200 protein-coding genes, 2 tRNA genes and 3 pseudogenes (2 of these 205 running past the window's edge) are annotated in these 230,686 nt (G+C 65.2%); 103 read left to right on the top strand and 102 right to left on the bottom strand.

The features are described from left to right. The 5 genes from JEY66_RS01575 to JEY66_RS01555 form a co-directional block, all read right to left on the bottom strand. On the bottom strand, window positions 1-49 hold the 5' end (the start) of the coding sequence (locus JEY66_RS01575; protein WP_016845539.1) for a hypothetical protein. Its footprint begins 755 nt before the window's first position; the window shows 49 of its 804 coding nt (coding positions 1-49); its start codon is at window positions 47-49; its stop codon lies off the left edge, out of view. Between the two features lie 176 nt (window positions 50-225). Further along, window positions 226-735, bottom strand: coding sequence for an OsmC family protein (locus JEY66_RS01570; RefSeq protein WP_016845538.1), 510 nt, complete (start codon window positions 733-735; stop codon window positions 226-228). A gap of 58 nt (window positions 736-793) precedes the next feature. Next, on the bottom strand, window positions 794-1,579 hold the full coding sequence (locus JEY66_RS01565) for an ABC transporter ATP-binding protein (protein WP_016845537.1): 786 nt from the start codon (window positions 1,577-1,579) through the stop codon (window positions 794-796). Continuing rightward, window positions 1,579-2,412, bottom strand: a complete 834-nt coding sequence (locus JEY66_RS01560) for an ABC transporter permease (protein WP_038376041.1) — start codon at window positions 2,410-2,412, stop codon at window positions 1,579-1,581. Before JEY66_RS01560 ends, JEY66_RS01565 begins: the two co-directional genes overlap by 1 nt. 228 nt (window positions 2,413-2,640) lie before the next feature. Further along, window positions 2,641-3,615 (bottom strand): aliphatic sulfonate ABC transporter substrate-binding protein, encoded by a 975-nt coding sequence (locus tag JEY66_RS01555; protein ID WP_016845535.1) that lies wholly within the window; start codon window positions 3,613-3,615, stop codon window positions 2,641-2,643. A gap of 198 nt (window positions 3,616-3,813) precedes the next feature. Here JEY66_RS01555 and JEY66_RS01550 point away from each other — a divergent pair, with 198 nt between their 5' ends. Then, the gene (locus JEY66_RS01550) at window positions 3,814-6,606 is read left to right on the top strand and encodes a [protein-PII] uridylyltransferase (RefSeq protein WP_018269216.1); all 2,793 of its coding nucleotides are present in this window, start codon (window positions 3,814-3,816) and stop codon (window positions 6,604-6,606) included. Between the two features lie 233 nt (window positions 6,607-6,839). On the opposite strand, the gene JEY66_RS01545 is transcribed toward JEY66_RS01550, so the two are convergent. The 3 genes from JEY66_RS01545 to JEY66_RS01535 all read right to left on the bottom strand — a co-directional run bounded on the left by JEY66_RS01545 (window position 6,840) and on the right by JEY66_RS01535 (window position 10,795). Beyond that, complete coding sequence (locus tag JEY66_RS01545) at window positions 6,840-8,786, bottom strand: glycosyltransferase (protein ID WP_026192002.1); 1,947 nt, start codon at window positions 8,784-8,786, stop codon at window positions 6,840-6,842. Then, window positions 8,783-10,138 carry an HlyD family secretion protein gene (locus tag JEY66_RS01540; protein WP_240536779.1) on the bottom strand — a complete coding sequence of 452 codons (1,356 nt, stop codon included), beginning with the start codon at window positions 10,136-10,138 and terminating at the stop codon, window positions 8,783-8,785. Before JEY66_RS01540 ends, JEY66_RS01545 begins: the two co-directional genes overlap by 4 nt. 390 nt (window positions 10,139-10,528) lie before the next feature. Further along, window positions 10,529-10,795, bottom strand: a complete 267-nt coding sequence (locus tag JEY66_RS01535) for a hypothetical protein (protein WP_016845531.1) — start codon at window positions 10,793-10,795, stop codon at window positions 10,529-10,531. Between the two features lie 294 nt (window positions 10,796-11,089). Here JEY66_RS01535 and JEY66_RS01530 point away from each other — a divergent pair, with 294 nt between their 5' ends. From JEY66_RS01530 to JEY66_RS01515, 4 genes are all read left to right on the top strand, one after another. Beyond that, window positions 11,090-12,916, top strand: coding sequence for a PAS domain-containing sensor histidine kinase (locus JEY66_RS01530; protein ID WP_016845530.1), 1,827 nt, complete (start codon window positions 11,090-11,092; stop codon window positions 12,914-12,916). Then, window positions 12,910-13,584 carry a response regulator transcription factor gene (locus tag JEY66_RS01525; protein WP_018269218.1) on the top strand — a complete coding sequence of 225 codons (675 nt, stop codon included), beginning with the start codon at window positions 12,910-12,912 and terminating at the stop codon, window positions 13,582-13,584. Before JEY66_RS01530 ends, JEY66_RS01525 begins: the two co-directional genes overlap by 7 nt. An 88-nt stretch (window positions 13,585-13,672) precedes the next feature. Next, complete coding sequence (locus JEY66_RS01520) at window positions 13,673-14,062, top strand: response regulator transcription factor (RefSeq protein ID WP_210291220.1); 390 nt, start codon at window positions 13,673-13,675, stop codon at window positions 14,060-14,062. A gap of 41 nt (window positions 14,063-14,103) precedes the next feature. Beyond that, window positions 14,104-14,409: a hypothetical protein gene (locus tag JEY66_RS01515; protein WP_157183406.1), complete on the top strand. Its 306-nt coding sequence runs from the start codon at window positions 14,104-14,106 to the stop codon at window positions 14,407-14,409. 365 nt (window positions 14,410-14,774) lie between these two features. Here the strand turns inward: JEY66_RS01515 and JEY66_RS01510 are convergent, their stop codons facing one another. Further along, window positions 14,775-15,299, bottom strand: coding sequence for a methylated-DNA--[protein]-cysteine S-methyltransferase (locus JEY66_RS01510; RefSeq protein ID WP_026192004.1), 525 nt, complete (start codon window positions 15,297-15,299; stop codon window positions 14,775-14,777). A gap of 208 nt (window positions 15,300-15,507) precedes the next feature. On the opposite strand from JEY66_RS01510, the gene JEY66_RS01505 reads away from it, so the two are divergent. Further along, complete coding sequence (locus JEY66_RS01505; protein ID WP_018269219.1) at window positions 15,508-16,728, top strand: ABC transporter substrate-binding protein; 1,221 nt, start codon at window positions 15,508-15,510, stop codon at window positions 16,726-16,728. A 435-nt stretch (window positions 16,729-17,163) separates the two neighbouring features. After that, window positions 17,164-18,390: an ABC transporter substrate-binding protein gene (locus JEY66_RS01500; protein ID WP_018269220.1), complete on the top strand. Its 1,227-nt coding sequence runs from the start codon at window positions 17,164-17,166 to the stop codon at window positions 18,388-18,390. A gap of 298 nt (window positions 18,391-18,688) precedes the next feature. On the opposite strand, the gene JEY66_RS01495 is transcribed toward JEY66_RS01500, so the two are convergent. Beyond that, window positions 18,689-19,114, bottom strand: a complete 426-nt coding sequence (locus JEY66_RS01495; RefSeq protein WP_016845520.1) for a DUF1330 domain-containing protein — start codon at window positions 19,112-19,114, stop codon at window positions 18,689-18,691. 139 nt (window positions 19,115-19,253) lie between these two features. Between JEY66_RS01495 and JEY66_RS01490 the strand changes: the two genes are divergently transcribed. After that, on the top strand, window positions 19,254-21,518 hold the full coding sequence (locus JEY66_RS01490) for a transglycosylase domain-containing protein (RefSeq protein ID WP_016845519.1): 2,265 nt from the start codon (window positions 19,254-19,256) through the stop codon (window positions 21,516-21,518). Between the two features lie 293 nt (window positions 21,519-21,811). Here the strand turns inward: JEY66_RS01490 and JEY66_RS01485 are convergent, their stop codons facing one another. The 4 genes from JEY66_RS01485 to JEY66_RS01470 all read right to left on the bottom strand — a co-directional run bounded on the left by JEY66_RS01485 (window position 21,812) and on the right by JEY66_RS01470 (window position 25,934). Beyond that, complete coding sequence (locus tag JEY66_RS01485) at window positions 21,812-22,651, bottom strand: M48 family metallopeptidase (protein WP_026192005.1); 840 nt, start codon at window positions 22,649-22,651, stop codon at window positions 21,812-21,814. A 198-nt stretch (window positions 22,652-22,849) separates the two neighbouring features. Beyond that, the gene (locus JEY66_RS01480; protein ID WP_016845518.1) at window positions 22,850-24,175 is read right to left on the bottom strand and encodes a polyhydroxyalkanoate depolymerase; all 1,326 of its coding nucleotides are present in this window, start codon (window positions 24,173-24,175) and stop codon (window positions 22,850-22,852) included. Between the two features lie 131 nt (window positions 24,176-24,306). Further along, window positions 24,307-25,131 carry an ABC transporter permease gene (locus JEY66_RS01475; RefSeq protein ID WP_026192006.1) on the bottom strand — a complete coding sequence of 275 codons (825 nt, stop codon included), beginning with the start codon at window positions 25,129-25,131 and terminating at the stop codon, window positions 24,307-24,309. Beyond that, entirely contained in the window at window positions 25,128-25,934 is an 807-nt protein-coding gene (locus JEY66_RS01470; protein WP_016845516.1) for an ABC transporter ATP-binding protein, read from the bottom strand. The genes JEY66_RS01475 and JEY66_RS01470 overlap by 4 nt, the downstream gene beginning before the upstream one ends. Before the next feature lie 142 nt (window positions 25,935-26,076). Here JEY66_RS01470 and JEY66_RS01465 point away from each other — a divergent pair, with 142 nt between their 5' ends. After that, the gene (locus tag JEY66_RS01465) at window positions 26,077-27,396 is read left to right on the top strand and encodes an ActS/PrrB/RegB family redox-sensitive histidine kinase (protein WP_016845515.1); all 1,320 of its coding nucleotides are present in this window, start codon (window positions 26,077-26,079) and stop codon (window positions 27,394-27,396) included. Window positions 27,397-27,530: 134 nt separating this feature from the next. After that, window positions 27,531-28,085 (top strand): ActR/PrrA/RegA family redox response regulator transcription factor, encoded by a 555-nt coding sequence (locus JEY66_RS01460; protein ID WP_016845514.1) that lies wholly within the window; start codon window positions 27,531-27,533, stop codon window positions 28,083-28,085. A 312-nt stretch (window positions 28,086-28,397) separates the two neighbouring features. Here the strand turns inward: JEY66_RS01460 and JEY66_RS01455 are convergent, their stop codons facing one another. Further along, window positions 28,398-28,880: an MmcB family DNA repair protein gene (locus tag JEY66_RS01455; RefSeq protein ID WP_016845513.1), complete on the bottom strand. Its 483-nt coding sequence runs from the start codon at window positions 28,878-28,880 to the stop codon at window positions 28,398-28,400. A 217-nt stretch (window positions 28,881-29,097) separates the two neighbouring features. Here JEY66_RS01455 and JEY66_RS01450 point away from each other — a divergent pair, with 217 nt between their 5' ends. Then, window positions 29,098-30,798: an alpha-amylase family protein gene (locus JEY66_RS01450; protein ID WP_016845512.1), complete on the top strand. Its 1,701-nt coding sequence runs from the start codon at window positions 29,098-29,100 to the stop codon at window positions 30,796-30,798. Here JEY66_RS01450 and JEY66_RS01445 read toward each other — a convergent pair. Together JEY66_RS01445 and JEY66_RS01440 are read right to left on the bottom strand one after the other, a co-directional pair. After that, on the bottom strand, window positions 30,786-32,393 hold the full coding sequence (locus JEY66_RS01445) for an alpha-amylase family glycosyl hydrolase (protein WP_018269223.1): 1,608 nt from the start codon (window positions 32,391-32,393) through the stop codon (window positions 30,786-30,788). The two genes, JEY66_RS01450 and JEY66_RS01445, sit on opposite strands and share 13 nt — an antisense overlap. Before the next feature lie 201 nt (window positions 32,394-32,594). Continuing rightward, window positions 32,595-33,407 (bottom strand): RMD1 family protein, encoded by an 813-nt coding sequence (locus JEY66_RS01440; RefSeq protein WP_016845507.1) that lies wholly within the window; start codon window positions 33,405-33,407, stop codon window positions 32,595-32,597. Window positions 33,408-33,583: 176 nt separating this feature from the next. Here JEY66_RS01440 and JEY66_RS01435 point away from each other — a divergent pair, with 176 nt between their 5' ends. Then, entirely contained in the window at window positions 33,584-34,252 is a 669-nt protein-coding gene (locus tag JEY66_RS01435; RefSeq protein WP_026192007.1) for an MBL fold metallo-hydrolase, read from the top strand. Between the two features lie 8 nt (window positions 34,253-34,260). On the opposite strand, the gene JEY66_RS01430 is transcribed toward JEY66_RS01435, so the two are convergent. Together JEY66_RS01430 and JEY66_RS01425 are read right to left on the bottom strand one after the other, a co-directional pair. Further along, the gene (locus tag JEY66_RS01430) at window positions 34,261-35,442 is read right to left on the bottom strand and encodes an extracellular catalytic domain type 1 short-chain-length polyhydroxyalkanoate depolymerase (protein WP_026192008.1); all 1,182 of its coding nucleotides are present in this window, start codon (window positions 35,440-35,442) and stop codon (window positions 34,261-34,263) included. Window positions 35,443-35,651: 209 nt separating this feature from the next. After that, the gene (locus tag JEY66_RS01425) at window positions 35,652-37,058 is read right to left on the bottom strand and encodes an MFS transporter (RefSeq protein WP_016845504.1); all 1,407 of its coding nucleotides are present in this window, start codon (window positions 37,056-37,058) and stop codon (window positions 35,652-35,654) included. Between the two features lie 272 nt (window positions 37,059-37,330). On the opposite strand from JEY66_RS01425, the gene JEY66_RS01420 reads away from it, so the two are divergent. Beyond that, a complete protein-coding gene (locus JEY66_RS01420) occupies window positions 37,331-38,572 on the top strand; it encodes an LLM class flavin-dependent oxidoreductase (RefSeq protein ID WP_018269224.1) in 1,242 nt (413 codons plus the stop codon). 464 nt (window positions 38,573-39,036) lie between these two features. On the opposite strand, the gene JEY66_RS01415 is transcribed toward JEY66_RS01420, so the two are convergent. Continuing rightward, window positions 39,037-39,879 (bottom strand): SDR family NAD(P)-dependent oxidoreductase, encoded by an 843-nt coding sequence (locus JEY66_RS01415; RefSeq protein WP_016840034.1) that lies wholly within the window; start codon window positions 39,877-39,879, stop codon window positions 39,037-39,039. Window positions 39,880-40,057: 178 nt separating this feature from the next. On the opposite strand from JEY66_RS01415, the gene JEY66_RS01410 reads away from it, so the two are divergent. From JEY66_RS01410 to JEY66_RS01400, 3 genes are all read left to right on the top strand, one after another. Continuing rightward, the gene (locus JEY66_RS01410) at window positions 40,058-41,020 is read left to right on the top strand and encodes a sensor histidine kinase (protein ID WP_018269225.1); all 963 of its coding nucleotides are present in this window, start codon (window positions 40,058-40,060) and stop codon (window positions 41,018-41,020) included. Window positions 41,021-41,266: 246 nt separating this feature from the next. Further along, on the top strand, window positions 41,267-42,997 hold the full coding sequence (locus JEY66_RS01405) for a putative bifunctional diguanylate cyclase/phosphodiesterase (RefSeq protein WP_018269226.1): 1,731 nt from the start codon (window positions 41,267-41,269) through the stop codon (window positions 42,995-42,997). 315 nt (window positions 42,998-43,312) lie between these two features. Continuing rightward, window positions 43,313-43,717, top strand: a complete 405-nt coding sequence (locus JEY66_RS01400; protein WP_016843571.1) for a YccF domain-containing protein — start codon at window positions 43,313-43,315, stop codon at window positions 43,715-43,717. Window positions 43,718-43,739: 22 nt separating this feature from the next. Here JEY66_RS01400 and JEY66_RS01395 read toward each other — a convergent pair whose 3' ends face one another. The 3 genes from JEY66_RS01395 to JEY66_RS01385 all read right to left on the bottom strand — a co-directional run bounded on the left by JEY66_RS01395 (window position 43,740) and on the right by JEY66_RS01385 (window position 46,322). Further along, window positions 43,740-43,997 (bottom strand): GCG_CRPN prefix-to-repeats domain-containing protein, encoded by a 258-nt coding sequence (locus JEY66_RS01395; protein ID WP_240536778.1) that lies wholly within the window; start codon window positions 43,995-43,997, stop codon window positions 43,740-43,742. Between the two features lie 110 nt (window positions 43,998-44,107). Beyond that, window positions 44,108-45,148: an alpha/beta fold hydrolase gene (locus tag JEY66_RS01390; protein WP_016843573.1), complete on the bottom strand. Its 1,041-nt coding sequence runs from the start codon at window positions 45,146-45,148 to the stop codon at window positions 44,108-44,110. Window positions 45,149-45,242: 94 nt separating this feature from the next. Continuing rightward, on the bottom strand, window positions 45,243-46,322 hold the full coding sequence (locus JEY66_RS01385; RefSeq protein ID WP_018269228.1) for an LLM class flavin-dependent oxidoreductase: 1,080 nt from the start codon (window positions 46,320-46,322) through the stop codon (window positions 45,243-45,245). 130 nt (window positions 46,323-46,452) lie between these two features. Between JEY66_RS01385 and JEY66_RS01380 the strand changes: the two genes are divergently transcribed. After that, a tRNA-Arg gene (locus JEY66_RS01380) sits at window positions 46,453-46,529 on the top strand. Window positions 46,530-46,693: 164 nt separating this feature from the next. Here the strand turns inward: JEY66_RS01380 and JEY66_RS01375 are convergent. Genes JEY66_RS01375 through JEY66_RS01360 form a run of 4 tightly spaced genes read right to left on the bottom strand, consistent with a single transcriptional unit; the run spans window position 46,694 to window position 50,804 of the window. After that, entirely contained in the window at window positions 46,694-47,857 is a 1,164-nt protein-coding gene (locus JEY66_RS01375; protein WP_026192010.1) for an MFS transporter, read from the bottom strand. Continuing rightward, window positions 47,854-49,023 (bottom strand): MFS transporter, encoded by a 1,170-nt coding sequence (locus JEY66_RS01370; protein WP_026192011.1) that lies wholly within the window; start codon window positions 49,021-49,023, stop codon window positions 47,854-47,856. The genes JEY66_RS01375 and JEY66_RS01370 overlap by 4 nt, the downstream gene beginning before the upstream one ends. A 51-nt stretch (window positions 49,024-49,074) precedes the next feature. Then, a complete protein-coding gene (locus JEY66_RS01365; RefSeq protein WP_026192012.1) occupies window positions 49,075-50,436 on the bottom strand; it encodes an NAD(P)-binding domain-containing protein in 1,362 nt (453 codons plus the stop codon). 50 nt (window positions 50,437-50,486) lie between these two features. Further along, window positions 50,487-50,804, bottom strand: coding sequence for an ArsR/SmtB family transcription factor (locus JEY66_RS01360; protein ID WP_016843578.1), 318 nt, complete (start codon window positions 50,802-50,804; stop codon window positions 50,487-50,489). A 116-nt stretch (window positions 50,805-50,920) separates the two neighbouring features. Between JEY66_RS01360 and JEY66_RS01355 the strand changes: the two genes are divergently transcribed. Continuing rightward, entirely contained in the window at window positions 50,921-51,235 is a 315-nt protein-coding gene (locus JEY66_RS01355; RefSeq protein ID WP_016843579.1) for an ArsR/SmtB family transcription factor, read from the top strand. Here JEY66_RS01355 and JEY66_RS01350 read toward each other — a convergent pair. From JEY66_RS01350 to JEY66_RS01340, 3 genes are all read right to left on the bottom strand, one after another. Next, window positions 51,232-51,552, bottom strand: a complete 321-nt coding sequence (locus JEY66_RS01350; RefSeq protein ID WP_016843580.1) for a hypothetical protein — start codon at window positions 51,550-51,552, stop codon at window positions 51,232-51,234. The two genes, JEY66_RS01355 and JEY66_RS01350, sit on opposite strands and share 4 nt — an antisense overlap. A gap of 71 nt (window positions 51,553-51,623) precedes the next feature. Beyond that, a complete protein-coding gene (locus JEY66_RS01345; protein ID WP_016843581.1) occupies window positions 51,624-56,447 on the bottom strand; it encodes an NAD-glutamate dehydrogenase in 4,824 nt (1,607 codons plus the stop codon). A gap of 375 nt (window positions 56,448-56,822) precedes the next feature. Further along, window positions 56,823-58,766 carry a sigma-54-dependent Fis family transcriptional regulator gene (locus JEY66_RS01340; protein ID WP_016843582.1) on the bottom strand — a complete coding sequence of 648 codons (1,944 nt, stop codon included), beginning with the start codon at window positions 58,764-58,766 and terminating at the stop codon, window positions 56,823-56,825. 284 nt (window positions 58,767-59,050) lie between these two features. Between JEY66_RS01340 and JEY66_RS01335 the strand changes: the two genes are divergently transcribed. Continuing rightward, a complete protein-coding gene (locus JEY66_RS01335) occupies window positions 59,051-60,859 on the top strand; it encodes an NAD(P)/FAD-dependent oxidoreductase (RefSeq protein ID WP_018269229.1) in 1,809 nt (602 codons plus the stop codon). 190 nt (window positions 60,860-61,049) lie between these two features. Here the strand turns inward: JEY66_RS01335 and JEY66_RS01330 are convergent, their stop codons facing one another. The 5 genes from JEY66_RS01330 to JEY66_RS01310 all read right to left on the bottom strand — a co-directional run bounded on the left by JEY66_RS01330 (window position 61,050) and on the right by JEY66_RS01310 (window position 65,372). Continuing rightward, window positions 61,050-61,469 carry a CBS domain-containing protein gene (locus JEY66_RS01330; protein ID WP_026192013.1) on the bottom strand — a complete coding sequence of 140 codons (420 nt, stop codon included), beginning with the start codon at window positions 61,467-61,469 and terminating at the stop codon, window positions 61,050-61,052. Window positions 61,470-61,720: 251 nt separating this feature from the next. Further along, on the bottom strand, window positions 61,721-62,191 hold the full coding sequence (locus JEY66_RS01325) for an aminoacyl-tRNA deacylase (RefSeq protein ID WP_026192014.1): 471 nt from the start codon (window positions 62,189-62,191) through the stop codon (window positions 61,721-61,723). 120 nt (window positions 62,192-62,311) lie between these two features. Next, window positions 62,312-63,124, bottom strand: coding sequence for a pentapeptide repeat-containing protein (locus JEY66_RS01320; RefSeq protein WP_016843587.1), 813 nt, complete (start codon window positions 63,122-63,124; stop codon window positions 62,312-62,314). A gap of 321 nt (window positions 63,125-63,445) precedes the next feature. Then, the gene (locus JEY66_RS01315) at window positions 63,446-64,684 is read right to left on the bottom strand and encodes a CaiB/BaiF CoA transferase family protein (RefSeq protein ID WP_016843588.1); all 1,239 of its coding nucleotides are present in this window, start codon (window positions 64,682-64,684) and stop codon (window positions 63,446-63,448) included. Next, window positions 64,671-65,372: a haloacid dehalogenase type II gene (locus JEY66_RS01310; protein WP_016843589.1), complete on the bottom strand. Its 702-nt coding sequence runs from the start codon at window positions 65,370-65,372 to the stop codon at window positions 64,671-64,673. Before JEY66_RS01310 ends, JEY66_RS01315 begins: the two co-directional genes overlap by 14 nt. Window positions 65,373-65,466: 94 nt before the next feature. Between JEY66_RS01310 and JEY66_RS01305 the strand changes: the two genes are divergently transcribed. Further along, complete coding sequence (locus tag JEY66_RS01305) at window positions 65,467-66,369, top strand: LysR family transcriptional regulator (RefSeq protein ID WP_016843590.1); 903 nt, start codon at window positions 65,467-65,469, stop codon at window positions 66,367-66,369. Here the strand turns inward: JEY66_RS01305 and JEY66_RS01300 are convergent. Further along, entirely contained in the window at window positions 66,366-67,775 is a 1,410-nt protein-coding gene (locus tag JEY66_RS01300; RefSeq protein WP_018269231.1) for an MFS transporter, read from the bottom strand. The two genes, JEY66_RS01305 and JEY66_RS01300, sit on opposite strands and share 4 nt — an antisense overlap. Window positions 67,776-68,073: 298 nt before the next feature. Here JEY66_RS01300 and JEY66_RS01295 point away from each other — a divergent pair, with 298 nt between their 5' ends. Then, window positions 68,074-69,360, top strand: coding sequence for a YXWGXW repeat-containing protein (locus JEY66_RS01295; RefSeq protein ID WP_051110065.1), 1,287 nt, complete (start codon window positions 68,074-68,076; stop codon window positions 69,358-69,360). A gap of 115 nt (window positions 69,361-69,475) precedes the next feature. Here JEY66_RS01295 and JEY66_RS01290 read toward each other — a convergent pair whose 3' ends face one another. The 4 genes from JEY66_RS01290 to bioB form a co-directional block, all read right to left on the bottom strand. After that, window positions 69,476-70,738 carry an adenosylmethionine--8-amino-7-oxononanoate transaminase gene (locus JEY66_RS01290; protein ID WP_016843593.1) on the bottom strand — a complete coding sequence of 421 codons (1,263 nt, stop codon included), beginning with the start codon at window positions 70,736-70,738 and terminating at the stop codon, window positions 69,476-69,478. After that, window positions 70,735-71,367, bottom strand: coding sequence for a dethiobiotin synthase (gene bioD, locus JEY66_RS01285; RefSeq protein WP_018269232.1), 633 nt, complete (start codon window positions 71,365-71,367; stop codon window positions 70,735-70,737). The genes JEY66_RS01290 and bioD overlap by 4 nt, the downstream gene beginning before the upstream one ends. Further along, window positions 71,364-72,518 carry an 8-amino-7-oxononanoate synthase gene (locus JEY66_RS01280; protein ID WP_018269233.1) on the bottom strand — a complete coding sequence of 385 codons (1,155 nt, stop codon included), beginning with the start codon at window positions 72,516-72,518 and terminating at the stop codon, window positions 71,364-71,366. The genes bioD and JEY66_RS01280 overlap by 4 nt, the downstream gene beginning before the upstream one ends. A gap of 65 nt (window positions 72,519-72,583) precedes the next feature. Next, the gene (gene bioB, locus JEY66_RS01275) at window positions 72,584-73,579 is read right to left on the bottom strand and encodes a biotin synthase BioB (RefSeq protein ID WP_016843597.1); all 996 of its coding nucleotides are present in this window, start codon (window positions 73,577-73,579) and stop codon (window positions 72,584-72,586) included. A gap of 124 nt (window positions 73,580-73,703) precedes the next feature. Here bioB and JEY66_RS01270 point away from each other — a divergent pair, with 124 nt between their 5' ends. Further along, a complete protein-coding gene (locus JEY66_RS01270) occupies window positions 73,704-74,342 on the top strand; it encodes a GntR family transcriptional regulator (protein ID WP_016843598.1) in 639 nt (212 codons plus the stop codon). A gap of 227 nt (window positions 74,343-74,569) precedes the next feature. Here the strand turns inward: JEY66_RS01270 and greA are convergent, their stop codons facing one another. The 4 genes from greA to JEY66_RS01250 all read right to left on the bottom strand — a co-directional run bounded on the left by greA (window position 74,570) and on the right by JEY66_RS01250 (window position 80,999). Further along, window positions 74,570-75,052: a transcription elongation factor GreA gene (gene greA, locus JEY66_RS01265; protein ID WP_016843599.1), complete on the bottom strand. Its 483-nt coding sequence runs from the start codon at window positions 75,050-75,052 to the stop codon at window positions 74,570-74,572. A 74-nt stretch (window positions 75,053-75,126) separates the two neighbouring features. Further along, entirely contained in the window at window positions 75,127-78,273 is a 3,147-nt protein-coding gene (locus tag JEY66_RS01260; protein ID WP_016843600.1) for an efflux RND transporter permease subunit, read from the bottom strand. Beyond that, on the bottom strand, window positions 78,270-79,505 hold the full coding sequence (locus tag JEY66_RS01255) for an efflux RND transporter periplasmic adaptor subunit (RefSeq protein WP_240536777.1): 1,236 nt from the start codon (window positions 79,503-79,505) through the stop codon (window positions 78,270-78,272). The genes JEY66_RS01260 and JEY66_RS01255 overlap by 4 nt, the downstream gene beginning before the upstream one ends. 357 nt (window positions 79,506-79,862) lie before the next feature. Continuing rightward, window positions 79,863-80,999, bottom strand: a complete 1,137-nt coding sequence (locus JEY66_RS01250; RefSeq protein WP_125459359.1) for a hypothetical protein — start codon at window positions 80,997-80,999, stop codon at window positions 79,863-79,865. Window positions 81,000-81,637: 638 nt separating this feature from the next. Between JEY66_RS01250 and JEY66_RS01245 the strand changes: the two genes are divergently transcribed. The 3 genes from JEY66_RS01245 (at window position 81,638) to JEY66_RS01235 (ending at window position 83,727) form a co-directional block, all read left to right on the top strand. Continuing rightward, the gene (locus JEY66_RS01245) at window positions 81,638-82,750 is read left to right on the top strand and encodes a helix-turn-helix transcriptional regulator (RefSeq protein WP_018269235.1); all 1,113 of its coding nucleotides are present in this window, start codon (window positions 81,638-81,640) and stop codon (window positions 82,748-82,750) included. 155 nt (window positions 82,751-82,905) lie between these two features. Then, window positions 82,906-83,211 carry a hypothetical protein gene (locus tag JEY66_RS01240; RefSeq protein WP_018269236.1) on the top strand — a complete coding sequence of 102 codons (306 nt, stop codon included), beginning with the start codon at window positions 82,906-82,908 and terminating at the stop codon, window positions 83,209-83,211. 3 nt (window positions 83,212-83,214) lie between these two features. Then, entirely contained in the window at window positions 83,215-83,727 is a 513-nt protein-coding gene (locus tag JEY66_RS01235) for a DUF1697 domain-containing protein (protein WP_016843605.1), read from the top strand. Between the two features lie 155 nt (window positions 83,728-83,882). Here JEY66_RS01235 and JEY66_RS01230 read toward each other — a convergent pair whose 3' ends face one another. From JEY66_RS01230 to JEY66_RS01165, 14 genes and pseudogenes are all read right to left on the bottom strand, one after another. Then, complete coding sequence (locus JEY66_RS01230) at window positions 83,883-85,106, bottom strand: threonine ammonia-lyase (protein ID WP_016843606.1); 1,224 nt, start codon at window positions 85,104-85,106, stop codon at window positions 83,883-83,885. Between the two features lie 35 nt (window positions 85,107-85,141). Next, complete coding sequence (locus tag JEY66_RS01225) at window positions 85,142-85,378, bottom strand: hypothetical protein (RefSeq protein WP_125459389.1); 237 nt, start codon at window positions 85,376-85,378, stop codon at window positions 85,142-85,144. A 161-nt stretch (window positions 85,379-85,539) separates the two neighbouring features. Then, window positions 85,540-85,695: a response regulator gene (locus JEY66_RS01220; RefSeq protein ID WP_168388490.1), complete on the bottom strand. Its 156-nt coding sequence runs from the start codon at window positions 85,693-85,695 to the stop codon at window positions 85,540-85,542. A 54-nt stretch (window positions 85,696-85,749) separates the two neighbouring features. Then, window positions 85,750-86,160, bottom strand: coding sequence for an aminoacyl-tRNA deacylase (locus JEY66_RS01215; RefSeq protein ID WP_240536776.1), 411 nt, complete (start codon window positions 86,158-86,160; stop codon window positions 85,750-85,752). 124 nt (window positions 86,161-86,284) lie between these two features. Further along, window positions 86,285-87,811, bottom strand: a complete 1,527-nt coding sequence (gene bchE / locus JEY66_RS01210; protein WP_016843610.1) for a magnesium-protoporphyrin IX monomethyl ester anaerobic oxidative cyclase — start codon at window positions 87,809-87,811, stop codon at window positions 86,285-86,287. A 212-nt stretch (window positions 87,812-88,023) separates the two neighbouring features. Beyond that, window positions 88,024-88,764 carry a di-trans,poly-cis-decaprenylcistransferase gene (locus JEY66_RS01205; protein WP_018269238.1) on the bottom strand — a complete coding sequence of 247 codons (741 nt, stop codon included), beginning with the start codon at window positions 88,762-88,764 and terminating at the stop codon, window positions 88,024-88,026. A 30-nt stretch (window positions 88,765-88,794) separates the two neighbouring features. Next, window positions 88,795-89,217 (bottom strand): transcriptional regulator, encoded by a 423-nt coding sequence (locus tag JEY66_RS01200; protein WP_075969197.1) that lies wholly within the window; start codon window positions 89,215-89,217, stop codon window positions 88,795-88,797. Then, window positions 89,204-89,821, bottom strand: a complete 618-nt coding sequence (locus JEY66_RS01195; RefSeq protein ID WP_016843613.1) for a hypothetical protein — start codon at window positions 89,819-89,821, stop codon at window positions 89,204-89,206. The genes JEY66_RS01200 and JEY66_RS01195 overlap by 14 nt, the downstream gene beginning before the upstream one ends. A gap of 128 nt (window positions 89,822-89,949) precedes the next feature. After that, window positions 89,950-90,306: a DUF1428 domain-containing protein gene (locus tag JEY66_RS01190; protein WP_016843614.1), complete on the bottom strand. Its 357-nt coding sequence runs from the start codon at window positions 90,304-90,306 to the stop codon at window positions 89,950-89,952. A gap of 142 nt (window positions 90,307-90,448) precedes the next feature. Beyond that, the gene (locus JEY66_RS01185; protein ID WP_016843615.1) at window positions 90,449-91,186 is read right to left on the bottom strand and encodes a DUF899 domain-containing protein; all 738 of its coding nucleotides are present in this window, start codon (window positions 91,184-91,186) and stop codon (window positions 90,449-90,451) included. An 18-nt stretch (window positions 91,187-91,204) separates the two neighbouring features. Further along, a pseudogene (locus JEY66_RS01180) lies at window positions 91,205-91,567 on the bottom strand (SRPBCC family protein); the annotation flags it as partial. Further along, complete coding sequence (locus JEY66_RS01175; RefSeq protein ID WP_075969198.1) at window positions 91,552-92,007, bottom strand: ArsR/SmtB family transcription factor; 456 nt, start codon at window positions 92,005-92,007, stop codon at window positions 91,552-91,554. The gene JEY66_RS01175 and the pseudogene JEY66_RS01180, both read right to left, overlap by 16 nt. Window positions 92,008-92,136: 129 nt before the next feature. Then, window positions 92,137-92,424: a DUF3551 domain-containing protein gene (locus tag JEY66_RS01170; RefSeq protein WP_026192015.1), complete on the bottom strand. Its 288-nt coding sequence runs from the start codon at window positions 92,422-92,424 to the stop codon at window positions 92,137-92,139. 154 nt (window positions 92,425-92,578) lie between these two features. Then, complete coding sequence (locus JEY66_RS01165; protein ID WP_016843619.1) at window positions 92,579-93,550, bottom strand: Bug family tripartite tricarboxylate transporter substrate binding protein; 972 nt, start codon at window positions 93,548-93,550, stop codon at window positions 92,579-92,581. 204 nt (window positions 93,551-93,754) lie between these two features. On the opposite strand from JEY66_RS01165, the gene JEY66_RS01160 reads away from it, so the two are divergent. Together JEY66_RS01160 and JEY66_RS01155 are read left to right on the top strand one after the other, a co-directional pair. Next, a complete protein-coding gene (locus JEY66_RS01160; RefSeq protein ID WP_016843620.1) occupies window positions 93,755-94,174 on the top strand; it encodes a VOC family protein in 420 nt (139 codons plus the stop codon). A gap of 209 nt (window positions 94,175-94,383) precedes the next feature. Then, window positions 94,384-95,964, top strand: a complete 1,581-nt coding sequence (locus JEY66_RS01155; protein ID WP_018269239.1) for an AMP-binding protein — start codon at window positions 94,384-94,386, stop codon at window positions 95,962-95,964. A gap of 126 nt (window positions 95,965-96,090) precedes the next feature. Here the strand turns inward: JEY66_RS01155 and JEY66_RS01150 are convergent, their stop codons facing one another. From JEY66_RS01150 to JEY66_RS01135, 4 genes are all read right to left on the bottom strand, one after another. Continuing rightward, window positions 96,091-97,380 carry a cytochrome P450 gene (locus tag JEY66_RS01150; RefSeq protein ID WP_016842657.1) on the bottom strand — a complete coding sequence of 430 codons (1,290 nt, stop codon included), beginning with the start codon at window positions 97,378-97,380 and terminating at the stop codon, window positions 96,091-96,093. Between the two features lie 151 nt (window positions 97,381-97,531). Next, on the bottom strand, window positions 97,532-98,629 hold the full coding sequence (locus JEY66_RS01145; protein ID WP_016842658.1) for an HD-GYP domain-containing protein: 1,098 nt from the start codon (window positions 98,627-98,629) through the stop codon (window positions 97,532-97,534). A 291-nt stretch (window positions 98,630-98,920) separates the two neighbouring features. Continuing rightward, window positions 98,921-101,206, bottom strand: a complete 2,286-nt coding sequence (locus JEY66_RS01140) for a xanthine dehydrogenase family protein molybdopterin-binding subunit (protein ID WP_016842659.1) — start codon at window positions 101,204-101,206, stop codon at window positions 98,921-98,923. Further along, window positions 101,203-101,694: a (2Fe-2S)-binding protein gene (locus JEY66_RS01135; RefSeq protein ID WP_026192016.1), complete on the bottom strand. Its 492-nt coding sequence runs from the start codon at window positions 101,692-101,694 to the stop codon at window positions 101,203-101,205. The genes JEY66_RS01140 and JEY66_RS01135 overlap by 4 nt, the downstream gene beginning before the upstream one ends. A 309-nt stretch (window positions 101,695-102,003) precedes the next feature. Between JEY66_RS01135 and JEY66_RS01130 the strand changes: the two genes are divergently transcribed. From JEY66_RS01130 to JEY66_RS01120, 3 genes are all read left to right on the top strand, one after another. Continuing rightward, on the top strand, window positions 102,004-102,792 hold the full coding sequence (locus tag JEY66_RS01130) for an alpha/beta fold hydrolase (protein WP_016842661.1): 789 nt from the start codon (window positions 102,004-102,006) through the stop codon (window positions 102,790-102,792). Beyond that, window positions 102,789-103,124, top strand: a complete 336-nt coding sequence (locus JEY66_RS01125) for a hypothetical protein (protein ID WP_016842662.1) — start codon at window positions 102,789-102,791, stop codon at window positions 103,122-103,124. Before JEY66_RS01130 ends, JEY66_RS01125 begins: the two co-directional genes overlap by 4 nt. 141 nt (window positions 103,125-103,265) lie before the next feature. Further along, entirely contained in the window at window positions 103,266-103,940 is a 675-nt protein-coding gene (locus JEY66_RS01120) for a dienelactone hydrolase family protein (protein WP_016842663.1), read from the top strand. Window positions 103,941-104,077: 137 nt separating this feature from the next. Here JEY66_RS01120 and JEY66_RS01115 read toward each other — a convergent pair whose 3' ends face one another. The 3 genes from JEY66_RS01115 to JEY66_RS01105 all read right to left on the bottom strand — a co-directional run bounded on the left by JEY66_RS01115 (window position 104,078) and on the right by JEY66_RS01105 (window position 106,203). Then, window positions 104,078-104,848, bottom strand: a complete 771-nt coding sequence (locus JEY66_RS01115) for a polysaccharide biosynthesis/export family protein (RefSeq protein WP_026192017.1) — start codon at window positions 104,846-104,848, stop codon at window positions 104,078-104,080. Window positions 104,849-105,083: 235 nt separating this feature from the next. Continuing rightward, window positions 105,084-105,740 carry a peptide-methionine (S)-S-oxide reductase MsrA gene (gene msrA / locus JEY66_RS01110; protein WP_026192018.1) on the bottom strand — a complete coding sequence of 219 codons (657 nt, stop codon included), beginning with the start codon at window positions 105,738-105,740 and terminating at the stop codon, window positions 105,084-105,086. A gap of 145 nt (window positions 105,741-105,885) precedes the next feature. Then, the gene (locus JEY66_RS01105) at window positions 105,886-106,203 is read right to left on the bottom strand and encodes a hypothetical protein (RefSeq protein ID WP_016842666.1); all 318 of its coding nucleotides are present in this window, start codon (window positions 106,201-106,203) and stop codon (window positions 105,886-105,888) included. A 373-nt stretch (window positions 106,204-106,576) separates the two neighbouring features. On the opposite strand from JEY66_RS01105, the gene rpsT reads away from it, so the two are divergent. From rpsT to JEY66_RS01065, 8 genes are all read left to right on the top strand, one after another. Then, the gene (gene rpsT / locus JEY66_RS01100) at window positions 106,577-106,843 is read left to right on the top strand and encodes a 30S ribosomal protein S20 (RefSeq protein ID WP_016842667.1); all 267 of its coding nucleotides are present in this window, start codon (window positions 106,577-106,579) and stop codon (window positions 106,841-106,843) included. Between the two features lie 1,225 nt (window positions 106,844-108,068). Beyond that, on the top strand, window positions 108,069-109,499 hold the full coding sequence (dnaA, locus tag JEY66_RS01095; RefSeq protein ID WP_016842668.1) for a chromosomal replication initiator protein DnaA: 1,431 nt from the start codon (window positions 108,069-108,071) through the stop codon (window positions 109,497-109,499). Between the two features lie 263 nt (window positions 109,500-109,762). Continuing rightward, window positions 109,763-110,881, top strand: a complete 1,119-nt coding sequence (gene dnaN, locus JEY66_RS01090) for a DNA polymerase III subunit beta (protein WP_016842669.1) — start codon at window positions 109,763-109,765, stop codon at window positions 110,879-110,881. A gap of 75 nt (window positions 110,882-110,956) precedes the next feature. Then, window positions 110,957-112,093, top strand: coding sequence for a DNA replication/repair protein RecF (gene recF / locus JEY66_RS01085; protein WP_018269242.1), 1,137 nt, complete (start codon window positions 110,957-110,959; stop codon window positions 112,091-112,093). A 485-nt stretch (window positions 112,094-112,578) separates the two neighbouring features. Continuing rightward, window positions 112,579-115,014: a DNA topoisomerase (ATP-hydrolyzing) subunit B gene (gyrB, locus tag JEY66_RS01080; RefSeq protein WP_018269243.1), complete on the top strand. Its 2,436-nt coding sequence runs from the start codon at window positions 112,579-112,581 to the stop codon at window positions 115,012-115,014. A gap of 165 nt (window positions 115,015-115,179) precedes the next feature. Continuing rightward, window positions 115,180-116,472, top strand: coding sequence for a UDP-N-acetylglucosamine 1-carboxyvinyltransferase (gene murA / locus JEY66_RS01075; protein WP_016842674.1), 1,293 nt, complete (start codon window positions 115,180-115,182; stop codon window positions 116,470-116,472). A 57-nt stretch (window positions 116,473-116,529) separates the two neighbouring features. After that, a complete protein-coding gene (locus JEY66_RS01070) occupies window positions 116,530-117,927 on the top strand; it encodes an MATE family efflux transporter (RefSeq protein ID WP_018269244.1) in 1,398 nt (465 codons plus the stop codon). Continuing rightward, window positions 117,924-118,397, top strand: coding sequence for a DUF2867 domain-containing protein (locus JEY66_RS01065; protein WP_018269245.1), 474 nt, complete (start codon window positions 117,924-117,926; stop codon window positions 118,395-118,397). Before JEY66_RS01070 ends, JEY66_RS01065 begins: the two co-directional genes overlap by 4 nt. A gap of 68 nt (window positions 118,398-118,465) precedes the next feature. On the opposite strand, the gene JEY66_RS01060 is transcribed toward JEY66_RS01065, so the two are convergent. Then, the gene (locus tag JEY66_RS01060; protein WP_016841897.1) at window positions 118,466-119,605 is read right to left on the bottom strand and encodes an FUSC family protein; all 1,140 of its coding nucleotides are present in this window, start codon (window positions 119,603-119,605) and stop codon (window positions 118,466-118,468) included. Between the two features lie 163 nt (window positions 119,606-119,768). On the opposite strand from JEY66_RS01060, the gene JEY66_RS01055 reads away from it, so the two are divergent. Further along, a complete protein-coding gene (locus JEY66_RS01055) occupies window positions 119,769-121,139 on the top strand; it encodes an MmgE/PrpD family protein (RefSeq protein WP_018269246.1) in 1,371 nt (456 codons plus the stop codon). Window positions 121,140-121,412: 273 nt separating this feature from the next. On the opposite strand, the gene JEY66_RS01050 is transcribed toward JEY66_RS01055, so the two are convergent. The 6 genes from JEY66_RS01050 to JEY66_RS01025 all read right to left on the bottom strand — a co-directional run bounded on the left by JEY66_RS01050 (window position 121,413) and on the right by JEY66_RS01025 (window position 126,496). Continuing rightward, window positions 121,413-121,703 carry a DUF1330 domain-containing protein gene (locus JEY66_RS01050; RefSeq protein WP_016841900.1) on the bottom strand — a complete coding sequence of 97 codons (291 nt, stop codon included), beginning with the start codon at window positions 121,701-121,703 and terminating at the stop codon, window positions 121,413-121,415. A 127-nt stretch (window positions 121,704-121,830) separates the two neighbouring features. Beyond that, window positions 121,831-123,258 (bottom strand): serine hydrolase domain-containing protein, encoded by a 1,428-nt coding sequence (locus JEY66_RS01045; protein ID WP_026192019.1) that lies wholly within the window; start codon window positions 123,256-123,258, stop codon window positions 121,831-121,833. A gap of 156 nt (window positions 123,259-123,414) precedes the next feature. Then, the gene (locus JEY66_RS01040; protein WP_016841906.1) at window positions 123,415-124,050 is read right to left on the bottom strand and encodes a nucleoside deaminase; all 636 of its coding nucleotides are present in this window, start codon (window positions 124,048-124,050) and stop codon (window positions 123,415-123,417) included. A 30-nt stretch (window positions 124,051-124,080) separates the two neighbouring features. Beyond that, window positions 124,081-124,425 carry a hypothetical protein gene (locus JEY66_RS01035; RefSeq protein ID WP_016841907.1) on the bottom strand — a complete coding sequence of 115 codons (345 nt, stop codon included), beginning with the start codon at window positions 124,423-124,425 and terminating at the stop codon, window positions 124,081-124,083. Between the two features lie 390 nt (window positions 124,426-124,815). Next, a complete protein-coding gene (locus JEY66_RS01030; RefSeq protein WP_038374436.1) occupies window positions 124,816-125,889 on the bottom strand; it encodes a helix-turn-helix domain-containing protein in 1,074 nt (357 codons plus the stop codon). Window positions 125,890-125,920: 31 nt separating this feature from the next. Next, window positions 125,921-126,496, bottom strand: coding sequence for a GNAT family N-acetyltransferase (locus tag JEY66_RS01025; RefSeq protein WP_016841909.1), 576 nt, complete (start codon window positions 126,494-126,496; stop codon window positions 125,921-125,923). A 234-nt stretch (window positions 126,497-126,730) separates the two neighbouring features. Between JEY66_RS01025 and JEY66_RS01020 the strand changes: the two genes are divergently transcribed. From JEY66_RS01020 to JEY66_RS01010, 3 genes are all read left to right on the top strand, one after another. Beyond that, on the top strand, window positions 126,731-127,648 hold the full coding sequence (locus tag JEY66_RS01020) for a pirin family protein (RefSeq protein WP_016841910.1): 918 nt from the start codon (window positions 126,731-126,733) through the stop codon (window positions 127,646-127,648). 99 nt (window positions 127,649-127,747) lie between these two features. Then, window positions 127,748-128,662 carry a phosphoribosylaminoimidazolesuccinocarboxamide synthase gene (locus JEY66_RS01015; RefSeq protein WP_016841911.1) on the top strand — a complete coding sequence of 305 codons (915 nt, stop codon included), beginning with the start codon at window positions 127,748-127,750 and terminating at the stop codon, window positions 128,660-128,662. Window positions 128,663-128,918: 256 nt separating this feature from the next. After that, a complete protein-coding gene (locus JEY66_RS01010) occupies window positions 128,919-129,716 on the top strand; it encodes a crotonase/enoyl-CoA hydratase family protein (RefSeq protein ID WP_016841912.1) in 798 nt (265 codons plus the stop codon). Between the two features lie 179 nt (window positions 129,717-129,895). On the opposite strand, the gene JEY66_RS01005 is transcribed toward JEY66_RS01010, so the two are convergent. Together JEY66_RS01005 and JEY66_RS01000 are read right to left on the bottom strand one after the other, a co-directional pair. Beyond that, entirely contained in the window at window positions 129,896-131,266 is a 1,371-nt protein-coding gene (locus JEY66_RS01005; protein ID WP_038374440.1) for an NAD(P)/FAD-dependent oxidoreductase, read from the bottom strand. Between the two features lie 60 nt (window positions 131,267-131,326). After that, entirely contained in the window at window positions 131,327-132,028 is a 702-nt protein-coding gene (locus JEY66_RS01000) for a GntR family transcriptional regulator (protein WP_038374441.1), read from the bottom strand. A gap of 143 nt (window positions 132,029-132,171) precedes the next feature. On the opposite strand from JEY66_RS01000, the gene JEY66_RS00995 reads away from it, so the two are divergent. Together JEY66_RS00995 and JEY66_RS00990 are read left to right on the top strand one after the other, a co-directional pair. Then, complete coding sequence (locus JEY66_RS00995) at window positions 132,172-133,068, top strand: amino acid ABC transporter substrate-binding protein (protein WP_016841915.1); 897 nt, start codon at window positions 132,172-132,174, stop codon at window positions 133,066-133,068. A 361-nt stretch (window positions 133,069-133,429) separates the two neighbouring features. Continuing rightward, window positions 133,430-133,906, top strand: a complete 477-nt coding sequence (locus JEY66_RS00990) for a hypothetical protein (RefSeq protein WP_018269248.1) — start codon at window positions 133,430-133,432, stop codon at window positions 133,904-133,906. A gap of 204 nt (window positions 133,907-134,110) precedes the next feature. On the opposite strand, the gene JEY66_RS00985 is transcribed toward JEY66_RS00990, so the two are convergent. Both JEY66_RS00985 and JEY66_RS00980 read right to left on the bottom strand, forming a co-directional pair. Continuing rightward, entirely contained in the window at window positions 134,111-135,607 is a 1,497-nt protein-coding gene (locus tag JEY66_RS00985; RefSeq protein ID WP_016841916.1) for an NAD-dependent succinate-semialdehyde dehydrogenase, read from the bottom strand. A gap of 179 nt (window positions 135,608-135,786) precedes the next feature. Continuing rightward, on the bottom strand, window positions 135,787-136,110 hold the full coding sequence (locus JEY66_RS00980; protein WP_016841917.1) for a hypothetical protein: 324 nt from the start codon (window positions 136,108-136,110) through the stop codon (window positions 135,787-135,789). Between the two features lie 345 nt (window positions 136,111-136,455). Here JEY66_RS00980 and JEY66_RS00975 point away from each other — a divergent pair, with 345 nt between their 5' ends. From JEY66_RS00975 to JEY66_RS00965, 3 genes are all read left to right on the top strand, one after another. Next, window positions 136,456-137,649: a serine hydrolase domain-containing protein gene (locus JEY66_RS00975; protein WP_016841918.1), complete on the top strand. Its 1,194-nt coding sequence runs from the start codon at window positions 136,456-136,458 to the stop codon at window positions 137,647-137,649. A gap of 275 nt (window positions 137,650-137,924) precedes the next feature. Then, on the top strand, window positions 137,925-139,625 hold the full coding sequence (locus tag JEY66_RS00970) for an AMP-binding protein (RefSeq protein ID WP_038374439.1): 1,701 nt from the start codon (window positions 137,925-137,927) through the stop codon (window positions 139,623-139,625). Between the two features lie 165 nt (window positions 139,626-139,790). Then, complete coding sequence (locus tag JEY66_RS00965) at window positions 139,791-140,957, top strand: integrase core domain-containing protein (RefSeq protein WP_244620959.1); 1,167 nt, start codon at window positions 139,791-139,793, stop codon at window positions 140,955-140,957. A 147-nt stretch (window positions 140,958-141,104) separates the two neighbouring features. Here the strand turns inward: JEY66_RS00965 and JEY66_RS00960 are convergent, their stop codons facing one another. Then, window positions 141,105-142,106: an adenosine kinase gene (locus JEY66_RS00960; protein ID WP_016840403.1), complete on the bottom strand. Its 1,002-nt coding sequence runs from the start codon at window positions 142,104-142,106 to the stop codon at window positions 141,105-141,107. Between the two features lie 259 nt (window positions 142,107-142,365). Between JEY66_RS00960 and murJ the strand changes: the two genes are divergently transcribed. The 16 genes from murJ (at window position 142,366) to JEY66_RS00880 (ending at window position 157,408) form a co-directional block, all read left to right on the top strand. Then, on the top strand, window positions 142,366-143,904 hold the full coding sequence (gene murJ / locus JEY66_RS00955) for a murein biosynthesis integral membrane protein MurJ (protein ID WP_018269251.1): 1,539 nt from the start codon (window positions 142,366-142,368) through the stop codon (window positions 143,902-143,904). Between the two features lie 65 nt (window positions 143,905-143,969). Beyond that, window positions 143,970-145,022: a tryptophan--tRNA ligase gene (trpS, locus tag JEY66_RS00950; protein WP_016840401.1), complete on the top strand. Its 1,053-nt coding sequence runs from the start codon at window positions 143,970-143,972 to the stop codon at window positions 145,020-145,022. 88 nt (window positions 145,023-145,110) lie between these two features. Then, complete coding sequence (locus tag JEY66_RS00945) at window positions 145,111-145,605, top strand: universal stress protein (RefSeq protein ID WP_016840400.1); 495 nt, start codon at window positions 145,111-145,113, stop codon at window positions 145,603-145,605. 201 nt (window positions 145,606-145,806) lie between these two features. Continuing rightward, window positions 145,807-146,376 (top strand): NifU family protein, encoded by a 570-nt coding sequence (locus tag JEY66_RS00940; RefSeq protein ID WP_018269252.1) that lies wholly within the window; start codon window positions 145,807-145,809, stop codon window positions 146,374-146,376. 88 nt (window positions 146,377-146,464) lie between these two features. Then, window positions 146,465-147,160 (top strand): tRNA (adenosine(37)-N6)-threonylcarbamoyltransferase complex dimerization subunit type 1 TsaB, encoded by a 696-nt coding sequence (gene tsaB, locus JEY66_RS00935; protein ID WP_018269253.1) that lies wholly within the window; start codon window positions 146,465-146,467, stop codon window positions 147,158-147,160. Next, on the top strand, window positions 147,157-147,642 hold the full coding sequence (gene rimI / locus JEY66_RS00930; RefSeq protein ID WP_018269254.1) for a ribosomal protein S18-alanine N-acetyltransferase: 486 nt from the start codon (window positions 147,157-147,159) through the stop codon (window positions 147,640-147,642). Before tsaB ends, rimI begins: the two co-directional genes overlap by 4 nt. 77 nt (window positions 147,643-147,719) lie before the next feature. Continuing rightward, window positions 147,720-148,172: a Fur family transcriptional regulator gene (locus JEY66_RS00925; protein ID WP_016840396.1), complete on the top strand. Its 453-nt coding sequence runs from the start codon at window positions 147,720-147,722 to the stop codon at window positions 148,170-148,172. A 5-nt stretch (window positions 148,173-148,177) separates the two neighbouring features. Further along, window positions 148,178-148,876: an HAD family hydrolase gene (locus tag JEY66_RS00920; RefSeq protein WP_016840395.1), complete on the top strand. Its 699-nt coding sequence runs from the start codon at window positions 148,178-148,180 to the stop codon at window positions 148,874-148,876. A gap of 60 nt (window positions 148,877-148,936) precedes the next feature. Next, a complete protein-coding gene (gene miaB / locus JEY66_RS00915) occupies window positions 148,937-150,325 on the top strand; it encodes a tRNA (N6-isopentenyl adenosine(37)-C2)-methylthiotransferase MiaB (RefSeq protein WP_016840394.1) in 1,389 nt (462 codons plus the stop codon). Between the two features lie 5 nt (window positions 150,326-150,330). After that, the gene (locus JEY66_RS00910) at window positions 150,331-151,401 is read left to right on the top strand and encodes a PhoH family protein (protein ID WP_077231173.1); all 1,071 of its coding nucleotides are present in this window, start codon (window positions 150,331-150,333) and stop codon (window positions 151,399-151,401) included. Between the two features lie 68 nt (window positions 151,402-151,469). Continuing rightward, complete coding sequence (ybeY, locus tag JEY66_RS00905) at window positions 151,470-151,967, top strand: rRNA maturation RNase YbeY (RefSeq protein WP_016840392.1); 498 nt, start codon at window positions 151,470-151,472, stop codon at window positions 151,965-151,967. Between the two features lies 1 nt (window position 151,968). Next, window positions 151,969-153,081 carry a hemolysin family protein gene (locus tag JEY66_RS00900; protein WP_026192023.1) on the top strand — a complete coding sequence of 371 codons (1,113 nt, stop codon included), beginning with the start codon at window positions 151,969-151,971 and terminating at the stop codon, window positions 153,079-153,081. After that, complete coding sequence (lnt, locus tag JEY66_RS00895; protein WP_016840390.1) at window positions 153,078-154,691, top strand: apolipoprotein N-acyltransferase; 1,614 nt, start codon at window positions 153,078-153,080, stop codon at window positions 154,689-154,691. The genes JEY66_RS00900 and lnt overlap by 4 nt, the downstream gene beginning before the upstream one ends. A 261-nt stretch (window positions 154,692-154,952) precedes the next feature. Further along, window positions 154,953-155,369, top strand: coding sequence for a helix-turn-helix domain-containing protein (locus JEY66_RS00890; protein ID WP_016840389.1), 417 nt, complete (start codon window positions 154,953-154,955; stop codon window positions 155,367-155,369). A gap of 180 nt (window positions 155,370-155,549) precedes the next feature. After that, a complete protein-coding gene (locus JEY66_RS00885) occupies window positions 155,550-156,674 on the top strand; it encodes a M20 family metallopeptidase (protein WP_026192024.1) in 1,125 nt (374 codons plus the stop codon). Further along, window positions 156,671-157,408: a tRNA (guanine(46)-N(7))-methyltransferase TrmB gene (locus JEY66_RS00880; RefSeq protein WP_016840387.1), complete on the top strand. Its 738-nt coding sequence runs from the start codon at window positions 156,671-156,673 to the stop codon at window positions 157,406-157,408. The genes JEY66_RS00885 and JEY66_RS00880 overlap by 4 nt, the downstream gene beginning before the upstream one ends. A 95-nt stretch (window positions 157,409-157,503) precedes the next feature. On the opposite strand, the gene JEY66_RS00875 is transcribed toward JEY66_RS00880, so the two are convergent. Then, window positions 157,504-158,343, bottom strand: a complete 840-nt coding sequence (locus JEY66_RS00875; protein ID WP_026192025.1) for a phytanoyl-CoA dioxygenase family protein — start codon at window positions 158,341-158,343, stop codon at window positions 157,504-157,506. Window positions 158,344-158,550: 207 nt separating this feature from the next. Further along, window positions 158,551-159,621 carry a DUF2336 domain-containing protein gene (locus tag JEY66_RS00870; protein WP_018269258.1) on the bottom strand — a complete coding sequence of 357 codons (1,071 nt, stop codon included), beginning with the start codon at window positions 159,619-159,621 and terminating at the stop codon, window positions 158,551-158,553. 347 nt (window positions 159,622-159,968) lie between these two features. On the opposite strand from JEY66_RS00870, the gene rimP reads away from it, so the two are divergent. From rimP to JEY66_RS00800, 14 genes and pseudogenes are all read left to right on the top strand, one after another. Then, window positions 159,969-160,757, top strand: a complete 789-nt coding sequence (gene rimP / locus JEY66_RS00865) for a ribosome maturation factor RimP (RefSeq protein ID WP_016840382.1) — start codon at window positions 159,969-159,971, stop codon at window positions 160,755-160,757. Between the two features lie 3 nt (window positions 160,758-160,760). Then, a complete protein-coding gene (nusA, locus tag JEY66_RS00860; RefSeq protein WP_016840380.1) occupies window positions 160,761-162,377 on the top strand; it encodes a transcription termination factor NusA in 1,617 nt (538 codons plus the stop codon). Between the two features lie 74 nt (window positions 162,378-162,451). Continuing rightward, complete coding sequence (locus JEY66_RS00855) at window positions 162,452-163,138, top strand: RNA-binding protein (protein ID WP_016840378.1); 687 nt, start codon at window positions 162,452-162,454, stop codon at window positions 163,136-163,138. A 107-nt stretch (window positions 163,139-163,245) separates the two neighbouring features. Then, window positions 163,246-165,954: a translation initiation factor IF-2 gene (gene infB / locus JEY66_RS00850; RefSeq protein ID WP_018269259.1), complete on the top strand. Its 2,709-nt coding sequence runs from the start codon at window positions 163,246-163,248 to the stop codon at window positions 165,952-165,954. A gap of 159 nt (window positions 165,955-166,113) precedes the next feature. Next, window positions 166,114-166,524 carry a 30S ribosome-binding factor RbfA gene (rbfA, locus tag JEY66_RS00845; RefSeq protein WP_026192026.1) on the top strand — a complete coding sequence of 137 codons (411 nt, stop codon included), beginning with the start codon at window positions 166,114-166,116 and terminating at the stop codon, window positions 166,522-166,524. Further along, a complete protein-coding gene (truB, locus tag JEY66_RS00840) occupies window positions 166,524-167,633 on the top strand; it encodes a tRNA pseudouridine(55) synthase TruB (protein ID WP_016844726.1) in 1,110 nt (369 codons plus the stop codon). Before rbfA ends, truB begins: the two co-directional genes overlap by 1 nt. 2 nt (window positions 167,634-167,635) lie before the next feature. After that, window positions 167,636-167,905 carry a 30S ribosomal protein S15 gene (gene rpsO / locus JEY66_RS00835; RefSeq protein ID WP_016844725.1) on the top strand — a complete coding sequence of 90 codons (270 nt, stop codon included), beginning with the start codon at window positions 167,636-167,638 and terminating at the stop codon, window positions 167,903-167,905. Window positions 167,906-168,219: 314 nt separating this feature from the next. After that, window positions 168,220-170,382, top strand: a complete 2,163-nt coding sequence (pnp, locus tag JEY66_RS00830) for a polyribonucleotide nucleotidyltransferase (protein ID WP_018269260.1) — start codon at window positions 168,220-168,222, stop codon at window positions 170,380-170,382. 201 nt (window positions 170,383-170,583) lie between these two features. After that, window positions 170,584-171,318, top strand: a complete 735-nt coding sequence (locus JEY66_RS00825) for a superoxide dismutase (protein ID WP_016844721.1) — start codon at window positions 170,584-170,586, stop codon at window positions 171,316-171,318. Window positions 171,319-171,441: 123 nt separating this feature from the next. Next, window positions 171,442-171,681: pseudogene (locus JEY66_RS00820) on the top strand (GNAT family N-acetyltransferase); the annotation flags it as partial. A 194-nt stretch (window positions 171,682-171,875) separates the two neighbouring features. After that, a complete protein-coding gene (gene istA / locus JEY66_RS00815; protein WP_026191872.1) occupies window positions 171,876-173,390 on the top strand; it encodes an IS21-like element ISBj11 family transposase in 1,515 nt (504 codons plus the stop codon). Then, window positions 173,387-174,196 carry an IS21-like element ISBj11 family helper ATPase IstB gene (gene istB / locus JEY66_RS00810; RefSeq protein WP_016842034.1) on the top strand — a complete coding sequence of 270 codons (810 nt, stop codon included), beginning with the start codon at window positions 173,387-173,389 and terminating at the stop codon, window positions 174,194-174,196. The genes istA and istB overlap by 4 nt, the downstream gene beginning before the upstream one ends. Window positions 174,197-174,327: 131 nt before the next feature. After that, window positions 174,328-174,573, top strand: a pseudogene (locus JEY66_RS00805) (GNAT family N-acetyltransferase); the annotation flags it as partial. Continuing rightward, window positions 174,570-175,166 carry a glutathione S-transferase family protein gene (locus tag JEY66_RS00800; RefSeq protein WP_016844719.1) on the top strand — a complete coding sequence of 199 codons (597 nt, stop codon included), beginning with the start codon at window positions 174,570-174,572 and terminating at the stop codon, window positions 175,164-175,166. The pseudogene JEY66_RS00805 and the gene JEY66_RS00800, both read left to right, overlap by 4 nt. Before the next feature lie 236 nt (window positions 175,167-175,402). Here JEY66_RS00800 and fabV read toward each other — a convergent pair whose 3' ends face one another. The 3 genes from fabV to fabA form a co-directional block, all read right to left on the bottom strand. Further along, window positions 175,403-176,575 (bottom strand): enoyl-ACP reductase FabV, encoded by a 1,173-nt coding sequence (gene fabV, locus JEY66_RS00795; RefSeq protein ID WP_016844718.1) that lies wholly within the window; start codon window positions 176,573-176,575, stop codon window positions 175,403-175,405. 78 nt (window positions 176,576-176,653) lie between these two features. Beyond that, entirely contained in the window at window positions 176,654-177,877 is a 1,224-nt protein-coding gene (gene fabB / locus JEY66_RS00790; protein ID WP_026192028.1) for a beta-ketoacyl-ACP synthase I, read from the bottom strand. A 43-nt stretch (window positions 177,878-177,920) separates the two neighbouring features. Next, window positions 177,921-178,442, bottom strand: coding sequence for a 3-hydroxyacyl-[acyl-carrier-protein] dehydratase FabA (gene fabA / locus JEY66_RS00785; RefSeq protein WP_016844716.1), 522 nt, complete (start codon window positions 178,440-178,442; stop codon window positions 177,921-177,923). 328 nt (window positions 178,443-178,770) lie between these two features. Between fabA and irrA the strand changes: the two genes are divergently transcribed. Next, a complete protein-coding gene (irrA, locus tag JEY66_RS00780) occupies window positions 178,771-179,262 on the top strand; it encodes an iron response transcriptional regulator IrrA (RefSeq protein ID WP_026192029.1) in 492 nt (163 codons plus the stop codon). Between the two features lie 72 nt (window positions 179,263-179,334). Here irrA and JEY66_RS00775 read toward each other — a convergent pair whose 3' ends face one another. Then, window positions 179,335-179,862 carry an SH3 domain-containing protein gene (locus tag JEY66_RS00775; RefSeq protein WP_026192030.1) on the bottom strand — a complete coding sequence of 176 codons (528 nt, stop codon included), beginning with the start codon at window positions 179,860-179,862 and terminating at the stop codon, window positions 179,335-179,337. A gap of 346 nt (window positions 179,863-180,208) precedes the next feature. On the opposite strand from JEY66_RS00775, the gene JEY66_RS00770 reads away from it, so the two are divergent. Continuing rightward, complete coding sequence (locus tag JEY66_RS00770) at window positions 180,209-181,213, top strand: 2-hydroxyacid dehydrogenase (protein ID WP_018269266.1); 1,005 nt, start codon at window positions 180,209-180,211, stop codon at window positions 181,211-181,213. A 385-nt stretch (window positions 181,214-181,598) separates the two neighbouring features. Here JEY66_RS00770 and JEY66_RS00765 read toward each other — a convergent pair whose 3' ends face one another. Beyond that, window positions 181,599-182,510, bottom strand: a complete 912-nt coding sequence (locus JEY66_RS00765) for a LysR family transcriptional regulator (protein WP_018269267.1) — start codon at window positions 182,508-182,510, stop codon at window positions 181,599-181,601. 122 nt (window positions 182,511-182,632) lie between these two features. Between JEY66_RS00765 and JEY66_RS00760 the strand changes: the two genes are divergently transcribed. Then, window positions 182,633-183,634: an aldo/keto reductase gene (locus tag JEY66_RS00760; protein ID WP_016844711.1), complete on the top strand. Its 1,002-nt coding sequence runs from the start codon at window positions 182,633-182,635 to the stop codon at window positions 183,632-183,634. A 3-nt stretch (window positions 183,635-183,637) separates the two neighbouring features. Here the strand turns inward: JEY66_RS00760 and JEY66_RS00755 are convergent, their stop codons facing one another. Next, window positions 183,638-184,438, bottom strand: a complete 801-nt coding sequence (locus JEY66_RS00755; RefSeq protein WP_016844710.1) for a HesA/MoeB/ThiF family protein — start codon at window positions 184,436-184,438, stop codon at window positions 183,638-183,640. Between the two features lie 222 nt (window positions 184,439-184,660). On the opposite strand from JEY66_RS00755, the gene JEY66_RS00750 reads away from it, so the two are divergent. After that, window positions 184,661-186,019 (top strand): serine protease, encoded by a 1,359-nt coding sequence (locus JEY66_RS00750; RefSeq protein WP_026192031.1) that lies wholly within the window; start codon window positions 184,661-184,663, stop codon window positions 186,017-186,019. A 421-nt stretch (window positions 186,020-186,440) separates the two neighbouring features. Here JEY66_RS00750 and ggt read toward each other — a convergent pair whose 3' ends face one another. Together ggt and mutM are read right to left on the bottom strand one after the other, a co-directional pair. After that, entirely contained in the window at window positions 186,441-188,135 is a 1,695-nt protein-coding gene (gene ggt, locus JEY66_RS00745) for a gamma-glutamyltransferase (protein ID WP_016844707.1), read from the bottom strand. A gap of 19 nt (window positions 188,136-188,154) precedes the next feature. Then, window positions 188,155-189,036, bottom strand: a complete 882-nt coding sequence (gene mutM, locus JEY66_RS00740; RefSeq protein WP_016844706.1) for a bifunctional DNA-formamidopyrimidine glycosylase/DNA-(apurinic or apyrimidinic site) lyase — start codon at window positions 189,034-189,036, stop codon at window positions 188,155-188,157. A gap of 119 nt (window positions 189,037-189,155) precedes the next feature. On the opposite strand from mutM, the gene ubiE reads away from it, so the two are divergent. The 8 genes from ubiE to JEY66_RS00700 all read left to right on the top strand — a co-directional run bounded on the left by ubiE (window position 189,156) and on the right by JEY66_RS00700 (window position 199,082). After that, a complete protein-coding gene (gene ubiE / locus JEY66_RS00735; protein ID WP_016844705.1) occupies window positions 189,156-189,917 on the top strand; it encodes a bifunctional demethylmenaquinone methyltransferase/2-methoxy-6-polyprenyl-1,4-benzoquinol methylase UbiE in 762 nt (253 codons plus the stop codon). Then, the gene (gene ubiB / locus JEY66_RS00730) at window positions 189,914-191,488 is read left to right on the top strand and encodes a 2-polyprenylphenol 6-hydroxylase (RefSeq protein WP_018269268.1); all 1,575 of its coding nucleotides are present in this window, start codon (window positions 189,914-189,916) and stop codon (window positions 191,486-191,488) included. Before ubiE ends, ubiB begins: the two co-directional genes overlap by 4 nt. A 111-nt stretch (window positions 191,489-191,599) precedes the next feature. Continuing rightward, window positions 191,600-193,024 carry a bifunctional phosphopantothenoylcysteine decarboxylase/phosphopantothenate--cysteine ligase CoaBC gene (gene coaBC / locus JEY66_RS00725; RefSeq protein ID WP_018269269.1) on the top strand — a complete coding sequence of 475 codons (1,425 nt, stop codon included), beginning with the start codon at window positions 191,600-191,602 and terminating at the stop codon, window positions 193,022-193,024. Next, window positions 193,021-193,479 (top strand): dUTP diphosphatase, encoded by a 459-nt coding sequence (gene dut, locus JEY66_RS00720; protein ID WP_018269270.1) that lies wholly within the window; start codon window positions 193,021-193,023, stop codon window positions 193,477-193,479. Before coaBC ends, dut begins: the two co-directional genes overlap by 4 nt. A gap of 316 nt (window positions 193,480-193,795) precedes the next feature. Further along, complete coding sequence (locus tag JEY66_RS00715) at window positions 193,796-196,306, top strand: sensor histidine kinase (protein WP_026192033.1); 2,511 nt, start codon at window positions 193,796-193,798, stop codon at window positions 196,304-196,306. Next, window positions 196,303-197,826 carry a bifunctional tRNA (adenosine(37)-N6)-threonylcarbamoyltransferase complex ATPase subunit type 1 TsaE/phosphotransferase gene (locus tag JEY66_RS00710; protein ID WP_016845435.1) on the top strand — a complete coding sequence of 508 codons (1,524 nt, stop codon included), beginning with the start codon at window positions 196,303-196,305 and terminating at the stop codon, window positions 197,824-197,826. Before JEY66_RS00715 ends, JEY66_RS00710 begins: the two co-directional genes overlap by 4 nt. Window positions 197,827-197,913: 87 nt before the next feature. Beyond that, on the top strand, window positions 197,914-198,234 hold the full coding sequence (locus JEY66_RS00705) for a PilZ domain-containing protein (RefSeq protein ID WP_018269272.1): 321 nt from the start codon (window positions 197,914-197,916) through the stop codon (window positions 198,232-198,234). A 125-nt stretch (window positions 198,235-198,359) separates the two neighbouring features. Then, window positions 198,360-199,082, top strand: coding sequence for a nucleotidyltransferase family protein (locus JEY66_RS00700; protein ID WP_026192034.1), 723 nt, complete (start codon window positions 198,360-198,362; stop codon window positions 199,080-199,082). A 12-nt stretch (window positions 199,083-199,094) separates the two neighbouring features. Here JEY66_RS00700 and JEY66_RS00695 read toward each other — a convergent pair whose 3' ends face one another. Both JEY66_RS00695 and JEY66_RS00690 read right to left on the bottom strand, forming a co-directional pair. Then, on the bottom strand, window positions 199,095-200,108 hold the full coding sequence (locus JEY66_RS00695) for a DUF2891 domain-containing protein (RefSeq protein ID WP_018269273.1): 1,014 nt from the start codon (window positions 200,106-200,108) through the stop codon (window positions 199,095-199,097). Beyond that, window positions 200,105-201,028 carry a hypothetical protein gene (locus tag JEY66_RS00690; protein ID WP_244620881.1) on the bottom strand — a complete coding sequence of 308 codons (924 nt, stop codon included), beginning with the start codon at window positions 201,026-201,028 and terminating at the stop codon, window positions 200,105-200,107. The genes JEY66_RS00695 and JEY66_RS00690 overlap by 4 nt, the downstream gene beginning before the upstream one ends. Window positions 201,029-201,085: 57 nt before the next feature. Here JEY66_RS00690 and JEY66_RS00685 point away from each other — a divergent pair, with 57 nt between their 5' ends. From JEY66_RS00685 to trxA, 4 genes are all read left to right on the top strand, one after another. Then, on the top strand, window positions 201,086-202,042 hold the full coding sequence (locus tag JEY66_RS00685) for a LysR family transcriptional regulator (protein WP_240536775.1): 957 nt from the start codon (window positions 201,086-201,088) through the stop codon (window positions 202,040-202,042). A 187-nt stretch (window positions 202,043-202,229) separates the two neighbouring features. Continuing rightward, window positions 202,230-205,376 carry a double-strand break repair protein AddB gene (gene addB, locus JEY66_RS00680; RefSeq protein WP_018269275.1) on the top strand — a complete coding sequence of 1,049 codons (3,147 nt, stop codon included), beginning with the start codon at window positions 202,230-202,232 and terminating at the stop codon, window positions 205,374-205,376. Continuing rightward, window positions 205,370-208,846, top strand: a complete 3,477-nt coding sequence (gene addA, locus JEY66_RS00675) for a double-strand break repair helicase AddA (protein WP_018269276.1) — start codon at window positions 205,370-205,372, stop codon at window positions 208,844-208,846. The genes addB and addA overlap by 7 nt, the downstream gene beginning before the upstream one ends. A gap of 116 nt (window positions 208,847-208,962) precedes the next feature. Beyond that, window positions 208,963-209,283, top strand: a complete 321-nt coding sequence (gene trxA, locus JEY66_RS00670; protein WP_016847387.1) for a thioredoxin — start codon at window positions 208,963-208,965, stop codon at window positions 209,281-209,283. A 56-nt stretch (window positions 209,284-209,339) separates the two neighbouring features. Here trxA and JEY66_RS00665 read toward each other — a convergent pair whose 3' ends face one another. The 12 genes from JEY66_RS00665 to aroA all read right to left on the bottom strand — a co-directional run bounded on the left by JEY66_RS00665 (window position 209,340) and on the right by aroA (window position 222,067). Next, window positions 209,340-210,080 carry a metallophosphoesterase family protein gene (locus JEY66_RS00665; protein WP_016847386.1) on the bottom strand — a complete coding sequence of 247 codons (741 nt, stop codon included), beginning with the start codon at window positions 210,078-210,080 and terminating at the stop codon, window positions 209,340-209,342. Between the two features lie 149 nt (window positions 210,081-210,229). Beyond that, window positions 210,230-211,474 (bottom strand): bifunctional folylpolyglutamate synthase/dihydrofolate synthase, encoded by a 1,245-nt coding sequence (locus tag JEY66_RS00660; protein WP_085964889.1) that lies wholly within the window; start codon window positions 211,472-211,474, stop codon window positions 210,230-210,232. A 95-nt stretch (window positions 211,475-211,569) separates the two neighbouring features. Then, entirely contained in the window at window positions 211,570-212,511 is a 942-nt protein-coding gene (gene accD, locus JEY66_RS00655) for an acetyl-CoA carboxylase, carboxyltransferase subunit beta (RefSeq protein WP_018269278.1), read from the bottom strand. A 104-nt stretch (window positions 212,512-212,615) separates the two neighbouring features. Further along, window positions 212,616-213,452, bottom strand: a complete 837-nt coding sequence (gene trpA, locus JEY66_RS00650) for a tryptophan synthase subunit alpha (protein WP_018269279.1) — start codon at window positions 213,450-213,452, stop codon at window positions 212,616-212,618. After that, complete coding sequence (trpB, locus tag JEY66_RS00645) at window positions 213,449-214,666, bottom strand: tryptophan synthase subunit beta (protein ID WP_016847382.1); 1,218 nt, start codon at window positions 214,664-214,666, stop codon at window positions 213,449-213,451. Before trpB ends, trpA begins: the two co-directional genes overlap by 4 nt. A gap of 144 nt (window positions 214,667-214,810) precedes the next feature. Beyond that, window positions 214,811-215,512, bottom strand: a complete 702-nt coding sequence (locus JEY66_RS00640; protein WP_016847381.1) for a phosphoribosylanthranilate isomerase — start codon at window positions 215,510-215,512, stop codon at window positions 214,811-214,813. Window positions 215,513-215,587: 75 nt separating this feature from the next. Continuing rightward, on the bottom strand, window positions 215,588-215,974 hold the full coding sequence (locus JEY66_RS00635; protein ID WP_026192036.1) for a LapA family protein: 387 nt from the start codon (window positions 215,972-215,974) through the stop codon (window positions 215,588-215,590). An 83-nt stretch (window positions 215,975-216,057) separates the two neighbouring features. Beyond that, window positions 216,058-216,387: an integration host factor subunit beta gene (locus JEY66_RS00630; RefSeq protein WP_016847379.1), complete on the bottom strand. Its 330-nt coding sequence runs from the start codon at window positions 216,385-216,387 to the stop codon at window positions 216,058-216,060. Between the two features lie 174 nt (window positions 216,388-216,561). Beyond that, the gene (gene sppA / locus JEY66_RS00625) at window positions 216,562-217,539 is read right to left on the bottom strand and encodes a signal peptide peptidase SppA (protein ID WP_016847378.1); all 978 of its coding nucleotides are present in this window, start codon (window positions 217,537-217,539) and stop codon (window positions 216,562-216,564) included. Window positions 217,540-218,000: 461 nt separating this feature from the next. Continuing rightward, window positions 218,001-219,710 (bottom strand): 30S ribosomal protein S1, encoded by a 1,710-nt coding sequence (gene rpsA / locus JEY66_RS00620; RefSeq protein WP_018269280.1) that lies wholly within the window; start codon window positions 219,708-219,710, stop codon window positions 218,001-218,003. A 393-nt stretch (window positions 219,711-220,103) separates the two neighbouring features. Beyond that, window positions 220,104-220,733 (bottom strand): (d)CMP kinase, encoded by a 630-nt coding sequence (gene cmk, locus JEY66_RS00615; RefSeq protein ID WP_018269281.1) that lies wholly within the window; start codon window positions 220,731-220,733, stop codon window positions 220,104-220,106. Next, window positions 220,730-222,067, bottom strand: a complete 1,338-nt coding sequence (aroA, locus tag JEY66_RS00610) for a 3-phosphoshikimate 1-carboxyvinyltransferase (RefSeq protein WP_016843524.1) — start codon at window positions 222,065-222,067, stop codon at window positions 220,730-220,732. Before aroA ends, cmk begins: the two co-directional genes overlap by 4 nt. A 145-nt stretch (window positions 222,068-222,212) precedes the next feature. Between aroA and JEY66_RS00605 the strand changes: the two genes are divergently transcribed. From JEY66_RS00605 to JEY66_RS00595, 3 genes are all read left to right on the top strand, one after another. After that, window positions 222,213-222,620, top strand: a complete 408-nt coding sequence (locus JEY66_RS00605) for a TIGR02300 family protein (RefSeq protein WP_018269282.1) — start codon at window positions 222,213-222,215, stop codon at window positions 222,618-222,620. Between the two features lie 95 nt (window positions 222,621-222,715). Next, a tRNA-Ala gene (locus JEY66_RS00600) sits at window positions 222,716-222,791 on the top strand. A 132-nt stretch (window positions 222,792-222,923) separates the two neighbouring features. Beyond that, entirely contained in the window at window positions 222,924-223,163 is a 240-nt protein-coding gene (locus JEY66_RS00595) for a GIY-YIG nuclease family protein (protein ID WP_018269283.1), read from the top strand. Between the two features lie 16 nt (window positions 223,164-223,179). Here JEY66_RS00595 and JEY66_RS00590 read toward each other — a convergent pair whose 3' ends face one another. After that, complete coding sequence (locus JEY66_RS00590) at window positions 223,180-223,641, bottom strand: MarR family winged helix-turn-helix transcriptional regulator (RefSeq protein WP_026192037.1); 462 nt, start codon at window positions 223,639-223,641, stop codon at window positions 223,180-223,182. 168 nt (window positions 223,642-223,809) lie between these two features. Here JEY66_RS00590 and JEY66_RS00585 point away from each other — a divergent pair, with 168 nt between their 5' ends. The 7 genes from JEY66_RS00585 to JEY66_RS00555 all read left to right on the top strand — a co-directional run. Beyond that, a complete protein-coding gene (locus JEY66_RS00585) occupies window positions 223,810-224,235 on the top strand; it encodes an organic hydroperoxide resistance protein (RefSeq protein WP_026192038.1) in 426 nt (141 codons plus the stop codon). Between the two features lie 189 nt (window positions 224,236-224,424). Beyond that, a complete protein-coding gene (locus tag JEY66_RS00580; RefSeq protein WP_026192039.1) occupies window positions 224,425-225,630 on the top strand; it encodes a CaiB/BaiF CoA transferase family protein in 1,206 nt (401 codons plus the stop codon). Between the two features lie 290 nt (window positions 225,631-225,920). Next, window positions 225,921-227,237, top strand: coding sequence for a sn-glycerol-3-phosphate ABC transporter substrate-binding protein UgpB (gene ugpB, locus JEY66_RS00575; protein WP_018269285.1), 1,317 nt, complete (start codon window positions 225,921-225,923; stop codon window positions 227,235-227,237). A 163-nt stretch (window positions 227,238-227,400) separates the two neighbouring features. Continuing rightward, window positions 227,401-228,282, top strand: a complete 882-nt coding sequence (ugpA, locus tag JEY66_RS00570; protein ID WP_018269286.1) for a sn-glycerol-3-phosphate ABC transporter permease UgpA — start codon at window positions 227,401-227,403, stop codon at window positions 228,280-228,282. Then, window positions 228,282-229,130, top strand: coding sequence for a sn-glycerol-3-phosphate ABC transporter permease UgpE (gene ugpE, locus JEY66_RS00565; RefSeq protein WP_016843533.1), 849 nt, complete (start codon window positions 228,282-228,284; stop codon window positions 229,128-229,130). The genes ugpA and ugpE overlap by 1 nt, the downstream gene beginning before the upstream one ends. 3 nt (window positions 229,131-229,133) lie before the next feature. After that, window positions 229,134-230,216 (top strand): sn-glycerol-3-phosphate import ATP-binding protein UgpC, encoded by a 1,083-nt coding sequence (locus JEY66_RS00560; protein ID WP_018269287.1) that lies wholly within the window; start codon window positions 229,134-229,136, stop codon window positions 230,214-230,216. Between the two features lie 170 nt (window positions 230,217-230,386). Then, window positions 230,387-230,686, top strand: the 5' portion of a protein-coding gene (locus JEY66_RS00555; protein ID WP_021082592.1) for an Hsp20 family protein. 126 nt of this gene lie beyond the right edge of the window; the window shows 300 of its 426 coding nt (coding positions 1-300); its start codon is at window positions 230,387-230,389; the stop codon falls past the right edge of the window.

The raw sequence follows: 230,686 nt of genomic DNA, 5'->3' as shown, positions 1-230,686 counted from the left end.
CCGCCATGCGCAGCACGAGGATCAGGACGAAGTGGAGTTCGGGGGACATTTCTTCTTTTCTTATCCTCCCCTGGAGGGGGAGGATCGGTTCGCATGCAGCGCAGCGAAACGAGGTGGGGTGATCTCTCAACACGGGCACTGATCGGGCAGAGAGACTTTCACCCCACCCCGCCGCTCATTGCATTCGCGTCGACCCTCCCCCTCCAGGGGAGGGTAAGCGAGACCTCACACCCGCTGCATCGTCACCGACACCTTCGGGCCGTTCTTGATGGTCTGATAGACCACGCAATAACGCTCGGTGAGTTTCAGCAAGAGGTCGAGCTTGTCCTGCGGCGCGTCGGTGCCGATCTCGAAGCGGAGGCGGATCTCGCGGAAGCCGACCGGGGTCTCCTTGTCGACGCCGAGCGTGCCGCGGAAATCGAGATCGCCCTCGGCGAACACATTGCCGACTTTCAGCGGTACCTCGATCGCGGTGGCGACCGATTTCAGCGTGACGCCGGCGCAGGCGACCAGCGCCTCCAGCAGCATGTCGCCGGAGCAGAGCTCGAGCCCGGAGCCGCCGGTGGCCGGATGCAGGCCGGCGATCGCGAGCGCACGGCCGGTCTCGACCTTGCAGGCGATGCTCTCATTGTCGATCGAGCCCTTGGCCTTCAGCGTGATCACGGCGGCCTGGGGGTCGGTCTTGTAGCGCTCCTTGATCGGAGCCTGCATTGCGCGGAGTTCGGCGGAGTCCATGGGTCTGCTCCCGGCTATTCTTCTTAGCCTTCGGATGTAAGGCCTTAACGAGCGGATGTCACCACCACATCGCCTCGCCGGCGCTGGATTTGTCGGTGACGTCACGCACGGAACGGTCCAGCGAACGGTCGAGCGCGGTCAGCACGCGGCGGGTGAAAGTGTCGAACAGTTCCGATTTGCGGTCGCGCGGCCGCGCCAGATTGATGGTGATCTCCTCGAACAGCCGGCCCGGCCGCGGCCGCATCACCAGCACGCGATCAGCCAGCACCACGGCCTCGTCGACGTCGTGGGTGACCAGGATCAGGGTCGGCCGCGTGTCGGCCCACAGATCGAGCAGATGATCCTGCAGATCGCGCCGCGTGAAGGCATCAAGCGCCGAGAACGGCTCGTCGAGCAGCAGCACTTCGGGCTGCGGCACCAGCGCGCGGGCGATCGCGACCCGCTGCGCCTGGCCACCCGACAGTTCGCGCGGCCAGGCCGCGGCCTTGTCGGCAAGGCCGACGCGGGCGAGCGCCGATGCGACCCGCGCGCGCCTCGCCTCCGCCGGAAGGTCGGTGAGGCCGAAGCCGATATTGTCGGCGACGCTGAGCCAGGGCAGCAGCCGCGGCTCCTGGAAGATGATCCCGATCTTGGCGTGCGGCGAGGTGATCACCGCATTGTCGAGCGTCACGCTGCCCGTGCTGGCACGATCGAGGCCGGCGATGGCGCGCAGCAGCGTCGACTTGCCGCAACCGGAGCCGCCGATGATCGCGATGATCTCGCCGGGTGCAATCTCGGCCGAGAAGCGCTCCAGCGCGTGGACACCATTCGGATAGGTCTTGCCGACGTCCTTCAGCGCCAGCATCACTGCCCTCCCCGGGCGCCGAACGCGTCCTGCCAGCGCAGCAGCGGCGCGGCCGCGACCTCGATCAGCCAGTCGGTGAGCTTGCCGAGGATCGCGAAGATCACGATCGCGGCGAGGATCTGCGCCGGCTTGCCGAGCTGCTGGCCGTCGAGCAGAAGGTAGCCGAGGCCTTCGGAGGCGCCGATCAGTTCGGCCGCGACCACGAACATCCACCCCAAACCAAGCCCGACCCGCAGCGCCACCACATAGGCCGGCAGCACGGCCGGCAACAGGATACGGCGGATCATCGCCGGTCCGGACAACCGGAACACGCGCCCGACCTCGACCACCTTGCGATCGACCGACAGGATCGCGCCCATCACGCCGAGATAGATCGGAAAGAACACGCCGACCGCGATCAGCGCGACCTTCGAGGTCTCAAAAATGCCGAGCCAGAGCACGAATAACGGGACCCAGGCGAGCGAGGGGATCGCGCGCAGCGCCTGCACCGTCGGATCGAGCAGCCGCTTGGCAAAATCCCAGTAGCCGGAGATCGCGCCCAGAATGGTGCCGGCGACGACGCCAAGCGCAAAGCCCGCGCCGACGCGCCACAGCGTCGCGAGGATATGGCGCGACAGCTCGCCGCTTTTGGCGAGCTCGACGATGGTCTCGAACACCTTTGACGGCGGCGGCACCAGGCGACCGTTGGAGTAGCCGAGAGCAACGACGAGTTCCCAGCCCAGCGCGAGCGCGACCGGCAGCACGAGCCCGAGCACCGGGCGCGCATGGCGCGACCACCGCGCCGACGCACCGGGCGGGGCCGCCTGTTCCAGCGCGGGCAGGTCAACGGTCATGGCCATAGCAAGAACTATTCTTCCGATGGGATTGCAAGGTGGGGACGATGACCTCTTATCCTCCCCTGGAGGGGGAGGATCGGTTCGCATGAAATGCGAACCGAGGTGGGGTGAAGGTCTCTCGTAACGGGCACTGCCCGAGTGGAGAGGTCACCCCACCCCGGCTCACATCTCGCTTCGCTCGCTGTGAACCGACCCTCCCCCTCCAGGGGAGGGTGAATAAGCGAGTCAATTCGTCGGCAGCGGGACCTGATCGTCGATCAAGGAATCCAGCGCGGCCTTCACATCGGTCTTGGCGTCGATCACGCCGGCCTGCTGCAGCGCGAGGCCGGCGGCGAGGATCGATTCGCGCTGGGCGCTACCGATCCGGCTGTGGGTCAGCTCGGTGCGCTCCTTGAGCTGCTTGTCGACCACGGCATCCGGCAGCTTGGTGACCGCGATGAAGGTCTTCTTCAGCTCGTCATAATTGGCCAGCGAATATTTCCGCGCTTCCTCGTAAGTCGCGAGCACGCGGCGGACGATGTCCGGATGCGCTTTCAGGAACTCCTCGCGCACATTGAGGATGCCCCAGGTGTTGGCTTCCGCCTTGCGGTAGAACAGCTTTGCGCCGTCCTCGACCTCGGCCTGCGCCATCATCGGATCGAGGCCGGCCCAGGCGTCGACGTCGCCGCGGATCAGCGCGGTCTTGCCGTCGGCGTGCTGCAACAGCACCGGCGTGATGTCCTTTTCGGTGAGGCCGGCGCCGAGCAGCGCGCGAACCAGGAAGATGTGCGGGTCGGTGCCACGCGTCACCGCGACGCGCTTGCCCTTGAGGTCGGCGACGGACGCGATCCTGGAGTCCCTGGTCGTGACCAGCGCGGTCCATTCGGGACGCGAATAGACATAGATCGACTTGATCGGGTTGCCGTTGATCTTCGCGACCAGCGCGGCCGAGCCCGCGGTCGAGCCGAGATCGATCGAACCGGCGTTAAGGAATTCGAGCGCCTTGTTCGAGCCGGCCGACTGCACCCAGACGATGTTGATGCCGTCCTTGGCGAACTCCTTCTCCAAGAGGCCCTTCTGCTTCAGGACCATCGACACCGGATTGTAGGTCGCCCAGTCGATCCGGATCTCCTTCAGCGCGTCGGCGGCGCGCGCCGCGCCGGGCAGTAAGGTCGAGACCGCGAGCAGCGCTGCGAACGTGCGCCGGGAAAATTTCTGCATTCGTCGACCCCCTCGATCAGATTATGAAACGATCTTTTATTTCAATGAGTTAGCCTTGCGGTCAACGAGAAAATCTCTACCCTTTACGAGATGGCGCGAGAACGATCTTGCTCAAGGCGTCGTGGAGAGAGCATGGAGCCGCTGTCCTTATACTTTGGTCAGTGACAGCAACAGCTCTGTCCGATATCGGATGAACCTATGGACAGCGTCGTAGCCGAGGCCCGCCCTGAAGCGGATGATCGTTTCGAGACCGTGCGGATCACCGCGGCGGTCAATGCACTTGCCGAACAGCACGCCGGCCGCGAGGACCAGTTCCGCGCCGCGATGGCGCAGCTGCTCAAGGCCGAGCTGATCGCGGCGCGCGCCACGGCGCAGGCGCTGCTGCTGAAGGACCGTCACGGCCGCCGCTGCGCCGAACGGCTCTGCTTCGTGCAGGACGAGATCATCCGCATCCTCTACGCGGCGGCGACCCGGCATCTCTATCATTCGCCGATCCCCTCGGGCGCCGAACGCATGGCCGTGGTGGCGACCGGCGGCTATGGCCGCGGGCTGATGGCGCCGGAATCCGACATCGACCTGCTGTTCATCCTGCCCTACAAGCAGACCGCCTGGGGCGAACAGGTTGCCGAAGCCATTCTCTATTGCCTCTGGGACATGGGGCTGAAGGTCGGCCACGCCACGCGCTCGGTCGATGAATCGATCCGTCAGGCGCGCGGCGACATGACGATCCGCACCGCGATCCTGGAGACGCGCTTCCTGACCGGCGACCAGCCGCTCTATGACGAGCTGGTCGAGCGCTTCGACAAGGAAGTGGTGCAGGGCACCGCGTCGGAATTCGTCACCGCCAAGCTTGCCGAGCGCGAGGAGCGGCATCGCCGCGCCGGCCAGTCGCGCTATCTGGTCGAGCCCAACGTCAAGGACGGCAAGGGCGGCCTGCGCGACCTGCATACGCTGTTCTGGATCGCCAAATACGTCTACCGCGTGCGCGAGACCGATGAGCTGCTGGAACGCGGCGTGTTCGACGCACAGGAATACCGCACCTTCCGCCGTTGCGCCGACTTCCTGTGGTCGGTGCGCTGCAATCTGCACTTCTTCGCCGGACGCGCCGAGGAACGGCTGTCGTTCGACATGCAGCGCGAGATCGCGGTCCGCCTCGGCTACACCTCGCATCCCGGCATGCAGGACGTCGAGCGCTTCATGAAGCACTACTTCCTGATCGCCAAGGACGTCGGCGACCTCACCGCGATCCTGTGCGCCAAGCTCGAGGAAGAGCACAACAAGCCGGCGCCGGTGCTGAGCCGGATGGTGGCGCGGCTGCGGCCCGGCACCAAGCGGCGGCGGGTCAACGGCAGCGACGACTTCATCGTCGACAACAACCGCATCAACCTCGCCGCGCCCGACGTGTTCAAGCACGATCCGGTCAATCTGATCCGGATCTTCCGCCTCGCGCAGCAGAACAACCTCGCCTTCCACCCCGATGCGATGCGCACGGTGACGCGCTCGCTCAAGCTGATCAACACCCAGCTGCGCGAGAACGACGAAGCCAACCGCCTGTTCATGGAGATCCTGACCTCCGACAACGCGGAGATCGTGCTGCGGCGGATGAACGAGACCGGCGTGCTCGGCCACTTCATCCGCGCCTTCGGCAAGATCGTGTCGATGATGCAGTTCAACATGTACCACCACTACACGGTGGACGAGCATCTGCTCCGCTGCATCGGCTACCTGCAGGACATCGAGCGCGGCGGCAACGAGGAGTTCACGGTCGCCAGCGACCTGTTCCGCAAGATCCGCCCCGAGCACCGCCCGGTGATCTATATCGCGACCCTGCTGCACGACATCGCCAAGGGCCGGCCGGAAGACCATTCGATCGCCGGCGCCAAGGTGGCGCGGCGGCTGTGCCCGCGGCTCGGCTTCTCGGCGGCCGACACCGAGCTGGTGGCGTGGCTGATCGAGGAGCATTTGACGATGTCGACGGTGGCGCAATCGCGCGACCTGTCCGACCGCAAGACCATCGAGAATTTCGCCGCCGTGGTGCAGTCGGTCGAGCAGATGAAGCTGCTGACGATCCTGACCACGGCCGACATCCGCGGCGTCGGCCCGGGCGTGTGGAACGGCTGGAAGGCGCAGCTGTTGCGCACGCTGTATTACGAGACCGAGCCGGTGCTGACCGGCGGTTTCTCCGAGGTCAACCGCGCCCAGCGCATCGCGGTGGCGCAAGCCGAGTTCCGCCGCGCCTTCACCGAATGGCCGGAGGCGGAGCTCAACGCCTATATCGGCCGGCATTATCCGGCCTACTGGCTCAAGGTCGAGCTGCCGCGCAAGATCCGCCAGGCCCGCTTCATCCGCGCCAGCGAGCAGGCCGGCCACAAGCTCGCGATCAATGTCGGCTTCGACGAGGTCCGCGCCGTCACCGAGCTGACGATCCTGGCGACCGACCATCCCTGGCTGTTGTCGATCATCGCGGGTGCCTGCGCGTCGGCCGGCGCCAACATCGTCGACGCCCAGATCTACACCACGACCGACGGCCGCGCGCTCGACACCATCTCGATCTCACGCGAATACGACCGCGACGAGGATGAGGGCCGCCGCGCGACGCGGATCGGCGAGATGATCGAGCACGTGCTGGAAGGCAAGCTGCGGCTGCCCGAGGCGGTCGCCAAGCGCACTGTCCGCAGCAAGGCGCGGCCGTTCATCGTCGAGCCCGAGGTGACCATCAACAACCAGTGGTCCGACCGCTACACCGTGATCGAGGTCTCCGGTCTCGACCGGCCCGGCCTGCTCTACCAGCTCACCACCGCGATCTCGAAGCTCAACCTCAACATCGCCTCGGCCCATGTCGCGACCTTCGGCGAACGTGCCCGCGACGTGTTCTACGTCACCGACCTGCTCGGCGCCCAGATCACCGCACCGACCCGGCAGGCCGCGATCAAGAGCGCGCTGCTGCATCTGCTGGCGAGCGAGGACCAGGCGGCGAAGCCGGCGGCGTAGATCGAAGACGCGGGAGAGCGTGCAAGACCCGTGATCCTGAGGAGGCCGCGCAGCGGCCGTCTCGAAGGATCGACGGCCACATGTTTTCCGCAAGAGAGTGGGAGTACGCGGAAGCGACCGGGCCGTCGATCCTTCGAGACGCACGTTCCGCGCTCCTCCAGCGACAAAGGCGAAGCCTTTGCGCGGGGATCACGGAATGGCAAGCCGGGCTGCGAAGCCTCGATTCCCGCGGATCAACCGAACAACCGCATCAGCAGGGCCTTGCCGACCGGCGCCGCGCGCACGCCGTGGAAGGCGCGGACATATTCGCCGGCATAGAACGCGCGCACGACATTGACCCGCGTCGCCACCGCATCCTCGAAGCGGACGCCGAAGCCGTCGCGGGTGCGACGGACCACGGTCGCGGCGACGTTCTGTCCGTAGACATTGCATTTGATCAAGGAACCGATGGCGGGCGGGACGGGATCGATGAAGCGCGCACCCGAGATCGAGATGTCGGCCATCCGGATCAAGCGCATCTCGCCGTCCTGATGGATCAGGATCGGCTCGTCGCGTTCGAACCGCTCGGCCTTGCGGCGCCGCGGCTGCTCGATGCAGATGAAGCACACGATCGCGAGTACGACGCAATTGTAGAGGCTCCAGGCCAGCGCCAGCCCGCCATAGGCGATGCTGTCGCCGCGCAGATGCAGGATGAACGCGTAGGCGATCGCCAGCAGCGTGATCAGCAGGGCGGCGCCATAGAGCCGCAGCAGCGGCCATTCGATGAAGCGGCGGTTGCGGTCGCCGCCCTTGGCCGTCACCTTGAACTTGTGGCCCTGCGGCCGGGCGAGGCCGGTCACGACCGCCTTCAACACCGCGGGCGCTGCGATGTATTGCGACACGTCGGTCATGATCGCAAGCGAGCGGCCGCGCGAGATCCAGGCCATCGTGAAGGCGTGCCAGACATAGAACGGCAAGAAATATTTCAGCAGCTCGAACAGGTCGGCATGGACCGCCTTGATCCCGAACAGCAGATAAAGCCACGGCACGACCAGGCCGAAAACCTTGGTGCTGTAGACCGCCGCCCAGCTCATGAAGGCGTCGACCAGCGACAGCCGGTCCATGAAGGCAAGCTTCGATTGCCGCGAGAACGGCCCGCTGCGGCCCCGGAAGATCTGCATGAAACCGAGACACCAGCGGCCGCGCTGCGTGATATATTCCTTCAGTCCCTCCGGCGCGAGGCCGATGGTCAGGCGCTCGTTCAGATAGACCGTACGCAATCCCTTCTCCTTCAGGCGCAGCGTGACGAGGTAATCCTCCGTCACCGAATCGGTCGGGAAGCCGCCGATCTGCATCAGGCCGGAGAAGCGGATCAGCGATGAGGTGCCGCAGCAGAACGCCGTGTCCCAGGCATCCTTGGCCGGCATCAGGATATCGAAGAAGAAGCGCTGCTCGTCGGGCCACACATCGGTCGCCGCGAGATTGGTCTGGATCGGATCCGGGTTGATGAAGTGCTGCGGCGTCTGCACGACGCCGACGCTGCCGTCCTGCATCAGGCTCATCGCCCGGGTCAGGAAGTCCGGCATCGGGACAAAATCCGCATCGAGGATCGAGATGAACTCCGGCCGCTCAGCCAGCCCGGAAACGTGCTGGAGCGCATGATTGATGTTGCCGGCCTTGGCGTGGCGGTTGTCCGGGCGGGCCAGATAGTTGCAGCCGAGCTCCTGGGCGAGCCGGCGCAGCCAGAGCCTGCGGCCGTCGTCGAGCACCCAGACGCGATAATTGGGATAATTGAGCCCGGTCGCGCCGATGATGGTGCGCTCCAGGATCGCCTTCTCCTCATTGTAGGTGCAGATGAAGACGTCCACGAGCGGGGCATCCGCGCTGGCTCTGGATCGACGCAGGATCGCATTGACCTCGGGTGAGCGGTCGATGGTCCGGCTGAGGAACAGCAGCGAGAGACACACCGCGATCATCGAGGCCGCCTCGGCCGCCACGAAGGGATAGCCGATCAGCGCGTCGGCGGTGAGGCCCGGAGGCGGCAGGGTGTGGGTCACCCGCCACGCGAAATAGTGGATGAGCAGGACGAACGACATCCCGGTCATCAGGATGCGGGCCAGGGTCTGCTCGCGGTGGAGCAGGGGCAGGATTGCAAGACAGGCGCCGAAGGCGACCAGCCCGGGCGCAAATGCCGCCATCATGACTTTGCCGCGTCCGCGTTGAACACCACGCGTCCGGTGCGGCCGACCGCGCAATCCTTGCCCGTGGTGTCGAGCGCCGGCATCGAGACAGTCACCCGATAGGGCTCCTTGTTCAGCGCATCCGGATTGATCGCAAGGTTCGCGGGCGCGCCCGACGCGCCGGTGAGATTGACGATCTCGCCCTGGAGCGCGGCGCTGCCGTCATTCGGCTCGAAGCTCGCCTGCTCGCCGAGCTTCAGCCCGTTGTAGACGCTCTCGGTGACGTTCGCCGTGACCACTGCGCCGCTGCAATCGAGCAGCTTGAGCAAGGGCTGCCCGGCCCTGACGTCCTCGCCGGGCGAGGTCATCATCTCCCAGATGCGGCCGCCGACCGGGGCCTTGATGTCGGCTTCGGCCCGGTTGACGTAGTGCAGCTGCTCGGCGGCGATCTCGTGGGTCAGCCAGCCGATCTCCGCATCGGCATGCGCCAGATCGGCGCGCAGGTCGCTGACGCGCTGGCGCATCTCCTCCTCGCGCTGCACGGAGCTCGGCCGGTCGTTGTAGCTGTCGCCGAGATAGGTGCCGTTCCTTACCGCGGTGAGCTCGACCTTGGCGGCGTCGAGGCGCCGTCGCGCGCCGATTTCGGTCTGCTGCGAGATCGCCTGCTCGCGCGTCAGGCGAGCCATTTCGACCGTCGACACGCTGCCCGATTTGATCAGCGACGACGCCCGCTCGACCGCGGCCACGGCCTCCTCCCGCCGCGCGGCGGCGGCCTCGATCGCGGTCTGGATTTCGGCGATCCGGGCCTCGAGCTGGAGGATGCGGCCATCACGGAACTGGCCGGCCTGGCGGGCAAGATCCTGTTGCGCCGTCTCGGCGGCCGCAAGCTTGGCGGCCAGACTCGGGCGCTCATTTTCCAACCGGGACATCTGTCGCCGGAGATCATCGAGCCGCGCGCGATCGCCGCGCGCGTTGACCACGTGAAGGATCGCATCGCCCTCGCGAACCACGCTGAGCTGCGTGGATTTCTGCGGCTTCGCGCTCACGGTGCCGTCGATCGGCGACCGCAAGGTCACGATCCTGGCATTGACCACGGCCTCCACGCTCGAGGTCTGCAACACGGCCCTGAGCGGCAGCCATCCGAAGACGGCCACGATGGCAAGGCCAATGCCGACCTTGAGCAGGCGGCGAACGATCCGGCCCGAGCCGGCGGGTGCTTCGGGATGGGGAGCGCTATCGCTGACCGGCTCGTCATGCTCCGGCTGCAGCCGTTCCTGCAGATCGCGCTGCAATCCCCGTGCGCCCTCGGCCTCCCCCTTGGTGACGGAATTGTTGTCTTCGGGAAGCGGCTTGTGCTGCTGTGCCTGATTCATGATGACCGGCCCCTGATCTGTCAGTGCGCGAACCAACGCACAGCTCTGCAGAGCGATGCCGTTGCCGGACAGATCCAATAATCAGGTGCTTCAAAAGCGGCTAAAGCGAAGGGGGCATCTTTCGAAAAAATTGCTGCAATTTGCCGTGGTCCGGACCCTGGCGCGGGAGCCGCGCCGTCGACCTGCTTCGCCCATCATTCCGGCGCGCCATTGCGCAGCTGAGGACGCCTGCAGGACTGAGCCCGGAATCCATCAGGCCGGGGCTAGGCGGGGAATGGATTCCGGGCTCTCACGGAGGCTGTGATCGGACCCGTCATGCGCGACCCAGGCGTGAGCAGCCAGCGCTTCGGTCCCGGCAGCCTGCCGGACTTGGAATTCAGGGCGGGCTATCTATCGCCCTGAATCCGGCACGTCGAATTGCGGCTGCAGCGCCGCCAGGCTCACTCCCAACAAGGCCAGATAGCTGGCCTGACAGACCACAACGCCCAGATCGAATGCGTCCAGCAGATCGATCCACGGGTTGTCGGCCGGCGTGCTTGCCGTCTGCTTGCCACCATCGATAACGGAAGGCTGGAAGCTGCGATCGCGTCTCTGAGGCCTTGCCTCGTGGTCGACGTCGTCGGAGCAAACGATCAGATGCAGGCGCGCGCTGGGCATTTCAATCTCCGTCTCGGATTGGCGATTGCTGAACCCCGGAAATCTCTACCGTCATCGAATTACCCAATAAGCGTAGTCACCGGGATGGAACGGGCCATTGAACGGAGGTTGATCAGACCGTTACATTCGGTGGGGACGACTCATACTTGAGTTTAGGTCGCAACCTGGACCTGAGCGCGCTCGACGGCTTCGCTTTCCGCGCGATCTCGCCGATATGGACCGCCAAAAAGGCCGGCGTGATCCCGTCCGGGCGGCAAGAAAGCTGCTAATATACAGTTTGTTGGGAGGGCGACGTTGTCGCCGCTGATGGTCGCCGTCACCAAGCGACGCGGCGCGGCCCATGATGATGGCCAAGTGCTGGTGCTGCCGATGATCCGCGACCCGACCACGAAGTCCTGGTCGGCCGAGCAATGGCTGCTCGGCGGCATGGTGCTGGCCCTGGCGGCAACCTGCATCGGGCTGTTGCTTGGTCCGCAGCCGGCAGCTCCCGCCCATCTGGTTGCCCTGGCGCTGCTCGTCGCGTCGCTGACCGCCGCATTGTTGATGATCCGTCTGGTTGCCCGCTCGCAAAGGCGGATGGAAGCCATGTTGCGCGGCCGAGCCAGCGGCGAGGAGCGCGCGATGGAGGCGCTGCGCAACAGCGAAGCGCAATGGAAGGAGGTGTTCGAACACAACCCGGTCATGTACTTCATGGTCGACGCCACGGGCCTCGTGCTGTCGGTCAACACGTTCGGCGCGGCACAGCTCGGCTACACCGTCGACGAACTGCTCGGACAATCCGTGCTGCGGGTCTTTGCCGCCGAAGATCGGGATATGGTCCAGCGCAACGTCGCGGCATGCCTCGACAACATCGGCCAGACCCACAATTGGGAAATCCGGAAGGTCCGCAAGGACGGTTCCCGGCTTTGGGTCCGCGAAAACGCCAAGGCCGTGCGGCGGCTGGACGATCGGCTGATCGTGCTAATCGCATGCGAGGATATCACCGAGCGCAAGCACGCCGAAAATGCGCTGCAGCAGAGTGAAATGTACCTGACCGAAGCCCAGCGATTGAGCCACACCGGCAGCTTCGGCTGGCACGTCGCCAGCGGCGAGATCATCTGGTCGGAAGAGACGTTCAGGATCTTCGAATTCGACAGGGCCCCTTCCATCACACATGCCACGGTGCTGCAGCGCGTCCATCCGGACGATCGCGCCCGCGTGCAACGGACCATCGACCGCGCCTCGCTCGACGGCAAGGACTTCGAGCACGGCTACCGATTGCTGATGCCCAATGGGGCGATCAAGTTTGTTCACGCCAGGGCACATGCGGTGACGAACCTTTCCGGCGGCACCGATTTCATCGGAGCGGTCACCGACGTGACCGCCCGCAAGCGAGCCGAGGCGGAATTGCACGAAGCGCAGACCAACCTCGCGCACGTCACGCGCGTGACGGCGCTCGGCGAGCTCGCCGCATCGATCGCCCATGAAGTGAACCAGCCGCTTGCCGCCGTGGTCACCAATGCCGCGGCATGCCTGCGGTGGCTCAACCGGGCGGCCCCCGATCTGAACGAAGCCCGCGGCGCGGTCAGGTCGATCATCAGCGACGGCAACCGCGCGGGCGAGGTCATCCAGCGCGTCCGCGCGATGGTGAACAAGACCACCGATCAGAAGGCATCGCTCGACATCAATGAAGTCATCAACCAGGTGATCGGCCTGGTGCAGCATGAACTGCAGAGTCATCTCGTATCCTTGCAGCTCGACCTCGCTCCCGCGCTGCCGTCTGTCGTCGCCGACCGTATCCAGTTGCAGCAGGTCATCCTCAACCTGGTCCTCAATGGCATCGAGGCCATGCAACCGGTCACGGACAGGCCGCGGGAACTCGTGATCCGGACGCGCCATGACGAGGCCGGGCAGATCGTGGTCACGGTCACCGACTGTGGCGTCGGGATCGCGACCGAGAATGCCGAACGGCTGTTCGACGCCTTCTACACCACCAAGGCCAGCGGCATGGGAATGGGATTGTCGATCTGTCGATCGATCGTCGAAGCCCACCGAGGCCGCCTGTCCGTGGCCGCGAACATCGGCCCCGGCACGACGTTCCAGTTCACCTTGCCACTGCGCGAAGAGGATCATGCATGGTGACCGGGCGCGCGGCATCGCCTTCGGGTCTGGCAAGCTCCGAAGATCCAATCGTCTTCGTCGTCGACGACGACGCGTCCGTGCGCGACGCACTGAGCAATCCCTTCCGGTCCGTCGGCCTGCGGACCGCAGCGTTCGGCTCGGCCCATGAATTTCTGCAGCGCAAGCCCCCGGATGTCCCGAGCTGCCTGATCCTCGACATCAGGTTGCCGCGGGTGAGCGGGCTGGACTTTCAGGCGGAGCTGGCGAAGGTCGGCATCCACATTCCGATCATCTTCATGACCGGCCACGGCGATATCCCGATGACGGTCAGGGCCATGAAGGCCGGCGCGGTCGACTTCCTGACCAAGCCGTTCCGCGATCAGGACATGCTGGATGCCGTCACGACAGCGATCGAGCGCGACAGGAATCGTCGCGATGAGGCCAAGGTTCTCGCCAACCTGCGCGCCGCCTTCGCGACCCTGACGCCGCGTGAACGCCAGATCATGAGCCTCGTCACCGCGGGGCTCATGAACAAGCAGGTTGCCGCTGAAATCGGCGTAGCCGAGATCACGGTCAAGATACATCGCGGGCACATCATGCGGAAGATGGCGGCGAAATCATTGCCCGACCTGGTCAGGATGGCGCAGATGCTCGGCATCGGGCAGGCATCCGGCGGGGCGCAAACCTAAGTATGATTCTCCGGCCCCGATTGGCGACGCACTGTGGCCCCCACATGATGCACACGCCAGAGGCCCCCTGCGGCCACGGAAAACCTCCTTGTCCAATACGCCAGTGATATCAATCATCGACGATGACCTGTCGGTTCGCACCGCGACCGATAATCTCGTCAGATCACTGGGCTACGCGGTCGAGACCTTCGCCTCGGCCGAGGAATTTCTGCACTCGCCCCGCCTGAATGACACATCCTGTGTGATCGCGGATGTCAGGATGCCGGCCATGAGCGGGCTCGACCTGCAGAGCCATCTGATTGCCAGCGGGCGCCGCTTTCCGTTCATTTTCGTCACGGCGTTCTCCGTCGAAAGCGACCGCGTCCGGGCGCTGAAGGCTGGAGCGATCTGCTTTCTGATCAAGCCCTGCGACGGGGACGTCCTGATCAAATGCCTCGATGCCGCCCTCGCGCAGCACCGCACGGCGCCGGGCGCGTGAGTTGCAATCAGCCATCACCGGGCCGGCTATACGCAAGGATGATGCCGCAAAACATCTGGACAAGTTGCGCATGGACGGCGGCGGCGCAAGATTTGGCACCGTCGTCCTTCGGGAAGATCGACGGCGAGGACAGCACCAGACATTTTGATTGGCAGATGGCAATTCCTCGGAGGGAGGTCGCCATGCGTGCGGAACCGCGCTGCGCCCAGTGTGACAGCGAAGAGCCCAAGATCATCTGTTTGCGAAATCCGGCGGGTGAACGCTATTGCGGACGCCTGTGCCTTTACAAAGGTCAGGAGAATTTCATCCGCTGGTTCACGCGCTCGAATGCGGAGGCAGTGTCATGACAGCCCGTTGCGGAAACCCGGGATGCAAACGGCCTTTCGGGCTGATCCGGCATAGCTGGTATTTTGAGCAGTTTTGCTCGACGAAGTGCCGCGACGTCCACAAGCGGCAGCTGGAGCGCAACAAGGCCTATTGGAAGTGGCTGTATCCCTTCCCCAGAACCGGCCCCTCGTCAAAAAGCCGATCTGACGGCGAGTGCCAACAGCGCTTGAGGGAGTCTTCATGACGACGGTCGATGCGATGCTGGCAGGAGCGATCCTCGCGTGGGTGCCCTCGTTCGTTGTGTTCCTCTATATCGTGCGCGATCTGCGCAACATGCCCCGCGAAGATCTCGATTGATTACCGCATCGGCGGCTGAAGTGGGCCGCTACACCTCCACGCCCTCGTGGCGCAGCAACCAGCGCTTGCGCTCCAGCCCACCGCCATATTTGACCAGCGAGCCGTTGGCGCCGATCAGGCGGTGGCACGGCACGACGACGCTGATCGGGTTGGAGCCGTTGGCATGGCCGACCGCGCGCATCGCGTTCGGTGCATTCAGTTTCGCCGCCAGCGCGCCGTAGCTCATGGTGGTGCCCGGCGCAATCTTCGGCAGCGCGTGCCAGACCTTCTGCTGGAACGGCGTGCCGGCGACGCGCCATTCGATATCGGTGAGCCGATCGAGATCGCCCTTGAAGTAATCGCCGAGCGCCTTGCGCATCGCAGCCGGCGCACGGCCGTCCCGCAGCGTCACGGCGCCATAATGCAGCCGCAGCAGATCGAGCATGCGCCCTTCATAGTCGTCCCAGTCGAGCGCGCGCAGCACGCCGTCATCATCGGTCACCAGCAGCGCCGTGCCGATCGGCGTCTTGAGCCGGTCGAGGTTGAAGGTCCGTGCAGTCTTGCGGTCGGCCATGGTCGCCTCACTGAAATCAGCATCGATCGGCGGCATTTTTCGCAACCGGGAACGTCGTCGTCCACCCGGATTCCGTTCAGCGCGACATCGCGCGCAGGGTGCGTCGTCTTGCAATGCCCCCGACGTTCCTCCATCATCCCTGACAACGGTGACATCCGCCGGCCATCGCTTGCGGACAAGATCACCGGCAACATGGGAGGTCACGGACATGAGAAGCGTGCAATTGCTCGCTGCGACGGCGCTTGCGATCGCGTTGTCGGTTACATCGGCCACCGCGCAGAAGAAATACGACGTCGGCGCGACCGACACCGAGATCAAGATCGGCCAGACCGTGCCATTCTCGGGCCCGGCATCCGCCTATGCCGGCATCGGCAAGACCCAGGCCGCCTATATCAAGATGATCAACGAGCAGGGCGGCATCAACGGCCGCAAGCTCAACCTGATCCAGTATGACGACGCCTATTCGCCGCCGAAGGCGGTCGAGCAGGTGCGCAAGCTCGTCGAGGGCGACGAGGTGCTGTTCACGTTTCAGATCATCGGCACGCCGTCGAATGCCGCAGTGCAGAAATACCTGAATGCCAGGAAGGTGCCGCAGCTGCTCGCCTCCACCGGCGCCTCGCGCTTCTCCGATCCGCAGAATGCGCCGTGGACGATCGCGTTCAATCCGAACTACCAGTCCGAGGGACGCATCTACGCCAAATACATCCTGGCCAATCACCCGAACGCCAAGATCGGCATCTTCTACCAGAACGACGATCTCGGCCGCGACTACATCACCGGCCTGAAGAGCGGGCTCGGCGACAAGGCCGCGAGCATGATCGTCACCGAGGTGTCCTACGAGCTAACCGACCCGACGGTCGATTCCCAGATCGTGAAGCTGAAAGCCGCCGGGGTCGATTTGGTCTACGACGCCTCGACACCGAAATTCGCCGCGCAGGCGATCCGCAAGATCGCCGATCTCAACTGGAACCCGGTGCACATCCTCGACATCAACGCGAGCCCGGTGTCGGCGACGCTGAAGCCGGCCGGTCTCGACATCTCCAAGGGCATCATCTCGACCAATTACGGCAAGGATCCCGCCGACCCGCAATGGAAGGACGATCCCGGCGTGAGGGCCTATTTCGCGTTCATGGACAAGTATTATCCGGAAGGCGACAAGCTCAACACCGTCAACACCTACGGCTACTCGACGGCCGAGCTGCTGATCCAGGTGCTCAAGCAGTGCGGCGACGACCTCACCCGCGAGAACCTGATGAAGCAGGTGACCAGCCTGAAGAAGTTCGTGCCGAGCCTCGCGCTGCCGGGCATGTCGATCACGACGGGACCGAACGACTACCGCATCAACAAGCAGATGCAGATGATGAAGTTCAACGGCGAGCGCTGGGAGCTGTTCGGCCCGATCATCGAGGACACCGGACCGGCGGGCTAGCCGTTCGGACAGAGTTGAGATGCAATCGGCGGCCTCCAGGCCGCCGATTTGTTTTTGTCTCCCACACTTTATCACCGTCACCCTGAGGAGGCCGCACAGCGGCCGTCTCGAAGGGTCGGCGGCCACCAGCGGGGCCGTGCATCCTTCGAGACGCGCTGCGCGCTCCTCAGGATGACGGGGACAATGCGTTTACGGCGGTAGGTTCGACGAACTCAACCCGCCTTCCGTGACGCGCACATCACTTCCCCCAGCATTCTGCTTTTCGCACCGCCCCCTACTTTGGTTGACTGAAATCGCTCACCTTTTCGGCAGCGCTCGCCTTGCGTTGCAATAACGGTTCCTCCAGTATCCCGGCCCAGCGATGGCGACCGCGGGACCTTGAACCCGCGGACAAGATCATCGGCCAACCATCAGTCACGTGAGGGAAACAGCACTATGAGGAACGGGATTTTCCACCTGGTCACGGGAACGGCGCTCGCGATCGCGCTGTCTGCAACGTCGGCCTTTGCGCAGAAGAAGTACGATCCCGGCGCGAGCGACACCGAGATCAAGATCGGCCAGACCGTCCCCTTCTCCGGACCGGCCTCCGCCTATGCCTCGATCGGCAAGACCCAGGCGGCCTACTTCAAGATGATCAACGATCAGGGCGGTATCAACGGCCGCAAGATCAACCTGATCCAGTATGACGACGCGTATTCGCCGCCGAAGGCCGTCGAGCAGGTGCGCAAGCTCGTCGAGAGCGACGAGGTGCTCTTGACCTTCCAGATCGTCGGCACGCCGTCGAACGCCGCGGTGCAGAAATATCTCAACGCCAAGAAGGTGCCGCAGCTGTTTGCCGCCACCGGCGCCTCGAAGTTCACCGACCCGAAGAACTTCCCCTGGACGCTCGGCTTCAACCCGAACTACTTCGTCGAAGGCCGCATCTACGGCCAGTACATCCTGAAGGAGCACCCCAACGCCAAGATCGGCGTGCTCTATCAGAACGACGACCTCGGCAAGGATTATCTGAACGGCATCAAGGCCGGCCTCGGCGACAAGGCCGCCAAGATGATCGTGGCCGAAGCCTCCTACGAGGTCTCCGACCCGACCATCGATTCCCAGGTGATCAAGATCAAGGACGCCGGCGCCGACCTGTTCTTCTCGGCCTCGACGCCGAAGCAGGCGGCGCAGGCGATCAAGAAGATCGCGGAGCTCGGCTGGCACCCGATCCACATCGTCGACATCAACGCGACCTCGGTCGGCGCGGTGCTGCAGCCGGCGGGCCTGGAAGCCTCCAAGGGCCTGATCAGCACCAATTACGGCAAGGATCCGGCCGATCCGCAGTGGAAAGACGATCCGGGCATGAAGCGCTATTTCGACTTCATGGCCAAGTACTATCCCGACGGCGACAAGAACTCGAACTTCAACACCTATGGCTACTCGACCGCCCAGCTGATGGTGCATGTGCTGAAGCAGTGCGGCGACGACCTGACCCGCGACAACGTGCTGAAGCAGGCGACCAACCTGAAGAATGTCGAGCTCGACATGGCGCTGCCCGGCATCAAGGGCAACACCGCGCCGAACGACTATCGCGTCAACAAGCAGCTGCAGATGATGCGCTTCAACGGCGAGCGCTGGGAGCTGTTCGGCCCGATCCTCGAGGACGCCGGCCCGGCGGGCTAGCCGGTTCGCGCAGGTTTGAAATGCAATCGGCGGCCTCCGGGCCGCCGATTTGTTTTTGGAGCTCGTCATTGCCGGGCTTGACCCGGCAAGCCATCAATTGAGAAGGCCTTTTCTCCGATGGATGCGCGGGTCAAGCCCGCGCATGACGAGTAAAACCCGTCACCCTGAGGAGGCCGCATAGCGGCCGTCTCGAAGGGTCGACGGCCCGGCTGCTGACACAGCTGGGCCGTGCATCCTTCGAGGCTCGCTCCGCTCGCGCCTCAGGATGACGGAATGAATATCGCGCTTTGCTACGATATCACTTCGGAATCTCGCCGAAATTCTTGCCGACCGGCAGCACGGCATGGCGGATCAGGCGGGAATCGTCCACCGCGGCCTGGCGGTGTTTCACCGCCTCGCGATAGACCGGATCGCGGATCATCTCGACGAAGGCGGCGACGCTTGGATATTCCGCGATGAAGCAGTGATCCCAGCGCTCCTCTTGCGGGCCGATCAGCATCAGCTCGAAGCGGCCTTGCCAGACGATGCGGCCGCCGAGCCGTTCGAACACCGGCCCGCTCTCGCGGCCATAGGCCGCATAAGCCTCCGCGCCGGTGGCCTTGCGGCCGTCGGGATAGGCCGCCCATTCGCGCAGGCGCACCAGGTTGAGCATGTGGATCGGGCCCGGCCGGTTGTTGTCCCGGAATTGCGCGAAGACGTCCTTGGTCGGATCGATATGGCCCATGCGGTGCTCCTTCGTTTTCTTGTTCCATCTCAATGTAGCACGCGCTGCCTCACCTCCTAATCCCCCGTTAAGCTTTGCGTAACCGCCCCTTAAACCGGGAACGCTAGCGTGCGTCCCTGTCAGGGTGCGAGCGTTGCGGATGGCGTGGGGACGTAAAAAAGGCGGTGCGCGCAAGGAGCCGCTGTTCGGGCTTCCGGCCGCGCTTGCCGACCTCCGACTGTCGCCGTCCGATCGCATTCCCGGCGGCGGCGACGACAAGCCCGCCAAATCCAAACCCAAGAGCAGCGACAAGAGCACCGACAAGAGCAGCGATTCCGGTAGCGAGAAACCGCGCCCGTCGCGCAGCGGCAGCAAGCGGCGCAGCAAGTCGCGCGGCTTCGGGATCGGCCGCCTGTTCTATTGGACCGCGGTGCTCGGCCTTTGGGCCGGCATTGCAGTGATCGGTGTCGTGGTGTGGGTCGGCGCGCATCTGCCGCCGATCCAGTCGCTGGAGATTCCCAAGCGTCCGCCGACGATCCAGATCGTCGGCATCGACGGCAGCGTGCTGGCGCAGCGCGGCGAAATGGCCGGCGCCAACATCGCGTTGAAGGATCTGCCGCCCTATCTGCCGAAGGCCTTCATCGCCATCGAGGACCGCCGCTTCTATTCGCATTACGGCGTCGATCCGGTCGGCATCTTGCGCGCGGCGGTGACCAACCTCCTGCACCGCGGCGTCTCGCAGGGCGGCTCGACGCTGACCCAGCAGCTCGCCAAGAACCTGTTCCTGACCCAGGAGCGCACCATGCAGCGCAAGCTGCAGGAGGCCGAGCTCGCGCTCTGGCTGGAGCGCAAGCATTCCAAGAACGAGATCCTCGAGCTCTATCTCAACCGGGTCTATTTCGGTTCCGGCGCCTATGGCGTCGAGGCCGCAGCGCAGCGCTATTTCGGCAAGTCGGCGAAGAACGTCACGCTGCCGGAAGCCGCGATGCTGGCCGGCCTCGTCAAATCGCCGTCGCGGCTGGCGCCAAACCGCAACCCGGAAGGCGCCGAGCAGCGCGCGCAGGTCGTGCTGGCGGCGATGGCCGACGCCAAGTTCATCACCGAGGCACAGGCCAAGGCCTCGATCGGCCAGCCCTCGATCGCGGTGAAGCCGGCCGGCGCCGGCACCGTGAACTATGTCGCCGACTGGATCGGCGAAGTGCTCGATGATCTGGTCGGACAGATCGACCAGGACATCGTGGTGCAGACCACGATCGATCCGAAGCTGCAGAACGTCGCCGAAGCCGCCATCATCGATGAGCTCGCCGCCAAAAGCGTGAAGTTCAATGTCAGCCAGGGCGCGCTGGTGGCGATGACGCCGGACGGTGCGGTGCGCGCCATGGTCGGCGGCCGGAACTACTCGGAGAGCCAGTACAATCGCGCGGTCACCGCGAAGCGGCAGCCAGGCTCGGCGTTCAAGCCGTTCGTCTATCTCACCGCGGTCGAAGCAGGGCTGACGCCGGACACCATCCGCACCGACGCGCCGCTCGACATCAAGGGCTGGAAGCCGGAGAACTACACCCACGAATATTTCGGCTCGGTGACATTGACCCAGGCGCTGGCGATGTCGCTGAACACGGTCGCGGTGCGGCTCGGCGTCGAGGTCGGCGCCAAGAATGTGGTGCGCACCGCGCACCGGCTCGGCATCTCCTCCAAGCTGGAGCCCAACGTCTCGATCGCGCTCGGCACCTCGGAAGTCTCCGTGATCGAGCTGGTCGGCGCCTATGCGCCGTTCGCCAATGGCGGCTACGTGGTGTCGCCGCATGTGGTGACCAAGATCAAGACCAGTTCGGGCAAGCTGCTCTATGACCGTCCGACCGATCCGCCCAACCAGGTGATCGAGCCGCGCTATGATTCGATGATGAACAGCATGATGCGCGAGACGCTGATCTCCGGCACCGCGCGCAAGGCGGAGATTCCGGGCTGGACCGCCGCCGGCAAGACCGGCACCAGCCAGGATTATCGCGACGCCTGGTTCATCGGCTACACCGCCAAGCTCGTCACCGGCGTCTGGCTCGGCAATGACGACAATTCACCGACCAAGAAGGCGACCGGCGGCGGCTTGCCGGTCGAAGTATGGACCCGCTTCATGAAGGCGGCGCATCAGGGCGTGCCGGTCGCCGCGATCCCGAACTCGCAAGGCAGTTGGGGGCCGGCGAACCTGATGCAGATCTCGTCGCAGGTCACCGCGCCGTCCGCGCCGGCGGGGCCGATGCAGATTCAGCCGCCGATGCAGGCACCGCAGCCGCCGGGACCATCCGGCGGCAGCTATTATCGCCCGCCATCGCCGACGCCGGCGCGCGCCGCGGCGCCACCCAATCCGAACGCGCGGCCGGAGGCTGCGGCAGGCCTGGACGGCTGGCTGGCGGATCGGTTGTTTCGGTAGGCTCTAAAGCATGATCCGGAAAAGTGCGAAGCGGTTTTCCGAAAAGACCATGCTCAAACAAAGAGCTAAAGCGCGATGACGATTCAACCTAATCACATCGCGCTTTAGGCGGACAGTTCACGTCACGTCGTAGCCCGGATGAAGCGAAGCGAAATCCGGGGACCGGTCGCGCCGCGTTGAGAGCCGCCCCGGATTGCGCTGCGCTCCATCCGGGCTACGCGAGGGGCATTCTGGAATACTGGATCGCCCGCTTTCGCGGGCGATGACAGCAACGTTCGGGACCAAGCGTTCCCCTACTCCTGAATCCCGTAGCGGTGCAGGTCGTTGCCGTAGGTATCGAGCCAGTTCTTGGCGCGCGTCACCGACGCGCAGACCTTGTCGACCACCCGCCAGAACCGCGCCGAGTGGTTCATCTCGACGAGATGGGCGACCTCGTGCGCGGCGAGGTAATCGAGCACGAAGGGTGGCGCCAGGATCAGCCGCCACGAAAACGACAGAGATCCCGCCGAGGTGCACGAGCCCCAACGGCTGGACTGATCGCGAATCGAAAGCCGCCGCACCCGCACGCCGAGTTCGGCCGCGTGCAGCTGTGCCGCCTTCTGCAGATCCTTGCGCGCCTCGCGCTTGAGGAAGTCATGCACCCGGCGGTCCATGTGCTCGACGCCGCCGGCGACGCAAATGATCTTCTCGCCGCTGTCGCGCGTCTCGGTCCACACCGTGCCGCGCTCCCCCGATCGGTGCACCAGGCGATGCGGCACGCCGCGCAACGGCACCACGGTGCCGGGCTGGAACGGCGCCGCCTTCGGCAAGCGGCCGAGACGGGCGGCGATCCAGCCGCCATGGAGATTGGCGAACTCCTTGGCTTCGGGGATCGTGCCGCGCGGCGGCATCGTCAGGATCGCTTCGCGATCGGTCGGATGTATCCTGAGCGTGTAGCGGCGCGCGCGCCTGTGCCGGCGCAACCTGACGGTGAAGAACTGGGAGCCGTGTCTGACCAATACGGTCGCGGGTTCGGCAGGCCGCCGATAGAGGAGCGCGCGAGTAGCCATTTCTGAGAGTCCGGGGAGCAGGAGTTCGCCCGAACTTTGCCATATCCGCCGCCAGGGAAAGCGCTCGGCGCAAAAACAAATCATTTGCCCAATATACAGGGGCTGGCCGTTAATTGACCTCTACCGGCAGGGGGCGGAACCGGAATTTTTTGAGTGAATCCGAGTCAAAAACAAGGCACAAAGGATGAACCTATATTCATCCCTTTGACCTTCCCCGATTTGAGATTTTTTTAGTTAAATCAGTGACTTGTGCGACCGCGAAAATCGCGGCCGGGGCGATACCTATTCGGCTGCAGCGACCAGCGAAAGCCGCGTATTGGCCGCCGAAACCATGAAATCGGAGATCCGCGGCACGATTTCGGAGCGGAAACGCGAGCCGTTGAACACACCATAGTGCCCGACGCCCTTCTGCACGTAGTGCACGCGGCGATGGTTCGGGATAGCAGTGCAAAGCGCATGCGTTGCCTCGGTCTGACCGAGACCGGAGATATCGTCCTTCTCGCCCTCGACCGTCATCAGCGCAACGCGGCGGATCTTCGACGGATCGACCGGCTTGCCGCGATGGGTCATCTCGCCCTTGGGCAGCGCGTGCTTGACGAAGACGAGGTCGACGGTCTGCAGATAATACTCCGCGGTGAGGTCCATCACGGCGAGATATTCGTCATAGAATTCACGGTGCTTGTCGGCGAGATCGCCGTCACCCTTCACCAGATGGGCGAACAGCGCCTTGTGCGCGTCCATGTGCCGATCCAGGTTCATGCTGATGAAGCCGTTGAGCTGCAGGAAGCCCGGATAGACGTCGCGCATCACGCCCGGATGCGGGAACGGCACCTTGGTGATGACATGGCTGCGGAACCATTCGATGCCGCGCTGTTCGGCAAGGTTGTTGACCGCAGTCGGATTGCGCCGCGTGTCGATCGGCCCGCCCATCAGCGTCATCGACAGCGGCACGAACGGGTCGTGGTTCGCTTCCATGACGGAGACGGCCGCAAGGACCGGCACCGAAGGCTGGCACACCGCGATGACGTGCATGTTGCCGCCGAGCGCATGCAGCATCTCGATCACGTAATCGACATAGTCGTCGAGATCGAACCGGCCCTCCGCAAGCGGCACCATGCGCGCATCGGCCCAGTCGGTGATGTAGACTTCGTGCGTCGGCAGGAACGCCTCAACGGTACCGCGCAGCAGCGTCGCATAGTGGCCCGACATCGGCGCGACGATCAGCACCCGCGGCTGCGGCGCGCGCAGCGGACGCGTGAACTTGCGATCAAAGTGCAGCAGGCGGCAGAACGGCTTTTCCCAGATCGAGCGGACCTCGACCGGCGTGCGCAGCCCGTTGACCTCGGTAGTGGGCAGGTTCCAATCCGGCTTGCCGTAGCGGCGCGTGGTGCGCTCGAACAGCTCGCAGCCGGCCGCGACCGATTTGCCGAACTCGGTGTGCGTCCACGGATTGAGCGGGTTCTGAAACAGGATCTTGGTGGCGTCGGTCACCGCGCGCGCCGGGTTGAGTGACGCATGTGCCATCTCGTACATCCAGTAGAGCGGCGTCGTAAGTGCCGGGCTGCCTTCCGCCGCCAGTGGCGGTGCACCAAATTCACCGATGGGCATAATGTTCTCTCAGACCCCTAATTCTGCGCCGCAGCATACTGACCGCTGCGCAACAATGCGTCAATGCGCCGCTAGCCGAATGTGGGGTCGATATCGGGCTAATGCACCGAGAATCCACGAGAAAGTGACATTTATTCACCACTGCTGAGCAGCGAGCCGTTGCGCTTGGCGCTCTGCAAAAGGGCAAGAAAGGTCGCAAAAGAGGCAGCGAACAGGATCGCGTTGATGACCAGCGCCCATACCATCAGGTCGGCGCGGAAGACGTGATCGATCAGCAGCGAGCGCATGCCTTCGAACACATAGGTCGGCGGCAGTGTCCAGGCGACAGCTTGCAGCCAGGCCGGCAGCACCTCGACCGGATAGTAGATGCAGGCGAGCGGCATCACCGCGAACATCAGCGTCCAGACGATGCTTTCCGCCCCTAACCCGTTGCGCAGCACGAGGCCCGAGGCGAACACGCCGACCGACCAGCTCGTGAAGATCAGATTGCAGAAGAACGCGATCAGCGGCAGCCCGATGGCGTAGAAGTTGAAGCCGAAGAAGAACAGCGCCAGCAGCGTCATCGGGATCACGCCGATGGCGAGCCGGATCAGGCTCATGATCATCAGCGAAAGCAGGAATTCGATCGGCTTGAGCGGGCTCATCATCAGGTTGCCGAGGTTGCGCGCCCACATCTCCTCCAGGAACGAGATCGAGAAGCCGAGCTGCCCCCGGAACAGGATGTCCCACAGGATCACGGCGCCGATCAGCGTGCCGCCCGCCTTGGCGAAGAAGCCGGATGCCTGCGAGATGTAATTCTGCAGGAAGCCCCAGGTGATGATCTGCAAGGCCGGCCAGTAGACCAGCTCCAAAAGCCGCGGCCATGACGACATCAGCAGATACCAATAGCGCAGCACCATCGCGTTGATGCGTTGCAGTGAAATCCCGCGCTGGTGCTGGCTGACGAGTTCACTCATGGTGTGCCCTCTGGCGCGCCCTCCCGCACCCGGCCGCGTGCCACGTCGAGAAACACCTCTTCCAGCGTGTCGCGGTTGTAGCGAGCCATGATCCGCTCGGGGCTGTCGTCGTCCTCGATCTTGCCGCGCTTCATGATGATGACGCGGTCGCAGAGGCGCTCGACCTCCAGCATGTTGTGTGACGCCAGCAGGATGGTCGCGTTATGGGTCTTGCGGTAGGTCTCGAGATGCTGCCGCACCCAGTCGGCGGTATCCGGGTCGAGCGAGGCGGTCGGCTCGTCGAGCAGCAAGAGATCGGGCTCGTTGATCAGCGCCTTCGCCAGCGCGACGCGGGTCTTCTGCCCGGCGGAGAGCTTGCCGTTGGAGCGGTCGAGGAATTCCTTGAGATCGAGATCGTCGGCGAGCTGGTCGATCCGCTCACGCAAATGCTGCACGGCATAGAGACGGCCGAAAATGGTCAGATTCTGCCGCACCGTGAGCCGCATCGGCATGTCGACATAGGGGCTTTCGAAGTTCATCCGGCCGAGCACATCGTAGCGCTGCTCGGGGATTCGTGCACCGAGCACCTCGACACTGCCCGAGGTCGGCAGCACCAGGCCCATGATCATCGCGATCGTCGTGGTCTTGCCGGCACCATTGCCGCCGAGCAGGCCGGTGATGCTGCCGCGCGCGATGCGGAACGAGATATCGTCGACCGCGCGGGTGGTCTTGTAGACCTTGACGAGATGCGCAACGTCGATCGCGGCCGATCCGCCCTGATCGACCGCCGGCGTTTGCGCCTGACCTGTCCCGATCTGTTGCATGTGGCCGTCATTGAGCCATTGCGACAATAAGCGCAAGGCTTGGCGGTAATTCAAGGCTTGGCGGTGATTAAAAGGCTTGCCCTGCAGCGTTGCGCTAGGTCGCGAATTTGTGCGCCGCCCACGGCGCAGCTAAGGTCCAGGGATGACCGACGTCGCTTCCGATTTCCGCCAACCCCGCCGCTATGTCCGCCTGGATACGATCCTGCGGTTGCGCTGGCTCGCCGCGCTCGGCCAGCTCGTCGCCATCTTCATCGTGGCGCAGGGACTGGAATTCGACGTTCCGATCGTCCCCTGCGTCACCATCGTGGCGTTCTCGGCGCTGCTCAACCTGGCGCTGCAGATCGCCTTCAACCCGATGCAGCGGCTGGAGCCGGCCTATGCCGCGGCGCTGCTCGCGTTCAACATCGTCGAGCTCGGCGGGCTCTTGTACTTCACCGGCGGATTGCAGAACCCGTTCTCGTTCCTGTTCCTGGCGCCGGTCCTGATCTCGGCCACCGTGCTGCCGATCCGGCTGACGATCGCGCTCGGCTGCCTTGCGGTCGCCTGCGCCTCGGCGCTGTTCTTCTACCATCTGCCGCTGCCCTGGGATGCCGACGATCCCTTGGTGCTGCCGCCGATCTATCTGATCGGCGTCTGGCTTTCGATCCTGCTCGCGATCGGTGTCACCAGTCTTTACGCATTCCAGGTGACCGAGGAAGCACGCCAGCTCTCCGATGCGCTCGCCGCCACCGAGCTGGTGCTGACGCGCGAGCAGCATCTGACCCAGCTCGACGGCCTCGCCGCCGCCGCCGCGCATGAGCTCGGCACGCCGCTGTCGACGATCTTCCTGATCTCGCGCGAGCTCGAGAAGACGGTGCATGACCCGGCGATCGCCGGCGACCTCAAGACCCTGCGCGAGCAGGCGCAGCGCTGCCGCGACATCCTGAGCAAGATCGCGCAATTGTCATCGAGCGGCGCGCCGTTCGACACCATGAAGCTGTCGACCCTGATCGAGGAGGCGGTGGCGCCGCATCGCGATTTCGGCATCAACATCAAGGTGCGGCTTGCTGTCGCAGCAACGCCTGAACCAGTCGCCGCGCGCAATCCGGCGATCCTTTATGGCGTCGGAAACATTCTCGAAAATGCGGTCGATTTCGCGCACCAGACCGTCGAGGTGAACGCGTGGTGGAACGCCGAGACCGTTGAGGTCGTCGTCTCCGACGACGGTCCGGGCATCGCGCCCGACATGCTGAAGCGGATCGGCGAGCCGTATCTGTCGCGCCGCCGCGGTGTGGATGAGGCCCAAAACCCACGTGGGGGCCTCGGTCTGGGCGTTTTCATCGCAAGGACGCTGCTGGAACGCACCGGCGCCAAGGTGTCGTTTACCAATCGCACCTTCCCCGATCACGGCGCCGTGGTGCAGATCGTCTGGCCGCGCGAGCGCTTCGAGGAAGCCGCGCCTGGCGACGAAACCGAATCCTAAGAACGATTCTTAATCGCAACTCTGGCATTACGGATGCATTGCTCTTTCCAGACCAGCACGCGACTTTCGGCTGCCTTGGCAGCGCCGCAGTAGAACCCCATATAATAGGGGTCTGCCACAGGGAAAAATGGATCGTGAACGCCATCACTGAACTGAATGACCATGCCGACCGCTCGCTCCTCATCGTCGAGGACGACAAGCCGTTCCTGGAACGCCTGTCGCGCGCGATGGAGACGCGGGGTTTCGCGGTGAAGTCATGCGACACGGTATCTGATGGTCTCGCCGAGATCGGCCGTGCCGCGCCCGCTTTCGCGGTCGTCGATCTCCGCCTCGGCGACGGCAACGGCCTCGACGTCGTCTCGGCGTTGAAGCGCAAGCGCCCCGAGGCGCGCGCGATCGTGCTGACCGGCTACGGCAACATCGCCACCGCCGTCACCGCGGTGAAGATGGGCGCCGTCGATTATCTCTCGAAGCCCGCCGACGCCGATGACGTCGTCGCCGCGCTGCTCGCGACCGGCACCGAGAAGTCCGAGCTGCCGGCCAATCCGATGTCGGCGGACCGCGTGCGCTGGGAGCACATCCAGCGCATCTACGAGATGTGCAACCGCAACGTCTCGGAGACCGCGCGCCGCCTCAACATGCACCGCCGCACCTTGCAGCGCATCCTCGCCAAGCGCGCGCCGCGGTAAGCAGGATTCATTTTGGTTTGCGATGGCCGGGTTATTGCCCGGCCATTTCCGTTCGATCTCCCGTAGCAAGACTTACCCGGATTGCGCTGCGCTCCATCCGGGCTACTTGATTTCACACCGTCATCCCCGCGCGAAGGCTTCGCCTTTGTCGCTGGAGGCGCGAGCCATGCGGCGCAATTGCGCCGCTGGGCGAGCCTCGAAGGATCGACGGCCACCAGCCGGGCCGTGCATCCTTCGAGACGCCGCTTCGCGGCTCCTCCAGCGACAAAGGCGAAGCCTTTGCGCGGGGATGACGGATCACAACCAGCTGTCCTAAAACTCGTGCCCCTGCGGATCGACGAGGCGGTTGATCCGCTGCGCCGCGGCCATGGCAAAACGCACCGTCATCGCCTTGCGGGTTGCCGCCGGCAGGCGATGTTCCGGCGCCTCGCAGTGCAGATGCGCGCCATAGGCGTCGGCGATGATCAGGCCGGTGTCGACCGGGAAGATCTCGCACGGCAGATCCTGCGTGAAGGCGAAGAACAGCCGGTCGCAATGCATCCGGTAGTCCTGCCATTTCTGGTCGGCGCGCAGATCCTCGACCGACGATTTGATCTCGACGATCCAGATCTCGCCGCGCTCGTTCAGCGCGACCAGATCGGCTCTTCGGCCGGACGGCAGCGGCAATTCGCTGATGCAGGAAAATCCCAGCGACCTCAGAAGCCTCGCCGTGCCGCGCGCGATCGCAAGCGCGGTCTCCGACTGGCGTCGGTCGGGCGCGGGCACAAGCGCGATCTGGCGGGCGGATGAGTCCATTGAGCGAAGATTAGCCGATTCCACGAGAGCATGATCCGGAAAAGTGGAAGCCGGTTTTCCGTGGAGATCATGCTCCAACCGATGGAGCGCGGCAGCGTCAGCCGGCGCGGAGCGTCGTCCGGCTCCGTTGCGGGACGGCGCTCCGCAGGAACCCGTCGCCGCCTCACCGCTTATCCTGCCGGCCGCCGCCACGGGTGGGACTGGAGAGGATTGCCTGGTGATCGACGACCTCTGGTACAAGAACGGAGTGATCTACTGCCTGTCGGTTGGCACCTACATGGATGCCAACGGCGATGGCATCGGTGATTTCAGCGGTCTGCTCCGGCGCCTGGACTATTTGCACGGGCTCGGCATCACCGCGATCTGGCTGATGCCGTTTCAGCCTTCGCCCAACAGGGACGACGGCTACGACATCTCGGATTATTACGACGTCGATCCGCGCTACGGCACGCTGGGCGATTTCGTTGAATTTACCCATGGCTGCCAGCAGCGCGGCATCCGCGTCATCATCGACCTCGTCGTCAATCACACCTCGGATCAGCACGACTGGTTTCGATCGGCGCGCAGGTCGAAGGACTCGCCGTACCGCGACTGGTATGTCTGGTCGGACAAGAAGCCCGCCAATGCCAATACCGGCATGGTATTTCCCGGCGTTCAGAAATCGACCTGGACGCGCGACAAGCAAGCCGGCGCCTGGTACTTCCATCGCTTCTACGATTTCCAGCCGGACCTCAACACATCGAACCCGCATGTACAGGCCGAGATCCTCAAGATCATGGGGTTCTGGATCCAGCTCGGCGTCTCGGGCTTCCGCATGGACGCCGTGCCCTTCGTGATCGCGACCAAGGGCGCCTCCAGGCGCAAGCCGGTCGAGCAGTACGACATGCTGCGATCGTTTCGGGAATTCCTGCAATGGCGCCAGGGCAACGCGATCATCCTCGCCGAAGCCAACGTATTGCCCGAGACGGACATGGAATACTTCGGGCGTGACGGCGACCGAATGCACATGATGTTCAACTTCCACGTCAATCAGCATCTGTTCTACGCGCTGGCGTCGGCGGATACGAAGCCGTTGGCGAAGGCACTGACGGCGACCAAGCCACGGCCCGCGACCGCACAATGGGGCTTGTTCCTGCGCAATCATGATGAACTCGACCTCGGCCGCCTGTCGAAGCCGCAGCGCGAGACGGTGTTCGAGGCATTCGGTGCCGACAAGAGCATGCAGCTCTACGACCGGGGCATCCGGCGACGGCTTGCGCCCATGCTGGGCGGCGACCGCCGACGCATCGAACTCGCTTACAGCGTGATGTGCACGCTTCCCGGCACGCCCGTGATCCGCTACGGCGATGAACTCGGCATGGGCGACAATCTCGACCTGCCCGAACGCGGTTGCGCGCGCACGCCGATGCAATGGTCGACCGAGCCGCACGCCGGCTTCACCGAAAGCGATCGGCCATGTGTTCCCGTCATCGACAATGGACCGTATGGCTATGAGCACGTCAACGCGGCCAAGCAACGGCGCGACCCCAATTCGATGCTGAACTGGACCGAGCGCATCGTGCGGATGCGCAAGGAAGTTCCCGAGGTCGGCTGGGGAGATTTCAGGGTTATCGCAAGCCGAAATCCCGCCATCCTGATCATCCGGTACGACTGGCGTAACAACTCGGTGCTGTTCGTGCACAATTTCGCGGAAAAGCCGCTCGAGATTTCCTTCAACGTCGGGCTGCCCGACGACGCCGGCAATCTCCTGGTCAACCTCCTGACCGAGGACCACAGCCGCGCCGACGAGGCCGGTCGCCACAAGCTTCTGATGGAGGCCTACGGCTATCGCTGGTACCGGGTCGGTGGGCTCGACTATCTGCTCAAGCGCAGCGACATCGATACCATGGAGCCCCGCACCCGGCGTCAATCGTCCTGATGCGGCCCAAGGATCACGCCCTCATTGGCGCGCAGATCGAGCACGCCTTCGACCTTCTCGCCCTGCCGGTCCATCAAGGTCGACAGCAGGACCTCATTGCTGAAGCCGATCGCGCTTGAGGAGACCGACGCGGCGACCGCGCCGAAGTTCAGCGCGATCACGGCCACGCCCTCAGTGTTGCGCCGCCGGTAGAGCAGCACATCACCGTGCGCCGCCACCGGCTCATAGCTGCCATGGACGAGTTGCGGCAGCCTTCGCCGCAGCGCGATCAGCGCCTTGTAGAGGTTGAGGATCGACGCCCGCTCCGCCTCGAGACTTGCGACATTGTCGCTGGCAAAATCCTGCGCCAGCGGCAGCCACGGCGGAGCCGTCGAGAAGCCGGCATGGCGCTCGGCGCTCCATTGCATCGGCGTGCGGCAGCCGTCACGGCCGACGCCGATATCCGGCACGTTCTTCTCGAAGGGATCGCGCACCTGATCCGGCGCAATCGCAACCTGGCGCATGCCGATCTCGTCGCCGTAATAGAGCGTCGGCGTGCCGCGCAGCGTCAGCAGCAGCATCGCGGCGACCGGCGCCTGCGCCGGCCCCACCCGGCTCGCCACCCGCGGCCGGTCGTGATTGCCGAGCACCCAGTTTGGCCACGCACCAGGCGGCAGCGCCTTTTCGTAATCGGCGATGATCATCTCGACCGCTCGCGCGCTCCACAATGTCGACAGCAGCGCGAAGTTGAACGGCATCTGCGCGCCGCGCAGATCGTTGCCGTAATACGCAACCAGCCGGTGCAGCGGCAGATAGATCTCGCCGATCAGCACGCGGTTGTCGAATTCTTCGGTGACGCCGCGCATCTCGGTGATGACGGTGTGCACCTCGAGCTGATCGGTCGAATATTGCGTCAGCAGCTTCTCGTGCGGCGGCCGGTCCGCGCGATAATGCGGGTTCGTCGGGTTATCGCGGAATTCGGCATCCTTGATCAGGTGCCAGATCACGTCGACGCGAAAGCCGTCGACGCCCTTGCGCAGCCAGAAGCGCATCACGTCGTAGATCGCGTCCCTGACCTCGCGATTGCGCCAGTTGAGATCGGGCTGCTGCGCGAGGAAGGCGTGATAATAGTATTGGCCCGAGGCCTCGTCATACGCCCAGGCGCTGCCGCCGAACTCGGACAGCCAGTTGTTGGGCGGGCCGCCGTCCGGCGCCGGATCGCGCCAGATGTACCAGTCGCGTTTGGGGTTGTCGCGCGAGCTCTTCGCCTCGATGAACCAGGGATGCTGGTCGGATGTGTGGTTCGGCACCAGATCGAGGATCAGCTTGAGGCCGGAATCGTGCGCGGCCGCGATCAACGCGTCGAAATCCTCCATCGTCCCGAACGACGGATCGATGCCGGTGTAATCGGAGATATCGTAGCCGAAATCGGCCATCGGCGACGGGAAGATCGGCGACAGCCACACCGCGTCGACGCCAAGCCGCGTCAGATAGGGCAGTCGCTTGATGATCCCCTTGAGATCGCCGACGCCGTCACCGTCGCTATCCTGAAACGAGCGCGGATAGACCTGATAGAAAATGCCGCGCCGCCACCAGTCCCTGTTGTCCTGATCCATCCGGTCCCCCCAAGCTCGCAGCCCGGCCCAGGCGGCCCCGCGCCCGGGGCGGCCGATCGGTTCAGGGATGACGCACAATTCGGGACGGAAAAATGGCGCCGTAGCCCGGAGCGAAGCGCAATCCGGGACGAACTTGACCGACTGGCCGGGACTCCCGGATTTCGCTGCCCTGCATCCGGGCTACGCTAATCGCAAGGCCCATTAGTGCCGGGCCATCGCCAGCTGATAGATGGTGATCAGCACCTCGAACAGGATCAGAAAGACGATGATCAACTCCAGCCGCAGCGAGCGGCTCGTGTCGATGATATCGGTCAGCACCTGCGCGGTTTCGGCGACGACCGCGAGCTTGCGGTTCAGCGATTCCGCACGCTCCTTCAATTCATACTCGTCCTCGAGCCTGGCGTAGAGTCGCTCGAGCTGCGGCTTGTCCCATAGGATATCGGGCTTCTCCGACACTTCGACCGGTCCGGCCACGCGATGCCGCACCAGCAGCGCGTTGCCGATGTGCTTGAGGATCGCAACGCGGCCGCCATGGACGCGACCGCCCTTGGCGAGCTCGCGTGCAAGCGGCTCGGTCGTGTCGAAGACCGCCCGGACCTCGCGCTCGTGCCGCGCCAGCACCACGCTTTTCGCCAACGCCTCGCCGACCAGGATCAGCCGCTCCGGCGACAGGCCTTGCAGATAGATCGGGCCGCCCGGCGGAATCTGATCCTCCTTCTCGGCGGCGAGCTCGATGATTGCGATCTCCTCCTCGCGCCGCGTGAACAGGCCGGTCATGCGCGACTGCAGGCTGCGCAGGAATTCATCCTCCTCCAGCGCATTGAGGCCGATCAGGACGACGACGCCGTAGCGGAACAGGATCGCCACGCCGTTTTCATTGACGCGAAATGCCAGCGGCGTCGTGGCCAGCACGTCGCCGCGCTCGAGGCCCGACGTGTTGATGCGGTCCGCGACGAAGAAGGCGCGCGCGGTGGTCCGGGGTCCGCCGATCGGTGATTTGAGAGTCTGGGTCATGAAGTTCCGGACTGCGAGGACTTGAATCATGATCGAGAGCAGCCGCGTACCGGCCTGCTCGCGAACTTGTTCTGCTGGAGGAGACCTTATCACGGCCCGTTTGGGGATCACACGCCGGGGCAGCCGCATTTCCCGGTGCGTGTTGACGGCGTTTGCCGGAAGCCTATGGTGCCGCCATGAACGAGACAACCGACACCAAACCAAAGGCCGGCGCGATCATCGTGCCGGTGACGCTGTTCGAGCAGAACTGCACCATCATCTGGCACGAGCCCACCAAGAAGGCCGTGGTGATCGACCCCGGCGGCGACGTGGCGAAAATCCAGGCCGCGATCAAGCAGACCGGCGTGACGGTCGAGAAGATCTGGCTGACCCACGGCCATATCGACCATGTCGGCGGCGCCGCCGAACTGCGCGACGCGCTGCAGGTCAAGATCGAGGGCCCGCATATCGCCGACAAATATCTGCTCGACAATGTCGTCTCGAGCGGCGAACGCTTCGGCATGACCGGGGTGCGCAATTTCGGGCCGGACCGCTGGCTCGATGAGGGCGATCAGGTCTCGATCGGCGACCTCACCTTCGACATCCTGCACTGCCCCGGCCACTCACCGGGCAGCGTGGTGTTCTTCAACAAGGAGCTGCGCTTCGCCCATGTCGGCGACGTGCTGTTCGCCGGCTCGGTCGGGCGCACCGACCTGCCCGGCGGCAGTCATGCGACGCTGATCCAGTCGATCAAGGACAAGCTGCTGCCGCTTGGCGACGATGTCGGCTTCATCTGCGGCCACGGCGCGGGATCGAGCATCGGCCAGGAGCGGATGACGAATCCGTTCCTGACCGGTGAGATGTAGCTACTTCATCAGCCCTTACTCATCAGCCCTGCGGCGGAGAGCGCCCGCGTGATGACGCCGCCGACATCGACACCCTTGCTCCGTCGCTTGCGCGGCCGGCCGCTGTTGCGGCCGGATGCCACCTCCGGCTCGGCCGCGGGCACCGGTACCGTCATCGAGACCGTGTCGGCGCGCTCGCGCGGAATTCCGGTCGGCGCGATAGGCGGCTGACGAACCTTGTCGGTCAGACCGAAGAAGCTCGCGATGTGATACGACGAAGAGATCCCGGCCTCGATCAGAAACGCGCCCTCCACGCCATAGCGCTCGTCATTGTCGGCAAGCCCGAGCGGCGTGCCATGCGCCATGTCGGCGATGGTGTAGGACTCGACCAGGGTTTCGCCGTCGGCGTTCCACCAGACCTCGCGCGGATGACCGTCGACATCGGCCTTCGACATCGCCGCAACGGGCAGGCCATGCACGTCGAGCCACTGCCGCACGATCGCATCGGCATTGCCCGGATGCACGGTGCGGTCGGCGCTGCCGTGCCATACCGAAATCTTCGGCCAGGCGCCGCCATGCGTCGAAGCGTTGCGGACGAGACCGCCGAGCTCGGGCGCGGACAGCGCGCTGCCATGCATCATCGCGTGCAGCGCTTCGCGCAGATCGGTGGCGACGCCGAACGGCAGGCCGGCGATGATGGCGCCGGCCGCGAACACATCCGGATGGGTCGCGAGCATGACCGAGGCCATCGCGCCGCCGGCGGACAGTCCCGTCACATAAATGCGACGCGGGTCGATCTCATGCGTGCCGACCAGATGCGCGATCATCTGCCTGATCGACGCGGCCTCGCCCTGCCCGCGCGCGATGTCTTGCGGATTGAACCAGTTGAAGCAGGTGTTGCCGTTGTTGGAAGCCTGCTGCTCCGGCATCAGCAGCGCGAAGCCGTAATGCGCTGCAAGCGCCGACCAGCCGGCGCCGAGATCGTAGGACGCGGCGGACTGGCCGCAGCCATGCAAGACCACGACGAGCGCGGGCGACCGCGCCAGCTGCGCGGGCACGAACGAGAACATTTTCAGATCGCCGGGGTTGACGCCGAATTCGGTCGTCTCGACGAGCGGCGTCGGCACGGCCGGCGCGAGTGCGCCAAGGCCGCTGAACGCGTTCATCTTCGGCAGATGACGCAGAAATTCGACGTTGTTGATCAGGGACAACAGCAACTCCTGAGGTGATTTAGTCTTCTGTGCCACCCGAACAGATAATTGCTGCACTGCGAAATGAAAAGACCGTGTGCTGTCTTTCCCTGCGGAATTGTGAGAATCGGCGTTAATGCGTGATCGCGCTGCGGGCTGGGTGAAATGGTTGCCTTAGTACCTTGTTGAGCATGAACTTTTCGAAAGGAACGCACCACATGCGTGCGGATTCATGCGCTCGCACGGCGCATCCATGACAGAAATGCGGCTGAAATGGTGATCGACAGCACAAACAATGCGCATGCCGCAATCAGCGCCAGACGCGCTGACATCGTGCTCTCGATTGCGAAGAAGACAGCGCCGATCGCGGCAACGCCGGCCGCGTTGCCGATCTGCGTCGTCGTGCCGTACATGCCGGAGCCGGCACCGGCGCTGGCGGGCTGCACGCTCGCGAGCACCGCGCTCGACAATGGCGCCATCACAAGCCCCTGGCCGTAGCCGAAGATCATCAGCAGCAGTGCGAGCAGCAGTGCCGACGGTGCCGCGACCGCCTCAATTGTCGCGACCAGCACGGCGAGACCGACGATCTGCAGCGCACAGCCCTCGATCAGCACCAGCGTGCCGCGATGCCTGGCGCGCAGGCCGCTATGACGCGAGGCGATCACGAAGGTCAGCGCCAGCGGCACGAACACCAGCCCGGCCTGAAGCGGCGGAATCTTCAAGCCCTTCTGCATGAACATGGTCATGATGAGATAGAAGGACAGGTTGGCGAAGAAGAAGAAAAACACCGCAACCAGCCCGCCCATGAAGGCGCGATCCGACAGCAGCGACAGATCGATCAGCGGCATGCCGCCGCGGCGCGCGACGGATCGCTCGAGCCGCACGAAGGCCGCGATCACAGCGATGCCCGCTGCCATCACCAGCCACACCCATCCCGTCCAGTTGAGATCATGGCCGAACAGCAGCGGACCGATCAGGCACAGCAGGCCCGCGAACAGCACGATCGCGCCCGGGATATCGAGCCGCGTGCCGGCACGGCGCGGCACCGTCGGCATGATCTTCAGCGCCGCCGCGATGATGACGACGCCGCACGGCACGTTGACGAAGAACACCGCGCGCCAGCCGAGCCCCGCGAGGTCGAGCGTCACCAGCACGCCGCCGAGCATGAAGCCGGCGGCGCCCGCGAGCCCCAGCACGATGCCGTAGATGCCGAACGCCCGCGCGCGGGCGGCGTCTGAGAACAGCAGATGCAGGGTCGCCAGCACCTGCGGCACCATCAGCGCCGCGGTGGCGCCCTGCGCGAGCCGCGCGACGATGAGCTCGGGCCCGGACTGCGCAAGCCCGCACCACAGCGAGGTCACCGAGAAGCCGGCGACGCCGGCGATGAACACGTTCCGGGTGCCATGGATGTCGCCAAGCCGGCCGCCGGTGACCACCAGCGTGGCATAGGCGATCAGGTAGATCGCGATCACGGCCTCGATTTGCGCCGGCGTCGCGTGCAGCTCCGCCGCGATCGTCGGGATCGCGACGTTGACGATGAAGGCATCGACACCGAACATGAATTGCGCCGACACCACGATCGCCAGCACCCACCAGCGGCGGGATGTGTCCGCTCGCGTCGAAACGATCTGGTGCATGTCCTGTCCTGCCCGAAATGACGTTACGGCGGACATCAGCAGATTCCGGTCATCGCTTCGATTACCTGCGAGGTAAGCCCGGGATCACAGACGCTCGAGCCCCGGCTGCCATTTTGCGTTGACGCGCTGGGAAACATTCCGGACGGCGGCAATCGCCGCCGATTTGCGCAACAACCATGCGACCGCCGCAACCCCCGAGCATTGCCTTGCCCCGGGCCACCCCGTAGGTTGGCGGAAAGCCCCCGATAACAATAGTCCGGAGAGAACGACCCATGGCGCGCCTCAAGTTCGGAGCCTTCCTCGCCCCGCATCACCCGATCGGCGAGCATCCGATGCTGCAATTCCGCCGCGACCTCGACTTCGTCGAGCAGCTCGACGCGCTCGGCTACGACGAATTCTGGTGCGGCGAGCACCACTCCTCGGGCTGGGAGACCATCGCCTCGCCGGAGATGTTCCTGGCCGCCGCCGGCGAGCGCACCAAGCGCATCAAGCTCGGCACCGGCGTGATCTCGCTGCCCTATCACCACCCCTTCAACGTCGCGCAGCGCATGGTGCAGCTCGACCACATGACCGGTGGCCGCGCCATCTTCGGCTCCGGCCCCGGTGCGCTCGCCTCCGACGCCCATACGCTCGGCATCGACCCGATGACCCAGCGCGACCGCCAGGATGAGGCGATCGCGGTGATCCGCCGCCTGTTCAACGGCGAGCGCGTCACCGCCAAGACCGACTGGTTCGAGATGCACGACGCCGCGCTGCAGATCCTGCCGCTGCAGGAGGACATGCCGTTCGTGGTGGCCTCGCAGATCTCGCCGTCGGGCATGACGCTCGCCGGCAAATACGGCATCGGCATCATCTCGCTCGGCTCGATGTCGACCCAGGGCCTGATGGCGCTGCCGCAGCAATGGCAGTTCGCCGAGGACGCCGCCAAGAAGGCCGGCACCACCGTGAGCCGCGCCAACTGGCGCGTGCTGCTGTCCTGGCACATCGCCGAGACGCGCGAGCAGGCGCGGCGCGAGGCCGGCGCCGGGCTGATGCGCTGGCACAACGAATATAACGTCGGCACCCTGATGCGGCCGGGCCTGACCGCGTTCGCCTCGCCGGACGAGGCCGTCGACAAGACCGCCTTCGTCGAAGGCGCCGCGTCCACCATCGGCACGCCGGATGATCTGATCAAGATGATCAAGAACCTGGTCGATGTCTCCGGCGGTGTCGGCTCGATCATCGGCTTCGCGCATGACTGGGCGAATCCGGAAAACACCCGCCGCAGCTGGGACATGGTCGCGCGCTATGTCGTGCCCGAGATCAACGGCTATATCGACGGCCTGCGCAAGTCGCGCCAGTTCCTGATCGACAACCGCGCCGTGTTCGAACGTGCCGGCCAGGCTGTCATGGCCAAGATCATGCAGAACGACAAGGCCGCCGCCGCCCTTCAACAAACCGGCCCCGGCCGCGTCGCGATCCCCGCCGTGAATGCGCCGGATCTTGCGAAGGCGGCGGCCAAGCAGAAGGTGTGATTTGCGATCCTTCCTGGAGGAAGAAAGAACGCCAGCTCGCGCCACATCCACCGCCGTCGTCCCGGCGCAGGCCGGGACCCATACTCCGCAGCGGGTGTTGTGAACGGGACTCGTCGTTCCAGCATTGGGCAACAATCACCATTCGGGGTAATGGGTCCCGGCCTGCGCCGGGACGACGGCGGGGATGGCTTGCGATTCAAGACGCCAAACAATGCGGCGTCATCACCCGCACATGCTGCGTGCGAGTGAGACCATTCGGGCGTGTCGAGGTCGTGAGCCTGATGACCTCGCGCAACCAACTCTTCGATCGCGGACGATTTCCCCGTGCCAGACATGCCCGTGATCAAGACGCGCTTCATGCATTTTCCTCGCCCTGAAGGAATCGGCAGCGCGCGCTATGGATTACTCCGGCCTTCGCCAATGCTTCTGCGGACAAATCGCGTCGCTCGCAATGACGGATGCTGCTACCCTGCGCCTTGATCGGACGCCTTGCGCAGCGCGACGTAGCCGGCCTGCTGCTGGCTCCAGTTGCGGCCGCCGGTGATGGCGCCGTCGATCACGAGGTCATGGCCGTTGATGAAGCTCGATTCGTCGCTCGCCAGAAACACCGCGGCATGTGCGATGTCGTCGGGCAGGCCGGCGCGCGGGATCGGCTGTGCCGCCTTGTAGACCTCGCGCATCACGGCTGCGGTCTTCTCGGCCGCTTCCGTCGACAATCCGAGCGCCTTGCCGAAAATGCCGGTGGCGATCGCACCCGGCGAGATCGAGTTGACGCGGATGCCGGACTCGCCGAGCTCCATCGCGACGCATTTGGTGAAATGGATGACCGCGGCCTTCGCGGCGCCGTAGACCATCGACGAGGAGAAGCCGGCGAGCCGTCCGGCGATGCTGCCATTGTTGATGATGCTGCCGGAACCCTGTTTGCGCATGTAGGGCGCGGCATGCTTCATGCCGAGCATGACGCTGCGCACCAGCATCGCCATCGCGGCATCGAACCGCTCGACGTCGAGGCCTTCGATGCCCCCGGTCTGCGCCGGGCCGCCGGCATTGTTGAACAGGCAGTCGATCCGGCCGAACTTCTCGACCGCAAGCGCGATCAGCGCCTGCATCTGTTCCTCGACCGTGACGTCGGTCTGACGAAACACGCAAGCCTCGCCGAGCTGTTGCGCCAGTGCCTCGCCCTCCGGCGCGCGCCGCCCGGCGATCACGACCTTCGCGCCCTCCGCGACAAAGATCTCGGCCGTGCGCAGCCCGATGCCGCTGGTCGCCCCTGTGATCACCGCGACCTTGCCGTCCAGCCGTCCCATGTCGGTCCCTCAACTTACCTATGATGTTGCGGATATTCCCCAGCTCCTGGCGCCAATACAAGCACTTGCACGCTGCCACGCCCGCAAGGTCCGCCTGTGGCCAGAAGGCCACAACTGCGGTTTTTCGGTCGCAGCGGCCTTATTTTGGGTCGCCTGTTCACGTGAACTGGAACGAGCAATGGCGAAATGGATCGATGATTTCAGGGCGTGTTGGCGGGGCGATGCCCAGCCGTCGGTGCGGCTTGCGGTCGCCTTCGCGGTGCTTTGTCTCGTTTTGGCCACGGCCGCGCGCTTCGGGCTGGCCCAGATCCGGCCGGACGTGTTCTTCACGCCCTATTTCCCGGCGGTGTTCTTTGCCACCGCCCTTGGCGGTTTCCGGATCGGGATCGCGACCGCGCTGGCGAGCGGCCTGCTCGGCGTGGTGCTCAATTTCAGCGGCGCGCATGCCGATCCGGCGCGCTTTGCGCTGCTGATGATCTTCTGGGTTGTGTGCGGCATCGCGATCTGGGGCGTGGAGCACTACCGTTCCCTGGTCGCGCAGCAGCGCGAAGTTTCCAAGCGGCTGATCGAGGAAGAGCAGTATCGCAAGGTCGTGGTCGACGAATTGCAGCACCGGCTGAAGAACAAGTCCTCGACCATTCATGCGGTGCTGCATCAGGCGCTGCAGGACCGGCCCGATGTCTGGCAGCGCATCGACCATCGCATCCGCGCGCTCTCGGCGACCGACGATCTGATCGCGCGGGTCGATGGCTATGGCTGCGATATCAAGGATTTGCTGCGCTCGGAACTCGGGCCCTACGGCCACGTGCGGTTCAACCTCAATGGCGAGCAGCTATTCCTGCCCGCCAAGCTCGCCGTCTCGCTGGCGCTGATCTTCCATGAGCTCGCAACCAATGCCGGAAAATACGGCGCCTTCTCATCGCCGCGCGGGTTTTTACAAGTGTCATGGACGGTCGATGACGGACGTCTCAACGTGATCTGGGACGAGACCGAAGGACCGGTGGTCGAGGCGATCGGCGAAGCCGGCTTCGGCACCAAGCTGCTCAAGTCGGCGCTGCGGCCGTTCGACGGCAAGACCGAGATCAGTTACCTGAAGACCGGTGTTCACTGCACCATGCAGTGCAAGCTTCCGAGCTGTTGATAAGTCGTCATTCCGGCACAGCCGCACGTGTTGGTGCAACCGCGCGCGCCGCAATCGCTTTCACCAGCGGCCGCAGCCGACATTGATACTCTGTTAATGACGATTGCCGCGACGGCTTGCGAAAGCCGTCGCGGTCTCATTCTGTCACGGCATTTCGCAGGTCCGCTTAACCAAAACTACAACGGACTTTGCCAAGGTCGGCGCATGCATAGTCTCACCAGACACGATTTTCAGACGGGCGCGGCAGTGACCGGCCAAGACGATATTTCCAGCAATGAATTACGGATCCTGCGCGACCTTCTCCAACTGCTGCCGGCGGGCGTGACCGTTCAGGACGAGCAGGGCGAGCTCATTTTGGTGAATGAAGCAGCCGCGAGCCAGCTGCAGCTGGCGGCCAGCGCGAGCCAGCCGTCCTCGGTCGACGAGCGCCACGCCGCCAACCTCGACCTGCTGCGCAGCGGCCATCCGGTGGTGCTCGAGGAAGTGCTCTCCTGCGGCGCGTCCAAATACGTGTTCCTGACCTCGCACCGGCCGGTCCGGATCGCCGGTCGCAATCTCCTGATCTCGACCTCGACCGACATCAGCGAGCAGAAGGCGTTCGAGGACCAGCTGTTCCGCTCGGCCTATTACGACGAGCTGACCGGCCTGCCGACCCGCCGGGTGATCGAGCATCGCGTCAGCGGCCTGATCCGCGACGATTCGCAAAGCCATTTCGCGCTCGCCTTCCTCGACGTCGACAACTTCAAGCACATCAACGACTATTACGGCCACGCGATCGGCGATGCGCTGCTCGTCGAACTGTCGAAGCGGCTCGGCCACGCGCTGCGCGAAACCGATATCCTGTCGCGTATCTCCGGCGACGAATTCCTGCTGCTGCTCAACCCGATCAGCGGCAATGACGAAGTCGCCGAATTCATCCAGGTCATGCAGGAGCGGCTGAAGGCGCCGTTCTTCATCGAGGACTCCGAGATCTTCGCCTCGACCTCGATCGGCGTCAGCCTCTATCCCATGCATGGCCGGAGCTACGAGGCGCTGCGCCAGAACGCCGACATCGCGATGTACCGCGTCAAGAACAACGGCAAGGGCTCGACCGCGTTCTTCGACAACAGCATGGAGCGCGAGGCGCTGGCGCGGATGAAGATCGAGCAGTCGCTGCGGCTGGCGATCCTTGAAAAGCGCTTCTGCTGCGCGTTCCAGGCCAAGGTCGATATCCGCACCCAGGAGGTGAAGGGCATCGAGGCGCTGGTGCGGCTGCGCGACGACGAGGGCGTGATCCAGGCGCCGGGCACCTTCATCGATCTCGCGGTCGAACTCGGCCTGATCGACGAGCTGACGTTCCTGGTGCTGGCGGAGATCGTCAAGTCGATCGACCTGATCAACGACACGTTCGGCCCGACGGCGACGATCAGCATCAATGTCGCCGCCAAGCAAGCCTCCAACCTCGAATTCATGCGCCGGTTCGCGCGCGCGCTCGATGAGACCGGCTTCCCGAAGCGCTTCATGATCGAGGTGACCGAGGACGCGTTCGTGACCCGGTCGCACTTCCAGGACCAGATCCTGCCGATCCTGCGCGGCATCGGCGTCGGCATCTCGATCGACGATTTCGGCATCGGCTATTCGTCGCTGTCGGCGCTCGCCGACATCACCGCCGACGAGATCAAGATCGACCGCTCCTTCATCACCGACATCCATCAGCGGCCGCGCAGCCAGGGCATTTTGCGCGCGATCGAATCGCTGAGCGAGGCGCTCGGCATGACGGTGATTGCCGAGGGCATCGAGTCCTACGAGGAGCTCACCTATCTGCAGGCGGCGACCAAGATCCGCTACGCCCAGGGCTATTACTTCGCCAAGCCGATCTTCCTCGAGGATTTGAAGCCGGCGACGCCCGTCGCCAGCGAAGCGCGCGCCAGCATGGCCGCGCGCCCGGCCCTGGAAGGCCGCCAGACCTATTCGCGCGCCAGCGGTTTTAGGCGGTAGCAGGTTTCCCTCTTTCGCAAATTCGTCAGGCCCGGGCTTGACCCGGGCATCCACGTCTTCGGCTCCAACTGAAGTAGGACGTGGATGGCCGGGACAAGCCCGGCCATGACGACGTCGGATTTTGCAGCGGCAGCGCTCCTTCTCCAGCGCGGCCCTGTAGACGGCGTCGCTGACCTTCTTGTCGCGATAGAGAGCGATGCCGAGATCGTACAGCGCGGCCTCGTCACGGCAGGCGCGCGGTTAGGCCACACCTACCGCAGCGCCGGGCAGCGGCGTATATAGAGAATAGTCCCAAGCGGCGCGAAGGTGTCAGCCATGCAGCCTGTGTCTATCCTCCTGAACATCCTCTGGATCCTGATCGGCGGCGCGTGGATGGCGTTCGGCTGGCTGGTCGCCGCCGTGATCATGGCTGTGACCATTATCGGGCTGCCCTGGGCGCGCGCCGCCTTCAACATCGCGGTCTACACGCTGCTGCCGTTCGGCTCGCGTGCGGTGCGCCGAGATGAGGTGACCGGCACGTCCGACATCGGCACCGGACCGCTCGGGGTGATCGGCAATCTGATCTGGTTCATCCTGGCCGGCTGGTGGCTCGCGATCGGCCATGTGATCACCGCGATCCTGCTCGCGGTGACCATCATCGGCATCCCCTTCGCCTGGGCGCATCTCAAGCTTGCCGGCATCGCGCTGTGGCCGATCGGCAAGGTGATCGTGCCGGCGTGACGCTGGCTTGGCCGTCAGCGGGCTAGAGCCAATCCTTCGTCGTCTGCGAACAGGCCTGGAGGTCGCGCCGCCAGATGAAGCCACCGCCGCCACACGGGGGGCGAGCGCGCGAGGTGGCGGGGCACTCGTTCCTGACCCGCGCGCCGGTGCCCCAGCCGTCGATCACGCAGGCACCTCGCGAGGTCCTGTGGCAACCGTCGCCGCATCCCTCTGCGGCATTGGCCGGGGTCAAGCCGAGGAAGGCACCGGCTGTCAGAAGCGTGATCAAGCCTGCTCTCATGATGTTCTCCATCGAGCTGTCGGTCGTGATGCTCCATTCGCGACACGAGCGTAGGCGATCTCGGTGCCGCTTGCCACCGAATCCGCGCACAAATTCTGGTGTCGGGGGGCTCAGCGCGCCGCTTCGCAGCCGGGGATGTCGAACACCGCGGTCAGGCCGCAGGGCGAGTTGAGCATCTTGCCGCCCGCATGACCGACGCCGGGCACATCCCACACGCGGTGGTTCGGCGTGCCCTCGTCGCGGGCCTGCATCGCGGCGGCATAGGAATGCCCGCGCGCGTAACGGTACGGCCCTTCGGCCTCCGCCATGCAGGATTTGTCGAGCGCGGGATGATTGGGGTTGGTGTCGAGCGTTCCGAGCAGATAGATCACGCGGCGCGCGACATAGGCCTGCTCCAGCGCGGCCGACGAAGGCTCGGCAAGATAGGGCGGGCGGCTGTCCATGCCGAATTTCCAGCTGTTATAGCCGTGGCAGTTCGCCGCGATCGCGGCCTCCGGCCGCTCTTTGGTGAAATAGGCGTAGGAGGACGGATTGGCGACCACATAGCGCACGCCGATGCCCTGCCGCAGCAGCACCTTGTCCCCCTTCACCGCGATTGCATAGCGCTGCACCACCTGGCCGCCGCCGGAATGGCCGAACACGACGACCTGCTGCAGGTTTGGAAACAACTTGCGGTCGCCGAGCTTCGCCAGGATGGCGTCGAGCGCCTCGAATGAGCTCGCCGGGCTCGGCGCGAGCGCGGGCTCGCCGCCCTGCCAGCCATAGAGGCTCCAGCGCAGCGTCTCCGCCGGCAGCTTGAATGCCTCGACGTCGGACTCGATCAGGAATTGCGGCGCGATCATCAGCGCATGCTCGCCGGCATCGCCGGCCGCGGCCTGCGCGCTCAGCGCCGCGCGAAAATAGTCGTCGGCATTGCGCAGCACCCCGTGCAGCACGAGCACGGCGCGCGTGACATCCGGCAGCGGACTGGACCAGTCGGCCGAGAGGTAGAGCGGAAAGCTCGCATTGCCGACGGCAAGCCGCGCATTGGCGATCTCCTTGACCGGCTTCAGGTCGCGCTCGGTCTGTGCCTGGGTCGCGGACGCTGCGGGTCCGTGCGCCGCCGCCACGACGAGCAATGCCGCGGCCGCAAGCCAGGCCCGGTGATGCATGGTTCGACTCCGTTGCTGCCGCGAGCTCGGCTGGATCATGGCGCGTCAGGCGCAGATTCACCCGTGAATTTTCGGAAAGCTTCCGGATCGCACCTCAGGCGACGAGCCGCCCGCGATTGTTGGCGGCGAGGGTCGGACGGATCAGGCGGCCGAACCGCTCGGCCTCCTCGTCGTGCAGATAGCCGGACAGGCAGAAGGAGTGGCAGCCGGCGTCGATGAACTGCTGCAAGGTGGCGGCGCATTGCGCGGGATCGCCGACCACCGCGATGCCGGCGCCGGGCCGCACCTTGGTGATGCCGGTCCACAGATGCGGCATCAACAGATCGCCGTAGTCGCGCGCGAGTTGCTGCACGCGCTGGTTGGCCTCGGAACGATTGTAGAGCGTCTTCATCTCCTGCTTCTGCCGCTCGGTGGCGTGGCGCACCAGCTGGTCGGCCGCCTCCCAGGCATCCGCCTCGTTCTCGCGGCAGATCACCTGCAGCCGCATGCCGAAGCCGATCGCATCCTCGCGGTCATGCGCCCGCGCCATCCGCCGGATCTCGGCGATATTCTCTGCGATGCGTTCCGGGAGGTCGCCCCAGAACAGATGAACATCGGAATGCTTCGCCGACACCTCCCAGGCCTGCCGCGAGCCGCCGCCGAGATAGAATTTTGGAAATGGCTGCTGCAGCGGCCGCGGCCGGATATGCGCGCCGGAGATGGTGTGAAACCTGCCCTGGAAATGCACCGGACCGCGCGTCGTCCATAGCGCCTTGAGGATCGAGACCTCCTCCTCCATCAGCGCGTAGCGCTCTTCCTTGGGCTGGCGCACGCCCTCGGCCTCGACCTCGCTCTCGTTCTGGCCGGCGATCAGATTGATGCAGATTCGCCCGCCCGACATCTGGTCGAAGGTCGAGATCATCTTGGCCATCAGCACCGGGTTGATATAGCCGGGCCTTGCTGCGATCAGCGGCTTGATCCGGCTCGAGCGCGCCGCCATGAAGGCGCCCGTGATCCAGGCCTCCCAGCACACCGAGCCGACCGGGATCAGCAGATACTCGAAGCCGGCATGCTCGGCGGCCGCGACCACGCGCTCGCAGAGTTCCGGCGAGCCGGCGATCTGCGCCTCCATCAGCCCATAGGCGGTGGTGTCGCCATGCGTGGGCAGATACCAGCCGAATTCCAGCGGACGCATGGGCAAACTCCCTCGAAAGACGGCCTTTTTCCGCGGCCTGTCATATTGTCGGGAGGCAGTTTACAGCCCTTGACCGGCCGGACAACGCCGTTGCCGACGCGGAGCCAATCAGCTAAATGAACCCCTGCACGCACCCGTAGCTCAGCTGGATAGAGCGTTGCCCTCCGAAGGCAAAGGTCACACGTTCGAATCGTGTCGGGTGCGCCAGTTTTTCTTTGTTTACAACGCGATATGAGCGTCCGAACCGAAATTCCAGTTCTGTCTCATTCGAGCGAGTAAGCAATCTGGATAAAATCGTCGCCGAGAGTCGATAGGTTGCTCACTGACAGTGTCGGTCAGAAGTTCGCCCCGCCTAAGGTGTTGCCACTCCGTTATGGCGCTTGTCTCGCTCGCAGAAAAAAAAGCGCGATGAATGCGGAAACCGACGCTAGCGCCGTGATCCATAACGCTCCTGCACCGAGATATTCAGCAAACAGGCCAACGGCGAGCGGCGCGACGGCACCGGTCGCGCGGGCCGGAAGCGATAGCACGCCAACGCGACGGCCAAAGCCGTGCGGCCCAAACAGTGCGAGCGGTAGCGTGCCGCGCGCTATGGTCAAGATGCCATTGCCCGCACCGTAGAAGATGGCGAAGGCAGGGGCGAACACCGGTCCTCCAGCCGCAAGGACTGCTATGCCGAGTGGATTCATGACCGTCGCAAGCCGAGTCGACGCAAGAGGATGGTAGCGGCTAAGCCAGCCCGCTTCGATAATCCGCGCTGCCACCTGTGCCGGGCCGATCAGGGTTCCCGCGAGCAGCGCTGCCGCCGGTGTTGCACCGAACTGCAAGAGCAGGGAAGGCATCAAGGCAGAAAGTCCCGAACTCACAAACCCGGTCGCCGCAAAGACATAAGCCACGAGGATCATGGCGACTGTCTCGCTTTGCTGCGCCGACTCTGTGGGCCTTACCTCATCGGGCAAAGCCGCCTGGAATGGTTTAGCGCGCGGCAGCGACAGGTTCAGCGGCAGCGCGAACGCAATGTGAATAAGCGCCCAAACCTGGCACGCAATCCGCCAGCCAAAGTGCGCATCGAGATACGTGGTGATCGGCCAACCTATCGTGCTTGCGAAGCCTGCAATCAGGGTGATGCCGGTAATCGGCCTGCGGGCGGCGTATCCATACATGCGCGTCAGTGTCGCAAAGGCGGCCTCATAGAGCCCCATCCCCATGCCAACGCCGAGGATGAGCCACGACGCGATCAACACAACGCTTCCGGACGCGAAAGAAAGAAGGACCAGTCCCGCCGCAAACACGACGTTCGAAACGGCAAGCAGCCCCCGGCCGCCGAACGTATCGATGAAATGCCCAACACGCGGTCCCAGGAGGCCCGCGATGATCAGGCCGACCGAAAGCGCGCCGAAAACGAGAGTCGACGAGATCCCAAGGTCGCGGGCGATCGGATTGGCAAGAATCGCCGGCAGATAATAGGTGGAGGCCCACGCCAGCGTCTGGCTGGAGCCAAGCGCCAGTATGATTGGAAGCTGACGTTGACTCATCCCTGTGGCGCCCTCGCCCTCGACCAATAGAGCGCGACGGGGCCGAGCAGAATGCCTGCCGCGAGTACGGCAAACGCTGCCGCCCAGGCGGTGGCACTCGATGGTCCGCCCGCCGCATCCAGCGCGACGCCAAGGGCCCACGCGCCCAAAGCCGACAGACTAAAGCCAACGGTCGAATGCACGGCCATCGTTGCGCCGCGGTAGTTGGGATCGGCGGCCATCGTCATTCCCGAGGTCAACGCACCGGAATCGGCGGGCACCGTGATGGCGTAGACCAACACCAGTGGCAGCAACAGCCATGGCGATTTGTCGGCGAACGCGCCGATCAGCAGCGCCACGCAAGCAGAACTCAACATCACGGCGGTGATGGCGCGATGTCGACCGAACCGGATCGCGCATTCGTTGCCGAGGATGCTAGCCGGCATCGCGAGCAAGGAGAAAAGCACGCTGACGACGACGGGCGTCAGGAGTGAGCCTTCCGAGTTCCTCACCGCCACGAAAGTCCAGAATCCAACCAGCCAGGTGCGGATGCCGTAAAGCTCAAAGCAGTGGGCGCCATAGCCGAGAACAAAGCCCATGGCGTTGCTGTTGCGGAACACCGGCGCGAAGTCCAAGAGGCGGCCCTGCGCGGGTTTTGGCGCCACCGGCCGCAGCAGGAAGCAGACCGAAAGCATCATCAGCGGGCCCAGCGCTGTCACGAGGAAGGCTGAGCGCCAGCCCAAAGCTTCCGCAACGAGTTGCGAGACCAGGAACGACAGCCCGACGCCGAACGAAAAGCTCGACGTATACAGCGTGACCGCGCGGGATGAATCGCCGGGTGCCAGCCGGTCAGTCAGCGCCTTGAGACCGGGCATATAAGCGCCCGCGAAGCCGATGCCCGCAATGGCGTTGAACAATGCTCCGGACCAGAGGCCGGTCGCAAACAGGCCGAACAGCAATGTACCGAGTGCACTGACCGCCGAGCCCGCAATCAGGATCTTGCGCGCGTCGATCCGGTCAGTCAGCGTGGCCAACACCGGCACCGTCAACATGTAGCCAGCTGCGCCCGAGCCGGCGAGAAGGCCAGCCTGCGCACCGCTCAGGTGCCATTCCGGAATCAGGAATGCGGCAAGTATCGACGGCACGACGACATGCGGGAGCAAGCTACCGAGCTGCCCCACACACATCGCCGCGATGACGGATCGCCCCTCTAGCGTCAGCATTCGCACCTTTCCGCGCTAAGCTGCACAGCCACAGCCAGCTTTTCCTGCACCCTTCGCCTTAGCATCATCGACGCAACAGGCGTCCGCCCGTTCGGTGGCCGACCCGCCACAGCATTCGACCTGTCCCGGTGTCGCGCTGCGGCTGCACACGCCTGTCTCGGGCAATACGAGTTCAACCCGCGCTGCCGCTTCATTGTCACCGGCAATTTTGGCCGCAATTGACCGCACCTGCTCGTAGCCGGTGAGCATCAGGAACGTTGGCGCACGCCCATATGACTTCATGCCGGCGAAGTAGAATCCCGGCTCGTCCTGCGCGAGTTCGGCCGCGCCATGTGGGCGTACTGTGCCGCAGCTATGTTCATTGGGGTCGATCAGCGGCGCCAGCGCGATCGGGCATTCGATGGCCGGATCGAGCTGAATCCGAAGTTCACGCAAGAATTCGAGGTCGGAACGGAACCCCGTCGCGACGATTAGTTCGTCAGCCACAATGCTCCGGTCGCAGCATCCGGCAGTGGCAAGCTTCAGGCGCTCGCCGTCACGGTCGATGCGAGTCACAGAGAAGCTGGCTTCCACTCGGATTTGCCCAGAGGTTACCAGCCCTGCCAGAGCCATTCCCAGTTCGCCACGCGCCACGAGTTTGTCATTGACGCCCCCGCCAAAAGCTTTGGCAGGATTGTCACCGCGCAAGATCCAAATGACTTCGGTGCTTGCAGCCTGAGATTTCAGATTCGTGAGTTCGATTAGCGTGCCAACCGCAGAATGCCCAGCCCCGAGCACGGCGATGGCCTTTCCAGCATACCGGGCGCGATCCTTGCCGAGCACGTCGGGCATCCCGTACGCGATCTTGGTAGCGTTCTCCCGCTCGCCGAGGGCCGGAAGACCGTTTGCGCCACCAGGGTTCGGCGAGAACCAAGTACCTGACGTATCGATCACCGCATCGGCGCGAATGCTTTTCGGGCCTTGCCCGTTTTGGTAACGAAGCTCGAAAGGCGCGTCGCCGCGGCCTTTGGTCTTGAGCTTGTCGAAACCAACGCGACTGATGTCGGTCACGCGGCTTGATGTATGAATGTGATCCTTGAGCACCGTGCGGTGAGCCAGCGGTTCGAGATACTGCGACAGCAACTCACCGCCGGTCGGATATTGCTTTGGATCCGGCGAATTCCAACCGGTTGGCGCCAGCAAGCGCTCGGCCGCTTTGTCGACGTTGTATTCCCACGGCGAGAACAACTGCACGTGGCTCCACTGCCGCATCGCATGACCAATTTCCGGACCTGCTTCCAAAACGGCCGGTGTCATTCCGCGTTCAATAACATGAGCAGCGGCGGCAAGTCCGACAGGACCTGCGCCAATGATAGCAACCGACTTCGACTGTTCCATTTTGCTTCTCCTATCAAACTAGAAATATCGAAATTTTCGACCTGAAAAGATCAGGCCGCAGTGCTTGTATCCTTGCATTCGGTCGCATCGGCGCAGCATTCAGCAACTAGAAAGTCGACCAGCCCCTGCATCACGTCATAGTTGGCGTGACACGTCAGAGTCGTTGCCTCCCGCACCTGGGTGATGAGGCCGGCGGTCACGAGCGTCTTGACGTGGTGCGACAGGGTTGATGGCGCGATTTTTAGTTTATCCTGCAATCGGCCGACGGGCAGACCAGCCTGCCCAGCGCGAACAAGGGCACGATAGATCTTGAGCCGGGTCGGATTGCCCAAAGCTTCAAGGTGCATGGCTGCGTCATCCAGTTTCATGTCTATAATCTGTCGCAACAGCTTCAGAGTGTCAACTATATTTCTAGTATTATCGAATTAAAGACGGCGAACGATCGCCTAAACGGTTTTCTGATATAATCGATAATTCTCGATATATGGAACCAGAGCAAGCCATCTTGGCGCTCGCCGCATTGGCCCAGCCGACCCGGCTCGATGCTTTTCGCCTGCTGGTGAAGAACGAACCGGAAGGACCGGCGGCTGGCGATATCGCCAAGGCCCCGTCGGTCCCGCAAAACACCATGTCATCGCATCTGGCGATCCTGTCGCGCGCGGGATTGGTGGCGGCTAAGCGTTTCGGCCGCTCGATCGTATACGGCGCCGAACTCGAGGTCGCGCTTTTGCGAGCGCCATTTCCGCTTCGTTTGCCGCCGATCAATTGTAGCCTTTGCTGCGGCTTCCCGCGGCTTTAAGGGATTCTTGCCACAACGTTGGGACGGTTTTTCTCGAGCCAGGCGACGGCCTCGGGTCCATCGACGACACACTCGAAGGTTTCCCAGGTTGGGTCCTCCAGAGATTCCAGTTGCAGTCGCTTCGCCGCATATTCAACGAGGTCGTGCAGGCGTTCGTATCCTTGTCTGTGCTCGAGGGAATCTGCAATCGCGGTGCTGGTCCATCCTCGTTGGGCCAAATCGATAATGCTCGGAGCGTCAGCTTCGCTGAACCACGGTGTGGCATCGAACTCGATGCAGCGAACATTGTCGGCGGTATGGCAGGTGGCGTGGATCATTGGATTCCTCCGTTTGCCGGCAAACTACCTGCGCCAGCATTGCGCTTCTCACATCGCCGCCTCGCACGCCTTCAGGCCTTGACCAAGTCCCCCAGCAGGTTCGCCGCAACCGTCAGCTTGGCGAGGGTCAGGCCGCTGGCCGCGATCTCCTCGACCGAGCGGCGGATACGCGTCGCCTCGGGGTGAGCCGCGAGCCAGGTCTCGACGGCCTGCTGGCCAGACTGGCCGGTTGCCAGCATATCGGCGGCCAGTCTCCTCTCGGCGCCGGCGATCTGCTCGACGGCGCGATCGATGGCCATGCGTTCGAAATAATCGTTGGCCGGCACACTGCGTGCGGCGGCGATGATGCGGTCGAGGCGGAAATTCGCCTCGGCGGCGTAGAAGGTCGCGGCGGCATCGCCGATGGGGCGCGTGGTGCGCTCGGCGACCGTCACGATGTCGGGAGCCGAGACCAAAGCGTCAAGATCGGCGAGCTCGCCGGCGAGGCCGGCCGGGACACCGGCGTCGGCGAGTTCCTGCCGCCGCTTGACGCGCGCCGCTTGCAAGTCCGGCGGCAAGGCAGTGTCGAGCCCGGCGACGATCTGGCGGATCGCCGGGCCGAAGCGCGCGACGACGGCCTCCAGCCCGTCCTTGAAATCGACATTGCGCACGTACCAGACCATGCGGGAGAGCAGGAGGTCCTGCACCGAAAGGTAGAGGGACAGCTGCAGCTGCCCGTCGATGCAGGCGTCGAGCGCGTCGATCGCGTCATTGAGCCACTTCAGGCCGAAGCATTCATCGACCGCCACATAGGCCATGACAATGGTCGGGATATCGGCGTCGGTCTCGTCGATCAGGCGCACGACGCAGGCCGGGCCGCCGCGATTGATCACCGCATTGGCGAGACTGGTCGCGATGATCTCCCGCCGCAGGCGATGCAATCCGGCCGCGGTCGGGAATTTGTCCTGAACCTCGCGCGGAAAATACTGGGATAGCTCGCGGGCGAGATAGGGGTCATCGGGCACGCTGGTGACGAGCAGGTCATCGTAGAGGGTCAGCTTGGCGTAGGCCAGCAGCACGGCAAGCTCGGGCCGCGCCAGCGACTGGCCGCGCCGTGTGCGCTCGGTGAGCGCGGCGTCGTCGGGCAAGAACTCCACGGCGCGGCTGAGCAAGCCGCGCTGTTCGAGCGACTGCATCAGGCGGGTGAGGAAGCCGGTCTCGGCCACACCCTTGCGCTCTGCCAACGAGAGCGCCAGCGTCTGCAGATAGTTGTTGCGCAGCACCAGCGCGCCGACCTCGTCGGTCATCGCGGCAAGCAGGCTGTTGCGGTCGGCGGGACTGAGGCGCCCCTCGCGCTCGGGGCGCGCCAGCGCGATCTTGATGTTGACCTCGACGTCGGACGTGTTCACGCCGGCCGAATTGTCGATGGCGTCGGTGTTGAGCTTGACGCCCTTCTGCGCCGCTTCGATGCGGCCGCGCTGGGTAACGCCGAGGTTGGCCCCTTCGCCGATCACCCGGGCGCGCACGTCGCCACCCGCGATGCGGATCGGATCGTTGGCGCGGTCTCCGACCTGATCGTCGCTTTCCCCGGAGGAGCGGACATAGGTGCCGATGCCGCCAAACCACAACAGGTCCGCGCGAGCCTTCAGGATCGCCGTCATCACCTCGAAAGGCGTGGCTTGCGGCTTGTCGAGATCGAGCAGCGTGCGCACTTCCGGCGCAAGCGGAATCGCCTTGAGCGAGCGCGAGAACACGCCGCCGCCCTGCGAGATCAGCGACTTGTCGTAGTCCTGCCAGCTCGATCGCGGCAGATCGAACAGGCGCTTGCGCTCGGCGAAGCTGGTCGATGGATCGGGCGAAGGATCGATGAAGATGTCGCGATGATCGAAAGCCGCCACAAGCCTTGTCGCCGGCGAGAGCAGCATGCCATTGCCGAAAACGTCGCCCGACATGTCGCCGACGCCGACCGCGGTGAACGGCATGGTCTGGATGTCGGTGCCGAGCTCGCGGAAGTGGCGCTTGACCGCCGTCCAGGCGCCGCGCGCCGTGATCCCCATCTTCTTGTGGTCGTAACCCTGGCTGCCGCCGGATGCGAAGGCATCGCCGAGCCAATGGTTCTTCTCGGCCGAGATCGCGTTCGCGACGTCGGAGAAGGTGGCGGTGCCCTTGTCGGCGGCAACGACGAGGTAGGGGTCGTCGCCATCGTGGCGCACGGTGGATTCGGGCGGCACGACGATGTCGCCGTCGAGATTATCGGTGAGTTCGAGCAGCGAGCGAACGAAGATGCGATAGCTTTCGGTGCCCTCCGCGAGCCAGGCGTCGCGCCTGGCAGGCGGCGGCAGACGCTTGGGCACGAAGCCGCCCTTGGCACCGACCGGCACGATCACGGCGTTCTTGACCTGCTGCGCTTTCACCAGGCCGAGGATCTCGGTGCGGAAATCCTGCGGCCGGTCGGACCAGCGCAAGCCACCGCGCGCAACCTTGCCGAAGCGCAGGTGGATACCTTCGACACGAGGGGAATAGACGAAGATCTCGTAGAGCGGTCGTGGAGCGGGCAAGTCGTCGATCCGGCGCGCGTCGAACTTGAAGGAGATCACCGGGCGCGGATGTCCATCCTCGCCGATCTGCCACAGATTGGTGCGAACGGTCGCCTGCACCAGATTGGTGAAGCGGCGCAGGATGCGGTCTTCATCGAGCGAGGCGACGGGTTTGAGCTGTTCCTCGATCTCCGCAAGCAAAGCCGCCTCGCGCGCCGTGCGCTCGCGATCGGTAAGGACGAGGCGCGGATCGAGGCGGGTCTGGAACATCGCGACCAGGCTGGCCGTGATCGCGGCGTTCTTGCGCAAGGTCTCCCACATGTAGTCCTGGGTGAACGGAGCGCGGATCTGGTGCAGGTAGCGCGACAGCGCCCGGATGGTCGAGACCTCCCGCCAGCTCAGCGCGGTGCGCAGGATCAGGCCGTTATATCCGTCGGATTCGGCGCGATCGGTGACCACCGCCATGATCGAGGCTTCCAGACGATGGCTGAATTCCGGGTTGATCTCGATGGGCTGGCCGTCACTGGTCTCGATCGTCATGTCGTGCAGCCAGACCGGCTCCGGCCTGTTACCGGGCACGATCTGATAGGTGCGTTCGTTGACCACGCGCAGGCCGTGATTTTCGATCACGGGCACGCGGTAGGACAACGACAGCGGTACGGCGTCCGAAAACACCTTGAGGCCGAAGCGCCTCGGATCGTCGCCTTCGATGCGGTAAACCGAGATCGTTACCGGGCGGGCCGGCGTCAGCTTTTCGACGGTCGTGATATCGGCGATCGCCTGTTCCGCACCGAACACCTCGGTATAGCCGCCGCTGAAGGCCTGGGCATATCGGTTGGTGAGCATGCGCGCCCGCATGCCATCGGTCGACGCGGTGAGCGCGGCCTTCAGCTTGTCGGCCCAGGTCGCGGCAATGGCGCTGATCCCGGCTTCGAGCAGGGCGCGGTCGACGACGGGCGTTTTGCCTTCATAGCGCCCGATGATGAAGTGGACGCGCGCAAGCGCCCCTTCAGGGAATGATACGTAGGAGGCGGACAGCTTCCCTTTGTAGGACTGCGCCAAAAAGCTTCCGACGCGCGTGCGGACGTCGGTGTCGTATTTGTCGCGCGGAATGAAGGTGAGGATGGAGACAAAGCGATCGAACTTGTCGACCCGCGGCAGCGCCCGGACGCGCGGACGCTCGTAGAGGATCAGGATCTCGATGACGAAGTTGTAGAGCGTGTCGACGTCGATCTGGAACAGCTCGTCGCGCGGATAATCTTCGAGAATATGCATCAGCGCCTTGCCGGAATGGCCGTTCGGGTCGAAGCCCGCGCGCTGCAGCACCCGCGAAACCTTGTGGCGGACATAAGGGATCTGCCGTACCGAGCGAGTATAGGCCCCCGAGGTGAAAAGGCCGACGACGCGCAATTCGCCTTCGAGCCGGCCGTCGGGCGAGTAGAGTTTGATGCCCACATAATCCATCCGGGTGCGGCGATGGACGCGGCTGGAGACATTGGCCTTGATGACGATCAGCAGGGTCGGCTCGTGCATGAACTCGCGGATTTCCGGCGTCATCACCACCATTTCGCTGCCGCGGCGCAGGACCTTCACGTCCGGATCGCGCAGGATGCCGAGGCCTTCGCCGGTTGTAATGTCGTCCGACGCGTCGCTGTCGGGCGAGAAGCGATATTTGCGCACGCCGAGGAAAGTGAAATTGTCCGCGCAGAGCCATTGCAGGAACTGATTGGCTTCGGCGAGTTCGTCGATCGGCAGCGGCGGCGGATTTGAAGAGAACGTCTTGATCGCTTCCTCGACGCTGTCACGCATGACGCGCCAGTCGGCAACGCAGGCGCGGACATTGTTCAACGTCCTGGTCAGGCCGTCGATCAGCTTCTGGCGATCGGAATCCGCGTCCAGGCGGGTGATGTGGAGATGAATCAGGCTTTCGCGCGCGCCCTTTGCTCCCTCCGGCAGCGCTTCCCCGTAGAATCGCAGCAGCTTGCCCCCATCATCGCGCTCCACGGCGATGATCGGGTGAGCGACCAGGGTGACCTCAAGGCCCTGCTCGGCGAGCTCCGCCATGGTGGAGTCGAACAGGAAAGGCATGTTGTCGTTGAGAATTTCGAGCACGGAAATCTCGCGCCCGTTCGGCAATGTCGGATTGACGACGCGGATATCGGCGCTGCCGGCCGTGCGCCGCTGCACGTGCTCCCAGGCCTGCTCAGCCAGGAGGGCAAGCGAGGCGGCATCGTAATTGGCGAGATCCTCGATATTGGTGTAGCCGAACAAGGGCTCGGCAAAGGCCCGAGGGCTCTTGCCCGCTGGCACGCTGCCCGCTGCATCGCGGATCAGGGCTGCCCGGGCCTTGTCGTCACGCCACGCCATAATGTCCTCCATTTGCCGTGCCGTCCGATCGCAGCCGCGACCATCCGCTTGATTCTGGAGTGCATCTCTTCGTGCGTCGCGATCGAATGCTACGCAAAATCCTAGCTTCGACGGCTGCCGACGACAATACTACGATCCCGCAGCGAAGGGGGGCGCACGCTGTCGTGAGACGTGTCGAATTTCACTTGCGACAGCGGCTTGGCCGAAGCCGGCGGCGACGGAGGTCGAACGCCTGGGGCGGGAAAAATCACATGCAATTTCAATTATGTACGGGTTCGTGGTTTTGTTCTGAATGGCGCGCCATTTTTCCACCGTTCGGCAGGCCACCGTTCGGCAGCGATGTCGTATCTGACCAGGGCGGTCAGCGACGGCGGGCAGCGACTGCGCTCAGCTCAGGTCTTTCGGCATCGTGATGCCGAAGCGGAGAATCTGGCGATGGATGGTCGAGCGATCGACGCCGCGTTCGCGCGCCACCCGCGAGACATTCCAGCGATTGTTGCGCAACGCCGTCAGTAGCGCATCGGCTTGCCGCGAGGTCGCCGCTCCGCCTCGTACCGGCTTTCCGGAGCTGTCCTCACGCAAAGGCTGAGCGATCCGGTCCGGCAGATCGGCAAGATCGATCGTGCCGTCGTTCGACAGCGCGCAGCCATGATCGAGCGCATTGATCAGCTCGCGGATGTTGCCAGGCCATTGGTACTTGAGCAGCGCGCTGCGCGCGCTTGCCGTCAGCGCATAGTTGGCCTTGTGCTCCGTCGAAAGCCGATGCAGGGATTGATCGATCAGCCACTCGATATCGGTGCGCTGACGCAGCGGAGGCAGCGCAAGCACCGCGCCGTTGAGGCGGAAATAGAGATCCTCGCGGAACTGCCCCGCCTTCACCAGCGCGACAAGGTCGCGATGGGTGGCAGCGATGACGCGGACATTGAGCGGGACCGGCCGGGTGCGACCGACCGGTGTCACCTCGCGTTCGGCAAGCACGCGCAACAGGCGCGTCTGCGAGGAGATCGGCATGTCGCCGATCTCGTCAAGGAACAGGGTGCCGCCGTCGGCTTCGAGCACGAGACCCTTCTTGCCCTTGGCCGCCGCACCGGTGAAGGCGCCCGCCTCGTGGCCAAACAGCTCGCTTTCGATCAGGCTTTCCGGCAGCGCGGCACAGTTGACCGCGACGAAAGGTCTGCCTGCCCGCGCACTGACCGAATGCAGCGCCTTCGTCAGGTGCTCCTTGCCGGTGCCGGTTTCGCCGGTGATCAGCAAGCCCATCTGGGTATTGATGAGCTTGGCGGCGCGCGTCACCACGTGATGCATTGCGGGATCGCCGCGGAACAGGTTGCGCAGCGGCGCCGGAAGCGCCGACTCGCTGCGGGAGGAGGCCGGCGCCGCCAGCTTGTTCGGGGGCGGCAGGGTTTGCGCGAACAGCGTCGCGCCGCTGTTGGCAAGCCGCAGCGTGCGCTGACCGGTGGGGCGAGAATGGGCGAAGCGCGGCAGATCATCGATGGTGCATTCGAAGATGTCGGATACGCCGAAGCCGTCGGCCCGCAGGCGAAGGTCCGGACGCCTGGCCAGTTCGCGGGCGAGCAGCTGCCTTGCGCGATTGTTGAAGCCGATGATGCGGCCGCCGCTATCGACGGCCATCACATAATCCGGATCGACATCGGCGAATTCCGCGGAGCCGGACAGCTTGATGATCCATTCCTGCCGGAAACGGTTCAGCAGGTTCGCATTCTCGATCTTGTGAGCGAACGACTTGACCAGTTGCAGCGCAAGGAACTGGCTGGCCTTCGGTTCCGGCGAGCGCAGCGCGGAGATGTCCAAGACCGCAGCGAGCTTGCCGCTGGGATCGAAGACCGGCGCGGCCGTGCAGGTCAGCGGAATATGGGTGGCGTCGAAATGGTCGGATTGATGCACCGTCAGGGCTTCTTCGGTCGCGATGCAGGTGCCGACGGCGCAAGTGCCGGCATGCGGCTCGTTCCAGTCGGCGCCGAGATAGAGGCCGGCCTTGCGAAGCGTGTTGTTGAATGTCGGGTCGCCGATGAAATCCACCGTGATGCCCCTGGCATCGGTGAGCAGCAGCACATAGCCTAGCCCGGCGATCTGACGATACAGCATCTCGACGCCGAACCGCGCCGTGTGGAGGAATTCGTCCATGGCGTCGCGGTGCTCGCGCAGCCGCCCGGATGTCACGATATGAGCGTCGCGCAGCACCAACGGATCGAGCTTGTGTTCGGAGACGCATCGTACCCACGACTGATGGATGATTGCATCACGCGCGCTGGTCTGGCCGACCGCAACGCGAACCAGCTCGTCGATGTGCGCAGCCCGCTCCGTCGTCACGGCTGATGCTCCTGGATGTTTCCCCGCACGTTGTTGCGTCGAGTGTCACTCGGATTGTGCCGCCGATCAAGTTTGTTGCGTGCAACACCTGTTGCATGGCGCAACAAGTGAGGCGGCCTGGCGCCGGCAGTTAACGCGAGGAAATGCCGAGCGTTTTTCGAGATGCGCCGCAGTGGCACGAGGCTTGCTGACATGGTGGTCGAGGCAAGATTCGACCTCGCTAACGAACGCGCCGGACCCACGACGCACAGGCGATCGACGCCGGCATATGGGAGAATGAAACCATGCTCACGAAGGCCCCGGACGGAAAGATCACCGCGCTGCTCGACGAGTTCAACGCCGCATTGTCGTCGGGTGACATCGAACGCGCGGTCGCGCTGTTCCAGACCGATTGCTACTGGCGCGATCTGGTCACGTTCACCTGGAACATCAAAACCATGGAAGGCAAGGATCAGATCCGCGACATGCTGAAGGCGCGGCTTGCGGACAGCAAACCATCGGGATGGCGCATTGCCGATGGCGAAGCTGCCAGCGAGGCCGGCGGCATCGTCGAGAGCTGGATCGAGTTCGAGACCGATGTCGCGCGCGGCTATGGTCACCTGCGCATGAAGGATGGACGCATCTGGACCTTGCTCACCACCATGGCCGAACTCAAGGGACATGAGGAGAAATCCGGCTTCACCCGTCCGCTCGGCGCCAAGCACGGCCATGGCAAGGACCGCAAGAGCTGGCGCGAGGAACGCGACCAGGAAATCACCGAGCTGGGTCATGCAAAACAACCCTATGCGCTGATCATCGGCGGTGGCCAGGGCGGCATCGCGCTTGGCGCGCGGCTGCGGCAACTGAACGTGCCGACCATTATCATCGAGAAGAACGAACGCGCCGGCGATTCCTGGCGCAAGCGATACAAGTCGCTCTGCCTGCACGATCCGGTCTGGTACGACCATCTGCCCTATATCGACTTCCCGAAGAACTGGCCGGTGTTCGCGCCGAAGGACAAGATCGGCGACTGGCTGGAGATGTACACGAAGGTGATGGAGCTCAACTACTGGAGCTCGACCACGGCGAAGTCGGCCAAGTATGACGAGAAGGCCGGGGAATGGACTGTCGTGGTCGAGCGCGACGGCAAGGAGATCACGCTGAAGCCGAAGCAGCTCGTGCTGGCGACCGGCATGTCGGGCAAGGCGAACTGGCCCACCTACAAGGGGCAGGACATCTTCAAGGGTGAGCAGCAGCATTCCTCGACCCACCCCGGGCCGGAGAAATATCGCGGCAAGAAGGTGGTGGTGATCGGTTCGAACAACTCCGCCCACGACATTTGCGCGGCGCTGTGGGAAGGTGGTGCCGACGTCACCATGGTGCAGCGCTCATCCACGCATATCGTGAAGTCCGACACGCTGATGGATATCGGGCTCGGCGCGCTCTATTCGGAGCAGGCGGTGGCGAGTGGGATGACCACGCGCAAGGCCGACCTGATCTTCGCCTCGCTACCCTACAAGATCATGCACGAATTCCAGATCCCGCTCTATGAACAGATGCGCGCGCGCGACAGGGATTTCTACGCCGCGCTGGACAAGGTCGGCTTCATGCATGACTGGGGCGACGACGGCTCCGGCCTGTTCATGAAGTACCTGCGTCGCGGCTCGGGCTATTACATCGACGTCGGCGCCTGCGATCTCGTGATCGACGGCTCGATCAAGCTCAAGAGCGGCAAGGGCGCCGCGGTGCAGGAGCTGACCGAAACCGGCGTCAGGTTCGTGGACGGCAGCGAACTCCCCGCCGATCTCATCGTCTATGCCACCGGCTATGGCTCGATGAACGGCTGGGCCGCCGAGCTGATCTCGAGGGACGTCGCCGACAAGGTCGGCAAGGTCTGGGGCCTCGGATCCGAGACCACCAAGGATCCCGGCCCGTGGGAGGGCGAGCAGCGCAACATGTGGAAGCCGACCCAGCAGCAAGCGCTGTGGTTCCACGGCGGCAACCTGCACCAGTCGCGGCATTACTCCCAATATCTGGCGCTGCAGCTGAAGGCGCGGATGGAGGGCATCGCGACGCCGGTCTACGGCTTGCAGAAGGTTCATCACCTGGGTTGATTGCCCGGGCGATATCGCGACGTCGGCGGATCGTCGGGCGATCCGCCGCTCGACAGATCGGATGGAGATCGAACTGTGCCGATCGCCGTCCAGCTTCGGGCCGATGCCTGTGAGACAACCGGCGCCGGTTGCCTTCCCGGTTGCTCATGATAGTGGCCGGTCTGCCGGATTCCCGCAGACCGGCCTCGCTTCAATGATGAGCAGACACGCTCTTCATACATTGGGACACGAGATCGGCACCGGCAAAGTGGCCTATATCCCCCAGACTGACCATGCCGACCATCCGTTTGCTCTTGTTGATGACAGGCAGCCTGCGGACCTTCAGCGTTTCCATGTGGTGCACCGCTTTCGTCAGATCGTCGTCTTCCCGGCAGCAGTGGATGCCTTCGGTCATCACATCCCGCGCCGTGGTCCGCGCAGAGTTGAAGTCCTTGCTCGCAAGACCTTTGCAGACGAGGTCGCGATCCGTCACCATCCCGATCAGACGATCGTCTTGCCCGATCGGAATGCAGCCGATGTCGTGGCCTTGCATCAATTTCGCGATTTCGGTGATTGGAGTGTCGGGGCTTACCCAATCGACGCCCTTGTGCATTACGTCCTTGACTTTCATGGAGGACCTCCCGTCCAAGGCAGCAGCCCCCTCGCTCGCAATTATACAACAGAGCTGGCGCGACTGCATGCGTGCTGCGCCTTAAGGCGCGATGAAACCGGGTCGAATCGTCATCGCGCATCAGCCCCCTGCTTGAGCATGATCTCCGCGCAAACGCATGCCGCCTTCGCCGCGCGAGAGAGCCGCTTCGCACCCATCCGGATCATGCTCTGCTCGGGACGCACCGACAGATGGTCCGCTGTCATGCCGCCTCAGTCGTGCGCACTGAAGCAGCCATGCAGGGAACCGGCGGTCAGGCGTGCGAATTGCGCACGACCGAGATGAAGCAACGTCTCATGATCGCCAGCTTCGATATAGATCTCGGGCTGCATCCGGATGCTGTCATCAACGATGACGTCGAGCCCGTAGCAGCTGCCGGCGGCGGGAACCGCCCCATGCGCACAGTCCGTGAACAGCCGATCGATCTCGCTTTCGGCGGCCATAGCGATATCGTCACCGAATCTCGCCCTGAGATCCGCCAGCCTGAGGTGATGCGATGCCGGCAGCACGGCGAGCAGGTACCCGTCGTTGCGGCGCAGCACGATGGCCTTGGCCAAGCGATCGCCCGAGACGTGACAAGCCTGGGCGGTAAGGGCGGACGACATCGTCAGTACATGCGGGATTTCGTCGTACTCGATGTTTTCTGCAGCGAGATAATTGTGCAATTTGGGAGAAATGGTCATGACGTCACCTCCGGTGCGACATGCAACCATCCACCGTGGTCCTGCCCGCCGCACGATGAGCGGCTGCGTGGTTCTCAAGACAGAACATAGGTCTTGTCGCAGGACACTGCAATTCGATCCCTAACGGGGACGCCGCGCCAGGTTCAAGTTCCGGGCCTTGTCCAGATTGCGGGCCTCGGCCAGCGCGGCAGCGCCCGGCAAGAGGGCCGACGCAAGGTCGGCCTCGGTGAAATCTGCGCCGGCGACATTGGCGTCGGACAGGTCGGCTCCCGCAAGGTCAGCTCTGTAGAGGCTGCAGTTCGCCAGATTGGCGTTCTGCAGTTGCGCGAATTCGAGATCGGCGCGCGAGAGATTGGCGCCGCTGAGATCCGCATTCCGCAGATCGGCGGATTTGAGCACGCCACGCATCAGGCCCATCGATTGGTTGCGCATATCGGCGCTCAGATCGGCGCCCGCAAGCCTGGCCCCGATCAGGCTGGCGCCGGACAGATCGGCGGTTATCCGGGCGCCGCTCAAATCGGCGCCGCCAAGCCTGGCGCGTTGCATCTGCGTGCCGAGCAGCGATGCCTTGACGAGGGACGCCCCCGTCAAGTCTGCGTCGATCAGCCAGCCCTGGTTCAAGATGGCCCGATCGAAGCGGGCGCCTTTCAGATTGGTCCGGTTGAGCTTTACGAGATGGAGGTTGCCGCCAGAGAAGTCGAGGCCCGAAAGATCGAGCTGCGACAGTCGCTTTCCATCCAAATCTGCAGCGCGTCCATCCCCTTGAGGGACCGACTTGAGGAGCGCGTCGACCTCGGCGCGCGTCATCTCCGACGTCGTCATTTCCGGACTGTTGAGGTCGACACTCCGCAGCATGTCCTGCGACACGGCGTCAGTCGGATCAACCAGCAGCGCCGCTATCGACACAAAGGCAAATGCGAGACGAAACGACATCGCCGTCTCTCCGCCGCTCAGTAACCCGGTATCGTCTCCTGCATTCCCCGGGTTGGCCGCGCCGTCAGGTGAGCTGGCCGGCTCCGGCCTCTGCCAGAGTATGAAACCGGATATCGATCCTGGCAATGCCAGTGACCCGTCCGAGAGAGGTTGCCCCCAAGCGCAAAGTGCCAGATTTCGGTCCGATGCACGTCTCGTCCCGGTAGGCTATCTCAAGCCCGAAGAGGCGCGACAGGAAGAACGATCTGCCGCTCGTCGTCGACGGCGCGACGCGGCATCTGCTCGGCGATAGCTCTCACGACGATGCCGACATAACGAGACTCACAGGAACGGTCGCACGAACGTCCGCCCAAAGTCGCCGAACGCGCCTTCGACCGCTGACCTCTCCAGCCGAGAGTCGCTCCAGCCGAGCCATTCCGCAAACACTTCGCTCGTGTGTTCGCCGAGCATTGGCGGCGGCGTCGAAGGTGCCGGCGGTTCGTCGCCGAACCGCGTCGGCCTCGCGATGAACCGCACGACCCCCGCGGCTCGATGGCGGACCGTCTGCACCATTCCCCGCTGCGTGAGCTGCGGCGTTTCGCAGACCTCGCCGACCGACTTGATCGCGCCGCACGGAATGCCCGCCGCACCGAGCGCCTGCAGCCAGTCGGCGCGGCTCCGCCGGGCGAAGATCGGCGAAAGGATCGCGACGAGTTCGTTGCGGCTTGCCGCGCGCTTCGGAGCGCTTGCGAAGCGGACGTCCTCGCGCAACTCCGGACGGCCGACGACGCCGCAAAACGCCGCCCAGAACTTGTCGTTCGCGACCCCGACATTGATCCAGCCATCGCTGGTTTCGAACGGTTCATACGGGCTGATGGTCGGATGGACATTGCCGCGGCGCTTCGGACTTTGTCCCGAGGCGAAGTACATGCCAGCGTTGAATGTCAGCAGCGATGCCATGGCGTCGAGCATGGAGACGTCGACCCGGCCGCCCTCGCCGGTGCGGCTCTTCCGCATCAGGGCAGCCAGCACCGAATGCGACGCATAGAGGCCCGTGACGAGGTCGGCGATCGACGTACCGACCTTGGTCGGCGGTCCGTCCGGATCGCCGGTAATGTCCATCACGCCGGATTCGCCCTGCAGGATCAGATCGTAGCCGGGGCGCGCCGCGTCGTCACCGGTGCGGCCGAACCCCGAGATGCTGCACAGGATGATGTCGCCCTTGCGGGCCCTCAGCGCGTCGAATCCGAGCCCCCATTTGTCCAGGGTACCGGGACGGAAGTTCTCGATGACGACATCGGCGACGGATGCAAGATCGAGCGCCGCATCGCGCCCCGCCGGCGACTTCAGATCGATGGCGCAACTTCGCTTGTTGCGGTTCACCGACAGGAAATACGCACTCTCGCCACCGATGAACGGCGGGCCGTAGCGACGGCTTTCGTCGCCTTGCCCGGGATCCTCGATCTTGACAATGTCGGCGCCGAGATCGCCGAGTTGCATCGTGGCAAACGGGCCGGAGACCACCCGGCAGAGATCGAGAACCCTGATGCCCGACAGCGGCTCGCGATCAGACGATCGCATCGGCGAGGTCCTTCATCGATGGCACCAGGATGTCGGGCTGATGCGGCGTGATCCCGAACGGGCGGCTGCGCCGGTCGATGAAGGCCGTCCGCATGCCGGCGGACTTGGCGCCGATGCAGTCGAAGGCATGATTGGCCACGAACAGCACCTGCGCGGGCTTCACGCCCATGATCTCGGCCGCTTTCGTATAGGTCGCGACATGCGGCTTGAACGAATTGGCCTCAGTCACCGAGATCACGCGATCGAACGGGACCTTGTGGTACTGCTTCGCGGTCTCGAGCATGTCCGGATCGCCGTTCGAGAGCACCACGAGCTTGTACTTGCGTTGCAGCCGCGCCAGCGCGTCCGGCACCTCCGGAAACGGCACCAGCTTCTCGATCTCGCCGACGAGGGTGCGTACATCGTCCATCGTGTAGTCGATCTTCGCGCGGTCCATGACGTGGGCAACCGCGCGGTGCCCGATCTCGCGATAGGGCGTGTGCTCGCGATGCAGCAACGCATCGATCATCGAATTCTCGAAATGCGTGCGACGCCACCACGTGACGAAGGAATTCGGATCGCCCTTCCAGCCCTTCTTCTCGAGGAACGGCGCCGCGATCCTGGTCAGGCCCCCCTGCATGTCGACGACCGTGCCGTACTGGTCGAACATGCAGATCTTCACGTCGCGCTTGATCGTCTCGAAGCTCATTGATGCCTCCTTGGTTCTGATCGATTGATACGCCCTGCACCATCATGGATGAAATGGATTTGTGATCTTTCGTCATTCACGATATGAATGATGGATGAACCTTCGATCCATCGACCTCAATCTGCTCGTCGCGCTGGACGCACTGCTGACCGAGCGTCACGTCACCAAGGCGGCGGATCGCGTCGGCCTCAGTCAACCGGCGATGAGCAATGCGCTCAACCGGTTGCGCGCGATGTTCAAGGACGAACTCCTGGTGCGGACCACGACCGGGATGAAGCCGACGCCCCGCGCCACCGAACTGGCGGAGCCGCTGCGCCAGGTCCTGCGCCAGGTCGAGCGCGTGATGGCGAGCGACGCCGGCTTCGATCCAGATCGGACCGAACGCACCTTCACGATCAGGATGTCGGACATTCTCGCCTGCCTGCTGCTGCCGCGGCTCGCCGCAGCGCGGCCGCCGGAGGGGCGGATCTCCTACAACACGATCCATCTGCCGCCTTCGCTTACGATCGATGCGCTGGAGCGGGACGAGATCGACGTCGCGGTGAGCATGGGGCTCGAGCATTCCGCATCGATCCGTTCCGAGACGCTGCTGCGCGACCGCATGGTCTGCCTGATGCGACGCGGACACCAGATCAAGCGCGCACGGCTGACCTTCGAGCGCTTCATCGCGCATGAGCACATGAAGGTCTCGATGAGCCCGACCGATCTTCGCTTCGTCGACGACGTGCTGGCCGAACGCGGCCATCGGAGACGCATTGCCCTGAACGTGCCGCATTGGCTGGTCGTACCCCACGTCTTGAAGAAGTCCGATCTGCTCGCGGTGATGCCGAGGCACCTCGCGACCGTGCTGATGGACGACGATCTGAGGATGGAGGAACTGCCGTTCGAGTCCGCGCCGTTCGACTGGATGTTGTACTGGCACCGCAGATACGATCAGAGCAATGCCAATGGCTGGCTCCGCGACCGGATCCGGGCGGCCTGCTCCGATCTGAACTAGGCGCCGAGGTCCGCCGGCCTCCGCGCCATCGACGACCGCCCTCCCGCCTCGACGTCCGCAACCGCCGACGCGTCCTCCAGAGATCGTCCCTTGGTCTCGAAACCGAACACGAGGAAGACCACGGCCTGGAAGACGAGGATGCCGGCCAGGGTCGTCAGCACGCCGGTCAGTCCTTGCCAGGCGAAGATCGCAACCACGACGTATTGAACCAGCGCGGTCGCGATGCGTCCGGACGTGGCGCAGATCGCCGTGCCGCGAAGCCGATACCGCGTCGGGAACAGTTCGGGGACGTGCATCGCGAACCCGGTCGCCAGCATCACGTAGATCGCGGTGATGAGCAGGAAGCCCACGGCCGCGAGCGCAACACCATCCGGCATGTACGGATAGGCGATCCCGAGCACCGCTGCCGCAATCGACGAGCAGACGATCGAGAGCCTGCGTCCGAGCCGGTCGGCCAGCACGAGCCCGATCAGCGATCCGACCGGGCCGCCCAGCGCCATCACCGTGGTGTAGCCCAGCGAGGAAACCACGCTGTGGCCGCCCTTGACCATGAAGGTCGGCAGCCAGCCGATGAACCCGTAGAGGCTGAAGCCGACGACGATGTGCAACAGGCTGCCGAGCAGCGTGCGCGCGAGATAGGGCGGCTGGAACAGACGCCAGACCGCGCCGGGAGACTCCTGCGCAGGCGCGCGGGCGGCAACGGCAGGCAGTACCGCCTTGCGCGCGGCCTCCGCTTCGATCGCCGACAGGATCTTCTCGGCTTCATCGGCACGTCCGTTGGCGGCGAGCCAGCGCGGCGATTCCGGCATCGACTTGCGCAGAAACCAGACGACCATCGCAAGGCAGCCGACAAGGCCGAACATGTAGCGCCATCCAAGCGTCGGGATCACCCACAGGCCGACCATGGAGGATACGAACAGCGAGAAATTGGTGATCACGGCGAGCAGCCCGATCCAGCGCCCACGCGAGGACGCCGGCACGAATTCCGTCAAGGTCGCATAGCCGACCACGATCTCCGCACCGAGGCCAATGCCGATGATGAAACGCAGGCCGATCAGGACGATCATGTTCGGCGCGAAGGCCGCGGCGATCGAGGCGAGGCCAAAGATTGCGAGGTTCATCTGGTAGGAGAAGCGGCGACCGAAGCGGTCGCCGAGGATGCCGGAACACCACGCGCCGATCGTCATCCCGACGAAGGTCGCGGAGACGAATGCGGCGTTGAGCTCGAGCGTCGACCAGCCTTCCTTGAGCACGGCGCCCAGCACGCCGCCGGCCAGATAGATATCGAACGCGTCGAGGAACATGCCGGCCCCGATCAGGGCCAGGATGCGCCAGTGGAATCCGCAGATCGGCAGCCTGTCGAGACGCGCGCCCGCGTTGATGTCGATGTCGGCGGATCGCGCCATGCCAAACCTCCCTGCCCGGCCTTTGGCAGCCGGATGCTCCGGGCACCGATTGATGACGCGCAGGGGGCCGTCGTCCAATTCAAATCGAAAATTCGACTATTTGGCGCAGTGATGAAGCTGACGAGACCGCACGATCGCGTTCCATCCTGACACCGAGCTGACTTGCATTCGCCGTCGTTAACGATGCCGCCGTCGCGCGATCTCGAAATCACGGTGTCAGCACAAACATTCACAACGGGTTCATGTCGCCGCCACTATTCGACTCCAACGCTGGGGGAAGAAGATTGGAGTATGTGCCATGCGCCGCATCGCCGGACTGCCTTTCGCCTTGGCTCTCAGCCTCTGCTGTCTCTCACCGCCCGCGCCAGCGCGCGCGCAGCTTGCCATCGGCATCACCGTCAATGCGGCGCCGCCGCCATTGCCGGTCTATGTCCAGCCGCCGATCCCCGCGCCCGGCTACATCTGGACTCCGGGCTATTGGGCATGGAGCGACGACACCGGCTACTACTGGGTGCCCGGCACATGGGTGCTTCCGCCGGCGCCTGAATTGCTGTGGACGCCCGGCTATTGGGGCTGGAGCGATGGCGCCTACGCCTTCCACGCCGGATATTGGGGCGCGACGGTCGGCTTCTACGGCGGCATCTCGTATGGCTTCGGCTACACCGGCGTCGGCTATGAGGGCGGCTACTGGCGCGGCGGCAGCTTCTTCTACAACAGCTCCGTCAACAACATCTCGAACGTCTCGGTCACCAACGTCTACAACAAGACCGTCGTCAACAACACGACCAACGTCAGCTACAACGGCGGCACCGGCGGCACCACGGTGAAGCCGACGCCGCAGCAGCTTGCTGCCCAGGGCGCGCACCACGTGGCCGCGACCGGCGAGCAGACGCGACACGCGGAAGCGGCGATGAAGAATCCGGCGCTGACGCTCGCCAGCAACCACGGTCATCCTGCGGTCGCCGCGACCGCGCACGCAGCACGGTTCAGCGGCGCCGGCGTGGTGGCCGCGCGCCCGGGCAAGCCGATCGCGGCGCCGCCGCCCCGGCATGCGCAACCCGCGACAGGACATGCTCCGCAGACGGGAAATGCCCTGCCGCCAGGACATGCTCTGCCGAGCGGAAACGCTTTGCCGCCAACCCACGCACCGCAGGCGGGGCACGCCCTGCCCGCCGGAAACGCTCTGCCGCCGGCACAGACAACGACGACGGGACACGCCTTGCCCACTGGAAATGCGCTACCGCCGGCACACGCGTCGACAACGGGACACGCCTTGCCTGCGGCAAGCGCTTCGCCGGCTGCGCACGCACTGCCGACGGGACACGCTCCGCCTGTCGCCGTCAACCATCCCGCTCCGGCACCGCACGTCGCAGCGCCGGCCGTGCATGCGCCGAGACCGCAGATCGCACCGCACGCACCACCCGCGCCACGCCCGGCCGCGCATCCGTCGGCGCCGCACGTCGCGCAAGCGGTTGTGCATCGGCCCGCGCCGCCGCAGGTGTCACGGCCGGCGCCGCGGCCTCATCCGGCACCACGGCCGCATCCTGCTGCGAGGCCGCGGCCGGCGCCGCACCAACACTCATGATCGAGTTCATCGGCGTGCCTGCAAGGGCACGCCGATGTCGTATGAGACCCCGTCGCGGGCACAACAGCACGCGGTGCAATCATCAATCCTGGACTTTCGGGCGCGAAGCGCGTCGTCAAGCCAGTTCGTCGGCCGCACACCTGATCCCGTCATAGATCTCCTCAAGATCCGCCTCCGTGACGCAGTAGGGCGGCATGACGTAGATCGTGTTGCCGAGCGGCCGCAGCAGCAGATTGCGGCGTTCGAAGAAGGCCTGAAGCTTTGGGCCGATGCCGGCGAGATAGCCCGCATCGACTGCCTTCAGATCAAGCGCGGTGATGGTTCCGGTGCGACGGACGTTCTCAAAGCGCGCGTCGGCGCGGAACGGTGCGATCAGGCCCTCCTGCATCGCGGCGACTGAGGCTGTGCGTGCGCCCGCGCCGTGTTGCCAGAGCTCGAGGTTTGCTTTTGCGGCGGCGCAGGCGATCGGATTCGCCGTGTAGGAACTGGAATGGAAGAAGGTGCGCGAGCGATCGCTGGAATAATGCGCGTCGTAGATCTCGGCCCGGCAGAGCGTCACCGCGAGCGGCAGCGAACCACCGGTGAGACCCTTCGAATAGCAGGCGATATCCGGCGCGATGTCGGCCTGCTCGCACGCGAACAATGTGCCGGTGCGGCCCCAGCCGGTCATGACCTCGTCGGCGATGAAGAGCACGTTTGAGGCTGCGCAGACGCGTTTCATTTCCTTCAGCACCCAGGGCGGATACATCAGCATCCCGCCCGCGCCCAGGATCAGCGGTTCGACAATGAACGCTGCCGCGGATTCCGTCCTGCACGCAGCTTCGAGCGTGTCGAGCGTCGCCTGTTCACGGCCGGGCGCCGGAAACGGGATAGACGCGACGTCGAACAACAGCGGCTCGTAAGCCTTGTTGAAGACGCCGCGCGCGCCCACCGACATCGTCCCGACCGTGTCGCCGTGGTAGGAATGCTCCATCACGATGATCTGCGTGCGCGTCGCGCCGATATTGTGCCAGTAGCCGAGCGCCATCTTCAGCGCCACCTCGACGCCGGTCGAGCCAGAGTCGGAGAAGAACACGTAATCCAGCCCATCGGGCGCAAGCTTCAACAGTTGCCCGGCAACCTGTTCGGCCGGATCGTGGGTATGGCCCGCGAAGATGATCTGGTTGAGCTGCTCCGCCTGGTCCTGGATCGCGCGCACGATGTGCGGATGGCAATGGCCGTGGGTCACGACCCACCAGGATGCGATCGCATCGATGATGCGGCGATCGTCCGCGGTGTAGAGATAGGCGCCCTCCCCGCGCACGATCCTCGTCATCTCGCCGTGCAGCGCATGCTGGGTGAACGGGTGCCAGATCGGCGACTTCCGCGCGGATGTCATGGATTGAAATCTTCTCGCCGGAACGACGCCTTGAACGCTGCCTGCAGCGTGTCTGCGGCAAGCGGAGCAAGCCGGGGCAACCGACCCAACCGGCGCACCTGCCCGATCTCGCAGATCGCGCGCTCGCTCTCGGGATTGCTGTCGCCGATGAATGCGATCCCGAGCATGTCGATCCCGCGCTTGCGCAGCGCCTCGACCGACAACAGCGAGTGATTGATGGTGCCGAGCGCGGTGCGGGCGCAGAGCACGACCGGAAGCTGCCATCGCGCGAAGACGTCGATATAGAGCGTGCTGCCGTCGAGCGGCACCATCAGCCCGCCGGCGCCCTCGATCACCAGCGGCCGGTCCCCGCCATCGGGCACGTCGAGCGCGGCAGGATCGATGCGCACGCCGTCGCGTGCGGCGGACTGATGCGGCGACGCCGGCGTTCGCAGCCGATAACGCTCCGGCACGATGCGATCGGCCGGGAGCCCGCCAAGACGTGCGACCAGTTGGGCATCGGTTTCCTCCTCGATGCCGGCCTGAACCGGCTTCCAGTAACGCGCGCCGAGGAAACCGGCGAGGCCCGCGGAGAACACCGTCTTGCCGATCCCGGTATCGGTGCCGGTCACCACGATCCGGCTCGTCATTGCGACCAGCCTTTCGTCTCCTCGACCAGCGCATCGAGCAACGCGCGCACGTCGTCCTCGCCGACATTGAGGGTCAGCGCAATCCGCAACCGCGCGGTGCCCGCCGGCACGGTCGGCGGCCTGATGCCTCTGATATCGAAGCCGCGCGCCTGCAGCGCAGATGCCAGCTGCATGGCGCGCGCATTGTCGCCGACGATATAGGGCACGATCTGCGAGCGCGACGGGCTGCGCCAACCGCGCCGGTCGAGCTCGCGGTGCGTGAACGCGACCAGTTTTGCCAGGCGCTGCTGATGCTCGGGCTCCTGTTGCAAGATCAGCAGTGCCTCACGCACGGCGACCGCCACAAGCGGCGACGGCGCGGTGGCGAAGATGAACGGGCGGCAGCGATTGACCATGAAGTCGCGCAGCACCGTCGAGGCCGTGACCAGCGCGCCGGCGGCGCCCAGCGCCTTGCCGCAGGTGTGAACGATCACGAGGTTCTCGCGCCCTTCATAGGTCGCCGTCAGCCCGCGCCCCTGCTCGCCATAGACGCCGGTGCCGTGCGCCTCGTCCACCATCAGGAACGCGTCGTGCCGGTCGGCGATGGCGACGAGGTCATCGAGCGGCGCGACGTCGCCATCCATGCTGTAGACGCTTTCGGCCACGATCCAGACCCGGCCCGTGCCGCCCTCGGCGCGCCAGCCGCGAATGGTGTCTTCGACCGACCCGGGATCATTGTGCGCGCTGAGCCGGAATTCGGCCCGGCCGGCCCGCGCGCCTTCATGGATGCTGGCGTGCACGAGAGAATCGAGCACCAAGAGGTCGCCACGCTGCGGCAGCGTGGTCAGCACGGCGAAATTGGCGACGTAGCCGCCGCCGAAGAACAGCGCCGTCTCGGCTCTAAAGAACGCGGCGGCTTCGGCCTCCAGCCGTTCGTGCTCCTCGCAATTGCCGCGCAGCAGCCGCGACCCGCCGGCGCCGATCGGTGTGCCGGCCTCGAGCGCGGCCGCGACCGCCCGCTTGATGCGCGGCGCGCTCGCGAGCGCCAGATAGTCGTTCGAGACGAAATCGATGCCCGCGCGCGGCCTGAGACCGCGCAGCCGATCGTCCTTGCTCAGGGCGTGCAAGGCCGCGGCGTAATCAGCGACCTTGGCCGCATGGATTGCGCTCATGCTTCTCTCTCAGATTTGTGGTTGGTCGCGCGGCGAAACCCGCCACGCGCGTGCCGGAGGCGCGCTCAGGCGAGGGCGGAGTTGATGCCGAGCCGGTCCAGCAGATTGGCGTCGCGATCGCGCTGCGGGTTCTTGGTGGTCAGCAGCACATCGCCGATGAAGATCGAATTCGCGCCGGCGAGGAAGCACATCGCCTGCAGCTCGTCGGTCATGTATTGCCGTCCGGCCGACAGCCGCACCACGCTCTTCGGCATCATGATCCGCGCGGTGGCGACCAGACGCACCAGCGCGATCGGATCGGGCCGTTCCGCGCTATCGTTGACCGGCACGCCCTTGACCTCGTTCCACAAATTGATCGGCACGCTCTCCGGATGGCTGGGGAGATTGGCAAGCAGCATCAGCATGCCGAGCCGGTCATCGACCTGTTCACCCATGCCGATAATGCCGCCGCAGCAGACCTTGATGCCGGCGTCGCGCACATGCGCGAGCGTATCGATGCGGTCCTGCAGGGTGCGGGTGGTGATGATCTTGTCGTAGAACTCGGGCGAGGTGTCGACGTTGTGGTTGTAGAAGTCGAGCCCGGCGTCGGAGAGACGCTCGGCCTGCTTTGGCGTCAGCATGCCGAGCGTGACGCAGGTTTCCATGCCGAGGCCCTTCACCGCGCTGACCATGTCGCAGACCTGATCGAGATCGCGGTCCTTCGGGCTGCGCCAGGCCGCGGCCATGCAGAAGCGGGTGGCGCCGGCGTCCTTGGCGCGCTGCGCGACCGCGACCACTTCGTCCCGCGGCATCAGGCGGGTGGCCTTCAGGCCGGTGTCGTAATGCGCACTTTGCGAGCAGTAGCCGCAGTCTTCCGGGCAGCCGCCGGTCTTGATGCTGAGCAGGCTCGCGGTTTCGACGTGGTTCGGATTGAAGTTGGCGCGATGAATGCCTTGCGCCTGAAACATCAGGTCCGCGAACGGCAGGTTATAGAGTGCTTCAGCCTCGGCACGCTCCCAGGTCTTGCGGGGCGCTGCGTTGGTGCGGCTGTCGGTCCGTTCGATCTCCACGACATCAACCATAGGGCTTGCCTTCTCGTTTGCTATGGATCATAGATAATCTTGTATATTATCTATGATCTTTGGACTTAGAACGATGCTAGCCGAGCCCGAACGAACGCGCACCCGTTTTTATGATAGATAATCTATGACGACCGAAGGTGAGAACACGACCACCGCGGGGCGCATCGCCGAGGCGATCGGCGATCGCATCATCAGCGGCGAATTGCTGCCGGACGCCCCGCTGCGGCAGGACCATGTCGCGCGTGAATTCCATTCGAGCCACGTGCCGGTGCGCGAGGCCTTCAGGCAATTGGAGGCGCAGCACCTCGTCGTTGCGGTGCCCCGTCGCGGGGTGCGGGTCGCGCCGCTCGACACCAGGTCGGTAAAGGAGATCGCCGAGATGCGCGCCGCGCTCGAAGTGGTCGCGTTGCGCAATGCCGCCCCCAGGCTCACGTCGGCGCATCTGGCACGGATCGAACTCGCCATGATCGAAGGCGACAATGCCGAGACGGTGCAGGATTTCGAGATGGCCAATCGCGCCTTTCATCACGCGCTGGTGGCGCCGTGCGCGATGCCGCGACTGCTTGCCAGCCTCGACGGCCTGCAGCTTGCGAATTCGCGACTGGTGTTCGCGATGGCGCGCAACGCCGGCTGGCGGCCGCGGCCGAGCCAGGATCATCGCGTGATCCTGCAGGCGCTGCGCGCACGCAACATCGAACAGGCCTGCAGCCTGCTGGCGCGGCATATTCAAACCATCGAGCGGCTCGCCCTGCCGGCGGCGTGATCACTTTGCTCCGAATCGAGCGGCGGACTCCGGTTCACCTCGCCCCGCGTGCGGGGAGAGGTCGGAACGCATCGGCAGATGCGTTCCGGGCGAGGGGGAGTCTCCGCGAGAGCATCTGTCTCCGTGTGTGCGGAGGCAGCCCCTCACCCCAACCCTCTCCCCGTAAGTACGGGGCGAGGGGGGCGCACCGCCCTTGCGACCGCCATTCAATCTAATCCCATCACTCTCTAAGCGATCGCGACGATCTCCAGTTCCTGATCGCCGGCGCCTGCGAGGTCGCCCACGGCCTTGCCCATCAGCGACCTCGCCACCGGCGAGACAAAGGAAATCGAGCCTGCCTTTGGATCGGCTTCGTCCTCGCCGACAATGCGATAGGTCTGCACCCGCCCATCGGCGCGGCTGAACGTCACCGTGCTGCCGAAGGCAACGGTTTCGGTGGAAGCAGGGTCGGGCACGACCTGCGCGGTGCGGAGCCGCTCCGTGAGATAGCGCACGTCGCGCAACGGAACCGCCGACTGCCGCCGCCGTTCGTTGACGTCGTCCAGCTGTTGGGCGGCCTCAAAGGCCTCGCGCGCCGCCTGGAACTCATGCTCCAGCGCCTTGCGTCCTGCTTCGGTCACCAGGTTGGGATGCGGCGAAATGGGACGATCCGGCAACAGCGTTTCAGACGCGGTCTCGGCACTTTCTTCCTTGGTGAACGCAACGCTCAATCCAGAACTCCATCGATCAGGCAGGCAGTATAGCCCCGCCTCACGCGCCCCGCTAATGCGCGATGGGATTAAGCTCAATGCGACGCCGGCTGTTCCGCCTTGCCCCGACGACCGAACCGGTTCTTGGCAGCCTCGCGCCAGCCCTGGAAGGTGACAAAGAGCATCGGCACCAGGAAGATGCCGACCGAGCTTGCGGCGAGCATGCCGCCGAACACTGCGGTGCCGACCGCGCGGCGGCTGATTTCCGCAGCGCCGGTCGCGACCACCAACGGCACCAGGCCGAGGATGAAGGCGATCGAGGTCATCATGACCGCGCGGAAGCGCATTTGCGCGCCCATCGTCGCGGCTTCCGCGATCGGCCTGCCGGCCTCGCGCTGCTCCTTGGCGAATTCCACGATCAGGATGCCGTTCTTGGCGGCGAGCGCGATCAGCACCACGAGGCCGATCTGGCCGTAGAGATCGAGGTTCAGGCCCGCGAGCTTGATCGCAAGATAGGAACCGAACACGCCGACCGTGACCGACAGCAGCACGGGAATCGGGATTGTCCAGCTCTCATACAGCGCAACCAGGAACAGATAGGCGAACAGCACCGCGAGCCCGAGGATGATGCCGGTCTGGCCGGAGGCGGCCTGCTCCTGATAGGCGGTGCCGGTCCATTCATAGGAATAGCCCGAAGGCAGCGTCGACTTGGAGAGGTCGGCCATCGTCGCGATTGCGGTGCCCGAGGACACGCCTGGCGCCGGGCTGCCGTTCACGGTGACCGAACGATAATTGTTGTAGCGCGTGATCACCTGCGGGCCGGTCACGATCCGCAAGGACGCGATCGAGCGGATCGGCACCATCTCGCCGCCGCTGTTGCGCACATAGATCTGCCAGATGTCGGGAATGTCGCGGCGGTCGGCCGCGTCGCCCTGGACATTGACCTGCCAGGTGCGACCGAAAAGGTTGAAGTTGTTGACGTAGATGCCGCCGAGCGTGGCCTGCAGCGCGGTGAAGACGTCGGCCATATTGAGGCCGAGCGCCTGCGCCTTGGCGCGATCGATATCGAGATAGACCGACGGGTTGGTCGCGGTGAAGGTCGAGAACACGCGGGCCAGATTCGGATTGCGGTTCGCCGCGCCGATCAGCCCGCCCATCACGCTGCTGAGCGAAGCCGGATCCTGCCCTTCCAGCGCCTCAAGCTGATATTCGAAGCCGCCGGAGGTCGAAAGCCCGATGATCGGCGGCAGGTTGAACGGCAGCACCGAGGCCTGACGGATCTGCGATCCCCCGACGAAGGTCTGCCCGATCGCCGCCTGCACCGAGTCGGTGACGGCCTTGCGGTCGGCGAACGCCTTCATGCGCGCCACCATGAATGCCGAATTCGGCTCGCTGGCACCGTCGAGCAGCGAGAAACCGATGATCGACAGCACATGGTCGATCGCCGGATTCTTCTTCAAGAGCGTCTCGACCTGCTTGGTGACCTCGCTGGTGCGTGCCACCGACGCGCCGTCGGGCAATTGCACCGCGATGAAGAAGGCGCCCTGATCCTCCTCGGGCAGGAAGCCGGTCGGCGTGATCTTCGACACGCCGAACACCGCGCCGGCAAACACCAGCACCGCGACCAGCGACAGCACCGCCACACGAACCAGCCGTTGCACCACGCCGGCGTAGCGGTCGCGGACCCAGTCGATGCTGCCGAGCACCCGTCCCATGATGCCGCGGCGCGGCCCGCCATGGCGCAGGAACACGGCGCACAGTGCCGGCGACAAGGTCAGCGCATTCAGCGCCGAGATCACCATCGCGGCGCTGATCGTCACCGCGAACTGGCGGAACAGCGTGCCGGAAATGCCCGGGATGAACGCGATCGGCACGAACACCGAGAGCAGCACCAGCGAGATCGCGATGATCGGCGCCGTGATCTGCGCCATCGCCTTCTTGGTGGCGTCGGCTGGCGACAGCTCCGGCTCCTCCTCCATGACGCGCTCGACGTTCTCGACCACGACGATGGCGTCGTCGACCACGATGCCGATCGCAAGCACCATCGCCAGCAGCGAGACCGTATTGGCCGAATAGCCGAGCGCCAGCAGCACCGCGAAGGCGCCGATCAGGCTGACCGGAACCGCGACCGCCGGGATCACCGTGGCGCGCAGATTGCCGAGGAACAGGAATACCACGATCACGACGAGCACGAAGGCCTCGCCGAGCGTCTTCATCACTTCCTTGATCGTGTCGGACACGAAGGTGGTGGAGTCGTACTGCACGAGGTAGGTCAGCCCCGGCGGAAACCGCTCCGACAGCCGCGCAAGCGTGGCCTGCACCGCCTTGGCCGTGGTCACGGCATTGGCGCCGGGCGCAAGATAAATGCCCATCGGCACGCCGGGATTGCCGTCGATCCGCGACTCCGAATCCATGTTCTGCGCGCCGATCTCGACGCGGGCGACGTCCCTGATCCGCAGCACCGATCCATCCGGATTGGCCCGCAGCACGATGTCGCCGAACTGCTTGGATGTCGTCAGGCGGCCCTGGGTCTGCACGTTGAACTGGAACTGCTGATCGTTGCTGATCGGACGGGCGCCGATGCGGCCGACCGGCGCCTGCACGCTTTGCGCCCGGATCGCGGCGATCACGTCCGACGGCGCCAGATTGAGGCTGGTCAGACGCTGGGTGTCGAACCAGATCCGCATCGAGTAGTTCAGCTTCGCGAACAGCGAGGCCTGTCCGACGCCCGGCGTGCGCGAGATCGCATCCAGCACGTTGATGATGGCGTAGTTGGTGATGAACAGCGGGTCCTGCTCGCCGCTCTTGCTGTACAGCACGATGAATTGCAGCACCGCCGAGGATTTCTTCTGCACGGTCAGGCCCTGCGCCTGCACCTCGGTCGGCAACTGCGCGAGCGCGCTCTGCACGCGGTTGTTGACGTTGACGGTGTTGATATCAGGATCGGTGCCGAGCGCGAAGGAGACCGTCAGCGTGTAGCTGCCGTCATTGCCGCTGGTCGACTTCATGTAGAGCATCTTGTCGACGCCCACGACCTGCGCTTCCAGCGGCTGGGCGACGCTCGATTCCACCACTTCAGCCGATGCGCCGGGGAATACGGCGGAGACCGTGACCTGCGGCGGCACGATGTCCGGAAACTGGGCGACCGGAATCTGCATCAGCGCCAGCGCGCCCGCGATCGTGATCACGAACGCGATGACGATCGCAAGCCGCGGACGATCGACGAAGACAGCGGAAATCATGGGTTATTGCCCGTCGATTTCGGCGTGCTGCTGGCGCCGCCGTCCGCCGAAACCTTCATGCTCGACTGGATCAGCGCGCTAACAGGCCCCGGCGCCACCACCTCGCCCGGCTTGACCTTCTGCAATCCCTCGACGACCACCTTGTCGCCGAGCGAGATGCCGCTCGTCACCGCCGCGATCGTTGCGGTCGATTGCCCAAGCTGGATCCGCCTTTGCTCGGCCTTGTTGTCCGCGCCGACGATATAGACATATTCGCCCTGCTGGTCCGACAGCACCGCCGAACGCGGGATCGCGAGCACCTCGACCGGCTGCACGCCTTCCAGCAGCACGGTCACGAACTCATTGTCGGTGAGTTCGCGGAGCGAGCCGCCGGCCGCGACGGAGGTATATGTCGGCGGATTGGGGATGGTGCCGCGCAGCGAGATGGTATCGGTGTTCTGCGCGATCGTGTTGTTGACGAAATTCAGCTCGCCGGTCTTGTCGAAGAGCCGGCCGTCCGGCAACCGCAGGCGGATGACGACGGCCTTGAAGCCGCCGCGCGTCGCATAACGGTCGCGCAGATCGAGCGCCTCGCGCACCGGCACGGGAAAGGTGACGTACATCGGGTCCTGGCTGACGATGGTCGTCAGGATTCCCGAGCTCGGCGTCACGACGTTGCCCTCGGTAACCGCGGTGCGTCCGATCCTGCCGTCGATCGGCGAGTGGATCATGGTGTAGTCGAGATTGATCTGGGAGAGGTCGACCTGCGCCTGCGCGGCCTGCACCTGCGCCTCGAGGCTTTGCTGGTTGGCGACCGCCGCATCAACATTGGATTGCTGGCCGGCCGGGCCGCCCATCAGGGCCTTGGCGCGATCGGTGGTCAGCTTGGCGTTGACCAGCGTCGCCTGCAACTGGGCGACCTGCGCCTTCTTCGATGCAAGGTCAGCCTCGAACGGGCCGCGCTCGAGTTGATACAGGAGATCGCCGGCCTTGACCTCGGCACCCTCGACGAAGTTCCGCTTGTCCAGGAAGGCCGTGACGCGCGCCACCACGTTGACGCGGTTGGGGGCCTCGATGCGCCCAAGAAATTCATTGGTTTCGGTGACCGGCCGCTTCACCGCCTCGAACACGCCCACGGCAGGAGGCCCAGGCGGCCCCGCCTGGGCATGAGCTGCCGATACTCCTGCCGCCACCAACCCCGCCGATACGAGAACCCCTGCCAAGCCACCGAGCACGCGTTCCGTACCACTCATGCAGTCCAACCCTTCGGCTACCAACAGACGCTACGAGACGGATATGACGTCGAGTTCCCTCAGACCCGAAGGTCAGGATGGGCAGGTGCATTGCAGCAGATCATAACGCGGCCAATCCGACAATCCTGTAACCTGATCGACCTTGTTCCAGCGATCTCGGCTGAAGACAGTTTACAGTTTTAAGAAACGTCGCGGCGCTGCAATCGCACCGCGATTGCGACCGCCGTCCAGCGCGGGGCATGCCGCGGACACCGAAAACTCCCAGCAATGTGATGCAGGTGAGCGCTACCTCGGTATGGTCGAGGTCAGCTCTGCGCGAGGTCGACGACGGATCGGACGCGGCCGCGGACCATGCGTTCACAGCGCGACGGCGTTCTTCAGGCGAGCGGTGTCTTGATAGGCTGGCGACGCCAGATGTTCGGATAGCCATGGTCGCGCGCGCTTGCCGCTGACCTCGTGCACACCGTCGAAGACGTCCATGTCGATCAAATGTGGATGGCCTGACGATGCGTAGATCGACTGCATTTGCGAAAACTTCTCGTCGCGCCCAAGTTCCACGGCGTTTGCATCGTCACGGCTCCCGATCTCGACGAACAGCGGGCACGGGCAGAGCAGGTACGCCAGCTCCGCGCCGGTGTACTTGGCGCGGCCGCTGCTGAAATGAATGTAGGCCGCAAGTTCGATGCCGAGATTCTTGCTGATCACGGGCGAGGTCAGAAACCTCTTCTCGTCGCGCATATATCCGGACACGACAGTGGGCCGCATCCGCCCCGTCGCGGCTTCCAGATGGAGCGCGAGAAAGGCGCCCCAGGACACGCCGTACACGCCGACATTCAGCCCTGACGCGCCGGTGAGCTTGCGGCAGACGATTTCACCAGCGTCGAGCGATGCGCACGACACGTTGTGAGCGGAGACGCCGTGGGATGCCAGCATCGCGGCGATGTTGTTCTGGCTCTCCTGATTTCCGATCTGGACAATGTAAGGACACCAGACGACATAACCGTCCCGACATAGCCGTTGGCCGAGCGCGTTCATGTAGTCCTTGTCGGCATCGTCGAAGCAGCGCTCCGGCGTGCTCGCCATGCCGTGGCCGAGCAGGATCAATCCCTTGAATTCTCCGTCGGGAATTCCAAGACATCCGCGCACCGGCACGCCGCATTCCAGATCGAACTCGACCTTCACGACCGAGAATCCATCTGCGGGCGCGCGCCAGTGAACCCGGATCTCGTCGTGCGACGGCCGATAAAGCCGCCGCGCCCGGAACAAAGATCGCATCTCTCCGCGAATCTCCGAACCGGTTGCGACCGCATGCAGCCTGCCGCTTGCCGCGATATCGAACAACGACCGGCAGAACTGATCGTAGCCAAGGGTCGGCAAGTCGACATTCGCGCATGATCCCTGGCAATGGTCCAGCGCCAGCCGGTCGTTGCCGGCCCGCGACGAGGGGCCGACCAGCGTCATCAACAATCCGGAAAGAGCCCTGCGGCTGATCATCAGCTCTCCCCGAGCCGACGATTGGCTCGCATGAATGTCAGAGGTGGCTGCTCAAGGCGCGATGAGATCAGGTTTGAATCGTCATCACGCTTTGGACCGCCCCTTCGGCATGATCTTCTTCGGAAAACCGCTTCGCACTTCTCCGGATCATGCCCTAGCTGGCGCTACGGATTGCGCGGATACAAATTAAAGGATGTTCATGCGCGAACGATCGCGTGCAGCGTTGCAAATGGGTGACGCCGGCTGGTCTGGCGCAGCGCCTCTCAGGTTTCGGGATGCTTCGGAATATTTCCGCCTGTCACGGAGCTTCGATTTCGCCACACGCGGCGATGATCGTCGGGCCCTGATTATCGCGTCTCTATCAAGCCTTGGGCTTGACCCGCCGACCTGGCATCGGCCTTCGAATTCGTCGTCCGGGCGCCGGCGGCCGCGCGCCGGTTCGCAGCCGACCGAGCGAGGCCCCACGCGCCCGCACGAAAATCGCGAAGAAGAGCGGCGAAAACGTCGTAATTCTCCCTGATGCGCGTGAACGCGCACCGGAATAACCCGGACTCGTGGCTCGGGCTGAATTGCTTTACGCAATATTTCCGGGGTCGCCGGGTTTATCTATTGGGCAACAACGGTTTTTGGGATGACCGATGGCGAACGACCTGCACGAGCATCTGATTGAACTGGCCTATGAGGCCGCGGTCGTCCCCGAATTGTGGCCGACTGTCCTGCATCAGGTCGGTGCCATCGCGCGTGCGCGCGGTATCGTGCTGCTGACGGCGGCCCCGCACGACGTCCGCTGGGTCGCGTCCCCCGACATGCATGACGACACGGTGGCCTATGTCGAAGGCGGCTGGCACGAGCGCAACGGGCGATTGCCGCGCCTGCTCGCGGCCAACCATGCCGGCTTCCTGCGCGACATCGATGTGTTCGATACGCCCGAGGAGGTGCAGCAGGATTTCCAGATCCGCGAATTCTTCCGCCCGCGCGGGCTCGGATGGGGCGCCGGTACTGCGATCCCGGTGCCGAGCGGCGATGTGCTGATCTACAGCGTCGAGCGCGAATACCAGCACGGGCCGATCGAGCGGGAAGCAATCGAGCAACTCGACGCGCTGCGGCCGCATCTGGCGCGCGCCGCGCTGCTGTCGGCGCGGCTCGGGATGGAGCGCGCCAGGGCGGCCACCGAATCGCTGGCGATGCTCGGCCTGCCCGCGGCAGTGCTGCGGCGCGGCGGCCGCCTGATGGCGGCCAACACGCTGTTCGACCGCCTGGTGCCCGACGTGATGCAGGATCGCGCCGAGCGCCTGACGCTGGCGGCGACCACTGCCGACACGCTGTTCGCCCAGGCGCTGGCCGCGCTTGATCAGGGACTGATCGGCGTGGAGGTGCGCTCGGTGCCAATCGCGGCGCAGGAGGACCGGCCGCCGCTGATCGTGCATCTGGTCCCGATCCATGGCGCGGCGCGTGACCTGTTCGACCGCGCGGCGGCGATCGTGATCGTGACGCCGGTGGTACCGGCCGAGGTGCCGACCGCGGAAGTGCTGCAGGGCCTGTTCGACCTGACGCCGGCGGAGGCGCGCGTTGCGCGCGGCATTGGCGAAGGACGCACCGTCGAGGCCATCGCCGGCGCATTCGGCATCTCCCGCGAAACGGTGCGCAACCAGCTCAAGGCGGTGCTGGCCAAGACCGGACTGGGCCGGCAGGTGGAGCTGGCCGGACTGCTCGCCGGCGCGAAGGTGCCGCCGGGGTCGTCAGGAGACTAGCGCACGCGGCGCGATCCTCGATACAGGGTCGATCCGATCCTCAGGGACCTCGTAAAAGGATCGCATGTTCAAACGGCACCGGTTACGCTAGGGGTAGCTCCCCTCCCTCCGTGCGCCCACCCCGGCGCACGTCCCAGTCCAATGAGTGCATCTGAATGGCCGAAGCCGACCTCGACGCCGTCATCCGGCAAACCGCAAAAGCGCAGACCAAGGCCGTGATGGCGGCTGCCAGGAAACGTCAGGCCGTCTGGGTCGCGCGCGCGGGCAAGGCCAAGGACAAGGAGGCCAAGGCGCGCTTCCGCTTCCTGGCCAAGAGCACGATGCTGAACGCAAGCGCGACCGCCAAGCGGTTGCAGAATTCGGCCGAGAACGCCGCCGACGCCTATGCCCGCGCCATGAAGAAGGCGATGGAAGAGCCGCCGCCGGCCAGGAAGCCCGCGAAGAAGAAAGCCGACGGCTAGTCGATGCCGCGTTACGTCGCCCTGCTGCGCGCGGTCAATGTCGGCGGTACCGGCAAGCTGCCGATGACCGAGTTGAAGGCGATGTGCATCGACGAGGGATTTGCCGACGCGCAGACCTATATCGCCAGCGGCAATGTCGTGTTCTCCTCGAAGCTCGGCGCGGCCAAGGTCAAGGCCGCGCTGGAGCGGCGGCTGCAGGCCTATGCCGGCAAGCCGGTCGGCGTCGTCGTCCGCAGCGCGGACGAGATCGCCGCAGTGCTGAAGGCCAATCCGTTTCCTAAGGCGCCGCCGAACTCTACTGTCGCGATCTTCCTCGACGAGCCGCCGCCGAAGGACGCCTTGAAGGACATCAAGGGCCAGCAGGACGAACAGGTGCGGCTCGGCAAGCGCGAGATCTATGTCGCCTATGGCAGCGGCATGGGCCGCTCGAAGCTGAGGATCCCCGCCGCCGCCACGGGCACCGCGCGCAACATCAACACCATCGCGAAGCTCGCCGAGCTGGCGGCCAAGGACTAGACAGTCAGTCCGGCGAATCTATGAACCATCATCCTGAGGAGCGCGCCCTTGCGCGCGTCTCGAAGGATCGACGGCCCGGCTGGTGGCCGATTCATCCTTCGAGACGGCCGCGTTGCGGCCTCCTCAGGATGACGGATCAGGTGCGGATCACGCTGCTAAGTTTCCCGCACCGCGAATCCTTCAGCGCCGAGTCTTGCCAGCACCTCTTCCAGATGCGCGCGGTCGCGGGTTTCGATCACGAGCTCGAGCAGCGTCGCCTTCGCCGGAAGATCGGAGAAGGTGCGCTGATGCGAGACCTCGATGATATTGGCGCCGGCATCGGCAAGCAGGATCGACACCGCCGCGAGCTGTCCGGGCCGGTCGACGATGTCGAGCGCCAGTTGCGTCAGCCGCCCCTCGCGCGCGAGCTCGCGGGTCAGGACCGAGGCGATCAGCCTGGTGTCGATATTGCCGCCGGTCAGCACCAGGCCGACATTGTGGCCGGCAAAACGCGCCGGTGCCGCGAGCACGGCGGCGAGGCCGGCGGCGCCGGCGCCTTCGACCACCGTCTTCTCGATCGAGATCAGGGTCGCGACCGCGCGCTCGATCTGGTCCTCGCTGACCAGGATGATGTCGTCGACGAGCTGGCGGACGATTTTCGTGGTGATCTGCCCGGGCGCCTTGACCGCAATGCCCTCGGCGAGCGTGTCGCCGCGCATCGGCAGCTGCTCGCCTTTGACCGCATTGTACATTGACGGATAGAGCTGGGCCTGCACGCCGACGACCTGGATCGACGGCTTCAGCGCCTTCGCGGCGGTGGCAATGCCGGAGATCAGCCCGCCGCCGCCGATCGGCACCACCAGGATATCGAGCTCCGGCACCGCCGCGAGCATTTCAAGTCCGATCGTACCCTGGCCGGCGATGATCAGCGGATCGTCATAGGGATGGATCAGGATCAGGCCCTTCTGCGCGGCATGCGAGCCGACGAACGCGAAGCATTCTTCCAGCGTCTGCCCGGTGATGATGACCTCGGCGCCGTGCCGCCTGGTGTTCTCGATCTTCACCATCGGCGTGCCGATCGGCATCACGATGGTGGCGGGGATGCCGAGCCGCTTGGCGTGATAGGCCACGCCCTGGGCGTGATTGCCGGCAGACATCGCGATCACGCCGCGCTTGCGTTCCTCGGGCGACAGCGCCTGCAGGCGATTCAGCGCGCCGCGCTCCTTGAAGGTCGCGGTGAATTGCAGGTTCTCGAATTTGAGGAACAGGCGGCAGCCGCAGATCTCGCCCAGCGTGCGGCTCTCGTTGCAGGCCGTGACCATGACCGCATCCCGGATCACATCCGCGGCACGGCGTATGTCGGCAAGGGTGATGGCGGCGGTATGGGCAGGCTGCGGCATCGGGTTTCGCTTTGGTCCGTTTCGTCAGACGGAACCTAGCGGGTTTCGGCGCCGAAAACGACCGCGCAGAGCATGATCCGGAACAGTGCGAAGCGGTTTTCCGGAAAGATCATGCCTAAACAACGAGCTAGAGCGCGATGACGATTCAACCTGATCTCATCGCGCTTCAGCGTACGGTCAACACCCGTTCCTCCGGCCTCGTCGGCCCGGCCAGCTGACCCCTCATCGCATTTCGGGCATATCAGCGCGGTGCGGAAATGCTTGTCGAGCACAATGGTTCGCGTCCGGCCGCACTGGCAGCGCATCGGCTTGTCCGTGGAAAACCGGCCCGGGTTCGAGATGCAAGGAAAGCGTGCGCCTAGCTACCTCGGTCCGGTTAACCCAATATGACTTGAAGCGGAAAAGAAGTGTCGCGCGACCTTTTGAGCATGCCTCAGAAGAAGCCCGCGCTGAGATCGAGGCCGTAGCTTGCCCTGAGCGCCGCGACGAACAGGACCGCGGAGGCAAACAGCAGGACATGCCGGGCGATGCTGCTCCGAAGCGAATTGGCCGGAAACGCGCGTGCGATCGATTGAGCCAAAGCAGTCATCTGCGACCTCCGGAGCCACGTCCCGAAGGTAGGTCGCGTGCCGCGCAGTGAGGTTCAATGCGGCTCGCGGATCGGTCGGCGGCGCGCCAATGTGCTCTGTTCGGGATCACGCTGTGGCCGCACCCGGCTTTTGAAGCGGTGACCGACCACGATCAGCTTGCCCTCGGCGCGGATCGCGGTCTCGGCCGCTGGCGCGGACGGCAGATTGTCCTGCGTGACCGCTTCCAGTGCACGCAGGAACTCGCGACCGGCCGATGTGACCTCCCAGCCTTCGACGTCACGCACCACATAGCGATTGCTAAAGATGTCGAGTTCGGGGACCCGCGACGCCAGACGTTTGATCCGCGCATGCCAATCGTCGCCGCTCGATGAGAGGATTGCGAGATCGTGCTTGAGTGAATCGAGTGTGGCTTTGCCGCCGACGTGACTGACCAATATTTTTAAGATCGCAACCTGTATGCTCAACTCGACGCCTCGACCGCCACGGTTCTTTTTGTTCTGCGCAGCCGACCTGGAAATTATCGCGCTGATGACTCAGGCGTCCAGTCATCAGCGCCAGTTATCCAGAACCCGGCAAGACGGTATCGACTTACGCTGCGCGTGACGTGCCGACGCGGCGCTCAGGCCGGTGCGACGACATCGATTCCTCCTCCATATCCTGCGGCGCGCCCCAAAATTCCTGCACGGTCGGCCCGTGCGTCAGTCTTTTGTCGCGCAGGAAGCCGAGAATTTCATGCGGCCAGACCCGGCGGCCCATCTGCGTGTACCAGCGCATCGCGTGACGAAGTCCGGCGTCGCGGTGAAGCAGCACGCGGAGCAGCGCCTTCGGGCGGCATTGCAGCACCATCTCGGTGAACTTGAACCAGAGCAGCACGCGCCATGGCGGCATGTGCCGGGTCGCCAGCACCTGATGCTTGTAGTCCCAGAGCCTGCGATCGGTCTGGATGACGCGTCGCTCCGCCGCGAGACGGAAATACGGCGTCCAGCGATGCGGCGTGACGTACAGCATCTGGATCTGGTCGGGATCATAGGACAACAGCTGCCTGAGGCCGCGCCAATGATCGCGATCGGTCTCCTCCTCGAAGCCGACCACCCAGGTCGCCATCGACAGGATGCCGTGCCGGCGCATCAAGCGGATGGCCTCGCGATCGATCGTGGTGGTCGCACCCTTGCGGATCAGCTCCAGCGTCTTCTCGTCGGTATTCTCCATGCCGAGCAGGAAGCGCTGCCAGCCCGCCTTCTTGTAGAGATGCAGGATGTCGGCGTCGCGCACGATGTCGTCGGCGCGGGTCGAGCCGACCAGGATCAGATCGACATCCTCCGCGATCAAGGCCTCGAGAAAAGTCCGCCACGCCTTCTTCGAGACGGTCGGATTCTCGTCGGCGAAATTGATCACTTTGACGCCGTGTTCGCGATGGAGCCGCGCCAGCTCCTTCGCGAAGCGCACGGGATCGCGGTGCCGCCATCGCGTCCAGAAGCCGCGCTGGCCGCAGTAATTGCAGAGATGCGGACAGCCGCGCGAGAACTGCACGACGACGGCGCGCAGCCCGCCCCAATAGCTGTAGCGCGCGTGATCGATCAATTCCCAGCCGATGCGATAGGCATCGAGATCACGGATGACAGGCGCAGGCGGCGTGACGCGCGGCCCATAATCGTCGCGAAATGCGATGCCGTTGATGATGCTGAGATCCTCGCCGGCCTCCAGAGCCCGCATCAGACGCCGTGCAGTCTCTTCGCCCTCGCCGCGCACGATCGCGGTGACGTAGCGCTCCTCGCGCAGGATGTCGCGCCAGTGATAGGTCGGAAACACGCCGCCATAGACGATCCGCACACCGGGCACGGCCTTGACGATGGCCTGCGCCACCTCCGCGATGACCGGATGGCCCGACGTCGAGCCGGAATGACCGAACAGCACCGCATCCGGTGCAAATCTCGATGCCTCCGCCACGATGGCTTCGACCGGCATCGGCCCGAACTCGGCATCGATGAGACCGACGTCGTGGCCGTCATCGATCAGCGGCCCGCCGATCGACAACAGGCCGAGTGGCGGCAGATGGTCGTCGGGGATCCGGCTGCCGATCGCCGGATGCGGTACGTTGATGAGAAGAATGCGCATGGATGATCGCTCCCGCTTTGGTTGGCGTGATCGTTCGTCCCCGCATCTTGTGAGAGAGCCCAACCCCCCGGCCGGGCTTTAGGAAGAGAGCAGTTGGCGCGGCCTGACGCGCTAAAGCGCGATGAGCTTAGGTTGAATCACCATCGCGCTTTAGCTCCTTGTTTGAGCATGATCTTTTCGGAAAACCGCTTCGCACTTTTCCGGATCATGCTTTAGAGGTTCGGTACCTCCGCCGGCGCGATCGCGGTCAGTCCGCCGAAGCGGCGCTCGCGGCGATGGAAGGAGCCGAGTGCGTCGGCGAGATCGTCGGCATCGAATTCGGGCCACATCCGCTCGGTGAAGTGCAGCTCGGCATAGGCGCCCTCCCAGAGCAGGAAGTCCGACAGCCGCTTCTCGCCCGAGGTGCGGATGATCAGATCGACGTCGCGCAGCCCGGCCTCGCCGGTGATGAGATCGGCGAAAGTCTCGCGGCTCAGCTCGCCGGCGCCGGCCGCGCGCGCGGCCGCGTTCAGGATGGCGTCGCGCGCCGAATAATCGATCGCGATGCGCAGATGCAGCGTGGTGCCGCCGGCGGTCTCGGCCTCCGCGCGCGTGATCGCGGCTGCGATGCCGTCGGGCAGCCGGTCGCGGCGGCCGATCACGGTGAGGCGAACGCCGTTGCGCACCAGCGCGGCGATCTCGTTGGCGAGATAGAACCGCAGCAGCCCCATCAGTGCCGCGACCTCGGCCTTCGGACGGCGCCAATTGTCGCTCGAGAAGGCGTAGAGTGTCAGCGTGCCGACGCCCTGGTCCGGCGCGGCCTCGACGATGCGGCGGATCGCCTCGACGCCGGCCTCGTGTCCGCGCAGGCGCGACAGGCCGCGTCGCGTCGCCCAGCGGCCGTTGCCGTCCATGATGATGCCGACATGGAGCCTGATGGCGGCTTCCGGCTTGAGCGCGACGTTACTTTGCATCACAAAGTCTCCGGACAAAAATGGAATGGTTCAAACCGGCTGGATACCGAGGCGGCCAGCTGCGCCGTCGTCCTTGCCGGCGGTCTTCTCAGCCTTGCCGCCGGCCTTGTCTGCCGAGCCGGCAGCCCTGGCCGCGTCACGCACCAGTTGCTCGAGCACGGCGAGATAGTCGAGGAAACGGCGGCGGCCGCTCCTGGTCAGGCGGCAGGTGGTGTGCGGACGATTGCCTTCATAGCCCTTGATGACGTCGACGAGACCGGCCTCCTGCAGCACCTGGAGGTGCCGGCTGAGATTGCCGTCGGTCAGGCCGCAGAGCTGCTTGAGATCGGCAAAGGCGAGCCCCTTCGGATGCGCCATCAGCGAGGTCAACAGGCCGAGCCGCGCCTTCTCGTGGATGACGCGGTCGAGGCCGTCATAGGCGAACGGCGCGGTGGTCAGGTCAGTCTTCGGCATCATGGCCTCCGGAAGCGAAATAGAGCAGCGCTGCGAGCAGCAACTGGCCGATCGCGAATGGCAATCCCATGGTCCAGGGCGACAGCGCGTGGCTCTGGCTTGCGATCAGCAGCACCGTGAATCCCGACAGGAAATACCAGGCGCCGCCGAGCGCGATCGTGCGCGGCAGCAGGCGGACCGAGGCGAACACGCCGAGGCTGACCAGGACCTGCCACAGGCCGGGCAGCATCCACAGCGTCTCGGGCGCGAACTTCCATTGCAGGACAGCGAGCAGCACGCCGGCGATAACAGCCGGAACGAACTGCTCGATCGCCTGCTGGACCATCGCGTCCGCAAGGCCGGAATGATGCCGCCGCGAGCGCGCCTGCATCTCGATCCAGATCAGCACGGCGGAGACCAACGCGGCCGCCGCCCAGCCTGCGAGGAATGCGATCGGATGAGCGGTGGGATCGGCAAGCCAGAGATATTGCGCAAGCGCCGTGACGAGCGCGATGCCACTGGTGGCGGCGACGGTCGCCGGACCGTAGCCGCGAAACGCCGTTCCGGCCGCAATCTGGCTGCGGATCGCGAGGATATCGGCCAACGCCTTGTCGAGGTCACGCATGATTCGCCCGAACTTTGTATTGCAAAGTATACGGGATCACCAAGTAAACGCAAGCGGCATCGCGCCGCCTGCCAAGCGTGATGTTTAACAGCCGGTTACTGCGCGGATTGCGGCGAAACCGTGCCGCGTCAAACCTTCACGAGGCTGGCAAAGCCGCCATAGATCATCCGCTTGCCGTCGAACGGCACATCGCCCGTGCCCATCGACGCCAGGCGCGGATCGGCCATCACCTTGGCGTTGATCCTGTCGCGCTGGGCGCGCGACTTGTAGGTGATCCAGGCGAACACGACGGTTTCGCCGGCCTTCAGTTTCACGCTCTGCGGAAATGAGGTCAGCTTGCCCGGCTTGACGTCGTCGGCGACCCATTCGCGATAGTCCAGCGCGCCATACTCGCGCCAGACCTTGCCGGCCTTCTTCGAGAGCTGCGCATAGGCTTTGAGTTTCTTCTTCGGCACGGCGACGATGAATCCATCGACGTAAGGCATGGGCGATTCCTGTTGTTTGGGCTCCCTGTCATTGCGAGCGCCAACGAAGCAATCCATCTCTCCAAACGCTGAAGATGGATTGCTTCGTCGCTTCCGCGCAAAATTGCTCTGCAATCTTGTCGCGAGCCCCGCGCAATGACGATCAGCTGTGACAGCAGGATGCCTGAACCGGCGCCGGTTGGTACTGGTCACGTAGCCGCACCCAGTCCATCGGATAGGGCAATCCTTCCTCGTGGCGGCCGAGCGGCGTCAGGTCGAGGTAGTGATAGGCGGCATTCATCATGTCGAGGCCGCGCGCGAAGGTCGAGTAGGTGTGGAACACGCTTCCCTGCTCGTCGCGACAGAACACGCTGATGCCGGGCAGTTCGGGACCATAGAGCGGGGTCGTTCCATAATTGTACTTCGCGGTCCCCGCATCGATCTGCGCTTGCGTGAACGATACGCCGTAATCGTAGTTGAAGTCGCTCTCTCCCGAGGAGACCCAGTCGAAGGTCCAGCCCATCCGCGCCTTGAATGCGTCGAGCTTGGCGAGCGGCGCCCGCGAGACCGCGATCATCGTGGTGTCGCGCGCAGCCAGATGCGGAACCATGCGCTCGAAACCGTCGGCCCAGAACGAGCAACTCTTGCACGCTGCGTCCCATTCCGGCGCGAACATCACATGCTGCACCACGAGTTGCGGCCTGCCCTTGAAGAGATCGCCGAGCGTCATTTTGCCGCCCGGCCCGTCGAACACATAGTCCTTGTCGACCTTGACCCAGGGCAGTTCGCGGCGCTGCCGGCTCAGCGCTTCGCGGGCCTGGGTCAACTCCTTCTCGCCGATCATCAGCGCCTTGCGGGCTGCGATCCATTCTTCGCGCGAGACGATGTTGTGCTGTTGCATGGGATGCTCCTTTGCAGATCAGGCGTCGACAAAGCTTTCCAGATTGCCGAGGAATGCGGTCCAGCCGCGCTGGTGGTTGTCGCGGGCGGTCTCATCGACGAACTGCGCGTGATGGAAGGTGAGCAGCGTGCCGCCGGCATCGGGCTTGATCGATATCGTCACCTCGGATTCGCGCTCCGGCGTCGAATGCCAGGCCCAGCTGAACACCAGCTTCTCGTTCGGCACCACCTCACGATAGACGCCGGCGACCTCGTGATATTCGCCGTTGGTGCCGATGAATCCGATGCGATAGCGTCCGCCGACGCGGACATCGAGCTCCGCGCGCGTCGTGGCCGGCTTGACCCCACCCGGTCCGAACCACTGCGCTAGATTTTCCGGCTCGGTCCACGCGGCGTAGACTTTTTCCGGCCGCGCGCGGAGCCGCCGCGTGAGGGTGAGGCTTGGGCGCGCGGCGAGGCCGGCATCGGCGGCGACTGCGGATTTGTTTGCCATGGGTCTTCCTCCACAAAAGCGGCAAGGCGGTCGAGGTTGTCGGACCAGAATTGCGCATAGCGATTGAGCCAGTTCATCGCCTGCTCCATCGGCCGCGCGGTGAGCCGGCACGCCACCGTGCGGCCGGTCTTTTCGCGCGCGACGAGACCCGCATCGGTGAGCACGTCGAGATGCTTCATGATCGCCGGCAACGATATCGCGAACGGCTGCGCCAGCTCGCTCACCGACAGGCTGTCCTGCTCGCCGAGCCGCGCCAGCAGGGCGCGGCGGGTGGGATCGGAAAGCGCCGCAAAGGTGCGGTCCAGCGTCTCGTCTTGATACTTAACCATGTGGTTTAGTATAGGCGCAAACGGCGCGACGTCAAGCGCGCGGCTTCACGATCGCGTCAGGATGGACCCGGCGCGGGGACGAAGGTCAGGAATGGTGGGGACAGACCGCCTTGCGGTGATGCCGCAACACTAGTCGGGATAAACGGTCCGGTGCCGGCGCTGATAGCGGCGCGGTGGTGGCGGCGGCGGTTCGCTGAACAGGAAGCGCGGATTTTCGCCGCAATAGAGATAGCGGCCCGACACGCTCGCGAGACACTGCTCGTAGGTTCGGTAGGCGCATTCGCCGGGGTAGCCCAGGCTCGGGCCCTGCGCACACCATGGGTAGTCATACGGATCGGCGGAAGCGGGCGTGATACTCGCCGCGCCGGCGAGCGTCATCGTTCCCAGAACAAGCATTGCCAATCCCGATGCGCGCATGATCCGGCTCCTCGGATGCCGCAGTTAGTCAGGTGCGGCATCTTTGATAAGGTTCCTGAACGTCAATTTATTCCGCGTCAAGGCCGACGAACTTGACTGCACCACGCGGGCCACATTTGTCCCGCGCGATCCAGCATCGCGCCTCTTGCGACGTCTACTCGACCTTGAGGCCGGCGAACTCGACGACCTTCTTCCACTTGTCGGTTTCGGCCTTGATATCGTTGCCGAAGGCTTCCGGCGTCTGGATCAGCGGATCGCCGCCGAGCTCGACCAGACGCTTCTTCATGTCGGGTTCGGCGAGCACGGCGTTGATCTCGGTGTTGAGCTTGGCGATAACTTCCTTCGGCATGTTCTTCGGCGCGCCCATGCCAAACAGCGCGCTCGCTTCGTAGCCCTTCACGGTCTCGGCGACCGACGGAACGTCCGGCAGTTGCGAGGATCGCTCGGTTGACGTCACCGCCAGCGCGCGCAGCGCGCCGGAGCGGATGTGCTGGATGATCGAGGGCATGTTGTCGAAGATCACTTGCACCTGGCCGCCGAGCATGTCGGTGATCGCGGGCGCGGCGCCGCGATACGGCACGTGCTGCATCTTGCAGCCGGTCATCGCCATGAACATCTCGCCGGAGAGATGCACCGAGGTGCCGTTACCGGAAGAGGCCATGTTCACCTTGCCGGGATTGGCCTTCACATATTCGATGAACTCGGCGACGGTCTTGGCCGGCACGTCCTTGTTGACGGTCATCACGTTCGGCACGCGATTGAAGGAAGCAACCGGCGCGACGTCGCGCACGAAGTTGAACTTCAGATTGGCGTAGAGCGAAGCGTTGATGTAATTGGCCGGATTGACCAGCAGCACGGTGTAGCCGTCCGGCTCGGCGTTGATCGCCGCCTCGGTGCCGATATTGTTGCCGGCGCCCGGCTTGTTCTCGATCACGAATTGCTGCCCGAGCCTCTCCGACAGCCGCTGCCCGACCAGGCGCGCGATGATGTCGGTGGCGCCGCCCGGCGGATAACCCACGATCCAGCGCACCGGCCGCGCCGGATAGTCGGCAGCGGAAGCGCGGCCGATCGCAAATGTCGAAATCCCCGACCCGATCAGGCCCAGCGCGGTACGGCGTGAAATCATGAAGTTTCTCCCAATCCAGCAGGGTTTGGCGCCCTGCCCGTTTCTGTTGCGTTGCGTGCGGCGCGGTTTTAACAAACAATGCCTGAAGCGGCCAGTGCGACACGTGCGCCGCCGACCGCGACGAAAGACTAAGCTGCGGCTCTGATCGCACCAGAACCGGCGACCACATCGCTCGAAAGCACTCTGGACCGAAAAGGATCGATCATGTCCGTCAAGGTGAATGGGCTCGACCATCTCGTGATCAACGTCACCGATGTCGTGCGCTCGGTTGCCTGGTACAGCAGGATCCTCGGCATGGAGGTGAAGGTGTTCGACGCCGGCAAGGGCAAGACGCCGCGCACCTCACTGGTGTTCGGCAACCAGAAGATCAATGTGCGGCCGCGCGATGCCGACAAGGTGGACTGGTTCACCGCCGATCACGAGGCGGCCGGCAGCGACGATCTCTGCTTCCTCACCTCGAGCACGCCCGAGGAAGTGGTCGCGCATCTGAAGGCCAATGGTGTCAGGATCGAGGAAGGCCCGGTGGCCAAGCAAGGCGCGCGCGGCACGCTGCGCTCGGTCTATTGCCGCGACCCCGACGGCAGCCTGATCGAGATCTCGTCGTACGAGAAGGACGCGACCTAGCTTTCGATCGTCATTGCGAGCCGGCGTGGCGTGCGAATGCGCGCCCGATGACGGATGCCGCGAACAAGTCGATCTCTTCCGCGCGGCGGAACAGACAGCTTCAGCGCAAAACCGCTTTGCAAATCCCGATTTGCTCTCGGCGCACGCCGATGGCAGAACTGCTCCCAACCAAGACCAATGGCGGCCGACAAGGCCGCGCGGGAGGACATATGAACAATTCAAAAGCAGTGCCGGGCGTCGTGGGACCGTTTGCGGGACTCGATGTGCCATGGCTGCTCAAAATGCGTGCCGAGGTGCGCCGCGATCATCCATTCCTGATCTGGGCGCCGTTCGACGCGCCGGCGCGGCGCTGGAGCTACGGCGAATTCCACGAGCGCGTCGGCGCGCTCGCTGCGGGCCTTGCGAAGCGCGGCATCCGGCAGGGCGACTATGTCCTGATCCATCTCGACAATTGCATCGAGGCGATCATGTCGTGGTTCGCCTGCGTCGAGCTCGGCGCCATCGCCGTCACCACCAACACCCGCTCGGCCGCGGCCGAGATCGAATATTTTGCCGGCCATTGCGGCGCGGTCGCCGCGATCACCCAGCCGGCCTATGCCGAGCTGATATCAGCCAACTGCAAGGGCCTGCGCTGGATCGCGGTGACCTCGCACGACGCCGGGCAAGCGCCGGCACAGCCGCCCGCGCGCGGCGACAGTTTCGAGGCGCTGTCTGCCGACGGCGCCGACCGGCCGCGTCGCCCGACCGATCCGCTCGCCCCTTGCAGCGTGCAATACACCTCCGGCACCACGTCGCGGCCGAAGGCGGTGCTGTGGACCCACGCCAACGCGCTGTGGGGCGCCAAGATCAACGCCGCGCATCAGGACCTGCACGCCCTTGACGTGCACCAGACCTATCTGCCGCTGTTTCACACCAACGCGCTGGCCTATTCGATGCTGGCGAGCCTGTGGGTCGGAGCGACCTGCGTGATCCAGCCGCGCTTCTCGGCGAGCCGCTTCTGGCCGGTGGCGCTGGAGCACGGCTCGACCTGGACCTCGACGATCCCGTTCTGCATGAAGGCGCTGCTGGAGCACGAGGTGCCGAGGAATCACAAGTTCCGGCTCTGGGGCACCGCCGTGAACGAGCCGCCTGCCTTCGGCGTTTTCGGCATCAAGATCATCGGCTGGTGGGGCATGACCGAGACCATCACGCACGGCATCATCGGCGAGGTCGATCAGCCCAACACGCCGATGTCGATCGGACGCGCCGCGCCGGAATACGAAATCCGCATCACCAACGATGACGGCACACCGACCGGCGTCGGCGAGACCGGCAACCTGCTGATCAAGGGCATTCCCGGCCTGTCGCTGTTCGCCGAATATCTGCACAACGAGAAGGCGACGCGCGAGAGCTTTGACGAGCACGGCTATTTCATCACCGGCGACCGCGTCACGATGCTGGAGCGCGGCTACATCAAGTTCGGCGATCGCTCCAAGGACATGCTCAAGGTCGGCGGCGAGAATGTCGCGGCCTCCGAGATCGAGCAGGTGATCGCGGTGGTGCCGGGCGTGCGCGAGGCCGCGGTGGTGGCGAAGAAGCACCCGATGCTGGACGAGGTGCCCGTCGTCTTCATCATCCCGCAAGCCGGCGTCGCCGCCCTGCCCGCCGATTTGCACGACAACGTCATGACCGCCTGCCGCGCCGCGCTCGCGGACTTCAAGGTGCCGCGCGAAATCCGCTTCGTCGACGAGATGCCGCGCTCGACGCTGGAGAAGGTCGCGAAGGCGGAGCTCAGGAAGATGCTGGAGTGAGGTTTCCGACATTGCGAGGAGCAAAGCGACGAAGCAATCCATGCTTCCGTATGTGGCGCCATGGATTGCTTCGCGGAGCCTGTCATCGGGCGCGCGTTCGCGCGACCCGTTGGCTCGCAATGACGCTCAATTCACCTCGAAGCGGATCGGCAGCTTCTTCGGGCCGTTGACAAAATAGGCCTGCGTCATCTTCACCTCGCCGTCGAGCGTCAGCGATTTCAGGTGCGGCAGCAGCTCCTCGAACAGGATGCGCATCTCGAGCTTGGCGAGGTACTGACCGAGGCAGAGATGCGCGCCATAGCCGAACGCGACATGGCGATTGGGCTTGCGGTCGCTGCGGAAGCGATCGGGGTCCTCGAACACCTCCTCGTCGCGATTGCCCGAGGCGTAGCACAGCATCAGCCAGTCGCCCTTGGCGATCTTGCGGCCGCCGAGTTCGGTATCCGCGGTGGCCGAGCGCATGAAATGCTTGACCGGCGTCATCCAGCGGATCGACTCGTCGACCAGGCCCGGGATCAGGTCCGGGTTGGCCTTCAACTTGGCGAATTCCGCGGGGTCCCGGGCCAGCGCCCAGATCGCGCCCGCGGTCGAGGATGAGGTGGTGTCGTGGCCCGCGGTCGCGACGATCATGTAATAGCTGGTCTGGTCGTGCTCCGGCATGTAGTCGCCGCCGATCTTCGCATTGGCGATGACGGTAGCGAGATCGTCGCGCGGATTCTGGCGGCGATCCTCGGTGATCTTGCGGAAGTAGGCGGAGAAATCGGCGATGATCGCCTGCAGCATCGCGGAGACCTGCTCCGCGCTGAGCGCGTCGCGGACCCGGGCGGTGTCGGGATCCTGCGGCCCGAACAGTTCCTGCGTCAGCTTGAGCATGCGCGGCTCGTCCGCCTCGGGCACGCCGAGGATCTCCATGATGACGTGCAGGGGATAGCCGAGCGCAACGTCCTCGACGAAATCGCAGGCGCCGCCCCTCGCGAGCATGCGCTGCACCGTGGCGCGCGCGATCTCGCGGACGCGGGCCTCGAACTTGCCGAGATTGGTCGGCATGAACCAGCCCTGCGTCAGCGCGCGATATTTCGGGTGGTCGGGCGCGTCCATCTGCACCAGCGAGCGCACCAGGTTGGGCCCGCCGGTGATCTTGCGAACGCGCTCCTCGAGCGCCTGCGTCGTCAGCGTGGTCGGCCGGTCGGCGTTGTGGAACAGCTCGTTCTGCCGGCTGATCGCCTGGATATGGGCGTGCTTGGTCACCACCCAGAACGGATCGAACTTCTCGGGCCGCGCGATGCCGAGCGGGTTGTTGGCGCGCAGCCAGCGATAGCTGTCGTGGATGCGGTCGTCCGCATAGGCGACGGGATCGACAAGGGTTGCCGCGATGTCGGCGGGGATGTCGAAATCCCCGGTCGTTGCCGTATCCATGATCGTCCTCACCCGTCGGAGCATCGGTCTTGCCGATGATCACCGGAATCTAGGCGGAGGTAAGGAGCACGACTTGCGTTGATTGGCTAGAGCCGCCGCCTCAGCCGGCATTGCGACGACGAAGCGACGAAGCAATGACGGGGTTGAGGGCTCAATAATGCCCGAACGCCACCGGGCGGAACGCCTGCAGCAATTGCTGGTCGAGCTTGCCGCCCATCTCCTCCATCATGGAGAACGCCTTGGCATGGGTGAACTGCAGCCGGTAGGCGCGCTTCTCGACCAAAGCGGCATAGACATCGACGATCGTGGTGACGCGGACGATGTCGCTGATCTGGTTGCCGCTGAGGCCGTTGGGATAGCCGGTGCCGTCGAGGAATTCGTGATGATGCAGGATCACGTCGAGCATTTCCGGCGGAAAGCCGCCCTGCGCGGACAGCGCCTCGTAGCCGCGGCGCGGATGCTCGCGCATCTCGGCCATTTCCTCGACCGTCAATGCGCCGGGCTTGTCGAGCAGCGCGACCGGAACGAACGCCTTGCCGACGTCGTGCAGCAGCGCGGCGCGGGCGAGCCGGCGCTGGTCGTCGTCGCGCATGCCGAGATGCTGCGCGAACGCGACCGCAAAACCGGTCACGAACAGGCAGTGACGATAGGTCTCCTGGTGATGGCAGCCGACCGTGGTCAGCCATTCGCGCAGCGAGTTGTGCTTGATCGCCTTGAGGATCTTGTTCTCGGCGGCGACGATGTCCTCGAACTTGAGCGGCTCGCCGGCGCGCATCCGCTCGAACATCTTGACCATCACGCCGTGCGCGGCCTCGACGCCGCGGTTGAGCGCCTTGCCGCGATCGGTCTCGTCATAGCCGCTGTCGTCGGGGAACGCGGCACGGATGCGCTGCAGGATTCCGCGCGCATCGAACGGCCGCGAGATCGTGTCGGTGGCGCCGAGCGCCCAGGCCTGCATCGAGGCGTGATGCAAGGCATCCGCCAGCACGAACAGCCGCGGCATCTCGCGATAGGCGTCGGCCTGCAGCTTGGCGCGGACGAGCTGCACGGCTTCGGGCGAGCGCAGGTTGATGTCGACGACGATGCCGGAGAGATCGCGGGCCGGCTGCTCGGGAATGTCGGAAGTCGGAACGGTATCGACCTCGCCCACCGAGCGCAAAATGCTGGCGAGCTCGTTGCTCTGGTCGCTTCGATCTGACGCCAGCAGGAGGCGGCGCTTCGAAGTCTGGTTGTTGGCTAAGGCAGTCATGGCATCCCCGTCGCGGTAACGACCGACGCCGGGACGCTACCTGACGATGCGTTCCCTCCAACTTAATGGGGATGCTGAACGGCGCTTAAGCGCAATGGATACAATTTGAGGGATCGCCAAATCCGCCAGCAGAATCAGGCCGGCCGGAAACCAATGCAGATGCGAGCGTCAGCGGCGAATCATGAATTTTTGCGGCGTCAAAGTTGATGCCGTCACCGCCCGGCCGACGCGCGGAGCCAAGAAAAACGCCGGAGAGCTTGTGCTCTCCGGCGTCCTTGTTCGTTCAGCTCATTACGCCTTCATCGCCGCCTTGACGGCTTCCGCAGTGATCGGCAGGCCTCGGACGCGGGCGCCGACCGCGTTGAAGACGGCGTTGCCGATCGCCGGCGCCACCACCGTCACCGCCGGCTCGCCGACGCCGGTCGCCTTCTCGCCATTGGCGATGACGTTGACCGCGACTTCCGGCAGCTGGCTCATCCGAAGCGGCGTATAGCTGTCGAAGTTGGTCTGCTCGATGCCGCCGTCCTTCAACGTCGCCTTCTCGAACAGCGCCAGCGACATGCCCCACAGCGCCGCGCCCTCGACCTGGGCGCGGATGCCATCGGGATTCACCTGCGTACCGACGTCGGTCGCAACCGTCAGCTTCTTCACCGTCACCTCGCCCGACGGGGCAACCGCGACATGGGCGACGCAGGCGGTCCAGCTCGCCGTGGCGCGCTCCTGCGACGACACGCAGGCAACGCCCATGCCTTCGCCCTTGGGCAGCTGCTTGGTGCCGTAGCCGGCAAGGCCCATCGCAGCGAGCAAGGTGTTGCGCAGACGCTGCGCGCCGCCGTCATTCTTGCCCTTGCCGTCGAGCAACGAGATGCGCAGCTGCGCCGGGTCCTTGCCGGTCGCATGCGCGATCTCGTCGATCATGCTTTCGACCGCCCAGAACGTCCAACCCGGCGCCACCGAGCGGAGCTGACCGGACGGGGTGGCGTTGTGCGCCATCTCGTTCTTGATCGCCCGCACATAGTGATTGGGCACGGTGTAGAAGAAGTCCGCTCCGTTCACGGTGAAGGAGTCGAGCGGGCCCTTCTTGTCGACCGACGGTGTGAGGAAATCGGGGATTCCCCAACGCGCGGTCGGCCAGGCCGAGACCACGTCGTGGCTCATCGCGACGATCTTGCCGTCGCCGTCCATGCCGGCCTTCACTTTCTGGTAGGTCAGCGGACGCGAGAAATCCATCGTCATGTCGTTTTCGCGCGTGTAGATGACCTTGACCGGCTTGCCGACGGCCTTCGCCGCCTGCACCGCGGGAACCATCATGTCGGCGTCGAGACGCCGGCCGAAACCGCCGCCCAGCCACATCTGGTGCATCACCACGAACTTCGGATCGATCCCGGCGGCGCCGGCCGCAATCGCGCCGGAGCGCGTCGCGAACTGGTTGCCGGAATAGATGTGCAGGATGTCGCCCTTGAACTCCGCGGTGGCGTTCATCGGCTCCATCGGCGCGTGGATGTTGATGTTGGTGGTGTATTCCGCCTCCAACACCTTGGCCGCCGAGCCGTACGCCGCGTTCGGATCGCCGTCCTTGACGAAGAACTCGCCGGAATCGCTGAGCCCCTGCAGCCGCTTGGCCTCGGCGAACAGCGATTCGCTCGACAGCTTTGCGTTCGGACCGCCGTCATAGCTGATCTTCAGCGCCGCCGCGGCCTTCTTCGCCTGCGCATAGGTGTTGGCGACCGCGACGACCCAGCCGGTCGTGGTTGTGGTCTTGTCGTCGAGGGTGACGGCCTTGATGAAGCCGGGCAGCTTCTTGGCCGCGCTATCGTCGACCGACTTCACGGTGGCGCCGTAACGCACCGGCGGGGTGACCAGCGCGCCGTAGACCATGCCCGGCACCATCACGTCGATGCCGTACTTGGCCGTGCCGTTGACCTTCGACGGAATGTCGAGCTGCGGCACCGAGACGCCGATCATGGTGTACTGGTCGGGCGTCTTGAGCTTGATCGCCTTCAGGTCATCCGCCGTGAAGGTCTTGGTCGCCTTGCCGCTCTTCACCACCTCGGCGAACGACATCGACTTCTTCGACTTCGCATGGCTGATCCTGGAATCGCGCACCACCAGCTCGCCGGCCGGCACGCCCATGGAGGCTGCCGCCGCTTCGGTCAATGCGATGCGGCCGGCTGCGCCGGCGCGGCTCATGGCATCGAAGTTCATCATCGTCGACCAGCTGCCGCCGGTGATCTGCGCGCCCAGCACGGGATCGTTGAACTTCGGATCGTTGGAGGCGAGCTGAACCCGCATGTCCTTCCAGTTCGCGCCGAGCTCTTCGGCCACGATCTGCGCCATGGTCGAGGCGACGTGCTGGCCCATGTCGGCCTTGCCGCAGGTCACGGTGACGAGACCGTCGGGTGCGATCGAATACCAGACGCTCGGCTCGAAGCTGGCGGGTGCGGGCGCCGCGAGCGCCTGGTCGATGCCGGACGCGGCGTAGCCGAGCACGAGGCCGGTTGCAGCGGTGCCGACCAGGAAGGAACGGCGGCTGAGATCGGTCGTCTCGGGCGCGAGGTTTTTCACGTGCTTGTTCATGTGGCCCTCCGCTCGGATCCGGTGGCCGATGCGGTGCGCATGTCGGACGCAGCGCGCATGATCGCCTTCTGGATTCGTGAATAGGTCATGCAACGGCAGAGGTTGCCGTCCATATGCGCGACCACTTCTTCCTTGGTCGGGTTGGTGTTCTTCGACAGCAGCGCCGCCGCCTGCATGATCTGGCCGGACTGGCAGTAGCCGCATTGCGGCACCTGCTCGGCGACCCAGGCCTTCTGCAAGGGATGATCGCCCTTGGCGGAGAGGCCCTCGATGGTGGTGATCTTCTTGCCGACGGCGTCGGCGACCGAGGTCTGGCAGGACCGCACTGCTTCGCCGTTGACGTGAACCGTGCAGGCGCCACACAGGCCGGCGCCGCAACCGAATTTGGTGCCCGTCATCTGCAATTGCTCGCGGATGACCCAAAGCAGCGGCGTGTCATTGGCCGCCTCGACGGACATATTCCGTCCGTTGATATTGAGATTTGGCATCTCTCTCCCCTTCCGGTGTAGGAAGCCGCTTACGGCGGCAACTCACTGTTGGGTCTTGGCCGGCGCCCACCGGGTCAGCGACAGTTGCCGAAACAATGATCCGGTTCCCGGCTGGAGGCAATCCAATTTGGAATTGCTCGAAAAGAATAAATTTCCGAAGATGCCTGTTGTGCGATGCGGCAACGGCATGACGCTTTTTGGAATGCCAGCGTTCGTGTCTAATCGCCAGACGCTTGCTCAAAGCGTCGGCAGCAAGCACCGGCAACGCCGTCCGATGACAGCGGCGAGAGAAACACAAGGAGCCCGTCAATGGCCAAGCTCAACCGCAACGGCGTCGAGATCTACTACGAGGTCCACGGCAGTGGCCCGCCGCTGATCCTGACCCACGGCTATTCCTCGACGTCGGCGATGTGGCAGGGCCAGATCGAGGCGCTGTCGCAGCGGCACAAGCTGATCCTGTGGGACATGCGCGGGCACGGTCAGTCCGACTATCCCGACGATCCCGATGCCTATAGCGAAGCGCTGACGGTCGGCGACATCGCCGCTTTGCTCGACGCCGCCGGCGCCGACAAGGCGATCGTCGGCGGGCTGTCGCTCGGCGGCTACATGTCGCTCGCCTTTCATCGCGCCCATCCGGAGCGGGTGCGGGCGCTGCTGATCATCGACACCGGCCCGGGCTTCAAGAAGGACGACGCCCGCGATGTCTGGAACAAGCGCGCCCGCGAGACCGGCGACCGCTTCGACCGCGAAGGGCTCGAGGTGCTGAGATCGCTGAGCGCCGAGCGCGCGTCGGTCACCCATCGCAACGCCAGGGGCCTCGCGCTCGCCGCGCGCGGCATGCTGGCACAGCGCGATGCTCGGGTGATCGAATCGCTGCCCGGGATCCAGGTGCCAGCGTTGGTTGTGGTCGGCGCCGACGACACGCCGTTCCTGGCGGCGTCCGACTACATGGCGGCAAAAATCCCCGGTGCGCAGAAGGCGGTGATCCCGAACGCCGGCCACGCCGTCAACATCGACCAGCCGCAGGCCTTCATCGCCGCGGTGCTGCCGTTCCTGGATGGCCTTGAGGCCGGCGCGCCGGGAAAGACTGCGCCATGAAGACGATCGCGGTTGCCTTGTTGCTGATTGCGGCCGCGACAGAGGCGAACGCGCAGAAGCTGCCGTTCGTCACAGCCCCGTCCACTTTCACTGCAACGTTGTCCAACACCACGCCGCTGGCGTTCGGCATGGGCGTTGCGGACGCGCAGCGCGCGCTCGGCACACCGCTCACCTATGTCAGCGGACGGCCCGGCAACGAGATCTTCCTGACCTTCCGCGACCTCGGCGGCAGCGGGCTGTTTCCGCACCACGACCGCCTCTTCCTGCAATTCCGCAAACACCGGCTGACCGGCTGGAAGGCCGACTGGGGCGAGAACTGGATGTGGCGCTAGAGCATGGTCCGGAAACGTGCGAAGCGGTTTTCCGGAAAGGCCATGCTCAAACGAAGAGCCAAAGCGCGATGACGATTTCATCGCGCTTTGGACCTCATCATCAAGAGCTTCATGCAACCCCCAAACTGACAAGGATGGACCATGGGACAAAACATCAAACTCAAGGCTTCGGACGGATTTGAACTCGGCGCCTACCGCGCCGATCCTGCCGGCGCGCCGAAGAGCGCGGTGGTCGTGATCCAGGAGATCTTCGGCGTCAATCACCACATCCGCTCGGTCTGCGACCGGCTGGCGAAGGAAGGCTATGTCGCGGTTGCACCTTCGATCTTCGACCGCATCACGCCGAACTTCCAGAGCGGCTATTCCCCCGACGAGATCGCCGAGGCGCGGAAGTTCGTCGCCAATCCGGACTGGGCCGCGATGCTGCGCGACACCCAGGCCGCGATCGATGCGGCGAAGCCGGTCGGGCCGGTCGGCATCATCGGCTTCTGCCTCGGCGGCAGCGTCGCCTATGCCGCCGCCACCAAGCTGGCCGGGCTGTCAGCCGCGGTCGGCTATTACGGCGGTGCCATCGTGCGCTTCGCCAACGACAAGCCGGCAGTGCCGACGCAGCTGCATTTCGGCGAGAAGGACGCCGGCATTCCCTTGAGCGATGTCGAGACCATCAAGTCGAAGCGGCCCGAGGTCGAGGTCTTCATCTATCCCGGCGCGCAGCACGGTTTCCATTGCGACGAGCGCGCCAGCTACGACAAGGCAAGCGCCGACATCGCCTGGCCGCGCAGCATGGAATTTTTCGCAAAGCATTTGAAGCGATAGGAAGCGGGCTTTTCCACCCGTCGTTCCGGGGCGCGCAAAGCGCGGACCTCAGGTGCGCAATTGCGCACCGGGGAACCTCGAGATTCCGGGTCCGATGCTGCGCATCGCCCCGGAATGACGAAGGACGCTGTCCTTCGTCAAAACCAGCGCTCGCCGACGAACACCGTATCGCCCGGGCTCATCGGCGTACCCAGCGGCACCACGAAGCGGCCGGAGCCGGACGCATCGGTGTGGGTCAGCGTCACGCTGTCGCGGCGGGCACGCGGCGAGAAGCCGCCGGCGATCGCGACCGCGCTCTCGACCGTCATGTTCGGCACGTAGGGATATTGGCCGGGGGCCTGGACTTCGCCGAGAATGAAGAACGGACGATAGGACTCGATCTCGACCGCCACCGAAGGCTCGCGGATGAAGCCGTTGCGCAGCCGCGCCGAGATTTCGCCGGCAAGCCCGGCCGGCGTGCGGCCGCGTGCCGGTACCGAGCCGATCAGCGGCATCGTGATCGCGCCCGCGGCGTCGATCGCATAGGAATTGGTCAGGCCTTCCTGGCCGTAGACCACGACGCGGAGCTTGTCGCCGGGGCCAAGGTGATATCCGTTGTCGTAGCCGGCGGGGGGTCCACCCGGGGAGGCGGCGGCATAGACGACCGGGGCGGCGGCCGGTGCGGCATAGCCATAACCAGGGGACGTGCTGGCGAAGGCGGAACGCAATGCGCTGATCGCACCGCCGCCGCCTGCATCGGCAACCGGAGCGGGTGCGTAGGCCGGGCCATAGCTGACGGCATCGACGCCTTGCGGGCCCAAACCTTGCGGGCCAATGGCGACGGGACCGGACGTGCTCATGCAGCCAGACAGCGCGAGCGCAGCCACAACGGCAGTGATCGGCAATCGTAACGCGCGTGCAACCGGCACCGGACCTATCCCTCAACGGCGAGACAGGCCCAGTCTTGCACCACTTATGGTTAACAAAGGGTTTTCGAGGGTCGAGCGGGAGGCCGGAAAAGCCGGCCTCCTATTGGCTTAGAGCACGATCCGGAAAAGTGGAAACCGGTTTTCCGAAAAGATCATGCTCAAACAAGGATCTAAAGCCGTGCCCGGGAAGAGCGCAAACCGGCTTTCCGGAGCGAGCTCTTGCTCAGCAGGACGATCAGGCGGTGACGCCAACGCCGATCGGGCAGGACACGCCGGTGCCGCCGAGCCCGCAATAGCCCGCCGGATTCTTGGCGAGGTATTGCTGGTGGTAGTCCTCGGCGAAGTAGAACTCACCTGCGGGCGCGACCTCGGTGGTGATGGCGCCGAGGCCCTTGGCGGCAAGCGCCTTCTGATACATCGCCTGCGACTCATCGGCTGCTTTGCGCTGCGCGTCGCTGAACGTGTAGATCGCGGAGCGATATTGCGTGCCGATGTCGTTGCCCTGGCGCATGCCCTGCGTCGGGTTGTGGTTCTCCCAGAACGTCTTCAGCAGCTTCTCGTAGGAGATCTTCTTCGGGTCGAACACGACCAGCACCACTTCGGTGTGGCCGGTGCGCCCCGAGCATACTTCCTCATAGGTCGGGTTCGGGGTGTGGCCGCCGGCATAGCCGACCGCGGTGGTGTAGATCCCCTCGCCGAGTTCCCAGAATTTGCGCTCCGCGCCCCAGAAGCAGCCGAGCCCGAACACCGCCTGCTCGAGGCCTTGCGGATAAGGCGGCTGCAGCTTGCTGCCATTGACGAAATGGGTGGTCGCGGTCGGGATCGGCGTCGCGCGACCCGGCAGCGCCTCGGCGGCGCTCGGCAACGCGGTGGTCTTGCGCATGAACAACATGGACACCTCCAGCGGGACATCGGCCGACGCGGCAACGGCCTGCGGGCCGGCTGTCACCTATATATGTCCTTACGCGGATGATGGCAGCCCCGTTACTGAGTGCTGCAGCCAAGGAGGGCTGCCGCCAAGGCGGGCTGCGAGCAAGTCAGTCGCGCGCGTAGCCGATCAAGGGCTTGCGGGGCCGGAACAGGATCATCAGCAGGATGCCGGCAATGCCGAGCACTGCGAACACCGGCTGCTCCAGAAGCAGGCGGATCACGTCATTCCAGAGCCAGGGCGCGAAGCGATCCACCCAGGCATGGAATGCCTGCTGGCTCGACTGGTGGATGTCGTTCCAGAACTGGCCGAATTGGGTGAACCGCAGGCTCTGGTCGGCGACGTAGCGGGCCCCGTCATAGACCATGAAGATGAAGCTGCCGGCCAGCAGCAGAAGGCCGATCAGACGGAAAAAGCCGCGGATCATGCGTCACCCTAACTCCCAGTCGCGCCCCACGCGTCGTCAGGCCTTACCGGGCGCCCCCCGGAAATTCAACCTCTTCAGCGGCTTATCCGGCCCTCGCGGGCCGATTTCGGGCTCTTTTTGGGTCCCGAAAGCGTTGACGCTTAAGCCCGCGCCATCTATAAGACCGGCCGATGGCGGCGGGCGCAATCCTGCCGCCGCTGTTCTTTGGACAGTGCCGCAGGCGCGGGGCAGCATTTTGCGCTCCTCGCATGGCCGCCTCAAGGACACCCAAGAAAACCACCTTGGACAAATACATCAGAGTTGAGATTTGAACCGGCCGGTGCGCGCAAGCCCGACCACCGAGCGATCACCGCCGAAGGACAGTTAGAGAACCATGGCCAACACCACCTCCGCCAAGAAGGCGACCCGCAAGATTGCCCGCCGCACCATCGTCAACAAGTCGCGCCGCACGCAGATGCGTGGCGCGGTGCGCACCGTCGAGGAAGCGATCAAGAGCGGCGACCGCGAGGCGGCGCTGAAGGCGATGAGCCGCGCCGAGCCCGAGCTGATGAAGGCAGCGCAGCGCAACATCATTCACAAGAACAACGCGAGCCGTAAGGTCTCGCGTCTGTCGCAGCGGATCGCCAAGCTCGCCAAGTAAAAGCTCGGCGCGCGAGCTGACTGGAAGACACATTTGTCACGAAGCCCGGCTCGCGCCGGGCTTTTTGTTTTTGTCTCGACTTTTGTCGTGGAAGTTTCATAGCGCGAGAACACTTCGCGTTGCCGCGCGACGAACTGCGTGTCATGTTTCGTCGCGTCCGTAGTTCTACCGGCTCAACATGCTTAACGCGCCGCACTCGCCCACAGATTGTTCTTCGCTAAGCTAGATAGATGGAATAGCGCGCAAGCATTTCGCGGCGAAACTTGCGACGCGGGGTTACCCTGCAAAAGTAATCGAGAAAAATGACGTCTCGCGAATTACTTATGCACATAGCGTTGGACAGCGATTGGAAAAATGACCGGCGCGAGACCAAATGTAAATTTTCTATGAAAAATTTTTGGTATTGCACCGTCGTTTGTGACACGCGTGAATCTGTGCGCTGATTCAAAAACTTGCTTTCGCAACTCAGCATCGGCAACGCCGCAACAGTCGCGAAGAGTCTCGACCCCCGTCGAATCCACGGATTGTCAGGAAATGTGCTTGGTGTATTTATTTCTTGTTCGCGACGCCCACGGCTCTCCAGATCAGCGCGGTTTGAGACCCAGGGGCGGACGCACAAATCGGCGGCGGTGTGTGCGTTAGCGACGCTTTCCAAGCGAAGCTGGATTGACGGCTCATAGCGATATGAGGACGGACGAACTGTGTCAAAAATTCTCCGGCGATGTCCCCGGCAATTTGGGGGATCGAACAAGAGAGACCAGGACGTCGGTCGGATCTGGCAGCGGGAACGCGGAGCGAGTGAACGGGTTGACGACGACACGGCGGCGGCGAAGCGCCGGGCATTTCGGTGTTCGGTAGCAGCAGTTCGAATTTGAAGACACGAGCAAGCTGACAACTTGCCGCGATACGTCGCGGCGGGAGGGGGAGGACTTATGCCTTACGGTATCATCACTGCAGTCGAACCAACGACAGCCGAAGCGCAAATTTCCAGTGGTGCCGTAATCAACCCCTCGGACATCGGCTCTCACCCGCAGCGTCCGTCGAGTACGCGCTGACCTCGCGGGGCGCATCTTCTCCAAACAGCTGATCTGTCGGGTGGCGCACGGTCGCCGCACGGGAGAGCTTTGTCCGGAGCAGACCGCGCCCGCTAGAGGTCGCGCCGCGGCAGCAAACCTGCACGGCGCTTTCGCAACGATTATCTCTCAGACTTGGAAGTACGAAGGCAATGACGAACACGGAACAGGATCGCTGGTCGCGGGTGAAGGGACGTCTGCGGACGAGCGTTGGCGAGGACGTTTACACGAGCTGGTTCGCACGGATGGATCTGGAGAGCGTGCACGACGAGAGCGTGCACCTGTCGGTTCCGACCCGGTTCCTCAAGAGCTGGATCCAGGCGCATTACGCCGATCGTGTGCTGTCCTGCTGGCAGGCCGAGATGCCGGAAGTGCACAAGATCGACCTTACCGTCCGCTCCGCGATCCGTGCGACGGCTCCGGTGAAGGAAACGGCTGCGCCCGTCGAAGTGCGCCGCATCGAGCGCACCGACGGCCGCCCCGCGCCCGAATTGCGCTCGTTTGCGACTGCGCCGGTGTCGGCAAGCCATGACGCGCTCGGCGGCTCGCCGCTCGATCCGCGCCTGACCTTTGCCAGCTTCGTCGTCGGCCGGTCCAACACGCTGGCTCATGCGGCGGCCCGCCAGGTCGCGGAAGGTCGCCGCGGCGATCCCGTGATGTTCAACCCGCTCTACATCCATGCCGGCGTCGGCCTCGGCAAGACGCACCTGCTGCAGGCGGTGACCTGGGCCGGCAATTCCGGCGGCGAACGCAAGGTGCTGTATCTCACCGCCGAGAAGTTCATGTACGGCTTCGTCGCGGCGCTGAAGACGCAGACGGCGCTGGCCTTCAAGGAGGCGCTGCGCGGCATCGACGTGCTGGTCATCGACGATCTGCAGTTCCTGCAGGGCAAGTCGACGCAGGCCGAGTTCTGCCACACGCTGAACGCGCTGATCGATGCCGGCCGCCAGGTCGTGATCGCGGCCGACCGTCCGCCGTCGGATCTGGAAAGCCTCGACGACCGCGTGCGCTCGCGGCTCGCCGGCGGCCTCGTGGTCGAGATGGGCTCGCTCGGCGAGGAGCTGCGGCTCGGCATCCTGAAGTCGCGCGTCGCCGCGGCTCGCGCCCACCATGCAAGCTTCGACGTGCCGGAGGAGGTGCTCGACTATCTGGCGCGCACCATCACCCATAACGGCCGCGACCTTGAAGGCGCGATCAACCGCCTGCTGGCGCACTCCAAGCTCAACAACCAGCCGGTGACGCTGGAGATGGCCGAGCGCGAGGTGCGCGACCTGATCCGCCCGCAGGAGCCGAAGCGGATCAAGATCGAGGACATCCAGCGCGTGGTCGCCCGGCAGTACAATGTCAGCCGCTCCGACCTGCTGTCGTCCCGCCGCACCGCCAATGTGGTGCGCCCGCGCCAGGTCGCGATGTATCTGGCGAAGACGCTGACCTTGCGCTCGCTGCCGGAGATCGGCCGGCGCTTCGGCGGCCGCGACCACACCACGGTGTTGCACGCCGTGCGCAAGATTGAGGCACTGGTCGCCAAGGACACGGCGCTGTCGGAGGAAGTCGAATCGCTGAAGCGCCAGCTGCAGGAATAGGGCCGCTTCATCCGGCCGGCTCGTTCCATTGCCCTCCCCTCCCAAAGGGGAGGGCTAAACTTTTTTCCGACCCAAAACGTGGGGAACGGGGCTCGTTTCGCGCCCGTATCCCTTGCACCGGCCGCCCATCCGCGCCACCTTGCGGTCCCCCCGTGGGTTTGATCAAATCCGGTATTGATCCGGCTTTTCGGGTTTCCAATGCCGCGGTGCTGCCCTGAACGGCCGCCCGGCTTTTCCATCTGAGGGATCTGGCGGGTATTGCAATGAAGGTCACCGTCGAGCGCGCGCAACTCCTGAAATCGCTAGGTCACGTTCACCGCGTGGTCGAGCGTCGCAACACCATCCCGATCCTCGGCAACGTGCTGATCCGCGCCGAGGGCGCCAAACTGTCGCTGAAAGCGACCGACCTCGACCTCGAGGTGACGGAGACCCTGGCCGCCGAAACCGGAACCGCCGGCTCGACCACGGTGCCCGCGCACATGTTCTACGACATCGTCCGCAAGCTGCCCGACGGCTCGCAGATCGTGCTGGAAGCCGATGGCGACCGCTCGGTGCTGGCGGTGCGTGCCGGCCGCTCGCGCTTCACGCTGCAGACCCTGCCCGAGAGCGACTTCCCGGGCCTTGCCGCCGGCGACATGACGCATTCGTTCTCGCTGCCGGCGTCCGATATCAAACGCCTGATCGACCGCACGCAGTTCGCGATCTCGACCGAAGAGACCCGCTACTACCTCAACGGCATCTATCTGCACGCGGCCGGCAACGCCAAGGCGGCGACCCTGCGCGGGGTTGCGACCGACGGTCACCGGCTGGCGCAGATCGACCTCGCGCTGCCCAAGGGCGCAACCGGCATGCCCGGCGTGATCGTCCCGCGCAAGACGGTCGGCGAAGTACAGCGGCTGATCGAGGGCGACGACGCCGAGATCTCGATCGAGCTGTCGGACGGCAAGATCCGCTTCACGCTCGGCAATGTGGTGCTGACCTCGAAGCTGATCGACGGCACCTTCCCGGACTACGGCCGCGTCATTCCACAGAACAACGACAAGGAACTGGTCGTCGACAAGAAGGATTTCGAAGCCGCCGTCGACCGCGTCTCGACGATTTCCAGCGAACGCGGCCGCGCGGTGAAGCTCGCGCTGTCCGCGGGCAAGCTGGTGCTCTCGGTCACCAATCCGGATTCCGGCAGCGCCACCGAGGAGCTCGAGGTCGAGTACGCCTCCGACGCGCTCGATATCGGCTTCAACTCGCGCTATCTGCTCGACATCGCTGCCCAGATCGAGGGCGAGGTCGCGGTGCTGAAGCTCGCCGATCCCGGCTCGCCGACCCTGGTGCAGGACCGCGACAGCAAGGGCGCACTCTACGTGCTGATGCCGATGCGGGTGTGACGCACTTCTCTTGGCGCGCATCAGCACTAGATTGCGTCGTGGCTGGGCACGACTGCCCGGCAATGACGAGCTGAGATGACCCCGTCCCGCATTCATCGCCTGTCGCTGACGCATTTCCGCAATTACCGGACGGCGACGCTGCAGGTCGCCGGCGACATGGTGGTGCTGGTCGGGCCGAACGGCGCCGGCAAGACCAATTGCATGGAAGCGGTCTCGTTCCTGTCGCCGGGCCGCGGGCTGCGTCGCGCGACGCTGGAGGACATCGCCGACAATCAGGGCGACGGCTCCTGGGCGGTGTCGGCCGAAGTCGAGGGCGCGCTCGGCCTCGCCACGCTCGGCACCGGCATCGATCCTCCGACCGGTGACGCCGGCAGCACGCGACGCTGCCGCATCGACCGCGAACCGGTGGGTTCCGCGACCGCCTTCGGCGATCATCTGCGCATCGTGTGGCTGACGCCGGCGATGGACGGCCTGTTCATGGGCGCCGCGTCGGAACGGCGGCGCTTCTTCGATCGCCTGGTGCTGGCGATCGATTCCGAACATTCCAGCCGCGTTTCCGCGCTGGAGCGGTCGCTGCGCTCGCGCAACCGGCTGCTCGAGGTGCGCAACTATGACGACCATTGGTGTGATGCGATCGAGCGCGAAACCGCCGAGCTTGCGGTCGCGGTCGCCGCGTCGCGGGGCCAGACCGCCGCCAAGCTCGCCGTGATGCTGCGCGAGCGCGGCGCGGCCTCGGCCTTCCCCTCCGCCGAGATCATGCTCGACGGCTGGATGGAGAATGCGCTGCTGCAGGAGCCTGCAACCGCAGTGGAGGACCGCTACCGCGAGATCCTGCGCGCCGGCCGGCCGCGCGATGCCGCCGCCGGGCGCACGCTCGACGGCCCGCATCTGACCGATCTGCAGGTGGTCTACGCGCCGAAGAACATGCCGGCGCGTGATGCCTCGACCGGCGAGCAGAAGGCGCTTTTGATCGGGCTGGTGCTGGCGCACGCCACGATGGTCGCGGAGATGACCGGCATCGTACCGCTGCTGCTGCTCGACGAGGTCGTCGCCCATCTCGATCCGAACCGCCGCAAGGCGCTGTTCGACGAGCTCGCCAAGCTCGGTGCGCAGGTCTGGATGACCGGTGCCGATCCCGCGGCGTTCCTCGACATCGGCCCTCGGGGGGAGATTTTCGACGTCGAATCCGGCCGCGCCACACGGCGCGGCTGATTGGCTAGTCTAGGGCAATCTGAAGCGATGGCGCCGTCGCAGAGCGCATAGCCAAAATATCGAAAACAACCCCATGCAAAGTAGTCAGCGGCGGCCGGCGTTCGACCAAGCAGCTTGACACGTCGGGCAACTCAGGAACATTATTCTAATATTCCGAAATTTCGCCAGCACCCCTCGCCCCCGTTCGCCCATGCCCAGCGGGAGAAGCGAACCTCCGAAGCCGCTCCAATTCAGCCTGGTCTCATCATGTTTCTGGCGGCGCAGAATCGGCCTCGATAAGGGCTCCGAATCCGCCACCGAAGCGGGCTTTTCAAAGCCCTCGGAATCGGTCCTTGAAAGCCTTGAAACAGGCCTAAAAAATCCCATTTATTCAATAGTTTGTAGATGGAGACTTTGCGCTAGGCGCAACCCCTCTTTCGTGGCACAAATACCGGAATCAGCGCCTCATTTTGCGCAGCTGATTCGGACATCCTCGAAGGCCTCACATGACTGAACCTGCCCGGCAGACCCCTGCCGAATCTGAGCATCCCGTTCCGGCCGAATATGGTGCGGAATCGATCCGGGTGCTGAAGGGCCTCGACGCCGTCCGCAAGCGCCCCGGCATGTATATCGGCGACACCGACGACGGTTCCGGCCTGCACCACATGGTCTACGAGGTCGTCGACAACGCGATCGACGAGGCGCTGGCCGGCCATGCCAGCCGCGTCCTGGTCACCCTCAACGCCGACAATTCCGTCACCGTGTACGATGACGGACGCGGCATTCCGGTCGGCATCCACAAGGAAGAAGGTGTCTCGGCAGCCGAGGTCATCATGACCCAGCTGCACGCCGGCGGAAAATTCGACCAGAATTCCTACAAGGTTTCCGGCGGTCTGCACGGCGTCGGCGTCTCCGTCGTCAACGCGCTCTCCAGCAAGCTTGCGCTGCGGATCTGGCGCGACGACAAGGAGCACTACATCGAATTCGCGCACGGTGATGCCGTGGCGCCGCTCAAGGTGGTCGGCGATGCCCCGGGCAAGCGCGGCACCGAGGTCACCTTCCTCGCCTCGGTCGAGACCTTCAAGAACATCGAGTATGATTTCGCGACGCTCGAGCACCGGCTGCGCGAGCTCGCCTTCCTCAATTCCGGCGTCAACATCGTGCTCTCCGACATGCGTCACGCGGTCGAGAAGCGCGAGGAGATGCACTATTCCGGCGGTGTCGAGGAATTCGTCAAATATCTCGACCGCAACAAGAAGGCGATCGTGCCGGCGCCGATCATGGTGCGCTCGGAAGCCAACGGCATCGGCGTCGAGGCGGCGCTATGGTGGAACGACAGCTACCACGAGAACGTGCTGTGCTTCACCAACAACATCCCGCAGCGCGACGGCGGCACCCATCTGGCCGGCTTCCGCGGCGCGCTGACGCGCCAGGTCAACGGCTATGCCGAGGCCAATGCGAAGAAGGAAAAGATCGCGCTGACCGGCGACGATTGCCGCGAAGGCCTCACCGCGGTGCTGTCGGTGAAGGTGCCCGATCCGAAATTCTCGTCGCAGACCAAGGACAAGCTGGTGTCCTCGGAGGTTCGGCCGGTGGTCGAGAACGTCCTGAACGAGGCGCTCGCCGCCTGGTTCGAGGAGAATCCGAAGGAAGCCAAGGAGATCGTCGGCAAGGTGATCCAGGCCGCCGCGGCCCGCGAGGCTGCGCGCAAGGCGCGCGAGCTGACCCGCAAGAATCCGCTCAGCGTCTCCTCGCTGCCCGGCAAGCTCGCCGACTGCCAGGAGAAGGACCCGGCCAAATCCGAACTGTTCATTGTCGAGGGCGACTCGGCAGGCGGCAGCGCCAAGCAGGGCCGCAACCGTGAATTCCAGGCGGTGCTGCCGCTGCGCGGCAAGATCCTCAATGTCGAGCGCGTCCGTCCCGACAAGATGCTGTCGTCCGAGCAGATCGGCACGCTGATCACCGCGCTCGGCACCGGCATCAGCGACGATTTCTCGGTCGACAAGCTGCGCTATCACAAGATCATCGTGATGACCGACGCCGACGTCGACGGCGCCCATATCCGCACCCTGCTGCTGACCTTCTTCTATCGTCAAATGCGCTCGATCATCGATGGCGGCTATCTCTATATCGCCCAGCCGCCGCTCTATAAGGTCTCGCGCGGCAAGTCCGAGCAATACCTGAAGGACGAGCGCGCCCTTGAGGACTATCTGATCTCGACCGGGCTCGACGAATGCGTCTTCAAACCGGCCTCCGGCGACGACCGCTCGGGCCGTGATCTGCTGTCGCTGGTCGAAGACGCCCGGGTGATCCGCTCGGTGCTGCGCAATTTGCACAGCCGCTATAATCGCGCCGTCATCGAGCAGGCCGCGATCGCGGGCGTGCTCAATCCCAGGATCACCGGCGATATCGCCACCGCCAATTCGGCGGCCGAATACATCGCCAAGCGGCTGGACGCCGTGGCCGAAGAGGTCGAGCGCGGCTGGATCGGCACCTTCACGGAAGGCCAGGGGTTCCAGTTCGAGCGCACCGTGCGCGGGGTCAGGGAATTCGCCGTGATCGACGACGCGTTTCTCGGCTCGGCCGATGCCCGCAAGCTCGACGAATACGCGACCGAGCTGCAAGAGATCTACGTGCGCGCGGGCAAGCTGCGGCGCAAGGATGCCGAGCAGATCATCCACGGCCCGATCGACCTGTTCGAGGCCGTGACCGACGCCGCCCGCAAGGGCATCTCGCTGCAGCGCTACAAAGGTCTCGGCGAGATGAACCCGGAACAGCTCTGGGAGACCACGCTGGACACCGAGGCGCGCTCGCTGCTGCAGGTGAAGATCAAGGAGGTCGACGAGGCCGACGATATCTTCACCAAGCTGATGGGCGACGTGGTCGAGCCGCGCCGCGAATTCATTCAGGACAATTCGCTCAGCGCCACCATCGACATCTAGGGTTCTGCGCACGGCCAGGCGGGCGTGCGCTTCTCGGCGCCGTCGCGGCGCTACCTTTCGGGTGGAAGCTGCGCCGGAAGTTGTGTTACGGTGCCGGACGGTCGTTGATTCCATTGTGGAATTTCCAACGACCCGGTCTGAATGATGCGTTAGGGGACATTCCGCGTGCCGCCGATCCAATACATCGTCGAAGGCGGCCGCCGCCTTTCGGGCACCATCGAGCCGTCGGGCAACAAGAACTCCGCGCTGCCGATCATCGCCGCGGCACTGCTCACCGAGCACCCGGTCACGCTGACCAACGTGCCGCGCATCCGCGACACCGAAACGCTGGTCGAATTGTGCCGCTCGGTTGGCGCCACCGCCGAATGGACCGAGCGCAACACGCTGCAGATTCATGCCAAGGAGATCCGCGCCGCCGATCTCGATCCGGCGCTGTGCGCGCGCATCCGCGCCTCGATCCTGCTCGCCGGTCCGCTGCTCGCCCGCTGCGGCGAGGTCGCACTGCCGCCGCCCGGCGGCGACGTGATCGGCCGCCGCCGGCTCGACACGCACTTCCTGGCCTTCGAGCAGCTCGGCGCCACCGTCACCGCGACGCACCGGCTCGAATTCCGCGCCACGCGGCTGAAGGGTGCCGACGTGTTCCTCGACGAGCCCAGCGTCACCGCGACGGAGAACGCGCTGGTCGCCGCGGTCGCCGCCCGCGGCACCACCTATCTGCGCAACGCGGCCTCCGAGCCGCATGTGCAGGACCTCGCCAATTTCCTGATCGCGCTCGGCGCCAAGATCGAAGGTGTCGGCACCAACACCATCATCGTGCACGGGCCGGCAACGCTCGGCAGCACGACTTTCGCGATCCAGCCCGACCATATCGAGGTCGGATCGCTGATCGGGCTTGCCGCGGTGACCCGCTCGCCGCTGCGCATCGCGCGCGCCGGCGTCGAGCATCTGCGCTCGATCCGGATGGGCTTTGAGCGGCTCGGCATCGTCTGCGGCGTCGAGGGCGACGATCTCGTCGTCCCGTCCGGCCAGACCATGAAGATCCAGGACGATTTCGGCGGCCATGTGCCGAAGCTCGAGGACCAGCCCTGGCCGGCCTTCCCGGCCGACCTGATGTCGATCGCGATCGTCACCGCGACGCAGTGCGACGGCGTCATCCTGATGCACGAGAAGATGTTCGAATCCCGGATGTTCTTCGTCGACAACCTGATCGCCATGGGTGGCCGCATCGTGCTATGCGACCCGCACCGCGCGATCGTCGCCGGCCCTAGCCGGCTGCGCGGCGCGCCGATGAACTCGCCCGACATCCGGGCCGGTATGGCGATGCTGCTGGCCGCGGTGTGTGCCGAGGGTACCTCCACCATCAACAACGCCGACCAGATCGAGCGCGGCTATGAGCGGATCGATGAGCGGCTCAACGCCCTCGGCGCCAAGATCAAGCGGATTCCCGCGCGATCGTGATTCCCTGCGGCAGCTTGGCCATCCTTCCGGCCGGTTTGCCGTGCTAAGCGTGCCGTCATGACCTGCATCGACAAGATCGACCCGGCCGCGCCGAACGCGGCCGTTGTCGTCCCTCGCAACCTGCTCACGGCCGAGCTCGCGGAAACGCTGAAGCTCGCGGTGCCGCTTGCGCTGACGCAGCTCGGGCAGATCGCGATGATGACCACCGATCTCGCCTTCATCGGCCGACTCGGCAGCGAAAGCGTCGCCGCCGCGGCGCTGGCGCATACCGTGTATTTCGTCAGCTTCACCATCGGCATGGGCATGATGTCGGCGGTCTCGCCGCTGGCCGCGCAGGCATTCGGCGCGCGCAACCCGCGCGTGATGCGGCGCGCGCTCCGCGTCGGCCTGTGGGCCGGCTTCTTCATGGTGCTGCCGCTGATGGCGCTGCCGTTCCAGGGCGAGCGCATCCTGCTTATGCTCGGCCAGACCCAGGCCACCGCGCACTTGGCGCAGCAATATCTGTTCGGTCTCGCCTGGGGCATCCTGCCGGCGCTGTGGTTCATCGCGCTCCGCGGCTTCATGAGCGCGGTGAACCGGCCGGAGCCGGTGCTGTGGATCACGCTTGCCGCTATCCCGGCCAATGCGCTGATGGTCTACCTGTTGCTGTACGGCAAATGGGGCATGCCCGAACTCGGCATGTTCGGCGCCGGACTTGCGACCACGATCGTCAATCTCGGCACCTTCCTTGCCGGCGTGTGGTTCGCGGCGCGCCGCCGCCCGTTCCGCAAATATCATGTCTTCAGCCGCCTCTGGCGCATCGACTGGCCGCTGATGGGCAAGCTGGTCGCCGTCGGCGCGCCGATCTCGATTGCCTTCCTGCTGGAGTACGGCCTGTTCGGTGCGGCCGGTCTGCTGATGGGGCTGATCAGCACCACGGCGCTGGCCGCGCACCAGATCGCGCTGCAGATCGCGGCGATCCTGTTCATGGTGCCGTTCGGGGTCAGCATGGCCGCTACCGTGCGGGTCGGCCAGGCCGTCGGCCGCCGCGATACCGACGCGGTGCAGCGCGCCGGCTTTGTCGCGATCGCGCTCAGCGGGATCTTCATGAGCATCATGACGCTCGCGGTGATCCTGGCACGCTTCGAGATCGCAGCTCTGTTCCTCGGCGAGGCCTCCGACACCACCGCGCAACTCACTGCGGCGCTGCTGTTGATCGGCGCGACCTTCTTCATCGCCGACGGCATCCAGACCACCACCGCGGGCGCGCTGCGCGGCATGAACGACACCCAGGTGCCGCTGCTGTTCGCCGTCATCAGCTATTGGCTGATCGGCTTCGCATCGGCCTCTGCGCTCGCCTTCTGGGCGAAGCTCGACGCCGCCGGTGTCTGGATTGGGCTGTCGCTCGGGACGGCGGTCTATGCGACCCTCCTTGTCTTGCGTTTCCGCCGGCTGGCACGCAGACTGGGCAAATGAGGGTCGACGAGGTCACGCCGAACGTGGATTCCGCCGCGCTGCTCGCCGGCGCGCAATTCATCGACGCGTTCCGGATCGCCACTGCGCGCCCCGACCTCGATGCGCGGCATGCCGCCGAGGCGATGGTGGCGCGGCAGCCGCGCTGGATCGAATGGCTGATTGCCCTACGTAACTTCATCGTCGCGCCGCTTGGCCTGAAGACCTCGGGCGCGGCCGACGGCGCGGCACGCGACATGATCGGGATCTTTCCGGTGGTCAGCGAGACGCCGGAGCGGCTGGTCGCGGGGTTCAACGACAAGCATCTCGACTTCCGCCTCGTCGTCGACGTCGCCTCCGCGGGAGCTGTGCGCAGCATCACCGCGACCACGCTGGTGCTCACCCACAACCGGTTCGGTCGCGCCTATCTCGCGGTGATCCTGCCGTTCCACCGCCTGATCGTACCCGCGATGCTGCGCAAGGCCGTAGACTGAATGGCTGGACCCTAGACGCGTTTTCTTCATGCGAACCGGTACCCACTTCGCTCGAAAACGCTCTCGTCTCAAGCCGCGCTCTTCTCCGGCGTGTCGGCGACGATCTTCTCGGAAGCGTCGGCGTTGGTGCACCAATTGCCGTGGCAGCGCTTGAGGTCGTTGAGATTCTGCCGCATCTGGTCGAGCGAGAAGCCGAGCGCGTAGAAGCGCTCGGCGGCATCGACCGGCAGGCCGCGGATCAGGCCGTCCGTGCGGACAGCGGCGACCTCCTCGCTATAGGCATGCAGCGCGGCATCGACCGGTGCCATGTCGGCCGGGCCGCTGCCGGCGCGCAGAGCGGTCGCGACCGCCACCATGTAAGTCACGATCGCTTTGCTGACGTCGGCCAATGGCCGCGCCAGCCTCGCCTGGATATCGGCCGGCAGCGGCACCACACAGGCGCGCCCGATCATCACGACGTCGTGCCGCAGCCGCTGGATGGTCCGCAGCAACGGGCCTGTATCCGGCCCCGACGACAGATGCATCGAGCGCTCGCGTTCGGCCTCGAGGCCGGTCGCGTGCAGATTGGTCACCGCGGTGCCGATGCCGTCCTGGATCCGGTGCAGCGCGTCGTTGTCGAGGCCGCGGGTCAGGCCGGCGAGCAATTCGGCGAACGCCGCCGAGAGCAGCTCCAGCAGGTTCGATGCATTGACCCTGATCTGGCTGACCGCGCGCGACGGCAGCACCAGGAACGAGATCAGAAGCCCGGTGAGCGCGCCGACCGTCACCTCGAGGACGCGGTCGATCGCGGAATCCAGCGGATTGGAGTGATGCATCGTCGGCAGCAGCAGCACGATCACCGCCGTCACGGTCGCCGAGTTCAGGCTCGGATTGAGCGCGGCGATGAAGGCCAGCGGCACGATCGCCAGCACCAGCAGCGCCAGCAGGCTGCCCTCGCCGGAATGCGGGATCAAAACCGCGATCGCGCCGCCATAGACGGCGCCGCCGATGGTGCCGAGCATGTAATCGCGGCTGGCCTTCAGCGAGCGGCCGACGCTCATTTGCGTCACGATCAGCGAGGTCAGCACCGCCCAGAGCGGCAGCATCAGGTTGAGCGCCAACGCGATGGTATAGGCCGCGACGCCGGCGGACGCGATCCGGACCGCCAGCGCCAGCTGCGTCTTGCGAGCCCAGAGCTGGTCGAACATGCGTTTTGCGAAGGTCCTCATGCACCGTGATCCGCAATCAAAGGAAAGGCCCGTGTTACATGACTTGAAGCTAAACCGACCTGAAGCTAACCGATCTGGAGCATGGCAGCTGCCCGCGGCGGCAAGGTGGCTTGAAAGGCCTGACCTGCCCGCCTACCCTGCGCCGCAAAATTGAGGAAACACGATGGCCCACGAAACCGCAACGCTCGCCGCCTATGTCGCCGACCTGAAATATTCCGACATTCCGCCGGAGGTGCTGGAGCGCGCCAAGGTTTTGACGCTGGATTTTCTCGGCAGCGCCATCCGCGCCCGGCGCGATGCGGAATCGACGCCATCGCTGATGAAGATGCTGGAGGCGCTGGCGCTCGACGGCAAGGGCGAGGCCACCGTGTTCGGCGACACCAAGACCTGGACTCCGGCAGTCGCGGCGCTGCTTAACGGTGCGCTCGGCCATTCGCTCGATTTCGACGACACCCACGCCGATTCCTCGCTGCATCCGAGCGCACCGGTGGTGCCCGCCGCGTTCGCGGTCGGCGAGATGGTCGGCGCCTCCGGCCGCGACGTGCTGACGGCGATCGTCGCCGGCTATGAAGTGTGCTGCCGGCTCGGCAACGCACTCGACCCGACCTCGCATTACGCCCGCGGCTTCCACCCGACCGCGACCGCCGGCACCTATGGCGCCGCCGCGGCGGCAGCCAAGCTGTTCGGGCTGTCGAAGGATCAGATCATTTCCGCGTTCGGCGTCTCCGGCAGCCAGGCCGCGGGCTCGCTGCAATTCCTGGTCAACGGCGCCTGGAACAAGCGCTACCAGGTCGGCGCCGCCGCGATGAACGGCGTGATCGCCGCGACCCTGGCGCGCAACGACTTCATCGGCTCGAGCGAGGCGGTCGAGGGCAAGCACGGCCTGCTGGTCGGCTACAGCGACGATGCGCATCCGGACAAGGCGGTGGCCGGACTCGGCAGCACCTATGAGACGCTGAAGATCGGCGTGAAGCCGTATCCGAGCTGCCGCTACACCCACGCTGCGATCGACGCGCTGATCGCGATGCGGCGCGAGCACAATCTGACGCCGGACCAGATCAGGAAGGTCGAGATCGGCCTGCACCGCAACGGCATCACGCTGACCGGCGACGCCGCCACCAAGCGCCACCCGACCTCGGTGGTCGGCGGCCAGTTCTCGATGTTCTTCACCGGCGCGATCGCGCTCGACCAGGGCCATTTCGGCTGGGACGATTACGACCGGCTGGGCGATGCGGCCATCGACGCGCTCGCCGACAAGTTCGACGTGGTGCAGGACGACCGCCTTGAGATCGGCCGCACCCATCCGTTCGGCGCCCGCGTCTCGATCACGACAGACGACGGCACCCATGAGCGCCTCTATGCCGATCCCTCCGGCGAGCCGACCTCGTTCCCCGACGCAATGGCGATGCAGCAGAAGTTCTTGACGCTGGCCCGCCCGGTGCTCGACAAGCGCGCCGACCAGCTCGCCGACGCCATCCTGACGCTGGAGCGCTTCGACCGCGTGGAGAAGGCGACGCAGCTGGGAAGGCAGTAAGCAGGCCGTCGAGGCGCAGGCTGCACGCCACGCCCACAGCTGTCGTCCTGGCGAAAGCCAGGACCCATAACCACCGCATTTGATCATGAACGGGATCGTGGCCCCAGCGTCGCGCAACAAGTCTCATTTGGGGTAATGGGTCCCGGCCTTCGCCGGGACGACGACGGCGGGGATGCGTCGTAATTCAAGAAGTCAAACAGCGCGGTGTCATCGCCCGCGTGGCGAAATGGATTCCGGGCTCATGCTTCGCATGCCCCGGAATGACGGCGCGTCCTACTCCGCTCCATCGATAATCACGAAATCCCCCTCTGAATATTTCTGCCGGATCGCCTTCGCGGCCTGATAGTCGGGGCAGGTGTAGCATTCCATCGCAGTGGCGCGATCCTTGAATTCGATGACGAAGTTGCGCTGGCGCGTTGCGCCTTCCATCACCTCATAGGGGCCGTTGCGCACGATGAAATTGGCGCCGTATCTGGCGAACACCGGCATCGCGGCGGCGAGATATTCGGGATAGCGGGCTTCATCGTGAACCGTGACGTGCACGATCCAGTAGGCTTTCGGCATGATGGTCTCCGGCTGACGCGTGCTTCAAGAAACTATGGCGCCTCCTCGCGAGATGCGCCACAGCATCAGAAAATTCCGGAGGCCAAGATTCAATTCACGATCGCGCGGGTGTTGTGTGACATGCCGGTCAATTGCCGCCCGCGAGCCGCGCGCTTGCAGACGTCGCTGTGACGACGTCACGGACCAGATCGAACACGCCGTCCGCCTCGGGCGGCATGTTCGGCGAGCGGCCGAGGCGGACGATGACGAGTCGCTGTGACGGCACGATAATCACATATTGCCCGATCGTGCCCTTGGCGAAGAAGGCATCACGCGGCCAGCCGTGCTCGACACGGTAGTGGGCGCCAAAGCTGTCGCCGAGATTGGTCCAGAACCCCGCGCCGATGCCGACCCAGGCGTGCGGCGTCGGCGATGCGGAGTACCTGACCCAGCCTTCAGGCAGGATGCGCTTGCCCCCCGCCACGCCGTCATCGAGGTAGAGCTGGCCGAACCGCGCCCAGTCGCGCGCGCTCGCCATCATCGCGCCCGATCCTTCCGGCGTGCCCGCAGCATCGAACTGCATCACGACATTGCGCATGCCGAGCGGTCCGAACAGCTCCTCACGCGCGAAGCGCATCACGTCAGCCGCGCGCCCGCCGGCGGCGTTGCGGATCAGGTGCGAGAGGATCAGGTAGTTGCCGTCGTGATAATTCCAGACCCGGCCGGGCGCGCTCTCCAGCGGAGCGCGCTCGGCAAAGGCGGCCATATCCGATTCCATGAACTTCATGCGATTGACCGGCTCGAGCACGGATGCCAGCGACGCCTGCAGCGAGCTGCCGAGCGCGAGGCCCGCGGTGTGGCGCAACAGCTCGTCGACCGTGATCGCGTGGCGCGGATCGTCGGGATTCTGCCAGGCCGCGATCGGGACCGGCTGGTCGCGCGTCAGCCTGCCCTCGCGGACGAGGATTCCGATCAGCGCCGAGATCACCGATTTGGTCGCGGAGAAACCGAGCAGCGGCGTGTCGGTGCCGATGCCGTCGGCGTAACGCTCGGCGACGATGCGGTCGTCCTTCATCACGACGACAGCGCGAGTGTGGCGGAATGGCGCCTCCGCGGGCTCGGCAAAGGCGCGGTCGAGCGCAGCCGCAAGCTGCGGGCTTTGTGGCGCGACGAGCCCAGGACCGGCGATCTCAGGCAGCAGCGCGGCCTGTGGCTTCAACGGCGAAAGCCGGCCATCGGCCAACGCCTCGCCATGTTCGAGCGTGCAGCCAACCCCTTCGCGATAGACCGCATGGCTGCGGCCAAACCCGAACAGCGTCACGGTGACGTCCTTGCGCTGGCGGTCGACCTTGGTGTCCATCGCCCAGGTGATCGGGCCGGCCCCCGGCATCGCGTCCGTGGTCTCGGCCAGGTTTCGCTTCGGGTCGAGCCCGCTGACGAAGGTCTCCGAGCAGATGACATTGGCGACAAACCCGGTCGCGACCTCAGGCACATCGCGGGCGCGGGCGACGGACAGCGCCAACGCACCGCAAGCGGTGGCGGCGGCGAGAATGAGAAAGAGCTTTCGATGGGTCACGGGATCCTCCGGCATGGCGCATTGGGCGCGTGGCCGCAGGAAGCGGCGGGGCGCCGGGAAGCGCTCGCCGAATCTGGAAATCGGCTTGGCCGAGAAACCGGAACGGCTCGCCGATTTCAAAATCCTCTTGTGACTACAACGACATATAATTCGACATCACCCTCGCCAAAGCCGGTCGAGGATGCGCGACCGGACCCAGGACACAAGGCGCCGCTCCAGATCGAAACCGGCCGCGGGAGCGGTGCTACGCTCCCCATCACCCTGTTCGGGACCCCCGACAAATATCCTTCGCGCCTCGATGACCCTCCAGGCGAATGGATGCCGCTTCCGGAAGGCCTCCTGCACCTCGTCATAGAGGCATCCAAGCTGGATCGTCGGCGGCGTGGCGAAGACTTCCGGCATGATCGATGACAGGCCGCTGTCCGTCAGGATATCCCATCTGGAATGGCCGCCCATCACCGGCGACCGCAGGCCGGAGATCACCCTTCCCACCCTGCTTTCGCGAATCGCATAGGCGCACATCGCGCAGGGCTCGACCGTCGAATAGAGCGTGCAATCCTCGAGACTGGTCGTTTTCAGCGTTCTTTGTGCTTCGGACAAGGCGACCATTTCGGCATGTCTGGTCACATCGCCTTCACACCGAACCATGTTGTGGGCCTCGCAGACGAACCGGCCTTTCCGGCTGATCACCGCGGCAAAGGGATATTCTCCCTTTGCCATTCCCGAATGTGCCAGCGAGACGCAGCGCTGCATGAACCCGATATCGGGCGCAGTGAAATCCAGGCTTGTCATGGCGTGATGCGACCCTGCCCCCCAGACTCTTTACCCACGTCGGCTGAGGGGCGCAGGTGGCGGCACGAAGCGTTGCCAGATGGTCCCGTTGTCGAACTGGATCGTCATGCCGTCAGGCGTGTAGACGGCGCCGATGTTGAAAGCTTCGATCCAGATGCGGCTGGCGGGAGAGAACCAATCCGGCCACGCGCGCGACGCCACGCCGGCCTCGGTCACCATGTTGAGTTCGGCCCCGTTCTGCGTGACGTAGGCCAGCAGGCCGCCATGGCAGCCCTGCACGCACTGGTAAGTACCGGTGAGATTGGCGGACTGGGCGGACGCGCCAGTCGTCGTCATTGCGGCAATGATGGCAATCATCAGCGAAAATCGTTTCATAGAATGATCCCTTAGTCTGCAATCAGAACTGAATGAACTGGACCTGTTTAGGCGCTCAGGGCGATGAGACCGTTGACCTGTGTCAAGCGGTGCTGCTTGACCGTCGCGACTTCCCCCCTTCCGACGCCGCTCCAAACTATTGATTATGATCAAAGCCAATCGGCGATGGCGAGCAAGAGCCTTTTCCATGATTATCAGCCGACGCCAGGCAATCACCGCTGGCGTCAAGGAATACAAATCGCCGACCAGCATCGTCTGGATTTTGGGGCGCATCTATCGCACCGGAACGCCGGAGGACTACGCGATGGTGCACCTGGACGATACCACCGGTACGCAACGTCGCGGTCGGATGAGCCGCTGTCCGCCCCCTTCGGAAGAGAAGGGGGCGGATCAAGCGGTGCTTGCCTTCAGCTTCCGATACTCAGTCGGCGTCACGCCAGTCGTCGCCTTGAAGGCGCGGTTGAAGGGGCCGAGCGACTGGAAGCCGGCGTCCATCGCGATGGTGATGACCGGGACCTCGGCCTGCGCGGGGTCGGCGAGCGCCGCCTTGGCTTCCTCGATCCGGTGGTTGTTGAGGAAAACATTAAAGTTGCGATAGCCGAGCCGGTGGTTGATCAGCCGCCTGAGGCGATATTCGGGAATCTTCAACCGGGTCGCCAGCGTGCCGATCGTGACGTTGTCGTGGCGATAGATCCGCTCGTCCGCCATCAGCCGCATCAGGGCATCGACCAGCTTGCGGTCGGCCGCCTCCTCGGCCGCAGCCGGCTTCGTCAGCACGACGGCCTCTGCCGGCACCGTGAACAGGTCGGCGCCGTCGACGCGCATCATCGCCCAGGTGATTGCGGCCACGATGGCGGTGAGCACGGCCGCGTTCATCAGGTTGGCCCATTCCACTGTCACGCGGCTGCCGGCATAGGCAATCTGAAGCAGCGCATTGAATCCGCCGTAGAGCGCAGACGCGGCGACGATGAAGACGCGGGCACGGCGGCGGCGCTCGACCAGATCCGCCGACCATGATCCGATGGTTTGCGCCACCGCGAGCGCAACGAAGACGAGCGTGAGCGAATTGACCATGATGATCGCGATCCGCGCGTGACCGGCGGGTGCAATCCACATGCAACTGACGAAGCTGTAGGCCACGACCGCGGCCCAGATCAGGCCGTGCCACCAGCGCAGCACAAACGCGTCATCGAACAGCGCGCGCGTGAACAGCCAGAACACCACGATATCGCCGGTCGAGAGCGCGATCAGCGGCGCATGCCAGTCCGAGACCGGTGGCCCGGCACCGATCGACGCGGTCACCGCATGTGCGGCCGCGCCGAGCGCGAAAGCGGCCGCAAGGCGCCCGGACAGCGCCTTGCGAAAATCAGTGAGCAGCAAGGCGGCAAGCACCAGCAGCAGCGCCACGCTGGCGCTGCGCAGGCAGAGTTCAAGTGCGGCCCAATCTGAAGCAGCCGATGTCATCGCCGAACAATCGTCGGTCGGAGGTGGTTTTTCAAGATCGCTCACGCTGCCAGCGCTGGCGTGTCGTCACCCAGATATCGACCACATCGCCCTCGAGCCTGCCCGGCGCCTCGTTGACCGCGCCGAGTCGCCGCGCCACCGCCTGCGAGGCGACGTTGGCCGGATCGATGCAATGGATGATGCGGTCGACCGTGAAGTTGTCGAATACCCAATCGATCGCGGCCCGCGCCGCCTCCACCGCGTAGCCCTTGCCGCGCTGCTCTTTGGCAATGCCCCAGCCGACCTCGAAGCCGGGCCATTCCGGCGGAAAATACGGACCGACGCGGCCGATGTAGCGGCCGGAAGGCTTCTCCTCGACCGCGAACATGCCGAAACCATACAGCGCCCAATGGCCGGAGATGACGGCGGCGTTGCGCCAGCCCTTCAGCTCCGAGGTGACCGGCTGATGATCCGGCGTGATGAAGCGCGCCGTCTCGGGATCGGACAGCATTTTCGTGTTCTCAGCGACATCGGACGCGCGCCACGGCCGCAGGATGAGCCGCGCGGTCTCGATCACGGGACCATCGACCCGCAGCAGTCTTGCGCCTGGCTTGATCAGAGAAACCATCGGCACCTCCGGTTTCCAAGATTACGCTGTTATCACGCGCGCACACGCGCCAGAAGTATGTCGTCGTCCCTGCGAAAGCAGGGACCCATAACCACAAGGCTTCGTTGTTAGGCGAAGCCGCGGCCACAGCCTGCTCAATCACCGCGCCCTGTGGTTATGGGTCCCGGCTCGCGCTTCGCTTGGCCGGGACGACGATTGGAGTATGATCGCTACACCACTGTTAAGGAGTCCGACATGAGCTGGCAGCCCTCGACCGATCCCGAACTCGGCGATCCCAAGACCTGCGACGCGCTGGATCTGATCATCGTGCCACGCACCCGCGATCTCGGCGACGGCTTTGCCGTGCGCCGCGCGCTGCCGCACGGCAAGCGCCAGATGGTCGGGCCTTTCATCTTCTTCGACCATTTCGGCCCCGTGCAATATCTCGCCGGCAAGGGCATGGACGTGCGGCCGCATCCGCATATCGGGCTCGCCACCGTCACCTATCTGTTCGACGGCAGCATCATGCACCGCGACAGCGAGGGCAACATCCAGGAGATCCAGCCCGGCGCGATGAACCTGATGACCGCGGGCCGCGGCATCGCGCATTCCGAGCGCACCCCCGACGTGCAGCGCCGCGACGGCCAGAAGATGCTCGGCCTGCAAAGCTGGATCGCGCTGCCTGCGGGCAAGGAGGAGATCGCGCCGTCGTTCCAGCATTATGGTGCGGGCGACCTGCCGATGATCTCCGAGCGCGACTTCACCGCGCGCATCATCGCGGGCTCGGCGTTCGGCATCACCTCGCCGGTCAGCATGGTCTCGCCCTGGTTCTACACTGAAGTGACCGCGAAGGCCGGCACCTCGGTGCCGCTCGACCCCGATCACGAGGAGCGCGCGATCTACCTCGTCGACGGCGAGGTCGAAATCGCGGGCGACCGCCACGAGGGGCCGCGGCTCCTGATCTTCCGGCCCGGCGACCGCATCACCGTGAAGACGCTGCGGGCAACCCGGATGATGTTCCTCGGCGGCGACGCCCTGGAAGGGCCGCGCCACATCTGGTGGAATTTCGTCTCGTCATCCAAGGAGCGGATCGAGCAGGCCAAACAGGACTGGAAAACCGGCCGTTTCGCGCAGGTTCCGCACGAACACGAGTTCATTCCGCTGCCGGAGTGAGCTATTTCCTGTGATAACCTCGAGCGCCCGCACGGCCGTGTGCGGGCGCTCGTCTTTGCAAGACACCTATTTTGAAAAGCCACCTAGAAAGATCACGCCATGACCGCGATGCTATCCAGCGACTTGCCCCTGCCCCGGATCGGCCGCGGCAAGGTGCGCGATATCTACGCCGTCGGCGACGACCGCGTGCTGCTGCTGACCACCGACCGGATCTCGGCGTTCGACGTGGTGATGGCGGAAACCATTCCGATGAAAGGCGCGGTGCTGACCCAGATCAGCGCCTGGTGGTTCCGGCAGCTCGAGGGCACGGTGCCGCATCACATGATCAGCGCCGATGCCGACGAGATCATCCGCGCGGTGCCTGAACTGAAGGATCATCGCGCCGACATCCTCGGCCGCGCGATGCTGTGCAAACGCACCACCGTGTTCCCGATCGAATGCGTGATCCGCGGCTACATCTCCGGCTCGGCGTGGAAGGAATATTCGGCCGATGGCACCCTGGCCGGCGAGAAGCTGCCGGCCGGCCTGGTCGAGAGCCAGAAGCTCGAACCTGCAATCTTCAGTCCGGCGACCAAGGCGGAGGCCGGCCATGACGAGAACATCACGGTTAAGCGGGTGCGCGAGATCGTCGGCGCCGACGTTGCGGCGACACTGGAGAAGATGGCGCGCGACGTCTACGGCTATGGCGAACAGACCAGCCGCGCGCGCGGCATCATCATCGCCGACACCAAGTTCGAGTTCGGCCGCGACAGGGACGGCCGCATCATCCTGATCGACGAGGTGATGACGCCGGATTCCTCGCGCTTCTGGGCGGTCGACGCTTACAAGCCCGGCCAGCCACAGCCAAGCTTCGACAAGCAGCCGCTGCGCGACTATCTCGACGTCGAGCGCCGCGCCGGCCGCTGGAACGGCGACGCGCCCGCCCCGCCGCTGCCGGCGAGCGTGGTGGATGCGACGAGCAAGCGGTATCTGGAAGCGTATCGCCGCGTAACGGGAAGCGAGCTGAAGGTCTAGTCGTCGTCCTAATACTGGATCTCTATCCGTCACCCTGAGGAGCGCGCTCTTGCGCGCGTCTCGAAGGGTCGACGGCCACCGGTGGGGCCGCTCATCCTTCGAGACGCCGCTTCGCGGCTCCTCAGGATGACGGGCAAAGAGGGGCATACACTCGCTTTGCCCGCGCTACGGAATTGCGCTATCTGCCGAGGCATTGCGCCGAACTCGCCTCTGATGCCACTCTCCTGGGACAACAAGAACACCCAGGGAGCGCCCCATGTCCGATGCCGATACCGTGCTCGTCGAGCGCGATGGTCCCGTCACCATCATCTCGATCAACCGTCCGCACAACCGCAACGCCGTCGACGGCGCCACCGCGCGCAAGCTGTATGACGCGTTTCTCGCCTTCGATGCGGATGCGAGCGCATCCGTCGCGGTGTTCACCGGCACCGGCGGCTATTTCTGTGCGGGCGCCGATTTGAAGGCGGTGGCGGCGGGCGATCCCGAGAAGAAGCGCGAGGTCGGCGGCCACAACACGATCGCGCCGATGGGACCGAGCCGGCTGCGGCTCTCGAAGCCGGTGATCGCCGCGATCGAAGGCTTTGCGGTCGCCGGCGGCATGGAGCTCGCGCTGTGGGCCGACATGCGCGTCATGGCCGAGGACGCAACCTTCGGCGTGTTCTGCCGCCGCTTCGGCGTGCCACTGATCGATCTCGGCACCATCCGCCTGCCGCGACTGATCGGCCATTCGCAGGCGATCGATCTGATCCTCACCGGACGCCCGGTCGGCGGCGCCGAAGCGCATCGGATGGGGCTCGCGAATCGCCTGGTGCCGAAGGGCGAGACCCGCGCCCACGCCATTGCGCTCGCCAGGGACATCGCGAAATTCCCGCAGAACTGCCTGCGCGCCGACCGGCTGTCGGCGCTGCGGCAGTGGGACCTCGACGAGGAAGAGGCGATCAGGAACGAGATGCGCGGCGGGCTCGAGGTGATCGCCTCGGGCGAAACGCTGTCGGGCGCGGCGCGCTTTGCCTCCGGCGTCGGCCGTCACGGCGCCTTCGGTAATGAGGGCTGATACGGCTGAAGATCACGTCTCGCCTGCGCGATCGCTTTGCCAAACCGCACCATCGCCGTGCTGCGTCGCTGAAGATGCGTAGCCCGGATGAAGCGGAGCGCAATCCGGGGTTTCGCCGCGCGGCAGCATCGGCCCCGGATTTCGCTTCGCTTCATCCGGGCTACGAAGGTGAGGTCGAGCTACAGCAACCCGCGGCTTTCGCTCGCCGCGAGCTCGTCCATCAGCGCCTTGTCCTGATAGCGCGCGAGCGAAAGGCCGCGGGCGAATGCCGGTGCCTGCGCACCGGCCACGGCGCGGGCGCAAAGGTCGCCGGTGGCGCAGGCCCCCATCGTGCCGTACCCCGACAGCGCCGCGGCGAGAAACACGCCTGATGTTTTCGCAGCCCCGATCAGCGGCCAATTCTCCTTCGTCATCGGATAGTAGCCACCGTAATGCACACGGTCGCGCGGCAACGCACCGAGATATTGCGCGAGCCTTGGCTGCAGCCGGCTCGCCGCGCGCAGCACGACCTCGGGGAAATATGGATTCAGCTCCGGCTCGCGAAACGGCTCGGTGGTCTGCTCCGCGTTGAAGGCCCAGCCGAGCTTGATCCACTCGCCGTGATCACCGCCGTCGGGCCGGCAATGGATGCTGCCCGGCATCGGCGCCAGCAGGCGCGAAAATTCCGGCGCCGCTGACAGCGCCTCGCGCTCGTCATCGGACCAGGCCAGCATCTGGCCGTCGAGATCGATCGCGAACGGCATTTTGCGATCGACCGCGCGGTTGCGATCGGCGAACGCGATCTTCTGCTGCAGCACATTGACGATCGGCAGCTCTTCGCCATGCATCGCCGCGACATGCGCTGCGAACGGGCCCGCTGCGTTGACGATGATATCGGCCTTGATGGTCTGCCGCGCGCCATCGGCCAGCACATCGATGACGAAGCGGTCGGTCTTCGCGATGCCGAGCACCCTCGCCTGCTGGAATTGCGCACCCAGCGGCCGCATCGTTTCCAGCATGTACTGGCCGAGCTGCTGGCCACTGATGTCGCCCGCGCGGCGGATATGCAGCGCAGTCGCGACCTCCTTGTCGAAGCTCGGATAATGCACCTGGATCAGGTCGCGGCCGAGCAGAACGTCGACGCCGTCGGGCGCACTCTGCCAGTCCGCCGAATGCGGCGGCAGGTAGCCGCGGCTTGCACCCTCGTGCAGGCGGATCAGTTTTTCGGCCTGCGCGCCATAGCCGGCGTAAAGTTGCTGCAACAATTCCTCGGGCTTCTCCTCGCGCGTGACCAGGAGATAGCCGCGCCGCGTCATGTGGATGCGGTTGTCGCTGCGGCGCGCGATCTCCTCCATCAGGTCGGTGGAATGGTTGGTGTAGTCGGCCATCGTCGGATGCGGCCACCAGTTGCGGTAGTTCTCGCCGGACTGTGCCGAGGTCAATGCCATCGGCTGGCCTTCGTCGACGATCAGCAAGCGCGAACGCTTGTGCTGAACGGCGAGATAGTAGGCCGTGGCGATGCCGACGATGCCCGCACCGATCACCAGGATTTCGACGTCATTGGTCTTCACGCGCACTCTCCATGGGCCGCGCAGCGCGGCCCGCGATCATTCACATGGTCTGAACGGCGATCAGGCAGAGCGCCCCTCGCCTGCATCACGCAGCGCCTGGCGCTGCGCCGAGCGCAGCGTCTTCTGCGTCTCCTCGATATGGTCGCGCAGCAGCCGGACCGCCTTCTTGACCTCGCCGTCGCGGCAGAATTCGAGCAGCCGGTAATGCTCGCGTTGCGGACGCTCCTTGCCGGTCGCCTGCGACACCAGCGCCCGGGTGAAGCGGCCGACATGGCCGTAATTCGCCTCGATCATGCCGAGCAGGCGCGGGCGATTGCACGGCGCGTAGAGCGTGGCGTGGAATTTCCAGTTGAAGGCGCCCCATTGCGCCGGATCGGGCTCGGCGTCGTAAGCACGGAGGATTTTCGTCGCCTCCTCGAGATCGATCTCGCCCATGGCCGGGATCGCCAGGCGCAGCGCGTGGCATTCGAGCGCGATGCGGATCTCGAGCAGCCCGATCACCTCGTCGATCGAGAGATCCGAGACCACCGCGCCGCGGTTGGGCAGGAAGGTCACAAAACCCTCGGCCTCGAGCTGGCGCAGCGCCTCGCGCACCGGGATGCGGCTGGTCCCGAACCGCGCGGCGAGTTCGTCCTGACGCAGCTGCAATCCGGGCGCGAGCTCGCCCGAGCTGATCGCGGCCCGCAATGCCTCGCGCACGGCGTCCGGCGCGGAACCGTGGGGTCCGGCGCCTCGATGGCTGGTGACGGCTGCGGGTTCCATCCGGCTTCTCTCTCGCTGTGCGGCGGCGACCAGGATATCCAACATGGCACTATTGTATAAAATCGGTTTTGCCGATTATGCAATCTCTGTGTATAAAATCTTGCCTTATCGTATCCAATACTGCCGGCGTTCGCGAGCACCCGATGCATCAAGCCACCAAGCGACTGATCTACCTAGCTTTTCTGGTGACAGCGTCCACTCCGGCACAGGCCCAATCGTCCGGCGGTACCCTGGCCAAGATCCGCGACGCCGGCGAAATCCGGCTCGGCCACCGCGACGTCTCGGTCCCGTTCTCCTATCTCGACGACAACCAGAAGCCGGTCGGCTTTGCGATGGACCTCTGCGCGCGGATCGTCGATGCGGTGAAGACCGAACTCAAGCTGCCGGCACTGCAGACCAGGCTGCAGCCGATCCAGCTCTCCACCCAGATCCCGCTGATCGAGAACGGCACCATCGACATCGTCTGCGGTCCCGCCACCAACACGCTGGAGCGGCAGAAGGTCGTCGCCTTCAGCAACACGATCTTCGTGTCGAGCATCCGCGCGGTGGTGCAGAAGGACGCACCGATCAAGAGCTTCGAGGATCTCGGCGGCCGGCCGGTCTCGCTGACCTCGGGCTCGACCTCGATCGGACTGTTGAGCGCACGGGCCCAGGAGAAGAACTTTCAGACCAAGAACATCCTGACGGCGGACCACGCCGCATCGTTCCTCGCGCTGACCACCGGGCGCAGCGAAGCCTTCGTGATGGACGACATTCTGCTGGCGAGCCTGATCGCCGGCAGCCGCAATCCGGCGGACTGGCGCATCATCGACGACAGCCTGCGCACCGAGCCCTACGGGCTGATCATTCGCAAGGGCGATCCGGAGTTCAAGGCGCTGGTCGACCGGACGCTGGTCGCCATGATGAAGAGCAATGAATTCCAGGAGCTCTACGCAAAATGGTTCACGCGGCCGATCCCGCCGAAGAACGTGAACCTGAATTTCCCGATGACGGCGCCGCTGAAGGACGCCGTCGCCAATCCGAACGACAAGGGCGTGTGACGGGCGCATCTGGTCAGGAGTTCGTCTAGGCGCACGCCGCCTTGCGTTCCGGCTGCGGCTTTTCAGACCGTCGGCATCCGAGTCGGGGCGGCTCGACGGCGACGGTGGGCACTCGAGGTTGGCTGCGGCGCGGACAAATGAACGCCGCGCCGGCGCAGCTTCATGGACAGCCCGGCTAGCAAAGCCCACTTCGAAGGCGGCTTCGAAGCAGCGCCACGCTCGATGTCCCTTTGCGCTGGATCAAAGCAAGGCCCCCTTGCCCGCCGTATGCTGAATTATGATGAGGCACTGGAGGGCATGCATCCTCGGGGTTCGCAATGGGCCCTAGCAGGGATCGCCCCTGTCGAGAATTGGAACGCGCATGAAAGCAAAGCCATTTGCCGCCTTGTTGCTCGCCGTGTCAGCCGCGGCGACGATCCCGACCAGTTGGGCCCAGTCACCTCCCGGGGCGAGCAATGCCGAGCGATATATCCCTCAGCTCGCCAACATCATGACCGCCGCGCAGCTGCAGCACCTCAAGCTGTGGTCGGCGGGAACGGCCCATAACTGGCCGCTCGCGGCCTATGAGCTGCGCCAGCTCCGGGAGAGCCTCGTGGAGGCGGCGTTGCTCTACCGCGGAATTCCCGTCTCCAACGTCACTACACTCGCCTCGTCCATTTCCGTCATGACGGAAGCGATCGACCGAAAAGACCCAGAGCGGTTCGCGAAGGAGTTCGGCGTGCTGACCAAGGGCTGTAACACCTGTCATCAATCGATGGACCGCGCCTTCATCGTGTTGCGCACGCCTGCCGAGCAGCCATTTTCCAACCAGGTGTTCCAGTCGAAGAGCAAGCCTTAGTCAAACGCATCGCGCGCCCACAAGCTGAACGTGACCGTGAACCAAAGCGCCGTCGATCTCGGGGGCAATGCCGAGTCAGACGCCGCCCGGTGAGCCATCCAGGTCGCAGCCGAAAACCTGACTGGCGTGACCGCCGTCAACGATCACCTGATGCCGGAGGTACCGTCCACAGACGGCGAGTTCGGCTGCGACGACGACGGCCGGCTAGACGCCGGCCATCATCACGTATTTGATCTCGACATACTCATCCATGCCGTGGCGCGAGCCTTCGCGGCCGAGGCCGCTTTCCTTGACGCCGCCGAACGGCGCCACTTCAGTCGTGATCAAGCCGGAGTTGACGCCGACCATGCCCGACTCCAGCGCCTCGGCGACGCGCCAGACGCGGCCGATGTCGCGCGAATAGAAGTAGGAGGCGAGGCCGAACGGCGAGGCGTTGCACATCGCGATCACGTCGGCCTCGTCCTTGAAGCGGATCACCGGCGCGAGCGGGCCGAAGGTTTCCTCGTGCGAGACCAGCGCGTCCGGGCGCACATCCGACAGCACGGTAGGCTCGAAGAAGCTGCGGCCGAGCGACGAGCGCTTGCCGCCGGTCACGATCTTGGCGCCGCCTTTCACCGCATCGGCGATGTGCCGCTCGACCTTCTCGATCGCTTCCATGTTGATCAGCGGACCCTGCGTCACGCCCTGCTCCGTGCCGTCGCCGATCTTCATCTCCGCGACCTTCTTCGACAGCTTCGTGACGAACGCGTCGTAGATCTTGTCCTGGGCATAGAGACGGTTGGCGCAGACGCAGGTCTGGCCCATGTTGCGATACTTCGAGACGATGGCGCCTTCGACCGCGGCATCGATATCGGCATCGTCGAACACCACGAACGGCGCGTTGCCGCCGAGCTCGAGGCCGAGCTTCTTCACGCCGACCGACGCCTGCCGGTACAGGATCTTGCCGACCTCGGTCGAGCCGGTGAAGCCGACGAAGCGCACCGCCGGATGCTCGCACAGCACTTTGCCGATCGGCGGCGCATCACCGGTGATGATGTTGAACACGCCCTTCGGCACGCCGGCCTTCTCGGCCAGCGCTACGAGAGCGAGCGCGGACAGCGGCGTCTCGTTGGCGGGCTTCAGCACCACGGTGCAACCGGCCGCCAGCGCCGGCGAGACCTTGCGGGTGATCATCGAGTTCGGGAAATTCCACGGGGTGATGGCGCCGCAGACACCGATCGGCTGCCGGATCGCGAGCAGGCGCGCGTCCGGACGCTGGGTCGGGATCGTCTCGCCATAGACGCGACGCGCCTCTTCCGCGAAGAATTCGACATAGGCGGCGCCGATATCGACCTCGCCGAGCGCTTCAGCCAGCGGCTTGCCCTGCTCGGAGGTCAGGATCAGCGCGAGGTCCTCGCGGTTGGCGATGATCAGGTCGAACCATTTGCGCAAGATGTTGGAGCGCTGCTTGGCGGTCAGCTTGGCCCAGGCCGGAAACGCGCGCTCGGCGGCCTCAACGGCCGTGGTCGCGTCATCGGCGCTCAGCTGCGGGATCTTGATCAGCTCGACGCCGGTCGCCGGATTGTTGACGGCGAATTCGGGGGTGCCGACCCAGGCGCCGTCGATGTAGCAGCGGTCGCGCAGCAGCGAGGGGTCCTTCAGGCGGCTTTGCAGGGAGGATGCTGCGGATTGGGTGGCGCGTGCGGCAACGGGCGGGGTCATGGCGTTACTCCTGTCATTTCTGGAATTTCTTGGGGGTGTTCGCCGCCTATATAAGCGGAAAGCCGCTGCGGTGCACCGGCGCCGGGCGCGACCCTGCTTGGACGCAAACGCGGCGCGATTGTTGGAGGGTTGTCATTGCGGGGCGATGCGCAGCATCGAACCCGGAATGACGGCTCTGATCAGACCGCGCCGCCGGACATATAGGTTTCGCGACGGCCGATCATGCGCTCGGCCGCGGCCTTGGCGTCCGCCTTGGTCGAGGTCGCGCAGGTCCGGTATTCGAGGTCGGCCTCCGCCCGCGCATCGCGGCGGCCGAACCAGGATTTGGTGCCGGTCTGCAGCAGCGCCAGCGCCCGCGCGACATTCTCGACGGCCTCGAATGAGTGCAGCGCGCCGGTACCTGCGTAGCGGACTTCGTAGAGACCTGGGCTGATCGGCGCCTCGATATTCTCGCCGCGGCCCGGCCGCGGATAGCGTTTCCATTCACTCCATGTCGAAATCATTGCTGCGCCCCCGCCAGGCGGGAAATGACGAATCTTTTCGTCAAATCCGGTCCAATCCGCCGCACCGTTTGTGCAGCGATCTGAATGCGTTAATGCAAATAATCAGGTACGAAAATCATTCCTTGATCACGTTACCGTGGCCGCCCGCGGAGGTCACCGGGACTGGCGCGGCGTCCCCTGCAAAATCTGCGCGCGTGGTGAACGCCTCCCGACCAAGGCTGTTCCTAGCGGCCGGCCTTCACGACATCGCGACGTCGCCGCATCGCGCCCGCCTTGCGGGAGCGGAAAAGCGGGAGGATGATCCGCCCACTTCAAAACAATAAACCCCACCGGAGGAAGCCCCCAATGCAGAGCAAGGCTCAGATCGATCAGGTATTGCGCCAGAAGAGCGAGGCAAAGGAAATTCCCGGCGTGGTCGCCATCGCGGCCACCGGCAAGGACGTGATCTACGAAGGCGCGTTCGGCAAGCGCGACCTCTCCAAGAGCGATCCCATGACGGCGGACAGCGTGTTCTGGATCGCCTCGATGACCAAGGCGGTGACCTCGGCGGGCGCGATGCAGCTCGTCGAGCAGGGCAAGCTCTCGCTCGATGAGCCGATCGGCAAGCTGTTGCCCGATCTCGCCGCGGTGCAGGTGCTCGACGGCTTCGACGCCAAGGGCGAGCCGCAGCTGCGGCCGGCGAAAAAGCCGATCACGCTGCGCCAGCTGATGACCCACACCGCCGGCTTCGCCTACGACATGTGGGACGGCAACCTCGGCAAATATCTGGAAAAGACCGGCACGCCCGGCATCATCACCTGCCTGAATGCCGCGCTGAAGACGCCGATCATGACCGACCCCGGCACGCGCTGGGAGTACGGCACCAATATCGACTTCGTCGGCAAGGCGGTGGAGGCCGCATCCGGCAAGAAGCTCGATGCCTATCTGCGCGACAACATGTTGGCGCCGCTCGGCATGAGCGATACCGCGTTCAAGATCTCCGACGACATGCGCAAGCGGCTGGTCGGCATGCATGCCCGCGGCGAGGACGGCACGCTGGCGGCAATCCCGTTCGAGCTCGAGCAGAATCCTGAATTCCACATGGGTGGCGGCGGCCTGTATTCGACCGCGGCCGACTACATCAAGTTCTGCCAGATGATCCTCAACAAGGGCAAAGGCAACGGCAATCAGGTGCTGAAGGCCGAGACGGTCGCGACCATGGGGCAAAATCACATCGGCGAGCTCACCGTCGGCAAGATGACGACGGCCCTGCCGATGTACACCAACGATGTCGATCTCTATCCCGAGATCGTCAAGAAGTGGGGACTGAGCTTCCTCATCAACACCGCCAAGACGCCGGAAGGCCGCAGCGCCGGCAGCCTCGCCTGGGCGGGCCTTGCCAACACCTATTACTGGATCGATCCGTCGCGCGACGTCTGCGGCGTGATCCTGACCCAGCTGTTGCCGTTCGCCGACAAGCACAGTCTGGAAGCCTTCGCAGGCTTCGAGAAGGGCATCTATGCCGGGCTCGACGCCGGCAGCGGGCAGCGGGCGGCGTAAGTCCACTGGGACGACGGAAGTCGACACTCCACGAACTCGTCATGCCCGGCCTCGTGCCGGGCATCCACGTCTTTGGTTCCGCTCAAAAAGACGTGGATGGCCGGGACAAGCCCGGCCATGACGGGCGTTAACGCTTGTCCACCGTTTTGCAAGCGAGGGATTTCTCATACCCGCCATTGGTCGGGCCTGTCCCGTCAGCGCCAAACGACTAAGATAGCGCAAAAAAGCGCGGCGGCGCGAACACGACCACGACCACGACCACGAGGAGGACGAGCTTGGCACCTACATCCAAGGCAGACAGCTATGTCTGCGGCATTTCCGATGTGCCGCTGCTCGGTGAGACCATCGGCCGCAGCCTCGACCACGCACGGGCACGCTGGGGCGAGCGCGAGGCGCTGGTCTCGCCGAGCCACCATGTGCGCTGGACCTGGAACGAGTTCGCCGACCGCGTCGAGGCCTTGGCGGCGGGCCTTCTCGCGCTCGGGCTGCAACGCGGCGAGCGGATCGGCATCTGGTCGCTGAACCGGCCGGAATGGACGCTGACGCAATTCGCCGCCGCGAAAGCCGGCCTGATCCTCGTCACCATCAATCCGGCCTACCGGCTGAGCGAGCTCGAATTCGCGCTCGGCAAGGTCGGCTGCGCCGCGATCGTGACGGCGACCGCATTCAAGACCTCGGCCTATATGGAGATGCTGAACACGCTGCTGCCCGAGCTCGCGAGCTCGGAGCCCGGCCATCTGCGCTCGGCGCGGCTGCCGCAATTGCGCGCCGTGATCCAGATCGGCGGACCGGCGGCACCGGGCACCATTCCGTTCGATACGGTATCGCAGATGGGCGGCGATCGCCATCGCGAGCAGCTTGCGGCGCTCGGCGAGAGCCTGCAGTTCGACGATCCCGTCAACATTCAGTTCACCAGCGGCACCACCGGCTCGCCCAAGGGCGTGACGCTGACCCATCACAACATCCTCAACAACGGCTACTTCACCGGCCGCGCCATGCGCCTGACCGAGCAGGACAGCATCTGCATTCCGGTGCCGCTCTATCACTGCTTCGGAATGGTGATGGGCAACCTCGCCTCGGTCACGCTCGGCACCACCATGGTCTATCCCGGCGAAGGCTTTGATCCGCTGGCGACGCTGACGACGGTCGCGCAGGAGAAATGCACGACGCTGTACGGCGTGCCGACCATGTTCATCGCCGAGCTCGACCATCCGGACTTCGCGCGCTTCGACCTGTCGTCGCTGCGCACCGGCATCATGGCCGGTGCGCCATGCCCGATCGAGGTGATGAAGCGCGTCAACACCGAGATGAACATGCGCGAGGTGACGATCGCCTACGGCATGACCGAAACCAGCCCGGTGAGTTTCCAGAGCGCGACCGACGATCCGCTGGAGCGCCGCGTCTCCACCGTCGGCCGCATCCATCCGCATGTCGAGGTCAAGGTGGTCGATCTCGACGGCAGGGTGGTGCCGCGTGGCGAACGCGGCGAGCTCTGCACCCGCGGCTACAGCATCATGCTCGGCTATTGGGACGAGAAGGAAAAGACCGGCGACGTGCTCGACACCAATGGCTGGATGCACACCGGCGACCTCGCCGTGATCGACGACGAGGGCTATTGCAACATCGTCGGCCGCATCAAGGACATGGTGATCCGCGGCGGCGAGAACCTCTATCCGAGGGAGATCGAGGAATTCCTCTACCGCCATCCGAAGATCCAGGACGTGCAGATCTTCGGCGTCGCCGATGAGCGCTATGGCGAGGAGCTGTGCGCCTGGGTCAGGATCAGGCAGGGCGAGACGCTCACCGCCGACGAGGTCCGCGCCTTCTGCCAGGGCCAGATCGCCCACAACAAGATCCCGCGCTATGTCGAATTCGTCGACGAATTCCCGATGACGGTGACCGGCAAGATCCAGAAATTCGTGATGCGCGATGCGGTGGAGCAGCGGCTGGGATTGAAGGCGGCGAAGACGGCGTGATGCCGTTCTCCCCCTCTCCCGCTTGCGGGGGAGGGTCGGGGTGGGGGCTTTCTCCGCGGTACAGACCGGATAGATACCCGACAGTTTAGACCGGCATGATTGCCGACAGGTTTCTAGAAGCATCGGCGGGAGGGCCCGACGATGCCGTTCAGAGAGACCAGTCGGATGGAAGAGCGTATCCGGATGTTTATGGAGTACGAGAGCGGGAACTGGAACGTGTCGGAGTTGTGCCGCCGTCACGGTATCTGCCGCGACACGTTTTACGCATGGCGCCAGCGGAAGCAGAGCGGCGATCCGGAGTGGTTCAGGGACCGTTCGCACGCGCCGCAGCAATGCCGACAAACGACCGATGCAGCGATTGCAGAGAAGGTGATCGCGGCTCGGCAGCGCTTTCCCTATCTGGGACCGCGCAAGCTGCTCGCCTTGCTCGACCGCCAGGCGCCGGAGATCGATTGGCCGGCGGCGTCGACGATTGGGAGCATTCTCAAGCGCGCGGGGCTGATCTCGCCGGTGAAGCGCCGTCGCCGTCCGCTCGACCAGCGGCGTCCCTGCACGCCGGTGCAGGAGCCGAACGACGAGTGGAGCGTGGACTTCAAGGGCTGGTTTCGCACCCGCGACCAGTGCCGGGTCGATCCCCTGACGGTGGCCGACAGCCACAGCCGCTTCCTGATCGAACTGCAGATCGTCGCACCGACGACCGAGGGCGTCCGCCCCCGCTTCGAAAGAGCTTTCCGCGAGCATGGCCTGCCGCGGGCAATCCGCTGCGACAATGGTTCGCCGTTCGGCTCGCGCGGCGCCGGCGGTCTCACCACATTGTCGGTCTGGTGGCTGAAGCTCGGCATTACGCCGCGCTTCATCCGTCCGGCCTCGCCGCAGGAGAACGGTCGCCATGAGCGCATGCATCGCACCTTGAAGGCGCAAACATCGAGCCCACCGGCAGATAATGCGTCGGAGCAACAGGCCCGCTTTGACGCCTTCCGAGAGCATTACAATAGGGAACGTCCTCACGAAGCGCTGGGCCAACGGCCGCCGGAAGACGCCTATCGAGCATCTCAACGCACCATGCCGGATCGCGAGCAAGACCCCTGGTATGACGCCAATCACCAGGCCCGCCGTGTTCGCGGCAACGGAGAGATCAAATGGAAAGGCAAGTTCGTCTTTATCGGTCAGGCGCTGGTGAACGAACTTGTCGGCATCGCCGAACTCGATACCGGTGACCACGTCGTCCGCTTCTGCGACCTCGACGTCGGTCTCATCGACCGCCGCGGTCTGTTCACCCGGTTCGCTCCGCCGCGTGAGGGGCTGCGCGAACCGGGTGAACAGACCGCTTAACCCAAACTGTCGGGGATCATGCCGGTCCAAAATGTCGGGAATCATGCCGGTTGAACACGCGAGTCATTCCGTGGAGAGAGCCCCCACCCGCCGCGCTTCGCGCGTCGGCCTCCCCCGCAAGCGGGAGAGGCGAAGAAAGACTACGCCTTAAACCAGCAGCCCCTGCTGCTTCGCCAGATCCTGCAGCGACACCAGCGGCCGGGCGCCGATGTGCTGGATCACCTCGGCGGCGGCGAGCGCGCCGAGCCGGCCGGCATTCTCGTGGCCGACATTGCGCACGAGACCGACCAGGAAGCCAGCGGCGAACAGATCGCCGGCGCCGGTGGTGTCGACCAGCCTGTCGATCGGCGAGGCGGGCGCCGAGACGACGCTGTCGCCTGATATCACGACGCAGCCCTTCTCGCTGCGGGTGACGACGCCGAGCTTGGTGTCCTTGCCGAACTGCTTCAGCGCGGTGTCGAAATCCGAGGTCTGGTACAGCGAGTGCAGCTCGGACTCGTTGGCGAACACCAGGTCCACGATGCCCTTGCGCATCAGATCGAGGAATTCGTCGCGGTAGCGATCGACGCAGAACGAATCCGACAGCGTCAGCGCGACCTGGCGGCCCGCGCCATGCGCGATATCAGCCGCCTTCACGAACGCGTCCTTGGCGTTCTTCGGATCCCAGAGATAGCCCTCGAGGTAGATGATGCTGGCGGCAGCGATCTGGTTTGGATCGATATCGTCCGGTGTCAGGTCCTGCGCGGCCCCGAGATAGGTGTTCATGGTGCGCTCGCCGTCCGGCGTCACCAGGATGTAGGAGCAGCCGGTGGCCGGTCCGGTCCTGGCCGGCGCGGTATCGAAGGCGACGCCGGCGGCGCGGATGTCGTGGACGTAAAGCTTGCCGATCTGGTCGTCCTTGACCTTGCCGACATAGGCGGCGCGGGCACCGAGATTGCCGACGCCGACGATGGTGTTGGCAGCCGAGCCGCCCGACATCTCGGTCGCCACGCCCATGTCGCCGTAGATCGCGGTGGCGCGCGCCTCGTCGATCAGTTGCATCGAGCCCTTGGTCATGCCGTGACGGGCAAGGAATGCCTCGTCGGTCTGCACCAGCACGTCGAAGATCGCGTTGCCGATCCCGAGAACGTCGTATTTTGCGTCAGCCATAGACCTGCCCTGTGTTAACGCCACCCAACAAGAGTGGCGGCCTATCACGTTACGCCTCGGGGCAGCAAGGGAAGCTCTACGTTCCGTCATCCTGAGGAGCGCGGAACGCGCGTCTCGAAGGATGCGCGGCCCCACTCTGGCCGATTCATCCTTCGAGGCTCGCCCAGCGGCGCAATTGCGCCGCAAGGCTCGCGCCTCAGGATGACGGACTTAATACAGCGGCGGTGGCAGCAAGGCGCGCTACTGCTATACAAGCCTCATGTTCCGCTCCTTCCTCACGGTCTCCTCGGGAACGCTGGCCTCGCGACTGCTGGGGTTCGTGCGTGATTCCGTGATCGCGGCGCTGCTGGGCGCGGGACCGGTGGCGGATGCCTTCCTGGCGGCATTCCAGCTTGTGAATGTTGTGCGACGGCTGTTGTCCGAGGGCGGACTGAACGCAGCGCTGGTGCCGGCATGGCTGAAGGCGCGCGACGCCGGCGGCATGGACGCGGCAACCGCCTTTGCCGGCCGCGTGCTCGGCACCATCAGCGCCGCGGTGGTCGCAGCCGCGCTCGTCATCGGCGCGCTGATGCCGCTGGTGATCGCGGCGATCGCGCCGGGTTTTGTCGGCCGCGACACGCTGCAATTCGCCGTCGACGACGCGAGGCTGATGCTGCCCTATCTCGCCTTCGCCGGCCCGGTCACCGTGATGATGGCGCTGCTCAGCGCGCAGGGGCGCTTCGCGCTGACCGCGTTCTCGCCGCTGTTGTTCAACATCGCGCTGATATCGGTGATGGCCGTTCTGCTGGTGCGGCAGCAGGAGCCGGCGCAGGCCGCGCTGGTGATGGCGGCGACGATCGGCATCGCCGGCTTTCTGCAGCTGTCGATGCTGGCGCTGCGCGGCGCAAGGCTCGCCTCGCCGCTCCGCGTGTCCTTCGATCCCGACATGCGCGGCTTTCTCGGCCGCGCGATCCCCGGCATGGTCGCGAGCAGCGCGCCGCAATGGCTGATGGTGGCAGGCGCGGTGATCGCATCGACCTCGCCGTCGGCGGTGTCCTGGCTCTATTTCGCCAACCGCCTGCTCGAGCTGCCGCTCGGCATTGTCGGCGTCGCGATGGGCACCGTGCTGATCCCGGAGATGACGCACGCTGTGCGCAGCGGCGAATCCAGCGCGATCGCGCATGCGGAATCGCGTGCCCTCGAGCTTGCGGTCGGGCTGGCGCTGCCGGCGACGCTCGGCCTGATGGTGCTGAGCGAGCCGATCGTGCGGATGCTGTTCGAGCACGGCGCGTTCACCGCCCAGGATAGCGCGGCAACCGCGCAAGCCTTGATCTGGCTGACGCTGGCCTTGCCGGCGCATGTGCTGGTGAAGGCGCTGTCGCCGGCATTCTTCGCGCGCGAAGACACGCTGACGCCGCTGCTCGCAACGCTGAAGGCTATCGTGGTTACGATCGCGGCGGCCTTCCTGTTCGGTCATATCTTCGGCGCGAGCGGAATTGCCGCAGGCATTGCGCTCGGCGCCTGGAGCAACGCACTGGCACTGATCCGCAAGGGGGCCGCGACCTTCGGCTTCTCGATCGATGCCGATGCGCGCCGCCGGCTGCCGCGCATCCTGGCCGCGGCGCTCGCGATGGGCGCCCTGCTCTGGCTCGCAGAGGGCGCGCTGCCGTCGGCCGGCAGCCACGGTTTCGTGCAGGCGGCCTCCCTGCTCGTGCTGATCGCCTCAGGTATCGCCGGTTACGGGCTGTTCTTGCAGCTTTTCGGCGTCACCGGCTGGCGCGAGGCGGTTAACGCCGTCAGGCAAAGACGCCCCGCCTGACTTGCGCGCGCAGAGCTTAAGTGGCAAACGACGCGGCAAAACTAGCCATTTCCGGGAATTAGACCATGGCGTTCGTTGAACGGGTTTTCTCAGGCGTCCAGCCGACGGGCAATCTGCACCTCGGCAACTACCTCGGCGCCATCGTCAACTTCGTGAAGATGCAGCAGACCCACAACTGCATCTATTGCGTCGTCGACATGCATGCGATCACGCAGGGCGTCGAGGTCTGGGGCGGCCCGGCCGAGCTCGCCCGCAACACCCGCGAGGTCACCGCGGCCTTCATCGCCGCCGGCATCGATGCCAAGAAGCACATCGTGTTCAACCAGAGCCAGATCGCCGGCCATGCCGAGCTGACCTGGATTTTCAACTGCGTCGCGCGGATCGGCTGGCTGAACCGCATGACTCAGTTCAAGGAGAAGGCCGGCAAGGACCGCGAGAACGCCTCGGTCGGCCTCTACGACTATCCGGTGCTGATGGCCGCCGACATCCTGCTGTACCGCGCCACCCATGTGCCGGTCGGCGAGGACCAGAAGCAGCATCTGGAGCTGTCGCGCGACATCGCGCAGAAATTCAACAACGATTTCGGCGATTCAATTCGTGGTCATGGTTTCGCCGACGGCCTGTTCTTCCCGCAGCCCGAGCCGCTGATCACGGGGCCGGCGACGCGGGTGATGAGCCTGCGCGACGGCACCAAGAAGATGTCGAAGTCGGATGCGTCGGACAATTCGCGCATCAACCTCACCGACGACGCCGACACCATCGCGCAGAAGATCCGCAAGGCGAAGACCGATCCGGAGCCGCTGCCGTCGGAGGAGAAGGGTCTGGAAACCCGCCCCGAGGCCGACAACCTAGTCGGCATCTACGCGGCGCTGGCCGGCATCTCCAAGCAGGAGGTGCTGACGCAGTTTGGCGGCGGGCAGTTCTCCAGCTTCAAGAACGCGCTGGTCGAGGTTTGCGTGGCGAAACTAGCGCCGATCGCCTCCGAGATGAAGAAGCTGGTCGCCGATCCCGGCCATGTCGACGCGGTCCTCGCCGACGGCGCCAACCGCGCCCGCGGCATCGCCGACGAGACCATGCGCGTCACCAAGGACATCGTCGGCTTCATCCGCCCGCGCTGACGCGCAAGGCAGGAACTGCGCACTCCCTCTCCCAAACGGCGAGGGAGTATGGCACCATGGGTTGGTTTGGTTCAGCACCGGGACATGCATGACCACCCAGCGACGCAGCTACGAGACAGGTCACAAGCCGAAATGCCTCGTCATCGTTGACGACACTGCGGAATGGGACCGCGCGGTTTATTACGCCAGCCGGTGGGCGATCCGGGTCGGCGGCGGCGTCGTGATGCTGCGGGTGATCGAGACCGAGGACCAGAACCAGCAATGGCTCGGGGTCGCCGACATCATGCGCGCGGAGGCCGAGGAGGCCGCCAATGAGGCGCTCGACCGCGCCGCCGGCCGCGCCAACGGCATCGCCGCGATCACCCCGGAGCGGGTGATTCGCGAGGGCGACCCGATCGAGCAGATCCTCGACGTGATCGACAAGGACGTCGATATCGCAGCGCTGGTGCTGGCCGCCAACCCGGGCGCCGAGGGACCCGGGCCGATCATCACCACCATGGCCAAGACGATGGGGGCATTCCCGATCCCGGTGACCATCGTGCCGGGCGGCCTGACCGACGCCGAGATCGACGCCCTGTCCTAGCGCATTACCGGCGCCAGACCCGCTTCCGGGCATGGGTTTGAGCCTGGAACCGCGGTTTTGCGGCTTGATCGCGGGCTTTTTAGTTGCCATCTGACTCCTTGATTTGACGCGTTTTCTTCGCGAACCGGTGTCACTTCGCTCGAAAACGCTATAATGGAACCCAACGCGCCGGCCTTGAACCGGCGACGCCGGAGACAGCAGATGTTCATTCAGACCGAAGCCACGCCCAATCCCGCCACGCTGAAATTCATCCCGGGCCGCATGGTGCTCGACAGCGGCACCATGGAATTCTCCTCGCCCGAATCCGCCGCGCGCTCGCCGCTCGCCGAACGGCTGTTCGCCGTATCCGGCGTCACCGGCGTGTTCTACGGCGGCGACTTCATCACCGTGACCAAGGCGGACGGCGACTGGCAGCACCTCAAGCCCGCGATCCTCGGCGCGATCATGGAGCACTACATGTCCGGCGCGCCGCTGCTCGCCGACGGCACCGCCGGCAGCGACGACGCCCGCGATGAGGAAGACGAGTTCTTCGACGAGGCCGACGCCGAGACGGTCGAGCAGATCAAGGACCTGATCGAGACCCGCGTGCGTCCCGCGGTCGCCAATGACGGCGGCGACATCACCTTCCGCGGCTTCAAGGACGGCATCGTCTATCTCAACATGAAGGGCTCCTGCGCCGGCTGCCCGTCATCGACCGCAACCCTGCAACACGGCATCCAGAACCTGCTCCGGCACTTCGTGCCCGACGTGCAGGAAGTCCGGCCGATGTGATGGAGCGGCGAATGGCGAGTGGCGAATCGCGAATAGCATTCTCCGCTGGATCCCTGTTCGCCATTCCCTATTCGCTATTCGCCCTCCCATGATGATTCTCGCCATCGATACGGCGCTCGACGCCTGCTCCGCGGCGGTGCTCGACACCACCTCCGGCAATACGATCGCCATTGAATCGCAGGCGATGCAGCGCGGCCATGCCGAGGCGCTGATGCCGCTGATCGCTCGGGTGATGAAAGAGAGCGGCATCGGCTTTGCCGGGCTCGACCGCATCGCCGTCACCACCGGCCCCGGCAGTTTCACTGGCCTGCGCGTCGGCCTCTCGGCGGCGCGCGGCCTGGCGCTTGCCGCGGAAAAGCCGGTGGTCGGACTGTCGACGCTCGCCGCCTACGCCGCGCCTGTCGTCGCCGAGAACGGCGCATCTGCGATCCTGTCGGCGATCGATGCGCGGCATGATCACGTTTATTTCCAGCTGGTCGGCGGCGACGGCAGCCCGATCATCAAGCCGAAGGCGGCGCCGATCGCGGAAGCGCTCGAGGCCTCCCAACACGGCGCGCTGCATCTGGTCGGCAACGCCGCCAATGTCCTCGCCGAGCGCTGGCCCGCCGACGCAGCACCGCCGGTCAAGGTCGACCGGCAGCCCGCGCCCGATATTACCTGGGTCGCCTGGATCGGCGCGGCCGTGGATCCTGAGACCGCGCCGCCGCGGCCGTTCTATCTGCGTGCGCCCGACGCCAAGCCGCCGAAGGACCGGCTCGAAATCGGCAAGCCGCGATCGACATGATCGGCTGGCTGTCACGATGGTGGGGCGGCGGTCCGCCCGCGATCGAGCCCGCATCGCTGCGCGATGCCGCGCGGCTCGCGCAATTGCACGGCGCGTCGTTTCATCGCGGCTGGGGCGAGGGCGAATTCGAGGCGATGCTGACCGAGCGCAATACGCTAGTGCATCGGCTGCGGCAGGGACGCAAGGTGATCGGCTTTGCCGTCTCGCGGATGGCAGCGGACGAAGCCGAAATCCTGTCGATTGCGATCGATTCCAATCAGCGCGGCCGCGGGCTGTCGCGCGACCTGCTGCTGACCCATCTCGGCCATCTTGCCGGCCGCGGCATCCGCACCATCTTCCTCGAGGTGGAAGAGAACAATCAGCCGGCGCGACGGCTCTATGAAAGGGCCGGATTCGGCGTGATCGGCCGCCGCGAACGCTACTACAAGCAGCCCGGCGGGGAACATTTGAACGCGCTTCTGATGCGGCGCGACTTGTCGTAACATCGGCGCGATGGCAGAACAGCGCCCTGCTCTGCCATCCAAGGCCCAAGGATTGGCCAAGGACCTGCCAAGGACCCATGACGACGGTGAAAATCACGCCTGCGCAGAAGAATACCGGCATCGAGGCGCGCTGCGCTGCGACCGGCATGCGCATGACCGAACAGCGTCGTGTGATCGCACGCGTGCTGGCGGAGGCCATGGATCACCCCGACGTCGAGGAGCTCTACCGCCGCTGCGTGGCGGTCGACGACAAGATCTCGATCTCGACCGTCTATCGCACCGTCAAGCTGTTCGAGGATGCCGGCATCATCGAGCGCCACGACTTCCGCGAGGGCCGCGCGCGCTACGAGCAGATGCCCGAGAGCCATCACGACCATCTGATCAACCTGCGCGACGGCAAGGTGATCGAGTTCACCTCCGAGGAAATCGAGAAGCTGCAGGCCGAGATCGCGCGCAAGCTCGGCTACAAGCTGGTCGATCATCGTCTCGAGCTGTATTGCGTCCCGCTCGACGAAGACAGCAAGTCGTAAGCCGGGTGAGTTTCGATCTCGTCATTTTCGATTGCGACGGCGTGCTGGTCGACAGCGAGGTGATTTCCTGTCGCGCGCATGCGGAAGCGCTGACGCGGCACGGCTTTCCGATTACGCCTGATGGGGTGCTGAAGCGCTTCCTCGGCGTGTCCGATCGCGAGGCGCGGCGGATCGTCGAGAGCGAGATTGGCCGCGCGCTGCCCGAGACCTTCGAGGCCGAGGTCAAGCACGCGACGCTCAGCTTCTATGCCGACGATCTCAGCGCCATCGCGCATGTCGGCGAGGCGATCGCCGCGCTCGGCCTACCAAAATGCGTGGCGTCGAGCGGCACGCCGGAAAAGATCCATCACGGCCTGACCTGTGCCGGGCTCTACGACCAGCTTGCGCCGCATATTTTCTCCGCCACCCAGGTCAAGCGCGGCAAGCCGGCGCCGGATCTCTTCCTGTTCGCGGCTGCGCAGATGGGCGCCAACCCCGCGCGCTGCGTCGTGATCGAGGACAGCGTGGCCGGCGTCACCGGCGCCCGCGCCGCCGGGATGACCGTGCTCGGTTTCTACGGCGGCAGCCATTGCACCGCGGAACACGAAGACATGCTGCGCCAGGCCGGCGCGGCCATGACCTTCGCCGATATGCGCCAATTGCCCGATTTGATCGCCCAGGCCGGCCAAAAACACGGCTCGATCGCTGGATTTTCCCCGGTTTAAGCTATATTTCAGCCCCGGCGCCCCGATGGCGCCGTTTCCATTTTTCGCTCTCAGGGTTCCATGACGACGCCGCGCAAGCTGCACATCAAGTCCTATGGCTGCCAGATGAATGTCTACGATGCGCAACGCATGGCGGACACGCTGGCCGGCGAGGGCTTTGTCGAGACCGCGAGCGCCGAGGACGCCGACCTCGTGATCCTCAACACCTGCCACATCCGCGAGAAGGCGTCGGAGAAAGTCTATTCCGAGCTCGGGCGGCTGCGCGTCGCCAAGGACGAGGCCGCGCGGGCGGGCCGCGAGATGAAGATCGCGGTCGCCGGCTGCGTCGCGCAGGCCGAAGGTGCCGAGATCATCCATCGCGCGCCGACCGTCGACATCGTGGTCGGGCCGCAGAGCTATCATCATCTGCCCGAGCTCTTGAAGCGCGCCAAGGCAAACGGCCGCGCGCTGGAAACGGAATTCCCGGTCGAGGACAAGTTCGGCTTCCTGCCGCAGCCGAAGCCGGATGCGATCCGCGCCCGCGGCATCTCCGCCTTCGTCACGGTGCAGGAAGGTTGCGACAAGTTCTGCACCTTCTGCGTGGTGCCCTATACGCGCGGCGCGGAGGTCTCGCGTCCGGTCGCCAGGATCATCGACGATGTGAAGCAGCTCGCCGACAATGGCGTGCGCGAATTCACGCTGATCGGACAGAACGTCAACGCCTATCACGGCGAAGGCCCCGACGGCCGCGTCTGGCCGCTCGGCAAATTGCTGCAGCGGCTGGCCACAATTCCCGGTGTCATGCGGCTGCGCTATTCGACCAGCCATCCGCGCGACGTCGACGACGCCCTGATCGCGGCACATCGCGATTTGCCCGAACTGATGCCGTTCGTGCACCTGCCGGTGCAATCGGGGGCGGACCGGATCCTTGCCGCCATGAACCGCAAACATACCGCCGATGACTACCGGCGCGTCATCGACCGGTTCCGCGCCGCGCGGCAAGACATTGCTTTTTCATCAGATTTTATCGTGGGCTTCCCCGGAGAGACCGCGGAAGAATTTTCCGCCACCCTCGCGCTTGTCACGCAAATCGGATACGCTGCGGCGTATTCATTCAAGTATTCGCCACGGCCGGGCACGCCGGCGGCGGAGATGCGGGAGACGGTGTCAGCAGCCGAGATGGACGAGCGCTTGGGGCGGCTTCAGGAACTGATCGACAGCCAGCAATCGGCCTTCAACCGGGCTGCGATTGGCACAACGGTCGATGTGCTGTTCGAGCGCGCCGCGCGCAATCCGGGCCAGATCGTCGGCCGCACCGCCTATCTGCAGCCCGCCCATGTGATGGCGTCGCCTGACATCATCGGCCAGGTCCTCCCGGTGAGGATCGACAGCCTCGAGCGCTACAGCCTGATCGGCGAGCTCGCGACGCGACCCGCGCCCGGCCTCATTTCGCAGACCATTGGAGCCTGAAATCCTTGCCCAAAAGCGCATCGGATTCGTCTTCGCTCGCTCCCAGCCGCAAACCTGACCGCGACATGCAAATGCCACCTGAGACCCGGCCCCCTGAAACTCAGGTCGTCATCGATTTCGACGACAACCGCGCCGCATCGGCGCTGGTCGGCCCCTACGGACAGAATCTGGCGCTGATCGAGCGGCGGCTCGGCGTCGTGGTCGATTCCCGCGGCAATCATCTGACCATCGCAGGCTCCCGCGACGGCTGCGACGCGGCGCGGCGCGTGCTGGAGACGCTCTATGCGCAGGCCGTCGAGGGACACGACCTCGATCAGGGCGAGGTCGAAGGCGCGATCCGCGCCGTGATCGCGCAGGGCTCGCTGTTCGAATTCGACAACAAGACCGCCAAGCCGACCTTCGAGACCATCAATCTGCGCAAGCGTCCGGTGCGCGCCCGCACCGCGGCGCAGGATTCCTACATCCGCGCGCTGAAGCGGCATGAGCTGGTGTTCGGCATCGGCCCGGCCGGCACCGGCAAGACCTGGCTCGCGGTCGCCCATGCCGCGCAGTTGTTCGAGCGCAAGGAGGTCGATCGCATCATCCTGACGCGGCCCGCGGTCGAAGCCGGCGAGCGGCTCGGCTTCCTGCCCGGCGACCTCAAGGAGAAGGTCGATCCGTATCTGCGCCCGATCTATGACGCGCTGTACGATCTGATGGATGCCCGCGTCGTCGAGCGCGCGCTGCAGGGCAACGAGATCGAGATCGCCCCGCTCGCCTTCATGCGCGGCCGCACCCTGACCAATGCCGCCATCATCCTCGACGAGGCGCAGAACACCACGACGATGCAGATGAAGATGTTTTTGACGCGTCTCGGCGAGAACAGCCGGATGATCGTCACCGGCGACCCGTCGCAGGTCGACCTGCCGCATGGCCAGGCCTCGGGGCTCACGGAAGCCGTGAAGCTGCTCGACGGCGTCGAAGGCATCGCGCAGGTGCATTTCAAGGCCGAGGACGTCATCCGCCATGAGTTGGTGGCGCGCATCGTGGCCGCCTATGAGGGATTGCCGCAAAAGCCGGCAAACGCCAGATCTTGAGACCAATAGCTTCGGCCGCGAGCCCGCACGCCGCGGGATCCGGCCATAACGCAGATTTTGAAACGAAAGTGTCTGCTTTTCCTGCAACCGAGGTTCTCGTCACCGCCGAATGCTGGCAGGCCGAGCCCAATGCCGACGCGGTGATCCACCGCGCCATCGAGGCTGCCGCCGAAATCGCCGATGCCGATGTCGCCGACGCCGAGCTTGCGGTAATGCTGACCGACGATGCCGGTATCCGCACCCTGAACGCCAACTGGCGCAGCATCGACAAGCCGACCAATGTGCTGTCGTTCCCGGCGCTGCAGCCGGAGGGCGCCGGCGGACCCGACGATGCCCCGCGCATGCTCGGCGATATCGCGATCGCCTATGAGACGACGCGGCGGGAAGCCGATGAAGAACGGAAACCGTTCGACCATCATTTGAGCCATCTCGCGGTGCATGGCTTCCTGCACCTGATCGGTTACGACCACGAGAACGACGACGATGCCGAGGACATGGAGGCGCTCGAGCGCGAGATCCTCTCTTCCCTCGGCATTCCCGACCCCTATGCGGATCGGATCGCCTGACATGCCGGATTCCGAACCGACCCACGACAACCCGCGCAACGTGAGCAACCTGCCCGCCGTGGTGCACGACGGCGAGGTGCAGCGCCCGGCGGCCGAGGGCTGGCTGGTGCGCGCGATCCGGACGCTGTTCGGCTGGAAGGCCGGCTCGGTGCGCGACGATTTGCAGGTGGTGCTCGACGCCTCGACGCCCGACGATGTCGGCTTCTCGGCGATCGAGCGCACCATGCTGCGCAACATCCTGTCGCTGAACGAGCGGCGGATCGCCGACGTCATGGTGCATCGCGCCGACATCGTCGCGGTCAAGCGCGACATTCCGCTCGGCGAATTGATGAGCCTGTTCGAAAGCGCGGCGCATTCGCGGCTCGTCGTCTACAACGAGACCCTCGACGACCCCGAGGGCATGGTGCACATCCGCGACCTGCTCGCCTTCATGACCGCGAAGGCCCGAGTCATCGACGCGACCAAGACGCGGCGCAAGAAACCGTTCCCGGCCGGGCTCGATCTGCGCAGCGTCGATCTCGCGCTGCCGCTGTCGGAAGCCAGTATCATCCGCAAGCTGCTCTATATCCCGCCGTCGATGCGCGCGATCGACCTGCTGGCGCAGATGCAGGCCTCGCGGATCCATCTCGCGCTGGTGGTCGACGAATATGGCGGCACCGACGGGCTGGTGTCGATCGAGGATATCGTCGAGCAGATCGTCGGCGAGATCGACGACGAACACGATTCCGACGAGCCGCCGTCCATCGTGCGCCAGCCGGACAACTCCTTCATCGCCGATGCGCGCGCCAGCCTCGACGATGTCCGCTCGGTGATCGGCGAGGATTTCGTGATCGGCGACGCCGGCGAGGAGGTCGAGACGCTCGGCGGCTACCTCGTATCGTTCGTCGGGCGCCTGCCGGTGCGCGGCGAGGTGATTTCGGGGCCCGGCAATTACGAGGTCGAGGTGCTCGACGCCGATCCGCGGCGGGTCAAGCGCGTGCGCATCACCGCGCGCAAGGAACGGCCGACGCCGCGCAAGGAGCGCGAGCGGCGCCGCGAGCAGGCGCCGGACTCCGGAAACCCGCAGGCGAACGACAACATGCCGCCGCCCGGCGAGGGAGCCGGTCCGCAGTGAGGCTGTCCGACAAGCTCCGATCGATCGGCCTTGCAATCATCCTGACCTGGGGATGGAAACGCGCCGTCCTCGCGCTCACGGCCGGCGCGCTGTCTGCGCTGGCGATGGCGCCGTTCAACGCCTGGCCGGTTCTGTTTCTCACCTTTTCCATCGCCGTCTGGCTGATCGACGGCAGCGCGGCCGGCCGCTGGCGCGGCGTGCCCGCCGCGGCGCTGTCCGGCTTCTGGTTCGGCCTCGGCTATTTCGTGCCGGGGCTGTACTGGATCGGCTACGCCTTCTTCGTCGACGCGGACACCTTCGCCTGGCTGACGCCGTTCGCGGTGCTCGGCTTGCCCGCCTATCTCGCTTTGTTCACCGCGTTCGGCTTCGCGCTGGCGCGGCTGATCTGGCCGCGCGACGCCTCGCGCGTGCTGGCACTCGCGGTCAGCCTGACGGTTTCGGAATGGCTGCGCGGCCATCTCCTCAGCGGCTTTCCGTGGAATGCGTTCGGCTACGCACTGACCGAGCCGCTGGCGCTGGCCCAGACCGCGTCGCTGATCGGGCTGTGGGGCATGACGTTCCTGGCCGTCGCGATCTTCGCAAGCCCGGCTGTGTTGATCGACGGCGCCTCGCGCGGCCGCAAGCCGTGGCGCGCGCCGGTGGCCGCGGTGCTGGTTCTGGCAGCGATGCTGGCGTTCGGCGTGGTCCGCCTCGCGCAGCAGCCGACCAGGATGGTCGACGGCGTCAAGCTGCGCATCATGCAGCCCGATTTGCAGCAGGACGCCAAGTTCAACTACTCCGCCAAGGCGGCGGTGATGCAGAAATATCTCACCCTGTCGGATCGCGCCTCCGGGCCGCACGCCACCGGCGTGAAGGACTCCACCATTCTGATCTGGCCGGAATCCGCGTTTCCGTTCTTCCTGACCAAGGAAGCCGACGCGATGGCGCAGATCGCCGACCTTCTGCCGAAGGGAACCGTGCTGATCACCGGTTCGGTGCGCGCACCCGATCTGCCGCCCGGCGTCCGCGTCACGCGCGCCTATAATTCCGTCTACGTCATCGACCACGACGGCAGCGTGCTTGCGGTCTACGACAAGCTGCATCTTGTCCCGTTCGGAGAATATCTGCCGTTCCAGGACTGGATGGAGAAGCTCGGCTTCGTGCAGCTCACCAAGGTGCAGGGCGGCTACATTCCCGGCACGATCCGCCGGACGCTCGATATTCCGAATGCACCGCGCGCCCTGCCGCTGATCTGCTACGAGGCGATCTTTCCCGGCAATGTCGTGAGCCGCGACGACCGTCCCGGCTGGATCGTCAATGTCACCAATGACGGATGGTTCGGAATCTCGACCGGCCCTTACCAGCACCTGCAACAAGCCCGGCTGCGCACCATCGAGGAAGGCCTGCCGATGGTCCGCGCCGCAAATACGGGCATCTCGGCCATCATCGACCCGGTTGGCCGGATCGTCGCGCAACTCGGGCTCGGCATCGAAGGCGTGCTCGATGCCGGCCTGCCGGCGGCCATCGCGCCGACGATCTATGCGCGTGTCGGGAACATCCCCGCCGCTGTGATTGTGATCACAGCCCTGGCGTTCGTGTTGCGGCGACGGTTTGTGAGGCGAAAACCCTGACGGCTGCATATCGCCGGTTGTCGCGAACCCGAAAAAACGTCGAAATTTACCTCAGTATGATTCCACCAGTTGACAGATCGACCGTGCACTTCGCATTGTACGGGTCCACGCGAAATCACAAGCCAAGTCAGCCCCTTTGCGCAAATTGTCCGCATTTCGTCCCGATCCTCCTTGCAGGATTTGACGGCACCGGCGCCTGAGGCATACTCCACTTCCAACTTGCCTCATCCACGGGCGCGCAATCCCTTAGGAGAGTTGGAGATGTCCACCAAAGCGCCCAATCCTGTTGACAAATATGTCGGCAGCCGCGTCCGAATGCGACGCATCATGCTCGGCATGAGCCAGGAGAAACTGGGCGAGGCGTTAGGCCTGACGTTCCAGCAGGTGCAGAAATACGAGAAGGGCACCAACCGCGTCGGCGCCAGCCGGCTGCAGCAGATCTCCGAAATCCTGCAAGTGCCGGTCTCTTTCCTGTTCGACGGCGGCCCGAGCGGCGTCAAGACCGCCGACGGCTTCAGCGAAGGCGCCTCACCGACCTATGTCTCCGATTTTCTGGCGACCGCCGAAGGCCTGGCCCTGACCCGCGCCTTCACGCGGATTGCGGACGCCAAGCTCCGCCGCAGCATCGTCGAACTGGTCGAGCAGATCGCGGCGCGCGAGGCGGCCGAGCAGGTCTGATTCAGCCATATCCGTTTGAGCGATCGTCAAATCTGGAATATGCCATTCCGGCGTACGCTAACGCGATGAGTTCAGCTTGAGCATCATCGCGCTTGAGCGCCTCGTTTGAGCATGATTTCGGATCATGCTTTGGCGCGTGCGCGCAATGACAAAGCGAAATTCACAGGCGACGACAACAGCATGTCCAGCAATCCGTTCGAAACCGCCGTGATTCTCGACGGCATCCGCCGCTGGGTCGAGATCGAATCTCCGACCGAGCGGCCCGATCAGGTCAACAAGCTGGCTGATCTCGTCGCGTCGGGCTATCGCGACCTGCCGGCCACGGTGGAGCGCATCGCGGGACGCGACGGCTGCGGCGATCACCTGGTGACGCGCTCGTCCTGGGGCCAGGACGCGCCGGGCATCCTGGTGCTGAGCCATCTCGACACAGTTCATCCGATGGGATTCATCGAACGGTTACCATTCACGGTCGACGGCGACAGCGCGTTCGGCCCCGGCATCTACGACATGAAGGGCGGCGCCTATCTCGCCTATCATGCATTCAGGCAGGCCTGCGCCGACGACGCGCGCCCGCCGCTCGGCATCACCCAACTCTACGTATCGGACGAGGAGATCGGCAGCCCGACCTCGCGGGCGCTGATCGAGGCCGAGGGCCGCAAGGCCAAATACGTGCTGGTGACCGAGCCGGCGCGCGACGGCGGCAAGATCGTCACCGGACGCAAGGGGGTTGCGCGCTTCGACGTGTTCATCAAGGGCGCGCCGGCCCATGCCGGCACGCGCCCCGAGGACGGCCGCAGCGCGATCCGGGAACTCGGCAATGTGATCCAGGCGCTGGAGGCGATGAACGATCTCAAGCGCGGCGTCACCGTCAATGTCGGCGTCGTCCGCGGCGGCACCAAGCCGAACGTGATCGCCGAAGAGGCCTATGCGGAAGTCGACATGCGCGTGCCGACCATGGCCGACGCCGACGAGCTGGTGCCGAAGATCCTCGGAATCACCTCACGCACCGAGGGCGTCAGCGTGAAGATATCGGGCGAATTGAACCGTCCGCCGTATGAGAAGAGCAACGCCGGCGCCGCACTCTACGAGCACGCCAGGGGACTGGCCGCCGAACTCGGCTTCGAACTGGCGGATGTGTTCACCGGCGGCGGCTCCGACGGCAATTTCACCGCGCCGCACACCGCGACCCTCGACGGCCTCGGCGTCGACGGCAAGGGCGCGCATACCCATTACGAGCAGCTCTACATCTCGTCGATCGAGCCGCGCGCGCGGCTGCTCCATCGTCTCTATCAAACGCTGCGATGACACCGGCTCCAGGCGACCGCGGCGATCGCGATTCCCCCGACGACGGCACGATGGCGCATGCGCGCGGCTCGTTCTTCGGACGGCGCAAGGGCCACAAGCTGCGCCCGCATCAGGCCGACCTGATCGACACTCTGCTGCCGCATCTGGCGGTCGACATCTCGGCGCCCGCGCCCGAGGCGCTGACCGCGTTGTTCGATGACGGCATCGAGAATGTCAGGCTCGAGATCGGCTTCGGCGGCGGCGAGCATCTGATCGCGGAGGCACTGGCCTTTCCGACCACCGGCTTCATCGGCTGCGAGCCCTATGTCAACGGCATGGCGAAGATCCTGACCCAGATCGAGGCGCTGAACATCGGCAACATCCGCCTGTTCGCCGGCGACGCGGCCGAGCTGCTGGCCTGGGCGCCACCGCGCTCGCTTGCTCGCATCGACCTGATTCATCCCGATCCGTGGCCGAAGCGGCGGCACTGGAAGCGGCGCTTCGTGCAGGATGCAACGGTCACTGCCATGATGCGGCTGCTGCCGCCGGGCGGCGAATTCCGCTTCGTCAGCGATATCGACGACTACTGCGCCTGGACGCTGGCGCATCTGATGCGCTCGCCCGACTTCGCCTGGCTCGCCGAGCGCGCGATCGACTGGCAACAGCCGTGGCCGAACTACACGATGACGCGCTACGGCGCCAAAGCCGAGCGCGAGGGGCGCAAGGCGGCGTATTTGAGGTTTCGCAGGCTCTAGCACCTCGTCATGCCCGGGCTTGTCCACGTCTTGACGTCGTGCGGCTAGCAAGACGTGGATGGCCGGGACGAGCCCGGCCATGACAGCGAAGGGAATTACTTCCCCGCCAGCCGCGCCTTCCTGACGTCGGTCGCCTCCCACACCATCCGCTTGCCACGCTCGCGGCCGAGCAGCTCGATCGGATCGTGATTGTCGATGTGGCCGAACTGCCCCTTGTAGACGCTGTAGCCGCACAATTCCTGCAGACGGCGCGGAAAGCGGGCCGCGGTCTCGCGCGGAATACCGAGTTGCAGGTTCTCCTGTTGCCGCATCCAGCCCCAGCAATAGGCGCAGGAGAAGGCAAAGCGCCTGGCGTCGCTGGTGTTGGCGCCGCCGCCATGCCACAGCGCGCTGTCGAACAGCATCACGCTGCCGGCCGGCATGGTCGCGGTGACCGCGTCGTACTCCTTGCCGTATTCGGGCGACGAATCGAATTTGTGGCTGCGCGGGATGATCCGCGTCGCGCCGTTATCTTCGCGGAAATCGGACAGCGCCCAGATCGCATTGATCGTGATCGGAATGTGCGGCCGCGGCAACGGGATCAACTGGGTGTCTTCGTGGATCGGCTGCGCCTCCTGGCCCGGGCCGAGCACCAACGAGCAGAACGACGAGAGCAGGCATTCCCTGTCCAGCACGCGTTCGACCACCGGCAGCACGTTGTCATGCAGCGGCACCTCCCAGAACAGATCGTCATAGGTCAGGAGGTTGTTGATGCGCAGCGTCTTGAAGCCCTCGAACGACGTCCTGGCAGGTGCGAGATTGTGCTCGCGCTCGATTCTCAGCACCGCCGCCTTCAACCCCTCGACCAAATCCGGCGAGGCGGCGCGCTCGATCACGGTGTATCCGTCGTCGCGGATCCGCGCAGCGTGCGATTGGATGTCGGCGTCCGTCAGCATGGCGATCTCCCTGTTGGCGCTGTGTCGCGCCTTGCGGAAAGCATAGCGGGTCAATTTGAAATTGGGAGTTAATTGATGGTACCGTCACCCTGAGGAGCGCGGAACGCGCGTCTCGAAGGGTCGACGGCCCAACTGTGGCCGTGCATCCTTCGAGACGCGCCTGCGGCGCTCCTCAGGATGACGGAGCCAAGAGCAGTTGCGCTTGAACTAGCGCGACTTCCAGAACTCCACGACGCGCTGCGCCGTTGACGGCATCAGGCGCACGAAGTTCACCCGCGCACCTTCGATATCGGCAGGAGACGGCACGCGGTTCGGCCCGAGCCGCATCAGGATCAGGGCGCGCACGGTTGGCCATTCGAAGCCGATCGTCTTGCTGGCGATCAGGATCGGATCGTAACGGTCGCCGGAGATCAGGCGATCGAGCGTGACGATTTTCACGCCGGCCATCGCGGCGAGCGCCGCCACGCATTCCTCGTATTTGAAGGCCTTTGCGAAGCCGGCCACCGCGGCCTCGTTCAATTCGCCGGCGCGATGCAGCGCCAGGATGGCGCGCTGCGCAGCCGTGAAATCGCGGCCCTCGACCTGCACGATCACGCCCTCGATCTCGTTCATCGCCAGCTTGATCTCGGCCTGGCGTTCCGGTTTGGCGACGGCATGCAGGCGGCGGCGGATCACGTCGATCGAGCCGGCGAGCAGGCCCTTCAGATGCTCGGGCGGAAGATCATCGCGGCGGCCGATGCGCAGCGTCAGCACGCCGTCCTGGCCGGCGCGCCGCACCAGCGTCGCAAAGGACGCATCCGAGAACGTGGCGCCCGCATTGCCGGCCGCGCATCGGATCACATCGCGATCGCCGCGTCGGACGAGGACGTCGGTCAGCGCAGTCGAGAGCTTCGATCGCTCGGCCATCGCGAGCAGATGGCCCTGGCCCTTGGCATTGGCGATCTCGACCAGCACCTTTTCGTCAAGCATCGGCGATCGGCGCAGCAGCGGCCCCGCGATCGCGACCTCGTCGTCGCGGGCGAGCTGCCCGACCAGATGGCGCGGCGCGTTGGCGAGGGGCGCGAGCCGTTCGGCGAGATCGATCCGCGCAGCAAGCTCGGCATGCGGCACCAGGCTGGTCAGCACCCCGTCGAACAGGTCGATATGGTCGGGGCGAAAGCTCGCGGCGCCCTGCAGGAACAGCTCGCCGAGCCGCCGCGCGGCCTCGGCGCGGCGCTTGGGGTCGCCACGGCGAACGATGTCGTCGAGTTCCGGAATCAGCGCGGGGGCTGTCGTCATGAGCCTTGTCCAACCGGCGACTTCTGCCGATTTTCGGCAATCTATGGTCCCGTTCGTAAACGGAGGGTTAGATCGATCCGGCATCCGGGGAGCCGCAAAATCGCCTCCCGCCGGACCCGGGGGCCCTTGCCGGGCCCAGGCAAAAGAGCTATATCCAGCGCAACTTATGGTATCTCATACGATCGCGTAGGAGAGTGGGCCCCCCGGGACCCGCTCTTTTTTATTACCTGACGGGACCCAACGAGGCCGGGTCCGGTTTGGGTAGCGTTAGCGGCCCCTTAAGGCCACCTGAACAACACAACGGACCTCGGCAGCCTTTAGACCTTAGACAGCCTTTGACACTGGATATGACCGAACCGACCGCCACGTCCGTGGACACCGAACTGCTCGCCGAGCCGCGTCTCGTCGTCGAGCCCGGGGTCGCGGCGCGCGTCGCCGCGGTGGCGGTCCCGGTGCTGCAGGGCATGGGCTATCGCCTGGTGCGCATCAAGGTCTCGGGCGATGCCGGCTGCACCGTGCAGATCATGGCGGAGCGGCCCGACGGCTCGATGCAGCTCGAGGATTGCGAGGCGATCTCGCGCGCGCTGTCGCCGGTGCTCGACGTCGCCGACCCGATCGAGCGCGCCTACCGGCTGGAAATCTCTTCGCCCGGGATCGACCGCCCGCTGGTGCGCCGCTCCGACTTCGAGCGCTATACCGGGCATCTCGTGAAGATCGAAATGGCGGTGGCGCATCAGGGCCGCAAGCGGTTCCGCGGCGTGCTTGCCGGCGTCGAGGGCGACGCGGTGCGCATCAGGCGCGACGATCCGCGTCCCGACGAGGACGCCGAGGTTCTCCTGGTGATGGAGGACATCTCGGACGCGCGGCTGGTGCTGACCGACGAATTGATCGAGGAATCGATGCGCCGCGGCAAGGCCGCCGAGCGCGAGCTGCGCCGCGAGCTCGGCCTCGCGCCGCCGCAACCGGCCCACGCCAAGAAGAGCGATCCGGCGAAGAGTCAGAAGCCGAAACCCAAGCCTGGTGACAAGCCTGCTCACAAGCCCGGCAAGAAGCCGGCCCCGACCAACACCAAAAAGCACCGCCTGGCCGCCGAGCGCGCGCGCCGTGGCGAGATCGATCCATCCGAAGGAGACTAAGCCATGGCAGTCAGCGCCAACAAACTCGAACTGCTGCAGATCGCAGACGCAGTTGCGCGCGAAAAGTCGATCGACCGCTCCATCGTGATCGCGGCGATGGAAGACGCCATCGCCAAGGCCGCGCGTGCCCGCTACGGCAGCGAGACCGACGTCCATGCCGAGATCGACGCCAAGAAGGGCGAGCTGCGGCTGACCCGCCACATGCTGGTGGTCGACGTCGTCGAGAACTCCTCCAACCAGATTTCGCTGCACGACGCGCAGCGCGCCAATCCGGGCGCCCAGGTCGGCGACACCATCGCCGACACGCTGCCGCCGCTGGAATATGGCCGCATCGCCGCGCAGTCGGCCAAGCAGGTGATCGTGCAGAAGGTGCGCGAGGCCGAGCGCGACCGGCAGTACCAGGAATTCAAGGACCGCATCGGCGACATCGTCAACGGCATCGTCAAGCGCGTCGAATATGGCAGCGTGATCGTCGACCTCGGCCGCGGCGAAGCGATCGTGCGCCGCGACGAGATGCTGCCGCGCGAAGTGTTCCGCAACGGCGACCGCGTCCGCGCCTATATCTTCGACGTCCGCCGCGAGACGCGCGGTCCGCAGATCTTCCTGTCGCGCACCCATCCGCAGTTCATGGCGAAGCTGTTCGCGCAGGAAGTGCCGGAGATCTACGACGGCATCGTCGAGATCAAGGCGGTCGCCCGCGATCCGGGCTCGCGCGCCAAGATCGGCGTGATCTCGCGCGATTCCTCGGTCGACCCGGTCGGCGCCTGTGTCGGCATGCGCGGCTCGCGCGTGCAGGCCGTGGTGAACGAGCTGCAGGGCGAGAAGATCGACATCATCCCGTGGTCGCCCGACATCGCGACCTTCGTCGTCAACGCGCTGGCGCCGGCTGAAGTCGCCAAGGTCGTGATCGACGAGGACCGCGAGCGCATTGAGGTCGTGGTTCCCGACACCAACAACCAGCTGTCGCTGGCGATCGGCCGCCGCGGCCAGAACGTCCGCCTCGCCTCGCAGCTGACCGGCTGGGACATCGACATCCTGACCGAGCAGGAAGAGTCGGAGCGCCGCCAGGCCGACTTCGAGAACTCGACCCGCGTGTTCATGGAAGCGCTCAATGTCGACGAGGTGGTCGGCCAGCTGCTCGCCTCCGAAGGCTTCACCTCGGTCGAGGAACTCGCGCTGGTCGACGTCAAGGAACTCGCCGGCATCGAGGGTTTCGACGAGGAGACCGCCAACGAGCTGCAGACCCGCGCCCGCGAGTATCTGGAACAGCTCGAGGCGGAACTGGAAGCCAAGCGCAAGGAACTCGGCGTCGAGGACGCCATGAAGGACGTGCCCGGCATCACCGGCAAGATGCTGGTGAAACTCGGCGAGAACGACGTCAAGACGGTCGAGGATCTCGCCGGCTGCGCCACCGACGACCTGGTCGGCTGGACCGAGCGCAAGGAAGGCGGCGAGCCGACCAAGCATGCCGGGTTCCTCGACGGCATCGAAATCTCGCGCGACGAGGCCGAGGCCCTGATCATGCAGGCCCGTCTGAAGGCCGGCTGGATCACCGAGGCCGACCTCGCCAAGCCTGCCGAGGAGGCCGAGGCCGCCGAAGCAGAAACGACGGCTTCGTAGCGCGTGTTCCGCAAAGGTGGATACCGGCTTTTCGATAAGAACTCGCGCCAATTCACGAAGGAGATGCCCGACGGATGCTGGCTCAGGCTGACCCCGATCTCGACGATGGGCCGCGGACGCAGAAGTCCGCGACCACGCGGATGTGCGCGGTCAGCCGCGAGGTGCGTCCGATCGACGAGCTGATCCGGTTCGTCATTGCGCCCACGGGCGAGGTGATCCCGGATCTGAAGCGCAAGCTGCCCGGCCGCGGACTATGGGTTTCCGCGTCGCGGCGCAGTGTTGCGGAAGCGGTCCGCCGTCACCAATTTAGCAGGGGATTCAAGCGCGACGTCCGCGTCGCGCCGACGCTCCCCACCGACACCGACACCCTCCTGGTGCGCAGCGTCACCGAGGCCCTGGCAATGGCCGCCAAGGCCGGTCAGGTCGTTTCGGGCTTCGGCAAGGTCGAGGACGCACTCAACCGGAACGAAACTGCAGCCCTGATCCACGCTTCCGACGGCGCAGCGGACGGAATCCGCAAATTGGACGCGATCGTCAGGCAAAGGGGCGAAAAACGTGGTGAATCGCCGGTAATCCCCGTCGTCAATGTTTTGACGTCGGAAGAATTGGATTTGGCACTTGGGCGGTCAAATGTGATACATGCTGCGCTGCTCGCGGGCCCGGCGAGCAAGACGTTCCTGTCGCGCTGCCAGATGCTGGTCCGATACCGGATGGCCGACGACGACAAGACCGCCGAAGCGGCCAGAAATTCCAGAGCGTGATCCGGGAAGGCGGACGCCGTCTTTCCGACCGGTCATGCTCAGCAAACGACGACACGTTGAAGGATTTGTGCGGCAAACGCACAGCGAAACGAGATTAGGACTGCTGAATGGTTGATACCAAGACCCCTGGCGACAAGACTTTGAGTGTCCCGAGCAAGACGCTGTCGCTGAAGCCGCGCGTCGAGACGGGCACCGTGCGCCAGAGCTTCAGCCACGGCCGGACCAAGCAGGTCGTGGTCGAGAAGCGCGGCAAGCGCCGCGTCGGTGGCGATGGTCCCGGCGAGGCGCATGCGCCGGAACCCGTGGTTGCAAAGCCGGCGGCGCCCGCCGCCAGGCCGCCGCTCGGCCGCCCCTCGGGCCCGCCTTCCGGCCAGCAACAGCGTAACACCCGCTCGGGCGTGGTGCTGCCGACCCTGACCGAGGACGAGCGTTCCGCGCGTGCCAGCGCGCTGGCCGACGCCCGTCAGCGCGACATCGAAGAGCGCCGCCAGGCCGAAGAGGAAGCCAAGCGCCGCGCCGTCCGCGAGGCTGCCGAGAAGGCAGAGCGCGAGGCCGCCGAGGCCCGCCGCAAGGCGGAAGAGGAACGCCATCGCCACGAGGAAGAGGCCAAGCGCAAGGCCGAGGTCGAGGCCAAGCGCCGCTTTGGCGAAGGCGAGGCCAAGCCCGGTGCGACGCCTGCCGCTGCTCCCGCCAAGCCTGCCGGAGCCGCACCCGCGTCTGCCCCGGCCGCCCGTGCGCCCAGCGCAGCCCGCCCGACAACGACCACGACGCCTGCTGCGCGCACGCCTGCGGCCCCGGGGCGGCCGCCGGCCGTTGCCGCCGAGGCGGACGAGGACGAAGGTCCGCGCCTGGTGCGCCGCCCCGGCGGCGCCGTGCGTCCTGTCGCGGCCCCGAAGACCACTCACAAGCCCGGCCCGCAGAAGCAGCGCGGACGCCTCACCGTCGTCACCGCGCTCAACGCCGACGACGTGCGCGAGCGCTCGATCGCCTCGTTCCGCCGCCGTACCCAGCGCCTGAAGGGTCACGCCGCAAACGAGCAGAAGGAAAAGCTGATCCGCGAAGTCGTCATTCCGGAAGTGATCGCGATCCAGGAACTCGCGAACCGGATGTCGGAGCGCGCGGTCGATGTCATCCGCATGCTGATGAAGCAGGGCGCGATGCACAAGATCACCGACGTGATCGATGCCGACACCGCACAGCTGATCGCCGAGGAACTCGGCCACACCGTCAAGCGCGTCGCCGCGTCCGACGTGGAAGAAGGCCTGTTCGACGTCGTCGACGATTCCACCGACACCGAGCCGCGCTCGCCCGTGGTCACCGTCATGGGCCATGTCGACCACGGCAAGACCTCGCTGCTCGACGCGCTGCGCCACGCCAATGTGGTGTCGGGCGAAGCCGGCGGCATCACCCAGCATATCGGCGCCTATCAGGTGCTCTCGCCCGAGAGCGGCACCAAGATCACCTTCATCGATACGCCCGGCCACGCCGCGTTCACCGCGATGCGCGCCCGCGGCGCCAAGGTCACCGACATCGTCGTGCTGGTGGTCGCGGCCGATGACGGCGTGATGCCGCAGACGATCGAGGCGATCAACCACGCCAAGGCGGCCAAGGTGCCGATGATCGTGGCGATCAACAAGATCGACAAGCCGGATGCGCGGCCCGAGCGCGTGCGCACCGAATTGCTCCAACACGAGGTGCAGGTCGAATCGCTCGGCGGCGACGTCGTCGACGTCGAGGTCTCGGCCAAGAACAAGACCAATCTCGACCGGCTGCTCGAGATGATCGCGCTGCAGGCCGAAATCCTCGACCTGAAGACCAATTCGCAGCGCCCGGCGGAAGGCACCGTGATCGAAGCCAAGCTCGATCGCGGCCGCGGTCCGGTCGCGACCGTGCTGGTGCAGCGCGGCACGCTGCGCATCGGCGACATTATCGTCGCCGGCGCCGAGATGGGCCGCGTCCGCGCGCTGATCTCCGACCAGGGCGAGAATCTCGAAGAGGCCGGTCCGTCCGTGCCGGTCGAGGTGCTCGGCTTCAACGGTCCGCCGGAAGCCGGCGACCGTCTCGCCGTTGTCGAGAACGAAGCCCGCGCCCGCCAGGTCACGAGCTACCGCGCGCACCAGAAGCGCGAGAACGCTGCTGCCTCGATTTCCGGCATGCGCGGCTCGCTCGAGCAGATGATGTCGCAGCTCAAGACCGCGGGCCGCAAGGAGTTCCCGCTGATCGTTAAGGCCGACGTGCAGGGCTCACTGGAAGCGATCCTGGGCTCGCTGGAGAAGCTCGGCACCGACGAGGTCGCCGCCCGCATCCTGCATGCCGGCGTCGGCGGCATCTCGGAATCCGACGTCACGCTGGCGGAAGGCTTCAACGCCGCGATCATCGGCTTCTCGGTCCGCGCCAACAAGGAAGCGGCGGCCGCGGCCAAGCGCAACGGCATCGAGATCCGCTACTACAACATCATCTACGACCTCGTGGATGACATCAAAAAGGCGATGTCCGGCCTGCTCGCGCCCACGCTACGCGAAACCATGCTGGGCAACGCGCAGATCCTGGAAGTGTTCAACATTTCCAAGGTCGGCAAGGTCGCGGGTTGCCGCGTCACCGACGGCACCGTGGAACGCGGCGCCAATGTTCGCCTGATCCGCGACAACGTGGTGGTGCACGAAGGCAAGCTGTCGACGCTGAAGCGCTTCAAGGATGAAGTGAAGGAAGTGGTCTCCGGCCAGGAGTGTGGCATGGCGTTCGAGAACTACGGCGACATGCGTGTCGGCGACGTGATCGAGTGTTACCGCATCGAGACGATCCAGCGCTCTCTGTAAGTCCAAATCTTACGAAGAGCCCGGGTCCATTTAACTGAAAATGCGACGGCGTGGCCGGACTTTGGTCCGGCCGCCAGCGCATTGTCTGATTGAAAGCAAAGCTAGGACATTGATGCCCGCGGCCACGGCCAGCGGGCGTGACGGTTTTGGAAGAAGGTCATGCCCCGTCAAAAGAAGAGTTCCAGCCCCGGCGGCTCACAACGTCAGCTGCGCGTCGGTGAAACGGTTCGCCATGCGGTTGCCGATATTCTGTCGCAGGGTGACGTCCACGATCCCGATCTGGAAGGCCACATCATCACCGTTCCCGAGGTGCGTATGTCGCCGGACCTGAAGCTCGCGACGATCTATGTGATGCCGCTCGGCGGCCGCGACACCGACACGGTGATATCCGCGCTCGAGCGCAACAAGAAATTCCTTCGCGGCGAGATCGCGCACCGCGTCAACCTGAAATTTGCACCCGACATTCGCTTCCGCGTCGACGAGCGGTTCGACGAGGCGGAGCGCATCGAGAAACTACTGCGGACACCTGCGGTGCAGCGAGACCTTGCACCCGATTCGGACGACGAGTGATGACTGTGATGACGACCAACAGCGTTATCGACGCGAAGGATTCCGACGCGCGCGACGCTGAGCGGGATGCTTTTGCCGGCCAGCGCAGCGACGATGCGCGCCGCACCAACAACGACCCGCGCCAGAAGCAGGGCAGGCAGAACCAGCAGCCGCGCCGCGACAAGCGCGACGTCCACGGCTGGGTGGTGCTCGACAAGCCGATCGGCATGACCTCGACGCAGGCGGTCGCAGTGCTCAAGCGCCTGTTCCAGGCCAAGCGCGCCGGCCACGCCGGCACCCTCGATCCGCTCGCCTCCGGCGGCTTGCCGATCGCGCTGGGCGAGGCCACCAAGACCGTGCCGTTCGTGATGGACGGCCGCAAGCGCTACCGCTTCACGGTGTGCTGGGGCGAGGAGCGCGACACCGACGACACCGAGGGGCGACCGGTCCGGACCAGCGAGAGCCGGCCGACCGCCGATTCGATCCGGGAACTGTTGCCGCGCTTCACCGGAGTGATCGAGCAGATCCCGCCGCAATATTCGGCGATCAAGGTGCAGGGCGAGCGCGCCTATGATCTGGCGCGCGACGGCGAGACCGTGGAACTGAAGCCCCGCCCGGTCGAGATCCACGAATTAACCCTTGCGGAACATGGCGATAACGGCCAGTCCGTGTTCGAGGCCGAGTGCGGCAAGGGAACCTATGTCCGGGCGCTGGCCCGCGATATGGGCCGGATTCTGGGCTGTTTCGGCCATATCTGCGCCCTGCGGCGGACCCTTGTCGGTCCGTTTACCGAACGGGACATGATTCCGCTGGAACAGTTGGAGGCTTTATGCAATAGAGCCGCGTCTGGCGAGGGCAGCCTCGCCGACGCGCTTTTGCCCGTTGAGACCGCGCTGGACGACATCCCGGCACTGGCCGTCACACGGGCTGATGCGGCAAGGCTCCACAGGGGCCAGGCCGTTTTGTTGCGCGGACGGGATGCGCCCAATACCAGCGGCACAGTCTATGTCACGGTGGCAGGCCGGCTTCTCGCGCTTGCCGAAATTGGCAATGGCGAACTCATCCCCAAGCGCGTGTTCAACCTGAACGGACTGACTGCCGGTCCGGCTCGCAACCATGAAAGTAACTGACGATGTCGATTACCGCAGAGCGCAAAGCGGAAGTCATCAAGACGAATGCCAACAAAGCCGGCGACACCGGCTCGCCCGAGGTTCAGGTCGCGATCCTGTCGGAACGCATCAATAACCTCACCGAGCACTTCAAGAGCCATGTGAAGGACAACCATTCCCGCCGCGGCCTCCTGAAGCTCGTGTCGACGCGTCGCTCCCTGCTTGACTACATCAAGCGCAAGGACGAGGCGCGCTACAAGGCGCTGCTCGAAAAGCACAACATCCGTCGTTGATTTGAGAAGCACGCGCGCGAGGGTTCGCGCGCGTTTTCGCATGGTCGTCCGCGAACTCGGACTTTCGAATTGTCGAAAGATGATCATGCGCAGCATGGCAATGGTGCCATGCCAACTAGCGTCCAGCAGCAATCCGGCCGCTGGACCGGGCAAGATGCCCAGATGACCGAAAGGATGGACGCCATCCGAAATCCAGGGACCATGGCAGGATCGCCGGATACTGATCGCAACCGCGCGTCAGTGTCTCGCCGTCTTGGCATGGTCTTTGTGTTTCAGGGCGCCATGCTTTCGTGAAACCATGAAAGAAGACCGAAATGTTCAATACGCATTCCGTCGAGATCGACTGGGGTGGACGTCCCCTCAAACTTGAAACCGGCAAGATCGCCCGCCAAGCCGACGGCGCCGTGCTGGCCACCTACGGCGAGACCGTGGTGCTTGCCACCGTCGTCGCGGCGAAGGCACCGCGCGAAGGCGTCGACTTCCTGCCGCTCACGGTCGACTACCAGGAGAAGACCTACGCTGCGGGCCGCATTCCCGGCGGCTATTTCAAGCGCGAAGGCCGTCCGACCGAGAAGGAGACGCTGGTCTCCCGCCTGATCGACCGCCCGATCCGTCCGCTGTTCGTCGACGGCTGGCGCAACGAGACCCAGGTGATCGTCACCGTCCTGTCGCACGACATGGAGAACGATCCGGACATCGTCTCGCTGGTCGCCGCCTCCGCCGCCCTGACCCTGTCGGGCGCGCCGTTCAAGGGCCCGATCGGCGCTGCGCGCGTCGGCTTTGCCAATGACGAATACGTGCTCAACCCGACGCTCGACGAGATGACCGAGACCCAGCTCGATCTCGTCGTCGCCGGCACCGCCGACGCCGTGCTGATGGTGGAATCGGAAGCCAAGGAGCTCAACGAAGACGTGATGCTCGGCGCGGTCATGTTCGGCCACCGCCACTTCCAGCCCGTCATCAACGCGATCATCGAGCTCGCCGAGAAGGCCGCCAAGGAGCCGCGCGAAGTCACCACGATCGACAATTCGGAGATCGAGAAGGAGATGCTCGGCATCGCCGAGCAGGAGCTCCGCAATGCCTACGCGATCCCGGTCAAGCAGGAACGCTATGCCGCCGTCGGCGCCGTCAAGGAGAAGGTGCTCGCGCACTTCTTCCCGGAAGGCCAGGAGCCGAAATACGACAAGCTCCGCGTCGCCGGCGTGTTCAAGGAACTGGAAGCCAAGATCGTTCGCTGGAACATCCTCGACACCGGCAAGCGCATCGACGGCCGCGACGCCAAGACCGTGCGCAACATCATCGCCGAAGCCGGCGTGCTGCCGCGCGCCCACGGCTCGGCGCTGTTCACCCGCGGTGAAACCCAGGCGATGGTCGTGACCACGCTCGGCACCGGCGAGGACGAGCAGTACATCGATGCACTGTCGGGGACCTACAAGGAAACGTTCCTGCTGCACTACAACTTCCCGCCCTACTCGGTCGGCGAGACCGGTCGCCTCGGCGGCACCAAGCGCCGCGAGATCGGCCATGGCAAGCTCGCCTGGCGCGCGATCCACCCGGTGCTGCCGCCGCACCACGAGTTCCCGTACACGATCCGCGTGGTCTCCGAGATCACCGAGTCGAACGGCTCGTCCTCGATGGCCTCGGTGTGCGGCGCCTCGCTGTCGCTGATGGACGCCGGCGTGCCGCTGAAGCGGCCGACCGCCGGTATCGCCATGGGCCTGATCCTCGAAGGTCAGCGCTTTGCGGTGCTGTCGGACATCCTCGGTGACGAGGATCATCTCGGCGACATGGACTTCAAGGTCGCCGGCACCGACCAGGGCATCACCTCGCTCCAGATGGACATCAAGATCGAGGGCATCACCGAGGAGATCATGAAGGTTGCGCTTGGCCAGGCCAAGGAAGGGCGCATCCACATCCTCGGCGAGATGGCCAAGGCGCTGACCGCGGCGCGCGCCGAGCTCGGCGAATACGCACCGCGCATCGAGACCTTCAAGATCGCCACCGACAAGATCCGCGAAGTGATCGGCACCGGCGGCAAGGTGATCCGCGAGATCGTCGAGAAGACCGGCGCCAAGGTCAACATCGAGGACGACGGCACCGTGAAGGTCGCCTCCAACGATGGCGAGGCGATGAAGGCTGCGATCAAGTGGATCAAGTCGATCGCCTCCGATCCGGAGGTCGGTCAGATCTACGAGGGCACCGTCGTCAAGGTGATGGAGTTCGGCGCGTTCGTGAACTTCTTCGGCGCCAAGGACGGCCTCGTCCACATCAGCCAGCTCGCGGCCAACCGCGTGCAGAAGACCTCCGACGTCGTCAAGGAAGGCGACAAGGTCAAGGTCAAGCTGCTCGGCTTCGACGATCGCGGCAAGACCCGCCTGTCGATGAAGGCCGTCGACCAGACCACCGGCGAGGACCTCGAGGCCAAGCAGAAGACCGAGGCGCCGGCTGCAGCGCCGCGCGAAGCTGCCGGCGAGTAAGCCCAGGCCAATCGAGTTGCAAATCGACTGTTACGAAAGGGCGGCCCTGTGGCCGCCCTTTTTGGTTTGTCGAGATGGGTGCAAATCAATCTCCGCTGATCGGCATGCGCGGTTTTGACCCGGCATTGTGACCGGATTCGCTGGAACCCGTTCACAACTCGGGCCTAACATCAGGAAGCTTTCCCAGCACGGAGAACCACGATGTCCTCGATGTCCCGACGCCATTTGATCATCGCAGCAGGCGGCATCGCCGCGGCCGCCGCCACATCGCGCGCAGCGTTCGCGCAGGCCACGGCGCAGGCTCCAGCCGGACCGTTCAAGATCGATCCGCTGGCCTATCCCACCAATGCGCTGGAGCCGCATATCGACGCCAAGACGATGGAAATCCATCACGACCGGCATCATCAGGCCTATGTCACCAACCTCAACAATTTCGCCAAGGACAATCCGCAGATCGCCGAGAAGCCGGTCGTCGAGGTGCTCGCCAATCTCGGCAGCGTGCCGGAGGCGATCCGCACCGGCGTGCGCAACAACATGGGCGGCCACGCCAACCACACCATGTTCTGGCAGATCATGGGACCGAACGGCGGCAAGGCGGACGGCGACGTGCTCGCCGCGATCGATAGCGACCTCGGCGGCATGGAAAAATTCCAGACCGATTTCAACGCCGCCGGCGGGCGCGTGTTCGGCTCCGGCTGGGTGTTCGTCACCGTCACCAAGGATGGCAAGCTCGCGATCGAGACGCGGCCGAACCAGGACAATCCAATCATGGACGGCAAGCGCGCGCTGCTCGGCAACGACGTCTGGGAGCACGCTTATTACCTGACCTACCAGAACCGCCGGCCCGATTATCTGAAGGCGTGGTGGAATACGGTGAACTGGAAGGCCGTGGCCGAGCGTTATGCGGCAGCGAAGGCCGGCACGCTCGGCGTGTGAGCCGCCGGTCTCGCCGGTCGCGAACAACTGCGCTAGAGTTGGAAGCTCCGCGAGGCGAGCGCGGGCTTTCACCTTTATACGCCCACAGCGTCACGCCGCCGGCGTCGAACGCGATAGGGAACAATGACGCTGCCGACCATCCGCCCCGCACGCTCCGACGAACATGACGCAATCGCGCGCGCTTGGATGGCGAGCTGGGTTTCGACCGGGCTCTCGCAAGCCAGCGACAGTTTGTTGAACGATTTGCGCGCCCGCCTGCCGCGCGAGATCGCGGGTGGCTGGACCCTGTTCGTGGCCGACGATCGCGGCAGCATCGCCGCCATGCTGGCGCTGCACCTGCCGAGCTTGCTGCTCGATCAGCTGCCGCGCGGCGAACAGGATGGAAGTGGAGCGTCGACCATGATGAGAGGGCTACGCCGGGCTCGTGACGCAGGGAGGGCGTAGCCCGACCGGAGTTACGAGCCCGGCGTCGGCGCGATCCACAGCGGACCGCGCCGACTGGTGATCGCGGCCGGCTGGTTATGCAAGTGGTTCTTCCGCCAAGAGGAATCACTCGCGTGCCAGGCCGACACATTACCGATCACCAAATGAGGCTCTACATGAAGTACCGTCAGACCGATAGCCCGCCCGTGGCCGCCGCCAAGGCGTCGTTCAGCACCTCGACCGCTTACCGGATCGAGCAGGATCGACGCCTTCCGTCGCAGAAGAAGGCTCCTCGCGGCCGTCGCCGGCCAGATCCCTTGGCCCGCGTATTTGAGACAGAGATCGTGCCGATGCTGAAGGCCGCCCCCGGTGTGCGGCCGGTCACGATCTTCGAGGAGTTGCTCCGACGCCATCCTGAGCTCGGCGCCGGCATCCGTCGCACGCTGGAGCGCCGGATCCGGGCCTGGCGGGCGATCCACGGCGAGGAGCAGGAGGTCATCTTCCGGCAGACCCACGAACCCGGTCAGCGCGGCCTGTCCGACTTCACCGACATGGGCGAATTGGGTGTCACGATCGCGGGCGTGCCGCTCGACCATCGTCTCTATCACTTCCGGCTGGCCTATTCCGGGTTTGAGCACGCCCATGTCGTGCTCGGCGGTGAGAGCTTCATCGCTCTGGCCGAAGGCCTGCAGAATGCCTTGTGGTCACTCGGTGGAGCGCCACGGGAGCATCGCACCGACAGCCTGTCGGCCGCCTTTTGCAATCTCGACCGCGACGCCAAAGACGATCTGACGCGGCGATACGAAGACCTCTGTGCCCATTACGGCATGCGCCCCTCCCGCAACAATCGTGGCATCGCCCACGAGAACGGGGCGATCGAGAGTTCGCATGGCCATCTCAAGCGGGCGGTCGGCGACGCGCTGTTGCTGCGTGGCACCGCCGACTTCGACGATCTCGCTGCCTATCGTGGCTTCATCGATGAGATCGTCAGCCGCCGCAATGCCCGCAACGCCAAGCGGATCGACAGCGAACGTACCGCACTTCAGGATCTGCCGGACCGCCGCACGTCGGACTATGAAGAGGTGATCGTCCACGTGACATCGTCCGGCGGCTTCACCTTGCGCAAGGTGTTCTACACGGTGCCGTCGCGCTTGATCGGCCATCGGCTGCGGGTGCGCCTGTATGACGATCACCTCGACGTGTTTGTCGGCGGCACGCATCTCCTCACCTTGCCGCGCGGGCGGCCGCATCCCAATGGCAAGCACGATCAGGTCGTCGATTATCGGCACGTGATCCATTCCTTGCGGCGCAAGCCGATGGCGCTCCTCAACCTGGTCTACCGCGACCAGCTGTTCCCCCGGGAAGCTTACCGCCGAGCCTTCGACGTCTTGCGCAAACGCTTACCGGACAAGAAGGCCTGCCGGATCATGGTCGATCTCCTCGCACTCGCCCATGAGCGCGGTTGCGAGGCCGAACTCGCCGATCAGCTCACGGCCGACCTGAACGACGGCCGGCTGCCCGACCTCAACCGGCTACGTACTCACTTCGCCCCGGATCCCGCCCAGATGCCGAACGTCGTGGTGCGCCTCGCACCGCTCGCCACCTATGAATGCCTCATCGGTACTGCCGAGATCGGAGGTGCCGCATGAGCACAACCAACGTAGTCGACACCGCGCGCCTCAATCTGTTGCTCAACGAGCTGCGGCTGCCCGCCATCAAGGTGCTGTGGCCGCAATTTGCCGAGCAGTCCGATAAGGAAGGCTGGCCGGCGGCGCGCTTCCTCGCCACCATTGCAGAGCACGAGATCGCTGAACGCAGCCGTCGCCGCATCGAGCGCCATCTCGTCGAGGCGCGGCTGCCCACCGGAAAGACCTTTGACAGCTTCGACTTCGAAGCCGTACCGATGATCTCCAAGGCGCAAATGACCGCGCTCGCCGCCGGCGACGGCTGGTTGAACAAGGGCGCCAATCTGCTGCTGTTTGGTCCGCCCGGTGGCGGCAAGAGTCACTTGGCAGCAGCAATCGGCTTGGCTCTCATCGAGAACGGATGGCGCGTCCTCTTCACCCGCACCACCGATCTCGTGCAGAAGCTCCAGGTGGCGCGCCGCGAACTCAACCTCGAGGGTGCCATCAACCGCCTCGATCGCTTCGATCTCGTTATCCTTGACGATCTTGCCTATGTCACCAAGGACCAGGCCGAGACCAGTGTGCTGTTCGAGCTCATCAGCGCACGCTACGAGCGACGCTCTTTGCTGATCACCGCCAATCAGCCCTTTGGAGAATGGAACAAGGTCTTTCCGGACCCAGCTATGACCCTCGCGGCGATCGATCGCCTTGTTCACCACGCCACCATCGTCGAGATGAACGTCGAGAGCTATCGCAGGCGGACTGCCCTCGAGCGAAAGCGTGGTCCAGGGCGGCCACCGGAGCACGCGACACAAAAAACGCTCGCTTGATTGACGCTCCGCGACAATCAAAGCAAACAAAACTCTTGCGCGCGACAATCATCGCGGCGATCATCATCGCGCCGCGACACTGACTCGCCATCCTGATCGCCGCGCTCTTCCGACCCAGATCGTCGCGCTATAATCAGCTGATGGTGGTCCCCGCCTATCAGGGCATGAGCCTCGGACGTCAGCTGCTTGGCTTCACGCGCCGGCAGATGCCCGACGAGATCTGGCTGAAATGCGTCCGCGAGAACGAGAAGGCCTGGCGGTGGTACGAGCGCGAAGGCTTTGTGTTCGAGAAGGAAGCGCCCAATCCGGTCACCCGCTTCATGATGAAGCACTATCGGTGGACAAGAACAAACCGCACATCGGAGACTAAGCCATGATCAAGCTATACTGGTCGCCGCGCTCGCGCTCGTTCTCCGCCATCTGGCTGCTGGAGGAATCCGGTCTGCCATACGAACGGGTGCTGACCGACATCAGCACCGGCGCGCAGAAATCGCCGGAGTTTCTCAAGATCAACCCGATGGGCAAGGTGCCGGCGTTGACCGACGGCGACGCGCAGCTCGCCGAGGCCGCCGCGATCTGCGCCTATATCGCCGACCGCTATCCCGAGACCAAACTCGCACCGGCAGCGACGGACCCGAAGCGGGCGCGCTATCTGCAGTGGCTGTTCTTCTCGCCGAGCTGCATCGAGCCGGCGCTAATCCAGCTCTTCACCAAGCTCGAAGTGCCGACCAGCACCGCAGCATGGGGCAGCGCCGCGCAGGTGTTCGACGTGCTCGACGCCGAGCTGCAGAAGGCGCCGTGGATCCTCGGCGATCAGTTCTCCGTCGCCGACATCGCGATCGGCGCGGGACTGAACTTTGCGGTGCGCGTCTTCAAGATGGTGCCGCCGCGGCCGTCGTTCGAGGCCTATATCGGCCGCTGCGTGGCGCGGCCCGCGTTCCAGCGCGCGGAGAAGATCGCGGCGGGGTGAAGTGCGCGACCCGTTGGCTCCATCCGGGCTACGAAGTAACCAATCTCGAAAGACCTAGCTCGGAACTCCAACCTCCCCTTGAAAAGGGGAGGTCGCTTTGCTCGCCAGAGCAAAGCGGGTGGGGATCAACTCTCTCCGCTTGCAGCATCGCCTGCGGCTGACCCCCATCCCGACCTTCCCCCTTTCAGGGGGAAGGAAGACCGGTCTGTAACCGCTCGCGCGGTTTTCCGAACGGCCTAACCCGGCACGATGCGGGGATCGACGTCCTGCGTGTAGTCGACGCCGTCGATGCCGAAACCGAACAGGCGGAGGAATTGGCTCTTGTACTCGCCGAGATCGGCCAGTTCGCCGAGCGTCTCGGTGGTAAGCAGCGGCCAGCGCCGCGACACTTCCGTCTGCACTTCGGGCGAAAGCTCCCAGTCGTCGACTCTGACGCGCTGCGCGTCATCGAGCGCGACGCCCTTACCGAGCTTCGTCCGGAACAGGCGGTCGATCTGCTCGATGCAGCCTTCATGGAGGCCGAGCTGCTTCATGACCTTGAACAGCACCGTGCCATAGAGCGGCACCACCGGTATCGCCGAGCTCGCCTGGGTGACCACGGCCTTCAGCGCGACGACGCGGGCGGCGTCCGCGCCGAGCCGGCCCCGGATCGCTTCCGCCTTGCTGTCGAGATCGACCTTGGCGCGGCCGAGCGTGCCGTTCCAATAGATCGGCCAGGTCAGTTCGCTGCCGATATAGGTGTAGTTGAGCGTCCGGAAGCCCGGCGCCAGCACGCCGGCATCCGCCAGCTGGTCGATCCAGCGCTTCCAGTCGTCGCCGCCCATCACCGCGACGGTGGCCGCTGTTTGCTCCTCGCTCGCCGGCTCGAGCGTCGTCTGGAACACCTCGCCGGTCTCGGTGTCGAGCGTCTTGATCTCGACCGGGGCGCCGAGCGGCTTGATCACCGAACGATAGGTCTTGCCGGTGTCGGGATCGGTCCGGACCGGAGCCGCCATGCTGTAGACCAGCAGGTCGAGCTGTCCGAATTTCTCGCGCACCCGCTCGATGAAGTTTTTCTTCATCTCGTCGGAGAAGGCATCACCCTCGAGCGTGAGCGGCGAGCGTCCGATCTTCTCGGCCTCGATCTCGAAGGCGCGGTTGTTGTACCAGCCGGCGCTGGCGCTTTTCTTTTCCGACGGCTCGCGCTCGAGCGACACGCCGATGGTGTCGGCGCCGCCGGCGAAGGTCGCGACGATGCGGCTCGCGAGGCCATACCCCGTCGAACAGCCGAGCACGGCAACGCGCTTCGGGCAGTCGGCGACCGGGCCCTGCTTCAGAACATAGGCGATCTGTTCGCGGACATTCGTGGCGCAGCCGACGGGATGTGCCGTCGTGCAGATGAAGCCTCGCACGCGCGGTTCAATAATCATTCCCACCCCATTCCGGATCGTTGCAATGTTCCCATTCGCTGCCTGCGGACCTCCCTCAGCAAGCGAGGAGGGGCGAAATCACGCGTCAAGCCGCCTGAACACCAGCGTGGCATTGGTGCCGCCGAAGCCGAACGAGTTCGACAGCACGGTGTTGAGCTTGGCGTTGTCAATGCGCTTGCGCACGATCGGCATGTCGGCAAACACCGGATCGAGTTCGGTGATATGCGCGCTCTCGCAGATGAAGCCGTTGTTCAGCATCAGCAGCGAATAGATCGCTTCCTGCACGCCGGTGGCGCCGAGCGAATGGCCGGTCAGCGCCTTGGTCGCCGAGATCGGCGGGCATTTGTCGCCGGTACCGAACACCTTGCGGATCGCCTCGATCTCCGGCGGGTCGCCGGCGGGCGTCGACGTGGCATGCGGATTAATGTAATCGACCGGCGTGTTCACCGTCGACATCGCCATGCGCATGCAGCGCTCGGCGCCCTCGCCCGACGGCGCCACCATGTCGTAGCCGTCGGAGGTCGCGCCGTAGCCGACGACCTCGGCATAGACCCTGGCGCCGCGCGCCTTGGCATGCTCGAGCTCTTCCAGCACCACGACACCAGCGCCGCCGGCGATCACGAAGCCGTCGCGGTTGAGGTCGTAGGGACGCGAGGCGGTGGCCGGCGTGTCGTTGTATTTCGAGGACATTGCGCCCATGGCGTCGAACAGCACCGACAGCGTCCAGTCGAGTTCCTCGCAGCCGCCGGCGAAGATGACATCCTGCTTGCCGATCTGGATCGTCTCATAGGCGTTGCCGATGCAGTGGTTCGACGTCGCGCAGGCCGACGAGATCGAATAGTTCACGCCCTTGATCTTGAACCAGGTCGCGAGCGTCGCCGACGCGGTCGAGGACATGCCCTTCGGCACCGCGAACGGACCGACGCGCTTCGGGCCCTTGGCGCGCGCGATGTCGGCGGCCTCCACCAGCGTGCGCGTCGACGGTCCACCGGATCCCATGATGATGCCGGTGCGGATGTTGGAGACTTCGCTCTCCTCGAGGCCTGAGTCGCGGATCGCCTGTTCCATCGCAACGTGATTCCAGGCCGCACCTTCGGCAAGGAACCGCATCGCGCGGCGATCGATCACCTCGGCAGGATTGAGTGTCGGCGCACCGTGCACCTGCGAGCGGAAGCCAAGTTCGGCAGCCTTCTCCGCGCGCGAAATGCCCGACTTCGCCTCGTAGAGGCTCGCAAGCACTTCCTGGGTGTTGTTACCGATGGACGAGACAATACCCATCCCCGTGATGACAACCCGCCTCATGTTCGCCTCGCCCTGCCTTTATGTTGCCGCATGATGATCCTGCTCAAGATGGCGCCGTGCCCTGCTTGAACAACCCGACCTTCAAGTCCTTGGCGCGATAGATAATCTCGTCGTCCATGGAAAGCCACCCGTCGGCAATTCCAAGCACGAGCTTTGACCGCATCACGCGCTTGATATCGATGTTGTACACAACCTTGCGCGCGTGCGGCAGCACCTGTCCGGAGAACTTCAGTTCGCCGAGGCCGAGCGCGCGGCCACGACCTTCGCCACCGATCCAACCAAGGTAAAAGCCGACCATTTGCCACATGGCATCGAGGCCGAGGCAGCCCGGCATCACCGGATCGTTCTTGAAATGACAGCCGAAGAACCAGAGATCCGGTTTCACCTCGAGCTCGGCGCGCACCAGTCCCTTGCCGAACTCGCCGCCATTCTCCGAAATCTCGCTGATGCGATCGAACATGAGCATCGGCGGCAGCGGCAACTGGGCGTTGCCGGGACCGAAAAGCTCGCCCCGCCCGCAAGCCAGCAAATCCTCGTATTCGTAACCGCCGCGCCGATCCAGCATCCTCTTTCCACCTCTGATGTCCCGATGAAGCGCTTTGCTTGGTCGGACCTTGATCTACCCACGGGAACCGGAATAACCCGTCCCGCATCTTGGCGCTACCTGGGTACGCTACGGCCTGTTATCTCTGCCGAAAGCGCATATGTGGTCCGCGCGCTCTCTAACATACGGCTAACTGGGCGGCAAAGCGGCATTCCGATGATAAATGACCGCTTCTCCTTAGGTTTCTACCGCAGCCTGGATTCGTTCTAGTTGCGAAAAACTTGCATCTGATAGGCATCCTTTTTATATTTATGAGGAATATTGCCTGAGTTGGGTGCATAGAGTGGATATGAACGAGGAAGTACCGGCTGTGAACGATGATGCCGTGCACCCGGCTGCCCGGGGCGCTGGGCACCACCCTGCCCTGACCGGCTGTCCGTGGCATGACGTCAACGAAATGTTGCAGTCTGCCGGTCTGCGGCCGACCCGCCAGCGCATGGCGCTGGGCTGGCTGCTGTTCGGCAAGGGCGCTCGCCACCTGACCGCTGAAATGCTGTACGAGGAAGCCACGCTGGCCAAGGTTCCGGTGTCGCTGGCGACCGTCTACAACACCCTGAACCAGCTGACCGATGCCGGCCTGCTGCGCCAGGTCAGCGTCGACGGCACGAAAACCTATTTCGATACCAACGTGTCGACGCACCACCACTTCTATCTCGAGCACAACCACGAGCTAGTCGACATTCCCGACCCGAACCTCGTGCTGTCGAAGATGCCCGACGTGCCCGAAGGGTACGAGATCTCCCGCGTCGACATGGTCGTGCGGCTGCGCAAGAAGCGCTGAACGGTCTTACCGTCGAAATGAGTTGTGATGGCCGGGCTCGTCCCGGCCATTTTCATGTGGGGACCAGGAAGCTCAGTCCACCTTCTCGTCGGCGTAGACGCCCCAGAGGCGCTGCTGCTCGATCCAGCCGTCGAACCCGCTGCCGGTGACCCGGCACCAGTTATTGGCGCATTTCTTCACCTGCGCGACGACGCCGGCCTGCAGGCGCGCCGCGACGGCGCTGGTGGCGTCGGGGCGATCGTACAGCGAGGCCAGATCGTCCTTGTTCTTCATCGTGACGACGGCGGTGCGGCGGCCGGACAGCAGGGAATGATAGACCCAGCCTTCGGCGCCCTCGGAATCGCGCACCCGGCGCCAGTTCTCGAACTCGGCGGTGATTTCGACCGGCAGCCCCGACCGCGTGTAGACCCAGGCGACGTCATTGTCCTTGGTCGGGCCGGCCCGGACGTTCACATGATCCGACTTCAGGCTGACATAGCGCGGGATCGGCAGGCCACTGGTGGTGGGGCTCAAATCCTTGGCGGAATGTCCGGGCATGACCGACGCACTCAGCATGCTTCCGACCAGCGCCACCAATGAACTGAAACGCCAGAACGCCACCATCAACTCGTCTCCTGCCGGGATGCCCAACCCGCATCCGGCGCACCGCAACCCAAACCACGCCCGAAGGCCCCTGCGCCGGCGTCCGTTCGCCCCGCACCGCAAGTCCGGGGGGTTCTTGTCTTGGCCCGGCCTTCTGCTAGAGAGGACGGAACGCCTGAGAGCCAGAACACCCGAATTTCCCGTCGTTTCGCCTTGGCGAAAAGCCGGGGCAAGTCTCGGGGAACCCTAGGAAACGCGAAGGAAACGCCGGGACAGCGCGGCTATCAGCAGTGTCGAACAACCGGGTTAATGAGGCCTGAACGGTTTGTTTTTTGGCAAGCCGCGCGCCCCATGAAAGCAGGACATGTCGGTGAAGAAAAAGCCTCTCGTCGTCGTCACCCGCAAGCTGCCGGACTCGATCGAGACCCGGATGCGCGAGCTGTTCGACGCCAGATTGAATCTCGACGACACGCCGATGACGCCGGAGCAGATCGCCGAGGCGGCGAGGACCGCCGACGTGCTGGTGCCGACCGTGACCGACATGATCCGCGAGGACGTGATCAATCAGCCCGACTGCAAGCTGAAGATGATCGCCAATTTCGGTAATGGCGTCGACAATATCGACGTGGCGGCGGCGCATGCCCGCGGCATCACCGTGACCAACACGCCGAAGGTGCTGACCGAGGACACTGCCGACATGACCATGGCGCTGATCCTCGCGGTGCCGCGGCGCCTGATCGAGGGCGCCTCGATCCTGACCGAAGGCAAGCAGCACTGGGCGGGCTGGTCGCCGACCTGGATGCTCGGCCATCGCATCGGCGGCAAGCGGCTCGGCATCGTCGGCATGGGCCGCATCGGCCAGGCCGTGGCGCGCCGTGCCCGCGCCTTCGGCCTGCAGATCCACTATCACAACCGCCGCCCGGTGGCGCCCATGATCGCCGAAGAGCTCGGGGCGACCTATTGGGAAAGCCTCGACCAGATGCTGGCGCGGATGGACATCATCTCGGTGAACTGCCCGCACACGCCTGCGACCTATCATCTGCTTTCGGCGCGGCGGCTCAAGCTGATCCGCAAAGAGGCCTATGTCGTCAACACCGCGCGCGGCGAGGTGATCGACGAGGACATGCTGATCAAGCTGATCGAGGCCGGCGATATCGGCGGCGCAGCCCTCGACGTCTATGAGCACGAGCCCGCGGTGAACCCGAAGCTGGTGCGGCTCGCCAGGGCCGGCAAGGTGACGCTGCTGCCGCATATGGGCTCGGCCACCATCGAGGGCCGCGTCGAGATGGGCGAGAAGGTGATCATCAACATCCGAACCTTCCTCGACGCCCACAAGCCGCCGGACCGCGTGCTGCCGAGCATGCTGTAGGTGCTCGTCGCCCGGATGGAGCGCAGCGAAATCCGGGGCCTGTATCCGCGGACGGACCGCCCCGGATTGCGCTTCGCTCCATCCGGGCTACGGGACGTGGGTAGTCATATGCGATAGCCCCGCCGTCGTAGGGGCGAGCTGCCAAAATATCGAAAACAACCCCATGCAAAGGAGCCGGTGCGGCCGGCGCTCGACCAGGCAACTTGGTACCTCGAGCTACGGGGCTCTGAGACCAACATTCGATGTCGTCCCGGCGAAGGCCGGGACCCATAACCACAAATCCTTATTTGTGCGCGATGACGGAACGACGAATCCCTTCGACAACAACCGCCGCGGCGTATGGGTCCCGGCCTTCGCCGGGACGACGATGTGGTGACGACCCGTCCTATTTCTTCCGCCGTGCCTGCTTGCGCCAGTCGGCGACGAACGACACGAACGCGGCCAGCGCGGGCGGCGGCTGGCGCCGGCTCGGATAATAGAGGAACGGTCCGTCGAACGGCGGGCACCAGTCGTCGAGCACGCTGACCAGCGCGCCGGATTTGACGCCGTAGCGGACATAGCCCTCGAACGTCGCCCAGTAGCCGACGCCGTCATGGACTGCACGCAGCGCGAGACCGAGATGGGTCGCGGTCAGCTTGGCCGGCGGCGAAATCTTCACCACGCGGCCGTTCTTCTCGAACTCCCAATCGAACATCACGCCGTTGCTGAAGCGGCTGCGGATGCAGGGGTGCGCCAGCAGATCCTTCGGATGCATCGGCCGGCCGTGCTTTGCGACATACGCGCTGGACGCCACGATCGCGTAACGTTGCGGCGCGCCGAGCGGGACCGCGACCATGTCCTGCGCCAGGTGCTCGCCGTAACGCACGCCGGCGTCAAAGCCCTGCGCGACGACGTCGACGAACGCACTCTCCGCGACGACGTCGAGGTCGACCCGCGGATATCTGGCGAGGAACGGCGCGATCATCGGCGCCAGCACGAGATCGACCGCGGGCGGCGGCGCGTTGATGCGCAACCGCCCCGACGGCTCGGCGCGCAGGCCGCGCACCTCGGTGATCGCATCGGCGACGTTGACCATGGCCGGCGCGACGCGGGCGAGCAGCAGTTCGCCGGCTTCCGTCAGCGCGACGCTGCGGGTGGTGCGGTTCATCAGGCGGACGCCGAGCCGCTCTTCCATGTCGCGCAGGCGCTGGCTGAGGCTGGAGACCGAGACGCGCTGCTCGAGCGCCGCACGCCGGAAATTGCGCGTGCGCGCCACCGCCACGAAGGCGTCGAGGTCGCGAAGGTCGAAATCCTGCATTGTTCGATATAGTGAACAAGCCATTCCCGATTGTCCAGCTTATCCCCGAAGCCGGATCGGCCCATATCAGCCGCGTCGTTTTGGCGGCGGATCATCCGCCGCAACATCCTGGGAACTCCACCATGGACGCACGCAAACTCGGTTCCACCGGCCCCACGGTTTCGCTGATCGGCCTCGGCTGCATGGGCATGTCGGACTTCTACGGCCCGACCGACCGCAGCGAGAGCATCGCCACCATCCATGCTGCGCTCGAGGCCGGCGTCACGCTGCTCGACACCGGCGACTTCTACGGCATGGGCCACAACGAGATGCTGATCGGCGAGGCCTTGAAGAGCCGCAGCCGCGACAATCTCGTGATCAGCGTCAAGTTCGGCGCGCTGCGCGATCGCAACTACGGCTTCCTCGGCTATGATTGCCGGCCCAATGCCGTGAAGAATTTCGTCGCCTATTCGTTGCAGCGGCTCGGCGTCGATCACATCGACATCTATCGCCCGGCGCGGCTCGATCCCAACGTGCCGATCGAGGACACGGTCGGCGCGATGGCCGACATGATCAAGGCGGGCTGGATCAGGCATATCGGCCTATCGGAGGTCGGTTCCGACACCATCCGCCGCGCCCACAAGGTGCATCCGATCGCCGACCTGCAGATCGAGTATTCGCTGATCTCGCGCGGCATCGAGACCGACATCCTGAAGACCTGCCGCGAGCTTGGGATCGGCATATCAGCCTATGGCGTGCTGGCGCGCGGGCTGATCAGCGGGCACTGGTCGAAGAACCAGGCAGGCGAAAAGGATTTCCGCCTGCTGAGCCCGCGCTTCCAGGCCGGCAACATCGACACCAACCTCGCGCTCGCCGATCGGCTGCGCGCCATCGCCGGCGAGATCGGCGCCTCCCCGGCGCAGGTCGCGATTGCCTGGGTCGCAGCGCAGGGTGAGGACATCGTGCCGCTGGTCGGGGCGCGGCGACGCGAGCGGCTCGCCGAAGCGCTCGGCGCGCTGGATGTGAAGCTGACCGCGGCGCATCTTGCTGCACTCGCCGAAGCATTTCCGCCCGGCGCCGCCGCCGGCGGACGCTATCCGGAGGAGCACCTCCGGCACATGGACAGCGAGAAGCCCGCGAGCTGAATCCTACCGGTGCCCGCTCAGATCGGTGATCCCTGGTGCATCACCGTTGAGCGGGTTCTGCGGATCACGCGTGTAGCGCAATGTTTCGAACCGCATCGCGCGCGCATCCACCATCAGGAGGCGACCAACCAGGCCCTCGCCGAAGCCGACGATCTCGCGGATCGCCTCCAGCGCCATCATCGATCCCAGCACGCCGGCGAGTGCGCCCATCACGCCGGCCTCGGCGCAGGCCGGCACCGTGCCCGGCGGCGGCGCCTCCGGAAACAGGCAGCGATAGGTCGGGTTGAACACGCCGTCCGCATTCTTCTCGTGCGCGCGGATCGTGGTCAGCGAACCGTCGAACTGGCCCAGCGCCGCCGTGATCAGCGGCCGCTTGGCGAGGAAGCAGGCATCGGCGACGAGATAGCGGGTCTCGAAATTGTCGGAGCCGTCGAGCACGAGATCGTAACGCGCGATCAGCGCCATCGCATTGTCGGCGGTGAGCCGCATCGGATGCGCCTCGAACGTGACATGCGGATTGAGCGCATGGATCTGCGCCGCCGCGCTGTCGACCTTGCGCTTGCCGATATCAGACGTCGCATGGATGATCTGGCGCTGCAAATTGGAGAGCGAGACGATATCGTCATCGATCACGCCGAGCCGGCCGACGCCGGCGGCAGCCAGATACATCAGAACCGGCGCGCCGAGGCCGCCGGCGCCGATCACCAGCACCGACGCCTGCTTCAGCGCATTCTGGCCGGGGCCGCCCACCTCGCGCAGCACGATGTGGCGGGCATAACGTTCAAGTTCGTCGGCACTCAGCATTGTCTCATCTATCCTACCCGTGACCCTCATGGTGAGGAGCGCGACGCGCGTCTCGAACCATGAGGCCCGGTCGGTGGCCTCATCCTTCGAGACGCGGCTCTCGCCGCTCCTCAGGATGAGGGTTGACGCGCTCCCTGAACCGGAGCGCGGTTGTTGCCGACCAAGCAGATGTGCTTAATTGCCTGGACGTCAATGGTGTCGGTCATTTCCCCCGGATTTGTCATGAGATCGGTGCTTTCGGCAACATTGATGGCCGCTTCCATGAGCGTGGCGCAGGCCCAGATGACGCCGCCCTCGACGGCGGGGGCGAAGCCGAAAACCGTGGCGACGGTGCCGATACGCCCCGCTTTGCAGAAGCCGGAGGATACCGCTGGCGCGATGGCGCAGGCCGAACGGCTGGCGCTGCAATCCGACCTCGCCTGGGTCGGCGAGTATAACGGCGCCATTACCGGCGACGTCAGCGAGCGCATGGTCAATGCGATCAAGGAATTCCAGAAGAAGCGCGGCGGCAAGCCGACCGGCGTGCTGAACCCGCAGGAGCGCGGCGTGCTCGCCGACACGGCGCGGCGGAAGCAGGAAGGTGTCGGCTGGCGGATCGTCACCGAGCCGGCCACCGGGGCGCGGCTCGGCATTCCGACCAAGCTCGTGCCGCAGCTCACCAGCGATGCCGCCGGCGCCAAATGGACCTCGCCGACCGGCACCGTCCAGGTGCTGCTGGCCCGCCGCAAGGAAGCCAGCCCGACCACCGCAAAGCTTGCCGAGCAGGAAAAGAAGGAGCCGGCCGGGCGCACTATCGACTACACCGTGGTGAAGCCGGATTTCTTCGTGCTGTCGGGCATGCAGGGGCTGAAGAAGTTCTATCTGCGCGGCACCTTGAAGGGCGACGAGGTCCGCATCCTCACCATCCTCTATGACCAGGCGATGCAAACCACCATCGAGCCGGTGGTGATCGCGATGTCGAGTGCCTTCAATGCATTTCCGTCCGCCGTGCAGGCCGGTCCGCCGCCGCGCAAGACCGTCGAGTATGCCACCGGCGTCGTGGTCAGCGACGACGGCGCCATCGTGACCGACCGCGTGGCGACCGACGACTGCATCGCGCTGACGATTCCGGGCTACGGCAATGCCGATCGGGTCGCCGAGGACAGGGATCACGACCTCGCATTGCTGCGCATCTATGGCGCGCGCGGGCTGAAACCGCTCAATATCGCAGGCCAGGCGACGCAGACCGCGCTCGACATCACCGGGATCGCCGATCCGCAGAACCAGGGCGGCGGCGCGGCCGCGAGCAGCGTGAAGGCTTCGGTCGCACAGATCGGCGGCGGCGATCAGGCGCTGTCACCGGCGCCGGCGCTCGGGTTCTCCGGCGCAGCGGCGACCGATAGCGGCGGCAGGTTTGCCGGGATCGCGACGCTGAAGCCCGTGATCGTGGCGGGCCCCGCGAACGCGGCGCCGCCGGCGCAGGCCGCGCTGGTGCCGGCCGACGCGGTGCGCAGCTTCCTGAAGGCGCATGGCGTCACCGTGTCGGGCGAGTCGGCGGACGCCAAGGCCGCCGTGGTCCGCGTGATCTGCGTCAGGAAGTAGAGTCACCTCGCCCCGCTTGCGCGGTGATCCCGCAGAGCAGACCGGGTTCTGTCCATCTCGTCGTCCCGGCGTAGGCCGGGCCCATACGCCGCAGCAGGCGTTGCAGGCGGGACTCGTCGTTTCAGCAGCGCGTAACAATGACGGGGTCCCGGCCTTCGCCGGGACGACGATGGGGACAGGCTCTGGCGGACGATCCAGCATTCCATAGTCATTTGTGATTCAGCTACCACTCTTCCCACATGTCGTCCTGGCGAAAGCCAGGACCCATAACCACCGCATCAGCGATGAAACACGATCGCGGTCCCGGCGTCGCACAGCAATGAGATTAGGGGTAATGGGTCCCCTGAGTTCACTCTTGGCTTTCGCCAGGACGACGTTGAGGATGGTTCTCGGTTCAACCTGTCAAACAGCGTAGTCGGCCTCACCTCAACGCAAACCGCACCCCGGCGCGGGCGAGGCCGCCGGCAATGCCGATTGGGGTGCCGTCGGCGCGCCAGCAGGCTGCGCCCGAAATCGTGCCGTCAGCGTGAAACTGGATCGCGTTCATGCCGCCGGCCACCGTCGGCACCACTTGCACTCTGTGGCCCTTGGCCGACAGCGCGGCGCGCACGGCCTCCGGCACCGCCTGCTCGACCTCCAGCGCATTGCCCTCGGTCCAGACCCGCGGCGCTTCGACCGCCTCCTGCAGGCTCATGCCGTGGTCGATCAGATTGATCAGCGCCTGCATCGCGCTCGGGAAGATGCGTTTGCCGCCGGGCAGGCCGAGCGCGTAAGTGAGCCTGCCGTCGCGCAGCGCCATCATCGGCGACATCGAGGTGGTAACGCGCTTGCCGGCGGCCAGCGACAGCGCGTGCCCCGGCCGCGGATCGAACAAATTCATGTAGTTGTTCGGCACGGTGCCGAGGCCGGGGATCAGGATCTTGGCGCCGAACAGATTGTTGATGGTCTGGGTGGTCGCGACCACATTGCCCATCGCGTCCGCCGCGGTCATGTGCGTGGTGTGCGCGCTTTCGAGCTGGGTGACGCCGGCGCTCCAGGCCTGCGCGGCAGCGGGATCGATCGCGCGGCGGCGCTCCTCGGCATAGGCCTTCGAGGTCAGCCGCTCGACCGGGACGTTGATATAGGCGGGATCGCCGCTCGCGGCCGCGCGGTCGGCAAAGGCGATCTTCAGCACCTCGGCGAGATAATGGATCGTCTCGGCCGTGCCGAAGCCGAGCCGCGCGATGTCATAGCCTTCGAGGATGTTGAGCATCTGCGTGATGTGCACGCCCGACGCCGCCGGCGGCGGAGGCCCGAGGATTTCCCAGCCGCGGTAGTCGCAGCGGATCGGCTGCCGCTCGACGGTCTTGTAGGTCGCGAGATCCGCTTGTGCGATGAAGCCGCCGTTCTTCTTCATGTAGTCGACCAGGATGTCGCCGAGCGGCCCCTGGTAGAGCGCGTTGTCGCCATGATCGGCGATGTATTTCAGCGTCTCGGCATATTCCGCCTGCACCACGCGCTCGCCGGGCTTCAGCGGCGCGCCATCAGGCAGATAGATCGCCGAGATCGGCTTGTCCTTCAGCATCTCCCCGGCGCCGTCGGTGATGCATTCGTGCAAATAGGGCGTCGCCGCATAGCCGCGCGCGGCGTGCTTGATCGCCGGCTGCATCACGTCGGCAAGGCTCATGGTGCCGAAGCGGCGCAGCGTTTCGCACCAGGCCTTCAGCGAGCCCGGCACCGCGACCGCCTTCGGCCCGTTCAAATTCTCGTTGCCGACGGTGTCGAACACGTCGTGCGCCGAACCGGGCTTCGAGGTGTAGGTGTCCGGCTTTACCGCCTGCGGCACCGTGCTTTGGCCATCGATGAAGCGATGGCTGCCGTCGGCGAGGCGAATATGCGCCATGCCACCGCCGATGATGCCGACCATCATCGGCTCGACCACGGTCAGCGTGAACAGCGTGGCGATCGCCGCATCGATCGCATTGCCGCCGGCAGCCAGCATCTCGGCGCCCGCGCTCGATGCCAGCGGATGATTGCTCACCACCATGCCGCGGCTGCTGGTGGCCGGCTGCTTCTCGCATTGAAAACTTGTCGCGGCGCGATCGCGCCAATTGCCGCCCACGATTCGCTCTTCCATTTTTGTTTTTGCCTTCTTGCTACTTCTGACACTTCGGGCACCAGAACGTCGAACGGCCGTTCTGGGTGAAGCGCTTGACGATGCCCTCGCAGCCCGACGTGCGGCACGTCTCGCCCTCGCGGTCGTAGACCTGGAACGAATGCTGGAAATAGCCCAGATCGCCATTGGTCAACCGATGGTCGCTGATCGAGGAGCCGCCGGCCTTGATCGCCTGGTTGAGCACCGAATGGATCGCGTCGACCAGCCGCCGGGCGTGGTCGGTCGGCTCAGCCTTCTTCGTTGCAAGCGTCGCGGCCAATCGCCGCGGCGACAGATGCGAACGAAACAGCGCCTCGCAGACATAGATGTTGCCAAGTCCCGCCACCACGCGCTGGTCGAGCAGCGCGGCCTTCAGGCTGGTCTTCTTGTTGTGGCAGGAGCGCGCCAGCATCGCCGCGTCGAATTCGTTGCCGAGCGGCTCGGGACCGAGCCCTTTCAGCAGCGGCTCATCCTCGATCGCGTTGCGCGCGATGATCTTCATGTAGCCGAAGCGCCGCGGATCGTTGAAGACGACGGCCGCGCCCGACGACATGTGGAACACGACGTGATCATGCGCGCGATCCTCGCTGCGCGGGTGGTGGAATTGCCCCGGCGTCGCCGCGCCGTCCTGCTTGAGCACGCGGAACGAGCCCGACATGCCCAGATGCATCAGCAGCACGTCGCCGGAGTTCAGGTCCGCCATCAGATATTTGGCACGGCGGCCGAGCCCGGTGATGGTCCGGCCCTCCAGCCGGGCGATAAAGTCTTTTTGAAACGGAAACCGCAAATCCTTGCGGCGGGCCTCGGCCTTGAGGATCCTGGACCCCTCCATGGCCGGTTGCAGGCCGCGGCGGACGGTCTCGACTTCGGGTAATTCCGGCATGGCAGGCATTCACCTTTTGGAAGTGACGTGATAGCGCCATTGCGGCCGCCGCGCTATGGTCTGGCTGGGGCGTTTTCGAGCGAAGAAAACGCGACCAAGAAGGGTAAGAGTTCTGAGTGATGGATCGGCCGGATCAAACCACCCATTTCGGCTTCAGGGACGTGCCCCTGGGCGAGAAGCAGACGCTGGTGAACGACGTGTTTCACAGCGTCGCGTCGCGCTACGACCTGATGAACGATCTGATGTCGGCAGGCCTGCACCGGGCCTGGAAGGATGTCATGATCACGACGCTCGATCCGCCGAAGGGCGACCGGCCGTTCGCGCTGCTCGACGTCGCCGGCGGTACCGGCGACATCGCGTTCCGGGCCGCCAAGACCGCGGGTGCGGGCTTTCATGCCACGGTCTGCGACATCAATACCGACATGCTCGCCGTCGGCCGCGAGCGTGCCGCGAAGCAGCACCTCGATGACCGCGTGTCGTTCGTCGAGGGCAACGCCGAAGCGCTGGGCTTCGCCGACCGCGCGTTCGACGCCTACACCATTGCGTTCGGCATCCGCAACGTGCCGCAGATCGACCTCGCACTGCGCGAGGCCTATCGCGTGCTCAAGCCGGGCAGCCGCTTCCTGTGCCTGGAATTCTCCACCGTCGATGTGCCCGGCCTCGACAAGATCTACGATCTGTTTTCCTTCAAGGTGATCCCGCCGCTCGGCCGCGCCGTCACCGGTGACGCCGAGTCCTATCAATATCTCGTCGAGTCGATCCGCAAATTCCCGCGGCCGAACGCGTTCGCCGAGATGATCGGCGCCGCCGGCTTTGCCCGCGTGAAGTGGCAGAGCCTCTCCGGCGGCATCGTGGCGCTGCATTCGGGCTGGCGTTTGTGATCTCTGCACTGACCCACATCACGCGCCTCGCCCGCGCCGGTTTCGTGTTTGCGCGCGAGGGCGTGTTCGGCGTCGTCGATCCCGCGCTGGTGCCGCCGCCCGGGCAGCTCGCGCTGAAGCTGGCGCGGCTGATCGAGCGCCGCTCGGCCAAATCAGGTCCGCGGTTGTCGCGCGCACTGACGCGGCTCGGACCGGCCTATCTCAAGCTCGGGCAATTCCTCGCCACCCGCCCCGACGTGGTCGGCGTGGCGATGGCGCGCGATCTCGAAAGCCTGCAGGACCGGCTGCCGCCGTTCGCGCAGGAGGCTGCCGAAACCGTCATCACGCAATCGCTGGAACGGCCGCTGGCGCAGGCCTTCGTGCATCTGGGCCCTGCGGTTGCCGCGGCCTCGATCGCGCAGGTGCATCGCGGCGAAATCGAGCGCGACGGCGTCCGGCATCCGGTTGCGGTCAAGGTGCTCCGGCCCAACGTCGCCGCGCGCTTCCGCCGCGACCTCAGCGACTTCTTCTTTGTCGCGCACAAGGCCGAGGCGCATTCCGCCGAGGCGCGGCGCTTGAGGCTGATCGAGGTCATCAACACGATGTCGCGCTCGGTCGCGATGGAGATGGACCTGCGGCTCGAGGCGGCCGCGCTGTCCGAGATGGCCGAGAACACACGCGACGATCCGGACTTCCGCGTCCCCGCGGTGGATTGGGATCGCACCGCGCACAGCGTGCTGACGATGGAGTGGATCGACGGCATCGCGCTGAACGATCACGTCCGGCTGAAGCAGGCCGAAGTCGACCTGCCCGATCTCGGCCGCAAGGTGATCCAGAGCTTCCTGCGCCACGCGCTGCGCGACGGCTTCTTCCATGCCGACATGCATCCCGGCAATTTGTTCCTCGATGAGGCCGGCCGGCTCGTTGCCGTGGATTTCGGCATCATGGGACGGCTCGGGCTGAAGGAGCGGCGCTTCCTGGCCGAGATCCTGCTCGGCTTCATCACCCGCGACTATCGCCGCGTCGCCGAGGTGCATTTCGAGGCCGGCTACGTGCCGGGCCACCATTCGGTGGAGAATTTCGCGCAGGCGATCCGCGCGATCGGCGAGCCGATCCACAACCGCACCGCCGAGGAAATCTCGATGGCGAAGCTGCTCACGCTTCTGCTCGAGGTCACCGGCCTGTTCGACATGCAGACGCGGCCCGAACTGATCCTGCTGCAGAAGACCATGGTGGTGGTGGAAGGCGTGGCACGCGGCTTCGACCCGAAGCTCGACATCTGGAAGATCGCCGATCCCGTGGTGCGCGAATGGATCACGCAGAATCTCGGCCCGGCCGGCCGCATCCAGGGCGCGATCTCGGGCGCGGGCGAGCTCGGCCGCATCCTCGCCAACCTGCCGTCGATCGCCAACCGCGCCGTCACGGTGCTCGAGCAGCTGGAGACCATGACGCTGGAGGGCCACATGCTGTCGTCGGACTCGATCGACGAAATGGCCCGCGCCGAGGCCCGCAAGGCGCGGGTGCAGACCGTCGGCCTCTGGGTCATTGCGATCGCCTCCATCGCAATCTTTTTCGCCATCCGGGCGCACTGATTGCAATGCATGCACCATGTGATAGCATCGCTATCACACTTTATTTGAGCATGATCGCTCCCGGAAAAGCGCTTCACACTTTTCCGGATCATGCTTTGAGGGCAGCACGCCATGGCCAGCCTGACCATCCGCAAACTCGACGACACGCTGAAGGCCTATCTGCGGCTGCGCTCCGCCAGGAACGGCCGCTCCGTCGAGGAGGAGGTCCGGGTGATCCTCCGGGAGCTCGCAGACGGCGGACCGGAGCCTGCCGAGGCGCCCGGCCCAGGTTCCGCGACAGTGACAGCCCCTGCTCCGCGGGCCGCGAGCGCGGTCGGCGAGCCGCGCGTCACCCTGATCATCGGCGGGGGGATTGCGGCCTACAAGGCGCTGGATCTGATCCGGCGGCTCAAGGAGCGGCACATCCAGGTCCGCTGCGTGCTGACCAGGGCGGCCCAGCAATTCGTCACCCCGCTCGCCGCCAGCGCGCTGTCGCATGAGCGCGTCTACACCGACCTGTTCGACGCCGAGAGCGAGTTCGACGCCGGCCATATCCGCCTGGCGCGGGACTGCGATCTGATCGTGGTGGCGCCGGCGACCGCCGACCTGATGGCCAAGATGGCGCAGGGCCATGCCGACGATCTCGCCACCGCCACCTTGCTGGCGGCCAACCGGCCGATCCTGCTGGCGCCGGCGATGAATCCGCTGATGTGGAACAATCCGGCCACCCGCCGCAATGTGCTGCAGCTCCGCCGCGACGGCGTCCATACCGTCGGGCCCAATGCGGGGGAGATGGCGGAAGCCGGCGAGGCCGGCGTCGGGCGGATGGCCGAGCCGACCGAGATCGCCGCCGCCGCCGACCGCATGCTGCGCCCGCCGCAGCCGCGGCCGCTGGCCGGCAAGCGGGTGCTGATCACCGCCGGCCCGACCCATGAGGCGATCGATCCGGTCCGCTACATCGCCAACCGCTCGTCCGGCAAGCAGGGCTTTGCCATTGCCGCCGCCGCGCGCGCCGCCGGCGCCGAGGTGGTGCTGGTGACCGGCCCGGTCGATCTCGACGACCCCCAGGGCATCTCGGTCATGCACGTGGAGTCCGCCCGCGACATGCTGCACCGGGTCGAGGCGGCGCTGCCGGTCGACGTCGCGATCTTTGCCGCCGCGGTCGCCGACTGGCGGGTCGCCAATGAAGGCAGCCAGAAGCTGAAGAAGACCGCGGCCGGCATGCCGCCGCTGCAGCTGGTCGAGAACCCGGACATCCTTGCGACAATTTCCAAGCTGAAGGAGCAGCGGCCGCCGCTGGTGATCGGCTTCGCCGCCGAGACCGAGCATCTGATCGAGAACGCCAAGGCGAAGTTCGCGCGCAAGGGCTGCGACTGGATCGTCGCCAACGACGTCTCGCCGGCGACCGGGGTGATGGGCGGCGACCGCAACACCGTCCACCTGCTCTCGCGCGAGGGCAAGGACGTCACCGTCGACTCCTGGCCTGTCATGACCAAGGAGGAAGTCGCGACCGCGCTGGTGTCGCGCATCGCCAGAGCCGTAGGAACCGCATCGTGAGCGCCACCATCAGGGTCGAAGTCCACCAATTGCCGCACGGCGCGGATCTTTTGCTGCCGATCTATCAGACCGCCGACGCGGCCGGCCTCGACCTGCTCGCGGCGGTGCCGCGGTCGGCGCCGCTGCTGCTGCTGCCGGGCCGCTACGAGATGGTTCCGACCGGACTGACGATCGCGCTGCCGCCGGGCTACGAGGCCCAGGTGCGGCCGCGCTCCGGCCTTGCCGCCAAATACGGCGTCACGGTGCTGAACTCGCCCGGCACGATCGACGCCGACTATCGCGGCGAGATCAACGTGCTGCTGATCAATCACGGCCACGAGGTGTTTTCGATCCGGCGCGGCGAGCGCATCGCGCAGATGGTGATCGCGCCGGTCACACGGGCCGAGCTGGTTCCGGTCGACGTGCTGTCGCCGACCGGGCGCGGCAGCGGCGGCTTCGGCTCGACCGGACGCTAGCGCGCGAAGTGTGCGGACGAGCCTCGGGACACGCTTGGTGCGCTCTCCACGCGACTACGGACTCAATTCGCGTAAAATCCCCGCCACCCGGCGGCATTTTTTCACAGGGGATTCTGCGTTCACGGTCTGGACTCTTACTCGCCGAGTCCCGTTGGGACTATTCTGTTTTGATTCGAGCGCGACGGGGGGTCTTCGTCGGGCTGACTGGTCCTGCTTGGGCATGATCGGCGGACAAACGTTGTACGTTTGCCGTGAGGGAACACCGGTCTCCTCTTTTCCGGATCATGCCCGGGGTTTGTGCGTTCTGGGGCAACATATGTCGGGCGTAGTCGCGGCAATGCGTCGAACCCTGCTGTCATGCACCTCACTGGCGCGCGACGGCATGATTGGGCTCGCCATCACCGCGCTGCTGCCGGCCCGCACCTCGTTTGCCGCCGAGAGCCTGGTGACCCAGGCGATGTCGGATCATTTCGGCTTCAATCACCAGGAGGTCGCGGTCCTCGCGACGTCGCTTGCGCTGGTCGGCTTCTCGGCCGTCGCCGCGATCCTCTTGATGCGCACCCGCGTGCGCGCGACCCGCAACGAGGAGCAGTTGCAGTCCGAGATCACGGACCTGCAGGCGCAATCGGACCGGCTGCGCGCGCTGCTGTTCGTCGAGCCGCAGGTCCTGATCTCCTGGGCCGCGGGCGACAACCGACCGCAGATCTCGGGCGACATCTCGCTGGTGATGTCGCAGGAAGGCTCGCCGCAACGCGTCCTCGCCTTCGGAACCTGGCTGCCGCCCGAGCCGGCGCTGCAGATGGACCACGCCGTCGACGCGCTGCGCGAGAAGGGCGAGGCGTTCCTGCTCAACCTCTCGACCTCGGCCGGCCGCGCCATCGAGGCGATGGGCCGCGCGATCGGCGGCCAGGCCATCGTGCGGATCCGCGAGCTCGGCGGGCTGCGCCGCGAGCTCGCCGAGTCCAACCTGCGCTACAAGACGCTGCAGGAGGAAACCGAGCTGCTGCGCGATTTCGCCGCCGCCGCGCCATGGCCGATCTGGGCCAAGAGCCTCGAGGGCAATCTGCGCTATGCCAACGCGGCCTATGTCCGCGCCACCGAGGGCAGGAGCGTGTCGGACGCGCTGCAGCGCAATCTCGAACTGCTCGAAAGCGACCAGCGCACCGAATTGACCCGCGCGCTGAACGACAATGCCAATTATGCCGCGCGACTGCCGATCGTGGTCAGCGGCGAGCGGCGGATCTACGACGTGCAGGCGCTCAAGCTAAGCGGCGGCAGCGCCGGCATCGCGATCGACGCCAGCGAAGCCGCGGCGCTGCGCGCGGCGATCGCGCGGATGGTCGAGGCGCACCGGCGCACCCTCGACCAATTGTCCTCGGGCGTCGCGGTGTTCGATGCCGACCGGCGGCTCACCTTCTACAACGAGTCCTATCGGCGGCTGTGGGGCCTCGACCAGGCCTTCCTCGACGGCAACCCCGACGATTCCAGCGTGCTGGACCGGCTGCGCGCCAACCGCAAGCTGCCCGAGCAGCCGGATTTCCGCGCCTGGAAGGCCAAGCTGCACGAAGCCTATCGCGCGGTCGAATCCGAGACCTATACCTGGTTCCTGCCCGACGGCCGCGCCATCAGCGTGGTCACCACGCCGAACCTCGAGGGCGGCGTCACCTATCTGTTCGACAACGTCACCGAGAGCCTCGACCTCGCCCGCCGCTACGACCGCCTGACGCGGGTGCAGCGCGAGACCCTGGACAATCTCGGCGAGGCGGTCGCAGTGTTCGGCAGCAACGGACGCGCGGAACTGTTCAACCCGCCCTTCGCCAAGATGTGGAAGCTGCCGGCCGACGCGCTGCAGGGCGAGCCGCATATCGAGGCGGTGGAAGCGCTGTGCCGGCCGCTGTTCGACGACGCCCTGACCTGGCGCACGCTGCGCGAGCAGATCACCGCGATCGAGAACCGCGCCCAGGTCGCGCTCAAGCTCGAGCGCAAGGACGGCAGCGTGCTGAATTGCATGACCATCCCGCTGCCCGACGGCAAGACCCTGCTCGCCTTCCAGGACATCACCGACACCGAAAATGTCGAGCGGGCGCTGCGCGAGCGCAACGAGGCGCTGGAAGCCGCCGACCAGATGAAGGTGGATTTCGTCCACCACGTCTCCTACGAGCTGCGCGCACCGCTCACCACCATCATCGGCTTCGCGCATTTCCTCAGCGATCCCTCGACCGGGCCGCTGACGCCGAAGCAGGCCGAATATCTCGACTACGTCACCAAATCGACCAACGCGCTGCTGGCGCTGACCAACAACATTCTCGATCTCGCCACCATCGACGCCGGCGCGATGAAGCTCGAGCTCGGTCCGGTCAATATCGGCCAGGCGATCGAGGCTGCCGCAGAAGGCATCCAGGACCGCCTCGCGACCGACCGCATCACGCTGAAGGTCGATATCGAGCCCGACATCGGCGCCTTCGTCGGCGACGAGCGGCGCGTGGTGCAGGTACTGTACAATCTGCTCGCCAACGCGGTCGGCTTCTCGCCGCATGACGCCACCGTCACGATCAGCGCGCACCGCACCGAGCACAGCGTGGTGTTTGCGGTGACCGACGCCGGTCCCGGCATTCCGGCCGAGATGCGCGACAAGGTGTTCAACTGGTTCGAGAGCCATTCGCACGGCTCGCGGCACCGCGGCGCGGGCCTTGGCCTGTCGCTGGTCCGCTCCTTCGTCGAACTGCATGGCGGACGGGTGCGGGTCGATTCGACCGTAGGCCGCGGCACGACCGTGACCTGCGACTTCCCGATCGACCAGACCGCACATCGCAACGCTGCTGAATGACGGCGACCTCGACATTCTCGGTGGCGCTCGCGAACGAGACCGCGACAGCGGAGCTGATGGCCGACCTCGCGCTGCTGATCGGCGCCGGCGACGTCATCACGCTGTCCGGCGACCTCGGCGCCGGCAAGACCACGGCCGCCCGCGCGCTGATCCGTTACCTCGCCGCCGACGATGCGCTGGAGGTGCCGAGCCCGACCTTCACGCTGGCGCAGAGCTACGAGCTGCCGTCGTATCCGCTGGTCCATGCCGACCTCTACCGCATCAAGGACGCCAGCGAGCTCGAGGAGATCGGGCTGTCGCCGCTGCCCGACGACATCGTGGCGCTGATCGAATGGCCGGAACGCGCGCCCGACGCGATGCCCGCCGACCGCATCGATATCGCGTTCAGCCACCGCCCGGCGCTCGGATCGGCGGCGCGCGCGGCCGAGATCACCGGCCATGGCAAGGGCGCAGCGAAGGTCGCGCGGCTCAACGCGCTGCGCCAGTTCCTCGATCGCGCGGGCTTTCTCAATGCCCGGCGCGAACGCATGCCGGGCGACGCCTCGACACGCTCCTATGCGCGGCTGCGCAACGACGACGGCACCGTCATCCTGATGAACTCGCCGCGCCGTCCTGACGGCCCGGCGATCTACAGCGGCCAGTCCTACAGCGCAGCAGTGCATCTCGCCGAAGACGTCAGGCCGTTCGTCGCGATCGGAAACGGCCTGCGCAAGCATGGTTTCTCCGCGCCCGCGATCCGTCACATCGACCTCGGATCCGGCTTCCTCATCACCGAGGATTTCGGCGCCGAAGGCATCATCGAGGGCGATCCGCCGCAGCCGATCGCCGAGCGCTACGAGGCCGCCGTCGACATGCTGGCGGCACTGCACCGCGAGGTGCTGCCGGAGCAATTGCCGCTGACGTCAGACGAGAGCTACGACATCCCGGTATTCGACATCGACGCCTGGCTGATCGAGATCGGGCTGATGCTGGAATGGTATCTGCCCGACCGCGGCGTGCAGCCGAGCGAGGAGCTTCGCGCCGAATTTCTCGGGATGTGGCGCGGTCTGCTGGAGAAGCCCGCAGCCGCACCGCGGACCTGGGTGATCCGCGACTTCCATTCGCCGAACATCATCTGGCTGGCCGAACGCACCGGCATCCTGCGCGTCGGCGTCATCGATTTCCAGGACGCGCTGCTCGGCCCCGCGGCCTATGACGTGGTGTCGCTGCTGCAGGACGCGCGGATCGATGTGCCCGAGCAGCTCGAGCTGTCGCTCTTGACCCGCTACATCAAGGCGCGGCGCGCGACCGATGAAAGCTTCGATCCGGCCGGCTTCGCCGAGCTCTATGCGATCATGTCGGCGCAGCGCAACACCCGCCTGCTCGGCACCTTTGCGCGGCTCAACCGCCGCGACGGCAAGCCGCAATATCTCAAGCACCAGCCGCGGATCTGGACCTATCTCGAGCGGTCGCTGGCGCATCCGGCGCTGACCAGCTTCCGCATCTGGTACACAGCCAACATCCCTCCTCCAGTACCGTAGTTTACGGGTTATTAGCCTCGGGTCCCCTAAGGTTGCGGAGCCCGCACCTGATCCATGGCGCGGCCGGATCTGGAGCGGGACCACACGATGGGGACGGAACGTCGCAAGGGCGATCGTGTCACGTTTGAGCGCGGCATAGCGGCGCACATGATGGGCATCGACGGCACCTGGCGGCGCGACTGCACCATGGAAGACGTGTCGGAGACGGGCGCCAAGCTCACCATCGACGGCTCGGTCGAGGGCCTGAACCTGAAGGAGTTCTTTCTGCTGCTGTCGTCCACAGGATTGGCCTATCGCCGCTGCGAGCTGGCATGGGTCAATGGCGACCAGATCGGCGTCAACTTTCTCAAACAAGGCGACAAGAAGAAGAAAACTGCCAGGCGCGGCACGCAAGCTGCCGACGTCTAGGCCAGGGTCGTCATTGCCGTCTTACGGCCGTCATGTCCGATGACTATGGCGTCTGATTGATGTGCTTGCCGAATCGCCGTGATATGATCGGCGTATGAGAGATGATGACCGAGAATATCCGGAAGATGCCTGTCACTCCCCATAAGGCCATGGTGCTCGCTGCGGGCCTCGGCGTGCGCATGCGCCCCCTGACCAACACGATGCCGAAGCCGCTGGTCAGCGTCGCCGGCCAGCCGCTGCTCGACCATGTGCTCGACAAGCTCGCCGGCGCCGGCGTCAGCGAAGCCGTCGTGAACGTGCACTATCTGCCCGACCAGATCATCGAGCACGTCAAGACCCGCAGCCGTCCGCGCGTGATCATCTCCGACGAGCGCGACCAGGTGCTCGGCACCGGCGGCGCGGTGGTGAAGGCGCTGCCGCTGCTCGGCGATGCGCCGTTCTATCATCTGAACGCGGACACGATGTGGATCGACGGTGTGCGCTCCAATCTGGCGCGGCTCGCTGAAACCTTCGATCCCGCGCGGATGGATATCCTGCTGCTGATGGCGCCGACCGCCTCGAGCATCGGCTATGGCGGGCGCGGCGACTATTCGATGTTGCCGGATGGCGCGTTGCGCAAGCGGCGCGAACACCAGGTGGTGCCGTTCGTCTATGCCGGCGCCGCGATCATGTCGCCTGCGCTGTTCGCCGACGCGCCGGCCGGCGAATTCTCGCTGACCAAGATGTTCGACCGCGCCAACGAGCAGGAGCGACTGTTCGGCCTGCGCCTCGACGGCGTCTGGATGCATGTCGGGACTCCCGACGCGATCCAGGCTGCGGAAGAAGCTTACCTGGAAAGCGTCGCGTAGGCGGCGCCTTCGTCAGCCCTCGGCGTCGATCGCGAGCACCGCGAAGCTCGCAAGCCAGTGTTCACCCATATAGTCGCTGGCGATATGCGGCAGGCCGGCGTCGAGATGGCGTCGCGCGGCATCCTGCAGGATCGGACGACGGGCATCGGCCGCCGGCAACGCGCCGGCCAGCGCCCGCCAGCACCATGCGCGGCTGAGATTGAGCCCATCGAGATGCGCCAGCTTGCCGTCCGACCGATCGGTGACCGTGGCAGGCCGGAACAGGGTTGCCGGTTCGCGCAGTTCGAGCCGCGGCAGGAAGCGGTCGAACCAGGGCAGGAAGTCACCCGGTGCCAATAGCCGGCGCATGCACTCCGCTTCGATCAGCGCGGACGACTGGAAGTCGTCGCCGCTCGGCTCACCCCAGGCGGGGCAATCCTGATCGGCGCCGTACCAGCGCAGCGCCGTGTCGCGCAACAGCGCACTGAGCGCATCGTCCTGTATCACCGCGGCGTAGTCGGCTGCCATGCGCAGCCCGAACGCGGTGTTGAAATGGGTGCCGACCCGCACCGGATAGGTGGCGAGCGGCAGGAAATCGCGGTATCGCTGCGCGAAGATGCCGGCAAGCGGCGCGATCCGGTCGCGCCAATTGGTGTTCTCGAGCAGCGAGAGCTCTGCCGCGAGCTTCAACAGCCAGCCCCAGCCGTAAGGCCGCTTGAAGCCGCGCGCGGTCGGGGCGGCGAGATAGCTGCATTCGGCCGCGATCTTCTCCGCAACGACCTGCGCGTCGAACAGCGCGCGGATATCGTCCGCCGCCTCGGATGAGGGATAGCGGCGCAGCAGCCGGGCAAGCATCCAGTAGCTGTGGACGCAGGAGTGCCAGTCGTAGCTGCCGAAGAACACCGGATGCAGTTCGCGCGGCGTGCGCGCGTCCTGCGGCCCCGCCAGCACGTGATCCGGCTTGCTCGGATATTCGCGCGTGACATGGCCGAGCGCGATGCGCGCGAAGCGGACGGCGAGGTCTTCGGTCAGGATCGTCGCACTCATGGTGAGGCATTCTCCTTGCGCTCGCGGCGAACAAGCATCTCGATCAGCCGCGGCGTCATATAGATCGGAAACTGCGTGGCGGCGAAGAACAACGCCGTCATCGGCGACACCGCAGCGCCCATCGCCGACCAGACCAGTCCGACATTGCGGTTGCCGAGAATGAGGCCGCTGGTCAGCCGTGCAGCCAGATTGCCCGGCGTGAGCAGCGCGCCACATAATTGCAGGGCAAGATTGCAGGCGAAGGCAAGGCCGACGCAGGTGAACGCGGCGGCCGGTTGCGCTTCGATCTGGGTGCGCACCCCGGCCATGGTGGCGATCGCGAACAGCAGCAGCGAGGCGAGCACGAGCGCGTCGATGATGCGCGCGTGCTGCACCAATCGTGCAGCGGCCTGATTGCGCAGCAGCAACGCCAGCGCGCCGGCGGCGCCGACCAGCAGGGCCAGCCGCGCCGCAAGCGCCAGCGGATCGAGCGCGAGACCGGCAAATCCCGCGGCGATCAGCGGCACGGTGACCGGCGCCAGCGCCATCGACAGCAGCGTCACGGCAAGCGGAATGGTCGCGTCGAAGCCGAGCACGCGCGCGACGGCCGCCGTGCCGCTCGACGGCGGCGCACACACCGACAGCACCAATGCGACGATCAGCTCCGGTCGAAAGCCGGCGCCGCGCGCGGCGAAGCCGACGGCAAGCGGGCTCGCCAGCATGGCGAGCGCCGGCAACAGCAGCCAGACCAGCGGCCGCCGCAACGCGCGCCGGAACGCCGTCCCGTCGACCTGGAGGAAGGTGCCGAGCACCAGAACGAAGATCGCCGCCGCCATCAGCGGGCGCACGCCATCCGCCAAGGCGGGAAAAGCCAATCCCGCCAGCACGCCGATGATCAGCAGTGTCGGCCCGCGCGGCACCAGCCTCGCAAATCTCGCCAAATTCGTAGGTCCCGTCGTCATGTCCGGCCAACAAACATAGGTCGGGGCAAATCATTGTTGAAATCGATTATTCTTATAAGCATTATTGCTACAATGAATTTAGCCGCCATCGATCTCAACCTGCTGGTCGCATTCGAAGCGCTGATGGAGGAGCGCCACGTCACCCGGGCGGCCGAGCGCATCGGGCTCGCCCAGCCTTCCATGAGCAGCGCATTGCGAAGACTGCGTGCGCTGTTTGCCGACGAACTGTTCCTGCGTGCCGGCGCGGGCATGCAGCCGACCGAAAAGGCGCTGGCGCTGGCCGGGCCGATCGGCGAAGCGCTGCGGCAAATCCGGAGCGCGCTGGTGCCTGACCAGGGCTTCGATCCGGCCATTGCGCGACGGCGCATCACCATCGCCGCGACCGACTACGGCGATCTCGTTGTGGTGCCGGAACTGACCCGGCTGCTGCGCATCGAAGCTCCCGGCATTGACCTTGCCGTGCGCCCGCTCACCGACGCGACGGTGGCGCTGGCGAAGCTGGAGCGCGGCGAGCTCGATGCGCTGATTGGCGGGCACCTGCCGGAATCGCCGCGCTGCGTCCGGCACCGGCTGTTCGAGGAACGCTTTGTCTGCGTCCGCGATACTGCGCGCACGAACCGATCGGAGCGCCTCAGTCTGAAAGATTACGCGACCCTGCCGCACGCGCTGTTCTCGGCGGCCGGCGGCGACGGCCTGCCGAGCGTGATCGACGCGCTGCTGGCACGCCATGGACTGAAGCGACGGGTGGCGGTGACGCTCGCGCATGTGGTGGCCGTTCCGTTCGCCGTGGCCGGCACCGATCTCATCGCCACGATGGCCGAGCGCGTCGCCCGGCGCTTCACGCATCTGGCCGACATTGCCGTCGTCGCGCCGCCGATCGACATCCCCGCCTTCGCGATCGACCTGATCCACCCAAGCCGCGCCGCCCGGGATCCGGCGTTGCGCTGGTTCCTGGATGCCGTCGATCGCTGCGCCGGCCGATTGCGATATTGAGCGGTGACGTTGACCGCAGGGCTATCGCATATGGGAGGAAATGGATTTGTCCGAACCGTCATGGCCGGGCATGACGAGTTTGTGGAGCGACCGAGCTCATATGCGATAGCCCTGAAGTTGACCGAGAGGGGTGGCTATCGACGGCCGCCGCTCCCTATATTGGCGCCGGATTCGAATCAGGCAGCCCATGCGCGTCTTCAGTGTTCCCGTTTCTGCGCCGTTCCTGCGCACCGTCATCTCGGCGCTGGTCGATGGCCGGCTGGTCGCGGGATTCGAGGCGCAGAGCGATCCGGCAAGGCTCGCCAACGCCACGCTGTATCTGCCGACCCGCCGTGCCGGACGGCTGGCGCGGGAAATCTTCCTCGATGTGCTCGAGTCTGACGCTGCCGTGCTGCCGCGCATCGTCGCGCTTGGCGACATCGACGAGGACGAACTCAGCTTCGCCGACCAAAGCGAGGACGTCGGCGGCGCCGCGCCGCTGGAGATTCCGCCACGGCTCGGCGAGCTCGAGCGCCGGCTGACCCTCGCGCATCTGGTCGCGGCCTGGGCCAAGACGCCGGTGTCGGCGCCGCTGGTGGTCGGCGGGCCGGCCTCGACGCTGCAACTCGCCGGCGATCTGGCGCGGCTGATGGACGACATGGTGACGCGCGGCGTCGACTGGCGCGCGCTCGACCGCCTGGTGCCGGACCAGCTCGACAAATATTGGCAGCACTCGCTCGACTTCCTGCGCATCGCGCGCGACGCCTGGCCCAGCTACCTCAAGGAGATCGGCCGGATCGAGCCCGCCGCGCGCCGCGATCTCCTGATCGAGGCGGAAGCGGCGCGGCTGACCGCGCATCCCACGGGCCCGGTGATCGCCGCCGGTTCGACCGGCTCGATGCCGGCGACGGCGAAATTCCTGCACGCGGTGGCGAAGCTGCCGAACGGCGCCGTGGTGCTGCCCGGGCTCGACACCGATCTCGACGAGGACTCCTGGGACACGATCGGCGGCAAGCGCGGCGACGACGGCAGGTTCGTAACGCCGCCCTCGTCGAACCATCCGCAATACGCGATGCACGCGTTGCTCGACCGCTTCGGCATCAGGCGCCGCGATGTCGAGAGCCTTGCCGAGCCGGCGCCGCTCGGCCGCGAGGTGCTGGTGTCGGAGACGATGCGTCCCTCGACCGCGACCGCGCAATGGCATGACCGGCTGGAGCGGCCGGAGATCGTGGCGCGGATTTCCGCGGGGATGACCAACCTCACCGTGGTCGAGGCCCCCAATCCGGAAATGGAGGCGCTGGCGATCGCGGTCGCGATGCGCGAGGCGCGTCATCTCGGCAAATCGGCCGCGCTGGTGACGCCGGATCGCGCGCTGGCGCGCCGTGTGATGGCGTCGCTGACGCGCTGGAAGCTCGAGTTCGACGATTCCGGCGGCGATGCGCTGATGGAAACGCCAGCCGGGGTGTTCGCCCGCCTGACCGCGGAGGCTGCAGCCAAGGGGCTGGAGCCGCCGACATTGCTCGCGCTGCTCAAGCATCCACTGTTCCGGCTCGGCGGCCCCCATGGCGCGCTCCGACGCGCGATCGAGGTGCTGGAGATCGCGCTGTTGCGCGGTACGCGGCCGCAAGCCGGGACCGGCGGCCTCGCGCGCGACTTCGCGCGTTTCCGCGCCGAGCTGGTCAAGCTGCACGGCGGCGAGACCTCGTCGCTGCACGCGATGGAGCCGCGTGCCCGGCTGCGCGACAACGAGCTCAACCAGGCCGAGGGTCTGATCGCCAGATTGCAGGCGGCGCTGGCGCCGCTGGAAGGCATGACGTCGTCAAAGCCCTATGATTTCGCCGAGCTCGCCGCGCGCCATCGCGAGGTCCTGATCGCGCTGTCCGGCGACCGGAACGGCGTTGCTATCGTGTTCGAGGAGCGCGCCGGTGCGTCGCTGGCGTCCGCGTTCGACGAGCTGCTCGCCAAGCAGCAGCCGAGCGGGCTGATGACGCCGCTCGCCGATTATCCCGAGGTGTTCCAGACCGCGTTCGCCGACCGCATGGTGCGGCGGCCGGAATCGGCGCGCGCGCAGCTCAACATCTTCGGCCAGCTCGAAGCGCGTCTCACCGAATCCGATCGCGTCATCCTTGGCGGCCTGGTCGAGGGCGTCTGGCCGCCGGCGTCGCGGATCGATCCCTGGCTGAGCCGGCCGATGCGGCATGAGCTCGGGCTCGATCTTCCCGAGCGCCGCATCGGCCTGTCCGCGCACGACTTTGCGCAGCTGCTCGGCCATGACGAGGTGATCCTCACCCACGCCGCAAAAGTCGGCGGCGCGCCGGCGGTCGCCTCGCGCTTCCTGCACCGGCTCGAAGCCGTTGCCGGCGAAGCGCGCTGGAAGGCCGCGACATCGGCCGGCGAAACTTACGTGCAATATGCCGCCGAGCTCGACCGGCCCGACAAGGTCGAGCCGATCCCGCAGCCGGAGCCGCGGCCGCCACGCGAGGCACGGCCGCTGAAAATGTCGGTCACCGCGATCGAGGACTGGCTGCGCGATCCCTACACCATCTATGCGCGCTATATCCTGAAGCTCGATCCGCTCGACCCCGTCGACATGCCGTTGTCGGCGGCCGATCGCGGCTCGGCGATTCACGAGGCGCTCGGCGAGTTCACGCAGGTCTATGCCGATGCGCTGCCTCCCGACACCTTGCGCACGCTGCGCGAGATCGGGGCCAAATATTTCGCGCCGCTGATGGAGCGGCCCGAGGCGCGGGCGCTGTGGTGGCCGCGCTTCCAGCGCATCGCGGCGTGGTTTGCCGAATGGGAGCAGGCCCGGCGCGGCCAGATCGAAGCCATCAAGGCCGAGATCCGCGGCGAGATCGGCATTCCGCTCGACGATGCCAGGACCTTCACCCTCTCGGCGCGCGCCGACCGCATCGAGCGGCGCGACGACGGCAGCTTTGCGATCCTCGACTACAAGACCGGCCAGCCGCCGACCGGCAAGCAGGTGCGGATGGGCCTGTCGCCGCAGCTCACCCTGGAAGCCGCGATCCTGCGCGAGGGCGGCTTCGCTGAGATCCCGGCCGGCTCCTCGGTCGGCGACCTCGTCTATGTCAGGCTGAGCGGCAACAACCCGCCGGGCGAGCAGCGTTCGCTGGAACTGAAGATCAAGACCAGCGACACGCCGCAGCCGCCCGACGAGGCCGCCGACAGCGCGCGGCGCAAGCTGGAGGCCTTGATCCGCGCCTTCGACGACGAGCAGCAGGCCTACACTTCGCTGAACCTCTCGATGTGGGCGAACCGCTACGGCGCCTATGACGACCTCGCGCGCATCAAGGAATGGTCCGCCGCCGGCGGCCTGGGGATCGAGGAATGGTGAAGGCTATCAGGCCCATCCCGCCCGCCGTGCGCGACGCGCAGGCGCGTGCGTCCGATCCGAAAGCGTCGACCTTCGTGTCGGCCAATGCCGGCTCGGGCAAGACCCATGTGCTGGTGCAGCGCGTGATCCGCCTGCTGCTGTCGGGCGTGCCGCCGGAAAAGATCCTCTGCATCACCTTCACCAAGGCGGCCGCGGCGAACATGGCCGAGCGCGTGTTCACGACGCTCGGCCATTGGGTGACGCTCGACGACGCCGGGCTCGACGCCGCGATCCGCGAGGCCGGTATCGCCCACCCTTCCGCCACGTTGCGGCGCGAGGCGCGCAAGCTGTTTGCCTGCGCGCTGGAGACGCCGGGCGGCTTGAAGGTGCAGACGATCCACGCGCTGTGCACCCGCCTGCTGCAGCAGTTTCCGTTCGAGGCCAACGTGCCGGCGCGCTTTGCCGTGCTCGACGACCGCGACCAGAACGAGATGATGGAGCGCGCCAATCTCGCGGTGTTCCTCGAAGCGTCGCGGATTCCCGACAGTCCGATCGGCCGCGCGCTGCGGACGGCGATGGCAAATGCCGCCGACGTCACTTTCAAGGAGGTGGTCCGCGAGGCCTGCCTCAGCCGCGACCATTTCATGGCCTGGACCGATGCCGCCGGCAACGCCGCGGCCGCCGCCGCGCAGATGTCGGCCGCGCTCGGCGTCCCCTCCGATATTCGCATCGAGGATGTCGAGCGCGAGATCATCGACGGGCCGAACCTGCCGCGCGCGAGCTGGAAGGAGATGGCTACGCTCCTCGATACCAGCAGCAAGGCGGATCAGAAGCAGGCCGAGCGACTGCGAGCCGCGCTGACCTTCACCGGCGCAGCCCAGGTCGACGAATATCTCGGCGTCTTTCTCACCGACGACCGCGCGCCGCGCGCGTCTGTCGTCACCAACAATTTCATCAAGAAGAATTCGGTCGCAGGCCATCGGTTCGAGGCGGAGACCGACCGTCTCGGTCCGTTGATCGAACGCCGCCGCGCCGTGGTCGCGCGCGACCGCACCGAGGCACTGATCCACATTGCGACCGCGGCCGCCGCGCATTACCGGCGCGAGAAGCTGGAGCGCGGCCTGCTCGACTATGACGATTTGATCGACAAGACGCTGGCGATGCTCGACCGCGTCTCGTCGGGCTGGGTGCATTACAAGCTCGACCGCGGCGTCGATCACGTGCTGATCGACGAGGCGCAGGATACCAGCCCCCGACAATGGGACATCGTCGCGCACATCATCTCGGAATTCACCTCCGGCGCCGGCGCGCGCGATGGCCTGGTGCGCACCGTGTTCGCGGTCGGCGACGAGAAGCAGTCGATCTTCTCGTTCCAGGGCGCGGCGCCGCGCGAATTCGACCTGCGGCGGCGCGAGCTGAAGCGGCGGTTCGAGGAAGCCGGGCTGAAGTTCGACCCGGTGTCGTTCACCTATTCGTTCCGCTCGGGACCGGTGATACTGCACTCGGTCGACCACGTGTTCCGCGAGCAGGACATCTTTCGCAGCATCCATGCGGTCGAGAACGGCTACCCGATCCACAATGCGATGACTGACGCCGGCCCGAGCCTGATCGAGCTCTGGGATCTCGCGGTTGCCGACGATCGCCAGGACATCGAGGGCTGGCGCGCGCCGTTCGACGGCGTCTCGGTGACCAGCCCCGAGGTGAAGCTGGCAAGGCGCATCCAGGCCGAGATCAAGCGCCTCGTTGCCAGCGGCACCATGACCGGCAGCGAAGGCGGACGGCGACCGCTCAGCTACGGCGACATGCTGATCCTGGTGCGGCGGCGCGGCAACGCCTTCGACGCGGTGATCCAGGCGCTGAAGCACGCCGGCATCCCGGTCGCCGGCGCCGACCGGCTGAAGCTGACCGAGCACATCGCGATCATCGACCTGATGAACCTCGCCGATGCGCTGTTGCTGCCGCAGGACGATCTCGCGCTGGCGGTGGCGTTGAAGAGCCCGCTGTTCGGCCTCGACGACGACGATTTGTTCAAGCTGGCGTACCAGCGTCGCGGCTCGCTGCGCGAGGCACTGGCCGCGCAGGCGCCGACCGACGAACGCTTCGCGGCCGCGCTGCGCCGTCTCGAACAATGCGAACGCCGCTTCACCCAGGAGACGCCGTTCGCGTTCTACGCCTGGCTGCTCGGCGGCGACGGCGGGCGGGCGCGCATCCTGCGCCGGCTCGGCCATGAGGCCAACGACGCGCTCGACGAATTCCTCGAGCTTGCGCTGAGCTATGAGCGCAAGGCGCCGGCCTCGCTGCAGGGCTTCGTCGCCTGGCTGCGCGCCGCCGATACCGAGGTGAAGCGCGACATGGAGATTTCGCGCGACGAGGTTCGCGTCATGACCGTGCACGGCGCCAAGGGCCTCGAGGCCTCGGTGGTGTTCCTGGTCGACACCACGACCTCGCCGTCGGACACGCAGCGGCTGCGGCTGATCCATCTGCCGCAGGGCAATGCCGCGCCGAACGCGCCCGGCGTCGTGGTGTGGGCCGGCAAGAAGGCCGAGGACCCGCCCAATGTCGCCGAGGCGCGCAAGGCGATGCTCGGCGACACCGAGGACGAGTATCGCCGCCTGCTCTATGTCGCGATGACCCGCGCCGCCGACCGGCTGATCGTCGGCGGCTGCATGCCCGGCAACATGAACACGGTGCGAAAATCGTCCTGGTACGATCTGATCACCAAGGGGCTCGCCAATTCCGGGCTCAGGCTCGAGGAGCTGGAGACGCCGGCCGGCAAGGTGATGCGCTATTCGCGGCCGGATGACGTCGCCGATCTCACCGGCGCGACCGCGTCAGCGGCCGCGGTGCCGATCGCGCTGCCGTCCTGGCTGCGTGCTCCGGCCGCACCGGAAGCATCAACGGCGAGCATGCTGCGTCCATCCGATCCGGCTGACGGCGACAGCCATCCGATCCGAACCGGCGAATCGGTGCTGCTGCGCGCCCGCGCCCTGCAACGCGGCACGCTGGTGCACCGGCTGCTGCAGTCGCTGCCCGACGTCGCCCTGGAGCGGCGGCGCGCCGCCGCGCTCGGCTTCCTCGCGCGCAATGCCGACGGCTGGTCCGAACAGGAGCAGGCCGCGCTCGCGGATCAGGTGCTCGGCCTGATCGCCGATCCGCGCTTTGCCGCCGTGTTCGCGCCTGGCAGCCGCGCGGAAGTCTCGATCGTCGGGCGGCTGGAGCGGCCGGGCCAGCCGAAGGCGCTGGTCTCCGGACAGATCGACCGCCTGGTGGTGACGCCGACCGACGTCCTGATCGTCGATTTCAAGACCAACCATGCCCCGCCCAAGACCGCCGCCGAGGCGCCGCGGGGCTACGTCCGGCAGCTCGCGCTGTACCGCGCGGTGCTCGCCAGGCTTTATCCCCGGCTGCCCGTCCGGGCCGCCCTGCTCTGGACCGAAACGACTGAAATCATGGAGATTTCTGCCTCCGCGCTGGTCGCCGCCCTGGCATAAGTTCATGTCGGCGTGAGCAAGCTTGACCCGGCAAGGGGGCGTTCATAGGTTTGACCCATGCTCCCGGGCGCGATTCTCAACCGCGCCCTTTTGTCTCAACCGAACGAGGTACTCACATGGCCGTTGGCAAGGTTTCTGACGCCGATTTCGAAGCCGAAGTGCTCAAGGCGACCGGGCCGGTGGTCGTCGACTTCTGGGCCGAGTGGTGCGGCCCCTGCCGCATGATCGCGCCCGCTCTCGATGAGATTTCCGGCGCGATGGGCGACAAGGTCAAGATCGTGAAGCTCAACGTCGACGAGAGCCCGAAGACCGCGTCGAAGTACGGCGTGATGTCGATCCCGACCCTGATGATCTTCAAGGGCGGCGAGATGGCGTCCCGTCAGGTCGGCGCCGCTCCGAAGGCCAAGCTGCAGCAGTGGATCACCGCTGCGGTCTGATCCGATTCGAATTAGCTGATTTGCGGAACGGCCGGCGACAAGCCGGCCGTTTTGTTTTACCTGATCCATCCCGTCGCCAGCGCCGAGGCCAGCTCGGCCTGGCCATTGCGCCGAGCCAGCGCCGCCATTGCCGTATGGTCGTACGGGATGTGGCGGAAGGTTACGTCCCAGCCACCGTCGACCTGTTCGAGGATCGCGTAGCGCGCATCGGGCGAACCGGCCTCCACGACATGCGGATGCGGCTTGCCGGCGCGATAGCCGGGCGAGCCGACGCTGCCGGGATTGACGATCAGCCGGCCGTCGCGAAGCCGCACGGCGCGCGCAGTATGCGTATGTGCGCAGAGGATCAGGGACTGCGGCACGCCGGCGGCTCTCGCCTCGATCGCTTCCAGCGAGGACATGCAGACTTCGCCGCCCGGCAGCACCGTCTCGAGCCAGTAGATCTCGTCATCCTGGGGCGTTGCATGACAGAGGAAAACCTCGTCGCGATAGACCGAATTCGCCGGCAGCGTGCGCAGCCAGTCGAGATGCCGCGGTTCGAGCTGGGTATAGGTCAGCCGCTCCCAGGAGCCCATTTTCTCGTGCGGACGGTCGATCAGATAGCGGTCGTGATTGCCGAGCAGATGGACCGCATCGAGCGCCATCAGCATATCGATCGTCGGCCGGGCGTCGAGCGGCCCGCTCACCATGTCGCCGAGGTCGACGATGTCCCGAATGCCCTGCGCACGGATGTCCGACAGCACGGCTTCGAGTGCGAGATGATTGCCGTGGATGTCGGCGATCGCAGCAAAACGCATGGTGTGTTGTCCTCCCGTAGCCCGGATGCAGCGAAGCATAATCCGGGAGGGCTTCCGCGACGGATTGAAAGGCCCCGGATTTCGCGGAGCCTGTCATCGGGCGCGCGTTCGCGCGACCCGTTGGCTCCATCCGGGCTACGACACCGACATCATGCAGGAGGCGTGCCGTTGGCCGCAAGCACGGGACCGGCCAAATACAGCGAGCCAGTGATCAGGATGCGGGGCGGCACCTCATAGGCCAGCGCGGCAAGCCGCCGCAAGGCGGCGGCGACGCCATCAGCAATCTCGACCCGCATGCCGAGCGCCCGCGCGGCGTCAGCCAGCCTGTCCGGCGCCATGCCGTTGTCGCGGCCGGGCACCGGGACCGCGATGATGTGGCGGGTCAATCCGGCGAAATTGGCGAGGAAAGCGTTGGCGTCCTTGTTGGCCATCATCCCTGTTATCACGACCAGCGGCCGCGACACGCGCTCCTCAAGATCGCCGAGCGCCGCGGCCGCGACGCGGCCGCCCTCGGCATTGTGTCCGCCGTCGAGCCAGACCTCGGAGCCCTGCGGTCCCAAACCGACGAGCGCGCCGGAAACCAGCCGCTGCATTCGCGCCGGCCATTCCGCATTGACGATGCCGGCTTCAAAGGCCGCGATGTTGAGTTTGAACTTATCGATCGCGCGCAGCGTCGCAATCGCGAGGCCCGCATTGTCGAACTGGTGCCGGCCGAACAGTTTCGGCGCGGCGAGATCCAGCAAGCCGCGCTCGTCCTGATACACCAGCCGGCCGCGCTCGACGCCGACATGCCATTGCTGGCCGGCCGCATGCAGCGGCGCGCGCATGCGGTTCGCCTGCGCCTCGATCACAGCCATCGCATCCGGCGCCTGCTCGGCCGAGATCACCGGCACCTTGCGCTTGATGATCGCGGCCTTTTCACCGGCGATCGCCGTCAGATTGTCGCCGAGGAATTCCATGTGGTCCATGCTGACCGGCGCGATCACCGAGGCGAGCGGCGCCTCGACCACATTGGTCGAATCGAGCCGGCCGCCGAGCCCGACCTCGAGCAATGCGACATCGGCAGGATGCCTGGCGAACAGGCAGAACGCCACCGCCGTTTCCATCTCGAAGATGGTGATGGGACTATCGGCGTTGACGCGCTCGCAGTGCTCGAACGTCTCGCGCAGCTCATCGTCACCGACGAGCTTGCCGCCGCCGACGGCGCCCAGCCGGTAGCATTCGTTGATCCGCACCAGGTAGGGCGAGGTGAAGACGTGCACGCGCAGGCCCGACGCCTCCAGGATCGCGCGCAGATAGGCGATGGTCGAGCCCTTGCCGTTGGTGCCGGCGACATGGATCACCGGCGGCAGCTTGCGCTCGGGATGATCGAGCCGCTCCATCAGGCCGCGCATGCGATCGAGGCTGAGATCGATGCGCTTGGGATGCAGCGCCGATAACCGCGCGATCAACGCCTCAAACGAGGGTTGCGATGGGGCGGCGCTTGCGGTCACGCGTGCGGCGCGGCCGGCACCGTCTCCGGCGCCGTGACGATCTGGGCCGGCTCGGTGACCGCGGCCGTGGGCTTCGATGCGGATTCGAGCGCCGGCGCCTTGGTCAGCAGGCGGCACAGCCGCGCCAGCGTAGCCTTCATCTCGTGGCGGTGCACCACCATGTCGACCATGCCGTGCTCGCGCAGATATTCGGCGCGCTGAAAGCCGTCCGGCAGCTTCTCGCGGATGGTCTGCTCGATCACGCGCGCGCCGGCAAAGCCGATCAGCGCGCCGGGCTCGGCGATCTGGATGTCGCCGAGCATCGCATAGGATGCGGTGACGCCGCCGGTGGTCGGATTGGTCAGCACCACGATGTAGGGCTGGCGCGCCTCGCGCAGCATCTGCACGCCGACGGTGGTGCGCGGCATCTGCATCAGCGACAGGATGCCTTCCTGCATCCGCGCGCCGCCGGATGCGGCGAACACGATGAAGGGCGACTTCTTCTCGACCGCGAGCTCGAGCCCGCGCACCATCGCTTCACCGGCGGCCATGCCGAGCGAGCCGCCCATGAAATCGAAATCCTGCACCGCGACCACGACGCCGGCGCCCTCGAGCTTGCCGTAGCCGACCTTGATCGCGTCGTTCAGCCCGGTCTTGGTGCGGGCGTCCTTGATGCGGTCGACATATTTGCGCTCGTCGCGGAATTTCAGCGGATCCGCCGTCACCTCGGGCAGCGCGACGTCGAACCAGGTCTCGTTGTCGAAGATCGACTTCAGCCGGGCCACCGCGCCCATGCGCATGTGGTAGTTCGAGCCGGGGATCACGAACTGGTTGGCCTCGACGTCCTTGTAGAACACGAGCTGCCCGGAATCCGGACACTTGATCCAGAGGTTTTCCGGCGTCTCGCGCCGCAGGATGTTGCGGATCTTCGGCCGGACGACGTTGGTGAGCCAATTCATGGTTCGCTCCGAAATGCGGATCGGTTCCGCACCAGCTGGATATATGGCCGGCCGGGCAAACCCGGCAAGCCGCCGTACGCGGCCTTTTTGCCGCAAAATGTGGCTTATTCAGCGGCCTGTTTGGCGCCCCGGACCCCCTGCGCCAGCGCCGACACCAGGTCCGCCACCGCGCTCACGGTCTTCGGCGTCGCACGGCCCTCGGCATCGAGGTTGGCGCGCACCACATCGACGATCGCGGTGCCGACCACCGCGCCGTTGGCGTTTTCGGCGATCGCGCGCGCCGTCTCCGGGGTGCGGATGCCGAAGCCGACGCAGACCGGCAGCTTGGTGTGCCGCTTGATCCGGGCCACGGCTTCCGCGACCACCTTCGAATCGGCGGTCGCAGCGCCGGTGATGCCGGTGATCGAGACGTAATAGACAAAGCCCGAGGTGTTGGCGAGCACCGCCGGCAGACGCTTGTCGTCGGTGGTCGGCGTCGCCAGCCGGATGAAGTTCAGCCCGGCCTTCATCGCGGGGATGCAGAGCTCGGTATCTTCCTCCGGAGGCAGGTCGACGATGATCAGGCCGTCGACGCCGGCGGCCTTGGCATCGGCCAGGAAGCTGTCGACACCGTAGATGTAGATCGGATTGTAGTAGCCCATCAGCACGATCGGCGTCGCGTTGTCGTCCTTGCGGAAGTCGCGGACCATCGCCAGCGTCTTGCGCAGCGTCATGCCGCCCTTGAGCGCGCGCAGACCGGCGGCCTGGATCGAGGGGCCGTCGGCCATCGGGTCGGTGAAGGGCATGCCGATCTCGATGACGTCGGCGCCGGCCTTCGGCAGCGCCTTGAGGATGTCGAGCGAGGTCTTGGCGTCGGGATCGCCGGCCATCACGAAGGTGACGAAAGCGGAGCGGCCCTGCTGTTTCAGCTCGGCGAAACGTGCGTCGATACGGGTGGTCACTTCTTCCTCGCCTTCAAGATGTCGCCGACCTGCGGCACGTCCTTGTCGCCGCGGCCCGAGAGGTTGACCACCATCAGGTGATCCTTCGGCCGCTGCGGTGCGAGCTCGGACAGTTTCGCGATGGCGTGCGCCGATTCCAGCGCGGGGATGATGCCCTCGAGCCGCGAGAGAAGCTGGAAGGCGGCCAGCGCCTCCTCGTCGGTCGCCGAGAGATACTTCACGCGGCCGGTCTCGTGCAGCCAGGCGTGCTCCGGGCCGATGCCGGGATAATCGAGGCCCGCCGAGATCGAATGCGCTTCCTCGATCTGGCCATCGGCGTCCATCAAGAGATAGGTGCGGTTGCCATGCAGCACGCCGGGACGCCCGCCGGCCAGCGAAGCGGCATGCAGCTGCGTCAGTCCGTGACCGGCCGCCTCGACGCCGAAGATCTCGATCAAGGGATCGTCGAGGAATGGATGGAACAGGCCCATCGCATTGGAGCCGCCGCCGATGCAGGCGATCAGCGAATCCGGCAGGCGGCCCTCGGCCTCCTGCATCTGCTTGCGGGTCTCGTGGCCGATGATCGACTGGAAGTCGCGCACCATCATCGGATAGGGGTGCGGCCCCGCCACCGTACCGATGCAATAGAAGGTGTCGTGCACGTTGGTGACCCAATCGCGCAGCGCGTCGTTCATCGCGTCCTTCAGCGTGCGCGCGCCCGACTGCACCGGAACGACCTTGGCGCCGAGCATCTCCATGCGGATCACGTTCGGCTGCTGCCGCTCGACGTCGACCGCGCCCATATAGACCACGCATTCCAGCCCGAACCGCGCGCACAGCGTTGCCGTCGCCACGCCATGCTGGCCGGCGCCGGTCTCGGCGATGATGCGCTTCTTGCCCATGCGGCGCGCGACCATGATCTGGCCGAGCACATTGTTGACCTTGTGCGAGCCGGTGTGATTGAGCTCCTCGCGCTTCAGATAGATCTTGGCGCCGCCGAGATGCTCGGTGAGCCGCTCGGCGAAATAGAGCGGCGAGGGCCGGCCGACATAGTCCTTCAGATAGACGTTCATCTCGGCCTGGAACGCCGGATCGGCCTTGGCGTCGGCATAGGCCTTTTCCAGATCGAGGATCAGCGGCATCAGCGTTTCCGCAACGAAGCGTCCGCCGAAAATGCCGAAATGCCCGCGCTCGTCGGGGCCGCTGCGGAAGGAATTGGGCAGGTTTGGATTCATCGAACCATCAGTTCTTCTTGCCGGCTTGCGGCGCTGTTTCCGCTCCCTCGCCCCGCTCTTGCGGGGCCGAGACGAGCATAGCTCGCTCTGAGAGGGCTGGGGTGAGGGATTTCTTCAGTTGCTCGATCATCGTTGCAAGCCCCCTCACCCGCCCGCGCGTTGCGCGGGCGACCTCTCCCCGTGAACGGGGAGAGGTGAAGAAGGCTGGGTTGCGCGCGCGGCGCGGATGAAGGCGCGGATCAATTCGGGATCCTTGACGCCGGGCGTGCCCTCGACACCCGACGAGACATCGACGCCGCCGGCGCGCGTGACGCGGACAGCTTCAGCGACATTGTCGGCGTTGAGCCCGCCGGAGACCATGTAGGGCAGCGCGAGATCGAGATTTTCCAGCACGTGCCAATCGAACGGTGCGCCGAGGCCACCCGGCCGCGTGGCATCCTTCGGCGCGCGGGCATCGAACAGGATGCGGTCGGCGACGCCGGCATAACCCGGCAGCGAGGCGAGGTCGGCTGCCGTCTCGACCGGCAGCGCCTTCATCAGCGGCAGGCCGAACTTCGCCTTGATGTCGCGCAGCCGCGCCGTGGTCTCCTTGCCGTGCAATTGCAGGATATCCGGCCGCAGCGTCTCGACGATGTTTTCCAGGGTCGCGTCGTCGGCATCGACGGTCAGGGCGACCTTGACGGCGCGGCCCTTGGCGCGGCTGCCGAGTTCGCGCGCGGTCTCGAGGCTGATGTGACGCGGCGACGGCGGAAAGAATACGAACCCCACCATGTCGGCACCGCCCTCAAGCGCGACGTCGAGCGTCTCGCGCGTGGACAGGCCGCAGATTTTGACGAGCAGGGGCATGGTCTCGAAACGGGTCTCAAAACGGGTTTTCGGGCGGCCGGAACCGGGGTGGACCCCGGTCCGACGGGGCGGGTTCTACAACGTCGCGCCCTGCTTGTCTCGCCCGGCGGCCCCGTAAAAGCCTGATAGGGCCGGGGCGGGACGGCGTTGCGCCTCGTCCCGGGAGGCGGCGGTCCGGAGGTCGGCGAGCTCGGCGCGGAGGTGACGGGCGTCAGCCTCGTGCTGCCGGGCCGCGCGGCGCCAGCGCCCTTGCTTGAACCAGGTTCCGATGCCGCCCGCGATCACGCCGAGGATCGCGGAGGCGATAATGACGACGAACAGCGGCAGCGTGACCGCAACCGTGGGGGTCACCGAATTGAAGGGATCGAACGACACCGTCACCCAGTGACGGTTGGCGACCGCAAAGATGATGAAGATCAGTCCGAGCGGAATGATGACCACTGCCGTGAAGAACTTTCGCATGACCATCTCTCGCAGCGATGGAGCAAATGCGGGCGCATCGCCCGCAACACGGCAACGCCTGGCGTGGCGTTTAGGCGTCGGCCTTAAGCATCAGCCTTGGGCGCATCGACCTTGGCGGCGCCCGCCTCGGTCACGTCGCGGTTGAGACGCTCGCGCATTTCCTTGCCGGTCTTGAAGAACGGCACGCTCTTCTGGTCGACCGGCACATGCTCGCCGGTGCGTGGATTGCGGCCGGCGCGCGCCGGGCGGTGCTTCACCGAGAATGCGCCAAAACCGCGCAGCTCGACACGGTCGCCACGAGCCAGCGCCGCGACGATTTCATCGAGAATCGCATTCACAATGTTCTCGACATCCCGCTGATAGAGGTGCGGGTTGTGCTCGGCGATACGCTGAACAAGTTCGGATTTGATCATCGAAAGTGGGATCCGGGCTCTTGCGGAAACCCATTTCCGTGAAAATGCCGTGCACTGTCAAGACGCTAAATCGATTTAGAGCGTCGTGAAATCACGTGACAAATAGCCCAATTGGGGCATGCGACGATTCCCGCAAAGCGGGAATAGCCTGACGAGCACGCCTTTGGCAGCCGATCAGTTGGTTCCAGCCGGGCTCCACAGCGCCAGCATGCCGTCAAGCCCGAACCGGTCGACCGCCTCGGCCACGCCGCCCTGCTCGATCCGCCGCGCGATCGCGCCAAGACCGAACGCATCGAGCGTCACGGACGCCGCCGTGCGCAGAAAGGTCAGGTCGCCGAACCGCGGATTAAGCTTGTAATTGCGCACCGGCAGGTCGCTTTTGACCTTCTTCTCCGCAACCAGCCAGGCGATCGCGGTCTTCTCGTCTCCCAGCTGATCGACCAGCTTGAGATCGACCGCCTGCCGGCCGGTGAAGACGCGACCGTCGGCGACCTTCTCCAGCAGGGCGTCGTCCATGCCGCGCCGTTGCTGCACCAATCCACGGAACCATGCATAGGAGTCCTTGACGAGACCGTCGATCGCGGCGCGGGCCTCCGGGCTGGTCGGCTCGAAGCCGTTGGGCGCCGCCTTCAGCGGGGAAGATTTGATCTCCTCCATTTTCACGCCGACAGTCTTGAGCAATTCCGAAACGTTCGGATACTGGAAGAGAACGCCGATCGAGCCGACCAGCGAGGTCTGCTGGGCGACGATATGATCGGAGGCGATCGCCGTGATGTAGCCGCCCGAGGCGGCCAACCCCTCGACCACGACGACAAGCGGCTTCTTCGCCTTCAGCTGCATCAGCGAGTCGTAAAGCTGCTCGGAGCCCGCCGTGGTGCCGCCGGGCGAATTGACGTGCACGACAACAGCCGCATAGCTCGACTTGCCGAGCCGCTCCAGCGCCTCGACGCGATCCTGGTCGCTGCGGATCAGTCCGTCGATATTGACCCGCGCGATCGTGTTCGATGTCGAAAAGGTGCCGCGTCCGCCGGCGGCGACCACGCCCACGCCCACGATGGCCGCGATCGCAATGACCGCGGCGGCGACGCGCCAGAACGTCAGTTTGCGCCTGATGCGGCGGCGATCGACGATCACGTCTGAATCCAGCGACATCCGATCTCTCCAGGAATGGTCAGCGCGCAATCCGCGCGTTTTGCAGTCGCAGCGTCACTATCAGCTTAGCCAAATACATCAATTGCGACGCAATATGAAGAAAACAAGGCCCGTATCCGAGGCACTCGCCCGGGTGCACGTGCGCTTGATCCCGGCCGCGCCCTAACCTCCCCTTGAAAAGGGGAGGTCGCTTTGCTCGCCAGAGCAAAGCGGGTGGGGATCAGCTCTCGCCATGAGCAGCATCGCCTGTGACTGACCCCATCCCGACCTTCCCCCTTTCAGGGGGAAGGGGAAGAGAAATCGGTAGCCCGGATGGAGCGAAGCGTAGTCCGGGAGGCTTCAGCAGCGCGGATAGAAAGTCCCGGATTTCGCTGCGCTTCATCCGGGCTACGGATACCTCCAAACAAAAGGGCCCCGGCTTGCGCCGGGGCCCCGATTGTTCGCTCAAATCGCGCGAACGCTTACTTGTCGGTGCCGCGGTTCTTCAGCGCGGTGCCGAGGATGTCGCCAAGCGTCGCACCCGAGTCGGACGAGCCGTACTGCGCGATGGCTTCCTTCTCTTCGGCGACTTCCAGCGCCTTGATCGAGACCTGCACCTTGCGGGCCTTCTTGTCGAACTGGATGACGCGGGCATCGACCTTCTCGCCGACGGCGAAGCGCTCGGCGCGCTGGTCGTTGCGGTCGCGGGCCAGTTCGGACCGCTTGATGAAGGTGGTGAACTCGGTGCCCGAAATCCGGACCTCGATGCCGCTCTCCTTCACCTCGAGCACTTCGCAGGTCACGACCGCGCCCTTCTTGACGTCGCCCGGCTCGGCGAAGGGGTCGCCTTCGAGCTGCTTGACGCCGAGCGAGATGCGCTCCTTCTCGACATCGACATCGAGCACCACGGCCTTGACCATGTCGCCCTTCTTGAAGTTGTCGATGACCTGCTCGCCCGGAAGCTTCCAGTCGAGGTCGGAGAGGTGGACCATGCCGTCGACATCGCCCTCGAGACCGAGGAACAGACCGAACTCGGTCTTGTTCTTGACCTCGCCCTCGACCACCGAACCGACCGGGAACTTCTCGACGAAGACTTCCCAGGGATTGCGCATGGTCTGCTTGAGACCGAGCGAGATGCGGCGCTTGACCGAATCCACTTCCAGCACCTGCACTTCGACTTCCTGCGAGGTCGAAACGATCTTGCCGGGGTGCATGTTCTTCTTGGTCCACGACATCTCGGAGACGTGGATCAGGCCTTCGATGCCCGGCTCGAGCTCGACGAACGCGCCGTAGTCGGTGATGTTGGTGACGCGGCCGGTGAAGCGGGCACCCAGCGGGTACTTGGCTTCGATGCCCTGCCACGGATCATCCAAGAGCTGCTTCATGCCGAGCGAGATGCGGTGCGTCTCGTGGTTGATCTTGATGATCTTGACCTTCACGGTCTGGCCGATGGTCAGCACCTCGGTCGGGTGGTTGACGCGGCGCCAGGCGATATCGGTCACGTGCAGCAGGCCGTCGATGCCGCCGAGATCAACGAACGCACCGTAATCGGTGATGTTCTTGACCACGCCGTCGATCACCTGACCCTCTTCGAGATTCTGCACCAGCTCCTGGCGCTGCTCGGCGCGGGTCTCTTCGAGAACCGTGCGGCGCGACACCACGATGTTGCCGCGGCGGCGGTCCATCTTGAGGATCTGGAACGGCTGCGAATTGTTCATCAGCGGCGCAACGTCGCGGATCGGACGAATGTCGACCTGCGAGCGCGGCAGGAAGGCCACCGCACCGTCGAGGTCGACCGTGAAGCCGCCCTTGACCTGGTTGAAGATGACGCCGTTGACCTTTTCGTTGTTCTGGAACGCCTTCTCGAGCTTGCCCCAGCTTTCCTCGCGGCGCGCCTTGTCGCGCGACAGCACAGCTTCGCCGAGCGCATTCTCGATACGGTCGAGGAACACCTCGACTTCGTCACCGACCTTCAGATCGCTTTCACGGCCGGGGCCGGCGAATTCGCGCAGCGCAACGCGACCTTCGGTCTTCAGGCCGACGTCGATGACGGCCATGTCCTTCTCAATTGCAACCACCTTGCCCTTGATGACCGAGCTTTCCTGCAAATTGCCGCCGGCAAAGGACTCATCAAGCATCGCCGCGAAGTCGTCGCGGGTGGGAGTATAGGAAGACGCAGAATTCGAAACCATTTGTTCTCCAGATGCGGGATCTCGCCGGCCGTTCGGGTTGATGGGCGCACCGTGCGTGAAGTGTCAGGGCTCCGCAAACCCTGACGACCGCTCATTGCAGGAGGTGCAACAGCGGGCCGGCAGCAAGACTGCACGTTCGGTACGTTTGATAGATCCGGAGCCTGAAACGAAAATATCGACTGCAAGACCTGGGAGCGGGCGTTCCTCCAGATGCGGCGTTGGTTTCGTTTGAGATTGGCTCAAACCCATCGCCGGCCCGCTCAGACACGGCCTCGACATCGTCGATGCTGCTCCGAACGGCGCTGATATAGCCCTGCATGCGACTTTCGGCAAGCAGGAAATGCCCCATTTTGCTGGGTTTTCGGGCGAAAACCGCCCGCCATGCCTGCTGTTCTAGCGCCTGGCGCGCGCGGCCTCGACGATGGCGATGGCGGCACGGACGCCGGCCTCGATATCGAGGTTCGAATTGTCCAGCGTGTGGGCGTCCGGCGCCGGCCGCAAGGGTGCGATCGCCCGGTTCTTGTCCCGCTCGTCGCGCTTGAGGATGTCGGCGAGCACCGCCTCCTCGTCGGCGTCCTCGCCGCGGGCGCGCGCCTCCAGCGTGCGCCGCCGCGCCCGCACGCGGGGGTCGGCGACCACGAAGATCTTCACGTCGGCATCGGGGCAGATCACGGTGCCGATGTCGCGCCCATCCAGCACCGCACCGGGCGGATCGGCGGCGAACTGGCGCTGGAAGTTCACTAGGACCTCGCGGACCTGCGGAATCGCCGACACCACGGAGGCGGCATCGCCGACCTTCTGGGTCTTCAGGATCGGATTGCCGAACTTTTCGGGGTCGAGCTCGAGCGCCGCAGCCACGGCCAGCACCTCGTTGCTGAGCTCGGCACCGGCTTGCATCATCGCATAGGCCACCGCGCGGTAGATCACGCCGGTGTCGAGATGGCGGTAGCCGTAGTGGTGGGCGAGCCGCTTGCCGAGCGTGCCCTTGCCCGAGGCGGCGGGTCCGTCGATGGCGATGATCATGCGAAATCAGCTCCGAGCGCGCGCATCATCGGGATGAAATCCGGAAAACTGGTGGCGATGAAGCCGGTGTCGTCGATCTTCACCGGCCGATCGGAGGCGCAGCCCATCACCAGCGCCGACATCGCGATGCGGTGATCCATATGGGTGGCAACAAGACCGCCGCCTGGAACATGGCCGCGGCCCTCGACGATGAGATCGTCGCCGGACACCTCGACCTTGACGCCGTTGACCCGCAGCATATCGGCGGTTGCTTCAAGGCGGTCGGATTCCTTGACGCGCAGCTCCTGCAGGCCGCGCATGATCGTGGTGCCCTCGGCGAACGCGGCCGCGACCGCCAGCACCAGATATTCGTCGATCATCGACGGCGCGCGCTCCGGCGGCACTTCGACGCCCTTCAGCTTCGAGGCCCGCACCCGCAGCTGCGCCATCGGCTCGCCGGCATCGCCGCGCACGTCGCTCTCCTCGATCGAGGCGCCCATCTCGCGCAGCGTGGTGAACAGGCCGGTGCGCAGCGGATTGGTCATCACGTCGGAGAACACGACATCGGAACCTTCGACGATCAGTGCGGCCACGATCGGGAATGACGCGGAGGACGGATCGGCGGGCACCACGACGTTGGCGCCGTGCAGCTCGGGCTCGCCGTGCAGCGAGATTCGCCTGCCGTGGCTGCCTTCCTTCTCGGAGGAGATCTCGGCGCCGAAATGCTTCAGCATCAGCTCGGTGTGGTCGCGGCTCGCCTCCTGCTCGATCACTGTGGTGATGCCGGGGGCGGAGAGCCCCGCCAGCAGCACCGCGGACTTGATCTGGGCCGAGGCGACCGGCGTCTTGTAGACGATCGGCACCGGATAGCGGGCGCCGTGCAGGGTGAGCGGCAGCCGGCCGCCCTCCCTGATGTCGCTGGTTCGGGCGCCCATCAGCTCCAGCGGGTCGAGGATGCGGCGCATCGGCCGCGAGCGCAGCGAGGCGTCGCCGTCGAAAATGGCGGCGATCGGGCAGCCAGCCACCGCGCCCATCACCAGCCGGCAGCCGGTGCCGGAATTTCCGAAATCGAGCGGCGCGGCAGGCTGGGCAAACCCGCCGACCCCGACGCCTGCGACCGACCAGGTAAACGGCGCCGTCCGTTCCACCCTGGCGCCCAAGGCACGCATGGATTTGGCGGTATTGAGGACGTCCTCGCCCTCCAGGAGGCCGGAAATGCGGGTTTCGCCGACCGAAAGCGCCCCCAGGATCAGCGCACGGTGGGAAATCGATTTGTCGCCGGGAACGCGGACCGTGCCGGCCAGGGGGCCGCACGTGCGCGATTCCAGCGGGGTCGGGGTGTCAGATTGGGCCAAGATTGTGTCCTCTCGCGCCGCGGCAGGTATCACATAGGCAACACCACGTCACGCGCCCGTCACTTGCGCGCAAACCGCTATTGACAGCAGCCTCTCAACTAGCCAAGTGAAGCTCCGTTTTTCAGGAAAATTCTGGGATTACCACGTGGCCAAGTCCGAGCTCGGAACCAAGCGCATTTGCCCGACCACGGGCAAGAAGTTCTACGACCTCAACAAGAATCCGGTGATCTCGCCCTATACCGGCGAAGTCGTGCCGATCGCGCCGGTCGCCCCGGCGCGGGGCCGCGGCGCCACCGTCAGTTCGCCCGCGACCGCAGCCGACATGCCGGAGCCCGCCGAGGCCGAAGAGATGGTCTCGCTCGAGGAGGCCGATGCCGAGGAGAACACCGGGAAGGTCAAGGCCCAGGTTCCCGAATCCGAGGACGATATCGAGGTCGATGAGACCATCGACGACGATGACGACGACGATTCGACCTTCATCGCCGACGAGGAAGAGGGCGATGAGGACGTCACCGACATTATTGGTGACGTCGGCGGCGACGAAGAGACTTGAGATCGGCGCCGATCTATGATCAACGGTGCTGCCGCGCGAGTCGTCCAGGCCGCGCGGGCCGGGATCGATCCCCCAGGATCATCCCAACTGGATAAGGGGCCATAGCTCAGCTGGGAGAGCGCTTGCATGGCATGCAAGAGGTCGGCGGTTCGATCCCGCCTGGCTCCACCACGCTTCGCCCTTCGGGCTACGCGTGGCGCAGCCACGAGTTGCCTGAAGGGCGAAGCGTGGTGTCCGGCGTAGCCCGAAGGGCGAAGACGGACTGCCAAGGACTCTACTCCCGTCCGGCTTCAGTGGATGCGAATGTGGTACGTCTACATCCTCCGCAGCATCAATTTCCCTGATCAGGAATATGTCGGCGCGACCGAAGATCTGAAGCGCCGGATTCCTGGGCACAACGCCGGCAAATCGGCGCACACCTCAAAATTTATGCCGTGGGAATTGGTCTGGTACTGCGCATTTCCCGACAAGTACAAAGCGTTGGCCTTCGAGAAATATCTCAAATCCCACTCCGGCCGCGCCTTCGCCAAGAAGCGCCTCTAACCGCCCCGCCCGCCCCCTACTCCCCCAGCACCGCATTCAGACGGTCGCGCAGCGCGACGATCTCGTCCTTCATCGCCATCAGTTCGCCAACGGTGCAGTCCGAGGCCGCGAGGATCGACTGCGGCACAGCCCTGGCCTTTTCGCGCAGCGCGTGGCCCTGCGGCGTCAGCGCGATCAGCACCACGCGCTCGTCCGCGGTGCTGCGGGTCCGCCTGATCAACTCCGCCGCCTCCAGCCGCTTCAAGAGCGGCGTCAGCGTGCCGGAATCCAGGAACAGGCGCTCGCCGAGGTCCTTCACCGCCACGTCGTCGCGCTCCCACAGCGCCAGCATCACGAGATACTGCGGATAGGTCAGCCCGAGCCGGTCGAGCAGCGGCTTGTAGACGCGGTTGAAGGCGTGCGCGGTCGAATAGACCGCAAAGCAGATCTGGTTATCGAGCCGCAGCGCCTGATCCGCCGCCGTCGGTTTCCTGGCCATGATTCCCATCGAATCCATCTCGTTTCCGCGTCATTCTGGGCTCACGGGACCGCGAATTCAATTGCGAACAATTAAATGTGAGGCCGCATGTTTTATATTGCGCGCAATCTATTTGCGTGCAAGACATCGATCGTCGAATTCAAGCCCAACCCACCAAGGGAGACCACGATGTCTGTCAACGTGCTCTACAAGACCAGCGCCAAGGCAACCGGCGGCCGCGACGGCCATGCGGCAACGCTCGACGGCGCGCTCGACGTCAAGCTCACGACCCCGAAGGAGCTCGGTGGCGGCGGCGGCGCCGGCAACAATCCGGAGCAGCTGTTCGCCGCCGGCTATGCCGCCTGCTTCATCGGCGCAATGAAGTTCGTGGCCTCGCAGGGCGGCCCCAAGGTTCCCGCCGACGCCTCGGTGACCTCGACGGTCGGCATCGGCCCGCGCTCGGAAGGCGGCTTCGGCCTCGCCGTCGAGCTCGCAGTGTCGCTGCCCGGCCTCGCCCGCAACGATGCCGAAGCGCTGGTCGAGAAGGCCCACCAGGTGTGCCCCTATTCCAACGCGACCCGCGGCAATGTCGACGTCAAGCTGAGCGTCGTCTAATTCCACATCACGCAATGGTCCGCCGCGACACGTGGCGGACCATCGCTCTTTCAGCGGCCGGTTCGCTTGGCGAACGCATGCGCCGCCTGCTGCATGGGCCTGCGCCGACGGAAGCATTGCTGCCCCGGCTGAAGACCGTTAGCTCTGGGACCCTCGTTATCTGATCCCAACTGAGCGAAGGTTGCTTCCATGAATACCCCAGCGGCTACGGGCGCGATGACCGGCCTGCGCGTGATCGATCTGACGCGCGTGCTCGGCGGTCCGTATTGCACCCAGATTCTCGCCGACCACGGCGCCGACGTGATCAAGGTCGAGCCGCCCGCCGGCGACGAGGTGCGCGACTGGGGTCCTCCGTTCCATGACGAGGACGCGGCCTATTTCGTCGGCATCAACCGCAACAAGCGCTCGATCGGCCTCGACCTCGCTTCCGAGGGCGGACGCGCGGTGCTGATGAAGATGCTCGAGACCGCCGACGTGCTGATCGAGAATTTCAAGCCGGGCACGCTCGACAAGTGGGGCATCGGCAACGACGTGCTGCGCGCGAAATTTCCGCGCCTCGTGCATTGCCGGATCTCCGGCTTCGGCGCCGACGGCCCGCGCGGCGGCAATCCCGGCTATGACGCGATCATCCAGGCGATGACCGGCATGATCGCGGCGACCGGCTCGCCGGAGAGCGGCCCGATGCGGATCGGCGTGCCGCTGGTCGACATCACCACCGGGCTCTACGCCACGATCGGCATCCTGATGGCGCTGTCGGAGCGGCAGCGCTCGGGTCTCGGCCAGTTCATCGAGACCACGCTGTACGAGACCGGGCTCGCGATCATGCATCCGCACACCGCGAACTATTTCATGCATGGCAAGCCGCCGTCGCTGACCGGCAACGAGCATCCCAACCTCGTGCCGTACGCGATCTTCCCGACCAAGACCGACAACATCTTCATCGGCGTCGGCAATGACGGCACCTTCCGCAAGCTCGCCAAGGAGATCGGCAAGCCGGAGCTCGGCACCGATCCGCGCTTTGCCCGCAACAAGGACCGCATCGCCAACCGCGATGCGCTCCGCGCCGAGCTGGCAGCGGTATTCAGCCAGCACGAGGCCGAGCCGCTGTGCAACCGGCTGCTCGCTGCCGGCCTGCCGGCGGGCCCGGTGCAGAAGATCGACCAGGCGCTGACCAACCCGCACACCATCCATCGCGGCGACGTCATCGAGAAGGATTGGTACAAGGGCGTCGCCTCGCCGATCCGCCTCGAACGTACCAAGCCGAACCTGCGCCGCACACCGCCGAAGTTCAGCCAGCACGCCGCGGAAGTGCTCGGCGAGTTCGGCTACTCCAAGGACGAGATCAACGGCCTGGTTGAGAAGGGCGTGGTCTGCGGTCCCCAGCGCAAGCGCTAAAGGCGTTTTCGAGCCTGTCCCGCACGTGATGCGGGATGGGCACCGGTTCGCGTCAGGACAAAGCTGGAGCGTCGGCCCGTTTCGAACCGGCCGACGCATCAACACTGCGGTGCAACGTCGCGTCTGGCGCTGCACCGCACGGAGGCGGCTGCGGTCTTCGCCTTTTTTACCGCTTCCCTTCGCTTCGGCTTCCCCCCTACCATGACTTTCGTTTATACGGTCATTTGAACGTCATCCGGCGCTGATAACGCGCGCAACGAAAGACGACGTTCCAATTGGGAGGGGTTTTGATGATCTTTCGACGACTAGGCGCTGCTGCGGCAGCCGCTGCCGCGCTTGCATTCGCGTCGCCCGCGTTTGCGGTGACCGAGATCCAGTGGTGGCACGCGATGACCGGCGCCAACAACGACGTCATCGTCAAGCTGGCCAACGACTTCAACGCCTCGCAATCCGACTACAAGGTGATCCCGACCTACAAGGGCGGCTACGCCGACACCATGAACGCCGGCATCGCCGCGTTCCGCGCCGGCAACGCGCCGCATATCATGCAGGTGTTCGAGGTCGGCACCGCGACGATGATGGCCGCCACCGGCGCCGTCAAACCGGTCTACAAGCTGATGGCCGACGCCGGCGAGAAGTTCGACCCGAGCGTCTATCTGCCCGCGATCACCGGCTACTACTCGACCTCGAAGGGCGAGATGCTGTCGTTCCCCTTCAACTCGTCGTCGACGGTGATGTGGGTCAATCTCGATGCGCTGAAGAAGGCCAACATCGCGGAGATTCCGAAGACCTGGCCGCAAGTGTTCGACGACGCCAAGAAGCTGAAGGCGGCCGGCTACGCCACCTGCGGCTTCTCCGGCTCGTGGGTCACCTGGGTCAATCTCGAACAGCTCTCGGCCTGGCACAATGTGCCGCTCGCCAGCAAGGCCAATGGCCTCGACGGCTTCGACACCGTGCTCGAATTCAACGGCCCGCTGCAGGTCAAGCATCTCGAGAACCTCGTCGAGTTGCAGAAGGACAAGACCTACGACTATGCCGGCCGCACCAACACCGGCGAAGGCCGCTTCACCTCGGGCGAGTGCCCGATCTACCTGACCTCGTCGGCCTTCTTCGGCAACGTCAAGGCGCAGGCCAAGTTCAACTTCACCGCGGCGCCGATGCCGTATTATCCCGACGCCAAGGGCGCGCCGCAGAATTCGATCATCGGCGGCGCCTCGCTCTGGGTGATGGGCGGCAAGTCGGCCGAGGAATACAAGGGCGTGGCCAAGTTCCTGACCTTCCTCTCGGACACGGACCGCCAAATCTGGATCCACAAGGCCTCGGGCTATCTGCCGATCACCAAGGCCGCCTATGCCAAGGCCAAGGAAGAGGGCTTCTACAAGGACCAGCCCTATCTCGAGACCCCGCTGCTCGAGCTCACCAACAAGGAGCCGACCGCGAATTCTCGCGGCCTGCGCCTCGGCAACATGGTGCAGCTGCGCGACATGTGGTCGGAGGAGATCGAGCAGGCGCTGGCCGGCAAGAAGACTGCCAAGCAGGCGCTGGACGCCGCCGTCGAGCGCGGCAACCAGATGCTGCGGCAGTTTGAAAAGACCGCCGTCCGCTGACATGATGCCTTCGGGCATGATCCGGAAAAGCGCGCAGCGGTTTTCCGAAAAGATCATGCCCTGACGACAAGCTAAAGCGCGATGACGATCCGACCTCATCTCATCGCGCTTTAGGGCCATCAACCGGCAGGCCGCATCCGCGGCCTGCCCTTCTTCCGAGCCCATGCAAAAGCAAGCGATTTTCCGGTCAAAGCTGTTGCCTTACGCGCTGGTTGCCCCGCAACTCGCGATCGTCCTGATCTTTTTCTACTGGCCGGCCGTGCAGGCGGTGATCCAATCCTTCCTGCTGCAGGACGCTTTCGGCCTCTCCACCAGCTTCGTCTGGTTCGAGAACTATCTCGAGCTGTTCAAGGAGCCGGCCTATTTCGCGGCGATCGTCCGAACCTTCGTGTTCTCGTTCGCGATCGCGGTCTCCTCGCTGTCCTTCGCGCTGCTGCTCGCGGTCATGGCTGACAGGCCGCTGCGCGGCTCGACGCTGTATCGCACGCTGCTGATCTGGCCCTATGCGGTGGCCCCGCCGGTGGTCGGCGTGCTCTGGGTGTTCATGCTGCACCCCTCGCTCGGCGTGCTGTCGCGCTATCTGCGCGGCATGGGCGTCGACTGGAATCCGCTGCTCGACGGCGACCAGGCGGCGGCCCTGATCATCCTCGCCGCGGCCTGGAAGCAGATCTCCTACAATTTCCTGTTCTTCCTCGCCGGGCTGCAAAGCATCCCGAGGAGCGTGATCGAGGCCGCCGCGATCGACGGCGCCCGCCCGATGCGGCGGTTCTGGACCGTGATCTTCCCGCTGCTGTCGCCGACCATCTTCTTCCTCTTGGTCATCAACATCGTCTACGCCTTCTTCGACACCTTCGGCATCATCGACACCATGACCCGCGGCGGTCCCGGCAAGGCAACCGAGACGCTGGTCTACAAGGTCTATACGGACGGACTGCTCGGCGGCAATCTCGGCTCGTCGGCGGCGCAGTCGGTCATCCTGATGGTCATCGTCGTCATGCTGACGGCGATCCAGTTTCGCTTCGTCGAGCGCAAGGTGACCTACTGATGGTCGAGGAGGAAGGCTTCCAGCGCTATCTGGCTCACGTCATCCTGTGGATCGGGATCGCGATCGTCGCCTTCCCGGTCTATCTCGCGCTGGTCGCCTCGACCCAGGACAACGCCGTGATCGCCAACGGCCAGATGTCGCTGCTGCCCGGCGGCCATTTCCTCGAGACCTACTACCAGACGCTGTTTGTCGGCACGAGCGGCTCGACCCGCGAGCCGGTGCTCCACATGATGCTGAACTCGCTGATCATGGCGCTCTTGATCGCGATCGGCAAAATCGCGATCTCGATCATCTCGGCCTACGCGATCGTCTATTTCCGGTTTCCGTTCCGGATGGCGATTTTCTGGATCATCTTCATCACCTTGATGCTGCCGGTCGAGGTGCGCATCTATCCGACCTACAAGATCGTCGCCGATCTGCATCTGCTCGACAGCTATGCCGGCCTGTCGCTGCCGCTGATCGCGTCAGCGACCGCGACGCTGCTGTTCCGCCAGTTCTTCATGACCGTGCCGGATGAGTTGCTGGAGGCCTCGCGGATCGACGGCGCAGGCCCGTTCCGCTTCTTCTGGGACACGCTGCTGCCGCTGTCGCGCACCAACATGGCGGCGCTGTTCGTGATCCTCTTCATCCTCGGCTGGAATCAGTATCTCTGGCCGCTGTTGATCACGACGCGCGACGACATGCAGACCATCCAGGTCGGCATCCGCAAGATGATCACGACGACGGACGCGCTGACCGAATGGCCGATCGTAATGGCGACCGCGCTGCTCGCAATGCTGCCGCCGGTGTTCGTCGTCGTCGTGATGCAGAAACTGTTCGTGCGCGGATTGGTGGAGACGGAAAAATAATCCATGGCTAACGTCACGCTGCGCAGCGTCCGCAAGACCTATCCCGGCGGCTTCGAGGCCATCAAGGGCGTCGATGTCGACGTCGGCGACGGCCAATTCTGCGTGCTGGTCGGCCCATCCGGCTGCGGCAAGTCCACGCTGCTGCGCATGGTCGCGGGGCTCGAGACCATCACCGGCGGCGAGATCGACATCGGCGGCCGCGTCGTCAACCAGGTCGAGCCCGCCGATCGTGACATCGCGATGGTGTTCCAGAACTACGCGCTCTATCCGCATATGAGCGTCTACAACAACATGGCCTACGGCCTGCGCAACCGCGGCATGGCCGAGGCCGAGATCAAGACCCGCGTCGAGGAAGCCGCGCGCGTCCTCGAGCTCTCGCCGATGCTGGAGCGCAAGCCGCGCCAGCTTTCCGGCGGCCAGCGCCAACGCGTCGCGATGGGCCGCGCCATCGTGCGCCAGCCGAAAGTGTTCCTGTTCGACGAACCGCTGTCGAACCTCGACGCCAAGCTGCGCATCGCAATGCGGGTCGAGATCCGCAAGCTGCAGCGCCGGCTCAACACCACGTCGATCTACGTCACCCACGACCAGCTCGAGGCGATGACGCTCGCCGATATCCTCGTCGTCATGAACGGCGGCCAGGTCGAGCAGGTCGGTAATCCGCTGGACATCTACCAGAAGCCGGCGACCACCTTCGTCGCCTCCTTCATCGGCGCCCCGCCGATGAACCTGATGCCGCTGCGCGCGGACGAGCTGAAGTCCCAGATCACGGGCGCCGACGGCGCCGGCATTGTCGGGATCCGGCCGGAGGATTTCGTGATCTCGAGTGAGACCGCATCGGGCGGCGTCGCGCTCGGCCTCACGGTCGAGGCGATCGAGCATGTCGGCGCCGAGACCTTCGTCTATGGCAGCCGCCAGCGCGAGGAGCAGGGCGTTGCCGCCAATCCAGGCGAGCTGCCGCCCGGCGAGGTGATCGTCCGGGTTCCCGGCGTCTCGGGCCCCGCCATCGGCGAGCGGATCCGGGCCGTCGCCCCCCGCGACAAGCTGCACCTTTTTACCGCCGACGGCCGCAAGCGCGTCGGGGAGTAACCGATCGGGAAGAATTTACCCCCATGTTGCGGGCGTTTAGGCTGGTTTCGGGGCTGCTTGAACGCTATCCAGATCGCCCCCATATCCCTCACTGACCGGAGGCCAGACGGCCCGCCGGTTACATGGGGCGCCGCAAGGGCCCCTCAAAGTCGCTTCGAGAGGACTTTGTAATGTCTCGTGTTCCATCGTTGTCCAGTCCGTTCCTTCTGGGATTCGACGAGATCGAGCGTGCGCTCGACCGCGTCGTGAAGGGCGCCGACGGCTATCCTCCGTACAACATCGAGCGGTGCGACCGTACCAACGGGCAGCCTGAACGGCTGCGTATCACGCTGGCGGTGGCGGGCTTCACCCGCGATCAACTCGATGTAACTATTGAGGAAAATCAGCTCGTCATCCGCGGCCGCCAGCAGGACGACAAGGCTCGGCAATACATCCATCGCGGCATCGCCGCGCGCCACTTCCAGCGCACC

It is taken from the genome of Bradyrhizobium elkanii USDA 76, from assembly GCF_023278185.1.
Taxonomy (GTDB): Bacteria; Pseudomonadota; Alphaproteobacteria; order Rhizobiales; family Xanthobacteraceae; genus Bradyrhizobium; species Bradyrhizobium elkanii.
The sequence above is the reverse complement of the archived record's forward strand: the minus strand, read 5'-3'. Positions and strand labels throughout refer to the sequence as shown.

Bases quoted from the DNA above. Each gene is read 5' to 3' on its own strand.
- JEY66_RS01030 (WP_038374436.1), bottom strand. From the start codon at position 125,889: ATGACATCGGCTGCTTCAGATTGGGCCGCACTTGAACTCTGCCTGCGC.
- JEY66_RS01370 (WP_026192011.1), bottom strand. From the start codon at position 49,023: ATGTGTGTGGGGCAGCTCGGTAGCTTGCTCCCGCATGTCGTCGTGCCG.
- JEY66_RS01515 (WP_157183406.1), top strand. From the start codon at position 14,104: ATGCCGCAAAACATCTGGACAAGTTGCGCATGGACGGCGGCGGCGCAA.
- rimI (WP_018269254.1), top strand. From the start codon at position 147,157: ATGATCGGCTGGCTGTCACGATGGTGGGGCGGCGGTCCGCCCGCGATC.
- JEY66_RS00765 (WP_018269267.1), bottom strand. From the start codon at position 182,510: ATGCAGGATTTCGACCTTCGCGACCTCGACGCCTTCGTGGCGGTGGCG.
- JEY66_RS01335 (WP_018269229.1), top strand. From the start codon at position 59,051: ATGCTCACGAAGGCCCCGGACGGAAAGATCACCGCGCTGCTCGACGAG.
- JEY66_RS01540 (WP_240536779.1), bottom strand. From the start codon at position 10,138: ATGAATCAGGCACAGCAGCACAAGCCGCTTCCCGAAGACAACAATTCC.
- JEY66_RS00635 (WP_026192036.1), bottom strand. From the start codon at position 215,974: ATGCGAAAGTTCTTCACGGCAGTGGTCATCATTCCGCTCGGACTGATC.
- JEY66_RS00595 (WP_018269283.1), top strand. From the start codon at position 222,924: ATGTGGTACGTCTACATCCTCCGCAGCATCAATTTCCCTGATCAGGAA.
- JEY66_RS01165 (WP_016843619.1), bottom strand. From the start codon at position 93,550: ATGATTTCACGCCGTACCGCGCTGGGCCTGATCGGGTCGGGGATTTCG.
- JEY66_RS01240 (WP_018269236.1), top strand. From the start codon at position 82,906: ATGGCCGAAGCCGACCTCGACGCCGTCATCCGGCAAACCGCAAAAGCG.
- irrA (WP_026192029.1), top strand. From the start codon at position 178,771: ATGAACGAGGAAGTACCGGCTGTGAACGATGATGCCGTGCACCCGGCT.
- JEY66_RS01570 (WP_016845538.1), bottom strand. From the start codon at position 735: ATGGACTCCGCCGAACTCCGCGCAATGCAGGCTCCGATCAAGGAGCGC.
- JEY66_RS01055 (WP_018269246.1), top strand. From the start codon at position 119,769: ATGGCCCACGAAACCGCAACGCTCGCCGCCTATGTCGCCGACCTGAAA.
- JEY66_RS01535 (WP_016845531.1), bottom strand. From the start codon at position 10,795: ATGCCCAGCGCGCGCCTGCATCTGATCGTTTGCTCCGACGACGTCGAC.
- JEY66_RS01230 (WP_016843606.1), bottom strand. From the start codon at position 85,106: ATGCCGCAGCCTGCCCATACCGCCGCCATCACCCTTGCCGACATACGC.
- JEY66_RS01560 (WP_038376041.1), bottom strand. From the start codon at position 2,412: ATGACCGTTGACCTGCCCGCGCTGGAACAGGCGGCCCCGCCCGGTGCG.
- JEY66_RS01320 (WP_016843587.1), bottom strand. From the start codon at position 63,124: ATGTCGTTTCGTCTCGCATTTGCCTTTGTGTCGATAGCGGCGCTGCTG.
- JEY66_RS00870 (WP_018269258.1), bottom strand. From the start codon at position 159,621: ATGACGACAGCCCCCGCGCTGATTCCGGAACTCGACGACATCGTTCGC.
- ugpB (WP_018269285.1), top strand. From the start codon at position 225,921: ATGATCTTTCGACGACTAGGCGCTGCTGCGGCAGCCGCTGCCGCGCTT.
- murJ (WP_018269251.1), top strand. From the start codon at position 142,366: ATGTTCCGCTCCTTCCTCACGGTCTCCTCGGGAACGCTGGCCTCGCGA.
- JEY66_RS01505 (WP_018269219.1), top strand. From the start codon at position 15,508: ATGAGAAGCGTGCAATTGCTCGCTGCGACGGCGCTTGCGATCGCGTTG.
- JEY66_RS00700 (WP_026192034.1), top strand. From the start codon at position 198,360: ATGCCTGTCACTCCCCATAAGGCCATGGTGCTCGCTGCGGGCCTCGGC.
- JEY66_RS01395 (WP_240536778.1), bottom strand. From the start codon at position 43,997: ATGAGAGCAGGCTTGATCACGCTTCTGACAGCCGGTGCCTTCCTCGGC.
- JEY66_RS01270 (WP_016843598.1), top strand. From the start codon at position 73,704: ATGACGACCGAAGGTGAGAACACGACCACCGCGGGGCGCATCGCCGAG.
- trpS (WP_016840401.1), top strand. From the start codon at position 143,970: ATGGCGTTCGTTGAACGGGTTTTCTCAGGCGTCCAGCCGACGGGCAAT.
- JEY66_RS01155 (WP_018269239.1), top strand. From the start codon at position 94,384: ATGAACAATTCAAAAGCAGTGCCGGGCGTCGTGGGACCGTTTGCGGGA.
- JEY66_RS00705 (WP_018269272.1), top strand. From the start codon at position 197,914: ATGGGGACGGAACGTCGCAAGGGCGATCGTGTCACGTTTGAGCGCGGC.
- JEY66_RS01490 (WP_016845519.1), top strand. From the start codon at position 19,254: ATGGCGTGGGGACGTAAAAAAGGCGGTGCGCGCAAGGAGCCGCTGTTC.
- JEY66_RS01010 (WP_016841912.1), top strand. From the start codon at position 128,919: ATGTCCGATGCCGATACCGTGCTCGTCGAGCGCGATGGTCCCGTCACC.
- JEY66_RS00940 (WP_018269252.1), top strand. From the start codon at position 145,807: ATGTTCATTCAGACCGAAGCCACGCCCAATCCCGCCACGCTGAAATTC.
- JEY66_RS01550 (WP_018269216.1), top strand. From the start codon at position 3,814: ATGGACAGCGTCGTAGCCGAGGCCCGCCCTGAAGCGGATGATCGTTTC.
- JEY66_RS01510 (WP_026192004.1), bottom strand. From the start codon at position 15,299: ATGGCCGACCGCAAGACTGCACGGACCTTCAACCTCGACCGGCTCAAG.
- JEY66_RS00715 (WP_026192033.1), top strand. From the start codon at position 193,796: ATGTCGGGCGTAGTCGCGGCAATGCGTCGAACCCTGCTGTCATGCACC.
- JEY66_RS00580 (WP_026192039.1), top strand. From the start codon at position 224,425: ATGAATACCCCAGCGGCTACGGGCGCGATGACCGGCCTGCGCGTGATC.
- JEY66_RS00760 (WP_016844711.1), top strand. From the start codon at position 182,633: ATGGACGCACGCAAACTCGGTTCCACCGGCCCCACGGTTTCGCTGATC.
- ugpA (WP_018269286.1), top strand. From the start codon at position 227,401: ATGCAAAAGCAAGCGATTTTCCGGTCAAAGCTGTTGCCTTACGCGCTG.
- JEY66_RS01495 (WP_016845520.1), bottom strand. From the start codon at position 19,114: ATGGGCCATATCGATCCGACCAAGGACGTCTTCGCGCAATTCCGGGAC.
- bioD (WP_018269232.1), bottom strand. From the start codon at position 71,367: ATGACGAGCCGGATCGTGGTGACCGGCACCGATACCGGGATCGGCAAG.
- JEY66_RS00960 (WP_016840403.1), bottom strand. From the start codon at position 142,106: ATGGCTGACGCAAAATACGACGTTCTCGGGATCGGCAACGCGATCTTC.
- JEY66_RS01200 (WP_075969197.1), bottom strand. From the start codon at position 89,217: ATGCCGAAGACTGACCTGACCACCGCGCCGTTCGCCTATGACGGCCTC.
- dnaN (WP_016842669.1), top strand. From the start codon at position 109,763: ATGAAGGTCACCGTCGAGCGCGCGCAACTCCTGAAATCGCTAGGTCAC.
- JEY66_RS00925 (WP_016840396.1), top strand. From the start codon at position 147,720: ATGACGACGGTGAAAATCACGCCTGCGCAGAAGAATACCGGCATCGAG.
- JEY66_RS00985 (WP_016841916.1), bottom strand. From the start codon at position 135,607: ATGACCCCGCCCGTTGCCGCACGCGCCACCCAATCCGCAGCATCCTCC.
- JEY66_RS01295 (WP_051110065.1), top strand. From the start codon at position 68,074: ATGCGCCGCATCGCCGGACTGCCTTTCGCCTTGGCTCTCAGCCTCTGC.
- JEY66_RS01525 (WP_018269218.1), top strand. From the start codon at position 12,910: ATGGTGACCGGGCGCGCGGCATCGCCTTCGGGTCTGGCAAGCTCCGAA.
- JEY66_RS00965 (WP_244620959.1), top strand. From the start codon at position 139,791: ATGGAAGAGCGTATCCGGATGTTTATGGAGTACGAGAGCGGGAACTGG.
- JEY66_RS01050 (WP_016841900.1), bottom strand. From the start codon at position 121,703: ATGCCGAAAGCCTACTGGATCGTGCACGTCACGGTTCACGATGAAGCC.
- JEY66_RS00995 (WP_016841915.1), top strand. From the start codon at position 132,172: ATGCATCAAGCCACCAAGCGACTGATCTACCTAGCTTTTCTGGTGACA.
- JEY66_RS01025 (WP_016841909.1), bottom strand. From the start codon at position 126,496: ATGGTTTCTCTGATCAAGCCAGGCGCAAGACTGCTGCGGGTCGATGGT.
- JEY66_RS01420 (WP_018269224.1), top strand. From the start codon at position 37,331: ATGGCGCGCCTCAAGTTCGGAGCCTTCCTCGCCCCGCATCACCCGATC.
- JEY66_RS01360 (WP_016843578.1), bottom strand. From the start codon at position 50,804: ATGAAACTGGATGACGCAGCCATGCACCTTGAAGCTTTGGGCAATCCG.
- JEY66_RS00885 (WP_026192024.1), top strand. From the start codon at position 155,550: ATGTCCAGCAATCCGTTCGAAACCGCCGTGATTCTCGACGGCATCCGC.
- JEY66_RS00880 (WP_016840387.1), top strand. From the start codon at position 156,671: ATGACACCGGCTCCAGGCGACCGCGGCGATCGCGATTCCCCCGACGAC.
- JEY66_RS00560 (WP_018269287.1), top strand. From the start codon at position 229,134: ATGGCTAACGTCACGCTGCGCAGCGTCCGCAAGACCTATCCCGGCGGC.
- tsaB (WP_018269253.1), top strand. From the start codon at position 146,465: ATGATGATTCTCGCCATCGATACGGCGCTCGACGCCTGCTCCGCGGCG.
- JEY66_RS01070 (WP_018269244.1), top strand. From the start codon at position 116,530: ATGACCTGCATCGACAAGATCGACCCGGCCGCGCCGAACGCGGCCGTT.
- JEY66_RS01220 (WP_168388490.1), bottom strand. From the start codon at position 85,695: ATGACTGCTTTGGCTCAATCGATCGCACGCGCGTTTCCGGCCAATTCG.
- truB (WP_016844726.1), top strand. From the start codon at position 166,524: ATGACTGTGATGACGACCAACAGCGTTATCGACGCGAAGGATTCCGAC.
- recF (WP_018269242.1), top strand. From the start codon at position 110,957: ATGACCCCGTCCCGCATTCATCGCCTGTCGCTGACGCATTTCCGCAAT.
- JEY66_RS01375 (WP_026192010.1), bottom strand. From the start codon at position 47,857: ATGAGTCAACGTCAGCTTCCAATCATACTGGCGCTTGGCTCCAGCCAG.
- JEY66_RS00590 (WP_026192037.1), bottom strand. From the start codon at position 223,641: ATGGCCAGGAAACCGACGGCGGCGGATCAGGCGCTGCGGCTCGATAAC.
- JEY66_RS01300 (WP_018269231.1), bottom strand. From the start codon at position 67,775: ATGGCGCGATCCGCCGACATCGACATCAACGCGGGCGCGCGTCTCGAC.
- JEY66_RS01565 (WP_016845537.1), bottom strand. From the start codon at position 1,579: ATGCTGGCGCTGAAGGACGTCGGCAAGACCTATCCGAATGGTGTCCAC.
- infB (WP_018269259.1), top strand. From the start codon at position 163,246: ATGGTTGATACCAAGACCCCTGGCGACAAGACTTTGAGTGTCCCGAGC.
- JEY66_RS01130 (WP_016842661.1), top strand. From the start codon at position 102,004: ATGGCCAAGCTCAACCGCAACGGCGTCGAGATCTACTACGAGGTCCAC.
- trpB (WP_016847382.1), bottom strand. From the start codon at position 214,666: ATGAATCCAAACCTGCCCAATTCCTTCCGCAGCGGCCCCGACGAGCGC.
- JEY66_RS01290 (WP_016843593.1), bottom strand. From the start codon at position 70,738: ATGACATCCGCGCGGAAGTCGCCGATCTGGCACCCGTTCACCCAGCAT.
- JEY66_RS00770 (WP_018269266.1), top strand. From the start codon at position 180,209: ATGTCGGTGAAGAAAAAGCCTCTCGTCGTCGTCACCCGCAAGCTGCCG.
- JEY66_RS01435 (WP_026192007.1), top strand. From the start codon at position 33,584: ATGAACGAGACAACCGACACCAAACCAAAGGCCGGCGCGATCATCGTG.
- ubiE (WP_016844705.1), top strand. From the start codon at position 189,156: ATGGATCGGCCGGATCAAACCACCCATTTCGGCTTCAGGGACGTGCCC.
- JEY66_RS00825 (WP_016844721.1), top strand. From the start codon at position 170,584: ATGTCCTCGATGTCCCGACGCCATTTGATCATCGCAGCAGGCGGCATC.
- bchE (WP_016843610.1), bottom strand. From the start codon at position 87,811: ATGCGCATTCTTCTCATCAACGTACCGCATCCGGCGATCGGCAGCCGG.
- rpsO (WP_016844725.1), top strand. From the start codon at position 167,636: ATGTCGATTACCGCAGAGCGCAAAGCGGAAGTCATCAAGACGAATGCC.
- JEY66_RS01170 (WP_026192015.1), bottom strand. From the start codon at position 92,424: ATGCGCGCATCGGGATTGGCAATGCTTGTTCTGGGAACGATGACGCTC.
- JEY66_RS00980 (WP_016841917.1), bottom strand. From the start codon at position 136,110: ATGATTTCGACATGGAGTGAATGGAAACGCTATCCGCGGCCGGGCCGC.
- JEY66_RS01310 (WP_016843589.1), bottom strand. From the start codon at position 65,372: ATGAGCTTCGAGACGATCAAGCGCGACGTGAAGATCTGCATGTTCGAC.
- JEY66_RS01280 (WP_018269233.1), bottom strand. From the start codon at position 72,518: ATGAGCGCAATCCATGCGGCCAAGGTCGCTGATTACGCCGCGGCCTTG.
- JEY66_RS01190 (WP_016843614.1), bottom strand. From the start codon at position 90,306: ATGCCTTACGTCGATGGATTCATCGTCGCCGTGCCGAAGAAGAAACTC.
- JEY66_RS01485 (WP_026192005.1), bottom strand. From the start codon at position 22,651: ATGATTTGTTTTTGCGCCGAGCGCTTTCCCTGGCGGCGGATATGGCAA.
- trxA (WP_016847387.1), top strand. From the start codon at position 208,963: ATGGCCGTTGGCAAGGTTTCTGACGCCGATTTCGAAGCCGAAGTGCTC.
- fabV (WP_016844718.1), bottom strand. From the start codon at position 176,575: ATGATTATTGAACCGCGCGTGCGAGGCTTCATCTGCACGACGGCACAT.
- ugpE (WP_016843533.1), top strand. From the start codon at position 228,282: ATGGTCGAGGAGGAAGGCTTCCAGCGCTATCTGGCTCACGTCATCCTG.
- JEY66_RS01060 (WP_016841897.1), bottom strand. From the start codon at position 119,605: ATGAGGACCTTCGCAAAACGCATGTTCGACCAGCTCTGGGCTCGCAAG.
- JEY66_RS01390 (WP_016843573.1), bottom strand. From the start codon at position 45,148: ATGCATCACCGGGCCTGGCTTGCGGCCGCGGCATTGCTCGTCGTGGCG.
- accD (WP_018269278.1), bottom strand. From the start codon at position 212,511: ATGAATTGGCTCACCAACGTCGTCCGGCCGAAGATCCGCAACATCCTG.
- JEY66_RS01250 (WP_125459359.1), bottom strand. From the start codon at position 80,999: ATGATCAGCCGCAGGGCTCTTTCCGGATTGTTGATGACGCTGGTCGGC.
- JEY66_RS01480 (WP_016845518.1), bottom strand. From the start codon at position 24,175: ATGCCCATCGGTGAATTTGGTGCACCGCCACTGGCGGCGGAAGGCAGC.
- JEY66_RS01125 (WP_016842662.1), top strand. From the start codon at position 102,789: ATGAAGACGATCGCGGTTGCCTTGTTGCTGATTGCGGCCGCGACAGAG.
- dnaA (WP_016842668.1), top strand. From the start codon at position 108,069: ATGACGAACACGGAACAGGATCGCTGGTCGCGGGTGAAGGGACGTCTG.
- JEY66_RS01205 (WP_018269238.1), bottom strand. From the start codon at position 88,764: ATGCAAAGTAACGTCGCGCTCAAGCCGGAAGCCGCCATCAGGCTCCAT.
- JEY66_RS01365 (WP_026192012.1), bottom strand. From the start codon at position 50,436: ATGGAACAGTCGAAGTCGGTTGCTATCATTGGCGCAGGTCCTGTCGGA.
- JEY66_RS01355 (WP_016843579.1), top strand. From the start codon at position 50,921: ATGGAACCAGAGCAAGCCATCTTGGCGCTCGCCGCATTGGCCCAGCCG.
- JEY66_RS01035 (WP_016841907.1), bottom strand. From the start codon at position 124,425: ATGAAACGATTTTCGCTGATGATTGCCATCATTGCCGCAATGACGACG.
- msrA (WP_026192018.1), bottom strand. From the start codon at position 105,740: ATGTTGTTCATGCGCAAGACCACCGCGTTGCCGAGCGCCGCCGAGGCG.
- nusA (WP_016840380.1), top strand. From the start codon at position 160,761: ATGGCAGTCAGCGCCAACAAACTCGAACTGCTGCAGATCGCAGACGCA.
- JEY66_RS00585 (WP_026192038.1), top strand. From the start codon at position 223,810: ATGTCTGTCAACGTGCTCTACAAGACCAGCGCCAAGGCAACCGGCGGC.
- rpsA (WP_018269280.1), bottom strand. From the start codon at position 219,710: ATGGTTTCGAATTCTGCGTCTTCCTATACTCCCACCCGCGACGACTTC.
- JEY66_RS01385 (WP_018269228.1), bottom strand. From the start codon at position 46,322: ATGCGTCCGCTGGAATTCGGCTGGTATCTGCCCACGCATGGCGACACC.
- JEY66_RS00875 (WP_026192025.1), bottom strand. From the start codon at position 158,343: ATGCTGACGGACGCCGACATCCAATCGCACGCTGCGCGGATCCGCGAC.
- JEY66_RS00855 (WP_016840378.1), top strand. From the start codon at position 162,452: ATGCTGGCTCAGGCTGACCCCGATCTCGACGATGGGCCGCGGACGCAG.
- JEY66_RS01140 (WP_016842659.1), bottom strand. From the start codon at position 101,206: ATGAACAAGCACGTGAAAAACCTCGCGCCCGAGACGACCGATCTCAGC.
- addA (WP_018269276.1), top strand. From the start codon at position 205,370: ATGGTGAAGGCTATCAGGCCCATCCCGCCCGCCGTGCGCGACGCGCAG.
- JEY66_RS01260 (WP_016843600.1), bottom strand. From the start codon at position 78,273: ATGATTTCCGCTGTCTTCGTCGATCGTCCGCGGCTTGCGATCGTCATC.
- JEY66_RS01040 (WP_016841906.1), bottom strand. From the start codon at position 124,050: ATGACAAGCCTGGATTTCACTGCGCCCGATATCGGGTTCATGCAGCGC.
- JEY66_RS01425 (WP_016845504.1), bottom strand. From the start codon at position 37,058: ATGCACCAGATCGTTTCGACGCGAGCGGACACATCCCGCCGCTGGTGG.
- JEY66_RS01440 (WP_016845507.1), bottom strand. From the start codon at position 33,407: ATGACCCAGACTCTCAAATCACCGATCGGCGGACCCCGGACCACCGCG.
- JEY66_RS00710 (WP_016845435.1), top strand. From the start codon at position 196,303: ATGACGGCGACCTCGACATTCTCGGTGGCGCTCGCGAACGAGACCGCG.
- ggt (WP_016844707.1), bottom strand. From the start codon at position 188,135: ATGGAAGAGCGAATCGTGGGCGGCAATTGGCGCGATCGCGCCGCGACA.
- pnp (WP_018269260.1), top strand. From the start codon at position 168,220: ATGTTCAATACGCATTCCGTCGAGATCGACTGGGGTGGACGTCCCCTC.
- JEY66_RS01160 (WP_016843620.1), top strand. From the start codon at position 93,755: ATGTCCGTCAAGGTGAATGGGCTCGACCATCTCGTGATCAACGTCACC.
- JEY66_RS01350 (WP_016843580.1), bottom strand. From the start codon at position 51,552: ATGATCCACGCCACCTGCCATACCGCCGACAATGTTCGCTGCATCGAG.
- cmk (WP_018269281.1), bottom strand. From the start codon at position 220,733: ATGATCATCGCCATCGACGGACCCGCCGCCTCGGGCAAGGGCACGCTC.
- JEY66_RS00630 (WP_016847379.1), bottom strand. From the start codon at position 216,387: ATGATCAAATCCGAACTTGTTCAGCGTATCGCCGAGCACAACCCGCAC.
- JEY66_RS00660 (WP_085964889.1), bottom strand. From the start codon at position 211,474: ATGCGCGGCCTGATGGAGCGGCTCGATCATCCCGAGCGCAAGCTGCCG.
- JEY66_RS01065 (WP_018269245.1), top strand. From the start codon at position 117,924: ATGAGGGTCGACGAGGTCACGCCGAACGTGGATTCCGCCGCGCTGCTC.
- JEY66_RS00665 (WP_016847386.1), bottom strand. From the start codon at position 210,080: ATGCGTTTTGCTGCGATCGCCGACATCCACGGCAATCATCTCGCACTC.
- mutM (WP_016844706.1), bottom strand. From the start codon at position 189,036: ATGCCGGAATTACCCGAAGTCGAGACCGTCCGCCGCGGCCTGCAACCG.
- JEY66_RS01305 (WP_016843590.1), top strand. From the start codon at position 65,467: ATGAACCTTCGATCCATCGACCTCAATCTGCTCGTCGCGCTGGACGCA.
- miaB (WP_016840394.1), top strand. From the start codon at position 148,937: ATGACGACGCCGCGCAAGCTGCACATCAAGTCCTATGGCTGCCAGATG.
- JEY66_RS00750 (WP_026192031.1), top strand. From the start codon at position 184,661: ATGAGATCGGTGCTTTCGGCAACATTGATGGCCGCTTCCATGAGCGTG.
- istB (WP_016842034.1), top strand. From the start codon at position 173,387: ATGAGCACAACCAACGTAGTCGACACCGCGCGCCTCAATCTGTTGCTC.
- sppA (WP_016847378.1), bottom strand. From the start codon at position 217,539: ATGTCGCTGGATTCAGACGTGATCGTCGATCGCCGCCGCATCAGGCGC.
- fabA (WP_016844716.1), bottom strand. From the start codon at position 178,442: ATGCTGGATCGGCGCGGCGGTTACGAATACGAGGATTTGCTGGCTTGC.
- JEY66_RS00800 (WP_016844719.1), top strand. From the start codon at position 174,570: ATGATCAAGCTATACTGGTCGCCGCGCTCGCGCTCGTTCTCCGCCATC.
- JEY66_RS00640 (WP_016847381.1), bottom strand. From the start codon at position 215,512: ATGCCCCTGCTCGTCAAAATCTGCGGCCTGTCCACGCGCGAGACGCTC.
- JEY66_RS01475 (WP_026192006.1), bottom strand. From the start codon at position 25,131: ATGAGTGAACTCGTCAGCCAGCACCAGCGCGGGATTTCACTGCAACGC.
- JEY66_RS01555 (WP_016845535.1), bottom strand. From the start codon at position 3,615: ATGCAGAAATTTTCCCGGCGCACGTTCGCAGCGCTGCTCGCGGTCTCG.
- JEY66_RS01470 (WP_016845516.1), bottom strand. From the start codon at position 25,934: ATGCAACAGATCGGGACAGGTCAGGCGCAAACGCCGGCGGTCGATCAG.
- gyrB (WP_018269243.1), top strand. From the start codon at position 112,579: ATGACTGAACCTGCCCGGCAGACCCCTGCCGAATCTGAGCATCCCGTT.
- JEY66_RS01145 (WP_016842658.1), bottom strand. From the start codon at position 98,629: ATGACTGCCTTAGCCAACAACCAGACTTCGAAGCGCCGCCTCCTGCTG.
- JEY66_RS01185 (WP_016843615.1), bottom strand. From the start codon at position 91,186: ATGCAACAGCACAACATCGTCTCGCGCGAAGAATGGATCGCAGCCCGC.
- JEY66_RS01120 (WP_016842663.1), top strand. From the start codon at position 103,266: ATGGGACAAAACATCAAACTCAAGGCTTCGGACGGATTTGAACTCGGC.
- JEY66_RS01015 (WP_016841911.1), top strand. From the start codon at position 127,748: ATGACCGCGATGCTATCCAGCGACTTGCCCCTGCCCCGGATCGGCCGC.
- JEY66_RS01150 (WP_016842657.1), bottom strand. From the start codon at position 97,380: ATGGATACGGCAACGACCGGGGATTTCGACATCCCCGCCGACATCGCG.
- bioB (WP_016843597.1), bottom strand. From the start codon at position 73,579: ATGGTTGATGTCGTGGAGATCGAACGGACCGACAGCCGCACCAACGCA.
- JEY66_RS01415 (WP_016840034.1), bottom strand. From the start codon at position 39,879: ATGGGACGGCTGGACGGCAAGGTCGCGGTGATCACAGGGGCGACCAGC.
- JEY66_RS01445 (WP_018269223.1), bottom strand. From the start codon at position 32,393: ATGGATCAGGACAACAGGGACTGGTGGCGGCGCGGCATTTTCTATCAG.
- JEY66_RS01545 (WP_026192002.1), bottom strand. From the start codon at position 8,786: ATGATGGCGGCATTTGCGCCCGGGCTGGTCGCCTTCGGCGCCTGTCTT.
- JEY66_RS01325 (WP_026192014.1), bottom strand. From the start codon at position 62,191: ATGACCATTTCTCCCAAATTGCACAATTATCTCGCTGCAGAAAACATC.
- JEY66_RS01245 (WP_018269235.1), top strand. From the start codon at position 81,638: ATGGCGAACGACCTGCACGAGCATCTGATTGAACTGGCCTATGAGGCC.
- JEY66_RS01020 (WP_016841910.1), top strand. From the start codon at position 126,731: ATGAGCTGGCAGCCCTCGACCGATCCCGAACTCGGCGATCCCAAGACC.
- JEY66_RS00890 (WP_016840389.1), top strand. From the start codon at position 154,953: ATGTCCACCAAAGCGCCCAATCCTGTTGACAAATATGTCGGCAGCCGC.
- JEY66_RS01345 (WP_016843581.1), bottom strand. From the start codon at position 56,447: ATGGAGGACATTATGGCGTGGCGTGACGACAAGGCCCGGGCAGCCCTG.
- JEY66_RS01175 (WP_075969198.1), bottom strand. From the start codon at position 92,007: ATGGTTAAGTATCAAGACGAGACGCTGGACCGCACCTTTGCGGCGCTT.
- addB (WP_018269275.1), top strand. From the start codon at position 202,230: ATGCGCGTCTTCAGTGTTCCCGTTTCTGCGCCGTTCCTGCGCACCGTC.
- JEY66_RS01235 (WP_016843605.1), top strand. From the start codon at position 83,215: ATGCCGCGTTACGTCGCCCTGCTGCGCGCGGTCAATGTCGGCGGTACC.
- JEY66_RS01105 (WP_016842666.1), bottom strand. From the start codon at position 106,203: ATGATCCGCGGCTTTTTCCGTCTGATCGGCCTTCTGCTGCTGGCCGGC.
- coaBC (WP_018269269.1), top strand. From the start codon at position 191,600: ATGGCCAGCCTGACCATCCGCAAACTCGACGACACGCTGAAGGCCTAT.
- JEY66_RS01500 (WP_018269220.1), top strand. From the start codon at position 17,164: ATGAGGAACGGGATTTTCCACCTGGTCACGGGAACGGCGCTCGCGATC.
- JEY66_RS01330 (WP_026192013.1), bottom strand. From the start codon at position 61,469: ATGAAAGTCAAGGACGTAATGCACAAGGGCGTCGATTGGGTAAGCCCC.
- JEY66_RS00900 (WP_026192023.1), top strand. From the start codon at position 151,969: ATGCCGGATTCCGAACCGACCCACGACAACCCGCGCAACGTGAGCAAC.
- fabB (WP_026192028.1), bottom strand. From the start codon at position 177,877: ATGAGGCGGGTTGTCATCACGGGGATGGGTATTGTCTCGTCCATCGGT.
- JEY66_RS01255 (WP_240536777.1), bottom strand. From the start codon at position 79,505: ATGAGTGGTACGGAACGCGTGCTCGGTGGCTTGGCAGGGGTTCTCGTA.
- JEY66_RS01000 (WP_038374441.1), bottom strand. From the start codon at position 132,028: ATGGAACCCGCAGCCGTCACCAGCCATCGAGGCGCCGGACCCCACGGT.
- JEY66_RS00755 (WP_016844710.1), bottom strand. From the start codon at position 184,438: ATGCTGAGTGCCGACGAACTTGAACGTTATGCCCGCCACATCGTGCTG.
- JEY66_RS00990 (WP_018269248.1), top strand. From the start codon at position 133,430: ATGAAAGCAAAGCCATTTGCCGCCTTGTTGCTCGCCGTGTCAGCCGCG.
- JEY66_RS01465 (WP_016845515.1), top strand. From the start codon at position 26,077: ATGACCGACGTCGCTTCCGATTTCCGCCAACCCCGCCGCTATGTCCGC.
- rbfA (WP_026192026.1), top strand. From the start codon at position 166,114: ATGCCCCGTCAAAAGAAGAGTTCCAGCCCCGGCGGCTCACAACGTCAG.
- JEY66_RS01135 (WP_026192016.1), bottom strand. From the start codon at position 101,694: ATGCCAAATCTCAATATCAACGGACGGAATATGTCCGTCGAGGCGGCC.
- JEY66_RS01315 (WP_016843588.1), bottom strand. From the start codon at position 64,684: ATGCGATCGTCTGATCGCGAGCCGCTGTCGGGCATCAGGGTTCTCGAT.
- JEY66_RS01195 (WP_016843613.1), bottom strand. From the start codon at position 89,821: ATGCGTGACCTCGACAAGGCGTTGGCCGATATCCTCGCGATCCGCAGC.
- JEY66_RS00975 (WP_016841918.1), top strand. From the start codon at position 136,456: ATGCAGAGCAAGGCTCAGATCGATCAGGTATTGCGCCAGAAGAGCGAG.
- rimP (WP_016840382.1), top strand. From the start codon at position 159,969: ATGACCGAACCGACCGCCACGTCCGTGGACACCGAACTGCTCGCCGAG.
- JEY66_RS01455 (WP_016845513.1), bottom strand. From the start codon at position 28,880: ATGGACTCATCCGCCCGCCAGATCGCGCTTGTGCCCGCGCCCGACCGA.
- JEY66_RS00695 (WP_018269273.1), bottom strand. From the start codon at position 200,108: ATGAGTGCGACGATCCTGACCGAAGACCTCGCCGTCCGCTTCGCGCGC.
- JEY66_RS00945 (WP_016840400.1), top strand. From the start codon at position 145,111: ATGACCACCCAGCGACGCAGCTACGAGACAGGTCACAAGCCGAAATGC.
- JEY66_RS01410 (WP_018269225.1), top strand. From the start codon at position 40,058: ATGGCGAAATGGATCGATGATTTCAGGGCGTGTTGGCGGGGCGATGCC.
- rpsT (WP_016842667.1), top strand. From the start codon at position 106,577: ATGGCCAACACCACCTCCGCCAAGAAGGCGACCCGCAAGATTGCCCGC.
- JEY66_RS01400 (WP_016843571.1), top strand. From the start codon at position 43,313: ATGCAGCCTGTGTCTATCCTCCTGAACATCCTCTGGATCCTGATCGGC.